The sequence below is a fragment of the Micromonospora sp. NBC_01405 genome (assembly GCF_045040155.1).
Taxonomy (GTDB): domain Bacteria; phylum Actinomycetota; class Actinomycetes; order Mycobacteriales; family Micromonosporaceae; genus Micromonospora.
Genome location: NZ_CP109532.1, coordinates 6910773 through 7141458, shown reverse-complemented (window position 1 = coordinate 7141458; position 230686 = coordinate 6910773). Strand labels below are relative to the sequence as shown.

Annotated in this window: 177 protein-coding genes and 2 pseudogenes (2 of these 179 only partly in view); 103 read left to right on the top strand and 76 right to left on the bottom strand. The window is 71.6% G+C overall.

Annotated features, from left to right (window positions below; translation table 11 throughout):
• Both OG559_RS30535 and OG559_RS30530 read left to right on the top strand, forming a co-directional pair.
• A protein-coding gene (locus tag OG559_RS30535; protein WP_405110454.1) for a fibronectin type III domain-containing protein crosses the window boundary here: on the top strand, positions 1 to 223 show its final stretch. 1226 nt of this gene lie to the left of the window's left edge; the window shows 223 of its 1449 coding nt (coding positions 1227–1449); the start codon falls outside the window, past its left edge; the stop codon is at positions 221 to 223.
• Between the two features lie 293 nt (positions 224 to 516).
• Positions 517 to 939 carry a hypothetical protein gene (locus OG559_RS30530; RefSeq protein ID WP_405110451.1) on the top strand — a complete coding sequence of 141 codons (423 nt, stop codon included), beginning with the start codon at positions 517 to 519 and terminating at the stop codon, positions 937 to 939.
• A gap of 455 nt (positions 940 to 1394) precedes the next feature.
• Here the strand turns inward: OG559_RS30530 and OG559_RS30525 are convergent, their stop codons facing one another.
• Together OG559_RS30525 and OG559_RS30520 are read right to left on the bottom strand one after the other, a co-directional pair.
• Positions 1395 to 1814 carry a cellulose binding domain-containing protein gene (locus OG559_RS30525; RefSeq protein ID WP_405110448.1) on the bottom strand — a complete coding sequence of 140 codons (420 nt, stop codon included), beginning with the start codon at positions 1812 to 1814 and terminating at the stop codon, positions 1395 to 1397.
• A gap of 375 nt (positions 1815 to 2189) precedes the next feature.
• Entirely contained in the window at positions 2190 to 3500 is a 1311-nt protein-coding gene (locus OG559_RS30520) for a peptidoglycan DD-metalloendopeptidase family protein (protein ID WP_405110445.1), read from the bottom strand.
• Between the two features lie 194 nt (positions 3501 to 3694).
• Between OG559_RS30520 and OG559_RS30515 the strand changes: the two genes are divergently transcribed.
• A complete protein-coding gene (locus OG559_RS30515) occupies positions 3695 to 4609 on the top strand; it encodes a hypothetical protein (RefSeq protein ID WP_405110442.1) in 915 nt (304 codons plus the stop codon).
• 256 nt (positions 4610 to 4865) lie between these two features.
• Positions 4866 to 5126: a hypothetical protein gene (locus tag OG559_RS30510; RefSeq protein WP_405110439.1), complete on the top strand. Its 261-nt coding sequence runs from the start codon at positions 4866 to 4868 to the stop codon at positions 5124 to 5126.
• Between the two features lie 332 nt (positions 5127 to 5458).
• Here the strand turns inward: OG559_RS30510 and OG559_RS30505 are convergent, their stop codons facing one another.
• Positions 5459 to 7450 carry an acyl-CoA dehydrogenase gene (locus tag OG559_RS30505; RefSeq protein ID WP_405110436.1) on the bottom strand — a complete coding sequence of 664 codons (1992 nt, stop codon included), beginning with the start codon at positions 7448 to 7450 and terminating at the stop codon, positions 5459 to 5461.
• A gap of 139 nt (positions 7451 to 7589) precedes the next feature.
• Between OG559_RS30505 and OG559_RS30500 the strand changes: the two genes are divergently transcribed.
• From OG559_RS30500 to OG559_RS30490, 3 genes are all read left to right on the top strand, one after another.
• Positions 7590 to 8000, top strand: coding sequence for a hypothetical protein (locus tag OG559_RS30500; RefSeq protein ID WP_405110433.1), 411 nt, complete (start codon positions 7590 to 7592; stop codon positions 7998 to 8000).
• Between the two features lie 352 nt (positions 8001 to 8352).
• A complete protein-coding gene (locus OG559_RS30495; RefSeq protein ID WP_405110430.1) occupies positions 8353 to 8679 on the top strand; it encodes an alpha/beta fold hydrolase in 327 nt (108 codons plus the stop codon).
• Positions 8680 to 8688: 9 nt separating this feature from the next.
• Positions 8689 to 9264: an NADPH-dependent FMN reductase gene (locus OG559_RS30490; RefSeq protein ID WP_405110428.1), complete on the top strand. Its 576-nt coding sequence runs from the start codon at positions 8689 to 8691 to the stop codon at positions 9262 to 9264.
• 218 nt (positions 9265 to 9482) lie between these two features.
• Here the strand turns inward: OG559_RS30490 and OG559_RS30485 are convergent, their stop codons facing one another.
• From OG559_RS30485 to OG559_RS30460, 6 genes are all read right to left on the bottom strand, one after another.
• Complete coding sequence (locus OG559_RS30485) at positions 9483 to 10943, bottom strand: SDR family NAD(P)-dependent oxidoreductase (protein ID WP_405110425.1); 1461 nt, start codon at positions 10941 to 10943, stop codon at positions 9483 to 9485.
• Between the two features lie 200 nt (positions 10944 to 11143).
• On the bottom strand, positions 11144 to 11626 hold the full coding sequence (locus OG559_RS30480) for a phosphatase PAP2 family protein (protein WP_405110422.1): 483 nt from the start codon (positions 11624 to 11626) through the stop codon (positions 11144 to 11146).
• 4 nt (positions 11627 to 11630) lie between these two features.
• Positions 11631 to 11951, bottom strand: a complete 321-nt coding sequence (locus OG559_RS30475) for a DMT family transporter (protein ID WP_405110420.1) — start codon at positions 11949 to 11951, stop codon at positions 11631 to 11633.
• A gap of 11 nt (positions 11952 to 11962) precedes the next feature.
• Complete coding sequence (locus OG559_RS30470; protein WP_405110417.1) at positions 11963 to 12679, bottom strand: hypothetical protein; 717 nt, start codon at positions 12677 to 12679, stop codon at positions 11963 to 11965.
• Entirely contained in the window at positions 12676 to 13449 is a 774-nt protein-coding gene (locus OG559_RS30465) for a hypothetical protein (protein WP_405110414.1), read from the bottom strand. Before OG559_RS30465 ends, OG559_RS30470 begins: the two co-directional genes overlap by 4 nt.
• 17 nt (positions 13450 to 13466) lie before the next feature.
• Positions 13467 to 14801, bottom strand: coding sequence for a cytochrome P450 (locus tag OG559_RS30460; protein ID WP_405110411.1), 1335 nt, complete (start codon positions 14799 to 14801; stop codon positions 13467 to 13469).
• A gap of 432 nt (positions 14802 to 15233) precedes the next feature.
• Here OG559_RS30460 and OG559_RS30455 point away from each other — a divergent pair, with 432 nt between their 5' ends.
• From OG559_RS30455 to OG559_RS30405, 11 genes are all read left to right on the top strand, one after another.
• Entirely contained in the window at positions 15234 to 16124 is an 891-nt protein-coding gene (locus OG559_RS30455; protein WP_405110409.1) for a polyprenyl synthetase family protein, read from the top strand.
• Positions 16125 to 16138: 14 nt separating this feature from the next.
• Complete coding sequence (locus OG559_RS30450; RefSeq protein ID WP_405110406.1) at positions 16139 to 17236, top strand: Rieske 2Fe-2S domain-containing protein; 1098 nt, start codon at positions 16139 to 16141, stop codon at positions 17234 to 17236.
• On the top strand, positions 17233 to 18300 hold the full coding sequence (locus tag OG559_RS30445) for an aromatic ring-hydroxylating dioxygenase subunit alpha (protein ID WP_405110403.1): 1068 nt from the start codon (positions 17233 to 17235) through the stop codon (positions 18298 to 18300). The genes OG559_RS30450 and OG559_RS30445 overlap by 4 nt, the downstream gene beginning before the upstream one ends.
• On the top strand, positions 18297 to 19136 hold the full coding sequence (locus tag OG559_RS30440) for an SAM-dependent methyltransferase (RefSeq protein WP_405110400.1): 840 nt from the start codon (positions 18297 to 18299) through the stop codon (positions 19134 to 19136). Before OG559_RS30445 ends, OG559_RS30440 begins: the two co-directional genes overlap by 4 nt.
• A 135-nt stretch (positions 19137 to 19271) precedes the next feature.
• Positions 19272 to 19724 (top strand): protein phosphatase, encoded by a 453-nt coding sequence (locus OG559_RS30435; RefSeq protein ID WP_405110398.1) that lies wholly within the window; start codon positions 19272 to 19274, stop codon positions 19722 to 19724.
• 46 nt (positions 19725 to 19770) lie between these two features.
• Positions 19771 to 20820: a Rieske 2Fe-2S domain-containing protein gene (locus OG559_RS30430; RefSeq protein ID WP_405110395.1), complete on the top strand. Its 1050-nt coding sequence runs from the start codon at positions 19771 to 19773 to the stop codon at positions 20818 to 20820.
• Positions 20813 to 23332, top strand: coding sequence for a PEP/pyruvate-binding domain-containing protein (locus tag OG559_RS30425; RefSeq protein WP_405110392.1), 2520 nt, complete (start codon positions 20813 to 20815; stop codon positions 23330 to 23332). The genes OG559_RS30430 and OG559_RS30425 overlap by 8 nt, the downstream gene beginning before the upstream one ends.
• Entirely contained in the window at positions 23329 to 23916 is a 588-nt protein-coding gene (locus tag OG559_RS30420; RefSeq protein ID WP_405110389.1) for a hypothetical protein, read from the top strand. Before OG559_RS30425 ends, OG559_RS30420 begins: the two co-directional genes overlap by 4 nt.
• Positions 23909 to 24925: a lysylphosphatidylglycerol synthase transmembrane domain-containing protein gene (locus OG559_RS30415; RefSeq protein WP_405110387.1), complete on the top strand. Its 1017-nt coding sequence runs from the start codon at positions 23909 to 23911 to the stop codon at positions 24923 to 24925. The genes OG559_RS30420 and OG559_RS30415 overlap by 8 nt, the downstream gene beginning before the upstream one ends.
• Positions 24918 to 25775 (top strand): class I SAM-dependent methyltransferase, encoded by an 858-nt coding sequence (locus OG559_RS30410; protein ID WP_405110384.1) that lies wholly within the window; start codon positions 24918 to 24920, stop codon positions 25773 to 25775. The genes OG559_RS30415 and OG559_RS30410 overlap by 8 nt, the downstream gene beginning before the upstream one ends.
• A 183-nt stretch (positions 25776 to 25958) precedes the next feature.
• Entirely contained in the window at positions 25959 to 27992 is a 2034-nt protein-coding gene (locus OG559_RS30405; protein WP_405110381.1) for a hypothetical protein, read from the top strand.
• Here the strand turns inward: OG559_RS30405 and OG559_RS30400 are convergent.
• Complete coding sequence (locus OG559_RS30400; protein ID WP_405110378.1) at positions 27958 to 28644, bottom strand: DUF2306 domain-containing protein; 687 nt, start codon at positions 28642 to 28644, stop codon at positions 27958 to 27960. The genes OG559_RS30405 and OG559_RS30400 overlap by 35 nt on opposite strands.
• Before the next feature lie 245 nt (positions 28645 to 28889).
• Positions 28890 to 29873, bottom strand: a complete 984-nt coding sequence (locus OG559_RS30395) for an NAD(P)-dependent alcohol dehydrogenase (RefSeq protein ID WP_405110375.1) — start codon at positions 29871 to 29873, stop codon at positions 28890 to 28892.
• 113 nt (positions 29874 to 29986) lie between these two features.
• Here OG559_RS30395 and OG559_RS30390 point away from each other — a divergent pair, with 113 nt between their 5' ends.
• The gene (locus OG559_RS30390; protein ID WP_405110372.1) at positions 29987 to 30703 is read left to right on the top strand and encodes a TetR/AcrR family transcriptional regulator; all 717 of its coding nucleotides are present in this window, start codon (positions 29987 to 29989) and stop codon (positions 30701 to 30703) included.
• Between the two features lie 235 nt (positions 30704 to 30938).
• On the opposite strand, the gene OG559_RS30385 is transcribed toward OG559_RS30390, so the two are convergent.
• On the bottom strand, positions 30939 to 31676 hold the full coding sequence (locus OG559_RS30385; protein WP_405110369.1) for a PIG-L deacetylase family protein: 738 nt from the start codon (positions 31674 to 31676) through the stop codon (positions 30939 to 30941).
• A 126-nt stretch (positions 31677 to 31802) separates the two neighbouring features.
• Here OG559_RS30385 and OG559_RS30380 point away from each other — a divergent pair, with 126 nt between their 5' ends.
• The 5 genes from OG559_RS30380 to OG559_RS30360 all read left to right on the top strand — a co-directional run bounded on the left by OG559_RS30380 (position 31803) and on the right by OG559_RS30360 (position 38190).
• Positions 31803 to 33419 carry an ABC transporter substrate-binding protein gene (locus OG559_RS30380; protein WP_405110367.1) on the top strand — a complete coding sequence of 539 codons (1617 nt, stop codon included), beginning with the start codon at positions 31803 to 31805 and terminating at the stop codon, positions 33417 to 33419.
• A 1-nt stretch (position 33420) separates the two neighbouring features.
• On the top strand, positions 33421 to 34434 hold the full coding sequence (locus OG559_RS30375) for an ABC transporter permease (protein WP_405110364.1): 1014 nt from the start codon (positions 33421 to 33423) through the stop codon (positions 34432 to 34434).
• The gene (locus OG559_RS30370) at positions 34431 to 35255 is read left to right on the top strand and encodes an ABC transporter permease (protein WP_405110361.1); all 825 of its coding nucleotides are present in this window, start codon (positions 34431 to 34433) and stop codon (positions 35253 to 35255) included. Before OG559_RS30375 ends, OG559_RS30370 begins: the two co-directional genes overlap by 4 nt.
• Positions 35255 to 37081 (top strand): ABC transporter ATP-binding protein, encoded by a 1827-nt coding sequence (locus OG559_RS30365; RefSeq protein WP_405110359.1) that lies wholly within the window; start codon positions 35255 to 35257, stop codon positions 37079 to 37081. The genes OG559_RS30370 and OG559_RS30365 overlap by 1 nt, the downstream gene beginning before the upstream one ends.
• Positions 37082 to 37176: 95 nt before the next feature.
• Positions 37177 to 38190: a serine/threonine protein phosphatase gene (locus tag OG559_RS30360; RefSeq protein ID WP_405110356.1), complete on the top strand. Its 1014-nt coding sequence runs from the start codon at positions 37177 to 37179 to the stop codon at positions 38188 to 38190.
• A 58-nt stretch (positions 38191 to 38248) separates the two neighbouring features.
• Here the strand turns inward: OG559_RS30360 and OG559_RS30355 are convergent, their stop codons facing one another.
• Positions 38249 to 41413, bottom strand: a complete 3165-nt coding sequence (locus OG559_RS30355; RefSeq protein ID WP_405110353.1) for an amino acid adenylation domain-containing protein — start codon at positions 41411 to 41413, stop codon at positions 38249 to 38251.
• Positions 41414 to 41807: 394 nt separating this feature from the next.
• On the opposite strand from OG559_RS30355, the gene OG559_RS30350 reads away from it, so the two are divergent.
• The 7 genes from OG559_RS30350 to OG559_RS30320 all read left to right on the top strand — a co-directional run bounded on the left by OG559_RS30350 (position 41808) and on the right by OG559_RS30320 (position 49996).
• Entirely contained in the window at positions 41808 to 42620 is an 813-nt protein-coding gene (locus OG559_RS30350; protein ID WP_405110350.1) for a thioesterase II family protein, read from the top strand.
• Between the two features lie 94 nt (positions 42621 to 42714).
• Positions 42715 to 43452, top strand: a complete 738-nt coding sequence (locus OG559_RS30345) for a thioesterase II family protein (protein ID WP_405110347.1) — start codon at positions 42715 to 42717, stop codon at positions 43450 to 43452.
• Positions 43449 to 45188, top strand: a complete 1740-nt coding sequence (locus tag OG559_RS30340; protein ID WP_405110344.1) for a non-ribosomal peptide synthetase — start codon at positions 43449 to 43451, stop codon at positions 45186 to 45188. Before OG559_RS30345 ends, OG559_RS30340 begins: the two co-directional genes overlap by 4 nt.
• Positions 45185 to 46438, top strand: a complete 1254-nt coding sequence (locus OG559_RS30335) for a cytochrome P450 (RefSeq protein ID WP_405110341.1) — start codon at positions 45185 to 45187, stop codon at positions 46436 to 46438. Before OG559_RS30340 ends, OG559_RS30335 begins: the two co-directional genes overlap by 4 nt.
• Positions 46435 to 47991 (top strand): condensation domain-containing protein, encoded by a 1557-nt coding sequence (locus OG559_RS30330; protein WP_405110338.1) that lies wholly within the window; start codon positions 46435 to 46437, stop codon positions 47989 to 47991. Before OG559_RS30335 ends, OG559_RS30330 begins: the two co-directional genes overlap by 4 nt.
• Complete coding sequence (locus OG559_RS30325; RefSeq protein WP_405110335.1) at positions 47991 to 49265, top strand: acetyl-CoA carboxylase biotin carboxylase subunit family protein; 1275 nt, start codon at positions 47991 to 47993, stop codon at positions 49263 to 49265. Before OG559_RS30330 ends, OG559_RS30325 begins: the two co-directional genes overlap by 1 nt.
• A complete protein-coding gene (locus OG559_RS30320) occupies positions 49262 to 49996 on the top strand; it encodes a LuxR C-terminal-related transcriptional regulator (RefSeq protein WP_405110332.1) in 735 nt (244 codons plus the stop codon). The genes OG559_RS30325 and OG559_RS30320 overlap by 4 nt, the downstream gene beginning before the upstream one ends.
• On the opposite strand, the gene OG559_RS30315 is transcribed toward OG559_RS30320, so the two are convergent.
• The 5 genes from OG559_RS30315 to OG559_RS30295 all read right to left on the bottom strand — a co-directional run bounded on the left by OG559_RS30315 (position 49966) and on the right by OG559_RS30295 (position 56850).
• Positions 49966 to 51597, bottom strand: a complete 1632-nt coding sequence (locus tag OG559_RS30315) for a BTAD domain-containing putative transcriptional regulator (RefSeq protein WP_405110330.1) — start codon at positions 51595 to 51597, stop codon at positions 49966 to 49968. The two genes, OG559_RS30320 and OG559_RS30315, sit on opposite strands and share 31 nt — an antisense overlap.
• A gap of 211 nt (positions 51598 to 51808) precedes the next feature.
• The gene (locus tag OG559_RS30310; RefSeq protein ID WP_405110327.1) at positions 51809 to 52765 is read right to left on the bottom strand and encodes a GNAT family N-acetyltransferase; all 957 of its coding nucleotides are present in this window, start codon (positions 52763 to 52765) and stop codon (positions 51809 to 51811) included.
• 146 nt (positions 52766 to 52911) lie between these two features.
• Complete coding sequence (locus tag OG559_RS30305; RefSeq protein WP_405110324.1) at positions 52912 to 54168, bottom strand: MFS transporter; 1257 nt, start codon at positions 54166 to 54168, stop codon at positions 52912 to 52914.
• Between the two features lie 2 nt (positions 54169 to 54170).
• Positions 54171 to 55730: an AMP-binding protein gene (locus tag OG559_RS30300; protein WP_405110321.1), complete on the bottom strand. Its 1560-nt coding sequence runs from the start codon at positions 55728 to 55730 to the stop codon at positions 54171 to 54173.
• 37 nt (positions 55731 to 55767) lie between these two features.
• The gene (locus tag OG559_RS30295; RefSeq protein WP_405110318.1) at positions 55768 to 56850 is read right to left on the bottom strand and encodes a ferritin-like domain-containing protein; all 1083 of its coding nucleotides are present in this window, start codon (positions 56848 to 56850) and stop codon (positions 55768 to 55770) included.
• A 222-nt stretch (positions 56851 to 57072) separates the two neighbouring features.
• On the opposite strand from OG559_RS30295, the gene OG559_RS30290 reads away from it, so the two are divergent.
• Entirely contained in the window at positions 57073 to 59952 is a 2880-nt protein-coding gene (locus OG559_RS30290) for an AAA family ATPase (RefSeq protein WP_405110315.1), read from the top strand.
• A 26-nt stretch (positions 59953 to 59978) separates the two neighbouring features.
• Here the strand turns inward: OG559_RS30290 and OG559_RS30285 are convergent, their stop codons facing one another.
• From OG559_RS30285 to OG559_RS30260, 6 genes are all read right to left on the bottom strand, one after another.
• A complete protein-coding gene (locus OG559_RS30285; RefSeq protein ID WP_405117082.1) occupies positions 59979 to 61538 on the bottom strand; it encodes an acyl-CoA carboxylase subunit beta in 1560 nt (519 codons plus the stop codon).
• Positions 61539 to 61648: 110 nt separating this feature from the next.
• On the bottom strand, positions 61649 to 62881 hold the full coding sequence (locus OG559_RS30280; RefSeq protein WP_405110312.1) for an amidohydrolase family protein: 1233 nt from the start codon (positions 62879 to 62881) through the stop codon (positions 61649 to 61651).
• Complete coding sequence (locus tag OG559_RS30275; protein WP_405110309.1) at positions 62878 to 67185, bottom strand: type I polyketide synthase; 4308 nt, start codon at positions 67183 to 67185, stop codon at positions 62878 to 62880. The genes OG559_RS30280 and OG559_RS30275 overlap by 4 nt, the downstream gene beginning before the upstream one ends.
• On the bottom strand, positions 67182 to 71585 hold the full coding sequence (locus tag OG559_RS30270) for a MupA/Atu3671 family FMN-dependent luciferase-like monooxygenase (RefSeq protein ID WP_405110306.1): 4404 nt from the start codon (positions 71583 to 71585) through the stop codon (positions 67182 to 67184). Before OG559_RS30270 ends, OG559_RS30275 begins: the two co-directional genes overlap by 4 nt.
• Positions 71582 to 76732 carry an amino acid adenylation domain-containing protein gene (locus OG559_RS30265; RefSeq protein ID WP_405110303.1) on the bottom strand — a complete coding sequence of 1717 codons (5151 nt, stop codon included), beginning with the start codon at positions 76730 to 76732 and terminating at the stop codon, positions 71582 to 71584. The genes OG559_RS30270 and OG559_RS30265 overlap by 4 nt, the downstream gene beginning before the upstream one ends.
• Before the next feature lie 17 nt (positions 76733 to 76749).
• Entirely contained in the window at positions 76750 to 77640 is an 891-nt protein-coding gene (locus OG559_RS30260) for a DUF5829 family protein (protein ID WP_405110300.1), read from the bottom strand.
• Positions 77641 to 77810: 170 nt separating this feature from the next.
• Here OG559_RS30260 and OG559_RS30255 point away from each other — a divergent pair, with 170 nt between their 5' ends.
• From OG559_RS30255 to OG559_RS30240, 4 genes are all read left to right on the top strand, one after another.
• Positions 77811 to 78980, top strand: coding sequence for a beta-ketoacyl-ACP synthase III (locus tag OG559_RS30255; RefSeq protein ID WP_405117080.1), 1170 nt, complete (start codon positions 77811 to 77813; stop codon positions 78978 to 78980).
• Between the two features lie 26 nt (positions 78981 to 79006).
• Positions 79007 to 79249, top strand: coding sequence for an acyl carrier protein (locus OG559_RS30250; RefSeq protein WP_405110297.1), 243 nt, complete (start codon positions 79007 to 79009; stop codon positions 79247 to 79249).
• Positions 79246 to 80460, top strand: coding sequence for a beta-ketoacyl-[acyl-carrier-protein] synthase family protein (locus tag OG559_RS30245; RefSeq protein ID WP_405110295.1), 1215 nt, complete (start codon positions 79246 to 79248; stop codon positions 80458 to 80460). The genes OG559_RS30250 and OG559_RS30245 overlap by 4 nt, the downstream gene beginning before the upstream one ends.
• Positions 80461 to 80551: 91 nt before the next feature.
• Entirely contained in the window at positions 80552 to 82096 is a 1545-nt protein-coding gene (locus OG559_RS30240) for a GMC family oxidoreductase (RefSeq protein WP_405110292.1), read from the top strand.
• A 107-nt stretch (positions 82097 to 82203) separates the two neighbouring features.
• Here OG559_RS30240 and OG559_RS30235 read toward each other — a convergent pair whose 3' ends face one another.
• The 3 genes from OG559_RS30235 to OG559_RS30225 form a co-directional block, all read right to left on the bottom strand.
• A complete protein-coding gene (locus OG559_RS30235; protein ID WP_405110289.1) occupies positions 82204 to 83514 on the bottom strand; it encodes a phospholipase D-like domain-containing protein in 1311 nt (436 codons plus the stop codon).
• 401 nt (positions 83515 to 83915) lie between these two features.
• Entirely contained in the window at positions 83916 to 84239 is a 324-nt protein-coding gene (locus OG559_RS30230; RefSeq protein ID WP_405117078.1) for a helix-turn-helix transcriptional regulator, read from the bottom strand.
• A 140-nt stretch (positions 84240 to 84379) separates the two neighbouring features.
• Entirely contained in the window at positions 84380 to 84988 is a 609-nt protein-coding gene (locus OG559_RS30225; protein ID WP_405110286.1) for a hypothetical protein, read from the bottom strand.
• A gap of 131 nt (positions 84989 to 85119) precedes the next feature.
• Between OG559_RS30225 and OG559_RS30220 the strand changes: the two genes are divergently transcribed.
• From OG559_RS30220 to OG559_RS30205, 4 genes are all read left to right on the top strand, one after another.
• A complete protein-coding gene (locus OG559_RS30220) occupies positions 85120 to 85293 on the top strand; it encodes a putative ATP-grasp target RiPP (protein ID WP_350888557.1) in 174 nt (57 codons plus the stop codon).
• A 232-nt stretch (positions 85294 to 85525) separates the two neighbouring features.
• Positions 85526 to 86386: a RimK family alpha-L-glutamate ligase gene (locus tag OG559_RS30215; RefSeq protein WP_405110283.1), complete on the top strand. Its 861-nt coding sequence runs from the start codon at positions 85526 to 85528 to the stop codon at positions 86384 to 86386.
• Complete coding sequence (locus OG559_RS30210; RefSeq protein ID WP_405110281.1) at positions 86383 to 87375, top strand: TIGR04500 family putative peptide maturation system protein; 993 nt, start codon at positions 86383 to 86385, stop codon at positions 87373 to 87375. The genes OG559_RS30215 and OG559_RS30210 overlap by 4 nt, the downstream gene beginning before the upstream one ends.
• Positions 87372 to 89528, top strand: a complete 2157-nt coding sequence (locus OG559_RS30205) for a peptidase domain-containing ABC transporter (protein WP_405110278.1) — start codon at positions 87372 to 87374, stop codon at positions 89526 to 89528. Before OG559_RS30210 ends, OG559_RS30205 begins: the two co-directional genes overlap by 4 nt.
• 105 nt (positions 89529 to 89633) lie before the next feature.
• Here the strand turns inward: OG559_RS30205 and OG559_RS30200 are convergent, their stop codons facing one another.
• A complete protein-coding gene (locus tag OG559_RS30200) occupies positions 89634 to 90299 on the bottom strand; it encodes a maleylpyruvate isomerase family mycothiol-dependent enzyme (RefSeq protein WP_405110275.1) in 666 nt (221 codons plus the stop codon).
• A gap of 150 nt (positions 90300 to 90449) precedes the next feature.
• Between OG559_RS30200 and OG559_RS30195 the strand changes: the two genes are divergently transcribed.
• The 9 genes from OG559_RS30195 to OG559_RS30155 all read left to right on the top strand — a co-directional run bounded on the left by OG559_RS30195 (position 90450) and on the right by OG559_RS30155 (position 97392).
• Positions 90450 to 91484 carry a sigma-70 family RNA polymerase sigma factor gene (locus tag OG559_RS30195; RefSeq protein WP_405117076.1) on the top strand — a complete coding sequence of 345 codons (1035 nt, stop codon included), beginning with the start codon at positions 90450 to 90452 and terminating at the stop codon, positions 91482 to 91484.
• Between the two features lie 163 nt (positions 91485 to 91647).
• Positions 91648 to 92289 (top strand): SigE family RNA polymerase sigma factor, encoded by a 642-nt coding sequence (locus tag OG559_RS30190; RefSeq protein ID WP_405110272.1) that lies wholly within the window; start codon positions 91648 to 91650, stop codon positions 92287 to 92289.
• A complete protein-coding gene (locus tag OG559_RS30185; protein WP_405110269.1) occupies positions 92279 to 93685 on the top strand; it encodes a hypothetical protein in 1407 nt (468 codons plus the stop codon). The genes OG559_RS30190 and OG559_RS30185 overlap by 11 nt, the downstream gene beginning before the upstream one ends.
• Positions 93686 to 93952: 267 nt before the next feature.
• Positions 93953 to 94564 (top strand): hypothetical protein, encoded by a 612-nt coding sequence (locus tag OG559_RS30180; RefSeq protein WP_405110267.1) that lies wholly within the window; start codon positions 93953 to 93955, stop codon positions 94562 to 94564.
• 5 nt (positions 94565 to 94569) lie between these two features.
• Entirely contained in the window at positions 94570 to 95160 is a 591-nt protein-coding gene (locus OG559_RS30175) for a MauE/DoxX family redox-associated membrane protein (protein WP_405110264.1), read from the top strand.
• Positions 95157 to 95705: a hypothetical protein gene (locus OG559_RS30170; protein ID WP_405110261.1), complete on the top strand. Its 549-nt coding sequence runs from the start codon at positions 95157 to 95159 to the stop codon at positions 95703 to 95705. Before OG559_RS30175 ends, OG559_RS30170 begins: the two co-directional genes overlap by 4 nt.
• A complete protein-coding gene (locus OG559_RS30165) occupies positions 95702 to 96637 on the top strand; it encodes a peptidoglycan-binding protein (RefSeq protein ID WP_405110258.1) in 936 nt (311 codons plus the stop codon). Before OG559_RS30170 ends, OG559_RS30165 begins: the two co-directional genes overlap by 4 nt.
• A 20-nt stretch (positions 96638 to 96657) precedes the next feature.
• Positions 96658 to 96807: a hypothetical protein gene (locus OG559_RS30160; RefSeq protein WP_387022996.1), complete on the top strand. Its 150-nt coding sequence runs from the start codon at positions 96658 to 96660 to the stop codon at positions 96805 to 96807.
• Between the two features lie 87 nt (positions 96808 to 96894).
• Positions 96895 to 97392: a hypothetical protein gene (locus OG559_RS30155; RefSeq protein WP_405110255.1), complete on the top strand. Its 498-nt coding sequence runs from the start codon at positions 96895 to 96897 to the stop codon at positions 97390 to 97392.
• Positions 97393 to 97908: 516 nt separating this feature from the next.
• Here OG559_RS30155 and OG559_RS30150 read toward each other — a convergent pair.
• From OG559_RS30150 to OG559_RS30135, 4 genes are all read right to left on the bottom strand, one after another.
• On the bottom strand, positions 97909 to 99090 hold the full coding sequence (locus OG559_RS30150; RefSeq protein ID WP_405110253.1) for a hypothetical protein: 1182 nt from the start codon (positions 99088 to 99090) through the stop codon (positions 97909 to 97911).
• Entirely contained in the window at positions 99087 to 99614 is a 528-nt protein-coding gene (locus tag OG559_RS30145; RefSeq protein WP_405110251.1) for a SigE family RNA polymerase sigma factor, read from the bottom strand. The genes OG559_RS30150 and OG559_RS30145 overlap by 4 nt, the downstream gene beginning before the upstream one ends.
• Positions 99615 to 100032: 418 nt before the next feature.
• Complete coding sequence (locus OG559_RS30140; RefSeq protein WP_405110248.1) at positions 100033 to 100266, bottom strand: hypothetical protein; 234 nt, start codon at positions 100264 to 100266, stop codon at positions 100033 to 100035.
• A gap of 335 nt (positions 100267 to 100601) precedes the next feature.
• Positions 100602 to 101510, bottom strand: coding sequence for a hypothetical protein (locus tag OG559_RS30135; RefSeq protein WP_405110245.1), 909 nt, complete (start codon positions 101508 to 101510; stop codon positions 100602 to 100604).
• 224 nt (positions 101511 to 101734) lie between these two features.
• Here OG559_RS30135 and OG559_RS30130 point away from each other — a divergent pair.
• From OG559_RS30130 to OG559_RS30115, 4 genes and pseudogenes are all read left to right on the top strand, one after another.
• Positions 101735 to 101872, top strand: a pseudogene (locus OG559_RS30130) (hypothetical protein); the annotation flags it as partial.
• 38 nt (positions 101873 to 101910) lie between these two features.
• Positions 101911 to 102111, top strand: coding sequence for a hypothetical protein (locus OG559_RS30125; RefSeq protein ID WP_405117129.1), 201 nt, complete (start codon positions 101911 to 101913; stop codon positions 102109 to 102111).
• A 17-nt stretch (positions 102112 to 102128) separates the two neighbouring features.
• Positions 102129 to 102299, top strand: a complete 171-nt coding sequence (locus tag OG559_RS30120) for a hypothetical protein (RefSeq protein ID WP_405110242.1) — start codon at positions 102129 to 102131, stop codon at positions 102297 to 102299.
• 23 nt (positions 102300 to 102322) lie between these two features.
• Complete coding sequence (locus OG559_RS30115) at positions 102323 to 103054, top strand: hypothetical protein (protein ID WP_405110239.1); 732 nt, start codon at positions 102323 to 102325, stop codon at positions 103052 to 103054.
• Between the two features lie 74 nt (positions 103055 to 103128).
• On the opposite strand, the gene OG559_RS30110 is transcribed toward OG559_RS30115, so the two are convergent.
• Positions 103129 to 103503: a winged helix-turn-helix transcriptional regulator gene (locus OG559_RS30110; RefSeq protein ID WP_405110236.1), complete on the bottom strand. Its 375-nt coding sequence runs from the start codon at positions 103501 to 103503 to the stop codon at positions 103129 to 103131.
• A gap of 162 nt (positions 103504 to 103665) precedes the next feature.
• On the opposite strand from OG559_RS30110, the gene OG559_RS30105 reads away from it, so the two are divergent.
• The 3 genes from OG559_RS30105 to OG559_RS30095 all read left to right on the top strand — a co-directional run bounded on the left by OG559_RS30105 (position 103666) and on the right by OG559_RS30095 (position 108063).
• A complete protein-coding gene (locus OG559_RS30105) occupies positions 103666 to 104598 on the top strand; it encodes a zinc-binding alcohol dehydrogenase family protein (protein ID WP_405110234.1) in 933 nt (310 codons plus the stop codon).
• A gap of 262 nt (positions 104599 to 104860) precedes the next feature.
• On the top strand, positions 104861 to 106252 hold the full coding sequence (locus OG559_RS30100; protein WP_405110231.1) for an MFS transporter: 1392 nt from the start codon (positions 104861 to 104863) through the stop codon (positions 106250 to 106252).
• Positions 106249 to 108063 carry a glycoside hydrolase family 2 protein gene (locus tag OG559_RS30095; RefSeq protein WP_405110228.1) on the top strand — a complete coding sequence of 605 codons (1815 nt, stop codon included), beginning with the start codon at positions 106249 to 106251 and terminating at the stop codon, positions 108061 to 108063. The genes OG559_RS30100 and OG559_RS30095 overlap by 4 nt, the downstream gene beginning before the upstream one ends.
• Here OG559_RS30095 and OG559_RS30090 read toward each other — a convergent pair.
• From OG559_RS30090 to OG559_RS30075, 4 genes are all read right to left on the bottom strand, one after another.
• Positions 108048 to 109028: a DUF2804 domain-containing protein gene (locus tag OG559_RS30090; RefSeq protein ID WP_405110225.1), complete on the bottom strand. Its 981-nt coding sequence runs from the start codon at positions 109026 to 109028 to the stop codon at positions 108048 to 108050. The genes OG559_RS30095 and OG559_RS30090 overlap by 16 nt on opposite strands.
• 68 nt (positions 109029 to 109096) lie before the next feature.
• A complete protein-coding gene (locus OG559_RS30085; RefSeq protein ID WP_405110222.1) occupies positions 109097 to 110476 on the bottom strand; it encodes a sugar porter family MFS transporter in 1380 nt (459 codons plus the stop codon).
• Between the two features lie 275 nt (positions 110477 to 110751).
• Positions 110752 to 113010: a carbohydrate-binding protein gene (locus OG559_RS30080; protein ID WP_405110220.1), complete on the bottom strand. Its 2259-nt coding sequence runs from the start codon at positions 113008 to 113010 to the stop codon at positions 110752 to 110754.
• A 143-nt stretch (positions 113011 to 113153) separates the two neighbouring features.
• Positions 113154 to 115169 carry a ricin-type beta-trefoil lectin domain protein gene (locus OG559_RS30075; protein WP_405110218.1) on the bottom strand — a complete coding sequence of 672 codons (2016 nt, stop codon included), beginning with the start codon at positions 115167 to 115169 and terminating at the stop codon, positions 113154 to 113156.
• 599 nt (positions 115170 to 115768) lie between these two features.
• On the opposite strand from OG559_RS30075, the gene OG559_RS30070 reads away from it, so the two are divergent.
• The gene (locus OG559_RS30070; RefSeq protein WP_405110215.1) at positions 115769 to 116731 is read left to right on the top strand and encodes a prenyltransferase; all 963 of its coding nucleotides are present in this window, start codon (positions 115769 to 115771) and stop codon (positions 116729 to 116731) included.
• Between the two features lie 82 nt (positions 116732 to 116813).
• Here OG559_RS30070 and OG559_RS30065 read toward each other — a convergent pair whose 3' ends face one another.
• Complete coding sequence (locus tag OG559_RS30065) at positions 116814 to 117626, bottom strand: DUF2087 domain-containing protein (protein WP_405110212.1); 813 nt, start codon at positions 117624 to 117626, stop codon at positions 116814 to 116816.
• Between the two features lie 71 nt (positions 117627 to 117697).
• On the bottom strand, positions 117698 to 118027 hold the full coding sequence (locus OG559_RS30060) for a DUF6204 family protein (protein WP_405110210.1): 330 nt from the start codon (positions 118025 to 118027) through the stop codon (positions 117698 to 117700).
• 270 nt (positions 118028 to 118297) lie between these two features.
• On the opposite strand from OG559_RS30060, the gene OG559_RS30055 reads away from it, so the two are divergent.
• Positions 118298 to 119557, top strand: a complete 1260-nt coding sequence (locus OG559_RS30055) for an MFS transporter (protein ID WP_405110207.1) — start codon at positions 118298 to 118300, stop codon at positions 119555 to 119557.
• Between the two features lie 119 nt (positions 119558 to 119676).
• Positions 119677 to 120231 carry a DUF2087 domain-containing protein gene (locus tag OG559_RS30050; protein WP_405110204.1) on the top strand — a complete coding sequence of 185 codons (555 nt, stop codon included), beginning with the start codon at positions 119677 to 119679 and terminating at the stop codon, positions 120229 to 120231.
• Between the two features lie 70 nt (positions 120232 to 120301).
• Here OG559_RS30050 and OG559_RS30045 read toward each other — a convergent pair whose 3' ends face one another.
• Positions 120302 to 121006: a TetR/AcrR family transcriptional regulator gene (locus OG559_RS30045; protein WP_405110201.1), complete on the bottom strand. Its 705-nt coding sequence runs from the start codon at positions 121004 to 121006 to the stop codon at positions 120302 to 120304.
• Between the two features lie 56 nt (positions 121007 to 121062).
• Between OG559_RS30045 and OG559_RS30040 the strand changes: the two genes are divergently transcribed.
• The 3 genes from OG559_RS30040 (at position 121063) to OG559_RS30030 (ending at position 127163) form a co-directional block, all read left to right on the top strand.
• The gene (locus OG559_RS30040) at positions 121063 to 121845 is read left to right on the top strand and encodes a HipA family kinase (RefSeq protein ID WP_405110198.1); all 783 of its coding nucleotides are present in this window, start codon (positions 121063 to 121065) and stop codon (positions 121843 to 121845) included.
• Positions 121842 to 122237: a DUF3037 domain-containing protein gene (locus OG559_RS30035; RefSeq protein ID WP_396672256.1), complete on the top strand. Its 396-nt coding sequence runs from the start codon at positions 121842 to 121844 to the stop codon at positions 122235 to 122237. Before OG559_RS30040 ends, OG559_RS30035 begins: the two co-directional genes overlap by 4 nt.
• A 288-nt stretch (positions 122238 to 122525) precedes the next feature.
• Complete coding sequence (locus OG559_RS30030) at positions 122526 to 127163, top strand: family 78 glycoside hydrolase catalytic domain (RefSeq protein WP_405110195.1); 4638 nt, start codon at positions 122526 to 122528, stop codon at positions 127161 to 127163.
• Positions 127164 to 127468: 305 nt separating this feature from the next.
• On the opposite strand, the gene OG559_RS30025 is transcribed toward OG559_RS30030, so the two are convergent.
• Positions 127469 to 128509: a LacI family DNA-binding transcriptional regulator gene (locus OG559_RS30025; RefSeq protein ID WP_405117074.1), complete on the bottom strand. Its 1041-nt coding sequence runs from the start codon at positions 128507 to 128509 to the stop codon at positions 127469 to 127471.
• Between the two features lie 221 nt (positions 128510 to 128730).
• Between OG559_RS30025 and OG559_RS30020 the strand changes: the two genes are divergently transcribed.
• The 5 genes from OG559_RS30020 to OG559_RS30000 all read left to right on the top strand — a co-directional run bounded on the left by OG559_RS30020 (position 128731) and on the right by OG559_RS30000 (position 134477).
• Positions 128731 to 130227 (top strand): sugar ABC transporter ATP-binding protein, encoded by a 1497-nt coding sequence (locus tag OG559_RS30020; protein ID WP_405110192.1) that lies wholly within the window; start codon positions 128731 to 128733, stop codon positions 130225 to 130227.
• Between the two features lie 52 nt (positions 130228 to 130279).
• Complete coding sequence (locus OG559_RS30015; protein ID WP_405110189.1) at positions 130280 to 131338, top strand: ABC transporter permease; 1059 nt, start codon at positions 130280 to 130282, stop codon at positions 131336 to 131338.
• Entirely contained in the window at positions 131328 to 132356 is a 1029-nt protein-coding gene (locus tag OG559_RS30010) for an ABC transporter permease (RefSeq protein WP_405110186.1), read from the top strand. Before OG559_RS30015 ends, OG559_RS30010 begins: the two co-directional genes overlap by 11 nt.
• Positions 132353 to 133408, top strand: coding sequence for a rhamnose ABC transporter substrate-binding protein (gene rhaS, locus OG559_RS30005; protein WP_405110183.1), 1056 nt, complete (start codon positions 132353 to 132355; stop codon positions 133406 to 133408). Before OG559_RS30010 ends, rhaS begins: the two co-directional genes overlap by 4 nt.
• A gap of 322 nt (positions 133409 to 133730) precedes the next feature.
• Positions 133731 to 134477, top strand: coding sequence for a DUF1275 family protein (locus tag OG559_RS30000; protein WP_405110180.1), 747 nt, complete (start codon positions 133731 to 133733; stop codon positions 134475 to 134477).
• 69 nt (positions 134478 to 134546) lie between these two features.
• Here OG559_RS30000 and OG559_RS29995 read toward each other — a convergent pair whose 3' ends face one another.
• The 11 genes from OG559_RS29995 to OG559_RS29945 form a co-directional block, all read right to left on the bottom strand.
• Positions 134547 to 136211 carry an ammonium transporter gene (locus tag OG559_RS29995; RefSeq protein ID WP_405110177.1) on the bottom strand — a complete coding sequence of 555 codons (1665 nt, stop codon included), beginning with the start codon at positions 136209 to 136211 and terminating at the stop codon, positions 134547 to 134549.
• Between the two features lie 6 nt (positions 136212 to 136217).
• A complete protein-coding gene (gene yut, locus OG559_RS29990; RefSeq protein WP_405110174.1) occupies positions 136218 to 137264 on the bottom strand; it encodes an urea transporter in 1047 nt (348 codons plus the stop codon).
• A gap of 19 nt (positions 137265 to 137283) precedes the next feature.
• Positions 137284 to 138201, bottom strand: coding sequence for an urease accessory protein UreD (locus tag OG559_RS29985; RefSeq protein ID WP_405110171.1), 918 nt, complete (start codon positions 138199 to 138201; stop codon positions 137284 to 137286).
• Complete coding sequence (gene ureG, locus OG559_RS29980) at positions 138198 to 138827, bottom strand: urease accessory protein UreG (protein WP_405110168.1); 630 nt, start codon at positions 138825 to 138827, stop codon at positions 138198 to 138200. The genes OG559_RS29985 and ureG overlap by 4 nt, the downstream gene beginning before the upstream one ends.
• A 103-nt stretch (positions 138828 to 138930) precedes the next feature.
• The gene (locus tag OG559_RS29975; RefSeq protein ID WP_405110165.1) at positions 138931 to 139608 is read right to left on the bottom strand and encodes an urease accessory protein UreF; all 678 of its coding nucleotides are present in this window, start codon (positions 139606 to 139608) and stop codon (positions 138931 to 138933) included.
• A 20-nt stretch (positions 139609 to 139628) separates the two neighbouring features.
• Positions 139629 to 140192, bottom strand: coding sequence for an urease accessory protein UreE (ureE, locus tag OG559_RS29970; RefSeq protein ID WP_405110163.1), 564 nt, complete (start codon positions 140190 to 140192; stop codon positions 139629 to 139631).
• 62 nt (positions 140193 to 140254) lie between these two features.
• A complete protein-coding gene (locus OG559_RS29965; protein ID WP_405110160.1) occupies positions 140255 to 141973 on the bottom strand; it encodes an urease subunit alpha in 1719 nt (572 codons plus the stop codon).
• 48 nt (positions 141974 to 142021) lie between these two features.
• On the bottom strand, positions 142022 to 142483 hold the full coding sequence (locus OG559_RS29960; protein WP_408954336.1) for an urease subunit beta: 462 nt from the start codon (positions 142481 to 142483) through the stop codon (positions 142022 to 142024).
• Positions 142484 to 142525: 42 nt separating this feature from the next.
• Positions 142526 to 142828 (bottom strand): urease subunit gamma, encoded by a 303-nt coding sequence (locus OG559_RS29955; RefSeq protein ID WP_405097087.1) that lies wholly within the window; start codon positions 142826 to 142828, stop codon positions 142526 to 142528.
• An 812-nt stretch (positions 142829 to 143640) separates the two neighbouring features.
• Positions 143641 to 147009, bottom strand: coding sequence for a CARDB domain-containing protein (locus OG559_RS29950; RefSeq protein ID WP_405110157.1), 3369 nt, complete (start codon positions 147007 to 147009; stop codon positions 143641 to 143643).
• A 781-nt stretch (positions 147010 to 147790) separates the two neighbouring features.
• Positions 147791 to 149023, bottom strand: a complete 1233-nt coding sequence (locus tag OG559_RS29945) for a S8 family peptidase (protein ID WP_405110154.1) — start codon at positions 149021 to 149023, stop codon at positions 147791 to 147793.
• Positions 149024 to 149629: 606 nt separating this feature from the next.
• Here OG559_RS29945 and OG559_RS29940 point away from each other — a divergent pair.
• The 5 genes from OG559_RS29940 to OG559_RS29920 all read left to right on the top strand — a co-directional run bounded on the left by OG559_RS29940 (position 149630) and on the right by OG559_RS29920 (position 154706).
• Positions 149630 to 149803, top strand: a complete 174-nt coding sequence (locus tag OG559_RS29940; protein WP_405110151.1) for a hypothetical protein — start codon at positions 149630 to 149632, stop codon at positions 149801 to 149803.
• Positions 149800 to 150813 carry a glycosyltransferase family 4 protein gene (locus OG559_RS29935; RefSeq protein ID WP_405110148.1) on the top strand — a complete coding sequence of 338 codons (1014 nt, stop codon included), beginning with the start codon at positions 149800 to 149802 and terminating at the stop codon, positions 150811 to 150813. Before OG559_RS29940 ends, OG559_RS29935 begins: the two co-directional genes overlap by 4 nt.
• Before the next feature lie 166 nt (positions 150814 to 150979).
• Positions 150980 to 152116, top strand: a complete 1137-nt coding sequence (locus tag OG559_RS29930) for a glycosyltransferase (RefSeq protein WP_405110145.1) — start codon at positions 150980 to 150982, stop codon at positions 152114 to 152116.
• Positions 152113 to 153177: a glycosyltransferase gene (locus OG559_RS29925; protein ID WP_405110143.1), complete on the top strand. Its 1065-nt coding sequence runs from the start codon at positions 152113 to 152115 to the stop codon at positions 153175 to 153177. Before OG559_RS29930 ends, OG559_RS29925 begins: the two co-directional genes overlap by 4 nt.
• A complete protein-coding gene (locus tag OG559_RS29920; protein WP_405110140.1) occupies positions 153174 to 154706 on the top strand; it encodes a glycoside hydrolase family 130 protein in 1533 nt (510 codons plus the stop codon). The genes OG559_RS29925 and OG559_RS29920 overlap by 4 nt, the downstream gene beginning before the upstream one ends.
• 25 nt (positions 154707 to 154731) lie before the next feature.
• Here the strand turns inward: OG559_RS29920 and OG559_RS29915 are convergent, their stop codons facing one another.
• The 8 genes from OG559_RS29915 to OG559_RS29880 all read right to left on the bottom strand — a co-directional run bounded on the left by OG559_RS29915 (position 154732) and on the right by OG559_RS29880 (position 163693).
• On the bottom strand, positions 154732 to 155754 hold the full coding sequence (locus tag OG559_RS29915; RefSeq protein WP_405110137.1) for a fatty acid desaturase family protein: 1023 nt from the start codon (positions 155752 to 155754) through the stop codon (positions 154732 to 154734).
• A gap of 318 nt (positions 155755 to 156072) precedes the next feature.
• Entirely contained in the window at positions 156073 to 156696 is a 624-nt protein-coding gene (locus OG559_RS29910) for a bifunctional 4-hydroxy-2-oxoglutarate aldolase/2-dehydro-3-deoxy-phosphogluconate aldolase (RefSeq protein ID WP_405110134.1), read from the bottom strand.
• Positions 156683 to 158026 (bottom strand): L-fuculokinase, encoded by a 1344-nt coding sequence (locus tag OG559_RS29905; protein WP_405110131.1) that lies wholly within the window; start codon positions 158024 to 158026, stop codon positions 156683 to 156685. The genes OG559_RS29910 and OG559_RS29905 overlap by 14 nt, the downstream gene beginning before the upstream one ends.
• Positions 158023 to 159006 carry a 1-phosphofructokinase family hexose kinase gene (locus tag OG559_RS29900; protein WP_405110128.1) on the bottom strand — a complete coding sequence of 328 codons (984 nt, stop codon included), beginning with the start codon at positions 159004 to 159006 and terminating at the stop codon, positions 158023 to 158025. Before OG559_RS29900 ends, OG559_RS29905 begins: the two co-directional genes overlap by 4 nt.
• Positions 159007 to 159010: 4 nt before the next feature.
• Positions 159011 to 159997: a sugar phosphate isomerase/epimerase family protein gene (locus tag OG559_RS29895; protein WP_405110125.1), complete on the bottom strand. Its 987-nt coding sequence runs from the start codon at positions 159995 to 159997 to the stop codon at positions 159011 to 159013.
• Positions 159998 to 160027: 30 nt separating this feature from the next.
• Positions 160028 to 161062, bottom strand: coding sequence for an ABC transporter permease (locus OG559_RS29890; protein WP_396672277.1), 1035 nt, complete (start codon positions 161060 to 161062; stop codon positions 160028 to 160030).
• On the bottom strand, positions 161059 to 162612 hold the full coding sequence (locus OG559_RS29885; RefSeq protein WP_396672278.1) for a sugar ABC transporter ATP-binding protein: 1554 nt from the start codon (positions 162610 to 162612) through the stop codon (positions 161059 to 161061). The genes OG559_RS29890 and OG559_RS29885 overlap by 4 nt, the downstream gene beginning before the upstream one ends.
• A 19-nt stretch (positions 162613 to 162631) precedes the next feature.
• The gene (locus tag OG559_RS29880; protein ID WP_405110120.1) at positions 162632 to 163693 is read right to left on the bottom strand and encodes a sugar ABC transporter substrate-binding protein; all 1062 of its coding nucleotides are present in this window, start codon (positions 163691 to 163693) and stop codon (positions 162632 to 162634) included.
• 430 nt (positions 163694 to 164123) lie between these two features.
• Between OG559_RS29880 and OG559_RS29875 the strand changes: the two genes are divergently transcribed.
• From OG559_RS29875 to OG559_RS29840, 8 genes are read left to right on the top strand one after another with little or no spacing between them, the layout of a single operon-like run.
• Positions 164124 to 164705: a glucose-6-phosphate isomerase family protein gene (locus OG559_RS29875; protein WP_405110117.1), complete on the top strand. Its 582-nt coding sequence runs from the start codon at positions 164124 to 164126 to the stop codon at positions 164703 to 164705.
• On the top strand, positions 164692 to 165384 hold the full coding sequence (deoC, locus tag OG559_RS29870) for a deoxyribose-phosphate aldolase (RefSeq protein WP_405110114.1): 693 nt from the start codon (positions 164692 to 164694) through the stop codon (positions 165382 to 165384). The genes OG559_RS29875 and deoC overlap by 14 nt, the downstream gene beginning before the upstream one ends.
• Positions 165381 to 166319 carry a hypothetical protein gene (locus OG559_RS29865; RefSeq protein WP_405110111.1) on the top strand — a complete coding sequence of 313 codons (939 nt, stop codon included), beginning with the start codon at positions 165381 to 165383 and terminating at the stop codon, positions 166317 to 166319. Before deoC ends, OG559_RS29865 begins: the two co-directional genes overlap by 4 nt.
• A complete protein-coding gene (locus tag OG559_RS29860; protein ID WP_405110108.1) occupies positions 166316 to 167122 on the top strand; it encodes an MBL fold metallo-hydrolase in 807 nt (268 codons plus the stop codon). Before OG559_RS29865 ends, OG559_RS29860 begins: the two co-directional genes overlap by 4 nt.
• The gene (locus OG559_RS29855) at positions 167119 to 168006 is read left to right on the top strand and encodes a MurR/RpiR family transcriptional regulator (protein ID WP_405110105.1); all 888 of its coding nucleotides are present in this window, start codon (positions 167119 to 167121) and stop codon (positions 168004 to 168006) included. The genes OG559_RS29860 and OG559_RS29855 overlap by 4 nt, the downstream gene beginning before the upstream one ends.
• Complete coding sequence (locus OG559_RS29850; RefSeq protein WP_405110102.1) at positions 168003 to 169517, top strand: FGGY-family carbohydrate kinase; 1515 nt, start codon at positions 168003 to 168005, stop codon at positions 169515 to 169517. Before OG559_RS29855 ends, OG559_RS29850 begins: the two co-directional genes overlap by 4 nt.
• An 11-nt stretch (positions 169518 to 169528) precedes the next feature.
• A complete protein-coding gene (locus tag OG559_RS29845) occupies positions 169529 to 170383 on the top strand; it encodes a ketose-bisphosphate aldolase (RefSeq protein WP_405110099.1) in 855 nt (284 codons plus the stop codon).
• On the top strand, positions 170380 to 171312 hold the full coding sequence (locus tag OG559_RS29840) for an NAD(P)-dependent oxidoreductase (RefSeq protein WP_405110096.1): 933 nt from the start codon (positions 170380 to 170382) through the stop codon (positions 171310 to 171312). The genes OG559_RS29845 and OG559_RS29840 overlap by 4 nt, the downstream gene beginning before the upstream one ends.
• 20 nt (positions 171313 to 171332) lie before the next feature.
• Here OG559_RS29840 and OG559_RS29835 read toward each other — a convergent pair whose 3' ends face one another.
• Positions 171333 to 172145, bottom strand: a complete 813-nt coding sequence (locus OG559_RS29835) for an RNA polymerase sigma factor SigF (protein WP_405110093.1) — start codon at positions 172143 to 172145, stop codon at positions 171333 to 171335.
• 345 nt (positions 172146 to 172490) lie between these two features.
• On the opposite strand from OG559_RS29835, the gene OG559_RS29830 reads away from it, so the two are divergent.
• On the top strand, positions 172491 to 172976 hold the full coding sequence (locus OG559_RS29830; protein WP_405110090.1) for a hypothetical protein: 486 nt from the start codon (positions 172491 to 172493) through the stop codon (positions 172974 to 172976).
• Between the two features lie 167 nt (positions 172977 to 173143).
• The gene (locus OG559_RS29825) at positions 173144 to 174493 is read left to right on the top strand and encodes an FAD-dependent oxidoreductase (RefSeq protein ID WP_405110087.1); all 1350 of its coding nucleotides are present in this window, start codon (positions 173144 to 173146) and stop codon (positions 174491 to 174493) included.
• A gap of 122 nt (positions 174494 to 174615) precedes the next feature.
• Here the strand turns inward: OG559_RS29825 and OG559_RS29820 are convergent, their stop codons facing one another.
• Positions 174616 to 175827: an MFS transporter gene (locus OG559_RS29820; RefSeq protein ID WP_405110084.1), complete on the bottom strand. Its 1212-nt coding sequence runs from the start codon at positions 175825 to 175827 to the stop codon at positions 174616 to 174618.
• Between the two features lie 581 nt (positions 175828 to 176408).
• Between OG559_RS29820 and OG559_RS29815 the strand changes: the two genes are divergently transcribed.
• The 8 genes from OG559_RS29815 to OG559_RS29780 all read left to right on the top strand — a co-directional run bounded on the left by OG559_RS29815 (position 176409) and on the right by OG559_RS29780 (position 192369).
• Positions 176409 to 177164, top strand: a complete 756-nt coding sequence (locus OG559_RS29815; RefSeq protein ID WP_405110081.1) for a LuxR C-terminal-related transcriptional regulator — start codon at positions 176409 to 176411, stop codon at positions 177162 to 177164.
• A 5-nt stretch (positions 177165 to 177169) separates the two neighbouring features.
• On the top strand, positions 177170 to 178009 hold the full coding sequence (locus tag OG559_RS29810; RefSeq protein ID WP_405110079.1) for an aminoglycoside phosphotransferase family protein: 840 nt from the start codon (positions 177170 to 177172) through the stop codon (positions 178007 to 178009).
• Between the two features lie 188 nt (positions 178010 to 178197).
• Positions 178198 to 181425 carry a non-ribosomal peptide synthetase gene (locus OG559_RS29805; RefSeq protein WP_405110076.1) on the top strand — a complete coding sequence of 1076 codons (3228 nt, stop codon included), beginning with the start codon at positions 178198 to 178200 and terminating at the stop codon, positions 181423 to 181425.
• A complete protein-coding gene (locus OG559_RS29800) occupies positions 181418 to 183688 on the top strand; it encodes a beta-ketoacyl synthase N-terminal-like domain-containing protein (protein ID WP_405110073.1) in 2271 nt (756 codons plus the stop codon). Before OG559_RS29805 ends, OG559_RS29800 begins: the two co-directional genes overlap by 8 nt.
• Positions 183688 to 183954 carry a phosphopantetheine-binding protein gene (locus OG559_RS29795; RefSeq protein WP_405110070.1) on the top strand — a complete coding sequence of 89 codons (267 nt, stop codon included), beginning with the start codon at positions 183688 to 183690 and terminating at the stop codon, positions 183952 to 183954. The genes OG559_RS29800 and OG559_RS29795 overlap by 1 nt, the downstream gene beginning before the upstream one ends.
• Positions 183954 to 187433: a non-ribosomal peptide synthetase gene (locus tag OG559_RS29790; RefSeq protein ID WP_405110067.1), complete on the top strand. Its 3480-nt coding sequence runs from the start codon at positions 183954 to 183956 to the stop codon at positions 187431 to 187433. Before OG559_RS29795 ends, OG559_RS29790 begins: the two co-directional genes overlap by 1 nt.
• Positions 187430 to 190318, top strand: coding sequence for a beta-ketoacyl synthase N-terminal-like domain-containing protein (locus OG559_RS29785; RefSeq protein ID WP_405110065.1), 2889 nt, complete (start codon positions 187430 to 187432; stop codon positions 190316 to 190318). The genes OG559_RS29790 and OG559_RS29785 overlap by 4 nt, the downstream gene beginning before the upstream one ends.
• Positions 190315 to 192369, top strand: coding sequence for a non-ribosomal peptide synthetase (locus tag OG559_RS29780; protein WP_405110062.1), 2055 nt, complete (start codon positions 190315 to 190317; stop codon positions 192367 to 192369). Before OG559_RS29785 ends, OG559_RS29780 begins: the two co-directional genes overlap by 4 nt.
• A 98-nt stretch (positions 192370 to 192467) precedes the next feature.
• Here OG559_RS29780 and OG559_RS29775 read toward each other — a convergent pair whose 3' ends face one another.
• A complete protein-coding gene (locus tag OG559_RS29775) occupies positions 192468 to 193451 on the bottom strand; it encodes a GlxA family transcriptional regulator (RefSeq protein WP_405110059.1) in 984 nt (327 codons plus the stop codon).
• Positions 193452 to 193561: 110 nt separating this feature from the next.
• Between OG559_RS29775 and OG559_RS29770 the strand changes: the two genes are divergently transcribed.
• The 5 genes from OG559_RS29770 (at position 193562) to OG559_RS29750 (ending at position 198373) form a co-directional block, all read left to right on the top strand.
• The gene (locus tag OG559_RS29770) at positions 193562 to 194497 is read left to right on the top strand and encodes an NADP-dependent oxidoreductase (RefSeq protein WP_405110056.1); all 936 of its coding nucleotides are present in this window, start codon (positions 193562 to 193564) and stop codon (positions 194495 to 194497) included.
• Between the two features lie 136 nt (positions 194498 to 194633).
• The gene (locus OG559_RS29765; protein ID WP_405110053.1) at positions 194634 to 196181 is read left to right on the top strand and encodes an MFS transporter; all 1548 of its coding nucleotides are present in this window, start codon (positions 194634 to 194636) and stop codon (positions 196179 to 196181) included.
• A gap of 8 nt (positions 196182 to 196189) precedes the next feature.
• Positions 196190 to 196762: a TetR/AcrR family transcriptional regulator gene (locus OG559_RS29760; protein ID WP_405110050.1), complete on the top strand. Its 573-nt coding sequence runs from the start codon at positions 196190 to 196192 to the stop codon at positions 196760 to 196762.
• A gap of 36 nt (positions 196763 to 196798) precedes the next feature.
• A complete protein-coding gene (locus OG559_RS29755) occupies positions 196799 to 197329 on the top strand; it encodes an AAA family ATPase (protein ID WP_405110047.1) in 531 nt (176 codons plus the stop codon).
• An 894-nt stretch (positions 197330 to 198223) separates the two neighbouring features.
• Positions 198224 to 198373 carry a hypothetical protein gene (locus OG559_RS29750; protein WP_405110045.1) on the top strand — a complete coding sequence of 50 codons (150 nt, stop codon included), beginning with the start codon at positions 198224 to 198226 and terminating at the stop codon, positions 198371 to 198373.
• A gap of 186 nt (positions 198374 to 198559) precedes the next feature.
• Here the strand turns inward: OG559_RS29750 and OG559_RS29745 are convergent.
• Together OG559_RS29745 and OG559_RS29740 are read right to left on the bottom strand one after the other, a co-directional pair.
• Positions 198560 to 199728, bottom strand: a protein-coding gene (locus OG559_RS29745; RefSeq protein WP_405110042.1) for an IS3 family transposase whose coding sequence is annotated in 2 segments (ribosomal slippage) — positions 198560 to 199441 and positions 199444 to 199728 — 1167 coding nt in all. Because the reading frame shifts where the segments join, the coding sequence is not laid out codon by codon here.
• 111 nt (positions 199729 to 199839) lie between these two features.
• Entirely contained in the window at positions 199840 to 200916 is a 1077-nt protein-coding gene (locus OG559_RS29740) for a helix-turn-helix domain-containing protein (protein ID WP_405110040.1), read from the bottom strand.
• Between the two features lie 344 nt (positions 200917 to 201260).
• Here OG559_RS29740 and OG559_RS29735 point away from each other — a divergent pair, with 344 nt between their 5' ends.
• On the top strand, positions 201261 to 202460 hold the full coding sequence (locus OG559_RS29735; protein WP_405110037.1) for a helix-turn-helix domain-containing protein: 1200 nt from the start codon (positions 201261 to 201263) through the stop codon (positions 202458 to 202460).
• 2 nt (positions 202461 to 202462) lie between these two features.
• Positions 202463 to 202702, top strand: coding sequence for a hypothetical protein (locus tag OG559_RS29730; RefSeq protein WP_405110034.1), 240 nt, complete (start codon positions 202463 to 202465; stop codon positions 202700 to 202702).
• Between the two features lie 184 nt (positions 202703 to 202886).
• On the opposite strand, the gene OG559_RS29725 is transcribed toward OG559_RS29730, so the two are convergent.
• From OG559_RS29725 to OG559_RS29715, 3 genes are all read right to left on the bottom strand, one after another.
• Complete coding sequence (locus tag OG559_RS29725) at positions 202887 to 203321, bottom strand: GNAT family N-acetyltransferase (protein ID WP_405110031.1); 435 nt, start codon at positions 203319 to 203321, stop codon at positions 202887 to 202889.
• 379 nt (positions 203322 to 203700) lie between these two features.
• Positions 203701 to 204282, bottom strand: a complete 582-nt coding sequence (locus OG559_RS29720) for an HD family hydrolase (RefSeq protein WP_405110028.1) — start codon at positions 204280 to 204282, stop codon at positions 203701 to 203703.
• A complete protein-coding gene (locus OG559_RS29715) occupies positions 204279 to 205409 on the bottom strand; it encodes a helix-turn-helix domain-containing protein (RefSeq protein WP_405110025.1) in 1131 nt (376 codons plus the stop codon). The genes OG559_RS29720 and OG559_RS29715 overlap by 4 nt, the downstream gene beginning before the upstream one ends.
• A gap of 271 nt (positions 205410 to 205680) precedes the next feature.
• On the opposite strand from OG559_RS29715, the gene OG559_RS29710 reads away from it, so the two are divergent.
• From OG559_RS29710 to OG559_RS29700, 3 genes are all read left to right on the top strand, one after another.
• Positions 205681 to 206889, top strand: a complete 1209-nt coding sequence (locus OG559_RS29710) for a helix-turn-helix domain-containing protein (RefSeq protein ID WP_405110023.1) — start codon at positions 205681 to 205683, stop codon at positions 206887 to 206889.
• A 2-nt stretch (positions 206890 to 206891) separates the two neighbouring features.
• Entirely contained in the window at positions 206892 to 207131 is a 240-nt protein-coding gene (locus OG559_RS29705; RefSeq protein ID WP_405110020.1) for a hypothetical protein, read from the top strand.
• Positions 207132 to 207214: 83 nt separating this feature from the next.
• A complete protein-coding gene (locus OG559_RS29700; RefSeq protein WP_405110017.1) occupies positions 207215 to 207976 on the top strand; it encodes a hypothetical protein in 762 nt (253 codons plus the stop codon).
• A gap of 110 nt (positions 207977 to 208086) precedes the next feature.
• Here OG559_RS29700 and OG559_RS29695 read toward each other — a convergent pair.
• The 7 genes and pseudogenes from OG559_RS29695 to sthA form a co-directional block, all read right to left on the bottom strand.
• Positions 208087 to 208386, bottom strand: a pseudogene (locus tag OG559_RS29695) (hypothetical protein); the annotation flags it as partial.
• A gap of 12 nt (positions 208387 to 208398) precedes the next feature.
• Positions 208399 to 208590, bottom strand: a complete 192-nt coding sequence (locus OG559_RS29690) for a hypothetical protein (protein ID WP_405110014.1) — start codon at positions 208588 to 208590, stop codon at positions 208399 to 208401.
• 285 nt (positions 208591 to 208875) lie between these two features.
• A complete protein-coding gene (locus OG559_RS29685; RefSeq protein ID WP_405110011.1) occupies positions 208876 to 209436 on the bottom strand; it encodes an RICIN domain-containing protein in 561 nt (186 codons plus the stop codon).
• 1033 nt (positions 209437 to 210469) lie between these two features.
• Positions 210470 to 211534, bottom strand: a complete 1065-nt coding sequence (locus OG559_RS29680) for a methyltransferase (protein ID WP_405110008.1) — start codon at positions 211532 to 211534, stop codon at positions 210470 to 210472.
• A gap of 78 nt (positions 211535 to 211612) precedes the next feature.
• Positions 211613 to 213073, bottom strand: a complete 1461-nt coding sequence (locus tag OG559_RS29675; protein ID WP_405110004.1) for a M28 family peptidase — start codon at positions 213071 to 213073, stop codon at positions 211613 to 211615.
• 42 nt (positions 213074 to 213115) lie between these two features.
• Positions 213116 to 214309 carry a cytochrome P450 gene (locus tag OG559_RS29670; RefSeq protein WP_405110001.1) on the bottom strand — a complete coding sequence of 398 codons (1194 nt, stop codon included), beginning with the start codon at positions 214307 to 214309 and terminating at the stop codon, positions 213116 to 213118.
• A 381-nt stretch (positions 214310 to 214690) separates the two neighbouring features.
• Positions 214691 to 216094 carry a Si-specific NAD(P)(+) transhydrogenase gene (gene sthA, locus OG559_RS29665; RefSeq protein WP_405109999.1) on the bottom strand — a complete coding sequence of 468 codons (1404 nt, stop codon included), beginning with the start codon at positions 216092 to 216094 and terminating at the stop codon, positions 214691 to 214693.
• A gap of 332 nt (positions 216095 to 216426) precedes the next feature.
• Between sthA and OG559_RS29660 the strand changes: the two genes are divergently transcribed.
• Genes OG559_RS29660 through OG559_RS29650 form a run of 3 tightly spaced genes read left to right on the top strand, consistent with a single transcriptional unit; the run spans position 216427 to position 229529 of the window.
• Positions 216427 to 220791, top strand: coding sequence for a hypothetical protein (locus tag OG559_RS29660; protein WP_405109996.1), 4365 nt, complete (start codon positions 216427 to 216429; stop codon positions 220789 to 220791).
• 46 nt (positions 220792 to 220837) lie between these two features.
• The gene (locus OG559_RS29655; RefSeq protein ID WP_405109993.1) at positions 220838 to 224563 is read left to right on the top strand and encodes a DUF6603 domain-containing protein; all 3726 of its coding nucleotides are present in this window, start codon (positions 220838 to 220840) and stop codon (positions 224561 to 224563) included.
• A 1-nt stretch (position 224564) separates the two neighbouring features.
• Entirely contained in the window at positions 224565 to 229529 is a 4965-nt protein-coding gene (locus OG559_RS29650) for a hypothetical protein (protein WP_405109990.1), read from the top strand.
• 694 nt (positions 229530 to 230223) lie between these two features.
• On the opposite strand, the gene OG559_RS29645 is transcribed toward OG559_RS29650, so the two are convergent.
• A protein-coding gene (locus OG559_RS29645) for a pentapeptide repeat-containing protein (protein WP_405117071.1) crosses the window boundary here: on the bottom strand, positions 230224 to 230686 show its 3' portion. The gene runs 203 nt beyond the window's last position; the window shows 463 of its 666 coding nt (coding positions 204–666); its start codon lies off the right edge, out of view; the stop codon is at positions 230224 to 230226.

Below are 230686 nucleotides of genomic sequence, written 5' to 3'. Positions count from 1 at the left end.
CGATGCCGACGTCCCGCTGTCCTGGACCCCGTTGCCCGGCCTGGCCTACCGCCTGTATGACGGCGCCACGGTGGTCGGCACGTACCCAGGCAACGCCGTGACCCTGCGCGCCCGCGGCGCTGAACGCCACCAGTACCGGCTGACGGCGGTCAACGCGAACGGCGACGAGTCCCCACCGACTGCCCCGGTCGACGTGATAACCCCGTTCCTGGTCGCCCCGTGATGTCGCGGCGCGGGCGGTCCTGACTCCCGGGTCCGCGTGCACGGTCCTCTCGATGCGCTGTTGCCAGCAAGCCCGGCGGAGTGCAGCTTGCGAAGTGCCCTGCTCGTGGCGTGCATCAACGTGGTTCCCCCGGCAGCGCGCCGTCTTCCGGTTATCGCCTGACGACCCCACCTCGCCGCCCCTTCGCGCTCGGGTCGGGGAAGCGTGCAGGTCCAGGTCGTGCGATCATGATCCACAATGTACGACAGTCGAGTGTGGATGGGACTCCTGTGACCGTGAGAAGAGTGCTTTCGATGCTGATGGCGCTGGTGACCGCCGCTTCGGTCATGACGGTCGGCGCGCCCGCCGCTCAGGCCGCCGGCTCCTGCTCGGGCACGATCACATACAGCCAGGTGCAGTCGTCAGGTTTCGGCGAACTGGTGATCTACTACAACAGCAGCAACGGGGGAACTAACAGCGCGTGCTTCTACCACCGCGGCGCGGCCTACGGACAGTCAGCGCCCACCTTCGTGCAGATCTACCGCTGCGCGGAGCGTTCCGGTGAGGGCGCGCACTGCACCCGCTCGGGCAGCGCGGACACTGATTCGGGTGACTTCAGCTACCACGCCGGCCCGGTCGGCGTCACCGGCACTGCGAACTACTGCGTCGAGGCGGTCGGCTACATCGGTTGGGCCGGTCAGCGCCACCAGATCCTCAGCCGACGCCAGGGCTGCTGACCCCGCTCCCGTTCTGGTCCGCCTGCGGATACATGTGTCACCTACGCAGTTCAGAAGGCCATCTCCCGAGCCGGTGAGGTGGCCTTCTGTCTGGTGGCAGACTGGCCCGAGACGTACACGGCGAGGCACGGGCATGTTTTACCGCTATCCCAGCGTCCCAACCGGGCCGAACGCTTGGCTCAGGCTCGGCGACCTGCTCGACGCCGCCGTTACCGGCTTCGCGTGGCCGTCCGCCCCCAGTTCCAGGTGAAATCTGCCAGCCGCATGTCCTGGACTTGACTTCTTCTAGACCGGCGCGCCGGAATTGGGCATTCACCAGTACTGATCCGAATGGTCTTGGCATCGTTCAACGTGGGGGCGGTGCCCGGCCGTCCACGTCGCTGTCTCTACCCGGCAGCCTCATCCCTCAAGATCACGCCCCGGTGGAAAGACCGACGCTAGTACTTCGCAGAGGGTCAGCGGATCCGCAGACAGGTGACCGTGGGCAGGCTCGCGCTGCTATCCGTCCCGATATAGCCGAACTGCCAACTCTCCCCGGGTGTGATGGTGGTGCCGACCAGCGGCGGGTCGATGAGGTACTTGTTGCCCCCAACGGTCCAGGTGAACGTGGCGTTCCAGGGGGTTTTGACGGAGCTGGCGCCGCCGGACGGGGTCAGCGTGGCCCGCCACGTAATCGGCACGGAGTCGGTGTTCTTGATGGTGACCGTCGCCAGGTAGCCGGTCGGCCATACGCCCGTCGAGGTGTCGATCTGGCACAACTTTGTTGGCTCGTCCGCAGAAACGGTGGCGGGTGCCGCGTTTGCTGGTGTGCCGCCAAGCACCACAGCAAACGCTCCCAGTACAGATAGGACTGCGAAGCGCGCCCGAGGAGTCATGGGCAAAAATATACATAGACGCGCGACCAGCCGCAGCAGGGCGCTCTTGCGCTGCAGGTCGCGCCGACGATGGCGGTTCCCTCGCCCGGTCGGACGGTCAGTCCGGCGGACCGGAGCACTGGGGCAGGGGTGCCTGGGTAGCGGAACTCGACGTCGGTCAGCGTCACGCCGGCAGCCGGGCCTGTGTCCGCACCGGGTGCTCGGTTGGTTCCGCGGCGGCCAGAGTGGGGCCGGCGCAGCCACGACGCCCGGAGGCGGTGCCGCGTCCGGCGCCGCCTCCGGTGGTGCTACCGGTCGAGGGCTGTCATGTGGCGGTGACGGTGGGTGCCAAGCCGGGCCATGCCGGGCCGGACGGGTCGCCGCCCCGACACCGGGTCAGGAACAGGTACCGGCGACCGGATCGTCGGTGCCGGTGTCGACGAACGCGTCACTGAGGTATCCGCCGGACGGCATCCGGTTCCACAGGTTGGTCCGGTTGTTCCATGGGCCGGTCACGTAGTCACCCGTCGCGGTGCAGGCGATCTCGATGACGTCGCCGTCGTTCACCGAACCGACGACGGAGTAGTTGGCGCCCGGACCGGATCTGACGTTGATGTTGCTGAACGTGCCGGTCTCCACCACGCCGGTCGGGTAGCTGCTGTCACCCGGGCCGTAGTTCACGATGGGGCAGCAGTAGTTGCGGTACACCTTCTGCCCGTTGCGCTCCGCGTAACCCTGGTACGCGGCGTTGCCGGAATACCAGGTCCAGCCGCCGATCGTCTTGTCGACCACGGTGACCGCCGTGCTGCCCCGCCAAAGGGTCCAGTGCACGTGGTCCCCGTTGGCCCGGCCGCCGCAGGGCAACTGCACGTCGATCCGGCCGAGGTACTCGCCGGCCGAGACGTACGCCCCCTCGCCCTTCGTCGTCTGGTTGCTGATGTGGTAGTAGCCCGTGGTGTAGCCGTTGTCGTGGACGACCTTGACGTACGGCCAGCGGGCGTTGGTGCAGAACCGGTACAGGTACCCGGCCCGCGACGCGCGTACGTCCCCGTCGCCGCCGTAGAAGTCGATCGAGTTGTACGGGTACGACTCCCCGGAATCGCCGTGCACACCCCAGTGCGCCCAACCCTGGTTGAGCTTCCAGGGCAGCGCCAGGCCGGTGGCGGTACCGGCCGCGGCGGCCGACGTCCGGCCGAACAGGTCCCGCTCGGCCTGGCTCAGCACCGGCGCCTGCCTGGCCGCGACGGCGAACTCGGGACTGCCTTCCAGAGCCACCTGCCAGCTGCCACCGAGCCGCTGTGCCAGGAAGAGCAGCGCCACCGGTGCGGCTTCGACGTCCGACGGCACCCGAATGACGCCGCCGCCGAACACCCAGTTGCGGTTGGCCGCGTACCGCTTGGGTTCGACCATCGTCGCGACGCTGTCGGTGGCGGCGCGGCCGTAGGTCGCCAGCGCGCGTTGGCCGTGCTGGTTCACCAGGCGGGCGGCGACCTCCTGTCGCAGCTGGCTCTCCTCAGCCGGCCGTAGCTGGCTCTCCGCGACCTGCCAGGACTGGCTTTTCTCCCCGGCGGCCGGCCCGGCCGAGATCGGGGCGGCGGAGATCGGGGCGCCGGGCAGGACCGCCGTCGTGACGACTACGGCCAGACAGACCGAAGCCCACCGGGCCGCCGGCCGTCGTGTTCTTCGGGAGGGAGCGGGGCGTTTCATCTGTTTGCTCCTCGAGCGGTGAGGGACGGGACGCGTTGACGATGCAGCCGTTCACCGCGCCACACAACGACCGGGTGGGAACGCCCCGCAGCTCGGTGAACACCGCTCGACGCAGCGGTGAACGTCGCTGCGCGATGGCCTTGCGCTTCGGTGCCCGACACGGTATTTGTCTGTGAACATTCACAGGAGTCGCCATGGATCGCGAACTTGCCGCCGTACTGCGGTCCGGTCCCTTCCACGTCGCGCTACGCGCGGCGATCCAGTCCCGCGGGCTGGCCCTGCAACGTATCCAGCACCGACTCGACCAGCTCGGCGTACACGTCAGCCTCGGCACGCTCAGCTACTGGCAGTCCGGGCGTCGGCGGCCGGAACGGCCCGCCTCACTGCGGGCGGTGACCGCCCTGGAGGAGATCCTCGGTCTACCGGCAAACTCACTGATCGTGCTGCTCGGTCCGCCCCGACCGCGCGGGCCGGCGGCCGGGCTGCCGCCTGGGGCGCGACGGTACGCCGACGTGGTCGACGCGCCCGGGCCGCTCACCGCGCTGCTCGACGACCTGGACGGGCCGGACGGCCGGCTGCACATCCTCAGTTCCTTCGACAGCATCGTGATCGGCGCCGGCCGGGACAGCCGCCGGTACGAGCACGTCCAGGTGCTGGCGGCGCACCAGGACACCGACCGGCATGTCGCCATCTACCAGGGCGATCCCGGCTGCGATATCGGGTTGGTGTCACTCACCGCCCTGGACAACTGCCGGCTCGGCCGGATCCGCCGGGATCCTCAGGCCGGTCTGCTCGTTGCCGAACTGCTCTTCGACCGCATGCTGCGGGTCGGCGAGACGCAGATCCTCCGGTACCACATCACCGACGCCAGCGGCGTACCCGGCACCTGTTACTCCCGCGCGTTCCGGTTCCCGGTTCACCAGGCGGTGCTGCAGGTACGGTTCGACCCGGCCGCCCTGCCGGTGCGCTGCTGGCGGTTCGTCCGGCGCTCCGCCACCGGCTCCGACGACGAGTGCGAGGAGATGACGCTCGGCCCGCACCACGACACGCACTTCGTGCGGACCGGGGTATCGCCGGGCGTGATAGGGCTGCGCTGGGAATGGGACTGAGCGGATGTCAGTCAGTCCCGTGGCAACGGACGATCGGGGTCCCCTCGCCCGACACATCCTCAGAACCGACGGATTACACGATCAACGTTCAAAGACGCTAGGCACCTACCTGGCTGGATCCGCGCGACTGGCTGGCAGTGACGGTGGCATCCCCCGATATTGGCGGGTCCAGGCTGCCCGGATGGTGGATCATCAATCGGTGATCGTGGATTTATGATGGCCGGGCAGGTTCGCCATCACTCGGGAAGGACTCGCCATGCCCCAGCCGCTCCGCCGCCGGCTCGCCCGCCTCGCGGTTGTCGCCGCTACCGCGGCAGCCGTCAGCTTCGCCGTCCAGCCGGCCCCGGCCGCCGCCGTGCAATTCGATTGGAACGGCTATTTCGTCACCTACGACGAGTGCGAGCTCTACCGCATCGATGCCAGCTACCGGGGTGAGGTGAGTAGCAACTGTGAGTACCGCACCCTGCCCAACAGCGAATACAACGGCTGGTACTTCCGGGCTTGGCTGCCGGGGTAGGACCGCCGGGCGACCGGATCAGGTGGCGGCAGCGTGTGCCGGGCTTACGCGTCCCGCCCTGCCGTCACCGAGGCCACCGATCGCAGCCCGTATGCCGACCGGGCGGCCACTGCGGCGCAGGGGAGACGCGGGTGCCACCCGGGGTCCCGCCGGGGTCGGCCGAGGGTGGCGAAGAGGTCCACGCTGTTGCCGTCAGCGCCCGTTCATCGAAGATTCGCTCTTCGTGCTGGCTCCGCTCGGCGCGCGCCCGACGGCTACCCCTCGCCACCCGGCCGCGTCGGTGACCCCACGGACCACCTCGACCGACAGCCACTACACACGAGCCTTCCTGCCTACGCCGGGACTGCCTGCGGATCACCGGCGGCGTCGTGGGCGGCCATGGCCTCCTGCCGGCGGGGTTCCTCGCGCAGTACGGCGCAGTGCAGCCACGTGTCCGGGATGGCGAAGCCGTCCACGAGCGTCCGCATGTGCGGGCGCAGCTCTTTGAGCAGACCGTTCACCACGCCGGTGATCGCCTTGGCGCGGGCCGGTGTGAGCCGGCCGTGCTCCAGGAACCATCCCTTGTTCGCCTCGATGACGCTGAGCGCGTACAGGTCACAGACCCGGGAGAGCAGCGCCTGGACCGCCGGGTCCGTGGTGTCCTCGATGCCGGCGACGAACGCCTCCAGGGTGACTCGGTCGATGTGCGCGGCGGCGACGGCGAGGACGTGGTCCTGAACGTCGTTGAAGATGTCGAAGGGACGGTCCTTCTTCGTGGCCGCGCCGTTGCGGAGGCGGCGGACCGCGCCGTCGAGCAGGTGCCGCTCGCGGTCCTCGAAAACCTTGAGCTGCCAGCCGCGGTCGGTGACGGCGACCTCCTCGTCGCGGCCGGGCACGGCACCGATCAGCCGCTCGATGAGTGACCGCGCGGCGGTGCGCTCGAGCACCATCTCGCGCACCTGCTCGGCGACGAAGGAAGCGCGCCCCCAACCGTCCAACGAGCCGAACTCGTCGCGGTAGCCGGTGAGCAGCCCCTTGGCGACCAGCTGCAGCAGCACCGTATTGTCGCCCTCGAACGTGGTGAAGACGTCGGTGTCGGCCTTGAGACTGGGTAGCCGGTTCTCGGCGAGGTAGCCGGCGCCGCCGCACGCCTCGCGGCACATCTGGATGGTGCGGGTCGCGTGCCAGGTCTGCGCGGCCTTGAGACCGGCGGCCCGGGACTCCAGCTCCCGTTGCCGGCGCTCGTCGACCGGCCCGTCGCCGCCCTGCACCTCACTCAGCGCGGCGACCAGCTCAGTCTGGGCGAAGTGCAGCGCGTACGTGGTGGCCAGCGCGGGCAGCAGCTTGCGCTGGTGGGCCAGGTAGTCGTTGAGCAGCACCTCCCGGTCCGCGCCGGGCGTGCCGAACTGGCGGCGGAGGTCGCCGTAGCGCACCGCGATGGTCAGCGCCGACTTGGTGGCCGCCGACGCGGCGCCGCCCACGCTCACCCGGCCGCGGACCAGGGTGCCGAGCATGGTGAAGAAACGCCGGGAGTCGTTCTCGATCGGGCTGGCGTACGTCCCGTCCTTCGCGACCTGACCGTACCGGTCCAGCAGCATGTCCCGCGGCACTCGCACGTGGTCGAAGCTGAGTCGCCCGTTGTCGACGCCGAGCAGGCCGGCCTTGGGTCCGGCGTCGCCGATGGTCACGCCGGGCAGCGGGTTGCCCTGCGCGTCGCGGATCGGAACCAGCCACGCGTGTACGCCGTGCCGCCGCCCGTTGGTGATCAGCTGCGCGAAGACCACCGCCATTCGCCCGTCCCGGGCCGCGTTGCCGATGTAGTCCTTGCGGGCCGCCTCGTACGGGGTGTGCAGGTCGAAGGTCTGCGTCTGCGGGTCGTACGCGCAGGTGGTGCGTAGCTGCTGGACGTCGGAGCCGTGGCCGGTCTCGGTCATCGCGAAGCAGCCGAAGATCTTGCCCGAGACGATGTCCCGTAGATAGGCGTCGTGGTGCCGCTGGGTGCCGAGGGCCCCGACTGCGCCGCCGAACAGGCCCCACTGCACGCCCGCCTTGACCATCAGCGACAGGTCGACCTGCGCCAGCATCTCGCTGGCGACGATCGAGCCGCCGACGTCGGATCTGCCGCCGTACTCGGTGGGGAAGGCCGACGCGATACCCAACTCGACGGGGAGTTCGGTGAGCAGCCGGCTGATCCGCTCACGTGCCTGGTCACCGGTCTCGCCGTACACCGGGAGGAAGCGCTCGTCGAGGTGGTTCCGGTGCGCGTTGCGAACCTCGGCCCACGGTCCGTCGAGCACTTCCTGCAGGCGTGCGAGGTCGATGCGGCCGGACGCGTGATCGGGCATGGTCACCCCTCGGGATGGCGGACATATGGGTACAGTCCGGTCCCGATCAAGAATACCGGCCCGCTTCAGTGGCAGCGGCACCGCGCTACCAGCGACGGCGGCACGAGGGCGGACGGGCTCGGCGGTACGCGCGACCCGCATGCCGCAGGGCCGGGCCTGCGGCTCGGCTTCTAGATCAACAACCCCAGACCGCCGCTTCTCGATGTCCGGGCCGGCAAGTGCCCGGATCGCCGGCGTTGTCGACTGGGCAGCGACCTCCTGGGGCCCGGCGGATTTCGATGTGGCGCACTGCTCCACCAATCTCGCGCTGCTGCACGGCCCGGCGTGGGGTCTGCGGTTCGCGCAGGCGTATGAGGAGGCCGGCGGGGTGCTGGCCGCGGCCGCGAGCGAGCGGTTGTACTGGCAGGTGCGGGACGCGCTGGCGTGCTCAGAAGAAGTGCAGTTGGTGGTGCAGCCATGGCGGGAGGCAGGCAGGACAGAGCTGACGACGCGAGCCGTGGAGGAGCGGCTGGATGCCTATGTCACCGCCCTGATGGACGCGCTGAGCTGAGCCAAGGCGGTCCGGGGCGCGGCCCGGACCTGATCGTTCACCGCTCAACCAAGCGAAGAATCGAGGTTCGGCAGCGGCGACATCCTGATCGGCGGGCCACCTCCAGGCTCTGTTCCCGCTCAGCGCGGACGCCGCGGCGGGGGCCGCCACCAACCTCGAGATCTGCTTCAATGACAACGCCCCGCAGAGCCTCGTCGACCGGTTCGCGGAGTACGCACGCGCCCAGTGACCGTTGACCTCCGGCCTCCCAGACAGGAGACCCGCGCGTTTGAACGCTTCCCCCACCGCCACGGTTCTGCGACCCCGACCCGGCCTGGACCTCACGGTGCGCGAGGCCGGGCACGGTGAGGCCGTGCTGGTCCTGCACGGTGCCTCTGGCCCGGACAGCATCGACACCCTGCTCGACCACCTGTCGGTAGGCCACCGGGTGCTGGCCCCGACCCATCCCGGCTGGGGCGACACGCAGCGACCCGATGAGCTGAGCAGCGTCACCGACCTGGCCGCCCCAGCCGATCCTGTGGTCAGCGCCAGCTTCGGCCGTGCCTACGCCGACGCCGTGCCCAACGCGCGGTTCGTGCTGATCCCCGACGCCGGGCACCTGCCCATGCGCGAAGCCCCCGACGAGACACTTTCCGTCATCGACGCGTTTCTCGCCGACGAAACCCTCACGAAGGACTGAGCACACACCATGATCAAAATCGGGATCATCCTGGGCAGCACGCGCCCCGGCCGCAACGGCGAGGCCGTCGCCCGCTGGGTCCTCGAACAGGGCAGCCGGCGAACCGACGCCACCTTCGACCTGATCGACCTGGCCGAGCACCACCTGCCAGCGATCGACGAACCGGTGCCGCCCGCCCGTGGGCGCTACACCCATGAACACACCAAGGCGTGGGCGCGGATCGTCGCGCAGTACGACGGGTACGTCATCGTCACGCCCGAATACAACCACTCCGCTCCCGGCGCCCTGAAGAACGCCCTCGACCGGGTGTACGGCGAGTGGAACAACAAAGCCGCCGCGTTCGTCTCCTACGGCGCTCAGGGCGGTGTGCGCGCGGTGGAACAACTGCGGCCGATTCTCAGCGCTCTGCAGATCGCCCATGTCAGCGCCCAGGTGTCGCTGGGCTTGATGACCGACTTCGTCAACTTCAGCGAATTCAAACCCGGCGACCACCAACACCGCGTGCTGGCCGGCACCCTCGACCAGCTCGTCACCTGGAGTACTGCAATGGCTACCATACGTCAGCCTGCGGAGGTCACAAGCTGACCGCCCTGCAGGGCGACCGGCCCAATGCAACCGAGCGGCGGCTCACCCGCCGGCCGGCGCACCAGGGTCCCATTAAAAGAGAGGACGCGCAGGTGCGACGCCCGTTGGAGCTGGAGAACGAGGGCGCCGACACCGTCGGTCGTACCGCCGCCGGGGGCGCCACCGCCCGGCGCGGTCGGCCTGGGTGGCCGACGGCGGGGCGGGGCGCGCCGCGCTGATCACCAGGCGCAGGGCGAGTAGTCCTTCAGGAAGCAGCCGTAGAGGTCTTCGCCCTGTTCGCCGCGGACGATCGGGTCGTAGACCCGCGCCGCGCCGTCAACCAGGTCCAGCGGGGCGTGGAAGCCTTCGTCCGCCAGCCGCATCTTCGTCGGGTGGGGCCGCTCGTCGGTGATCCAGCCGGTGTCGACGCTGGTCATCAGGATGCCGTCGGTCAGCATTTCCTGGGCACTGGTCCGGGTCAGCATGTTCAGCGCGGCCTTGGCCATGTTGGTGTGCGGGTGCCCCGGTCCCTTGTAGCCGCGGCCGAACTGCCCTTCCATCGCCGACACGTTCACCACATACTTGCGGCGGGCCTTTGCTGCGGCCATCGCCGGTCGTAGCCGGCTGACCAGCACGAACGGCGCGGTCACGTTGCACAGCTGCACTTCGAGCAGCTCCACCGGGTCCACCTCGTGCACCCGCTGCACCCAGCTGTTGACCGGGTCGAGGTCCGGCACCAGACCACCGGCGTCGATGGCGGTGGCTGCGGCGATTCGTTCCGGGGAGGCCGAGCCGCCGGTCAGCGCCAGCGCGGTGAGCGCCTGCGGGGTGATCGCGGCAGACTGCGGCGCGGCGGTCAGGCTGCCCGCCCTACCGCCTCGGCCGGCCGGTTTGGCGAAGGTGATGATCTCCGGCAGCGGGCCGTCCGGCAGGGCCGCGGCCTCCGCGGCGACGAGTTGGGCGTACGCCTCGGCCGTGCGGCGGACCGTCTGCGCAGCGTTGTTGATCAGGATGTCGAGTGGTCCCTGGGCGCTGACCGAGTCTGCGAGCGCGATCACCTGGGCCGGGTCGCGCAGGTCGATCCCGACGATCCGCAGGCGGTGCAGCCAATCCCCGCTGTCCGGCATCGCGGCGAACCGGCGGACCGCGTCGTGCGGAAACCGCGTGGTCACCGTGGTGTGCGCCCCGTCGCGCAGCAGCCGCAGTGCGATGTACATGCCGATCTTCGCTCGGCCGCCGGTGAGCAGCGCGCGCCGGCCGGTCAGGTCGGTGCGGGCGTCGCGGCGCTCCCGGTTGAGCGCGGCGCAGGACGGGCAGAGCTGGTGGTAGAACGCGTCCACCTCGCGGTAGCGCTGCTTGCAGACGTAGCAGCCGCGTGGATTCTGCAGGAGACCGGCCGTGGTGCCCACGGTGGGGGAGGTGAGTGGGATGCCCTGGGTCTCGTCGTCGATCCGGCCCGGGGCGCCGGTGGCGGTGGCCGCCGTCACCAGGCGGTCGGCCGCCGCGATGGCGTCCCGCCGCTCCTCACGCCGCCGCTGCTTGATCACCTTGTAGAGCCTCGCGGTAGCCCGCTGCACCCGCACCACATCGGGATGATCGGAAGGCAGATCCTCCAACGCCTCAAAGACGCTGAGACAGGTCTCCAGCCGGCTGCGGTCGATGCCGTTCTGACCGGTTTCCGTAGTGTTGTACGCCGTCATGCCGTCGCTGTCTCATCCCGTTTCCTGCGCCGGATCTACCCGGCCCAACCCCACGTCCGACCCGAAACTGTACGCACCGCGCGGTCTCCGACGCATCCCGCGTCAGTTCATCTCACATCGCCGCACAACAGCCCCGACTCGCCAGCGGCCTCGGTCCGGCCAACACCATGATCGATCTGCCTGAGCGAGCGGACGTCCTCCTACGGCCCCGCCGGTGTCCGGCGGCGTGGTCGCATCATCAGCCCGCCGAGCCACCAGCCCAGCGCCGCGCCGGCGACGCCGATTCCGATCGCAGCCACGACGTCGACCGGCCAGTGCACGTGCGCGAGAACCCGTGCCACGCCGATCATCGCGGCGGCCGCCATCAGCGCCGCTGCGACGGCCCGACGGTACGGCCACAGCAGCGCTGCCATCATCGTGGTCGCGGTGGTGTGGTCGGACGGGAAACCGCTGTCGGGGTCGTGCGGGAACCACGGCTGCATCTGGCCGTCGGCGAACGGCCGGGGATGGTGGTAGGCGAGCGCGGCGAGTCCGACCAGGGCGGCGGTGGCGGCCGTGGCCACCAGCAACTGGACGGCGATGACGCGCCGGGAGTGCTTGGGCAGGCGCCAGCAGGACACGGCGAATGCGACGGTGACCAGGTAGATGGCGTACTCGGCCACCGCCACCACGGCGGTACGCACCCGGTCACTCCGCGCCGGCGAGGTTGAGGGTCGCCACACCGGCGATGATCAGCGCGATACCGGCGACCTTCGCCGGCGTCAGCGCTTCGCCGAAGGCGAGCCGGGCGACGACCGCTATCGCTGCGGTGCCGAGTCCGGACCAGATCGCATAGGCGACGCTCACCTGTAGGTGTCGGACCGCCAGGGCGAGCAGCGTGAAGGACAGCAGATACGCCACGCCGACAACGATCGTGGGCACGAGTTTGGTGAAGCCGGCGCTGTGTTTGAGCGCCGACGTGCCGGTCACCTCGAACGCGATGGCGCCGAGCAACATGATCCAGGCCATGTCCGTCCTCCTCAGAAGTGCCGCCAGGGCCGGACGCCCTCGGCCTTGAGCCGTCGCCGTAGCATCACGATGTAGATGATGTCGGCGATGAAGACCAGCAGATAGAGGTAGTTGACCAGGGGCGTCAGCGGATAGTCCTGGTGCGTCACGCTGTCGGTGACGAAGGAGGCCGGGCTGTCCGGCCACTGCTGGGTGACGCTGGTCGTCACGGTGAGCGCGGTGGCGATCCAGGCGAACAGCGTGCCGAGGAACTTGGCGACCGCGATGTAGAGCGACTGGCCGCGGCTGCTGCCCCGGCGCACCAGCATCGTGATGAACAGGATCGACATCATCACGTTGATGCCGAAGCCGGTGTACTCGCCGTCCGGGTCGTTGAATTCGAGGAAGGCCAGATGCATCGCCGGGTACGCGGCCGCGATGGCGAGGAGCATCACCGGTCGCAGGTAGCGGCGTACCGGCGGGTCGAACTCGGCGGGCCCGTACCGGTACACCTGCCAGACGATCACCAGGTCGAAGAGGAACCAGACGATGCTCAGCGTGTGGATGTGGTCGGCGAAGGGGTTGATGAAGAATCCGTACGCGGCCTCCCAGCACAGGTTGGTGGCCAGCGCCGCGATCGGCATTCCGTAGGTGTGTTCTTTGAAGCCGCGGTAGATGATCCCCACGTAGGCGATCAGCCAGAAGATCACACAGATGACGCCGGTGACGACGACGGTGTCCGAGGTCATGGAGCCCTTTCGAGGATCGGCTGAGGAATCTGGGCGGTGCGCTGCCGGTAGCGGCGGGTGCCGAGCACGGCCAGGCGGTCGCGCCGGGCTGCCGGGAAGCTGTCGAGACGTTCGTGGAAAAGCGCCTCGTACCGGTCGAGTTGGGCGCGCAGCCGCGCGGGCGCGGCGTCGCCGTGCAGGCGTACGAGCGCGTCGTAGGTGTTGAACTGCCCGCTCGCCACGTCCTGTGTGTAGTGCTCGAGGTCGTTGCCGATGTCGGCGAGCACCTCCACCGGCCACAGCAGGTCGAAAAGGTCCTGGTCGATCGGCCGGCGGAGGATTGCGAACGTCATGGCGTGCAGCAGCCGTACGTCGGAGGAGCGCAGCTCGGCGAGCCGGAGCACCTGCTGCTGGTCGGCGACGCCGTGCGTGGTCACCTTGTTCTCCAGGCGTACGTACCGCTCGCCGAGATCGAGCTGGCGGGCCACCGCGTCGTTGTGGGCGCGGGCGCGCCGAAGAAGTGCCTCGAACTTGTACTTGTAGCGGACCAGCTTGTCGTAGTGCTGGTTGTCCGCCACGTCGAGGTCGAGGTCGCGGCTGTCCTCGGCGACGGCGTCGACCCGGTAGACCAGGTATTCCACGAGGAACGTCAGCGGGGCGCACCGGGCCCGCTGCCATCGGGTCAGCTCCTGCGCCGGGTAGTACAGCTCGGTCACGTACTCCCGGAAGATGCCGCGCGACTTGGACAACACCGCGTGCTCGGTGTGGAGCCGCTCCCGTACGCGTGCCATCGTCGCCCGGTTCCCCATCAGGATGCCTCCCGGACCAGCCGCATCCGGAGGTTCTTCGGGTAGAGCGTCGTCGAGGCGGCCGGGGTGACGCGGGCCCCGGGGACGGGGTCGAGGGTCCAGCGGCGGGTGATCGTGGCCAGCGCGAGCGTGGCCTCGACGTAGCTGAACTGGTCGCCGATGCACTTGCGGGCACCGCCGCCGAAGCTGACGAACGCGCTGCGCGGCGGTGCCGGGCAGCGCGTCGCGTCCCACCGGTCGGGCCGGAACCGGTCGGGCTCCTCGTACAGATCGGCCCGGCGCTGAAGCAGGTACGGGCTCCAGGCGACGAACGTGCCGGCCGGGACCGGGTGCCCGCCGAGCTCGGTGTCGGCGGTGACGGCTCGGGTGACGATCCACGCCGGCGGGTAGAGCCGCAGCGACTCGGTGACGATCCGCGTGGTGAACTCCAGCTTGGGGATGTCCTCGAACGTCGCGACATCGCCGGTGAGGACCTGCTCGACCTCGGCACGCTGCCGGGCCCGCACGTCGGCGTCCTGCGAGAGCAGGTACAGCGACCAGGCGAGGGTGTTGGCGATCGTCTCGGATCCGGCGGCGAAGAACGTCATGACCTCGTCGACCGCCTCGTTCTCGGTCAGCGAGGACGGCGTGTCGCTCTGGTCGTCGCGGGCGGCGAGCAGGCTGGCCAGCAGGTCGTCGTGGTCGCCTGCGTGGGCTCGGCGCTCGGCGACGATGGCGCCGATCGTCTGCCGCAGGCGGGTGACGGCCCTCCGGTAGCGCTGGTTGACCGGCAGCGGCAGCCGGGTCAGCACGGGCGGCAGCAACATGGTGCGGTGGATGCCGCTGACGAGCGTCTGCAGATCGCCGACCGCCTGCCGGAGGCGGTCGGCCGGCATCGACGACGAGAACATCGTCGCGACGGCGATCGACATCGACAGTGACGCCATCTCGGCCCGGACGTCCAGGACCTGGCCCGGCCGCCAGCCGGCGGTCGCCGTGTCGATGTGGCCCGTCATCACCCGGGCGTATCCGGGGTAGCGGCTGTGGTGGAACGAGGGTTGCGCGAGGCGCCGCCGGCGACGGTGCCGGCTGTGCGGGCAGGAGGCGAGGCCGTCGCCGAACTCCTCGAGCCCGGAGTCGAAGGAGGGGCCGCCCTTGTCGTAGGTGCGGTCGTCGACGAGGACCCTGCGGGTCAGTTCCGGGTCGCAGACGACCACGATCCGCACCGGTCCGAGCGTGAGGCGTAGCACGTTGCCGTGCGCCGGCAGGGTGGAGAGGTAGCCGAGCGGGTCGGATAGCAGCGCCGCGGCATGCCCGATCACGGGGATCCGCCGCGGGGCGTCAGGTATCGCCATTCACTTCTCCACCGTCGGTGGCGCCCACACGGGCGCGATGAATGCAAACGGACCTGTTCATCGTTGTCAAAGCAAATTAACATCAATGCGAAATCGCAGCCGACCCTGGCGGATGTCCGTTCAGCGCCGGGTGACGGCATGCCAAGATCGACACGGAAATGGCGGCGCCGCAGCACCGCCAAAGAGTCGACACGGCAATGTCGACTGCCGCAGATCCTCGCTGTTTTACCAGCTCAGCCCGTCTATTCTCGACCTCGACGCCGAGCGGTGGCGGCTGTTTTGATCAAAACTTCACCCCCGTGATTCAACCCTGGCGCTACATTAACACCGTCGTCCAGCGCTGGGCAAAGTCAATGTATAACAGATGAACATTGACTCGTTGCTTCGAGCGGAGTACGGTTGCACCGGCTTTGCACCCATGGGGGAACGTCAATGTTGAAACAGATTGACTTGCCGTCACGCCTGCGCTCGCAGCGTGAGCTCATCAACCGGGAACTCGAGCGGGCCATCCAGATCGGCGGGCCCGACGAGCTGTATCGGACAATCAGATATTCGCTGCTGGCGGGCGGTAAACGGGTCCGGCCGATCCTGTGCCTCACCGCCTGTGCGGCCGGCGGCGGCAGCACCGAGGTGGCGATGCCGACCGCGGTTGCCCTGGAGATGCTGCACACCGCGACGCTGATCCACGACGATCTGCCGTCGATGGACAACGACGACTTCCGGCGCGGCCGCCCCACCAACCACAAGGTGTTCGGCGAAGGCATGGCCCTGCTCGCCGGCGACGCGCTGCTGTCGTACTCGCTGGAGCACGTGCTCCTGCACACCGACGCGCCGCCGAGCCGGGTCCTGCGGGTGATCCACACTCTGCTGCACACCATCGGCATCCACGGTGCGATCGGCGGCCAGGTCATCGACGTCCAGATGGCCGACCGTGAGGACGTCGACCTGGCGACGCTGGAGAGCATGCACACCCGCAAGACCGGCGCGCTGCTCAGCGCCGCCGTGGTGACGGGCGCGGTTCTGGCCGGCGCGGACGAGGAGATGGTCCGCCGCGCCGAGTCGTACGGGATGAAGATCGGCCTGGCCTTCCAGATCATCGACGACATCCTGGACGTCACGTCGACCCTGGACGAGCTCGGCAAGACGCCACACAAGGACGAGAAGCAGCGCAAGGCGACGTTCCCCCGGCTGCTCGGCCTCGACCAGTCGCGCCGTCGCGCCACCGAGCTCGTCGCCTCGGCGAAGCAGGACGTCGAGCTGTTCGGCGCGGGTGCTCAACCACTGTGCGCCATCGCGGACTTCATCCTCACCCGCACCAACTGAACGGGATCGTGCAGATGACCAGAAGGCATACCGACCGGCTGGCCCTGCCCGCGCCGGCCGCCGATCCCGTGCCCGCGGACCTGGCGGCCAGTTGGTACGCGGGCCTCTCCACCGCCCGCCTGCGCGACCGCCCGGTGGCCCTGCAACTGTTCGGCCGTGATCTGGTGGCGTGGCGGGAACGTTCGGGCCGGGCCGTCGTGGCTCCGCGCTACTGCCCCCACCAGGGCGTCAGCCTGGCACTGGGCAAGGTGGACGAGGTCGGCCTGCGTTGCCCGTTCCACGGCTGGAGATTCGACGGGTCCGGCGCCTGCGTGCGGATTCCCGGATCCACACGCATCCCGGCCACCGCGAAGCTGACGCCCTATCCGACCGTGGAACGCTACGGCTACGTCTGGGTCTGGTACGGCACCGCCGAGCCACTGTTCAGCCTGCCGGACTTTCCCGCGCTCGCGGAGAACCGGGATCGCTACGTCGGCTTCCGCTACACCGACCGCAGCACCGGCACGGCCCGGCAGTTGCTGGAGAACGCGTTCGATTACTACCACTTCCAGACGTTGCACGGCCTGTCACTGGACCACACCGAGTTCCGAATGCTGCGCGATCAGTCGGAAGCCGCCGACAACGGCTCGCCGATCGATTCCCCCGCCTGGCTCGGCGCCTGGTTCGAGGGCATCGCCACACCCGGGCACCCGGTACGCGATCCCGCCCGCTGGGGGATGGCCAAAGCGGCGACGTTCGCGGCGGGTGACGCCTTTCAGCTGCTGGTCGACGGTTGGCCCGGCGGCCAGCGCTTCACCGGCTACGTCGACGGCAAGGAATTCTTCAAGGTGCTGCTGGCGATCACGCCGGTGTCCGAACGGGTCACCACCCAGGTCGGCTGGGCGGGCACGCCGCGCACCGGTCGGCTGCGGACGCTCTTCAACCTCGTCATGCTCTACGGGCAGAGCCGCGCCGGAACCCGGCAGGACATCCCGATCTACGACACGACCGAGGCCACCGCCGGAACGCTGCGCACCCCGTACGACAACGGCGTTGCGCACTTCCGCCGGTACTACCAGTCGTGGGTGGGCAAGGTCGAGACGGCGACCGTCCCGGTCAGGAGCCGGTCGTGACCGGGGCGAGCCCGATCTCGCACCAACCGCGCCGGACGGCCCCGTCGCAGCCGGGCACCGACATGCGGCTCGCCGCGGGCTGGTATCTCGCCATGGCCGCTGCCGAGCTGCGCCGCGGGCCGCGGAAGCTCGATCTGTTCGGCCGTGAGCTGGTCGCCTGGCGCGACGGGACCGGCCGGGCGTCGATCATGCCGCGGCACTGTCCGCACCTGGGCGCCAGCCTCGCGGTCGGCAAGGTGGTCGACGGCAGCCTGCGTTGCGCGTTCCACCACTGGCGCTTCGACGCCACCGGGGCCTGCGCGTCGGTGCCCGGCATGCCGCGGCTCTCGCAGTCGATGAAACAGCCGCGGGCCTATCCTCTCGTCGAGCGGTACGGCTACCTCTGGATCTGGTACGGCGGCGGCGAACCGGCCTACCCGCTGCCGGAGGTCCCGGCGCTGACCGAGCGCCGGAACGAATACCTCACCTACCGCTTCTCGCACACGACCGCCGCGACGCCGCGCCGGGTCCTCGAGAACGCCTTCGACCATTACCACTTCATGGCCCTGCACGGCGTCGCGTGCGATCGTGCGCCGGAACTGGTCATGCTGCCGGAACCGGCCGCGGCCGCCGAGAACGGGCCGCCGATCCCCGAGGACGCCTGGACCGGAGCCCGGCTGGAGTTCCCCGGCCTTCAGGTGCCCGCCGCGATCCGCGCGCTCGGGCTGCGCAGCGAGAAGTTCGAACTCCTCGTCGACGGCTGGCCCGCGGGGCAACGCCTCACCTTCCTGCTGGACGGTGAGGTGGTGGTGAAGGAGCTGCTCGGCGTCACGCCGGTCGGTCCGGGGCGTACTCACATGCGCGGCTGGTCGCTGGTCCGCCGTACCGGCAACCCGGCCCGGGACCGGCTGGTGTACCTCGCCTATCGCGCCCACCACTGGTGGGGCACCCGCGAAGACCTCGCCATCTACCGCAACGCCGACGACACCGCGGCGCCCACCCCGACCCGGTACGACCACGCCCTCCTGCGTTTCCGCAAGCAGTATGCGACCTGGGTCGACCGCGCCGAAGAAGGAGCACTGTGAGCGACTCCTACCGCCCTGACCGCGAGAGCGTCGGGGAGATGTATGACAAGATCACCGTGCTGTCCGAGGACATGCTCGGCGACAGTCATCACTTCGGGTACTTCCCGGACGGCGGGCACGAGGGCGTCGGCATGCGGGAAGCGGCCGACAACCTGACCGATCTGCTGATCGAACGGCTGGCGCTTCGGCCCGGCCAGCGAGTGCTCGACCTCGGCTGCGGCACCGGCCGTCCCGCCGTCCGGCTCGCCGAGACCGTCCCGGTCGAGGTCGTCGGCATCACCATCAGCCACGCACAGGTCGACATCGCCACCGAGCGGGCGGCGGCCGCGGGGGTCGCCGATCGCGTACGGTTCGAGCTGGTCGACGCCACGTCCATGCCGTACGACAAGAACTCGTTCGACGCGGTCCTCGCCATCGAGTCGCTTGAGCACCTACCCGACCAGGCCGGCGTGCTCAACGCGATCGCCGGGATCCTGCGGCCGGGCGGCCGGCTGGTGGTCGCGCAACCGGTGCTCCAACGAGTGGACGATCAGGAGCGTGACGACTTCGTCAGACAGCTCTACCAGAACTACCACCTGGCCCAGCCGCCGTACCTGGACGAGTATCCCCAACTCTTCGCTCGCGCCGGGCTGCGTACCCGGTACGTGGAGGACATCTACGAGCAGGTGATCCCGCCGACCCTCGCCGTGGTGGACGCATGGGTCCGGGCGAACTCCGAGCGGATCTCGGCGCTGGGCGACTACGAGCAGGAGGTGCTGGGGCTCATCGACGGCATGCGCACCTTCGCGGAGCTGCCCGGAGTGGGGTTCGCCGTCCTCGTCGCCGGCAAGGAGTGACGGCCGTGCTCCGCTGCCACACCGGCTGTGACGTCGACGAGCGATTCCTGTCCCGTCGTCCCGGTTCGGGGAATCTGTCGCCTAGGCTTTCTCCCGGACCGGTCCCGAGGCCGAGTAGTGGAGAGGGTGTTCCGAATGACCGAAGCCGGCTGGCAGCCGAACGCAGCGGGTGTCATGCGACTGCCGTCCGGACGGCTGGTGCGCGGCCGCGGCCTGCGGCAGCCGTTGCCGGACGGACCCGAGCCGCAGTTCGGGGTCTACCTGGTGGGCTCCCCGCCGAGCCCGGTGACGTGGGAGAGCCGCTGGGTCCGCTGGCGGGACTTCTGGCTGCCGGCCGACCGCACGGAGTTCGTCGGCGTCCTGCGCGAGGTGCTGGACCGGGCCGGGACGCAACGGGTCGAGCTGGCCTGCGGGGGCGGCTTCGGGCGTACCGGGACGGCGCTGTCGTGCCTGGCGGTCCTCGACGGCGTGCCCCCTGCGGAGGCCGTTGCCTACGTCCGCGAGCACTACTTGCACCGGGCCGTCGAGACACCGTGGCAACGGCGTTTCGTCACCCGCTTCGACCAGACGGCGCGCCACCGGCTCTGACCGGTTCGCGTCCCGTTCCCGCCGGACCGGTCGGCGGTGCGGGGCGATGACCGTGCAGAACCAGCCGGCCGGCACGCGTACGGACCGTGGCTTCAACCTGGCGGCGAGCTGGTACGTCGCGCTGCCGTCCGACCGGCTGCGGCGTACGCCGAAAGCGATCACGCTGTTCGGCCGCCGCCTGGTGGCCTGGCGGGACGGCAGCGGTCGCCCCACGGTGATGGCGCGCGCCTGCCCGCATCTGGGCGCCAGCCTCGCCGACGGCAAGGTCGTCGACGGGACGCTGCGGTGCGCGTTCCACCATTGGCGGTTCACCGGTGACGGCGTCTGTGTCGCTGTTCCGGGCACCGACCGCATCCCGCGCGGCGCCCGGGTCAGGGCGTACCCGACAGCGGAGCGTCACGGCTATGTCTGGGTGTGGTACGGCAGCGCCGAACCGATGTTCGCCTTGCCGGAGTTCCCCGCGCTGGACGCCGGAGCGGGGTTCGCCCGCGGGTTCCGGCTGGCCGACCTCACCGGAGCGACCGTCCGGCGGATCCTGGAGAACACGTACGACCCGGACCACCTCGTCGAGTTGCACGGCCTCGACGTCACCGACCAGCCGAGCCTGCGGATCCTCGACCGGCCGGACGAGCTGACCGGACACGGGCCGCCCATCCTCGGTGGCGCGTGGATGGGCGCGGAGCTGACCTGGCCGGCCTACACCGGCAGGCTCGGCGCCCTCGCCAACCTGCTGGGGATCAATGCCAAGCAGTTCGTGTTGCGCGTCGACGGCTGGCCGGCCGGGCAGCGCATCACCTACTGGGCCGACGACGTGATCCAGTACCGGCTGCTGCTCGCCACCACGCCGGTCGCCCCCAACCGGACGGTGCAGCACATCGCCGTCGCCCTCGAACCGAGCGGCCGGCGGCTGCGCGACCTGCGGAACTACCTGGTGCACCGGCCGGAGATCACCGTCACGTCGAACCAGGATCTGCCGATCTTCAACACCCTCGAGACCGGCGACCGGCACGGCATCTACGTCGAACGGGACAGCGGTATCCGCGCCTTCCGCAAGCACTACCAGCACTGGGTGCGACGGGTGGCCGACGATGCCTGACGTCATCGCGCTGTCGGCGGTCGGCCGGGACGACACGCCGACCGTGGGCGCCAAGGCCGCCAACCTGGGCGAGCTCATCGGCGTCGGCGTACCGGTGCCGCCGGGGTTCTGCGTGCCCACCTCGGTCTATGAACGGTTCGCACAGCCGGCTGTGGCGCCGCACCTGGCCCTGCTCGCCGGCGAGGACGAGCGGGCCGCCGGAACGCTGCGCGCGGCGATCGAGGCGATCGAGCTGCCGGCGACCCTGCTCACCGACCTGGAGGAGGCGTTCCGGACGGTGTGCCCGGCCGGCGGAGCCGTCGCGGTCCGGTCCTCCGGCACCTCGGAGGACACGGCGGACACCAGCTTCGCCGGCCAGTACCACACCGAGCTGGGGGTCCGGACGTTCGACCGGTTGGTGACCGCGCTGCTGCGCTGCTGGGCCTCGCTCTGGGACGTCCACGCCATCCACTACCGGGACCGGGTGGGACTGCCGCACGCCGAGGCACGCATGGCCGTCGTCGTGCAGGCCCTGGTGCCCGCCGACGCCGCCGGTGTCATGTTCGTGACCGCGCCGACCGCGGCGGTCACCGAACCAGTGGTCATCGAGTCCAGCTGGGGGCTCGGCGAGGCGGTGGTCAGCGGCGTCGTCACACCCGACCGCCACGTGGTGGACCGCGAGGGCCATCGGCTGCTCAGCACGGAACACTCCCACAAACCCCTCATGGTCACGCCCACCGAGGACGGCGCCACCTTCGTCGACGTCCCGCCCGAGCTGCGCGACACCCCCTCGCTGACCGGGGATCAGGCCGTGGCGCTCGCCCGGCTGGGCATCGCGGTCCAGGAGCACTTCGGCGCCTCCCAGGACATCGAGTGGGCGATCACGGACGGCCGGTTCGCGATCCTGCAGGCACGCCCGCTCACCCGGGACGTGGTGCTGCCCGAGGACGTCCGTTGGCGCAGCCCCATCGAGGGCGCCGAGTGGGCACGGATCAGCATCTGCGACTCGTGGCTGCCGGAGCCGCTGTCCCCGCTCTTCGCGACGACGCTCTTCCCCCGCCTGGTACGCGAGTGGAAGCAGAACTGGTCCGGTCGGGACCCGCGCGTCGACCGCCTGCTGCCGGAGCCGATGTCGGGCACCATCAACGGGTACGCCTACATCCGGCTCGACACCCGACTCAAGCGGCACCCGGTCCAGACCGGCAAGCTCGTGGCCGCCTTCTTCCGCTTCCATCTCGCCCGGCTCGACCGCCAGTGGCGTACGACCCTGCTGCCGCACCACATCGAGCGGATCGAGGCGCTGCGCAGGATCACCCCCGCCACGCTGACCACCCGCGGCGTGCTCGCCGTCATCGACGAGGCCGAGGAACTCAGCGCGGTGTACTGGGCGCTGCTCGGCGGGCTCGCCTGGTACTGGAACGGCGGCGAGTGGCTGCTCGACCGCCTGTACCGCTTTCTGGCCCCGCCGGAGGCGGCCGAGGACGGGTTCGCGGTGCTGTTGCAGGGATACCCGACCAAAGCCTCCGAGATGGACGCCGCTCTCTTCGAGCTCGCCACGGCCGACGGGCCCGGGGACGGGCCACCGGACGGCTTCGACCAGTTCCTGGAGCGGTACGCGCATCAGGCGTACCAGCTGGACTTCGCCGAGCCGACGCCGGTCGAGGATCCGTCGGCGTTCCTGACCACCCTCAAGGCGTACCGGGAGGGTCGTTTCCGCTCGCTGCACGACCGCCTGCGCGACCTGGCCCGCCAGCGGGAAGAGTCCCGCACGACGTTGTTGCGCGGCTTGCGCCGCAAGCCGGTCCGACGCGCCGTGCTCCGGGCTCTGCTGCGCTGGACCCGCTACTACGCCCACGTCCGGGACGAGGCGCTGCACTACTTCACGATGGGCTGGCCGACGATCCGGCGTGGGTATCTCGAGCTGGGCAGGCGGCTGGCCGATGCGGGCGCGCTGAGCGCCGCCGACGACGTCTTCTTCCTCAGCGGCGACGAGCTGACCGAGCAGCTGCGCGTCCTGGGAGCAGGGGACCGGCCGGCCGATCTCGCCGAAACCGTACGCCTGCGGCGGGAACTGCGGGAGCGGCAGCGCCAGGTGTCACCGCCCGCGCAGGTGCCCCGAGGACTGCGGGTGGAGGTGGCCGGCGTGGACTTCCTACCGATCGCCTTTCTCGGCCGCAGCGAGGACCTCGACGAGTCGTCGGCCGATCTCAGGGGGTTCGCGGTCAGTCCCGGTCGGGTCACCGCGACCGCCCGGCACGTCAGTTCGGTGCGGGACTTCAACGAGGTGAGAGCCGGCGACGTGTTGGTCGCCTCGTACGTCACGCCTGCCTGGTCCCCGCTGCTGGGCATCGCCGGCGGCATCATCACCGACAGCGGGGGCGCGCTGTCTCACGGCTCCATCGTCGCCCGCGAGTACGGCATCCCAGCCGTGATGGGCACCGGCAACGCCACCAAGGTCATTCAGAACGGCCAGCTCGTCACCGTCGACGGCACCCGCGGACTCGTCTACCTGACGGAGGGGAGCACCTCGTGACAACTCCGCCAGCACTGTCGGACTGGGTGCCCGGTCTCGACGACTCCGCGACGCTCGCGGAGGCGCACGCCGGGATGCCCGGCGACGATCCCTCCGTCGTCCCGTGGTACGTCCGGCTCCTGGAGAACCCGGCGAGCCCGGTCGCCTTGCCCGGCAACGTCGATCTGTTCGGCCACGACAGCATCCACATCATTCTCGGCCGGGGCACCCTGCCGCCCGATGAGGCCTTCGTGCTCGGGGCCACGATGGGCTCCAGCGGACGACTCAGTCGGTGGCAGCAGAAGCTGTTCACCCTCGCGGCCACCACGCTGTACCGCGGGCCGTGGCGGCTGAGCCGCGACGACCTGCTGCTGTTCGAGATGGCCGTACGCTTCGCGGCTCACCAGAGGATCCAGCCGCTCGGCGATGTGCCGTGGCGCGACCTGCTCGCCTGGCCGCTGGGCGAGATTCGGGTGAAACTGGGCATCCATCCCCCTGACCTGCTCCGCTTCTACGCCACCGAGCGCGCGTTGTGGCCGCACAGTGCCGCTGCCCGGCGGCTGCCGACCTCCGTGGCCGCCGACCCCGTCTGCCCCGATGAGTGAGCCCCGGGGGGTGTCGCCGAGGAAACGGTGGGATCTCGTCGTCCGGGTGTCGCTCATCGCGACAACCGTCATCTCGCTGTGGTGGTTTCTGCGCGGGCTCGACGCGCGCGCGTTCAGCGACACGCTGACCCGCGTGGATGTGCCGCTGTTGGTGGTCGCGGTGCTGCTCAACCTCGTCGCCCAGGTCGTCCGGGCCGGCAGTTGGGTGGTGATGCTGGGCCCCCGACACCAGCCGCCGGCCGGCCGGCTCCTGCGATACGAGTTCGCCGCGCAGGCGGCGTCGTCGATCAGCCCGGCCCGCGCCGGTGAGCTGCTCCGCCTGTGGATGCTCAAACATGAGGGCGTTCCGGTCGGGATCACAGGCGCGCTCATCGTGCTGAAGAAGACGATCGGTGCGGCCTGCATGGGTCTGCTGGCACTGGCCACGCCGTTCCTGGTCCCCGGACTGCCCGGCTGGGTGACCGGCTTCGTCATCGGCGTGTCGGCCCTCATGCTCGGGCTGCTCGGTCTGCTCGTGGTGACCGCCTACCGTGCCCGGGCGAACCGACTGCCGAAGATGCTGCACAGCATGGTCGACGGCATGTACTTCCTGAAGGACCGGTTGCGGTTCAGCTCGGCTTCCTGCCTCATTCTCGTCGGCGAGATGATCGACGTGGCCGCCGCCTACGCGGTCATGCGTGCGCTGCACATCGGTCTGTCGGTGGCCGCCGTCGTTCTGGTGGTCTTCTTCATCGACTTCTCCAACGTCCTGCCCGGCGCACCCGCCAACCTGGGCACGTTCGAGGTCGGTGCCGTCTACTGCCTCGGTCTGCTGCACGTCGCGCCGGACGCCGCCCTCGGCTTTGCGCTGCTGTTCCACGCCCAGCAGGTCCTGCCCCAGGTCGTCGTCGGCCTGCCGCTCCAGCTGCACTTCCTCAGCGTGCGGAAAAAGCAGCCGGACGCCAACGGCCCCGGAACCATCGGCACGGCGACCACCGCGCCGCCGCTAGTACGGAGTGACCATGACTGATCAGCTGTGGGCCGTCTACGACACGGTCGCCGAGGTGTACGACGAGATCGGTCCCGCCTTCTTCAAACCGGTCGGCAGCAGGCTGGTCGGCCACGCGGCGGTAGCGCCTGGTGAGTGCATCCTGGACATCGGCACCGGCCGCGGCGCCGTCCTCTTCCCGGCCGCGGCCGCGACGGGCCCGGACGGCGAGGTCACCGGCATCGACCTGGCACCTCGGATGATCCGGTTCCTCCAGGGGGATATCGACCGGCGCGGGACCGTCAACGCTCGGGCGGTCGTCATGGACGGCCGGGCACCAACCTTCGCTCCGCGGACGTTCGACCTGATCACCGCCAGCATGAGTCTTCCCCTTGTTCCGGATCACCCGGCCACCCTGGCCAACTACGCCCGGCTGTTGCGTCCCGGGGGGCGGATCGCCCTCGCCGTCCCCGGAGCCGTCACCGAAGGGGACGGGTCGCAGATCGCGCTGGAGTTCTTCCAACGAGCCATGCGGGACTTCGCCGCGACCGATGCCGCAGCCGGTACGGCTGACGCACTCGACGCAGCCGACGAGGCTGATGCCATAACCCGGCACCTGCGGGGCGCGGGCTTCGTCGAGCCGCGGGTCGTGGTCGAGGATGTGCCACTCGTCGCGGCGTCCGGGGAGGAGTTCGTCCGCTGGACGTACGCGCAGGGTCTACGCCTCTTCTGGGACATGATCCCGCAGGAACGCCGTCCTGACCTGGAACGTCAGCTCGCTGCGGAACTGGACACCCGGCGGGACGCCGACGGTCGGATCCGGCTCACGAACCCGGTCTGCTTCATCGTGGCCACGTCGCCTGATGCGAGCCAGGAGCACAGGACCTCGTGACGAGCCCCGGGCGAGGGCGCGGCGCATGATCCGGTGCTCCTGTCACCAGGGGCGCCCGCGGGACAAGGGCCGGCCCGTAGCCCCTTGCCGAGATCCATTCACGAGCGTAGGAAGGACACCACGCTTCACCCACCACCGTCAGCCCCTGCATCGGACCACCGTCCAGTGTCGAAGGAGATGCGCGTGACCACACTCAGACGGCTCCGCCTCGCCGTGTCCGTGCTGGTGACCGCAGGCGCTGTCCTGCTCGGCGCGGGTGCCGCCGCGGCGCCGCCCGCGACTCCCGCACCGGCCGGGCACCGGGCGTGCGACCCGATCGACCCGACGGCCTGCCTGCTGCCGTTCCCGAACGACTACTTCACCGTGCCGGATCGGACCAGCCCTACCGGCAAGCGGGTACGGTTCCCGGCCTCCGCGATGCCCGCCAACGCGCAGGGGACCCCGATCGACCCGACGGAATGGAACCGGCAGGACGGGTTCAGTCCCGGCTCGCCGATCCTGGTGCGCGTGCCCGGCCTCGACCCCGCGACGACCGGGATCGCGCCGGTCACCGACATCGGCCGCTCGCTGGCGCCGGACGCGCCGATCGTGCTGCTCGACGCCCGGACCGGCAAGCGTACGCCGTACTGGGCCGAGCTGGACGCGCACGCGGCCGGCCAGCCGGACCGGCAACTGCTGATCATCCGGCCGGCTGTGGCGCTGACCGAGGGCACCCGGTACGTCGTCGGCCTGCGCGGCATGCGCGACGGCAACGAGGCGTTGATCCCGGCGCCGAAGGCGTTCACGGCGTACGTGACCGGTGCCGGCCTCGGCCATCGGGACCCTCGCGTCCCGCAGATGAAGCGGATCCTCACCGACCTGACCAGAGCCGGCGTCAAGCGGCACAGCCTCTACCTGGCCTGGGACTTCACCGTGGCCAGCCGGCACGGTCTGACCGGGCGGATGCTGGCGATCCGGGATGGCGCGTTCGCCGCCCTCCGCCGGGCCGCACCGTCGTTCACCGTCACCCAGGTGACCGACTACCCGCCGGAGCAGGAGCCGCTGATCGCCCGGCAGGTGACCGGCACCATCGGCGTACCGTCCTATCTGACCGGCGACGGCGGGCCCGGCTCCCGGCTGCACTACGGGCCGGCCGGCGGCGACGGGACGCCACCGACGCCGAACGCCCTGCCCACGCCGTCCGGAACGACGGTGGCGGCGGACTTCGTCTGCAACATCCCGCGCAGTGCCTCCGCCGCGAAACCGGCGCACCTCTCGCTCTACGGCCACGGCCTGCTCGGCAAGCCGACCGAGATCAACGCCGGCAACGTCAAGACGATGTCGAACACGTACGACTTCACCTTCTGCGCGACCAGTTGGATCGGCATGGCCGCCGCCGACGTCCCCTACGTGGCCGGCGCCTTCACCGGGCTCAGTGCCTTTCCGGCGGTGGTGGACCGGGTGCAGCAGAGCTTCCTGAACTTCCTCTTCCTGGGCCGGGCGATGATCCACCCGGGCGGGTTCGCCGCCCACCCGGCGTTCCGGGACGCCAGCGCCCGGCCGCTGATCGACGTGGCCGGCGGGCTGCGCTACGACGGCAACAGCCAGGGCGGCATCAACGGCGGCGCGCTCACCGCCATCGCCCAGGACTGGACCCGGTCGGTACTCGGCGTGCCGGGAATGAACTACTCCACGCTGCTGCAACGCAGCAAGGACTTCGCCCCGTTCCAGGCGATCATGGACGGCAACTACCCGGACAAGGCCGACCAGCAGCTGATCCTCGCGCTGCTCCAGATGCTGTGGGACCGGTCCGAGGCCAACGGGTACGCCCAGCACATGACCGACCGGCCGTTGCCGCGCACCCCGGCGCACCGGGTGCTGATGCACGTGGCCTTCGGCGACCAGCAGGTCTCCACCGCCACTGCCGAGGTGCAGGCGCGCACCATCGGCGCCCGCCTGCACACCCCCGCGCTCGACGGCGGCTGGTCGCCGGACGTGCGGCCGTTCTGGGGCATCGCGCCGATCCGCAGGTACCCGTACAGCGGCTCGGCGATGGTGGTCTGGAACAGCGGCGCGGCGTACGCGCCACCGCCGACCAACCTCGCCCCGGCCGGGCCGGAGTACGGCGACGATTCGCACGAGTTCCCGCGCGCCCAGGCCGGAGCCCAGAAACAGAAGGCGGTGTTCCTGCTCACCGGCAAAGTCATCGATGTCTGCGCGCGGACGCCCTGCCCGTGACGCGGTAACCGGTCGCGCCGGACGGGCACGCCGGGTCACCATCCCGGGTTGTGGGGGTGCGGCGGTGCCGGGCCCAGCGGCCGGCTGGGCGCTGGATGACCCATTCGGCGACGGCCGCGTTGATGATCCAGCCGGACCCTACGGAGAGGGCGGTGCTCAGGTCGCTCGTGCCGAACAGGGTCTCACCGATGGGTTGGGTGAACGCCTGGGTGCCGGCGCTGACGGCGAGGGCGTAGGCACGGATCATCCAGGCGCGGTGGGTGGCGACATGGCGACGGCGAATCGCGGTGAACCCCAGAACGATGCTGGCGGCCATCGCCGATCCGACCAGGAGCCGGATGCCCCACAGCAGGTCACCGCCCGGGGCGTCGGGGTAGAACAGTGTCATCCAGGTCCCGGAGGCGGCCACGATCAGGCCGGCCACGATCAGTATCCGGCCGGACCGTCGGTGCCAGCCCGGATGGCGACGACGCAGCCGGGCGGAGAACTGGAACGCGCCGAGGAAGGCGTAGAGGGCCGCGGCAAGAACGTGTACCACGACGGGCGCCGGTGAGGAATCGATGCGCGGGTTGGTGGGTAGCAGCTGCGGGCCGCCGGCGAGCTCGAGAAGCCGCAGTGACCCGGCGACGACCGGGATGAGGACGAGGGCCACCAGCGCTACCGGAAGGTGCCAGCTCGACCCGTCCCGGTCACCCGACGGGCGCCGTGCTGCCGGTCGGGTGACCGGGGCGGTGTGCCGGTTCATCCGACACCCGCCGTCGTGGCCGTGCGCGGACCGCCGAGCGGGGCCGTGGAGTCGGTGGGCGCGGTGCGCGGAAGTGAACGGGTAAATTTGATCATGGCGGTGCCTTTCGGTGAGACCAGGAACGGCGGAAGGCGTCTGGCATCCGTCGGGGGTCAGATGGTGATGACCACTTTCGCCCGCGCGTGTTCGCCTTCCACGTACCGGATGGCTTCGGGAACCTCGGGCAGCTGATACGTCCGGTCGATGACCGGGGTGAGGCGGCCGGCCTCGGCGTGGGCGCGGAGCGTGTCGAGGTGTTGCCGGCTGGGTGCGGTGGTGAGAATGGCGATGCGGTGTCGCACGAAGGGCGCCAGCAGGCGCCCGCGCGCGATGAGCCAGACCGGTCCGACGAGGCTGCCGCCGCGATAGACGCCGCCGCCGGAGAGCACGAGCGTCCCGGTCGGGGCCAGCGCTCGCCGGAGCGCGGTGAGGGAACGGTTGCCGACCAGGTCGAACACGACGTCGTGGCGGCCGGCGTCGTGGGTGAAGTCGTCGCGGGTGTAGTCGACGACGTGATCGGCGCCGAGGGAGCGCACCAGGTCGACGTTGCGGGTGCTGCACACCCCCGTCACGGTCGCGCCGAGCGCCTTGGCCAGTTGGACGGCCAGGGTGCCTACGCCGCCGGACGCGCCGTTGACGAGAACGCGGTGGCCGGGCTCGACCTGCCCGACATCGCGCAGTCCCATGAGCGCGGTGACGCCGGCCAGCGGCAGGGCGGCCGCCTGCTGCGGCGTCAGGTTCCCGGGCTTGCGCGCGACCAGGGTCTCGGGCACGCATGCGTACTCGGCGAACGCGCCGTTGGCGTCGCCCAGGTCGCCGAAGACGGCGTCGCCAGGTCGTACCTGTCGGACGTCGGGGCCGACGGCTTCGACTCGGCCGGCGAAGTCGCGGCCGCGGATCCGCGCCCGCGGCCCTGACCGGCCCATCGACAGGCGCGCCAGCCGTGGATCGCCGCGCATGACGTGCCAGTCGTACGCGTTGAGCGCGGCGGCCTCGACCCGCACGAGCACCTCGTCGGCCGCCGGCACCGGCGCGTCGACGTCCGCGAGGGTGAGCATCTCCGGCGGACCGTATCGGTATTGGACGATCGCCTTCATCTCTCTCCCTTCCAGGTGTACGGCGTACACCTTCTAGGAAACAAGGTAGGTGTACGCCGTACACCTGTCAAGGTGGCTAGGGTTCAACCGCCGGCAGGAAGTGGAGGACCGTGATGGCTGAGCAGGCTGAGACGCTGCGTCGGGCGCCGCTGAGCAGAGATCGCGTCCTGAGCGCCGCCGTGACGCTCGCCGACGAGGCCGGGATCGAGTCCCTCAGCATGCGCAACCTCGCCCAGGACCTGGGCGTCGTGCCGATGGCCCTCTACAAGCACGTGGCGAACAAGAACGAGCTGCTCGACGGCATGATCGACGTGGTCGTCGGCGAGATCGATCCTCCGGTGCTCGACGCCGACTGGAAGCGGGTGATCCGCGAGCGCATCCTCTCGGCGCGGGAGGTGCTGCTGCGCCACCCCTGGGCGTCGATCGCGATCGAGTCGCGCAACGAGGCGACGCCGGCCATCCTCGGCTACCTCGACTCGATGGTCGGGACGCTCCGGAAGGGCGGGTTCTCCACAGACCTCGCCCACCACGTGATGCACGCGATGGGCAGTCGCATGCTGGGCTTCAGCCAGGAGCTGTTCGACGCTTCCCGGCGCGCCGGTCGGTCCGGCATGGCCGAGCCTGAACCGCCGGCGGCGTTTCCGGCGGAGGCCGCCGCCCAGTTCCCACACCTCGCGGCGATCGCCACCGCGGCGTCACACGACGACGCCTCGGTCGTCGGCCAGGGCTGTGACGACCAGTTCGAGTTCGAGTTCGCTCTGGACCTGTTACTGGACGGCATCGAACGGTTGCGCCGACAAGGCTGGACGTCGTCGCGTCCACCCAGGTGAGACGGTGGCCCCACGCACGTCACAGTGTGCTTCTCCGGGCCGACCAGGGCGCGCCGCTCGGTTGCGTGCGGCTGATCCTGCGGTGGGGCCGCCCGGTCGGGATCCAGCCCGGCCTGCAGTGTGATGAAGCACGCCTTCGCGCTTTGCCTCGATAGCCACTATTGCCAAATACTGGCAATAGTGGCCAGACTGTCGATGACCTTGAAGCGGCCTCCTGCGTAGCCGCTGCCAGGCATTATTCGATGAGGGCAGGCAGATGGAAGTCACCTTCGCGCCGGTACGCCTCGGCGAAGGCGTACCGGCCGTGGTGGCCGACACCGTGGTAGATGTGCGTGGCCCGGTCGAGGACCTCGTGCAGGGCCCGTCCGCGCTCGTAGGCGTCCTCGAGCTGGGCGTACCCGGGGACCAGCGCTTCGAGGTCGGCGGGGCGCAGCTCGTTCTCCCAGTGGGCCGCGGAGAACTCGAGCTGGCTGCGCAGGCTGTTCATCGCGGCGACCTTCAACGGCCAGTACGGGGCGATGTCGACCACGCAGTTGGCTCGCGAGGGCGTCATGTAGTAGATCGTCGGTACCGGGTGGGGAGCGAGACCGTCGTCGGCGGCGAACCCGCGACCGGCCAGGCCGAGCGCCTCGAGGACCAGGGTCATCGCCGGTCGCCGATCGGGGTCGAGGTCGGTCAGGGAGTGCTCCGGGTCCTGGGTGATGACGATGGACGGGCGCACCGTGCGGATGACCTTGACCAGGGCGCGCTTGTGGGCCTCGTCGACGGCGACGTGTCCCTGCCGGAAGCCGAGAAACTCCACCGGAACCCCGAGGACGTCGGCTGCTGCGCTCACGCCCGGACGCATGTCCTCGTCGCACACCATCAGCGCCGCGTGCGACTCGCCCCCGGCAGCGAGGTTCGCCGCGAGCGCGCCGCCGCACTCGACGATCTCCATGCCGTAGACGCCGATCAGCAGGACCCGACTACCCATCAACCGCTCCTTCTTCGTGCCCACCGGATCGTGGGAGTGCCGACGATAGCCGGCTGGCCCCGTCAGGTGCCCGGCCCCGTACCAGGAGGTCAACCGCCCGTGTCACACCGCGCCCGCCGACGAGGCATGCCCGCCTTGCGTGTTCTGGCCGCAGGGCTACTGCTCGCCATCGCCGGTTGTGCCGGCGGCGGCGGGGGCGATTCGGCCACCAGGAATGAGCCGCAGACCGCCTCGGCGCTGACCATCGCGGTCGCCGGCGACGAGGGGACGCTGACCCCCTACACGTACACGACCGGCTATCCGGGCTACCACCTGATGAGCCTGATCTTCGACACGCTGCTGGTCCTGGACACCGGTAACCGGGCCACGCCCCTGCTGGCCACCGGGGTGAGCACGAGTCCGGACAGCACGGTGTTCACACTGCCGCTGCGTACCGGTGTCACCTGGCACGACGGCAAGCCGTTCACCGCCGACGACGTCGTGTTCACCATCGACTACTACCGGAAGCACGACACCGTCCGGTTCGCCACACCGCTGGCGAACGTCACGAACGTGAAGGCACAGGACGGCGCGGTGGTCATCACCCTGGGCAAGCCGGACCCGGAGTTTCCGGTCCGGCTGCTCGCGGACATGCCAGTGCTGGCCCGGCACATCTGGTCGGGGGTGGCCGATCCGGAGAAGGCGCCGCTGTCGGCCGCGGTCGGCACCGGCCCGTACCGGCTGACCAGCTACCAACCGGACCGCCGGTACGAGTTGACGGCCAACACCACGTACCCGATCGGTAAGCCCCGGATCGACAAGCTCACCGTCTCGGTGATCCCTGAGCAGCAGACCGCCCTCGCCTCGCTGCGTACCGGCGAGGTGCACCTGGTCGCCGACGAGGTCCCACCCAACCTGAAGGACCAACTGGCCCAACAGTCGGGCATCAAGGTGGCTACCGGGTCGAACTTCTCCAGCACGCTACTGGCCTTCAACGACGGCAAGGCCCCGTTCAACCGGGTCGAGGTACGCCGGGCCATCTCCGCGGCGATCGACACCACCGACCTGGTCGACACCGTCCTGCTCGGGCAGGGCACCGTCGGCAGCCCCGGGTTCTGGCATCCGGAGGCACCCGGCGCGGACGCCAACCTGAAGCACACCCACGACCCGGCCGCGGCCGCCGCCGCCCTGGACGCGATCGGCGCCGCACCCGGTGCCGACGGCGTACGTGTCCTGGACGGCAAGCCGCTCGCCTTCGAACTGCTCGTCTACGCCGACAGCCCGGACCGGGTACGCGCCGCCGAACTCATCACCGAGATGCTCGGCAGGATCGGTGTCCGCACGACCGTACGGTCGATGGACGCCGACTCGGTCGACGCGAAGGTGTGGCCCGGCTTCGACGTGGCCAACGGCCGCGACTACGACCTTGCCATCTGGGGCTGGGCGGCGCCCACGATGATCGACTACGCCAAGCTCGCCGCGCTGGCGGCCACCGATCCGAAGCTGGGGCATCACAACGTCACCGGCATCGCCGACACCGAACTCGACGCCGCGGCGAAGCAGCTGCTGGAAACGACCACGCTGGCCGACCGTCAGGCAGCGGCGGGGCGACTGCAGCAGCTGCTGGCGGCGAAGACGCCGTTCGTCACCCTGTACTACCCGGCCGGGGCGTACGCCTACCGCAGCGACGTCTTCGCCGGCTGGGTCTACCAGCAGGGCGGGGGACCGTTGAACAAGCACTCCCTCGTCGCCCTGCCCGGCTGAGATGACCGTCGCGTCGCGCCCGGCCCGGGCCCGGACCGGGCTCGCCCGTGCCGTGCTGGGCCGGGCCGGCGGCTACCTGGCGGTCCTCGCCGTCGCGGTGACCGTCACGTTCGCCCTGCCTCGCGCGCTGCCGGGCGGCCCGCTGCGGACCCTCGGCGGCGCCGACGTCGGTCAACTGGACGCCACGACCCGGGCTCAGGTCGTCGCCGCGTACGGGCTGGACCAGCCGCTGCACGTGCAGTTCGCCCGCTACCTGCGCGACCTGGCCCGGCTCGACCTCGGCGAGTCGTTCAACGGTGGCCGGCCGGTCATCGAGGCGATCGGGGCGGCGTTGCCCTGGACGCTGCTGCTGGTGGGCACCAGCGTGCTGCTCACCGCCGCCGTCGGCGTCCTGCTCGGCGTGTTAGCCGGCCTGCGGCGTGGCCGGGGCAAGGGCAACCTGCTGCTGGCGGGGGTGCTGCTGTTGGACGCCGCGCCCGCGTTCTGGCTCGGCATGCTCTGCATCCTGTTCTTCGGCGTGCATCTCGGGGCACTGCCCACCTTCGGCGTCTCCTCCCCGGGGCACACCGGGCTTGCCGCAGTCGGCGACATCGCCATCCACCTCGTCCTCCCCGTGGGCGTGCTCGTGGCCACCGGGATCGGCCAGTTCTTCCTGGTGACGCGCTTCTCGATAGCCTCGGCGCTGCACGCCCCGCACGTCGAACACGCCCACGCCCGGGGAATCCCGCAGCGACGGGTCGTCACCCGGCACCTGTTGCGCCCTGCGCTGCTGCCGGTCCACACCCAGCTGATGATGGAACTCGGCTGGCTGGTCGGCGGCGCCCTCGTCGTCGAGACCGTCTTCGCCTACCCGGGCCTGGGCCGGCTCACCTTCGACGCCATCCAGGGGCGGGACTATCCGATGATGCAGGGCACCTTCCTCACGCTGACCGTCACCGTGCTCGTCATGAACGCGTTGGCCGATCTGACGTACCCGCTGCTCGACCCGCGGGTCCGCGGGCGGGGCCGGTCGTGAGGGCCGGCCGGCTGGCCGGCTGGACCGGGGGCGTCCTGCTGGCGACCCTCGCCGCCACCGCCCTCGTGGGCCCGTGGCTGCTCGGCACCGACGGCCGACAGCGGGTCGCCAAGCCGTACGCGGCACCGTCGGCCGACCGCTGGCTCGGCGCCGACGACCTGGGCCGGGACCTGTTCGCGCAACTGGTGATCGGCGCCCGCGGCTCCCTCGGCATCGCCCTGCTCGTCGCGAGCATCGCCACCATCGCGGCGGCGCTGGTCGGCGGGGTCGCCGGCCTGGCACCCGGCTGGGCCGCCGCGATCCTGATGCGGACCGTCGACCTGGTCCTCGCCCTGCCGTTCCTGCCGCTGCTGATCGTCGCGGCCGCGTTCCTCGGCCAGAGCCTCGGCGTACGGGCGGCGGTGGTCGCCGCCCTGGTCTGGGCCGGACCCGCCAGGCTGGTCCGCGCCGGGGTGCTCGCCGCGTGGTCCCGCGGCCACCTGCAGGCCGCCCGGGCGATGGGCGCGTCCACCTGGTACCTGCTCGTGCGGCACGCCTCCCCGGTCGTCGCCCCGCTGCTCGTGCCGGTCTTCGTCCGGGCGGCGATGACGGCCATCGTTCTCGACGCGAGCCTGGCCTTCCTCGGACTGGGTGACCCCACCACACCGAGCTGGGGCACGATGATCCACTGGGCGTCGGTCCGGGGCGCCATGCTGACCGACGCGTGGCTGTGGTGGGCGCTGCCACCCGGCGTCGCCATCGTCGCCACCGTCACCGCCCTCGCCCTGGTGGGCGTGGCCACCGAGGACCGGCTCAACCCCACCTTCCGGCAGGCCCGCTGATGCTGACGATCACGGATCTGACGATCCACTACCCGAACGGCCACCCCGCCAGCCGCGACGTCAACCTCGACGTCGACGCCGGCGAGATCGTGGCGCTGGCCGGCGAGACCGGCTCCGGCAAGTCCACCATCGCCAAGGCCCTGCTCGGCCTGCTACCGCCCGGCTCGACCATCGCCGGCAGCGCCCGGCTCGACGACCTGCGACTCACCGACCTCACCGGCCCCGACTGGTACGGCGTACGCGGCCGACGGATCGCCATCGTGCCGCAGGGAGCGATGACCGGACTCAACCCGGTCCGCCGCGTCGGCGACCAACTCGTCGAATCCGTGCGAGTACACACCCGGGCCTCCCGTTCGGCGGCCGCCGCCCGTGCGGTCGACCTGCTCCAGCAGGTCCGGCTGCCCACGGACACGGCCGGCGCCTACCCGCACCACCTCTCCGGCGGGCAACGCCAACGGGTGGCGATCGCCCTCGCGCTGGCCGGCGAGCCGCAGCTCCTCATCGCCGACGAGCCCACCACCGGGCTGGACCTGGTCACCCAGAACCACATCCTGGACCTGCTCGCGGACCTGCGTGCCCACCACGAGGTCGGCCTCCTGCTGATCTCCCACGACCTGCCGGCCCTGCGCGGAATCGCCGACCGGATGGCCGTCATGTACGCCGGCACCCTCGTCGAAACCGGACCGGCGAACGGCCACCCCCACCACCCGTACACCCGAGGACTGCTCGCCGCGACGCCGTCACTCGACCCGACCGCGCCCTGGACCAGCATCCCCGGGACCGCACCGGCCCAGCCCGACCGCCTTGCCGGCTGCCCCTTCGTGGAGCGCTGCCCCTGGGCGAGCGAGCCCTGCCACACCGAACCACCCCTCCCGGCGGCGCTCGGGGACGCGATGGTCACCTGTCACCATCTGGGCGAGGACCGGCCGCTGCTGTTCCCGACCGTGTCCCCACCGCCCGCACCCACCGAGCCAGCCACACCGGGGCCGGGCAAGGCCGTCGGCTCCGGGACGGCGGCCGAACCGGTGGTCGATCTGACGGGCGTCGGTCACGTCTACCGGACCCGGCACCGGCAGGCCGCCGCGCTCTCCGGTGTCGACCTGCAGCTCCGGGCGGGGGAGATCGTCGGCATCGTCGGCGAGAGCGGCAGCGGCAAGAGCACCCTGGCGCAGATCCTGCTCGGCCTGCTACGGCCCACCACCGGCCAGGTCCACGTGGCCGGCGAGGACCTGCGGCTTCTGCGTGGGCGTCGGCTGCGGGCCGTCCGGCACCGGCTCGGCTTCGTCGCCCAGGATCCGTACGCCGCCCTGCACCCGGCGATGACCGTCGCACAACTCGTCGCCGAACCCCTACGGATCGCCGGCACGCCCCGCCACCTGCACGCCGACCGGGTTACCCAGGCCCTCGAACGGGCCGGCCTACCCGGTACCGAACTGCTCATCAGCCGACCCGGTCAGCTGTCCGGCGGGCAACGTCAACGTATCGCCATCGCCCGCGCACTCGTCGGTCAACCGGTGCTGCTGATCGCCGACGAGGCGACCTCCATGCTCGACGTGTCCACCCGGGCCGGCATCGCCGCCACCCTGCGCCACCTCGCCGACAGCACCGGCCTGGCCGTCCTGTTCATCACCCACGATCTCGGCGAGGCGGTGCAGAGCTGCGACCGGATCGTCGTGCTGCACCAAGGCGTACCCGTCCAACAGGGCCGCCCCCGCGACATCATCGACAGAGCGAACGCCGGATACCCGGCCGACCTGGTCGCCGCCGCCCGCCGGTACTCCGGCACCACATCGCCGCCGCCCCCTGAGCCCCGGCCGGCAACCTGAGCATCGTCGAGTCGTCTCGCGTCGTGGCGGTGCCTGAACGGTGTGGAGGCCAAGGCGAAGCGTCGGGGGCGCAACCCGCTGGCATGATGGGTGCGATGCTCACCGCCCGACGTTTCCGCCACGATCTCGTTTCGACCTCGCTCGCCGCCCGCGATGACGACGACCTGGCGGCGCTTCTCCACGCCGCTCCCACCAGCGCCGTGGGTGTGGGCGGAGACTCCTTTGTGCTCGATGTCGACGGCGTGCCGGTGTTCGCCAAGCGGATCCCGATCACCGATCGGGAGCTGGCCCATCCGCACAGCACGGCGAACCTGTTCGACCTGCCGCCCTTCTGCCAGTACGGCATGTACCGCCTCGCCGGCCCGGGCTTCGGCGCTTGGCGCGAGCTGGCCGCGAACATGATCGTCACAGCGGGAGTCCTCGCCGGTGAGGCGGAGTCTTTCCCGCTGCTGTACCACTGGCGGGTGCTACCCGGCCGCCCGCCTGTCGCGTCCGAGCACCGTGACATCGACGCCGTTGTCGCCCAGTTCGGCGGCGACCCGGCCGTGCGCGTCCGCTTCGAGGAACTGGCCGGCGCGGCCTCCAGCCTCGTGCTGTTTCTCGAGTACGTCCCCCATCCGTTGCTCGACTGGCTGGACGACCCGGTCGGCAGGGCCGAGACGTTCGAGCGGCAGATGTTCGAGGTCGTGGCGTTCCTGCGTAGCCGGGAGCTGCTGCATATGGACGGACACTTCCGCAACCTGCGGGTCGACGGTGACCGGATCCACCTCGTCGATTTCGGGCTGGCCACATCGCCTCGGTTCGACCTGTCGGACGCCGAGCGCGACTTTGTCGCACACCACGTCGGCCACGATGCCGACTACGCGGCGATGCGGCTGGTGAACTGGCTGGTCACCACGGTGTGCGGGGTGCCGGCGCCGGTCAGCGGCGGTCCTTCTGCCCGCGACAGGTACGTGCGCCGGTGCGCGAGCGGCGACATTCCGCAGGGCGTGCCGGCGGCGGTGGCGGGAATCCTTGCCCGGCACGCCCCCGCCGCGGTGCGGATGAACGAATTCTGCTGGCGGCTGTTCGACGGCGACATCCACGCGGAGTATCCCGGCCGCTGGTGATAGCCGAACACCGCCGGCCAGCCCTACAGGCGACACACCGGAACAACCTGGCAGAGCGCTACCCGGCCTCGGGGTCGTCGAACTGGCTCAGCCGGACGGCAGGGTTGGCAACCACCTGCTCCAACCGGTGTACCAGGCCCACCGCGAGGCGCGCCACGGTCTCCCGGCGGAACCGGTCGACGCGGTACTCCAGGGTGCCGCACACCCCCTGTGGCTGGCCGTCGGCGTCGCGCCGCTTCTCGAACCGGTACGACAGGTCGAACGCCGCGGTGTCGTCGCCGATCGACTCCACCGCCACGCCGAGCCCGGGCAGGGCGAAGTCGGGCGCGACCGTGGGCCGGGTGCCCACCATGACCTGGGCCAGCGGGTGCCGGCCGGTCGAGCGCACCGGGTCGAGTCGCTCGGCCAGCCGTGCGAAGGGCAGATCCTGGTGCGCGTACGCGGCCAGGTCTGCGGTTCGTACCCGGACCAGCAGTTCCGCGAAGGTCGGGTCCCCGGCGGTGTCGACCCGCGTCACCAGCGTGTTGCCGAGGAGCCCGACGAGCCGTTCCAGGGCCGCCTCGGTCCGTCCGGGGACCGGGACGGCGAGCGGCAGGTCGGTGCCCGCGCCGTGCCCGGTGAGCAGCGCGGCCAGTGCCGCCTTCAGCACCATGTCGACGGTCGTGCCGCTCGCGTCGGCCAGTCTGGCGAGCCGGACATGCAGGTCGGCATCGATGTCGACGGGGACCAGGTCGACGCGGGACCGCGGGTCGGCCGGTCGCGGCCGGTCGGCCGGCAGAGCGAGTTCGTCCGGTATTCCGCTCAGGTACCCCTTCCAGAAGGCCAACTGCCGCCCCGCGACGCTGTCCGGATCGTCGGCGTCGCCCAGCAGGTCCCGCTGCCACACGACGTGGTCGGCGTACCGCACCGGCATCGGCTGCCAGCGCGGCGGGCGACCGGCGAGCCGGGCACCGTACGCCTCGGCCAGATCGCGCAGCAGGGGAGGCAGTGACCACTCGTCTGCGGCGATGGGATGCAGCACCAGCACCAGCACCGACCGGTTCTCGTCCACGAGGAACAGCCTGGCCCGTACGGCCGGGTCCTGCCGGAGGTCGAAGGGCTCCCGGGCGACGGCCGTGACGGACTCGGCCAGCTTCTCCGCGTCCACCGGCTCGACGACCAGCGGCGGCTGGATCGACTCAGAATCGACGATCCGCTGGACGGGTGTCCCATGGTGTTCCGAGAACCGGGTGCGGAGCACGGCGTGCCGGCGCATGACATCCGTGAGCGCGGCGTCGAGCGCGGCCACGTCGACCCGGCCGGTCAGGTGGAGCGCGGACGACACCTGGTCGGCCGGCGCGGCTCCGGTTTCCTGGCGCAGCGACCAGCGATGCCGCTGCGCGGGCGACAGGGGCACCTCGTCACCGTGGGCACACCGGGTCAACGGGGGGCGGTCGGTCGTGGCGGTGATCCTCGGGGTGAGCGCGGCGACGGTGGGCGACTCGAACAGCTCCTGGATGCTCACCTCCAGGCCGAGGACCGCCCTGATCCGGCTGGTCAGGCGGACGGCGGACAGCGAGTGTCCGCCCAGCACGAAGAAGTTGTCGTCCGGGGCGACCGTCGGGCGGCCGAGGGCCTGGGCGAAGAGTTGACAGAGCAGTTCCTCCGGCAGCGACCGTGGAGCGCGGCCGGCGTCGACGCCGAGGACCGGATCGGGCAGCATCGCCCGGTCGAGCTTCCCGTTGCCGGTGAGGGGCAGCGCGTCCAGCACCACGAAGGTCGCCGGGACCATGTGCCCGGGCAGGACGAGCGACAGATCGTCGCGGAGCCGGCGCTGGTCCGGTACGCCGTCCTCGGTGGGCACGACGTATCCGACGAGTGCCTCGTCCCCGGTCGGGAGGGTCCGGACGGCCACCGCGGCGGCGCGGACCGCCGGCTGTCGGACCAGTGCCGTTTCGACCTCGCCGAGTTCGATCCGGAACCCGCGGATCTTGACCTGGCTGTCGGCTCGGCCCAGGTACTCGAGGTCGCCGTCCGGTCGGAGCCGGGCGAGGTCACCGGACCGGTAGCCGCGGACCGACTGCCCGTCGTCGTCGGTCAGGTCGAGGAACCGCTGCCGGGTCAGGTCGGGCCGGGCATGGTACCCGAGCCCGACCCCCGGCCCGGCGACGACGATCTCACCCACGTGCCCCGGTCGCACCGGATCGAGCTGGTCGTCGACCAGCCGGATGAAGGAGTTCGGCAGCGGGACGCCGATGAGGCTCGCGCTCTGGCGCAGGTCGGTTTCGCGGATCCGGCGGTAGGAGGCGTGGACGGTCGTCTCGGTGATGCCGTACATGTTGATCAGCTCGACCGCCTCGTCGCCGTACTTGGCGATCCACGGTGCCAGGGTGGCGAAGCGCAGCGCCTCGCCGCCGAACACGACCCGACGTACCGACAGCCGGTCGTCGTGCCTCTGCTCCTCGGTGACCAGTTGGTAGAAGGCGGTCGGCGTCTGGCTCAACACCGTCACCCGCCGGTCCCGCAACAGGCGCCGGAAGGCGGCCGGGTCCTGGACGACGCGCTCCGGTACGACGACCACGCACCCGCCGTGGAGCAACGCCCCCCACATCTCCCAGACGGCGAAGTCGAACGCGAAGGAGTGGAACATCGACCACACGTCGTGCTCGTCGCACGCGAAGAGGGAATCCGTCGACCGGAGCAGGTGCAGGACGTTGCCGTGCGATATGCGTACGCCTTTGGGCTCACCGGTCGTTCCGGAGGTGAAGATGATGTACGCGCAGGTGGAGACGTCCACCGACGGCACCGAGTAGTGCAGGCCCGGTGGCCGGGTGTGGTGCAGCCGGAGCACCGCGGTCTCCGGTGGCAGGCCGTCCGCCAGGTCGCCGGTGGTGATGACCAGGGCGGGTTCGGCCACCTCGAGGATGCGCTCCAGCCGGGCCCGGGGGTTGCCCGGATCAAGCGGGATGTACGAATGGCCCGCCTTGATCACGGCGATCGCCGCCAGCACCAGATCGGCGGAACGGGGCAGGAAGATGCCGATGCGGGCACCGGGTTCGTCGGTCCGGGCCTGGATCTCGGCGGCGACGGCCCCGGCGAGTTCGTCCAGCTCGGCGTACGTGAGCACCCGCTCGTCCGAGACGACGGCCGTCCGGTCGGGATGACGACGCACGGAGTGGGCGAAGCCGGCCAGCAGGGTGTCGGCGTCGCCGCCGACGCCACGGCTCGATTCGGTCGGTGTCATGCTCATCCCTCACTCGCGGCGACGGAAGCACCTGCTCGGCAGGGTCGATGCGGCCCGGCGCAGCCGCGTACCGGTCAACCGCGGCCAGGCGAGTTCTCCAGATCATGTCGTTGATGGGGCGGCCCTGTCTTCAACCGATGGTGGAACGCGCGCACTCGGCCTCCACCAAAGGCGGACGGTCCCACGGCGCCGAAAGGGCCGGGCCGTAGCCGGGTGCGCGGTGCGCCCGGCCGGACGGGTCCGGACCGAGCCTGGTCGGCGTTTCCGACTTGTCCGACGTCGCCGGGGGACCGGTGCCCGGCGACCGGTTCCGCCTTCCACGCCGGTTCCACAGTGGTTCCACAGCCGGGTGCTTCACTGGGCCGAGACCCATTGAGGAAAGTGGGTGTGCCGGATGGCGCTGGAGCCGATGACGCGAGGGCTGTGGCGGTACCGCAGCGGTGCGGGCAGGCCCGCCGGTCGGGCCACCCGGACCATCGTGGTGGCCCCGTACGGCGGCGGCAGCGCCTACTCCGTGTACGACCTGCTGCGGCACGTGGCGGTTGCCGCCGACGAGACCCTCGTCCTGCAGTATCCGGGGCGGGGGCCCCGGATCGGTGAGCCGGCCACGGCCAGCCTGCACGACCTGGCCGACCAGATGGCAACGGAGATCGACCGGCACGCCGCCGGCAACCTGGTGCTGCTCGGGCACAGCCTGGGCGGACTGCTCTGCTTCGAGCTGGCGCACCGGCTCACGCGCTCCGGCCGCCACGTCGAGCTGGTGGTGATCTCGTCGGCCCAGCCGACGGCGGTCACGACGCTGCGCGCCGACGAGATCGAGTCGCGCGACGTCGAGCAGTGGGTCGCCCTGCTCCGCCAGGAGAACGTCATGACCGACGAGCTGCTCGACAACCCGGAGATGCTGCGTCTCGCGATCCGGACGATCCGCTCCGACACACTGCTGGCCGCACGGCACGTCGGGTCGCCACAGCCGCTCCGCTGCCCGATGTTGGTCGTCGGTGGCGACGCCGACCCGGACATCACCCCCGAGCACCTGCGCGGCTGGGCGGACCTGACCGTCGGGCCGGCGACGATCGCCCTGCTGCCCGGCGACCACTTCTACTACCGCGACCGGGCCGCGGAACTCGGCGACCTCGTCCAGCGGCAGTTGCCCCTGCTGCGCCGGAACGGTTCGGCACCGATGCGCGCGACGCAGGGAGAAGAATGATGACGGATCCGTTCGACCGGCCGGACGGCCGGGGCCACGTCGAGGCGAACCGGGCCGACCCGCAGCCGGCCGGCCCGGCACGGGAGGCCGGGTCGTGAAGCGCAACCGCTGGCTGCTGCGCGACCCGTCCGACGAGTCCGTCGGCCGCATCTTCTGCTTCCCGTACTCGGGTATGGGTGCGTCGATGTTCAACCGGTGGCCCCGTTGGATCGACGGGGTCGAAGTGTGCCTGGTGCAGTTGCCCGGTCGGGAGAACCGCATCCGGGAGCCGCACTACCGGAGCTACGCGCAGCTGGCGGACGTGTTGGCCGAGCAACTGCTGCCGCTGCTGGACCGGCCGTTCGTCTTCTTCGGACACTGCGCCGGCGCACTGCCGGCGTACGAGACGGCTCGTCGCCTGCCCGCCGACCGGCTGGCGTCGCCGGCCGGGCTCGTGGTCTCGGCCCAGGTCGCCCCCCACCACTGTCCGCACGACCGCTTCCTGGCCCTCACCGACGAGGAACTCCTCGACGAACTGGCCGGTCTCGCGGTGCGGCGCGGCGGACAGCCGGATCCCGCGATGCTGGCCCTCAGCCTGGCGGTACTGCGCGAGGACCTCGAGGCCAACCGCCACTACCGGATCGACGAGCCGGCGCCGGTCCCGATGTCCGTCACGGTGCTGCGCTGGGCCGACGACCCGGAGGTGACCGGGGCCGAACTACGCGGCTGGGAGCACTACGGCGACGACGTGCGGTTCGACGTCCTCGCGGGGGGCCACTACGAGTTCCTGACCGCACCCGAGCCGCTGCTCGCCCTGCTGTCGGCGCAACTACAGGAGCGTGCCCCGCGATGATGGACGAGATGTTCCGGCAGGTCGCCGCACGGCACCCCGCCCGGACGGCGGTACGGGCCTGGGACGGTGAGCTGACCTACGCCGAGCTGCACCGGCGCGTCGACCGGTTCGCCCGCCGGCTGCGGCAGGCGGGCGCGGTACCGGGGACGGTGGTGGGAGTGCACCTGCCCCGGTCCGCCGCGACCGTGGTCGGTCTGCTGGCGATCCTCCGCTGCGGCGCCGCGTACGTCGCGCTCGATGACCGCTACCCGCCGGAGCGCCGTGACGCCATCCTCCGGGACGCGGCCGTCGAACTGGTCCTCACCACGTCGGCCGGGTTGTCGGACCTGCCGGCCGGGTGCCGGGCCCTGCCGGTCGAGGACACCGGGGACGACGGACCGGCCGGGTTCGCCGCCGGCCAGTCCGGTCCCGCCCACCTCGCCTACCTCGCCTACACCTCGGGGTCCACCGGCCTGCCCAAGGGAGTGTGCGTACCGCACCGGGCCGTCGTCCGCCTGGTGGTGGACAGCGACTTCCTGCCGGTACGCCCCGACGACGTGTTCGTCCAGTACGCGCCGCTGGCGTTCGACGCCTCCACGCTGGAGGTGTGGGCCCCGCTGCTCAACGGGGCCTGCCTCGTCGTCCCGCCGCCGGTCGACCTCTCGCCGGAGGAGCTGTGCGCCTTCGTCGCGGAGCACGGTGCCACGGTGCTGTGGCTCACCGCCGGCCTGTTCCACCGGGTGGTCGAGGTCGGCCTCGACCACCTGCGCGGCCTGCGGCACCTGATCGCCGGTGGGGACGTGCTCTCCGTAGCGCACGTGAACCGCGCCGTGACCGCGCTGCCCGACACCGTTCTGATCAACGGGTACGGGCCGACGGAGAACACCACCTTCAGTACCTGCCACCGGATGAGCTCCCTGGTCACCGGCAGCACCGTCCCGATCGGGCGGCCGATCCGCGGCACCACCGCGTACGTCCTGGACGACCGGCTCGGGCCGGTGGACGACGGTCAGGTCGGGGAACTGTACGTCGGCGGGTCGGGGATCGCCCACGGCTACCTCGGTGACCCGGCCCTCACCGCGGCCCGCTTCTTCGCCGACCCCTTCGCCGCCACCCCCGGTGCGCGCATGTACCGCACCGGCGACCTGGTCCGGCGTACCGGGGAGCACCTGGAGTTCGTCGGCCGGCGGGACCGGCAGGTCAAGATCCGGGGCTTCCGGGTCGAGCCGGCCGAGGTCGAGGCGGTGGCGGTCGGCGTGCCGGGCGTGACGGGTGCGGCGGTCGTGGTGCAGGACGACGCCCGCGGGGGCCGACGCCTCGCGGCCTTCCTCACCGGGACCGCATCCGTGCTGGACCTGCGCCGACGGCTGACCGCAGTACTGCCGTCGTATGCCGTCCCCGCCCGGGTGACCAGGCTGGACGTGCTGCCGTTGACGGCGAACGGCAAGGTCGACCGCACCGAGCTGGCCAGCCGCGAGTCGCACAGCCGGCCCGAGGTGAGCGCCGACCACCGCAAACCGGGTACGGAGCTGGAGCTGACCATCACCCAGCTCTGGGAGGACCTCATGGGCTTGGACGGCATCGGCGCCGACGACGACTTCTTCGAACTCGGCGGCCACTCGCTGCTCGGGGTGCAGATTCTCACGGAACTCCGGCAGGCGCACGGTGTCGAGGTGTCCCCGCTGGCCTTCTACACCGACCCGACGCCGGCCGGACTGGCCCGCACCGTGCAGGCGGCCCACCGGGAGCTCCCGTGAGGATCTCCAGCGCCGTGGCAGCCCTGACCGTGCCGGTGGGGGACGTCGACCTGTTCGCCCCCGACTTCTACGCGACCGGTGACCCGCACCCGGTGTGGGCCGAGATGCGGGCCCGGCATCCGCTGCACCGGCAGGACCTGCCGGACGGCCGGACCTTCCTGTCGGTCACCAGGTACCGGGACGCCTGCCGGGTGCTGGGCGACCACCGCGGGTTCACCTCGGAGCGGGGCAGCCTCCTGCAGCAGTTGGGCCACGGCGACTCGGCGGCCGGCCTGATGCTGGTGTCGACGGACCCGCCCCGGCACACCGAGCTGCGCACCCCGCTCAACCGCGTGCTGAGTGCCCGGGCGGTACGGGACCTCGAACCAGGCGTCGTACGGGCGGTCCGCCGGGTTCTGCGCCCCGTGCTCGACCGTACGGAGTGGGACCTCGCCGAGTGCGTCGCGCAGTTGCCGATGGCGGTCGCCGGAATGCTCATGGGAATCCCCGAACCGGACTGGGCCGAGCTGACCCGGTACACGGCGATGGCCGCCGCACCGGAGGACCCCGGGCTGAGGGTGCGGCACCCGGCCGCCACCCTGGCCATCGCCCACCACGGCCTGTTCGACTACTTCGCCGGTCAGTTGCGCGACGACCGGTGCCAGCGGCGGGACGATCTGATCGGGCACCTGACCAGCATGCTGGCCGGTGGCCGGCCGCTGACCACCGAAGAGGTCATCTACAACTGTTACAGCATGCTGCTCGGCGCGAACGCCACCACCCCGCACGCCGTCACCGGAACCATCCTCGCGTTGATCGAACATCCGGCGCAGTCGGTCGCCGCGCCCGAGGCGGTGGCCGGCCTGGTGGAGGAGGGCCTGCGGTGGACGTCGCCGGCCAACAGCTTCCTGCGGCACGCCCAGCAGGACGTGGAACTCAGCGGCGGCCTGGTACGCCGGGGCGAGGCGGTCGCGGTCTGGATCGGGTCGGCAAACCGGGACGCGGAGACCTTCACCGATCCCTACCGGTTCGACATCACCCGCCCGGACAACCGGCACATCGCCTTCGGATTCGGCCCGCACTACTGCCTCGGGGCACCGCTGGCGCGGGTGACGCTGGCCGTCTTCTTCACCGAGTTGTTCCGGGCGTTCGACCGGATCGAGCTCAACGGACCGGTGGAGCACCTGGCATCGAACTTCATCGCCGGCATCACACATCTGCCGGTGCTGACCCGGCGGCGCACCGCATCCCCGAGGGAGTCCGACGAATGAGCGACGCGACGCAGACCATGGTGAAGATCTGGCGACGGCACCTCGGTGACCAGCCGGTCGGCCCCGATGACGACTTCTACGCCCTCGGCGGGGACTCGCTCATCGCCCTGCGGGTGGTCGCGGACGCCAACGCGCGGGGTATCCCCATCGAACTGCGCGACCTGCTGTTCTTTCCGACGGTCAGCGAGCTGGTGGCGGCGGTGGCCGGCCGCCAGGGACGTGACGAACCTGGCGAGGAAGGGCGTCAGCACCGGCCGTTCGGTCTCCTGGATCCCTATGACCAGGCGTTGATGCCGGCGGGGGTACGCGACGCCTGGCCCGCCTCCGCCCTGCAGGTGGGGATCATCTACCTGAGCGAGGCGTCGGGTGATCCCCGTCTCTACCAGGATCTCGTCGGTGTCGAGGTGACCGGGCCGTTCGACGAGTCGCTGTTCACCGCCGCACTGGCCGAGCTGTGCGACCGTCACCAGGCGTTGCGCTCCTCCTTCGACCTGGGCGGATACAGCGTCCCCGCGCAACTGCTGTGGTCCTCGGTGGACCCACCGCTGGCCGTCGAGTACGCCACCACGGCCGAACCGGTCGCCCGTTGGCGCGAGGCGCAGTTGTCCCAGGCCCTCGACTGGGGGCGCCCGCCGGTCGTCCGCTGCCACGTGGTGGCGCTCCAGGACCGCTTCCACCTCACCCTCACGATCCACCACGCGATCCTCGACGGCTGGAGCTACGCGCGACTCTGCTACGAACTGCTCGCGCTGTACGACGCGAGACTCACCGGCCGCCCGTCCGGCCTGCCGCTGCCGCCGGAGTCCGGCCAACGGGAGTTCCTCCGGCTGGAACGGGAGGCGATCGACAACCAGGAGGCCGTCGACTACTGGCACACCGAGGCGGACGTTCCCGGGCTCCTGCTCGACCGGGGGCGGTTCGGCGGTGCGGCTGACCCCCGCGAGACGATCAGCTTCGAGGTGGGGGAAACCCTGCTGGACGGCCTCCGGGCCGCCGCCGGGACCATCGGTGTTCCCCTGAAGAGTCTGGTCCTCGGCTGCCACGTCCGGGCCCTGAGCACCTGGACCGGGCGGGACCGCGACGTGGTGACCGGACTGACGGTCAACGGGCGGCCGGAGACCGCCGGTGCCGACCTGCTCGTCGGGTTGTTCCTCAACACGGTGCCCATTCGTGTCCCGGTCGTGCCGGCGGAGCAGGGGGAACTGTGCCGCAGCGCCCTCGCCGCCGAGCAGCGGGGGATGCGGCACCGCCGGTACCCGTTGGCGATGATCGAGCAGCGGCTGGGCCGGCCACCGTTCGACGTGGCGTTCAACTTCACCCACTTCCACGTGTACGACCAGTTGGGTCAGTTGACCGCGATCCGGCCCGGCGCGTGGTGGGCGTTCGACAAGGCCAGCTTCCCGTTCATGGTCGACTTTATGATCAACTCTCGTGACTTCGGCACCGCCGTCGCGGTCGCCTACGACCCCGACCTGTTCGACAAGGCGCAGGCGACGACGTACCTGGAGCTGTACCGCAGTGCGCTGCACTCGGTGGCGGGGATGCCCGACTGATGGCCGGCCCGCTGGTGGTCGTGTACGACCGCGGCGCCGCGTCGGCCGCGGAGATCGCCGTCGGGCTGGGGGCACTCGGCCCGGTGGCGTTCCTGGTCAACCCGAGCGACCACACCCGCCGGACCGGGGAGGTGCTGCGCCGGCTGGGCGACGTCGTGCCGTTGACCGTCGACCGCGAGGCGGATCTGGCGGCGGTGCGGCGGCTCAACCCGGCGGCGGTGCTGACCTTCTCCGAGCCGATGCTGCCGGTCACGGCGTGGCTGGCCGATGCGCTCGGACTGCCCTTCCATCCGATCGCCACGACCGAGATGCTGACCAGCAAGGTGCGACAACGCGAGCGGTTGCGCCTGCGCGGCGTCGACGACGTCCGGAGCCGCCCGATCTCCTCGATCGACGAGTGGGCCGCTGCCCGGGAGCACGTCGGCCTGCCCGCCGTGGTCAAGCCCGTGTACGGCCAGGGCAGCCGCAACACGTACGTGGTCACCGACGACGCGGCGGCACACCGGGTACTCGCCCCGCTCCTGCCCGCCGGCCGGGCGGCCACCGTCGTGGTGGAGGAGCTGCTGGTGGGCCGGTCCGACGGCCCGTACAGCGACTTCGTGTCGGTGGAGAGCTACCACGGGCCGCACGGGCTGCGGCACCTCGCCGTCACCGGGAAACTGCCGCTGGCACCGCCCTTCCGGGAGGTGGGGCAGTTCTGGCCGGCGGCGGTGACCGACGCGGAGCGACAGGAGATCCTCGACCTCGCCACGCGTGCCCTCACCGCGCTCGACCTGGGCCCCGGTCTGACCCAGACCGAGATCAAGCTGACCGGGCGCGGGCCCCGGATCATCGAGGTGAACGGTCGCCTGGGCGGTCACATCAACGCCCTGGCCCGGCACTGCGCGGGCTTCGACGTGGTCCGCCTCGCCGGGCAGTTGGCACTGGGCCAACCGGTGACCGCACCCCCGGTCGACCAGCCGGGCCAGGTCCACTTCCAGTACCACACCCTGGCCCCGGTCGAGCCCTGCGAACTCCTCTCGATCGGCGGCGCGGCCGAGGTCCGCCGCCTCGACGGCATCGACGGCTTCCGGGCGTACACCCGTGTGGGTGACATCCTCGACGCCGACGTGATGACCCGGCACCTCGACCTGCTCTGGGGCCGTTGTGACCGGCATGCCGACCTGGCAGCGCTGCTCGGTGAGGCACAGCGGCGGATCCGTTACGAGTTTCGGTTCCGCGACGGAGCACGGCGATCGAGCGCAGCCGACCTGCAGACAGAGGTGCCGAGATGACGGTGATCCAGGGCACGACGCACCAGTTCCGGCCGCGGTCGGCGTCCGACGGTGGCGAGACCCGCCCCCACCTGAGGACCCGTGTCCTGGTAGCGGACCACGACCCGCTCTGGCGTCAGCTACTGCACGACGTGCTCAACGGCAACAACCAGCTCGACGTCGTGGCGGAGGTGGACAGCCGCCGCCCCTTGGCGGACTGGCCCCTGCAACGCGTCGACGTGGCGGTCCTCGGATCCAGCCACGGGGAACCGATGGTCGGTGCGATCCGGCAGTTGACCGCCCGACGGATCAGGGTCGTTCTCCTGTGCCTGGACTGGTCCCGGCGCAGTCTCGACGCGGCGGTGTCGGCCGGCGCGGCCGGCTGCCTGGTGAAGGAGGCCGACCTCGGCGGTGTGGCCGGCAGTGTGCAGGCGGTCACCGGCAGGAACCGGGTGCTCTCCCCGGCCCTGCTGAACCTCTACGTCAACCCGGCTGCGACGGACCGACGGTCCCAGGACGCCGTGCAGAAGCTGACCGCCCGGGAACGCGAGGTGCTCTGCCGGCTCGGTGAGGGGCTGACCACCGCCGAGGCGGCGGAGGTTTGCGGGGTGTCGATGGCCACCGTCAAGAGCCACGTCTCGCACGCGCTCGCCAAGCTCGGTGCCCGCAACCGGCTGGAGGCCGTGCTCATGGTGCGGGACGTCCTGGGCGCCCCGGCGACCTACGGTGCCCAGGAGGCCGTCACGAGCTGATCCCGGGGGGCCGCCACGAGGTGACCGGTGCCGGGTCCGTCGGCGGCGGCCTCGACCGTGGACCGGGCGTCGACCCGGGTCTCGGGCACCCGCAGTTCGGCGGCCAGCTCCGCCAGCCGCAGCCCCGGGAAGTTGGCCGCCTGGGCGGCGGTCACCGCCAGGGTCAGCGGGTTGCCGCCGCAGTGGTCGACGAGGTCGGTCACCGCCGCCGGCTCGGCGGCGGTCCGATCGACGCCCAGGCGCCGTTCGAGCAGCTCCCGCGCCTCGACATCGGACAACGGGCCGAGCGAGAGTGGCAGGGCCGTGCCGGTCGCCACCAGGCTGGTGAGCCTGCTGCGACTGGTCACGATGACCGGGCAGCCCGCCGCTGCGGGCAGCAACGGCCGTACCTGGTGGGCGTCCGCCGCGTTGTCGAACACGATCAGCATCCGGCGGTCGACGAGCAGGCTGCGGTACAACGCCAACTGGCCGTCCACACTGACGGGCAGGCGGTCCGGCGGCACGCCCAGGGCCAGCAGGACGGTCCGGATCACCTCCGGAACGGACAGCGGCGGACAGAGGGCGTCGAATCCGCGCAGGTCAACGTAGAGTTGCCCGCCCGGCAGGTGATCGGCGAGCCGGTGCGCCAGGTGGACGGCGAAGGTGCTCTTGCCGATGCCCGCCGGGCCGCTGAGGACGAGCGTCTTCGGACGCCAGCCCGCGCCGTCCAGCAGCCGGGTGCCCGTCTCCAGCTCGGCGGCCCGACCGACGAAGATCGGCGGTGCCGGCGGCAGCAGCCGGGGGACGGCCGGACGGGCCTCGACCGGAACCGTCCTCCGCAGGATCCTCCGCTGGAGGTCATGCAGGTCGGGTGCGTCGAGACCACGGCACGCCAGCAGGGTCAGTCCCTCGCGGCAGACCTCGGCCGCCTCGTCCACCCGCTGGTCGGCATAGAGCGCCAGCGCCAGCAGGCGACGCACCTTCTCGTTGTACGGATCAACGGCGATCATGCCGGCGAGTTCCCCCGTGGCCTCGACGTAGCTGCCGATCTCGACAAGCGCCTCGGCGCGGATCTGCATCGCGGAGCGGCGCAGGGCGTCCAGGCGATTGATCTCGGCCGTGGCGCCCCACCAGTGGGCGATGTCCGCGAACGCGGTGCCGCGCCACAGCGCCAGTCCGTCCCGGAGCAGCTTCGCCGCCTGCCGCGCCTCCGCGGTACCGCCGGTCCGCAGCAACCGGCTCCCGTCGACCACCGCGTTCTCGAAGACGTGTGCGTCGATGCTGTCCCGTTCCAGCTCCAGCAGGTAGCCCCTGCTGGCCGGCGTACCCACCGTCCGCACGGTGGCCCCCGAACCGTCCTGCCCGGGCGGGAGTTCCAGCTTCTGGCGCAGGTGCGAGACGTGACTGCGGAGAGTCGTCTCGGCTGCCGCCGAGGCGGACTTACCCCACAGCAGGTCGACGAGCTGGCGCGCGTCGGCCGGCCGGCCGACGCGGAGCACCAGCGCCGACAGCAGGCCGGAGACCTTCGGCCCGAGTGGCACGGTGCGATTGAAATGCTCGACGCGCAACGGCCCGAGCACGGAGATCCTCGTCGCTGCTGGCGCGGTCTGCTGGTCGGGCATTGATCTTCCCTGAGTGAGGTCCGTGTTCATGGGGACATCCGGAGCCGACGACGGGGCACGTGCGCCGCCTCGGCGGGCGAGCAGGCGCAGACGAGCGAACAGACCATTTCCACCCTCACGATCGGGGGCTGTGCGGCTCAGGTGCCCTGGGCAGGTCAGGTCCGCAGCGGCCGGTGGGTACGACGGTGAAGCAGGACTGCGACTCGGGGGCTCAGACGCTGGTGGGGGCCATCGGCGCCGGCAGGTCGACGCGGCTGGCCGTGCGGACGGTGCGGGTGGTGTACCGGCCGATGTCGACCTCCGGCCCGGCACCGTAGACGTGGGCGGTCAGTCGGGGCGTGCTGGCGGCATCGTGGGAATCGTCATCGGCATAGCCCAGCACGACCACGGGTGTGGTCAGCGCCCCGACGGAGATCAGCAGGTCGGCGCAGTCGCCGGCCGGGGCCCGGCCGATGGGTTTGGCGGGTACCGGCTCGAAGCCGAGGCGGGTCTTGAACAGGAACAGGCCGGGTTTGGCGACGTGCCCGTACAGGTTGGGGTCGTTGCCCATGGTCACCTCGGGGCAGCCGCGCCTGCGGGTCTCCTCGAAGGCGTGCAGGTAGATCACCCGGGCGAGGCTGTGCTCCCGCCAGCGGGACTCGACGGCGGAGAACAGCAGCCACACCGAGTTGTCCTCCGGGTACTCCCGGCACAGGCAGCCGCCGACCAGTTTGCCCTTCTCGTACGCGAACACGCCGAAGGTCCTCGGATTGTCGATCATGCCGGCGCGCATCGAGCCGGCGAACGAGAAGCCGAAACGCATGCCGTTGACCCGGTTCTCGTACAGGGCGAGGAACGGGTCGAGTTGGTCGCCGCTGAGCGTCCGGTGCACCTCGATGTGTACGTCAGCGCCGGCCGCCCGGTCGAGGGCCCGGCGGAGGTCCTGGCGGGCCTTGCGGGGGAGCCGGGCGGCGTAGTCGTCGACCGAGCGTGGCGTGGGCGCCCGCCAGCTCAGCCAACTCGGTTTGCGGACGAATCCGGCCCGGGCGAGGTCCGCCCAGGCGTCCCGGGGCGGGGCGGGAACCCGGATGAGTGCGACCGGGGGCAGGTCACCGGCGCGATGTGCGGCGAGTGCCTGTTGCGCGTCCGCTTCGGCGATGGTGAGCCCGTAGTCGTCTCGAACGTGCATGTCGTTGGCGCCTTCCGCAGTGCTGACCGGTCACGGGTGGAGCGGGGGGACGTGGACCGTTGGGGTTGTCGGGACGTCGCCGAGGCTGCCGACGTGGGGCGTCGGGGTCGGCGGGATCGGTGGCGGCCACATCGCCGCGGTGGTGGTCACGTCCGGGCCGGTTCGGCGGTGGTCGCCGTGGTGGGTGGCGGTTCGTCCAGGCGGCGCCAACGGGCGGGACGCAGCACCAGGGTGAGCGCCACCAGCAGGTACAACAGTCCACTCAGGGCGATCGCGGTGGTCAACCCCAGCGTGGACGCGGCCCAGCCGCCGAGTACGCCGCCGATCGGGATGCTGGCCCAGGAGACCGCCGTGGCGAGGCCGAACATCCGGGCCTGCAACGGTGGCGGAGTGCGTTCCAGGATGGTGGCGGCGATGATCGGATTGACGGAGGACAGCGCCACGCCGCAGACGAAGGTGATGGCGATCACCACCAGCAGGTCGTGGCTGAACGCCAGGGCCAGGAAGCGTGGGGCCCCACCGACGAGCAGCCCGAGCGTGAAGGTGACGTACCGGGGCAGCCGGTTGGCGGCGATGGTGAAGCCGATGTTGCCGACGAGCGCGCCGAGGGCGAGCGCGGCGCTGACCGCGCCGAGCGCGGCCGGGTTGCCGAGCACCCGGTCGACCCAGACGGGGATGTAGACGGCGACGCTGGCCTGGTTGAACAGGTTCATGATGAACATCACCGCGAAGATCCCGACGGCGACCTGGTCCTGGCGCAGGTGACGCAGCCCGATGCCGAGCGCCTTCAGGTACGGCTCCCGGTCCGCCGCGGCGGTGTGCGTGGGCCGCCCGATGGATGCCGGGATCAGCGCCGTCACGACGGCCGCGGCCACGGCGAAGGACGCCGCGTCGATCAGGATGGCCTGGGTGATGCCGAACCAGGCGATGATCACGCCGGCGGCTGGAGCGCCGACGAGGATGCTCGTCCGGTGCAGGCCGTCGTCGATGGCGCTGACCCGGGCCATGGACGCGCCCGCGGCTGCGATGGTGGCGTGCGCCATCGCCCGCTTCGCGTTGTCCCCGAGACCACGGAGGACACCGATGACGGCGACCAGGCCGAGTAGCGTGGCGAACCCGAGATGGTAGACGCTGGCCAGCAGCACCATGCCCGCGGCGCTGGCCAGGTCGGCCGTGATGGAGACCCGGCGGGCGCCGAGCCGGTCCACCAGCGGCGGGCCCAGCGCGCTGGTCAGCACGTAGGGCAGCATCTCGGCCGCGACGACCAGGCCCATCCGGGTGGGACTGCCGGTGGTGACCAGGACCAGCCAGGGCAGGGTCACCGTGGACACCCGGGTGCCGGTGTCGGAGATCGTTCCGGCGGTGAGCAGCCCGACGAGAGCGACCCGGGACCGGGTGGGCACCGTCACTCCGGTGGACCGACTGCCGTGCCGGTACGGGCGAGATAGCGGTCACGGAGTGCGCGTTTGTCGACCTTCCCGTAGCCGATCGTGGGCAACGCGTCGACGAACTCCACGTCGCGGGGCGTCCAGTTGGTGTCGAGTCGCTCGGTGACCAGGTCGCGGAGCTCTTCGGGGGTGACGGTGGCGCCCGGCACGGGCACGACGAAGGCGTACGCCGCCTCACCGTAGGCGTCGTCCGGCACGGCGGTGACGGCCGCGTCGTGGACGTCGGGGTGGGCGGTCAGGACGTCCTCGATCGGTCCCGGGTAGACGTTGACCGCACCGGGGCCGGTGACGATCAGCTCCTGGTCGCGCCCCACCAGGTAGAGGTAGCCGTCCTCGTCGAGATGTCCGGTGTCCCCGGTGCGCAGCCAGCCGTCGACCAGTGTTCCGGCGGTCAGCTCCGGCTGGCCCCAGTACCCGGCCATGACCAGTGAACCGGAGATCCACACGTGACCGTGCTGTCCGGGCGGCAGATCCCGCCCGGCGTCGTCCCGGACGGCGATGCGCACGTCGCCGTAGGCGCGTCCGCAGGAGCGCAGCAGGTGAGGCCGGCTCGGGTCGTGCTCGTCGCCGTTGAGTTCGGTGATCAGGGGGGCCTCGCTCATCCCGTAGGCGACGCGCACGATGGGCCCGAAGCGTTCGAGTGCCTGGGTCAGCCGGGCCGGGGCGACGGTCGATCCGCCCAGGGTGATCATTTCCAGGCTGCTCAGGTCGGTCCGGCCGAGCAGCGGGCAGTCCAGCATCTCGTACAGGCGGGGCGAGGCTGCGTTCGTGCTGGTGATGCGCTCCTGCTCGATCAGGGTGAAGAACCGCTCCGCGTCGAAGGAGTCGCACATCACCTGCGTCCCACCGGCGAACAGCATGCCCATGACGCCCAGTTGGGAGCTGACGTGCCAGAAGACACCGTAGTAGAGGTGGCGGGTCGGACGGCCCTCTCCCGCCCACCGGGTGGCGAGTTCCAGGATCGTCTGGAACAGCAGGTTGCGGTGGTGGACCAGCTTGGGGCGTCCTGTGGTGCCGCTGGTCTGGAACACCGACGCCGGCTCGCCCGTGGCGTCGGCCGGGTCCACCGCGGTGCGGGGTGCCCGCCACAGGTCGGTGCCGAGGGTGCCGGGGCCGAGGCTGAACACGGCCGGGGCAGCGGCCCGGCGGGCCAGTTCGACGCCGGACTCGGCGTGGGTGCGGGGGTCGTACACCAGGGCGTCCGGGCGGGCCTGGCGGAGGAAGCCGAGCTGGTGCTCCAGGGGTGCGCGGGCCACCCAGACGGACCGGCAGCCCAGCAGGTGCAGCGCGAAGTGCAGCATGACCACGTCGGGGTGGTTGTTGGCAACCACCGCCACCGCGTGGCCCGCACCGATTCCCTGCCCGCGCAGGGCCTCGGCCAGGTGCTGGACGCCTTCCCGCAGGTCGGCGTAGGTCAGCCGGCGGTCCTGGTGCACGATCGCCTCGGCCGGACCGTGCTTCTCGAACAGCGCCAACGCCTGCGGGACGTAGTTGGTGGACTCAGCGGGGGTGCGCACGGGGCGATCTCCTCTCGGGCCGGCCGCTCGGTGGGAGTCAGGACGAATCTGCGCCGAACCGGATCGCCTGCGCGACCTGCTCCCGGCGCAGCCGGTCGACCTCGTCGGCGACCTTCTCGTCATCGGCCATCAGCCGGTCGAGGTCGGCGTCCTGGTAGCTGAGCACGCCCATGTCGCGGAAGGCCCGCTGGAGTTTCGGGCCGAACAGGCCGATGTCCTTGAGCGTGGGCACGATCCGGGAGAACAGCTTGGATCGGAAGTACTGGTAGTGCTCGGACTCGCGCATGAAGGCCACGCACTCGGCGGCGTCCAGGTCGAGTGCGGTCCAGACCTCCTCGCCGACGAAGCGCTGCTGAAGCATGTAGCAGGCCTCGATGCAGAACTCCTCGCGCTCGTCGCGCTCGGCCTGGGTCAGCTCGGGGTAGTAGTCGCGCAGGGCCAGTCGACCGAATGCCACGTGCCGTGCCTCGTCCTGCATGACGTAGGCGTTGAGCGCCTGCGCGAGGGGTTCCTTGGAGTAGTCGCGGATCTGCCCGAACGCGGCCAGGGCAAGGCCCTCGATGAGGACCTGCATGCCGAGGTAGGTCATGTCCCAGCGGGAGTCGGAAATGATGTCGTTGAGCAGGGCCTTGAAGTGCGGGTTGATGGGGTAGGCGAAGCCGATCTTCTCCCGCAGGTAGCGGGAGTACACCTCGACGTGGCGGGCCTCGTCCACCACCTGGGTGGCGGCGTAGAACTTGGAGTCGATGTCCGGCACGGTCTGCACGATCTTGGCGGAGCAGATGAGGGCGCCCTGTTCGCCGTGAAGGAACTGGGAGAATTGCCACGAGTTCATGTGTAGTCGGACGTTGGCCTTTTCTCTGCTATTGAGTGATTGCCAGGTGCGCGACCCGTAGATGGCGACCGATTCCTCCGGTATGCCCATCGGATCGTCATGATCAATTTCGATGGTCCAGTCGAGTCGTTCCGCTGCGTTCCACTGCCGCTGTTTGCCCTTTTCATAGAGGCTGAGCAGTTTGTCCCGGCTGTCGTCGTAGTCCCAGTCGAATACGGTGGTGTTTCCCGCCTTGATGTGCCAGCCCGTCTGGTCGACAGGGAGGGCGTACAGCCGTCTGCTCAATGACGCCTCCATCTCATGCATGGCTACCGTAGATTATGGACTTGTGGCTGTTTGTCGGGCACTGGGGAGTTCCCTAGGATCAAGCACATGCATGGGCGTGCGTGGCGTGACTCTGGTGTCGATAACGGCCCGCAAACCAATCCAACCCTGCTAATCTCCATTGCGGATGATCGATCATCTGGAAGACGGGAGTCGATCTAGAATGGCCGGTTCCTGGGCTCGATGGACACCTGGCGGCGGCGGGCCCACGTCGGGGCAGTGGTGCTGATGACCCCGTTCGTGGGCCGGGACACCGAACTGGCGGCCCTGCGGAGCGTCCTGGAGGCGACCGGTCGAGCCGGAGTCCGGGTTGTGGCGGTCACCGGCGATCCCGGCATCGGGAAAACCCGGTTGCTTGGCGAGTTCGGTGAGCTGGCCCGTCGCCAGGGCGCCCGGGTGGTGTCCAGCTCGGCCACCCGGGGCCAGCGGTCACAACCCCTGGCCCCGCTGCTCGACGCGTTGGTCGACTGCGACCGCTGCGCCAACCGGCAGACCGCCGCGGGCGAGGCGTCGGGTGCCACCGCGCCCAGCCACCTGGTGCGCGACCTCGTGAACCGGGCCGGTGACGCGGACGCCAACACCCTGGTCGTCCTCGTCGACGACATGCACTGGGCCGATGAGACGACCATCGCACTGCTGAACCAGCTCGTGCGCTCCCCGTCACCGGTGCCGCTACTGGTCGTGCTGGCCTATCGGCCCCGGCAGGCCCCGGTACGCCTGCACACCGCCCTGGTCGGCGCGCCGGGCGACGAGTGGGTGCGGGAGATACCGCTCGGGCTGATCAGCGAGCAGGACGCACAGACCTTGCTCGGATCGCGGTGCAGCGCGCCGTGGCAGTCCGCCGTCTACCGCCACAGCGGTGGCAACCCGTTGCACCTGCACGCGCTGGCCGCCGCCGCCACCGGGTTGTGCAGCACCGCGTCGGTGGTCGTCGGCGAGCTGCCCGCCGCGCTGCGGATGAGGCTGGTCGGGGAGCTGGAGGCTGCCTCCCCGCTGAGCCGCATCGTCCTCGACGCGGCGGCGGTGGCGGGAGAGGTGTTCGAGCCGGCGCTGGTCGCGCAGATCGGCCAGTGCCGGGACGCCGAGGTGCATCGAGCGCTGGACGAACTGGCCGAACTGGACGTCGTCCGTCGGGTCGCCGGTGGCCGGCTGATCGGCTTCCGGCATGCCGTGCTGTGGCGGGCGGTCTACGACGCGGTCAGCCCGGGCTGGCAGTTGGCCGCGCACGACCGGGCGGCGGCTGCGCTGTGCCGGCGTGGCGCCCCGCCCCAGGCGCTGGCCCCGCATGTCGCCCGCATCGCCCGTCCCGGTGACCTGACCGCGGTGTCGACGCTGCACCGGGCCGCCATGGCGGTGCAGCACCACGCGCCGGTCACCGCGGCGTACTGGCTGCGCGTGGCCCTGCGGCTGCTGCCACACCAGCCCGACCACGACCAGCGGCGCGTGGTGCTGCTGGTCCGCCTCGCTCAACTGACCGCCGCCGTCGGCGAGCTGCTGGCGAGCCGGGACGCGCTGCACGAGGCGCTGCGGCTGTTGCAACGTCGACCGACGACCCGCCGTGCGCACGCGGTCGCCCTTTGCATCATGGTGGAGCTGTCGCTGTCCCGACGTGCCGAGGCGGGTGCGCTGGCCCGGGCGGAGCTGGCCGCGCTGCCCGCCACCCAGAGCATCGGCCGGGCCATGCTCATGTTCGAACTGGCCTGTCTGGAACTGGCCGCCGGTCACGCCGACGCCGCCCGCGAGATGGCCGCCGTGGCGTACGCCGCAGCCCATCGCCACCAGGTCCGTTCGGCGGAGGCCACCACGCTCGCCCTGCTGGCGGTGGCGGACACCGCCGCGCTGGACATGCCAGCCGCGCGCCGGCGGCTGGACCAGGCGGTCGACCTGCTCGACGCGATGCTCGACGGCGAGTTCGTTCGCAGCCTGCGGGCCGCCGCCTGGGTGATCGAGGCCGAGATACTGCACGAACGCTTCGACGACGCGCTCCGCCACCTGGACCGGGCGGTCGTTGGTGCCCAACAGGGCGGGCAACTGCTGCTGCTCACCCGGCTCTACGCGGCCCTGGTGGTGACGATGCAGGCCAGAGGCCGGTTACTCGAGGCGCAGGAGTGTGCGCAGCGGGCGGTGGAGGTGGCCACCGCGGTCGGCGGCGACCGCGAGATCGCCGTGGCCCGCACCCTGCTGGCCTGGCTGGACAGCCAGATACGGCCCACCACGGAGGCCGACCCGGACGTGGATGCCCTGCCGGTGCTGCCCGAGGGCCCGTACGCGCTGCTGGTCCGCCGGCTGCTGGTGGAGATCGGTCTGGCCGGCGGGAACGTGGCCGGGTACCTGGCCCGGACCGGGCCCGGTGACGATGGCCCGCCCGCTTCCGACCTGTGCTCGCAGGCCAGCTGGTGCGAGGCGATGACGCGGGCGGAGCTGGTCGCGGGGCGGGCCGAGCTGGCGGCGCACTGGGCCGACCGCGCCGCCGCCGTCGCCGCGGTGCTCGACCTGCCGGGCCACACCGGTCTGGCCCTGCTCGCCCGGGCGCAGGTGCTGGCCGCCGAGGACCCGGCGCGGGCGGTGGCCACCGCGCAGGTGGCGGCACGCGAACTGGCCTCCGCCGGCATGGTGGTGGATGCCGCCCGGGCCCGGATGGTGGCCGTCGGCCCGCTGGCCGCGCTCGGCCAGGTCGACGACAGCTACCGGGAGATCAAGGCGGTCCAGGCCGCGTTCGAGGGATGGGGCGCGCACCGGCTGGCCCGACGGGCCGTGGTGGAACGGCGTCGACTCGCGGCGCGTTCATCGCGTCGGGCAGGCCCGGACGACCGTGCGGAGGCGGCCGGCCTCAATTTGCTCACGCGTCGGGAGGGGCAGGTCGCCGTGCTGGTGAGCCAGGGCCTGACGAACCGGCGGGTGGCGCAGGAACTGTTCGTGACCGAGAAGACGGTGGAGATGCACCTGTCGAACATCTTCGCCAAGCTGGGTGTGTCATCCCGGGCGGTGGTCGCCCGTCTCATCGGGGCGAAGGGGCCTCCGGTCGGTGCCGCGGTGCCGGCCGGGGAGGCGGCGGCGACCTGACGGTGGCCGTCGCCGTCGGCGGCAGATCACAGGGGGATGTTGCCGTGCTTCTTGGGCGGCGGGATGACCCGCTTGTTGCTCAGGGCACGCAGGGCGCGGACGACCGTGGTTCGGGTCTCCGACGGCAGGATCAGGTCGTCGACGCAGCCGTGTTCGGCTGCCCGGTAGGGCGTGAGCAGTTGGTCCTCGTACTCCTGGACGAGGACCTGGCGGAGCAGCGCCGGATCGTCGGCCCGGGCGAGGGCCTGGTGGTGCAGCAGGGCGACACCGCCCGCCGCCCCCATCACGCCGATCTGTGCGGTGGGCCAGGCGAAGCACAGGTCGGCGCCCAACTCCCGGGAGCCCATCACCGCGTACCCGCCACCGAAGGCCCGCCGTACCACGATGGTGATCTTCGGCACCGTCGCCTCGATGTAGGCGAACGCGAGTTTCGCCCCCCGGCGGATGATGCCCTGGTGCTCCTGGGCGGTACCGGGCAGATATCCGGGGACGTCGACCAGGGTGAGCACGGGGATGTTGAACGAGTCGCAGAACCGGACGAACCGTGCGGCCTTCTCCGCGGCGTCGATGTCGATGGCACCGGCCAGGTGCAGCGACTGGTTGGCGACCACCCCCACCGTGCCGCCTTCGATCCGGGCGAAGCCGCAAATGATGTTGGGGGCGAAGTTGGGCTGCACCGCCAGCAGGTCGCCGTCGTCGACGATCCGCCGGATCACCTCGTGCATGTCGAACGGGGTGGTGGCCCGGTCGGGTACGAGCGTGTCGAGTTCCCCGTCGGCGGCGGTGGGCTCCAGTGGGGACGCCGGCGGCCAGGCCGGGGCCGCGTCGAGGTTGTTGGCCGGCAGGTAGGACAGCAGGTCCCGGACGTAGTCGATGGCCTCGGCCTCGCTCGCGGCGGCGTAGTGGGCGTTCCCGCTGCGGCTGGCGTGCACCGTGGCACCGCCGAGGGCCTCCATACCCACCCGTTCTCCGGTCACCGTCCGGATGACGTCCGGGCCGGTGACGAACATGTGCGAGGTGTTCTCCACCATGACCACGAAGTCGGTGAACGCCGGGGTGTAGACGGCGCCACCCGCGCAGACACCCATGATGAGGGAGATCTGCGGGATCACCCCGGATGCGGTCACCATGCGCCGGGCCACCTCGCCGTATGCGGCGAGGGCCAGCACCCCCTCCTCCACCCGGGCACCGCTGGAGTCGTTGATGCCGACCACCGGGCAGCCGACGCGCAGGGCGTGGTCGAGTATCTTGCTCACCTTGGCGCCGAAGACCGCTCCCGCGCTGCCGCCCCGGTGGGTCGCGTCGTGCGCGTAGACGCACACCTGCCGACCGTCGACGGTGCCGTAACCGGTGACGACACCGTCCCCGGGGGGCTGTGGCCCGGCGTACCCCCCGACCTCCCGACGGGCCAGCCGGTCGGTCTCGACGAACGAGTCGGGGTCGAGCAGGGCCAGGATCCGCTCCCGCGCGGTCATCCGGCCCCTGACGGCCAGCCGGCGGGCCGCCCGGGCCGAGCCGGGCTGCTCCGCCTCGGCGCGGCGGCGCCGCAGCTCGGCCAGCTTCTCGGCGGTGGTCGGGGCGGCCACCTTTGCGGCGGTGCCGAGGACGGGCGGGGCGGTGGTGCCGTCGGGCCGGCTGTCGGCCCGGTCCGGCGCCACGGCGGCGGCCGTCGGCCGGTGTCCGTGCGGTGCCGGGGTCACCTGCGGGTGTCCTTGACGATCGTGCCGTCGCTGACGACGAAAACGACCCGGTTCGGGTCGTCGAACAGGTCCGGCGCGGTGAGCGGATCGAAGTCCACGGCGACGAGGTCGGCCAGCTTGCCCACCTCGACCGACCCGAGACGGTCGGCGACCCCCATGATGCGGGCGTTGACCGAGGTGGCGGAGACGATCGCCGCCATCGGCCCCAGAACGTGGGCCTTGAGTACCAGCTCCAGGCCGCGGTGGTTCTGGTCCGGCCCGATCAGGTCGGAGCCGGAGCCGACCAGCACACCGGCCTCCCGGGCCAGCAGCATGGCGTCGATCATGCGTCGGGCGGTGTCGCCGACCCGGTCCCGGAACCCGGGGGCGAGCCCCTGCCGCTCGGAGTCGGTACGCATCATCTCGGCGATGGCCAGGGTGGGTACCAGGTGCACGCCGTGGGCGGCCATCATCGCCGCGGTGACCTCGTCGATGCCGGTACCGTGTTCGACGCAGCCCACGCCCGCCCGGACGGCGTTGCGGATCCCGGCGCCGTTGTGGGCGTGCACGGTGACGTACGTGTTGCGGGCACGGGCCTCGGCGACGGCGACCGCGATCTCCTCGACGGTGTACTGGGTGTCCTCCAACGAGTCGGACACCGAGATCACCCCGCCAGTGACGGCCATCTTCAGGAACGACGCGCCCTGCCGGAAGCACTCGCGGGCGGCCCGGCGAACCTCCTCGACACCGTCGGCGTTGGGGGTCATCCCGGTCAGGCCGCGTACCGAGAACGGCGACGGACCCGCCGGGGCCAGCGGCGAGTTCAGCCGACCGTGCCCGCCGGTCTGGGACAGCGCCACGGCGGCGGCCCAGATGCGGGGGCCGGGTACCAGCCCGCGGCGTACCGTGCGCAGCACCCCGAGGTCGAGGCCACCACAGTCCCGGATGGTGGTGAACCCGGCCGTCAGGGTCTCGCGCAGGTTGCGGAAGATGTCGGCGGCCCGTTCGGCCACCGACAGCTCCCCGGTGAGCATCGCGCGTACGTCGCTGGAGTAGCCCACGTGGGTGTGCGCGTCGATCAGCCCCGGCAGCAGTGTCAGCCCACTCAGGTCAACCAGGTCGGCGCCGTCGGTCGGGACTCGGACCCCCACCCGCGTGATCCGGTCGGCTTCGATCCGTACGGCCCGGTCGGTCACCGGGTCACCGCCGAGCCCATCGATGAGCGTGGCCCCGGTCAACAGCATGGTCATGGCAGCAGGTCCTTCCGGGCGGTGTCGGGCCGGGCCGGATCGCCGTCCGGCGGTGCGGGCAGGACTCCGCCCCGGGCGAGGAAGCCCAGCATCCGCGCGAACAACGCGGCGTCCAGCTCCGGTGGGCGGGCCAGGTCGGCCGGCAGCGCCGACCGGACGTTGTCGCAGCGCATCCGGGGCATGTCCCGGTCCGGGGTGTCGCCGAGCATCGCCATCAGCGGGGCGAAGCTGTTCGCCGTCTCGTCGGCCTCGACCTGCTCGGTGAGCTGGTGGCGCCAGCGCTGCCAGTCGACGCTCGGCACGCGGTAGCCGCAGGCCCGCAGGTGGCGGAAGATGTCGTTCCAGTCCAGCGGGTCGGGGTTGACGGTGTGGAAGGTGCCGCCGGTGGTCTCCGGGCGCAGGGACAGGGCGACCACGGTCCGCGCGACGTAGTCGACGGTGGCGGCGGCGAAGGCGTACCGGCGGGTGGGGGCCAGACCGAGCTCGACGCAGCCCTGGATGACCTTGGTGACGTAGTCCTCCCGGTTGGTCGCGCCGGTGCGGCTGTCCCCGAGCACCGCGCCGGCCCGGTACACCGACACCGGTACGCCGCGGTCCCGGGCGAGGCCGATGAGCCCCTCGGCGACCCACTTGCTCTGGCTGTAGGCGGTGTCGTGGCCCACCGGTGGTGGCAGGGGGTCGTCCTCGTTGACCTGCGTGGCACCGTCGGCGACGGCTCCGGCGAGGACGGCCAGGGTGGAGATGTGGTGCACGGGGGTGGGGCGGCCCCGGGTGGACAGCCGCAGGATCTCCTCGGTGCCGCGCACGTTCGTGGCCTTGAGGGAGCGGTACGGGCGCACGAAGTTGACCCAGGCACCACAGTGGTAGATCACGTCGACCTCGTCGGCGAGGGCGTCGAATTCGGCCGGGGTCAGGCCGAAGCGGGGACGGGCCAGGTCGGCGGGGACGACGCGCAGCCGGTGCCCGGGTGGTGCGGGCAGGCCGTAGGAGGTCAGGACGGTGTGCAGGCGTTCGGTGCCCTCCTCGGGGTTGGCGGCCCGGACCAGGCAGACGATCTCGGCGCTGGTCTGCCGGGCCAGCTCGGCGCAGAGGAACGCGCCGACGAATCCGGTGGCACCGGTGAGCAGCACCACCCGGTGCGGGCCGGTGCGGGCCGGCGCGTCCCGGTCGGGGATGACCGCCGGGTCGAGGACGACCTCGGCGGCGAGGTCGGGGCCGGTGCCGTGCAACTCGATCAGCGGTCGCCCGGACACGGCGGCCTCGATCCGGGCGGCCAGGCCGGCGACGGTGGGGCTGGCCAGGACGTCGCCGGCGGTGAGCTGGGGTGCGCCGAGGCGGCGCAGCTCCCGGGCGGCCTGCGTGATCATCAGGGAGTGGGCGCCGCAGTCGAACAGGTCGTCGGTGACGCTGATGCGGTCCAGGCCGAGCAGGTCGCACCACACCCGCGCCACCTGGCGTTCCCGTTCGGTACGGGGGGCGAGGTGGCCGTCCTCCGGCGCGCCCGCCAGGTCGGTGCCGGCGGGCACGCCGCCCGGATCGACGGTGCCGGAGTCCGGGTCGACAGTGCTGCCGGCGGTGTCGGCCGGTCCGGTGGCGGTCGCCCCCGGCTCCACCCAGTACCGGCGGCGCTGGAACGGGTAGCCGGGCAGGCTGACCCGCCGGGGCGGGCGCGCGGTGTGCAGCGCCGGCCAGTCCACGCTCACCCCGGCCTGCCAGAGCCGGCCCACCGCGGCCATCAGGTGCGCGGTGTCCGGCAGCCGGTCGCGGGGGTGACCCAGCGAGGCGACCGCGGTCGGGGTGGGGGCGATCCGCTGTCCGGGTACCAGCGCGGTCAGCGCCCGCCCGGGCCCGACCTCCAGCAGCACCCGATCGGGCGTGGCCAGCACCGTCCGCAGCGCGTCGGTGAAACGTACGGGTTGGCGCAGGTGACGGGCCCAGTAGTGCGGGTCGGTGGCGTCCCCGGCGCGGATCCAGGTGCCGGTCACACAGGAGACGAACGGGGTGTGCGGTGGCCGCAGGTCGCACTCCTTGACCCGGGCGGTGAACTCGTCGAGGACCGGTTCGACCAGCCAGGAGTGGCTCGCCGCCGGTACGTTGATCCGCCCGCAGTCCACGCCCCGGCCGGCCAGCCGCCGGTCGAGGGCGGCGATGTCGTCGTCCGGCCCGGCCACCACGGTCAGCTCCGGAGCGTTCACCGCCGCGATCGACAGCCGTTCGTCGAGCAACTCCGCGACCTGGGCCTCGGGCAGCGGTACGGCCAGCATCCGGCCCGGTGCCATCCGGGCGAACAGCTCGCCACGGGCGTAGGTGACGGCGAGCGCGTCCCCGAGGGTGAACACCCCGGACAGGCAGGCGGCGACGTACTCGCCGAGGCTGTGGCCGAGCATGGCGACCGGTGTCACGCCCCAGGACTGCCACAGTTTCGCCAGCGCGTACTCCACCGAGAACAGGGCGGTGACCACACCGGGCCCTTCGGCGCGGCCGAGCGCGCGTCCCCGTCGCGGCCCGCCGCCGTCGATGGGGAACAACAGCGCGGTGAGGTCGACGTCGAGCCGGTCGCGCAGCAGGGTGGCGCACTGGTCGATCGCCGCCCGGAACACCGGCTGCCCGCGGTAGAGGTCGGCGCCCATGGCGCGGTGCTGGTTGCCGCCGCCGGGAAACATGAACACCGCCCGGTGGCCGGTCTCCGGGGTGGTGCGGGTGACCAGCCGGTGCGGGTCCTCCCCACGCAGCACCGCCACCAGGTCGGGCAGATCGGCGCAGGCGGCGAACCGGCGGACCGGGAAGCCGCGCCGACCGTTCTGGAGGGTGAAGGCGACGTCGGCCAGGTCGAGGTCCGGGTGGGCCTCCAAATGGTCGGCCAGCCGGTGGGTGGCGGCGTCGACGGCGGGGCGGTTGCGCGCGGACAGCGGCACCAGATGCCAGCCGGATGCCGTGGGTGCCGGGTCGGGGCTGGGCGGTGGCTGTTCGAGGACCACGTGGGCGTTGGTGCCGCCGACACCGAAGGCGCTCACTGCGGCGCGGCGGGGTCCGGAGTCGGCCGACCAGGCGGTGGCGCGGGTGGGCACGTAGAAGGGGGAGGTGTCGAGGTCGAGGTCGGGGTTGGGGGAGCGGAAGTTCACCGTCGGCGGGATCTGCCCGTGCTGGACGGCCAGGGCGGCGCGCATCAGACCGGCGGCCCCGGCGGCGGCGTCGAGGTGGCCGATGTTGGCCTTGACCGAGCCGAGGGCGCAGAAGCCCCGCCGGGCGGTGCCGACGCGGAACGCCTGGGTGAGCGCGGCGACCTCGATCGGGTCGCCCACCCGGGTGGCGGTGCCGTGGGCCTCCAGGTAGCCGATGCTGCCCGGGGAGAGCCCCGCCAGGGCGTGCGCGGCGGTGATGACGCGGGCCTGCCCGTCGGGGCTCGGTGCCGTGAAACCGGCCTTGACCGCACCGTCGTTGTTGACCGCGCTGGCCCGGATCACCGCGTAGATGTGGTCCCGGTCGGCCAGGGCGTCGGAGAGCCGGCGCAGCACCAGGGCCACGGCGCCGTTGCCGGGCACGGTCCCGGTGGCGTCGGCGTCGAAGGGCCGGCACTGCCCGTCGGGGCTGAACACCCCGCTGTAGGTGTGTGAGTAGCCGGCCCGCAGCGGCAGGTTGATCGTCACCCCGCCGGCGAGCGCCAGATCCGACTCGTAGGTCAGCAGGGACTGGCAGGCCAGGTGGGTGGCGACCAGGGAGGTGGAGCAGGCGGTCTGCACGGTGTAGGCGGGGCCGTCCAGGTCGAGCAGGTACGCCACCCGGGTCGCCAGGAAGTCCTTGTCGTTGAAGATGCGGGCCAGGGGCGCCATCGCCGAACGCTGGAAACGGGGGTTGGTGGCGAGGTTGGCCATCAGGTACTTGTTCATGAACATGCCGGCGAACACGCCGACGGCGCCGTCGGCGCGCTCCGGGGTGTGGCCGCTGTCCTCCAGGGCCGCCCAGGCAATTTCGCAGAAGACCCGTTGCTGCGGGTCCATCGTCTCGGCCTCGGCGGCGTTGTAGCCGAAGAACTCCGCGTCGAAGTGGTCGGCGTCGTCGATCACCGCGCCCGCCGCGACGTACTCGGGGTCGGCCAGCAGATGCGGGTCCACGCCGGCCGCGCGCAGTTCGTCCGGGGTGAAGTGGGTGATCGAGTTGACGCCGTCGAGCATGTTCGCCCAGAACCGGGGGACGGTGTCGGCACCGGGCACCCGGCAGGCCATGCCGATGATCGCGATCGGTTCGACCCCGTCGGGCGGATCGACGTCCGGGGCGGTTCCGGTGCTGTCCCGGTGCGCGGTCACGACCGGTCAGCCCGTCGTACCCGCCGCGGGCCGGCGGCGGACAGGGCGGCGGCCCGCCGCCCGGCGGCCTGCCGGGCCCCGACCAGCGCGTCGGGGCGGTCTCCGGCGGGGGAGCAGGCGGCGGCGAGCGTACGCACCGACGGGTAGCGGAACAGGTCCACCAGCGACACCCCGGTGATGTCGCGGGCCTGCAGCCGGGACCTGGCCTGGACCGCCAGCAGCGAGTTGCCGCCGAGTTCGAAGAAGTTTTCGTCGAGACCGACCCGGTCGCGGCCGAGCAACTGCGTCCACACCTCGGCGATGGTCTGCTCGACGTCGGTCCGGGGGGCCAGGTAGCGGGCGGGCCCGGGGGTCTGCGGATCGGGCAGCCGGTTGCGGTCGATCTTGCCGTTCGGGGTCAGCGGCAACTCGTTGAGGACGGTGACGGTGGCCGGCACCATGTAGTCCGGCAGTACCTGGGCCAGGGCGGCCCGTAGCGCCGCCGGGTTCAGCACCGTGCCGTCGGCGCGGCCCGCCTCGCAGTAGGCGGCCAGGCCGCGGTGGGCGCCGGTGCCGCGTACGACGACCACGGCGGCGCGGACGCCCGGCTGTGCGGCCAGCATGCTCTCGATCTCGCCGAGTTCGATCCGGTGGCCGTGGATCTTCACCTGGTGGTCCAGCCGGCCGAGGAACTCCAGGGTGCCGTCGGGGCGCCACCGGGCCAGGTCACCGGTGCGGTACAGCCGGGAGCCGTCGGCGGCGAACGGGTCGGGGACGAAGCGTTCCGCGGTCAGGGCGGGGCGGCCGTGGTAGCCACGGGTGACGCCCGGCCCGCCGAGCAGCAGTTCACCGGGCACGTTGACCGGGGTGGGCCGCAGGTCCGCGTCGACCACGTAGGCGCGTACGTCGGCCAGCGGGCGGCCGAGCGGCACGGTCGCGGCGACCGGCCCGGTGTCGGTGACTGGCTGGGTGCTCGCCCACACGGTCGCCTCGGTGGGGCCGTACATGTTGTGCACACCCCCGCTGACCAGGCCGGCGAGGTCGGCGCCGAGCGCGGCGGGCAGCGCCTCGCCACCGACGAGCAGGCGGCGCAGGTGGCGGAGCGCCTCCCGGCTGTCGGGGTCCTCGGCCAGCACACCGGCCAGCGACGGCGTGCACTGCAGATGGGTGACGTGGTGGCGGCGCAGTTGCGCGGCGACGGGCTCGTCGGCCAGCGCCACCCGGCGGCGTTCCTCGCTGATCTCCCGGGCGGTACGCAGGTGCGGCAGGGCGGCCAGGACGTGGTCGTGGTCGACCCCGAAGTCGATCAGGCAGGCGACCTCGTCCACCTCGATCGCCTTGAGCCGGTCCACCAGGTCCGCGGCGGCCTCGGGGGTGCCCAGCAGGGCGGCGGTGTCGAAGAACCGGTCGAAGGCCTGCGCGACCAGGGCGTCGAGTTCCCCCTCGGGCAGGTCGCGGAAGTCGCTGCTGCGCCCGGACACCGCGCCGAGACCGGAGAGCAGGTCGAAGGAGCTCTTCAGGTACGCGCACAGCGGCGCCCGGACCAGCTCGCGGACCTGCTCGGCGTCGGTGCCGAGGAAGGTGTGCAGCATCAGGGTGACGTGGCCGGAGCCGGCGTGGCCGGCCTCCCGCCAGGCCCGACGGTAGATGGTGATCTTCTCGGCAAGCTGTTCCACGGAGTGGCCGAGCAGGTGTGTGAGCAGCCCGGCGCCGATCTCACCGGCCATCCGGAAGGTGTCGGGGCTGCGTGCGCTGGTGACCCAGACGGGCAGCTCGGGCTGCACCGGTGGCGGGTACACCCGTACGCTGACCTCGTCGCCGCCCGGGCGGGTGCGGCTGACCGTCTCGCCCCGCCAGAGCCGACGCACCTCGTCGATGCCCGCCAGCATCAGGTCCTTCCGGTCGGTGTACCGCTGCGGGGCGAGGACGAAGTCGTTCGGTTGCCATCCGGAGGCGACCGAGATGCCGACCCGTCCGCCGGAGAGGTTGTCCACGACGGCCCACTCCTCGGCCACCCGGAGCGGGTCGTGCAGCGGCACGACCACACTGCCGGCCCGGATCCGTACCCGCTCGGTGATGGTGGCGATGGCGGCGGCGGTGACCGAGGGGTTCGGGTAGAGCCCACCGAAGTCGTGGAAGTGCCGTTCCGGGGTCCACACAGCGGCGAAGCCGTGCCGGTCGGCGAAGCGGGCGCCCTCGATCAGCAGCCGGTACCGGTCGTCGACCGAGCCGCCCCGGTCACCGCCGAAGTAGAACAGGCTGAAGTCCATCGGCCTGGCCTGCACCTCGGCGGGTACCGGGACACCGGTGGCGGACGCGGTGCCGGGTTCGTCGCCCCGGATGACGACCTCGAAGCCGCAGGTGAGGGTCCACAGCAGTTCCAGCACCGAGATGTCGAAGGAGGTGCTGGTCACCGCCAGCCAGGTCGGCGCGGCCCCGTCCCGGTCCGCCTCGGCGTCCGGGCCGAACTCGCGGTCCATCCCGGCGAAGAAGGTACCCACGTTGCGGTGGGTGACCAGCACGCCCTTGGGACGCCCGGTGGAGCCGGAGGTGTAGATGACGTACGCCAGGTCGTCCGCGTGTGTCGGTACGGTCGGCCCGGTGGGGGCGGGACCGGCCGGCGGTGTGCCGGGGGCGACGGTGGTGACCGGCAGGCCGCCCAGCCGGCCGGCGAGATGGTCGGTGGTGACCACCACCCGGGTGCCGGAGTCGGTGACCATGAAGGTGAGCCGGTCGGCGGGCAGGGCGGGATCCAGCGGCAGGTACGCGCCGCCGGCCTTGAGGATGGCCAGCAGGGTCACCGCCAGATCGGTGCTGCGGCGCAGCAGGACGCCGACCGGGAGGTCCGGGCCGACGCCGTGGCCGCGCAACGTGGCGGCGAACCGCTCGGCGCGCTCGTCGAGCTCGCGGTAGGTCAGTCCGGGCTGGTCGCCGGGTCCGGCGTCCCGCACGGCGACCCGGTCGGGGGTGCGCCGGGCCTGCGCGGCGACGAGCTCGTGCACGAGCACGTCGGTGCGGCGGTCGACACCGGTGGCGGTCCACTCGGTGAGCAGTTGGCGATGCTCGCCCGGGGTCAGGATGTCCAACCGGCCGACCGGCCCGTCCGGATCGGCCAGGGCCGCGGCGAGGACCTGACGGAAGCGGGCGGCCATCCGTTCGGCGCTGTCCGGGTCGAACAGGTCGGTGCTGTACTCCAGGCGGCCGGTCAGGTCCGTCCCGCGCCGGGTGAGGGACAGGGTGAGGTCGAACTTCGCGGTGGCGGTGTCGCCGGGGACCGGGGTGACCGCGCAGCCGGGCAGGTCCAGCCCCACGGCGTCGGTGTCGTGGTAGCTGAACAACACCTGGAACAGCGGGTTGTGGGCCAGGTCCCGGCTCGGGTGCAGCTCCTCGACGAGTTTCTCGAACGGCAGGTCCTGGTGGGCCAGGGCGTCGCGGGTCTCGTCGCGGGTCCGCTCGACCAGTTGCCGGAAGGTCGGGGCGCCGGTGAGGTCGATGCGCTGCACCAGAGTGTTGGCGAAGAACCCGATCAGCGGCTGGATCTCGGGTCGTTGCCGGCCCGCCACCGGTGAACCGACGACGACCTGCGCCGTGCCGGTGTGCGCCCGCACGACGACGGCGAAGGCGGCCAGCAGCACCGCGAACGGGGTCGCGGCGACCTGCCGGGCCAGCGCGGTCACCGCGTCGCTGACGTCGTGCTCGAAGCTCAGGTCCAGGTGTGCGCCGCGGTAGGTCTGCGTCGGTGGGCGGGGCCGGTCGGTGGGCAGGCTGGCCAGCAGCGGTACGTCGGCGAGCCGGTCCCGCCAGTGGTCGACGAGCCGGTCGAGGGTGGCGCCGGTGAGGTGGGTGTGCTGCCACTCGGCGAAGTCGGCGTACTGCACGGGCAGGTCGGGTAGCTCCCGTCCGGTGTAGGCGGCGGTCAGTTCCCGCTCGAGGACGGCCAGCGACCAGCCGTCGCAGACGATGTGGTGGACGGTGAGGCACAGCCGGTGGTCCTCCGGGCCCAGCCGCAGCAGGGTGGCCCGCAGGACCGGGCCGTCGACCAGGTCGAACCGGGTACGTGCCTCGGCCCCGGCCAGCGCCGCCGCCTCGGCAGGGCCGGCGACGTCGTGCACGGTCAGGGGGGTCTCCGTCGGCGGCAGGACGACCTGACGCGGCTGGCCGTCCACCGCCCTGAACACGGTACGCAGCGCCTCGTGCCGTCGGACCACCGTGGTCAGGGCCCGGTGCAGGGCGTCGACGTCGAGCGGCCCACGGATGCGGTAGCCCAGCGGGATGTTGTAGACGGGGTTGTCCGGGCTGAGCTGGTCGAGGAACCACAGCCGCTGCTGCGGATAGGACAGCGGGTGGCTGCGCTGGGCCAGTCGCTGGGCCAGGTGCCGGGCCAGTTGGGCCCGCCGGGCGTCCGTGCCGGCGTCATTCATCGATCCACCTCGTTGTCCGTGAAGTCGTGCAGCAGCTGGTCGACCTGCTCGGGGGTGAGCTGGTCGATGTGCCGCAACACGTCCTCCATCTGCTGCCAGCTACCGGGTGCGATGCCGCCCTGCCCGGTCGGGTCCGTGGCCGGTGTGCGGGTGTCGAGGGCGGCCACCAGCCCGGCGACGGTGGGCGTACGCAGGAAGCGGGCCAGTGCCACGTCGGCGCCGAACGTCTCGTTCACCCGGGCCACCAGCCGCATGGCGAGCAGTGAGTGCCCACCGAGGGCGAAGAAGTCGTCGTCGAGGCCGACCTGGTCGAGCCCGATCAGCTCGGCGCAGATCGCGGCGACGGCCCGTTCGGTGTCGGTCTGCGGGGTCCGGAGGGCCACCCGCAGGTCGGGGCGTTCGGCCTCGGCGGCCGGCAGTGCCGCCCGGTCGAGTTTGCCGTGCTCGGTGAGGGGCAGGGCGGTCAGCGACACGTACGCCGTTGGCACCAGGTAGGGCGGCAGCCGCTCGGCGAGCCAGAGGCGCAGCTCCGTGGCGCCCGGCCCGGGTCGGCTCGCCGGGGGCACGACGTAGGCGACCAGGCGTCGACCGGCCGGGCTGTCGTCGACGACGACCGCCGCGCCGGCCACGGCCGGGTGGTCGAGCAGGGTGTTCTCCACCTCGCCCGGTTCGATCCGGAACCCGGAGATCTTGACCTGGTCGTCGGTTCGGCCGAGGAACTCCAGCACCCCTCCGCTGCGCCAGCGCACCACGTCACCGGTGTGGTAGAGGCTGGAGCCGTCGGCGCCGAACGGGTCGGGAACGAACCGTTGCGCGGTCAGCGCGGGCCGACCGGCATAACCCCGGGCCACCCCGGGACCACCGAGGTAGAGCTGACCGGGTACGCCCTCGGGCACCGGACTCAGCTCCTCGTCGAGGACGTACGCGGTGGTGTTGGCGATGGGCCGGCCGATGGGTACGGAACTGGCCTCGTCGGGCAGGTCGGTGATGTGGTGCACCACGGCGAAGGTGGTGGTCTCGGTGGGACCGTAGCCGTTGAGCAGCCGGGCCGGGGCGTACGGGCCGCGCAGCAGTTGGCGGATGCGGACCGGGTTCAGCGCGTCCCCGCCGACGAGCAGGTTGGTCATGGTGGCGAAGCTGTCCGGCCGGTGCGCCATGACCTCGTTGAACAGGGCCGAGGTGAGGAACATGCTGGTGATCCGGGACCGGCGCAACTCGTCGCCCAGCCGGCCGGGACTCAGGACGGTGTCGCGGGGGATGACGCAGACGGTGCCGCCGTGCAGCAGGGCACCCCACACCTCGAACGTGATCGCGTCGAAGGACGCGTCGGCGACCTGGGCGATGCGTTCGTGCGGTCCGAACCGGACGAAGTCGGTGCCGCAGACCAGGCGCAGGATCGCGCGGTGCGCGACCACCACTCCCTTGGGTCGTCCGGTGGAGCCGGAGGTGTAGAGGACGTAGGCAGCGCTGTCCGGGCGGGCGGCGGGGGATTCCGGCCCGGCGGCGGGCCGGTCCTCGGGCCCGGCCTGCGGATCGCCGCCGGTCACCACCTCCACGCCGTCGACGGGCAGCAGACCGGCCAGGTCGGCCCGGGTGACCACCAGCCGGGCCCCGGCGTCGGCCAGCAGCCAGCGCAGTCGTTCGGCCGGGTAGCCGGGGTCGAGCGGCACGTACGCGCCGCCGGCCTTGAGCACGGCCAGGAAGGCGGTGATCAGGTCGGGGCCGCGGGCGAACAGGACACCGACCGGGGTGTCGGCGCCGACACCCCGCCGGCGCAGCAGCCGGGCCAGCCGGTCGGCGTCGGCGTCGAGATCGGCGTAGCTGAGGGTCTGTCCCTCGTACTCGACGGCGGGGGCGTGCGGTCGCCGGGCCACCTGCTCGGCGAACAGGTCGGGCACGGTGCGGTCGGCCGGGAAGGCGACGGCGGTGCGGTTGTACGTGTGGACGACCCGGGTCCACTCCTGCGCGTCGAGCAGCGGCAGCCGGCCGACCGGCTGGTCGGGGCCGGTCATCGCCGCGTCGAGCAGCCGGACGTAGTGTCCGGTCATCCGCCGCATGGTCGAGGCGTCGAACAGGGCGGTGGAATACTCCCAGATCAGGGTGATCGGGGCGGCGTCGTCCCGGTGGCCCTGCCCGGCGCGCTGTTCCGCGCGGGGTAGGACCACGATGTTCAGGTCGGTCTTGGCGGTGCCGTTGTGCCGTTCCAGGACGGTGCCGGTCAGCCCGGCGAAGGTCAGCTCCGGCATCGGGGAGTCGTGGAAGCTGAACATGGTCTGGAACAGCGGGTTGCGGGACGGGTCGCGTACCGGGTCGAGGGCCTCCACCAGCCGGTCCAGCGGCACGTCGGCCCACTCGTAGGCCCGTGCGGCGCGGGTGTGCACCCGGCGGACCAGTTCGGTGAAGCCGGGCTGGCCGGACAGGTCGACGCGCAGCAGCAGGGTGTTGACGACCATGCCGATCATGCGTTCGGTCTCGGCGAGACGGCGGTTCGCCACGCCACTGCCGATGATCATGTCGTCCTGGCGGGCGTAGCGACCCAGCAGTGCGGCGAAGCCGGCGAGCATGGTGGCGTAGAGGGTGACCCCGTGCCGGCGGCTGTACCCGCGCAGTCGCGCGCACAGGTCGCCGGGAAGTTCGATCCGCAGCGCCGCGCCGGTGAAGCTCTGGTCCAGCGGACGGGCGCGGTCCAGGGGCAACGCCAGCTCGTGCGGTGCGCCGGCCAGTTCCCGGGTCCAGTGCGACAGGTGCCGGTCGAGGGTCTCGCCCCGCATCCACCCACGCTGCCAGAGCGTGAAGTCGCGGTAGCGGCAGGACGGCGGTGGCAGGTCCGGTTCCCGCCCGGCGGCGTAGCCGGCGTAGAGGGCGGTGAGCTCCTCGACGAAGACGGCGAAGGACCAGCCGTCGTGGACCAGGTGGTGTTCGACGTGAACCAGGGTGTGATCGTCGTCGGCGTGCCGGACCAGTGCCCACCGGGCCAGCGGTGGACTGGCCAGGTCGAAGGGTTCACGTAGGTGACCGGCCACGATCTGCTCGGCCCGCCGGCCGCGCTCCGGCTCGTCGTACGCGGACAGGTCGACCAGCGGGAGATCGACGGCGCGGTGGGCGGTGACGTGTTGCTCGGGACCGTGCGGCCCGGCGACGAAGCCGGTACGGAAGATGTCGTGGCGGCGGACGATCTCGTCGAGCGCGGCCCGTAGCGCCGCTGGGTCGAGCGGCCCGCGCAACCGCATGGTGGCCTGGGCGTGGTACGCCCGGTTGCCGGGGTCGAGCTGGTCGAGGAACCAGATCCGCTCCTGGGGCAGGGAGAGGGGCGCGACCGCGTCGGGGTCGGCCGGGGTCAGCGGCGGCGGGGTGGGTGCGCGATCGGTGTCATCCGCGTCGTCCAGCGCGGCGGCCATGGCGGCGACGGTGGGGGATCGGTAGATGACCACGACCGGCAGTTCACGGCCGAGCTCGGTGCGGACCCGCGCGGCGAGCCGGCCGGCCATCAGCGAGTTGGCGCCGAGAGCGAAGATGTCGTCGTGCACGCCGAGGCGGAGCGCGGCCGGCGGGTCCGTGCACGGCGCGGGGTCCGGCCCGGCGCTGGTGTGGCCGAGCAGGTCGGCGAGGAACCCGGCGAGGAGCCGCTCGGTGTCGGTGCGCGGGACGGTGACGGGTCCGGTCAGGCCGGCGCTGGCCCGGTCCGGCTCGGGCAGGGCGGACCGGTCGATCTTGCCGCTGACGGTCAGCGGCAGCGCGTCGAGGGTGACCACCACGTCGGGTACCAGGTAGGCGGGCAGCCGATCGGCCAGGAAGGCGCGCAGCCCGGCCGGATCGTGGTCGCCGGCGGCGTAGCCGACCAGCCGGGTGGCGTCGCCGGAGCCCTGGGCGACCACCACCGCGTCGGTGACGGCGGGATGCCCGGCCAGCACGGCGGCCACCTCGTCCGGTTCGATCCGGTGTCCCCGCAACTTGATCTGGTGGTCGATGCGCCCGAGGAAGTCGAGAGTGCCGTCGGGGCGGCGGCACACCTGGTCGCCGCTGCGGTATCGGCGTGCGCCGGGCGGCCCGTCCGGGTCGGGGACGAACCGCTCGGCGGTCAGCCCCGGCCGGGCGTGGTAGCCCCGGGCGACGCCGGCCCCGCCGATGACCAGTTCGCCGACCTGGCCGTCGGGCACCGGCCGGCCGTCGGGGTCGACCACGGCGACGTGGACGCCGGTGACCGGTACGCCGATGGACGGCCGCCGGTCGTCGGGACGCACCTGCGCCAGGGTGGCCCAGACGGTGGCCTCGGTGGGGCCGTAGGCGTTGAACATGCGCCGGCCGGGCGCCCAGCGCCGCACCAGCGCGGCGGGGAGCGCCTCACCGGCGCAGACCAGCACGGCCAGGTCGGGCAGGGGCTCGTCGGGCAGGGTGGCCAGCACCGACGGGGGCAGCGTGAGGTGACTGATCCGCCGGGTACGCAGGGTGGCGAACAGGTCCGGCCCCGGGGCGCTGGCGTCCCGGTCCGCCAGCACCAGGGTGGCGCCCGTGGCCAGCGCCATGGCGGTCTCGAACACCGAGGCGTCGAAGCTGGACGGGGCGAACTGGAGCACCCGGTCACCGGGGCGTACCCCGAAGGCGTCGGCCTGGGCGCGGACGAGGTTGGCCAGGCCGGCGTGGCTGAGCAGGGCACCCTTGGGATGTCCGGTGGACCCCGAGGTGTAGATCACGTACGCGAGGTGTCGACCGGTCGGTGCCGGTGGCAGCGGGTCGGGTGCCGGCCCGGACTCCGCGGCGGCCTCGGCGGGGTCGATGCGGCGGATCCGCCCGGCCGGCAGCCGGTCCATGGTGTGCGCCTCGGCGACGATCAGGTCCACGCCGGAGTCGGTGAGCATGTAGGACAGCCGCTCGGTGGGGTAGGACGGGTCGAGCGGTACCCAGGCGCCGCCGGCCAGCAGGGTGCCGAGCACCGCGACGACGGACTCGGCCGAGCGGTCCAGGGCGATCGCGACCGGTACGTCAGGTCCGACGCCGTGGCGGCGCAGGTGGAGCGCCATCCGGTGGGCACGGGCGGCCAGCTCGGCGTAGCTCAGCGACCGATCGGCGGACTCCACCGCGACCGCGTCGGGGTCACGGGCGGCGTGTGCGAGGACCGTCTCGTGGAACAGCACGGATTCGCCGGGCATCGACGCACCTATCCTCATCAGGCCGGTGGGGTGAACGTCCAGTGGGCGGTGCCGTTCTGCCGCAGGACCAGCCGCGAGGTGCCGCCGAAGACGAACTCCTGGTGCTGCCGCGGCGCCTCGTGCAGGTCCGTGGTGATGTCGAGGACACCCTCGGGCGCGGTGGCCGAGCCGACGAGTCCGATGTCGACACCCGGACCGGTGATCCGGTACGTCGGCCCCGCACCGGCGGCGGGATCGCCGGTGTGCTCAGGTGGGGTGGTGGTGGCCCGGTAGCCCAGCGCGGTGAGCGCGTTGGCCATCCGGGTCGCCCGTTGCGGGCGTACCCGGAGGGTGACGGCGGTGATGTCGCGCAGCCACCGCCGCCCGCCGGCCCCGAACGCCGCGTCGAGGTAGCTGCTGCGCAGCAACTCGCCGTCGGGGCCCCGGCGGGCGGACACCGAGTCGTAGTACTCGGGGGTGACCTCGTTGAGGAACATCAACAGTGGGCTGTCCTCGCCGAGGTCGGTACGCAGCATGTGGTACCAGGGGCGGAACTCGCCGGTGTCGGAGTTGGTGCGCTGGACCAGCTCGTAGTGGCCGCCGATGCCGGGGCCGGTGTCGAGCAGCTCCCGGGCGCGTTGCACGGAGCCGGGGTGTTCGAAGGAGAACACCAGGCCACCGGTGAGTCGACGCGGGCCGGGTAGCGCGCCGTCGAACAACTCCAGCAGGGTGTTCTCGCCGGCCAGCCCGAGCGCCGAGTACTGCCCGGCGATCGAGCTGGTGACTTTTTTCGGCTTCACCCGGGCAAATTGTTCACGCAGCATGGCGCAGGCACATATATCGCGGAAGGCGGCCCCGTCGAGCAGTACCACAACGTGGTCCAGAAGTGGAACAGGGATGGTGCGCGAATTCCCCTGCGTGAATGGCACGTCGATTTCCTCTCGTCGCTTTCTGGACGTTCCACCAGGGGTTGTATGCGAGATCAGCCTAATTTCGCTGCCGCGCGTCCGAGTATTGGGGGAAACCCCAACGGGCGGAACCTAGGGGGCGCAGGGCGGGTGTCGCGGTGTTAACTGGTTGCTGGTTCGGGCTCAAAGAGATGCAAGGGATTCAATATGAACCTACCCATTCGGCGGGTACCGTGACGGCCCGGTCGGCAGTGCTCGCCGGGGTGGGTGGCTGGGTGCCGCCGCGCGTGGTCACCAACGCGGACCTTTCCGCCGGACTGGACACCTCGGACGAGTGGATCCGGTCCCGCACCGGCATCGCGCAGCGCCATTTCGTCGATCCCGGAATGTCCACCTCGGACCTCGCGGTCGAGGCCGCCCGGCGCGCCCTGGTCTCCGCCGGGACGCCGGGCGTCGACGCCGTCGTGGTGGCCACCATGACGCCGGACCGGTCCTGCCCGGCCATCGCGCCCGAGGTGGCCTCCCGGCTGGGTCTGACCGGGGTGGCCGCCTACGACCTGGGTGCCGTCTGCACCGGGTTCGTCTACTCGCTGGCCTCCGCAGCCGGCCTGATCGCCACCGAACTCGCCGACCGGGTCCTGGTGATCGGTGCCGACGTGCTCTCCAGCGTGACCAACCCGGCCGACCGCACCACCGCTGTGGTCCTGGCCGACGGGGCGGGGGCGGTCGTCCTGCGCGCCGGCCGACGCGACGAGCCCGGCGCGCTCGGCTCCTTCGACCTCGGCAGCGACGGGGGCGGGAGCGACCTGATCCAGGTGGCCGCCGGCGGAGCCCGGCAGCGGTTGTCCGGCCGGACGCCCGACCCGGCCGACTTCTACTTCACGATGGACGGACGCGAGGTGTTCCGCAACGCCGTCGTGCGGATGGCCGCCTCGTCCCGTACGGTCGTGCGGCGCGTCGGCTGGCAGCTCGCCGACGTCGACCGGGTCGTCAGCCACCAGGCCAACATTCGCATCCTCAACGCCCTCGCCGACGAACTCGACCTGGCCCGGGACCGGGTGGTGGCCAACATCGACCGGGTCGGCAACACCGGTGCCGCCTCCATCCCGTTGGCCCTCGCCGACGCCGGCGCCTCCGGTGTGGTCGCCGCCGGTGACCGGGTCCTGATCACCGCCTTCGGTGGGGGCCTGACCTGGGGATCGACCGTACTCGTCTGGCCACGGTTGCGACCAGCCGAACGGCCGGGTGACCCGATGGGCTCCGCCGCCGGAACAGCCCCGGCCACCGCCGGGACGGAGCCCGCCCCACTGCCGCACCACCCGATGTCCGAGCCACCGGCCACCGGTCCGGCCACGCGGTGACCGACGAACCACGAGGAGCGTGTGAGATGACCGACGTCTACCAGCGGGTCGTGCAGATCCTCACCACCCGCTTCGAGGTGGAACCGGACGAGATCGGCCCGGACATGACCTTCGAGGAACTGGAACTGGACTCACTGTTCATGGTGGAGCTGGCCCTGGTGCTGCAGAAGGAGTTCGACCTGAAGATCGCTGACGAGGACGCCACACCACGCACCACCATCGCGGCACTCGCCGGCGTCATCGAAGCCTCGTTGGCCCGCGCGGCGTGACCGGGATGGAGACCGCCATCACCGGCCTGGGGCTGGTCACCCCGGGCGGGATCGGCGTGGCACGGACCTGGCAGACGGTCTGCGCCGGGGTCTCCACGGCAACCCACGATCCCGACCTGGCCGGCATACCCGTCGACCTCTCCTGCCGGGTACCCGATTTCGACCCGCGGGCCGCCGTCGGCCGCCGCCACTGGCAGTACGACCGTCTGGTGCAGTTCGCGCTGGTCGCGGCCCGGGAGGCGGTGGCCGACGCCGGCCTCGACCCGGCGACCTGGGACGGCGCCCGGGTCGGCGTGGTGATCGGCTGCGGCATGTGGGGGGTGTCCACCACGGCCGCCCAGCACGCCGTCCTGGCCGCCGAGGGGCCGCAGGCGGTCTCCGCGCTGTTGCTGCCGATGATGCTGTCCAACATGGCCGCCGGCCAGGTCGGCATGGACCTGCGCGCCGGTGGGCCCAACCTGGTCATCGCCACGGCCTGTGCCTCCGGCAGCACCGCCATCGGACTGGCCCACGACCTGCTGCGCAGCCGGGCCTGCGACGTGGTGGTGGCCGGTGGCACCGAGGCCGGCGTCACCCCGCTCGCCGTCGCCGGGTTCGCGCAGATGGGGGCACTGTCGCGGCGCGCCGACCCGACCGCGTCCCGGCCGTTCGACGTCGGCCGGGACGGTTTCGTCCTCGGCGAGGGGTGCGGTCTGCTGGTCCTGGAACGCGCCGAGGACGCCGCCGCCCGCGGTGCCCGGGTGCGGGCGCGACTGCTCGGCTTCGGGGCCAGCGCCGACGCGTACCACCCCACCACCCCCGACCCGGAGGGCCGTGGTGTCCAGCGGGCCGTGCAGGCCGCGCTGAGTGGAGCGGGTCTCGTCCCGGCCGACGTGGACCACGTCAACGCACACGCCACCGGCACGCCCGCCGGTGACCTGGCCGAGGCGCGGGTGCTCAGCCGCCTGTTCGGCCCGCTGCCGGTGGTGACCGCGAGCAAGGGCTGCCTCGGCCACGCCCTCGGGGCCGCCGGTGGGATCGAGGCGGCCCTGACCGTGCTGGCGTTGCAGCACGGCCTCGTCCCACCGACCGCCAACCTCGACGAACAGGACAGCGCCATCGACCTGGACGTGGTCACCAAGGTGTCCCGAAAACAGCGCATCGAGGTGGCCCTGAGCAACTCGTTCGGCTTCGGTGGCCAGAACGCCGTCCTGGTGCTGGCCGCCACCTGACACCGCACGCCCCCGCACGGACACCGCACGGGGGGACACCGCACGTCGCCCGCGTGGGTGCGCCGCGTTGGGCCGAGAGGGGGCAACACACGTGGCAGCGACAACTGCCGGCGCCGACGTGGTCGTCGTCGGCGCCGGCTCCGCCGGCTGCGCCCTGGCCCGCAGGCTGGTCGAACGCGGACTGCGCGTGGTCGTCCTGGAGGCCGGCGGCGAGGACACCAATCCCGACATCGGTACGCCCGGACGCCTGGCCCACCTCTGGTTCGCCAAGGAGGACTGGGCGTACCACACCACGGCGCAACCGTACGCCGGGCACCGGCGGCTGCACTGGCCACGCGGGCGGGTGCTCGGCGGCTCCAGCGCGCTCAACGGCATGATCTGGGCCCGTGGCGCCGCCGCCGACTACGACCACTGGGCGTACCTCGGTAACGACGGCTGGTCGTGGGCCGACGTCCTGCCCGTGCACCGGCGCATGGAGGACCTCGACGTGGTGGCCCCGCTGCGCGGCACCGGCGGACCGATCCACGTGATGTCCCAGTACCGCCCGGATCCGATCTTCGAGTCCTGCGTCAAGGCGGCGCAGGAGATCGGGGTCGGGATCAATCCCGACTACAACTCCGGCGAACTGGACGGGGTGTCGCTCACCCAGTTGACCATCCGCGACGGCCGGCGGCAGAGCGCAGCCGGCGGATACCTGCGCCCCGTCCTCGGCCACCCGGGGCTCACCGTCGTCACCCGCGCGCACGCCCGTCGGCTGCTGTTCACCGCCGACCGCTGCACCGGAGTGGAGTGGGAACGCGACGGAGTCGTCCACACCACCCGCGCCGACGTCGAGGTGATCGTGTCCGCCGGCACCATCGAGTCCCCCCGCCTGCTGATGCTCTCCGGCATCGGCGACGCCACCGAACTGCGCCGGCACGGCATCGACGTCCGGGCGCACCTGCCCGGCGTGGGCCGCAACCTGCACGACCACCTGCTCACCCCGGTCATCTTCAGCACCGACCGCCCGGTCGGCCGCTCGCCCGACCTGTCGCCGATGCAGAGCCACCTGTTCTGGCGCAGTCGGTCCGGCCTGCCGGTCCCCGACGCGCAGACGCTGCACTTCCCGGTCCCGATGTACCAGCCCGGGATGTCGGGCCCGTCCGACGGGTTCACCCTCCAGGCCGGCCTGGTCCGCCCGGTGAGCCGGGGACGCATCCGTCTCGTCGCCGGCGACCCGCACGCCGGGCTCGACATCGACCCCGCGACGCTGGCCTGCGCGCAGGACGCCGACGTGCTCGTCGACGCGGTGATCCTGGCCCGGGAGATGGGTGCCGGTTCGGCCCTGGCCGACGAGTGGGGTGCTCGGGAGATCTACCCGGGTCCGCAGGTCCGCAGCCGTGACGACCTGCGCGCCTACGTACGCGCCACCGCCGGAACCTTCCACCACCAGGTCGGCACCTGCAAGATGGGCGCCGATGAGCAAGCGGTGGTCGATGCCCGGCTACGGGTGCACGGCGTACGGGGACTACGCGTCGCCGACGCGTCGATCATGCCGGCGGTGACCACCGCCAACACCAACGCCCCGGCGATCCTCGTCGGTGAACTGGCCGCCGACTTCGTCACCGCCGAGCACACCCGGCAGGGCCAGCCGTGACCCGGCGCTGATCGACCGGGTCTGCCGGCGATTCGAGGCCGGCGGCGTGGGCCGCGAGATGGGCGCGGCCGCGATCGCGGCCGCGCGTACTCGAGGGCGCTGGCGACTCAGGATTTCGCTGAGACAGCCCCACCCGCGCCGGTGCGGCAGAGGCTGCGCACTTTGTAGAAGAAGCTCAGGTAGCTGGCGTGGTACGAGGCGCTGGTGATGCGCAGCAGCGCCTGGTCCGACGAGCGCAGCGACGAGCCGTCGAGGTTCGGGCTGCCGGTGTACACGCGCGGGGTGAGGTCGCCGTTGTAGTCGCCGTCGATCAGCATGAACTTGTTGTGCGGGCGGATGTCGATGCCCGGCGCCACGTTGACCATGCAGTGCAGCCGCTGGATGCCGGCGCTGTCCAGCATGCCCTCGACGGTCGGGTCGCTCTCCGCGTAGATGACGTCGATCCAGCACCCCTCGGCGCGCAACGCGGCGAGCTTGGTCGCGACCTGCTTGCGTGACTTGAGGAAGTGCAGCACCACGATGCGGATGTCGGTCTGGTGCTTCTTTCCGTCGGCGCCGGTGTAGCCGCACGCGACTTCGTCCAGCGCGTTGACGATGGTGTCGCTGGTGGGGTCGTTGTACGAGGAGTCTGCACGCGGGAAGAAGTAGGCGCGGTATGTGGTGCCGGTCGGGGTGCTGCGGTAGTAGCCGTTGTCGCCGGTGCTGGAGTACCGCAGCCGCCGCTGGTCCTCGTGGTGTCTCGCGTACGCGTCGTAGACCGTCGCGTCGGTGAAGGTCACCGCATCGTTGTACGACTCCACCTTGTACCAGTCGGTGAGGTTCGACGAGGTCTGGAACACCACCTTCTGGTACGTGGTGCCGTCGTCGAACGGGCCGACCTTCGAGAACAGGAAGAACTTGTTGTGGTTGTAGGCCGGGCCAGGCGGCGCGGTGGCGATGCAGCCGCGGCTGACATCGTCGACGCCGTCGTTGTCCTCGAACTGGTCGTCGCAGACCACCACCCACGACGGCTTCCTGTCATCCGTGCCGAGCCCGGTTGTCGGGTTGCTCAGCGTGTTCCAGGCGGGGCTGTTCTTGGGGCTGCCGTTGGCGTCGAGATACGACGAGTCGTCGAGGATCACCTTCACCCGCACGCCGCGGCGAGCGGCCGCGTTGAGCGCGTCGGCCACGGCCGCGTCGCTGAATTCGAACACGGAAGCCCGGATCTCCTCGCCCGAGGGCGTCGCGTTGACCAGCGCGATGATCTGTGTGAAGAGGGCGCTCTGCTGCCCCGGCGTGCCGACCGGGTCGTTGAACACGGCGCCGTTGATCACCGGCTTGGTCGCCGCGGCCGCCGGGGTGGCGCGGCTCGGGTCGGCGACCATCAGCGCGGCGAGGATGAGCATCGTGGCGAGACAGGCTGAGGATTTGCGCATCATGTGGCGGTCCTCTCGGTGGGGGGACGGCTGCGGCGGCAACGGAGGCACGAATCGCGGCTACCGGCGTGGTCGCCGGCCCGCCGGCCGGTGCAGCCGGCCCGCTGAACCCGAAGTGCGCCTCGCTGTGCCGAGTGGTCCAGTTGGAGGCGACAACGGCGCGAGCCCGGGCCGTGTGCAGCTGACGCATGACGGGTGAGCTGTCGGAGTCCACAGTGTCCCCGACACCGCGTGACCGCGCTACCTTCCAGGGATCGTCCGTGTGGGTGGACCCTCCAGCGTCGATCCCGACGCCCGCCCGGGCCGTGGCCCGGACACCACGTGAATGAGGGGCGATACCCGTCGGTCCTGACGGATGCCGGTGTTCGCCCTGGTGGCCCTGCCCGGCTGCCCGGACAGCCCGATCAGTCGGTTCGGGCCCGGCTGGTGGCGAGTTCGGTGCGGTTGCGGACGCCGAGTTTGCGGAAGATGTTGCCGAGGTGGAACTCGATCGTCTTGACCGAGAGGAACAGGCGCTGGGCCGCCTCCCGGTTGCTGAGCCCGTCGGCGATCACGGCGGCGACCCGTGCCTCGGCGCCAGTCAGCGACGGCTGGCCGGTCCGGTTCGCGAACCTCGGCACCGCGTCGAGAGCCGGCGGCCCGTCGGCGCGCGCCGGGCCCACGGCCGAGGGCGTGGTGGTCGGCGAACCTCCGAGCAGCCGCAGGTCGTTCAGAACCAGCGCGAGCATGCCGGCGGCACCGGTTCGGGCGTACCCCGCGCACGCCTGTTCCAACAGCCGGGCTGCCTCGCCGCGCCGGCCGGACCGTCCGTGGTGGGCGCCGAGCAGCCAGGCGATGCGGGCCGTCAGTAGCTGCTCGGCGGGCCGGGTCAGCTCGCCGAGCGAGGCCGCCAGCGCGTCCGTGGTCGCAGGCGAGTCCGGGGCGAGGATCCAGGCCCGCCATGCCGGCAGCGCCGGTCCGCCCGGCCACGACAGGGGTGGGTCGTCGACGGCGGCGAGCAGGCCGGCCCCCGAACCAGGTTGCCGGCCCACGCGTCACCGACGCCGATCATCGCGAGCATTCGCGCCCGGTCCACCGGGGCGAGGTCGAGGGCGTCAACCAGCGGGGCGAAGCGCCGCGCCTCATGCGGGCGCATCAGTGTCATCACGGCCGTCAGCGCGCACTCGACCAGAACCGGATCGTCTCCGAAGGCGTTCTCGTCGAAGATCCGTACGACGGTGTCGAGGTACTCCGGGCCGTCGGCGAGGCGGGCCCGGGTGGCCACGATCCCCACCAGCGTGCAGTAGATCAGTTCCGTCCGCGCCGAACGGCTTGCGTCACGTGCCTTCTGGACGCGGGCCACGAGCGGGAACATCTGGTGACTGTCGGCGGTGCGGGACAGCGCGACGAACGCCTGGAACACCAGGCGCGCGGCCCGGTCCGGGCCGGCGCCGTCAGCTGCCGACAGGATGCGCTCGGCCACGATTTCGGTAGACACCGTGAAAGCGTAGAACCGGGGTCCAAGCCCAGGGATCACCCTGGTGCCCGCCGCCGCCCGCCGGCCCACACTGCTTCCTACCCGGCCGGCCGATGTCCGGCCGACGTACCGATGTGGATAGAGGTAGGACCATGAGGCGCAAGACCGTGCGGATCGACACCATCCCTGCCGACGGGGTGGAGCTGGCCGACGAACAGCTCGCCCGGATGCTCGGCGGCCTGCCGCCGGCCAACGGGGCCGGCTCGTCGAAGACCATCGACGACATCCCCGGCGGGGGACGGCCGGACACCGACACCGACTTCTGATCACCTGCCGTCGACGGTCCGGCCGTACCGGTGTCCGGGCCGTCGACGGCGACCCGCCCGGAGTGCACATGATCCTCATCCTCACCGCCCCCGACGACGTGCACGCCGACGCGGCCGAGGCCGAGCTGCGCCGGCGTGGCGCCACCTGGATCCGTTTCGACCCGGCCGACGTGCCGTCCCGTGCGTCGCTGTCGATCGCCATCCGGGACGGGCGGCTGACCCGCACCCTCGGGTGGCACCCCGGCGCCTGCGGCACCGGCCTGGGGGGAGCCACCGGGACGCCGCCGGCCGCCAGGTCGTCGATCTCGACGCGGTCACCGCCATCTGGTTCCGCCGCCCCGGCGTGCCGGTCGCGCCTGCCCACCTCGGCGAACCGTATGCCAGGTTCGTGGTCGAGGAGAGCCTGCAGTTCGTCGGCGACGTCTGGGAGACCCTCGACGTGCCGACCCTGCCCGCGGCCCGACCGGTGGTACTGCGGGCGCAACAGAAGGTCCGCCAGCTCCAGCTCGCCCTGCGCCTCGGCTTCGACCTGCCCGCGACAGTGGTCGGCAACGATCCGGACGCCGTGCTCGACCTGTTCGGCCACACCGGCGGCCAGTTGATCGCCAAGCAGGTCGGCCACTCCAGCATCGGTGACGAGCTGATGCGCTACACCGAGCCGGTCAGCCACCGCGACATCGGGCACGTCGACGGGGTACGGCACTGCCCGTTCATCGCGCAGGCCCGGGTGCCCAAGCAGGTCGAGCTGCGGGTCACCGTCGTCGGCGACCGGGTGTTCACCGCGGCCATCGACTCGCAGCGGTCCAACCACGCCCGCTACGACTGGCGTCGGCAGGACGACCGGAACACGCCGATGAGCACGTACGACCTGCCCGGCGACGTCGCGGCGCGCTGCGTGGCGCTGACCCGCCTGCTCGGTCTGCGCTACGGCGCCCTCGACCTGATCGTCACCCCCGACGGCCGGTACGTGTACATCGAGATCAACCCCAGCGGCCAGTACCTGTGGGTCGAGGAGGAGACCGGGCTGCCCATCACGGCCGCCGTGGTCGACCTGCTCACCGACGCCGTGCCCACCCCCGGAGCTGCCACATGACCACCCTGGAACCCGCCCTGCTCGACGAGGCCCTCGCGCTGGTACGTGAGCTGACCACCGGGCGCGCCAGCCTGCTCGACGCCAGGGACCGGCTCGCGCCCCTGCGGGAGCGCTGGCCACAGGCCGATCTCGCGGTCGTGCGTGACGAGGAGACCAGCGACGGGTCGGTCTCCTTCGACGTACTGCTCCGCGAGCCCGCCGGCACCGTCTCCGTCGCGTACAGCCCGGCGCCGGCACTGCCGTGGCCGCTGCGCGGGGCGATCCGGCACTCCGACCACCATCTCGCCCGGGTGGGCACCAGGACGCTTCGGGTGGGGGAGGCCCTGACCGCGCTCGACTTTCTCTGGTACGACCACGACGTGCTCACCCGCCTGGTCGACACCTGCCTGATCGCCGCCGAACTGGAGCTGCACCCCGTCGAGATACCCGACGAGGAACTCCAGGCGGCGGCGGACGCGTACCGCCGGGCGAAGGGCCTGCTCGACCCGGCGTCGACCGCGCGGTGGCTCGCGGAGCGGGGCCTGTCCGCCGAGGACTTCGCCGACCTGGTCGCCGACACGGTGGCGGTCGGCCGGCTGCGCGAGCACGTGGTGGGCGATCGGGTGACGGCCTGGTTCGCGCGGCACCGGTCCTCGTTCGACACCCTCGTCGTCGCCTGGACCGCCGAGGGCACCCTGCCCACCGGCCGCGAGGCGGCACTCGCGGCGGTGGCCGCCGCCGTCCGCGACGGCCGGGCGGCCGGGGTGCTGCGGACGGTCGCCGCCGCCGCGGCAGCCGAGGTACGCGACGCCACCGGGCCGGTGTCGACGGTGGTCGCCGGGACGCCGGTGACGGCCGTGGTGGTGGCCCGGGAACCGGCCGAGCTGGACACTGCCACCCGCGCACTGGTCGAGCAGGCCGTTTTCGACGAGTGGCTGGCCGGGCGGCGGGCCGCCACCGACATCGAGTGGTTCTGGCTGCCCCGTGACCGGACGGCACCGACCAGGTGATCCGCCGGCGGCGGGTGCCGGTGGTCCTCCAGGTCACCGCCACCGACTGCGGCCCCAGCGCGCTCGCCATGCTGCTGGCGGCGTCGGGTCGGGCGGTGCCCGTGTCGCACCTGCGGGCCCGGCTCGATGTCGGCCGCGACGGGCTGAGCCTGCGCGACCTGAGGGACGCGGCGCAGGAGTTCGGGCTGCGTTGCCGGGCGATCGCGTTGCCGGCGCTGCGGGAGGACGCGACCCGCCTGCGGGAGTTGACGCTGCCCCTGGTGGCGCACTGGAACGGCGACCACTACGTGGTGGTGCAACGGATCGGCCGGCGTGGCATCGAGGTCGTCGATCCGGCCGTCGGCCGTCGGCGTCTGTCTCCCGCGCAGTTCTCGGCTGGCACGACCGGGGTGGTGCTGCTGGCCGAGCCCGCCGGCCCGGCACCGCCGCCCACGCCGACTCCCGCACCGGGGTGGGGACTGCTCGTGCCGGTGCTGCGCCGGCACGCGGGGCTGCTCGCGGTGCTGGCGGCGGCGTCCCTGCTGATCACCGTGGCGGGGCTGGCCGTGCCGTGGGCGACGGCCGCCATCATCGATCACGCCGCGCCCCCGCAGGCGTCGTGGCTCGTCGCCGCAGCCGCACTGGCGTTGGTGACCGGAACGCTGTCGCTGGTGCGCGGGCTGGCCGTGACGGCCCTGCAACGGCGGATCGGCATCCGGCTCGGCACCGACACGGTGAGTCGGCTGTTCGAGGTGGTCTACCGGTACTTCCACCGGCGGTCGGCCGGCGACCTGATCGACCGGGTCCGCGCGGTGGGCTCCGTGCGGGACCTGCTGGCGTCGTCGCTGGTGGCCACGGCGCTCGACGCGCTGCTGGCCGTCGGCTACCTGACCGTGGTGTCCGTGCTGGCGCCGGTGCTGGGTCTGGTGGTCGCCGGTGTCATCACCGTGCAGGTCGTCACGGCGCTGTGGGTCGGCGGCCGATCCGGCGCCCTGCAACGGGAGGCGCTGCTGGCCTCGGGCGAGGAGTCGGCCCGGCTGGCCGACGCGTTGCAGGGCATGGCGGCGATCCGGGTCGCCGGGGCGCAGCGGCGGGTGCTGCGACGGTGGCAGGAGTCGTTCCAGCGGGGGATCTCCGCGTCGCACCGGCTGGCCCGGCTCTCGGCGGTCTCGGACGCCGTCCTCGCCGCCTGGTCGGCTGCCAGCCCGGTACTCGTACTCCTGGTGGCGGCCCGGCGGGCCGACTCGCCGGGGCAGGCAGTTGGCCTGGCGGCGCTCGCGGTCTCCGCGATCACCCCGGCGGTGGCCCTGGCGCAGCGACTGCCGTCGTTCACGTTGCTGCCGCCCACGGTGGACCGGCTGGCCGACATCGCGCAGGCGCCGGTCGAACAGCCCACGCCGGGACGGCCCGCGCCCGCGCTGACCGGGCTGGTCAGCCTGTCGGGCTTGGGCTTCCGGTACGACCGGCGTTCCCCCTGGGCCCTGCGCGGGGTGACCGCCGAGTTCCGGCCGGGTACGAAGGTGGCGGTGGTCGGCGGCTCCGGCAGCGGCAAGAGCACCCTGGTCGGGTTGCTGACCGGGCTGTACGCGCCGACCGAGGGACAGATCCACTTCGACGGCCTCGACCTGGCCACGCTGGACCTGTCCTCGGTGCGCCAGCAGATCGGGGTGGTGTTGCAGGAGACCTACGTCGGAGCGGGCACCCTGCGCGAGGCGCTGACCCTGTCCCGTCCCGACGCCTCCGACGCCGCGATCGCGCGAGCGATCCGCCTGGCCGCGCTGCACCACGACGTGGCGGCCATGCCGATGGGGCTGCAGACCCGGATCGGCGACGGCGGGGCCGGCCTGTCCGGCGGGCAACGCCAGCGGGTCGCCCTCGCCCGGGCACTGCTGGCCGATCCGGCGCTACTGATCCTGGACGAGGCGACGAGCGCGTTGGACACCGTGACCGAGGCGACCGTCGAGGCCGGGCTGCGGGAGCTACCCATGACCCGGTTGGTCATCGCGCACCGGCTCTCCACGGTCGCCGACGCCGACCTGGTGCTGGTACTCGACGGCGGCCGGCTGGTGGAGTGGGGGCCGCCCGCCGTCCTGCTGGCCGCCGGCGGCCCGTTCGCCCGGCTGGCGGGCCCGGCCGGCGGACCGCACCCCACCACCCACGCCCCCGTCCGGTGAGAGGCAGCCATGACGGTGGCGGGCGGGCGGCGTGGCCGGCGGTGAAACGGTAGCGGCGCGGCGGAACGCGTGGATCTGCTTCGGGAATGCCGCAGCCGTGGTGGATCAGGCCGGGGCGCAGCGGTCGCGGAGCACCGTGACACCGTCGCCCGTGAGCTCGTCGCAGTACCTCGCACGCCCGGTCATCGCCATGGTCAGTGCCAGGGTGGTGCCGGACACGAGTGGCCCGGAGCCGGTGGTGAAGGGGCCGTCGCTCGCGACGAGGCGCAGGTCACGGACCCGGCCTTTGGCCAGGACGACCTGGTCGGAGCCCCGGTAGTACCGGGCGACCTGCGTGATGGTCTCGATCGGGTAGGTCCGGCGGATGTCCAGCGGGCGGCGGATGTCCTCCCCGTGCACGATCGTCTCACCGAGCATCGCCATGGTCGGCAGTGGCGGTTTGGTCCTGCTCATGACGATGCCCCGGAATCGTTCCAGTGTCTCGGCGGCGGTCGCGCCCAATTGCTCGTTCAGCCGCATGGTCACCTGCTTGTCGAAGTCGAATCCGCAGCGGATCACGCCCGCCAGCCATTGCCAGGAGTTCAGGCTGGCCGCCGCGGTGAGGTGCGCGAGCACCTCGCGTACCGTCAGACCGGTGCACAACGACGGCGTCGCGAACTGCTGATCCGTCAGGCCCGCGAGGTCGGCTGCCAGTGCCGCGCGTTCTGCGTGGATCCGAGACCAGGTGTCGCTCCCACGATCGATGCGGGCACTTGCATGTCTCTCGGTCATGTCGGGGTCTCCTGTGGTGCTCGAAGCGTCGGCGCTCAGCAGGGCGGATCGGCGCCTGTCCGGCGCTCACCCGCCTTGCTGAGGGCGTGTCGAGGTGGAGACCGCCGCTGCGGGGCAGAATCGTCGCTCATGGGCAAGGAATATTTCGGGTTGGCTGGAGATCCGGCTGTGGCGGCCGCCGCGGACGCCGACCTTGGCCGGGCGCGCCAGGGTGACGACGGTGCATTCACCCGCCTGGTCCAGCCGCTGCGCCGGGAGTTGCACGCCCACTGTTACCGCATGCTCGGCTCAACCCATGATGCCGACGACGCTGTGCAGGACACCCTGCTGCGGGCTTGGCGAGGACTCGCGGGCTTCGAGGGACGCGGCTCGCTGCGCTCGTGGCTCTACACCGTGGCCACCCGGGTCTGTCTGAATGTCGTGGAGTCCCGTGGTAGGCGGGCGATGCCCGTCGACCTTGGCCCCTCCAGTGACCGCGCGGTGCTCGAGGATCGGCCACTGACGGAGTTCGCCTGGCTGGGCCCCTACCCCGACGCCGGCCTCGGCGACGGTCCAGCCGGTCCAAGCTCACGGTACGAGCAGCGTGAAGCCGTCGAACTGGCCTTCGCCGCCGCGTTGCAACACCTGCCCGGCAACCAGCGAGCGGTACTGCTGCTCTTCGAGGTTCTCGGCTTCTCCGCGGCCGAGATCGCCGACACGATGAACACCTCGACCACATCGGTGAACTCGGCCCTCGCCCGTGCCCGTCGGGTCATCGCGGCGAAGGTACCGTCCCGGTCCCAGCAGCAGACCCTACGAAAGATCGACGACACCCGCGTGCGGCAGATCGTCGCCGAGTTCGCCACCGCGTTCGAGCGCGGTGACGCCGACGCCCTCGTTGCGCTGCTCACCGAGGATGTCACGTGGTCGATGCCCCCGATTTCGCACTGGTACCGCGGGATCGAGGCCGTCGCCGACTTCGCCGTTCAGGTCCCACTGACCCGCTGCCCGAGTTGGCGGCATCGTCCGACGACCGCGAACGGTCAGCCCGCCGTCGCGTTCTACCTCGGCGACGACCAATCAGGTCCGCACCTTGCCTGGTCGATCACAGTGCTGACCTTGCGTGACGAGCAGATCGCGGAGATCACCTCGTTCCTCGGCGCGGAACACTTCCCGGCCTTCGCCCTGCCGACGTCACTACCCTGACCTGGCCAGCCGCCTCTGCGCGCGCCGCAGCCTCGATCACCCCCGAGGGTAACCACGGGAATCAGGACACTTCCGGGACCGGTTCCCGTCGGCGGTCAACCTTTTTCGCCTGTTCAGGGTCATCTTCTCGGCAAAGATGCCCACGTGGGGCTGGAGGGTGCACGTGACGGATGATGGCTTCCGCGAGTTCGTCGAGATCCGGTATGCGGATCTGCTGCGGACCGCGTACCTGCTGACGGGTTCACGGCACGTGGCCGAAGACCTGGTGCAGAACGCGCTGATGCAGGCGATGCGCCGGTGGCGGCAGGTGGACGAACCGATGGCATACGTCCGCCGGATCATGGTGAACGAGCGGGTCAGCCTGTGGCACCGGTTCGGTTCCCGGGAGTTCCTGGCCGGCGTGACCGGTGCCTGGCGGCTGCACGCCGACCGGGGCCGGAGCCGGGACCTGGCGGACGACGTCGTGGTACGCGAAGAGGTGCGCGACGCCTTGCGCGGACTGCCGGCCCGGACGCGGGCCGTCCTGGTGCTGCGCTACTGGGAGGACCTCACCGAGGCGCAGACCGCCCAGACGCTGGGTTGCTCGGTCGGCACGGTGAAGAGTCTCGCGTCCCGCGGGATCGGCCGGCTACGCGCGGCGCTGCTGACCTCGTCGGCACGGTCGTCGCGGCCGGACGAGCCGGGGCCACTGCCGGACGAGTCAGCGTCACTGCCGGACGAGCCGGTGCCACCGCCGGGCGACCGGCCACCGATGGTCGTGTTGCCCGCCGTGACTAGCTGGAGAGGTGCGAACGATGGCCGATGAGATCAAGGAAGCGTTGACCCGGCTCGCCGAGCCGGTGCTGCCGCGCCCCGACCCGTATCACCGGTTGCTGGTCCGCGTCCGGCGACGCCGACAGCGACGCATGGCGGTGGCCGGCGTGGTCGGTCTGGCGGCAGTGGCGGCGGTGCTGCCGGTCTTCGGTGCGGCGGGCCCGCCGGGGGCTGACGACGCGGCGGCGTCACCCCCACCCGCGATCGGGACGTACCAGCCGGCGAGCCGGATCGACAAGCCGATGGTACGGCGGTTGTTGGACTCGCCGACCCGGGGCAACCTCGCCGGCGACGAGACGCTGATCGCGGACATCAAGCGGCAGTACCGCGCGGCCCGCGACCAACTGCTGATCGACCCGGCGCTGGACGAGGTGAAGGTACTGCTCGCACACGACGCACCAGGTGCCCGGGCGGTCGTGGTGGCATTCCTGAACGACTCGCACGCGGCACTCCGACACGGGCTCGGTGCTGCCGGAGCGTCCGTGCCGGAATTGCTGAAGAAGACCGGCACCCCGGACGAACCGCAACCCCTGGAACCGTACGTCTTCCTCGGCCGGCAGTCTCCGGTCGCCGGCCTCTACGTCGCCACCCTCGCGGTCGGGCTGGCACCGGCCGGCTGTCGTGCCGAGACCTCCGCCGATGGCCGGATCCAGCCGGACGGAACGGTCACCCGGAGCTGGCGGGCGGTCAGCGGCGACGGTTTCGTGGTCCGGGGGGCGGGCCAGGTGACCGAACGGTGGCGGTTCACCTGCGACGGCGTCCTGCGGTACGCCGGGCCGGGGGGCGGTGGGCTGGGCGCGGTCAGGCCGGTGGGGAAGGCACCGTCGGTTTCCACCACCGGTGCACCCGGCTCGGGGGACGCCACTTTCGCCGCCGCCGCTGTGCACGAACTGCAAGGCATGCTCGAGAGCCAGGGGCTCACGGGGTCGGTGCCCCAGGTGATCTGGAGCGGACGGTTGCCCGGCTGGGTGTCCGGCTCGACGGCGGCCGTGCTGGTGAGATCCTGCTCCACTGCCGGCGGTTGCGCCGCCCTGCTCGTGGCCAATGCCGATTCGCCGCGGCAACCAGGGTCCGTGTCACCGGTTGACTACGTGACCGTCGCCACGGGGCAGCCTGACCTGATAGCCGTCCAGGTACGAGGCGCGACGCCTGGCGTTCTGGTCGTCGGGCCGGAGCCGGGGGTCCGCGCCGAGTTGCTCGACGGCACGGGACGAACGATCGCCAGCGGCCGACTGGAAGCCGGTGCGGGCGCCATTCGCGCCGATCCCCGCCAGGTCAGCAAAATCAGGATCCTCGACAGGGACGGCCGGATCCTGCGAACCGAAGCCACGCCGAGCCTCAGCGCCGGCTCCAGCCAGATCGGTGAACCGGCCGTCTGGGCCTGGTGACGACGGCACGTTGATCGCGTGCCCGGTCCGACCCGGCTGGGGACGGGCCGGGCACGCGGTCCCGGCGTCGGAATTGCTGTCGGCCGGCAACGCCGATCCACCTTGTCAAATATTTACATAGCCGTATATCGTGCCGGTGATAAGTTCCGAACCCGGACGAAGGGCGGTCGCATGGCAGCCAGAGGGGCGCCGGTGACACATCGGGCAGTCGACCGAGGTCGGTTCCTGCTCGATGGTTCACTCGATCTCAGCGCACCGTTCACGTCCGTGGCCGATGTGACGATCGGCGGCCGACTGCACGAGTTCACGGCCGGTTCGATCGGGCTCGCGGACGACGTGGCCCGGACGCTCGGCGTCGAGAAGTTCGACGAGGAACTCACCTACCAGGGCGGAACGCTGCTGACCGCGCGCATCCGATCCTACGACCCGCAGATCCAGCTGACCGAGGACCGGCTCGTGGCGGTCTGGCGGGGGCGGCGACACTGCTTCTTCACCGAGATGTACGGTGCGACGACCATCGATCTGCTCGGGGCGTTGCGGACCCTGCGCATCGAGGAACACGACGACGGCCTGACCCTGCGCCCGACCCCGAAGACCGGCACCGAGTTCGCCGAACCCGCCACCGTGCTCAAAGAGGTTCCCGGGCTCGGTCTGCTGGAGATCGCACCGCTCACCAAGCAGCGTGCTGGGCAACTGCCCTCCTGGCGTGGCCTGCAGACGCAGGCGGGCGAGCTGTTCAGGGACGTGCTCCCCGACGGGCAGCCCTACTTCGTACTGGCCGCGGCGGACGTCTGGCTCAGCCTGGTGCCGTTCGCCGACACGGCCGTGGAGCAGGTGCCCGCCCTGGTGAACCAGCTCCACGTCCAGAGGGCCGGGTAGGCCGGATGTCCGGACTGCTGAGCAGCGTAGCCGCGTACACCGTCCTGTTCACCCTGCTCGTCAGCACCGCCGAGCACCTGTCGCGACCGGCGGCGCTCGCCGAGGCGTTGGCCGCGCACCGGGTGCTACCGGCTCCGGTCGCGGTCGCCGCTCTCGCCATCGCGAGCGAAGGCCTGCTCGCCGGCGCCGGGATCGTGGCGCTGCTCCTCGACAGCGGTGCGGGCCTGCTCATCGCGGTCCTCGTCGGCGGCGCCGCGCTACTCGGCCTGTACGCCGGCTACGGCCTGTACCTGATGTCGACCGGGCGCACCGGGTCGTGCGGGTGCTCCCGGGTGGAACTGCCGATGACCGGTTGGGTGGTGGCCCGAGCGTCCGTCCTCGCCGGGCTGGCACTGGTCGCACTGTTCCTGTCCGGCTCGATCGTGCCGGCGAATCGAATCGACGCCTCACTCGCCGTCGTGCTGCTGGCCTCCGCCACGTTCACCGCGCTGCTGTGGCATCTGCCCGCCGCGATGTACGAGCCGGCCACGGCGCCGACCGAGGGGCCCACGTACGCCCGGTCCATCGGCATGACAAAGGGGGGCCTGCCCGGATGAGCTTTCAGACCAGCGCACTGATCCTGAGCTGGATCGCGATCCTCCTGCTGGCTCTCACGGTCTCGGGCCTGGTACGCCAGGTGCACGCGCTGTCGAGCGGGACAGTCCAGCGTCGTCGTGAGTCGGTCGGCCTGCGGCCGGGTGCAGCGGCCCCCGGATTCGCCCGGTTGGCGCCGGTGGCACCGGAGGTTCCGCTGGTGCTGCTCTTCCTGGAGCCCGACTGCGGGACCTGCACCGAGGTGCTGGCCGAGGCCAACGGCCACGTCGACCGCCCTGGCCTGGAGTTCCGGGTCCTCTACCGGGACGCCCCCTCGGCGCAGGCGGCGGGACTGCCGATCACCGTGCTCGGCGGGCAGGCGGAGCTGTTCGAGCGGTACGACGTCCTCGCCACCCCGTTCGCCACCGTTGTCGACCGGGCCGGGCGGGTGCTCCGCGCCGAGCCGCTCGGCTCCCGTGCGGCACTGCGCCGCCTGCTCGACGAAATCGACAGCCCATCCGGCGGCTCCGGGCCGGCGGTCGCCACGAATCAGGGAGGTCGGGCATGACTGATCTCGATACCGTGCCCTGGCTGCGCGGAACCGACCCGGGGACCGGGCCCGCCGTCCGGCGGGCGCCGGTTCATCCGGGCGGCCGCAAGCGCGCGGGCTGGGAGCTGTCTCGACGCACCCTGCTCCGGGCGGGCACCGCGGTGGGTATGGCCGCGCTTAGCGTGTTTCCGGCAGCCCGCCGCGCGTACGCCGACGGTTACACGATCTATGCCGGGTGCCCGACGTACGCCAGCAATCACAACTGCTCGCCGGGGTGTGGCCCGAGCACGATCTTCGCCGACTCCTGCATCACCAGTGGAACGAACACCGGATTCCACAAGAACGACGGCGTCACCTGGACCCTGCGACCGAACCAGTGCTACGGCGGGACGTACGACGGCTGGTTGTGGCTCTACCAGGGGGCGTGCGGCGCCTGTGCCTGCTCGGTCGAACGCCGATGCCACGACGGATACAAGAAGACCAGCTCGGGCTGGGTGAAGTCGATCTGCCGCTGGAACACCAAGTGCGGGTGCCTGGGCACGGTCAGCTGGCCCACCACCCAGCGGACCAACACCGGGGTGAATGTCTACACCGTGCAGCACCTGCTGACCGCTCGGGGCCACGCGACCGAGATCGACGGGATCTTCGGTGGCGACACCGAGGCGAAGGTGAAGAGCTTCCAGGCAGCGGCCGGCATCGGAGCCACCGGTGTGGTCAACGCGACCACCTGGCCGGCGCTCGTGACCACGGTCCGCTCCGGGGGCAGCGGCGACGCCGTCCGCGCCGCGCAGCGCCAGCTGAACAGGCGCGGTTATGTGCTGGTGGTCGACGGGGTCTTCGGCCCGGGGACCGACAGCGCGACGCGCGACTTCCAGCGGCAGAACGGGCTGACGGTCGACGGTGTGATCGGGGTCAACTCCTGGCGGACTCTGACCGGTGCCGCTGTATGACCCGAACGCTGCCAAACCCTGTGCGGGCAGTACGCCGCTGGGGCGGTGATCCTCTCGCACCCTTCCTGCTGCTCGCCGTCGGTGCGCTCGCCGCCGCCGCGTACGGGAACGTGCTCACCTGGGCGATGGTCGGAGGGCTCGCCGGTTACACGCTGTCCGGCTCGGTTTGAACGCACAACAGCGCTCACGCGCTGGCCTCGCCCGGGTGGCGAGATCGAGATCGGCAAGGCGTAGTCCTCGCGCTGTTCGTCACCGGGTTGATCGTCGGTGGCTCGCTCAGCGGGTTGGTGTTGGGGTTGCTCTCCGGGCTGTCGGCGCCCCTGCCCGACCCGTGGCGGTACGCGGGCATCGTGGCGGTCGCGGTGCTGGGGCTGCTCCGCGAGCTGGGCCTGGTACCGATCCGGCTACCGCAGAATGCCCGGCAGGTGCCGCAGGACGTGCTTCAGCGCAGCCTGCGGCGCGGGGCGCTGCAGTTCGGCTTCGAACTCGGCACCGGGGTCCGCACCTACGTCTCGGCGAGTGCTCCGTACGTGTTGGCCGCCGCCCTTCTCCTCGGCGGTCAGCGCCTGCACGTCGCGCTGCTCGCCGGGGTCGGATTCGGTGTCGGGCGCGCGTTGACCCCGCTGACCCGCCGTGCCGCTGGCACCGGCGACAGGTGGGACGCCGACCTCCGGGCACGGATTCGGACGATCACCGTCGGGGCGGGCTTCGTGCTCGTGGCCGCCTTCAGCCTGCTGGCCGTGCGGCAGATCTGAGGGCGGCGCGAGGTCCCGTCCCTCGGCCGCCTCGCTGAGCCGAACTGTTCGCGGGTCTGTCGAAGCATGTCGACTTGAAGCTCGTGAGCCGGCTGGAGTTCGCCTCGGGGGCGGTGGTGATGCGGTACGAGCCGATCAGGTAGCCATCGGAATCGTTAGCCCGAGCCGGCCGCATTGTGGAACCCAGGTTCGCGGCTCTCAAACGGTCAGCGTTGCGTGAGTTGGCAGTGGATGCGGGAGATCATGCCGTCCAGTCCAGCGACTGAGCTGGCTGCATTCGCGATGGCCTCGTTCACGTCGGCTGTGGCGCGGTCGTCGGTGACGCGGATGGACAGGCGTTTCTGTCGACCGGAAACACGTAGGTGCGGCGACGCCGACATCATTGGCCCCTGTCGGGTCGGCCCACCCTCCGTTGGCCCTATGGAGCTGCCCCGTTTGTGCTATCGATGGAGCGGGAGCGGGGGCGGTAGCCCGCCGGCGTCAGCCGCCGGGCCAGCATCGTGCTCGTCGGTCGGTTCAGCCCTTCAGGGGGCTGGACCAGTCCGCCGGCTTGTCGACCAGCTTCAGGCCCTGGTACGTGGTCAGCACGCCGTTCGGGCCGAGCTGTCCGGGCAGTGAGTCGGCGGCGATCACGTCGACCAGCACGCCTCCGCTCCTGCCGACCAGAACCGTCGTGGCGGGTCCGTCAAGGGGAAACCTGTACGCCGGCTGACCGTCGATGGTCGTGTTCGGTGCCGGGGCGAGCTTTTCCTTCTCGGTTTTGTCCTCTTCCTTCTTGTACGGAGAGACGCTGACGTCCAGCGTGTGCGTGAAGGGCTGCGCCGGGTCGATCGCCGTGCTCAGCGTGATGGAGGCGTACCAGGAGTGAGGAGTCCGTACGGAGTCGGAGATGTTGACGGTGACTGGCTTGAGACCGGTCGGCAACGAGGCTCTCTGGACGGGTAGTGGAATCTTCTCGCTGCTGTTCAGCCCGATCGAGCTTGCGATCTTGTGTGCGGCGGCCTTGACGTCCAGGCTCGCGTCGTTGCCCATGAAGCGGAGCTGGGCCCAGCCTTCGGGGGCGTACCGCCAGCGGAGAATCGTCTCCATCCCCTCGGCCCCGCTGTAGGTGATCCACGAGGCGGCGTTGTCGTTCACCGACTTGGCGGCGGTAGCGTCGAGTTCGGTGCCGCGACTACGGTCGTCACGCTGGGGCGCATCCGGGGTCACCCCCCGGGGGTAGAGGGTCACCGAGACGCGGCCCTTGTCGGAGTTGGCATCCCGATCCTGCTTCGCCGACAGGTAGGCGACCGAGCCGGTCGAGCCAGGAACGAAGCCCGCCTGGTATTGCCGGTGGTCGTAGCCGTTGGGCAACCACCCGAACCTGAGGTACAACCCCATCGGGTCGATTGCGGCCGGGGCCTCGGGCAGGGTGGCCAACCCGGCCGACTCCGCAGCCAGCACCGTGTAGCTACCCACCGCGAGCATGTTCGCGTCACCGCTCTTGACGGGATCGTTCCCAAGCTGACCGGGTATGACGGCCACGCCGACGGCGAGCGCGGCAACCAGTACGGCGGCACCGGCGGTAGGGCCGTACCAGCGCTGGCGGCGGCCGGTGCGCATCGCCCGGTTCACGTCCAGGAACTTCGAGCGGGGTGCCTCGATCCCCTCCATGTTGACGCGCATGAGACGTGCGATGTCGTTGTCCTCATCGATCATTGCTGGCTCCTCGGCACGCTGACGGGGGACGGAAGCAGGTGGCGCATCTTCTCGAGACCCTTGAGGGCCTGGCTCTTGACCGTGCCGGGCGAGCAGTTCAACGTCCTCGCCGTTTCCTCGACCGACAGGTCGTGGAGGTAGCGCAGCACCAGGACGGCACGTTGCCGGGGTGCCACCTGCCGTAGCGCTGTCACCAGGTCCAGCCGGTCGGTGGGGTCTGCCCCGGTGGTCGTGGCCCGTTCCGGCAGTTCGGTGCCGAGTCGGACCCGGGCCCAGCTGAGCCGTTGCCCGTCGATGAATCGCCGCAACAGCATGGTGCGGACGAGTGCGTCGAGGCTGTCCGCCTTCCGCGCCCTGCTCCAATTGCGGTAGAGCTCGGTCAGCACCTGCTGCAGGACGTCGTCCCCCCGGTCCCAGTCACCGGCCATCAGGTACGCCACCCGACGCCAACGGTCCATCGTGGTGCGGACGTACACGGTGTACTCCTCGTCGGCCGCTGCCTTGTCACTCTTTCGGAACAGCACCCGCAGGTCATCCCTTCAGTCGGTACGCGTGGACGCTCGTCGGCCGCTCGCCGATGTGTCGTCGTAGCCCATCTCCGGGCTCCACCAGGTAGCTGCCGGCCATTGCCAGGGACAGGGCCAGGACGGGAACCGACCAGCGCCGAACTGTCCGTTTCCATCTCGTCATTCGTCTCTCCCTACCGAACCGATGGGGTGTTCGAGAGGGAGTCGATGTCGGGACCGGGTCGCGTTGCCCGGCGCGTCGATGATCTTTCACCGGACCGGACCGCGCGATTGGTTCGGCGAACCGCCGACCGCCAGGACCTAACCGATCCTGCGGTGTCCCAGGTGGGCGCGCAGGCCGAGGTCAGCGCCGTGGACGTCGTCCCCGGTCACCCACCCGACCGGGTACGCCGGCGTCCAGTGCGGCGGTGATCATCTACCGGGCCAGGGCCGGGCTTCCAGTACCCCGGTGGGGTGGCCGAGCCGCCCACACCGCCGTACGCGGCAGCCGCTGCATCGCCTGCGGATCGGCGTGACCAGCCTGCTCGGCCAGGGACCAGCAGGTCTTGCGTTCCAGACCGGAGAGCAGCCCTTCCACCGGGTAATGCCACCTCGCCCCTTTGCTCTGCTGCCGCCACCGCAACACCAGCATCTGCCTGCCGTGCAGCACCAGCGCCAGCGTCGCGCAGCCGCTTCGCGTCGGGTGCCGACACGAGGGGTCGGCGGAACCGTGACGATCCGTGAGCGTTGCGCCGGGGGCGGCAGAGCAAAGGGGGCGCTGCGGGGTTGCCCGCGGGTCGGCGACGACGAGAGCGTCGGCGTTCCCGCCCCGCCCCCTGGGATGGGGCGGACTTCATGATCGTCTGCTGATTCTGGAGAACTCGCCCGGCGTGTTGTCTCACACATCAGCAGACGATCACGCCACGACAAGCTGCCCTGCACCCGACGCCACCCGCACATCGTCGCCACCGAAGGGCGGCTGCGTCGATGACTTCGACACCGGCCCTAGCGCGCTGCGCCGCCCGGTCGACCTGGACCGGTCCCGGAGCGCCGGTGACCGACGCGGGGGGCCTGAATCACCGGGGAGGTGCCGGCCGTCGGGCGGGAATCCCGCGCCGCGTCGGCCACCATCTCGTCGGGATCGCGGCCGAGGGCCTGCCGGATGTGCGGCGGGATGAACTCGGATGTTGCCATCGCCAGTCGGACCTGCACCGAACGGTCGTTGACCAGGTGTTCCAGATCCGCCTCGGCCAGTTCGACCGAGCGGACCAGCGCGACGCGGACGTCGACCACGGAATCCTGGGCGAGCGCGCTGCGCTGCTCGGCGGTGGTCCGCGGATTGCGGGCGACCCCCTTGCGCACCCGCGCGGTGCGGTCGGCCATCAGGGCGGTGATCACGTCGGGGTCGTGGGTGTGGGTGGCGAGTCGTTCCCGTACCTCGGGTGAGACGTCGTCGATCAGCTTGGCGGCCAGCTCAGGCTCCAACTCCCGCATCTCCGCGAGGAGACCACGAAGCTCCTTGTCGGATGTCTCCGACATCACCCGGCGAATCGACTCGTCGCAAGCCGGGTTGCCGGCGACCGCCCAACGGACCCATCGGTCGTCGTCCTTGACGAGACGCAGGAGATTGCCGACCGAGGCTGAAGGGTTTCTCGCGACGGCCTCCCGGACCTGACGATCGTAGTCCCGGGTCAGCGGTCGCAGTGCCTGCGCGGGTGCGTCGGCCCGGGCCGCCACGGCCTTACGGACCACGGCCGACGGGTCGGACGCCAACTCGAAGAGGGCCATCTGTGGTGTTGCGGGGTCCTGCGCGAGGGCGAGCCGCGCGTCGACGCTGTCACCGGTCGCACGGTGGGCGGTGGTATCTGACCCGCTGTGACCGTCGGGCCCGCCGACGTCCTGCTGCTTCCCCATGGGCGCAATCATGTCACGTGCCCACCGGGCAGCTGCCACGGCCGGCAGTAACCGTCAGTAGCGCTCGGCGACGTAGGCGTGGTCGAACAGGTCGCCGCAGGATGGAAGATGGCACCTTCGCGGCACCGCGCGAATGGAGATTCGGACCAAGGGGTCGCCGTTTCGCGTGTGTGGCCAGCCGTCGTGTTTGACCTCGCCCCAGGGGCAGGGGACAGACTCCCGAATTGCCACGGTGGTTGACGAGCGGTGAGTTCCTGATTCAGTCACGACTGAGTCCGAAGGCGTTGCGCCTCTACGACGGACGGAAACTCCTGACCCCGGCGCACATCGACCCCCACACCGGTTACCGGTACTACGGTCCCGACGAGCTCGACGTATCACTCTGCTCCGCGCTATCGGCATGCCTCTGGCGGACATCGCCGACGTGCTCAGCGTCTCCGGCCCGCAATCGGTCAGCCGGGTGGAGTCGTACTGGCGTGACGCCGAGACCCGACACTCCGCCCGCCGGCCGCTGGTGAGCCACCTGTTGGAACTCCTCAACGATCAAGGAACTCCCATGGCCTACAAGGTGCATCATCGCGACGTACCTGCCCAAAGGTGATCTTCATCCAGCGACACGTGACCACCGATCGGCTTCCCGACTTCCTGCCCGAGGTCACGCAGTTGCTGTTCGACCACCTCACCGCTGCCCGCGGCGTGCTGTCCGGCCCGGTGTTCGTCGCCCGTTGCGGCTCCAGGACGAACGGCGAGCCACGTAGGCCCCTGCGGCTGTACGACTTCTGCGCGTGAGCCGGCACCGGGCTAGCCTCCTGATGGAGATCACTAAGGAGTTGGCCATGCTGAACCTGTTGATCCGCCCCACGTCTGTCCTTCGCGCCGCTGCCTCGGCGGTGCTTGCCGCCGGTGTCGCCGCATCCATGCAGGCCTGCGCCACGCCGGCCCCCGAGGCCGGGAGTTCCGCCGCCTCGCCGACGACATCGGCACCCACCACCGACAGCGGTGCGACCGGGAACGTGCCCTCGCCCACCGGCGGCTCAGGTTCGGAAGGCGGGTCGCAGGCGGGCAGCGCCGACCCGATCCTGCGGGGTGAGCGGCAGGTCGTGTTGCGGCCGGTCGGGTCGTTCGAGTCGATCCTGGCGGTCGACGCCAAGGGCCGGCTGAACCTGACCGACGGCGACACGGACAAGAGTCTGTTCGTGTTGCTGCCCGCCGGCGGGAACAAGTACCAGATCAGGACCGCGAAGGCATACAACGGCGGTGAGCCCGACTGCATGGGCCTGCGCGACAACGGCAGCGCCCCGGCGACGGTCGTGGCGGCCGCCTGCGACTCCAGCCGGGCCGGTCAGCTGTTCGCCATCAAGAAGACGCAGGAGAAGAGTCAGGGCCGCCCGACGTACACCATCGGCGGCGAGGGCAAGGTCTACCTGCGCGCGGTGGACGGGCAGGGCCTGACCGCCCAACGGGTGGGCGAGGGCGATGCGGGCGAGGGCCTGACCTTCGACTTTGTCGACAACGGGGTCGCCCCCGCAGGCCCGGGCGAGTGAGCCCTTGATCGGTCGTACGGCCCGGACGGCCGTCGGCAGCGGATCCCGGGGTTCGGTGGGTGGGCGTCGACGTATCAGGCGGGTCGAGCTGTGTGGTCGTAGGCGTCGCGGGCCGCCAGGAGGGTGCCCATGTGCTCGTGTGCCCAGTGTCGGCAGGCTGCGATGAGGTCGAGCAGGGTGCGTCCCAGTGGCGTCAGTTCGTATTCCACTCGTGGCGGTACCTCGGCGTAGACGGTGCGGGTGATCATGCCGTCGCGTTCGAGTGCGCGCAGGGTCTGGGTGAGCACCTTGGGGGTGACGCCGTGGATGGGGACGCGAAGCTCGGAGAACCGGCGTGGGCCTTGTTCAAGGCAGACGATGATCAAGGCCGACCATTTGTCGCCGATGCGGATCGGCATGACGCTGCTGGGGCACGCGGGGTGGAACATGTCGGGGTCAAGCGGGTCCATCAGTACCCTCACGGTAGTTAGATACCTTTGAAGTAACCAATATCTCATGGATACCTTCGCAATCGGCGACCCACGCTTCGGGCCGCTGGCTTCTTACGATCGCCGAGAGCGAGGGCAGAGAGAATGCGTGCTGTTCGGTTCCATGAGTACGGTCCGCCTGACGTGTTACGTGTCGACGAGGTGCCCGATGCACGACCGGGTCCCGGGCAGATGCTGGTCCGGGTCACGGCCGCAGGCATCGGGTTTGCCGACGTGCAGATCAGGGCCGGCCTGATGCGCTCAGTAATGCCGGATCTTCCGCTGCCGTTCGCGCCGGGATTCGAGATCGCGGGCACCGTCGTCGCGGTCGGAGCCGGGGTGGATGCCAAGGCGGTCGGCGGGCAGGTGGTCGGCGCGACGTCCGGCGGCGGCTACGCGGAGCTGGCGATCCTGCCAGCGGCGTCGGCGGTGCCTCTGCCCGAGGGGCTCGATGACCGGACGGCGGTGGCGTTGCTGGGCCAAGGGGCGACTGCGGTCGGCGTGGCCGAGGCTGCTGGTCTTACGTCGACAGACACGGTCCTGGTCGAAGCAGCCGCCGGAGGCGTGGGCAGCCTTCTGGTGCAGTTGGCCAAACGCGCCGGCGCCACGGTGATCGCCGCTGCCCGAGGTGAGACGAAACTCGCGGTGGCCAAGCAACTCGGCGCCGACATCGTGGTCGACTACAGCGCACCCGACTGGCCCCAACTCGTCCGAGACGCGGTGGGCGGCAGCGTTTCGGTGGTCCTGGAGAGCACCGGCGGTGCTGTGTCCGAGGCCGCCTTCGACCTGCTGACACCCACGATCGGCCGAATGGTGGTCTACGGAACGACCAGCGGGCAGCCGCCGCGCTTCGACCCGCTCGCCGTCTACCAGCGGGCCGTGTCGGTCACCGGCTTCGCGTCCGTGGCCCTCCCCGCGCACCAGCTGGCCCGGCTGCGCGACCATGCGTTCGCGCTGGCTGACTCTGGTGAACTACGGCCCATCATCGGCACGGTCATGCCGCTGGCTCAAGCCGCCGCAGCTCACCAGGCGTTCGAAGAACGGGCGACGGTCGGCAAGACCATCCTCACGCCCTGATCGCCCTGCACGACAGGGCCGGCCAGGGGCTCGCAGGGAACAGGTCGTGAAGACCGCAATCATCACCGGCCCAGCCGGCGCCGCGTACGAATAGACGCGGCGCCGGTCTGTTCCCCTGCCGGGAGGGGGGCTGTTTTCCCCGCACCAGTTCACGGCCCGCACCTCATCCGGGATGGCCGACCGGGCCGGGGCGACCGACCATCGGGCACCGGTCCGGAGCTCATCGTGACCGGGGAGGACCCCGTTCCCGCAGGCGGCGAACGTGGTTCATCATGTGCTGACCATCGAGGAGGTCGCCATGTCCGTCCCGCATCCGGTGCCGCCGCGCGTCGACGACCGTGGCGCCGCTGACGCGCCCACCGGCGATCCCGCGCGGCTGCGCTCGCGTACCTGGGTCGCGGTGGTGCTGCTCGGCCTGGTGGGCCAGATGGCCTGGACGGTCGAGAACATCTATCTGAACCTCTTCGTCTACGACACGGTCACCGCCGACCCGACCGTGATCGCCACGATGGTCGCCGCCAGCGCCGCCACCGCGACGCTCGCCACGCTGCTGCTGGGCGCGCTGTCCGACCGCCTCGGGCGGCGCCGGGCGTTCGTCGCGGGCGGCTACCTGCTCTGGGGCGTCTGCACCGCCGCGTTCGGCTTCCTCACCGTGGGCGCGACGGGCGACATCGCGCCGGTGGCGAACGTCGTCCTGCTCACCGTGCTCGCGGTGATCGCGCTGGACTGCCTGATGTCGTTCCTCGGCTCGGGCGCCAACGACGCGGCGTTCCAGGCGTGGGTCACCGACGTCACCCGGCCGGCCAACCGTGGCCGGGTCGAGGCGGTGCTGGCGATCATGCCGCTGCTCGCCATGTTGGTGATCTTCGGCGGCTTCGACGGGCTGGCCCGCGCCGGTGACTGGCGGACCTTCTTCCTGATCATCGGGGCGGTGATGGCCGGTGCCGGCGTCGCCGCCTGGTTCCTGGTCGAGGACAGCCCCACCCTGGTACGCAACGACGCCGGTTACCTGCGCTCGGTGTTCCACGGCCTGCGGCCGTCCGTGATGCGCGCCAACCCGGGCCTCTACCTGGCCCTGACCGCCTGGTCGGTCTGGGGCATCTCGACGCAGGTCTTCCTGCCGTACCTGGTCATCTACCTGCAGCGCTACCTGAAGGTCGAGGGGTACGCCGTGGTGCTCGCCGCCGTGCTGATGACCGCGTCGGTGGTCAGCGTGCTCGCCGGCCGGGTGATCGACCGGGTCGGCAAGGTCCGGTTCGTGCTGCCGGCCGCGGCCGTCTACGGCACCGGCCTGCTGCTGATGTTCCTGGCCCGGGGCACGCTGCCGGTGATTGGCGCCGGGATCGTGATGATGTCCGGTTTCATGCTGGTGCTGGCGCCGCTGGGCGCGCTGGTGCGGGACCACTCGCCGCCGGAGCGGGCCGGTCACGTGCAGGGGCTGCGGATGGTCTTCGCCATCCTGATCCCGATGCTGATCGGCCCGTACCTGGGGGCAGCGGTGATCAGCAACGCCGACGAGACGTACCAGGACCTGGGGGTGGTCAAACAGGTGCCGACGCCGGGCATCTTCCTGATGGCGCTGGCCGTGCTGACGCTCATCGTCGTGCCGGTGCTGGCGCTGCGCCGCCACCGGGCCGGGAGGGAGGACGCGTGACGCTGACGACCGAGTGGGGCGAGGCCCTCGACCCCGAGCAGGTGCTGCCCGAGTACCCGCGCCCGCAGCTGGTCCGGGACAGCTACCTCAACCTCAACGGCCGGTGGGCGTACGCGATCACCGACGACGACCGGGAGCCGGCGCGCTACGACGGTGAGATCCTGGTGCCCTTCTCCCCGGAGGCGCCGCTGTCCGGGGTGGGGCGGCAACTGCTGCCCGGCCAGACCCTCTGGTACCGCCGCACGTTGCAGCTGCCCGACGGCTTCCACCGGCCCGGCCACCGGGTGCTGCTGCACTTCGGCGCGGTGGATCAGACCTGCTCGGTCCTGCTCAACGGGGTGCCCGTCGGCGGGCGCACCGGCGGCTACCTGCCGGTGCGCTGCGACGTCACCGACGCGCTGCGCGACGGCGAGAACGTGCTGGTCGTCGCGGTGCGCGACGACAGCGACACGAGCTACCACGCGCGCGGCAAGCAGAAGCTGCGCCGCGGCGGCATCTGGTACACCGCGCAGTCCGGGATCTGGCAGACCGTCTGGGCCGAGTGCGTCCCCGAGGCCCACGTCGAGCGGCTCACCCTCACGCCCCACCTGGCGCAGGGCTGTGTCGAGGTGACCGTGCACGCGAGCGCGGCCGTGGGCGACGTGGAGATCCGGATCCTGGCCGGCGGCGTCGTGGTCGCCGAGGCGAGCGCCGCCGCCGGGACCGCCGTGCGCCTGCCGCTGCCCGAGGTGCGCTCCTGGACCCCCGAGGACCCGTTCCTGTACGACGTGACCGTCGGCTACGGCGACGACCGGGTACGCGGCTACGTGGGCATGCGCTCGTTCGGGGTCGGGCCGGACGCGGACGGGGTGCCCCGGCTGCTGCTCAACGGGGAGCCGTACTTCCACGCCGGGGTGCTGGACCAGGGCTACTGGCCGGACGGCCTCTACACCGCGCCGTCGGATGCGGCGATGGTCGCGGACATCGCCGCGATGAAGCGGCTCGGCTTCACCATGCTGCGTAAACACATCAAGATCGAGCCGCTGCGCTGGTACCACCACTGCGACCGGCTCGGCATCCTGGTCTGGCAGGACATGGTCAACGGCGGCAGCTTGTACCGCCCGCTGGTGGTCACCGCGCCGGTGCTGACGCCGCTGCGGCTGCCCGACCGGGGCGGGTGGCGGCGCTGGTTCGGCCGCGCCGACGCGGCCGGGCGCGACGAGTTCCGCGCCGAGGCGCGCGAGACCGTCGAGCACCTGCGCAACGTGGTGAGCATCGCCGTCTGGGTGCCGTTCAACGAGGGCTGGGGGCAGTTCGACGCCGCCGACGTCGCCCGGGAGGTGGCCGCCCTCGACCCGACCCGGACCGTCGACCACGCCAGCGGCTGGCACGACCAGGGCGGCGGCGACCTGCGCAGCCTGCACGTCTACTTCCGTCGCTTCCGCGCGTCGCGGCCCCGGTCACGCCGCGACGCCACGCCGGGCGGGGGAGCGGTCCGCGTCGGCGCCGCGCCCGGCCGGGACCGGCGGGCCCTGGTGCTCTCCGAGTACGGCGGCTACACCCTGCGCGTCGACGGGCACGCCTTCGGGCCGGCCGAGTTCGGGTACAAGCGCTTCCGCACCGACGCCGAACTGGCCGGGGCGTTCACCCGGCTGCACGACGAGCAGATCGTGCCCGCGATCCCGGCCGGTCTCGCGGCCACCGTCTACACCCAACTGTCCGACGTGGAGGACGAACTGAACGGCCTGTTCAGCTACGACCGGCGGGTGCTCAAGCTGCCCGAGGACGTGGTCCGGCAAATCAACGCCCGGCTACGTCACCAGCGGTTCTGAGCCTCCTCGGCCCAGCCGACCAGGCCGTCCAGGTCGACCCGCTCTTCGTCGTCGGTGGCGGCCCAGCCGGTGAAGTGCCCGAAGCACTGGTGCGTCTCGTTGGCGAGCACACCGAAGTTGGTCCGGGCGATCTTCTCGTGGAAGGGGTGGAACTCCACCGCCACCCGCTCACCGGTGATCCGCCACGGTCGCAGCCAGTCGGCGCGGTCGTACTCCCAGCGCAGCTCGTCGCCGATCTTGTGCAGCCGGCCGTCGACGAAGAGGCCGTTCTCGGTCGAGCCGGTGCCGTCGGTCCACTTACCGCCGAGCTGGATCGCCCGACCCGGGCCGCTGCCGGCGGCCCAGTTCCAGCGGATCGCGTACGGCCACCGGCCGCGGCCGTGGTCGAGGACGGCGAAGGAGTCCGCCTCGGCGATCGGATGATCCACCCCGTTCACCCGCAGGGTGCCGCGAACCGGGCGGCCGACGTCCTTGACGGTGTACTGGAACCGGCGGGTGCTCCAGGGCACCACCACGCCGAGCGACTCGTGACCCGCCGGCAGCGGCACCACGAGATCGACCTCCAGACCGGGGGCGGTGGCGCGGATCGTGGTCCCCGAGGGCACCTGGTCGATGTCGATCGAGAGCCCACCACCGTGGGCGCGTACGGTGCCTGCCCCGCTGACCGGCGGGAAGACCGTGCCCCGGGCGAAGGGGACCACCGCACCCCTGTCGATCTCGACCTTCGTCGTACGGTCGAGCACGTAGAGGCCGTGCACGCCCGCGTAGTCCAGCGACGAGGCGACCAGGCCGATGATGTGGGTCGGGGTGACGATGCCCCAGTACTCCCAGCGCTTGTTGCGCCCCCAGCCGCGCAGGTTCGCCCGGTGCACCGGGCGGCGGCTCCAGCCGACCGCGGCGGGCTGGAGCCGTCCGCCCGGAAGGCACAGGTCGGTCGGCTCGGTGATCTCGTTCTCGTGCGTCACGACGGCGAGGGTATCCGGTCGGCGGGACCGCGTCGGCGACGACGTGGCAGGTCCCGCCGTCCACCGGCTCACACCCGCCGCGCCGACCGGTGCGGTCGTGCGGGGCGGTCGGTCTGCCACATGTCCTGGATCTGTTCGAGCGTCTTGCCCTTCGTCTCTGGCAGGTACCGCCAGATGAACAGGAAGCCGAGGACGCAGAGCCCGGCGAAGAGCGCGAAGACGCCGGCTCTGCCGAGCGTCCCGAGCAGGCTCAGGAAGAACTGCGTGATCAGGTACTCGGTGCCCCAGTGGGTCGCGGTGGCGATGGCCACGCACCGACCGCGGATCGGCCCGGGAAAGATCTCGTTGATGACGGTCCACGCGGTCGGGCCGATCGACATGGCGTAGAAGGCGACGAAGAGGACCACGCCGACCAGGAGGAAGATCCTCGCGTCGGAGGGGCCGGCCCTCCCTTCCCCCTGCGTCCCCGATCCCAGCTTCAGGAAGCTGAGGCTCACCACGACGAGCGCGGCGGTCATGCCCAACAGTCCCACCAGCAACAGCGGTCGCCGGCCGACCCGGTCCAGGAAGGCCACCGCGACCAGGGTGAAGGCCGTGTCGACAGCTCCGATCGCCCAGGTGGTGGCGGACAGTTGCGCCTCGGGCGTGCGGAAGCCCGCCGCCGAGAAGATCGAGTCCGCGTAGTAGATGATCCCGTTGATGCCGGTCGTCTGCTGGAACAGCGCCAGTCCGACCCCCAGCGCGAGGGGGCGCCGCCACCTCGGAGAGAGGAGTTCCCGCCAGCCCGCCTTCCTGCCGTGCAGGCTCTTCTGGATGTCCTGCAGCCTGGTCTGCACCTTCGCCTGCGGCACCGTCCGGCTCAGCGACTGTTCGGCGCGGTGTCGATCGCCCCGTTTGAGGTACCACACGGCGGAATCCGGTATCACGACGGTGATCAGCGTGAGGGCCACCCCCAGCAGGGCGGCAGTGCCCAGCAGGTAGCGCCACGACCCGGCCCGGGTGAAGGTCTCGTCGGCGAGATAGCCGATGAAGATCGCGAATGTGATGGAGAGCTGGTAGACCGCCAGCAGGGCACCGCGGATGCGCTCCGGCGCGGCCTCGGCGGCGAGCATCGGGCCCGCGACCGATGCCACCCCGATGCCCAGCCCGAGGACCAGCCGGGCGCCGACCAGCACGCCGATCGTGGGCGCCGCCGACTGGACGATCGCGCCTGCGACGAAGGTGCCGGCGGCGACCCACAGCGCCCCCCGCCGCCCTGTCCGGTCCGCGAGGTGTCCGCCGGCCAGGGCCCCCACCAGCGCGCCGAGGGTCACCCAGCTCGCCGCCGCCTCCACCGCGAAGGTGTCCACGTCGAACGTTTGGCGGATCTCCCTGAGCGCGCCGCTGATGACCCCCTGGTCGTAGCCGAAGAGCGCGCCGGAGAGGACGACGATCGAAAATACCGCCACCAGGTAGCGCCTGGGTGGCCTCCCTCGACCGGCAGCGCTTCTGTCCGCCGTCACAGTCACCTCTCCCGCAACCGCCGCGCCGCCGGGATATCCCCTTAACGCATCATTTGCGGAAAATCATAGGCAAATATGGGCGGAGGGGTCTTCGGATCGCGCATTCTCCATGGTGACGTGGTGTGACGCGGTTGCTGGCGCGAGGCCCGGCGTCCGCACGGTCGGGCTGCGCCGGCAACAGCGGCGCCGGCACAGCCCCACCGTGGTCGGTCAGCTCCAACTCACGATTCGCGAGACAGAACCTGGGGCGCGAGCCGGAGGTAGTCGAGGTTGAATCCCCAGGTCTCGCAGTACAGCGTGACGACCTGGTCGCCCGCCGGCAGCTCGACGGTCGCGTGCGCCGACCGGTAGGCGGCCCAGCCGCCCGTGTCCGGCACCGAGACCGTGGCCAGGACATTGCCCGCGGCATCGCGCAGCGACAGCGCGTCCGTGATGCCGGCACCCGTGCCGGTGGCGACCCTGACCTCCAGGTCGTACGTGCCGGCCTGGGCGACGTCGATGCGGTACTTCAGCCACTTGCCCCCCTCGGTCCAGCCGACGTTCCTGCCGCCGCTGGCCGCGGGGTTGTTCTCGATGAAGTTGCTGCCCCCCTCGGTCCACCCGTGTTGCTCGACGTACGCCTCGGCCTCGATCCGCTCGCCGATCGGTGCGCCGTGCGGCCGCACGTTCACGCGAACAGTCACCGTGTCGTTCGCCATGCCGTCGGTGACGGTGAACGTCAGGTTCTGTTCGCCGGCGACGGTCGGGTGGAGTGTCACCACGCCGGTGGCGGCGTCGATGCGGACGCCGTCCGGCAGGTCGGGCGCGTAGTAGGCGAGCCGGTCGTGGTCGCGGTCGAACGCGGTCAGCGGCACCTGAACCGTGCTGTACTGGTCGGCGACCACGTCGGCGACGTCACGCAGGATCGGGGCGTGGTTGCCGTGGGCCGACGGCAGCTCAGCCTTCCACCGGTAGGTGGCGAACGAACGCGCCGGCACCGTGACGACGAAGGACCTGTCGGCGAGCACGACGCGCGTCGTGGCGGGAGCGCCGTTGCTGTTTCCGAGGACGGCGACGAAATTGTCCTTGTCCCGGTAGACGACGTTGCTGACGCCGCCGCTGGTGGCGCTTGATTCCACCCGCACGTGCGCACGGTTCAGGTACTTCGAGAACTGCCCGAGCTGGTAGAGCTCGTCCCGGACGGTGAAGTCCTGGGTCGAGGTGTTCACCTTGACCAGGCGGTTCGGCCACTTCGTCGTCCGGCCGACCTCCGCCCAGTCGATGTTGTTGTCGCGCGAGGGCGTCCAGTGCAACGTCCCACCGTCCTGGTCCGTGGTCTGCGCCCACATGACGTACGAACTCGCGTCGAGCCGGAAGTAGCTCAGCACCGTGGCCGGGGACAGGTCACTCGTCTCGGTCAGGTGCACCGGCTTGCCGGTCTGCTCGTACGCGTCGCGCATGACCCGCGGGTCGCCCCAGTAGGGGTGGAAGGCGATGCCGTCGGTCGCGCGGCTGACCTGCTTACCGGTCACGGAGCCGTCCGGCGCGTCGTCGAGGATGCGGTGGTAGTTCTTCGTCGCGGCGCTGTTCGGGTCGCGCCAGTCCCAGAAGTTGAAGTCGTGCACGTAGAGCTGGGTGCGCAGCCGGGCGGCGGCGAGTTCGCGCTCGATCGCGAGCGCCAGCTTCTGCTGCTGCGCCACGCTGATGTCCATGGCCGGGTAGACCACGTCCATGCCGGGCTCGTTCAGCAGCGTCAGCGCGTCGACGTGAATGCCCCGCTTCGCGTACGCCTGGACGAACTTCACGTAGTAGCGGGCGAACACGTCGATGCAGTCATCGCGCAGCTTGCCGACCTGGTAGTAGTTGGTCGTGCTGCCAGGCTGGAGCGCGACCTCGCCGGTGAACCGGTTGTTCGTCTTCATCCACGCCGGGGCGCTCCAGGCCGAGGCGAAGAATGTGGCGCGCGGGTTGTGACGCTGGATCAGTTTGACGGTGTCGATGATGTGCAGGTCGATGTCGCGCTGGATGGAGAAGTGCTTGAGGCCGAAGTCCTCGGTGACCCCGGGGGGAAGGTCGTCCGCCGACCAGAACGGCAGATGCTCGATCAGGTCGGGGCTGCCGATCGTCAGGCGGAACCGGTCGAGGCCCGCGCCGGTCTTCGGGTCGACGAGCAGCCGGATGGCCTCCTCGCGCTTTGCCGGGGTGAGCTTCCACAGGTTGGAGACGCTGGTCTCGTCCAGGGAGAACCCGATGCCCTCGTACCGCTGGCGGGTCCGACCGGGGTCGACCACGACGGTCGCGTCGACGGGCCGGCCGCTGTCGTCGCCGACGCGGACGGTCGGCAGCTGTTGCCATGCGTGTTCGGCGCCTGCGGAGTAGGTGCCGGTCACGAGCGCGCCGTGTCCGGGGCGGCCGGCCGTGCCGGCTTCGGACGGCGTGCTCGTGAGCACGACCAGGGTCGTCGATGCGGCGACCAGCGCCGTCATGGTGGAACGCCTCATGGCGCCTCCTCGATATCGGGGACTGTCCTCGTGGCCGGCGCCATTCGACGGACTGTGGGGATCGATGCGGGTCCTGTCATGACCCGAGTGCGGTCCGCCGTGGGCTGACCGGGACAGGGCAGCCCACGGCGGACCCGGTACGGCTATCCGTTGAGGACCCAGGTCTGGTTGGGCTGGGCGTGGCAGTCCCAGATCTGCAGGCGGGCGCCGTTGGAGTTGTTGACGTCCACGACGTCCAGACACTTGTCGGACTGCGGGTTGACCAGGGTGCCGGCAGTGGTGGCCGTCCAGCGCTGGGCGGCGGTGCCGTTACAGGTCGAGATCTGCACCCTGGCACCGTTGTTCGTAGCCGCTCCGCTCACGTCGAGACACTTCCCGAGCGATCGAAGCGTCCCGTCCCCGGGGCGTGACCACTGCTGGTTCGGTTCGCCGTGGCAGTCCCAGATCTGCACGGGCGTTCCGTCACCGCTCTGCTTGTCGACGACGTCGAGACACCGGCCGCCCAGACCCGTGACCGTCCCGGAACCCGTGGGCGGCGGCGTGGTCGGGGGCGGGGTGGTCGGCGGCGGGGTCGTCGGTGGCGGCGTGGTCGCGGGCGGGGTCGTCGGCGGCGTCGCTGCGCCGCTCCAGGTGAAGGTGGCCGTGGTACGCGCCGGCATCATGTAGGTGAACGATTGGCCACCCGAGTTGACCTTGACGGGCTGGGCGTTGGCGGCGGGGTTGTGCACGATGAGCGCCTTGGATCCGTCGGTGTTGCGCCACGCGACGTTCTGCACGCCCCACGTCTCGGTGGAGTCGATCCGCTGCGCGCCGGGGCGGACGAACTTCGTCAGGTGGCCGGTCGTGTAGTACTCGACGGTGTAGTCGACCTGACCGGCCCGTGCTCCGCCCTCCTGCACGGTGATCAGGCCGGTGCAGGCGTCGCATCCGCCGTTGTGCGGGCCGTGGTTCTGGTTGAGCGCGAGGCTCCATTTGATCAGGCTGCTGCTGTAGTTGCGGGCGTAGTTGACGATGTCGCTGAGATCCTCGTTGTGCTGGTTGCTGATCCAGGTTCCGCCCGAGTGCTCCGTGCTGAACTGCCGGACATTCGGGAAGTCGTGGTGCACCACGGCGCCGATGTTGGGCTCGCCCCAGTAGCCGTGCCAGGCGATGCCGCCGAAGAGTGGGTCGGTCCGGATGCCCGGATCCTGCAGGAGGTTCTGGCCGAGGGTCCAGTAGTCGCCGTAGTTGAAGTCCTGCACCATCACCTTGGTGGTGAGGCCGGCGGCCCGCAGCGCGGGGTAGACGTGATTCTTGGTCAGGTCGATGAGCTGGTCGGGCGTCCAGGCCATACCCGGATAGTTCATCTCCGTGGGGCTGTCGGCCTTGCAGCAGTTGGGTTCGTTCTGCACGGAGATGTAGTTGATCGGCACGCCGGCGCGGGCGTACGACTGGATGTACTTCACCAGATACTGGGCGTAGAGCGCGTAGTACTGGGTCTTCAACGAACCCATCTGGTCCATCCGACCGTTGGTCTTCATCCACCCCGGCGCACTCCATGGCACACCCTTGACCCGCAACTCCGGGTTGAGTTGCTTCGCCTGCTGGGTGAGCAGGCGCACGTTGGTGTCATAGCCGTTCGTGCCGAAATCGGACAGGTCGCAGCACGTGTCGTCGAGCGACGTGTTGCCCGGCCGGGACAGGTCGGAGGCGCCGATCGGGTTGCGCACGAACGACAGCCCGATGCCCGTGGTGGGACTGAACAGCTTGGTCATCACCGCATCGCGGGTCGCGGCGCTGACGACGCCGCCGCGAAGAAGGTGGGCGGTCGTGTCGGTGATCGACGCGCCGCCGCCTTCGAAGGTCTGGTAGCGGACCGAGTCGTCGACGGTGATGGTCTGGTCGGCGTTCGGGCTGCTGGCGGCGAACCCGACCGGTGTCTGCTGCTGCAGCCCGCGCGTGACCGTACGGCCGGCGGCGTCGGACGTGGTGGTGAGATGGACACCGACAGAAACCGGCGCGGCGAAGGCGGACGGGGCAGTGGCCACGGCGATCCCAGCGGCTGCCGGCACGCAGACGGCGAGCAGGGCGGTGGCCAACCCGCGGTGGCGTGGACGTCGGGTGGCGGTGGGCGGGCGGTTGGGTGGCAGGTCGTGCGGCGGATTCCCGGAGGGGGACAAGGAGGGACTCCTTCCACGGAAGCAGGGACGCAGCGGCAAGCCGAGGGGACGGGTTGACCCGACGCGGCGCGGGAACGGGGCGGGACGGACAGCCATCGACGCGGCCCTTGCAGGAACATCAATGAGTGCTGATCAAAGCAACGTTCAATGGTTTAGTCAAGACGCAAAAAAAGCTGTCTGCGGCCGTTTTGCTGCGATTCGTCTTCTCGGCTTCGATGAATCGCGTCTGACGCGGGTTGCGGATCGGTCAACCGGCTTTCCATCCAGGTGCAGTCGGTGTTCGCCTCGACACGGTCGCCCGATGTCGCCCCGGGGTGGGCGGGATGACCACGGGCGGGCCCCTCCGGTCCCTGGCGAAATGGACGTGTCCGCCGAAGGGGGCATGGAGCTTTTTCCGGACAGATCGTTTCCGTTGCCGTTCCCCGAGATATAGGTTGCTGCCACTGTCTGACTACGGGGAGGCGTCAACCATGGCCGCGATGCGGGAATCTCAGTTGATACCAGGACCTCGCCAAGCCGCCGCCGGGTGGGATCGAACTTCCTGGAGGGGTTTCCTCCGACTGGCCCGACTGCGCTTCCTGCTGTACAACGTCCTGCCGGTGGGCCTCGCCGTGGCGGTGTCGGTACACCAGGGCTATCCGCTCGATCTCACCTGGTACGTCGTCGCGCAACTGTTCGCGTGGACGGTCCACGTCATGACCCACTACTGCAACGAGTACTTCGACCTGGAGGCCGACCGGGCGAACGTCTACTTCACCCCGTGGACGGGCGGCAGCCGGGCGCTCGTGGACGGGTCGGTCGCACCCATGGTGTCGCTCGGCGCCGCGTTCGTACTGTTCAGCGCCTCGACGCTGATGGTGGCCGTCATGCCGTCCTGGCAGGCGCGCGTGCTCGCCACCGGGGCCGTGGTGCTGGCCTGGTTCTACACCGCGCCGCCGCTGCGGCTGAACTATCGGGGCGCGGGCGAGCTGACGGTTGCCGCGATCCTCAACGGCCTGTGGCCCGCCGTCGCGGCAGTGCTCCAGGCCGGCACCGTACCGATGCTGCTGCTGGCCGTGCTGGCGCCCACCGCGGTGCTGCAGGTGGCCCGGATGATGGTGATGAACCTGGGTGACCGCCGGTCGGATGCGATGGTCGGCAAGCGCACGCTGCCCGTCATCGTCGGTTACCAGCCGGCGGTGCACCTGATCGTCGGCGCGCAGCTCGTCGCGTACGCGATGCTCACTGTCCTCGCGCTGCTCGGCTGGTTGCCGTGGCTGGTCTGGGCCGCGATGGCCGCCACCGCGCCGCTCTCGGTCTGGCTCGTCAGGCAGCTCCGGGGCGGCGCGATGCGTGACCTCGACCCCGGGAGCATGACACCGGTGGTGTTCTGGGCCTCGAACCACGTGTCCCTGATCGTCGCGGCGGCGATGCTGGGCGTGATCCTGGACGCGGCGCGCCGCTCCGCCGACACCGGTGCGCTGGCGCTGCTCGGCGCGGTCCTCGCCGGCTACGGGTTGTTGTTCGCCCACCGGCTGTGGTTGGCCCGCAGGTCCTCGGGGCAGGGGCAGGCTCGCGCCTGAGCTGCCCTGGCCGGAGCGAAGAACGGTGCAGGGCTGGTGGCTGGCCAGCCCTGCACCGTGCGGCCTTCGGTTCCCGTGCTGGCTATCCGCCGTACTCGACCGTCCAGTTCTTGCCGTCGAAGGTGGCGACGGCCTTGGTTGCCCCGTCCGGGAACTGCAACTGGTAGGGCCTGGTCAGAATGTCCTCGCTGACGACGGTGCCGGCCTCGTAACTGCCGAATGCCAGCCAGTAGGTCGGGGTGATCTCGAATTGGACTCCGGTGTCCGGCTGTGTCGAGACCACGAACGTTCCCGCCCCCGACATCCCGATGCCGACACTTCCCTGATCGGACGAATCCGGGCCGGGGACCGATCCGTCCGGGGTGACCAGCGCGTACCGCCCGGAGTCCCGCCGCAGGACGCCGCCGTCGACGAGGAGACGCCGCAGGTGGACGGCGTCGACCGCGCCACCTGCGCACCAGGGCCGCAGGCGATCGGTGACGTGGCGTTCGTCGTACTCGTCGCCAGGGACGAAGGCCGTCTCCGCGACGTGCCGCAGCACGGTTCGGCGGGCGTCGGCGTCCTCCTCCTCCGGCAGGTGCACGAGGACGCCCCCGCGGACGAGGCCGCGCAGCTGCGGGTCGGGCTGCTCGGCGACGGCCTGCTCCTCCTGCCGGAGGGTGGCCGCCGCCGCCACTGCGGCGAGGGTTTCCTCGTTCACCGCGAGGCGACCGGGCCCGTCGGACCTGAGCAACCCGGTCCGGAGGAGCTTCCCGATGGCCGGGGCGGCCTTCGACGCCTCGAGGCCGGAGGCGGCGAGGATCTCCGTGGGGGTGGCCCCGCCCAGGTCGACCGCGCAGAACACCCGACGCGGGGTGGGCTCGGAGAACAGGAGGGTGAATTCCTCAGGGGTCATGAGACGGCTCGCGTCCTTTCAACTCGACGAGTGCCCGACGGCCTGCCGCGCCGGGGCACGTACCGACAGGGTCAGCGTCCCCACCGTCGGAGCATGTCCTCCAGGTCGCTGGAGACCGAGTGCAGGTCGGTGCTGTCCGCGCCGAGCTTGCGGACGGCGGCCGTCGCGGCCTCCTCCGCCTTCCCGAAGACGACTGCCTCGCTGTCGTCGGGGGTGACGGGTACGAGGCAGCGGAAGGTGAAGATGCGCAGGGGCCGTTCGTAGGTCACCGTGCCCTCGTCGGTGAACCTGGCCGCGAAGAGGTCATGCTCGTCGGCCCGGGCGAGCAGCGAGGCGCGTTGCTCATCGGTGAGCGGGGCGAACTTGCCGCGGACGATGACCTTGTAGGTGTTGCTGCTCATGGCTGCGGGATCTCCACATCGGGGTGTAGGCGGTGGCGGCCCGGCCGCCCGGGACGGCCGGCATGGGACGTCGGGAGTCGTCGGGCGGGTCGGGGCGGCACGTCCGACCGGGCGGTGGCGGCCTCCTCGAACGCGTCCAAATACAGCACCATATCCTAATACACTGCTGTATCTGAAGTGCCGGCCCCGGTCCGCGCCGGGTTCCCGCAGATCGCGCCACAACCCGATATTCACCTGTCGTGGGCGGCGGGATCGCGCAGAATCGGCGAGGTGTTGATCCGTTACCTCCTCTCCCACGCCCTGTCGTTGCTGGGGAACTCCATCGCCGCGATCGCCCTGCCGTGGCTCGTGCTGGTCCGTACCGGGGACCCCGCCGCAGCCGGCCTGATCGCCGCGGTGAGCGCGCTACCCATGCTCGTGGCGGCGGTGGCCGGAGGGCTGGTCATCGACCGGTTCGGCAGGCGCCGGACGTCGATCTGGGCGGACTTCGCCTCGGCGCTGGCGGTGGCCGCGGTGCCCTTCGTCGACCAGGTCTCGGGGCTCACCGTCGCGTGGTTCATGGTGCTCGGCGTCGCGGGCGCGCTGTTGGACGTACCCGGCATGACCGCCCGCGAGTCCCTGGCCCCGGACGTCGCCGCGGCGGCGGGCGTCGGTCTGGAGCGGCTGGCCGGCCTGCGCGAGGGCGTCAACGGCGTGGTCCTGGTCGTCGGCCCGGCCGCCGCGGGTGGGCTGCTCGTGCTCCTCGACCCGACCACGGTCCTCTGGATCACCGGGGCCTGCTCGGTGGCGGCAGCCTTGACCACGGCCACGCTTCCCGCGCGGCTGGGCCGGGGCTCGGGTGAGGCGGGTGGCGGTGTCCGCACCGAGCTGCTCAAGGGCTTCCGCGTCCTCGGCGGCGACCGGGTGCTCGCCGCGATGACCTTCGTGGTGACGATCAGCGTCCTCGTCCTGGCGCCGCTGCAGAACATCCTGCTCCCCGTGTACCTGGTCGCCCGCGACTCGCCCGGCGGGTTCGGCCTGGTGGTGGCCTTCCTCGCGTTGGGCGGCATCGGCGGGTCGATCGTGTACTCGATCGCCGGGGCCAGGCTCTCCCGGCGGGCGGTCTTCGTCGCCGCCCAGGTGGTTACCGCGTTCGGCACGGTCGGTCTGGCCCTGCTGCCGCCGACCCCCGTGCTGCTGGCCGCCGCCGCCCTCGCCGGGTTCGGCGCGGGCCCCATGCAGGCCCTGGCCCTGGTGCTGGTGACCGAGCGCATCCCGGAGCGTTACCGGGGCCGCGTCCTGGGTCTGCAGAACGCCGCCACCATGACGGCCGTGCCGGCGGGCACGCTGGTGGCGGGTCTGCTGATCAGCGGGATCGGCCTGCGCGAGACGGGCGTGCTGCTCGCCGTCGCCTGGGGCATGGTCGCCGCGTTCGCACTGCTGGTGCCGGCCCTGCGTCGGCTGGATCCGCCGCCGGGCGAGCAGCGGGCCGAGGAGCCGCCCGCAGGCGAGCGAGAGCCAATGGCGCAGAGCGTTTCCGCCGCCGAGTGACGGCAGTGGAGCGGCACCGGTTTCCGGACCGGGGCGGCCGTGGGTGACTGTTACGTTGTGCGGGTGGACGAGCCCGGAAGCGGTCGACGCCGGCCGGCGATCCCGAGATGAGGTGCCCGGTGCCCACTGTCGACCCTGAACCTTCGGTCGGCTCCGACGAGCGCCCGGCGTCCTGCGGTGACATCGTCGGACTGCTCGCCGAGCCGGCGCGCCGTGCCGCGTTCGCCGCGCTCGTGCTCGGCGCGCGCACCGTGGGGTCGGTGGCGGAGCAGGCGGGCCTGACCCGGAAGGTCGCGGCGAGCGCGCTGCGCAAGCTGGTGGACGGCGGGATCGCAGCCGAGGACCGCGCGACCCACTCGTACGCCCCGGTGGAGGACGCCTTCCGCCGCGCGGTCCAGGCCGAGATCCGGGTCGGCGGCCGGAGCGGCGGACATGGCGCGGGCGTGTACTTCCGCCGTGGCCGGATCACCGCCATCCCCGGCGACGCCGAGATCCGCTCCCGGGTGCTGGCCGTGGTGGTCGACACCTTCACCCCCGGCGAGGTGTACCCCGAGACCCGGGTCAACGCTCTCTGCGGCGAGTGGTTCGACGACTGGGTGACCCTGCGCCGCGCCCTGGTGGACGAGGGCCTGCTCAAGCGCAACCACGCAGGCACCGCCTACGAGCGCGCCTGAGCCGTGGCGCCGCTACCGGGCACTCCAGTTCTCCGGTTGGTCGTGGCGGCCGGAGCAGCCGGCCACGGGCTCATGGGCGAGGGGTGCCGTTCCCGGGGGCGGGCGGGTCGGTGGGGTCGTTCGCGCCGGTCCGGGCCAGGGCGGTCCAGGACCTGATCAGGAGATCCACCGCGTCCATGACGTTCCCGGCGGTGTCGTCGTCGGGCGAGAGCGCGCGTTGGATGGACAGCCCGTCGTCCAGCGCGTGCACGATCAGGGCCAGCAGTTCCACCGGCGCGGGTGGCGTGATCGAGCGGGCGGCGAAGCCCTGCGCGAGCGCCTGGGCCATCGCCGCGCGGGAACGCCGCTCTCGATCGGCCAGCAGCGGCAGCATCTCCGGATCGCGCAGCCCGTAGAGCCAGAGCTCGGTACGCAGCGCCAGCCAGCTCACGAAATTCTTGTCCCGCTCGCGGTGCCAGCCCCGCAGGTGCTCGATCGTCTCCTCGAACGATCCCGCCCGCTGGCCGAGCGCCTGGACCTCCTTGAGCTCGTGCTCGGTCCGCTGTTCCAGCAGGGCCAGGACCAGCTCGTGCTTGCCGTCGAAGTTGCCGTAGAACGCGCCCCGGGTATAGCCGGCGCGCTCGACGATCTGCTCGACCGAGGTGCCGTTGACGCCGCACTCGGCGAACAGCTCGGCTGCTGCCTGCAGCAGCTCCTTGCGGGTGATCTCGCGGCTTTCCTGCCGCGTCAGCCTCTTGTTGATGATGATCGACCCCTTCCGTGAACTCGGATACACTATCGTATGCCGATACGATCCAGTATGTGAGTCAGTGATCAGTAGGGTGGATTCTGTTGCAGAGAGTATTGGGAACGCAGTACCTGACTCCCCTGCGGGAGGGCGGTTCCCTACCCGGGGTGGTGGAGGCGGACAACGACGGGACCTACGTCGTGAAGTTCCGCGGAGCGGGGCAGGGCAGCGCGGCCCTGGTGGCGGAGGTCGTCGTCGGTGAACTCGGCCGCCGGCTCGGCATCCGGGTGCCCGAGCTCGCCGTCGTCGGCGTCGACCCGGAGGTGGCGCGCCGTGAGCCGGACCAGGAGGTTCAGGAATTGCTGCGGGCCAGCGCCGGGGAGAACCTCGGCATGGACTTCCTGCCGGGATCGGTGGGCTACGACGGTGTCGGGTGGGAGCCGCCGCCCGAGGAAGCCGCCCGGATCTACTGGCTGGACGCACTGACCGCCAACGTGGACCGCACCTGGTCCAACCCCAACCTGCTCATCTGGCATCGCCAGTTGTGGGCGATCGACCACGGCGCCGCGCTGCTGTTCCAGCACTCCTGGCCATCGGTCGCGGCCTGGGCCGACCGCCGGTACGACCTGTCCCAGCACGTGCTCGCGGATCTCGTGACGAAGCTGGGCCCCGCGGTCCTCGCGAAGCTGGACGCCGAGCTGGCGGCGATCGTGACCGCCGAGCTCCTGGCGGAGGTCGTCGCCCTGGTGCCCGACAGCTTCCTGGTGAGCCTGAATTCCGTGACGGCGGACGCCGACCCGGCGGAGCTGCGGCAGCGATACGTCGAGTACCTGCTGGCCCGGCGGATGGGCGAGCGTGGCTGGTGGCCGACGGAGGCGATCGCGTGACCGCAGGCCCGATCCCCGCCCTGGGCTTCGACTACGCGTTGCTGCGGGCTGTTCCCCGGGTTGACCGCGGCGAGCAGGTGAATGTCGGGGCCCTGCTCTACTGCCCGGGTGCGGACTTCCTCGGTGCCGCCGTCCATGTGGACGTCGAACGGCTGCGCGCGCTGGACGTCGACGTCGACGTCGACATGGTCTCCGCGGCCCTCGACGCGATCCGCGCCGTGTGCGTGGGTGATCCCGGTGCGGGCCGCATCGCTGCCGGCACCCGGCGGGCACGGTTCGGCTGGCTCACCGCGCCGCGCAGCACGGTGATCCAGACCAGTCCGGTGCACGGTGGCCTCACCACGGATCCGGCCGCTGAGCTCAAGCGGCTGATGGGCCGGCTGGTGCACTGACGGCACCGGCGGAAGGTGCGTCCACGATCACGACCTGCAACCGGCGGGGGACGTGCACCCCTTCCCGGTCGAGTTCGATTCGACCTTGACCACCTCGTCGGCGCCGGCACGCCGGACCAGACCCGTGACCACTTCGCACGCCTCGGCCGCGTCCCGCGCCCAGTGCGCCACCGCACCGACGGCTGTCCGGATCCGGCCACCGGAAGCCATTGCTCCCGGCGGCCGGGGTTGTAACGATACATTTCGATGAATTGTTAGAACGTTTCATAGAGGGTGGGGACTCGACGTATGGAACTCCCAGGACGGCTGCGGCCCGGACTGACAGCCGTGCTCGCGCTACTCCTCACCCTCGCCGCGGCGGTGCCGGCGGCGGCCCCGGCCGTCGCCGTGCAGCCGGTGGTCCACGAGCTGGCCGTCACGGAACTGACCACCGAGCGGGCGAGCGACCCGATCGGTCTGGATGTCGCGCGGCCACGCCTGGGCTGGATGATCGGCGCCGCCGCCCGGGGCGTGATCCAGCAGGCGTACCAGGTGCGGGTGGCCACCGACAAGACCCGCCTCGGCGACCCCGACGTCTGGGACAGCGGCCGGGTCGCCGCACGGGAGAGCACACTGGTCGCCTACGCCGGCCCACCGCTGCACCCGCGCACCCGTTACCTGTGGCAGGTCCGCGTCTGGGACACGGCCGGCCGCACCTCCGACTGGAGCGCCCCCGCCTCCTGGGAGACCGGCGTCAAGGGCCCCGACGGGTGGCGGGCCGACTGGATCGGAATGCCCTCACCCACCGAATCCTGGGCCGACTACACCATCCAGACCACGACGCGGCTGGAGAGGGACGCCGCCGGGATCTTCTTCCGCGCCCGCGGGCCCGCCGACGCCTACATGTGGCAGTTCTCCATCACCGGCGGCACCGCCAAGCTGCGCCCGCACGTCCGCACCGGCGGAAGCTGGACGGTCCTCAAGGAGGTGCCACTGGGCGACGTGGTACCGGCCGACAAGCTGACGACACCGCACACCCTGCGCATCACCGCGGCCGGGGACACGCTCACCACCTGGGTCGACGGCGTGCAGGTCGACGTCACCCGCAACACCGCGCACCGCGCCGGCTCGGTCGGCCTGCGCTCCAGCGGCACCGAATCCGCCGTCTTCTCCGACCTCTCGGTGACCAGCGGCAGCACCACCCTCTTCGCCGCGCCGCTCACCGACGGCGAGAACCCGTTCGCCGGCGGAACCCCGACCACGGCCGGACTGCGGGTGTCGGGCAACACCGAGGCCATGCTCACCGCGTTGGACGCGAATCCGCTGCTGCGCCGGGGCTTCCACGTCGACGGTGAAGTCGCCCGGGCCCGGGTCTACGCCACGGCGCTCGGCGTCTACCAGCTCTCGGTCAACGGCCGGCGGGTCGGCGACCACGAACTGGCCCCCGGCTGGACCGACTACGACAAGCGGGTGCAGTACCAGACCTACGACGTGACCAGCCAGCTCCGCCAGGGCGACAACGCCATCGGCGCCATGATCGGCGACGGCTGGTACTCCGGCACCATCGCGTGGTTCGGCACCGACCGCTACGGCTCCCGACCGCACCTGAGCGCGCAACTGCTCATCGACTACGCCGACGGCCGGACCGAGACGGTGCGCACCGACGGTTCCTGGCGGGTGACCCCCGGCCCGTTCCGGCAGAGCGACCTGATCCATGGCGAGACCTACGACGCCCGTAAGGTGCCGGCCGGCTGGAACCGGCCCGGCTTCGACGACTCCGGCTGGTCACCGGCGACGGTCGACGACACCGGCGCGACCGGCAAACTCGTCGCCCAGGTCGACCCGCCCGTCCGGGTCGTGCAGGAGTTGCCCGCCAGGACACTCACCCAGCCGACGCCCGGCACGTGGATCTTCGACCTCGGTCAGAACATGGTCGGCAAGGTGCGGCTCAACGTCAACGGCCCCGCCGGCACCACGGTGCGCATCCGGCATGCCGAAGTGCTCAACCCCGACGGCACCGCCTACACCGCCAACCTGCGTTCGGCGCAGGCCACCGACCACTACCGGCTCGCCGGCGGCGCGGAGACCTACGAGCCGACCTTCACCTTCCATGGCTTCCGCTACGTCGAGCTGACCGGCCTCACCGGAACCCCCGACCTCGGCACCATCACCGGCCTCGTCATGCACACCGACGGTGAGCTCACCAGTCAGTTCGAGACGTCGAACGCGATGGTGAACAAGTTGCACAGCAACATCACCTGGGGCCAGCGCGGCAACTTCCTGTCCATCCCCACCGACACGCCCGCCCGCGACGAGCGCCTCGGCTGGACCGGCGACATCAACGTCTTCGCCGAGACCGCCACGTTCAACATGGACAGCCTGACGTTCCTCACCAAGTGGCTGCACGACCTGCGTGACGCGCAGTCGGCCAACGGCGCCTACCCCGACGTCGCACCACGCGCCTGCTGCGGCGACGGCGCCACCGGCTGGGCGGACGCCGGCATCACCGTTCCGCACACCCTCTGGCAGCGCTACGGCGACACCCGGGTCATCGAGGAGCACTACCCGTCGATGGTGCGCTACGCCACCTGGCTGCAGAGCACCAGCTCAGGAAACCGGCGCACCAACGCCGGCCCGTACCTCGACTGGCTCAACCTCGACGACCCGACCCCCGCCGGGGTCATCGGCACCGCCTACTACGCCCACAGCATCCGGCTGCTCGGCGAGATGGCCGCCGCCCTCGGCAAGACCGCCGACGCCCAGCGCTACGCCGCGCTGTCCAAGGACATCGCCGGAGCGTTCGTCGAGACCTACGTCGCCGCCGACGGCACCGTGCAGGGCGACAGCCAGACCGGCTACGTCCTGGCCATCGGCATGAACCTGCTCCCCGGCGGGCTGCGCGCCAAGGCGGCCGACCGGCTGGTCGCCAACGTCGAGCGGCACGACTGGCACCTGGCCACCGGCTTCCTCGGCACCCCCGACCTGCTGCCGGCGCTCAGCGACACCGGGCACCTGGAGGTGGCCTACCGGCTGCTGCTCAACGACACCTACCCGTCGTGGGGCTACGAGATCGCCAAGGGCGCCACCACGATCTGGGAACGCTGGAACTCGATCATGCCCGACGGCAGCTTCGGCGACGTGTCGATGAACTCCTTCAACCACTACGCCTACGGCGCGGTGGGCGACTGGATGTACCGCACCGTCGCCGGCATCCAGCCCGATCCGGCAGGCCCCGGCTGGTCCCACGTCACCTTCGCCCCACAACCCGGTGGCAACCTCACGTCGGCGCGGGCGTCGTACCGGTCGGTGCGCGGGACGATCGGCACCGACTGGAAGCTCGACGCCCGCGGCGACATGAGCCTGACGGTGACGGTTCCCGCGAACAGCACCGCCACCGTCCGCGTCCCGGCGCCGACCCGGCACGCCGTCACCGAGGGCGGAAGGGCGGCGGAGCAGGCCGACGGTGTGCGGTTCGTGAGGATGGACGGCGGCACCGCCGTCTACGACATCGGCTCCGGCACCTACACGTTCGCCCTCGACCGGGTGCTCGGCGACCTCGGCGAGGCCCTCGACGCGGTCCGGGCCGCGGTCACGCTCACCGACGACCTCGCCGGCGAACTGCCCCGGGGAGTGGTCGAGCACCTGCGCGCCCAGCTGACGAAACTCACGGCGGAGGCAGCGGCTGCTCGGGCGTCCCACCCGGCGGGGGAGAACCGCGCCACGGCGGCGCACGTGCACCGGGCCCTGGCCACCGCGGCCGACCTCGACCGGTGGCTGCGCAGGCAGGTCGAGGTGGGCCGTGTCCCCGCGGCGGCGGCCGACCGGCTCACCGCGCTGCTCACCCGGGCCGACCAGCGGCTCTCCGCCGCGTCGTCAGCGCTGATCGGTGCCGTGGCGAAACTCGACCTCCCGATCGGCGAGCGGCTGCCCGGCGACGTCGTGCGGGCGACGATCGTCATCGCGAACGGTGGCACCACGCCGCTGACCGGCGTGACCTCCACCCTGGGCGCCGGTGAGGGTTGGACGGTGACACCGGTCGGCAGACGCGACAGCACCGTCGCCCCGGGCACGGCGACCAGCCACCGCTACGACCTGACGATCCCGGCCGGGCAGTCGCCCGCGACGGTGCCGGTCACCGGGGCGGCCAGCTACCGCTACCGCGCCGGCACAGCGACGGTGCCGGTGGCCGGCTCGCTGGCCACGGTTCCCGCGGTCGCGATCGTGTCGAGCGCCGCCGCGCCGGCCACGGTCGCGCCGGGCGCCCCGACGACCGTACGCGCCGTGCTGCGCAACCGGGGGACCGCGCCGATGACGGGTCAGGTCACCACCACGGCACCGGACGGCTGGACCGTCGACCCGCCCACCACGGCCTACCAGCTCGCCCCCGGTGCCGAGACCACGGTGTCCACGGTGCTCACCGCGCCCCGGACGGTGACCGAGGGGCCGGCCGACATCACCATCGCCACCGGCGCCACCACCGCGGAACGCCGCATCCTCACGGTGCCCGTCCAGTTCGCCGATCCACCCGCGGCAGTCCTCGACCACGTCGACCTCGGCGACCCGGCCTCGGAGCAGGCTCACCGCCTCGCCGCGTCGCCCCACTCGGGCACCAACACCGAGGCCGGCCTGACCCGCCGCTACACCAACGTCAGCCATCCCGGCGGCTGGTTCGAGTTCGACCTCGCCGTCGCGCCGGGCAAGCCGTTCGTGCTCCGGGCGGTGGAGACCTACGACCAGGCGCAGCTGAAGGACTACCAGGTCCTCGTCGACGGCGTGGTCGTGCACACCCGCTCGTACCGGCGTACCGTCGGCGTCGTCGGAACCGTCAGCTACCAGTTCGTCGTGGACGAGCCCGAGGCGACGCAGGACGGTGTCGTCCGGGTGCGGTTCCAGGACATGGGCGACGGCTACGACCCGTCGATCGCCGACGTCTGGTCGACGTCCTGAGCCCGCCCATGGCGCCGGCCCCTCCACCACCGCTTTCGAGGGGAGGACCCATGACACAGATGTCACCCGAGGTCCCCGGGCCGCCGCCGCAGGCTGGCCGCCCGGACCCGCTGCCACTGGCGGGTGCGGGGGTGGGACGGGCCCGGTCGTGCGACCGGCTGGACCGCCCCCGCCTGGTTCGAGACCGGACTGCTCGACGAGGGATTCGGCGCGGCCCGGTGGGTCGGCGCGAAACCCGACGTCGAACAGTCGCCGCTCGCTCCGAGCCGGCGATGTGACGGCGGCCGGCGGCCCGCCGACTGCCGTCAGCCGCGCGCGGTGGCGCGGGCGGGCCGCCGGTACGGGCGGCTGCTCGACTCGCGCACCACCAGTTCCGGCTGGAACACGACATGCCGGTGCTGGTGCCGGCCGTGGTCGTTGATTTCATCGAGCAGGAGTTGGGTCGCGGTGCGGCCCAGTTGCTCGCGCGGCTGACGCACCGACGAGAGCGGGACGGCGGCCGCCGCGGCGAACTCGATGTCGTCGTAGCCCACGATGGCGATGTCACGGGGAACGCGCACGCCGCGCTGGGTCATCTCCTGCAGGACGCCGAGGGCGAGCAGGTCGTTGGCGCAGAACACGGCGGTGGGTCGCTGCCGTGCTGGCAGGTCGGCGATCTCGCCGGCGGCGCGTCGACCGGCCGCGACGGAGAGCGTGGCCGTTTCGATCACCCGCAGCTCACCGTCGGCGCCGATGGCGGAGGCGGCACCGGCCTGTCGGTCGGCGACCTGCCGGAGGGAGGCGGGCCCGCCGACGTAGGCGATGCTGGTGTGCTCCTGTTCGCGCAGGTGCGCGGCGGCGAGCCGCCCACCGAGCACGTCGTCGACCGCGACCGAGCAGCGGTTGTGGTGGCCCGAGCCACGGTCGACCAGAACGACCGGGGTGCCGCGCGCGATGAGCTGCTCCAGGCGGGAGTCGGGGCCGTCGTGCACCGGTGTGATGAGCACCCCCTGGACGCGTTGTTCCTCCAGGATGTCGAGGTGCCGGCGTTCCCGGGTGGGGTCCTCGCCGCTGTTGCAGACGACGACCACGCCGCCGACCTTCTCGGCCTCCATCTCGGCGCCGCGGACGACGTCGGCGAAGAACGGGTTGGCGACGTCGAGGACGACGATCGCGATGGTGCGGCTGCGGCCGGCGCGCAACTGCCGGGCCGAGTCGTTGCGGACGTAGCCGAGCTGCCCGATGGCGTCGAGAACCCGCTGGCGCGTCGCGGGCGCGACGAGATTGGGGCGGTTGAGCACGTTGCTGACGGTGCCGATCGACACGCCCGCGCGCTGGGCGACCTCCTTGATGCTCGTGGTCGGCATGCTCACCGGTCTTTCCCTCGGGCGTTGGCGTCGGTTGACCGGCCCGGCGGGTCGGATCGTTCTACTGAGGACTGCTCTCGCGGCGGACGTAACACCGGGTAACTCTCGCGAAACCCCTTGACGCCCTGAGGCGGTCGTCCATAGTGTCGTGACCACGAACATATGAAACGTTTCATCACCTCGTCAAGTCGTAATCCGTCGATGCTCTGAGGGGAGCCGCGGTGAGACCGGTGCTGTCACTGCACGGCGTGAGCAAGTCCTTCGGGGCCGTCGCCGCGCTGCGCGACGTCCGCCTCGACCTGCATGCCGGTGAGGCGCACGCGCTGGTGGGGGAGAACGGCGCCGGCAAGTCCACCCTGGTCAAGATCCTCGCCGGCGCTCACCGGCCCGACACCGGCACCCTGACGCTCGACGGCCGCGAGGTCGTCTTCGGTGGCCCCGCCGACGCCCGGGCGGCCGGCATCGCCGTGATCTATCAGGAGCCGACGCTCTTCCCCGACCTGTCGGTGGCTGAGAACATCTTCATCGGACGGCAGCCCCTGCGCGGCCTGCGGCGCATCGACACCGCCGCGATGCGGTCCCGGACGCGGGAACTGTTCGCCCGGCTCGGGGTCCACATCGACCCGGACCGGCCGGCGCGGGGTCTCTCCATCGCCGACCAGCAGCTGGTGGAGATCGCCAAGGCGCTCTCCTTCGACGCCCGGGTGCTGGTGATGGACGAGCCCACCGCCGCGCTGTCCGGTGTTGAGGTGGAACGGCTGTTCGCGGTGGCCCGCTCGCTGCGCGAAGCCGGCACGGCCGTGCTGTTCATCTCCCACCGGTTCGACGAGGTCTACGCCCTCTGCCAGCGCATCACCGTGATGCGCGACGGCCGGTGGGTCTCCACCGACCCGGCGGACCAGCTGGCCGTCGACCAGTTGGTCCGCAGGATGGTCGGCCGCGACGTCTCCTCGCTCTACCCCAAGCTCCCCGCCGACATCGGCGAGGTGCGGCTGGAGGTCCGCGACCTGACTCGGCACGGCCACTTCGACGGCGTGAACCTGACCGTCCGCAGCGGCGAGATCGTCGCCCTCGCCGGTCTCGTCGGCGCCGGCCGCAGCGAGGTCGTCCGGGCCATCTTCGGCATCGACCGCTACGACCGCGGCGAGGTCCTCGTCGGGGGACGCCGGCTACCGGCCGGCAGTGCCCCGGCCGCGATCGCCGCCGGCCTGGCGTTGGTCCCCGAGGACCGCCGCCAGCAGGGACTCGTCATGGACCTGTCGGTGGCGGACAACACCACCCTGCCGCGGCGGTGGTCCCTGAGCCGGCTCGGCCTGCTGCTCGGTTCGGCCGAGCGCCGGTCGGCGCAGACCTGGACCCAGCGGTTGCAGGTGAAGGCGGCCCGGTTGACCGATCCGGTCTCGACCCTTTCCGGCGGCAACCAGCAGAAGGTCGTCCTGGCGAAGTGGCTGTCGACCACGCCGCGGGTGGTGATCGTCGACGAGCCCACCCGCGGCATCGACATCGCGACCAAGGCCGAGGTCCATCGGCTGCTGTCCGGGCTGGCCGCCGAGGGGGTGGCCGTCCTGATGGTCTCCAGCGAACTGCCCGAGGTGCTCGGCATGGCCGACCGGGTGCTGGTCATGCACGAGGGGCGACTGGTCAGCGAGATCGACCGCGACCAGGCCGACGAGGAGTCGGTCATGTTCGCGGCCACCGGACAGCGGGAGGGGTCGTGAGCGCGAACAGCGCAGCGCAGCGGAGTGCCGCCGCGAACCAGGGCGGGCGTCAGTGACCACCACCGACGTACGCCGGGCCGACCCGGCCTCGGGCGGCCCATCGTCCCGGGCCGGGGTCGGCGCGCGAACCGCCCACCGCCTGTTCGTCGTCCGCGAGTTGGGCATCGCCCTCGCCCTCGCGCTGCTGGTGGCCGTGACCGCGCTGACCAACCCGCGGTTCCTGTCCGCGCAGAGCGTCAAGGACCTGCTGCTCGGCTCGACCATTCTGGCGATCCTCGCCGTGGGGCAGGCCATCGTCATCATCACCCGCAACGTGGACCTGTCGGTCGGTTCCATCCTCGGGCTGTCGGCGTTCGCGACCGGCACCCTGTTCCTCGCCGTTCCCGGACTGCCGATCCCGCTGGCCGTCCTGGTCGGCACCGCGCTCGGCGCGGTGTGCGGCGCCGTCAACGGCGCACTGATCGCCGCCGCCCGGGTGCCGGCACTCGTGGTCACCCTCGGCACGCTGTACGTCTTCCGGGGCATCGACTACACGTGGGCCACCGGACGGCAGGTCAACGCCGCCGACATGCCCGCCGGATTCCTGCGCATGGGCACCGCCACCGTGCTCGGCGTTCCGGTGCTCACCCTGTTCGCGGTCGCGGTGCTCGTCGTCGCCGGGTTCGCCCTGCGGTCCTACCGCAGCGGTCGGGAGCTCTACGCGATCGGCTCCGACCCCGACGCGGCCCGCCTCTGCGGGATTCCGGTCGGTCGACGGGTCTTCGCCGCCTTCATCATCAACGGCGCGCTCGCCGGCCTCGCCGGCGTGCTCTACGCCGCCCGATTCGGCACCCTCGACGCCAACGCCGGCCTCGGCTCGGAACTCAACGTGGTGGCGGCCGTCGTGGTCGGCGGCGTGGCCATCTTCGGCGGCAGCGGCTCCGTCTACGGCGCGGCGCTGGGCGCCGTGCTGCTCACCACCATCGGCAGCGCCCTGCCGGTGCTCGGCATCGACCCGTTCTGGCAGCGCGCCGCCGTCGGCGCGCTGATCCTGGCCGCCATCGGGCTGGACCGCGCGCTCGCCGTGCGGATGGCCCACCGTCTGCAAGGAGGCAAGGCCCGTGGCGCCTGAGCACACCGTGCCCGGCCGGCCGGCCTGGCGATCCCGACTGGGTTCCTGGGACGCCGTCGTCATCGTCGCGCTCGTCGGCGTGATCATCGTGGGCAGCCTGACCATCGAGGGGGTCAGCAACCCGCGCTTCTACCGGTTCCTGGTGCTGGAAGCGATCCCGGTCGCCCTGATCGCGCTTCCGTTGACCCTCGTCGTGATCACCGGCGAGATCGATCTGTCGGTGGCGAGCATCGTCGGCCTGACCTGCGCCGTGCTCGGGCAACTCTGGCACCTCGGGGTGACGTCCCTGCCGCTGCTCATCGTGGCGAGCCTCGCCCTGGGCGCGCTCCTCGGCGCGGTCAACGGCCTGTTCGTCACCGTGTTCGGGCTGCCGTCGCTCGCGGTCACCATCGGCACCCTCGCGCTCTACCGCGGCCTGGCCTACGTCGTGCTCGGTGACCGGGCGGTGGCGGACTATCCGACCGACTGGACCCGGCAGGCGATCAGCCCGATCCCGGGCACCACCATCCCGTGGTTCGTCCTCGTGGTCGCGGCGCTGGCGGTGGTCTTCGGGGTCATCCTGCACGCCACACCGGTCGGTCGGGGCCTCTACGCGATGGGCAACAACGCCGAGGCGGCCACGTTCTCCGGCATCTCGGTGGCCCGTACCAAGTTCTGGCTCTTCGTCACCACCGGCGCGGTCTCCGCGCTGGCCGGTGTCTTCTGGACGTTCCGGTTCGCCAGCGCCCGCGCGGACAACGCCACCGGCCTGGAGTTGTCGGTCGTCGCGGCGGTACTGCTCGGTGGCGTATCGATCTTCGGCGGGCGCGGGGGCCTCGTCGGAGTGCTCGCCGCCGTCGCCCTGCTCGGAACACTGCGTAACGCGTTGCAACTGGCCGACGTGCCGGCCAACGCGCTGACCATCGTGACCGGGTCCCTGCTCATTCTCTCCGTCGTCGGGCCGAACGTCGTTCGGCTGGCCCGTGACCGGCTGAGCCGGCGACGACCCGTCCCCGCCCTGGAAAGGACACCCTCATGAGCACCAGAGGCATGCGAGCGATCGCCTCGGCGGCGTTGCTGGCGCTGCTGTTCACCAGCACCGCCTGCGCCGACGACTCCGGCACCGCGACCGGCGACGACGGCGGTGCCGGGAACGGCACCATCAAGTCCGGGTTGAAGGTCGTGTTCCTGCCCAAGCAGGTGAACAACCCGTACTTCGACACCTCGGACAACAAGGGCGGCAAGGTGGCGGTCGGGGAGTTCAAGGGCTCCTACAGCCAGACCGGCCCGTCGGAGGCGAGCCCCTCGGCGCAGGTGAGCTACATCAACACCCTGTCGCAGCAGCAGACCGACGTCATCGTCGTCTCGGCCAACGACAAGGACGCGGTCTGCGGTGCGCTCGAAGAGGCCCAGCAGGCCGGCGCGAAGGTCGTCACCTACGACTCGGACACCAACCCGTCCTGCCGGGACGTGTTCATCAACCAGGCCACGGCGGAGGGCATCGCGAAGTCGCAGATCAAGCTGATCTCCGAGGCGGTCGGCGCGGAGGGCGGCGAGATCGCGATCCTGTCCGCCACGGCGAACGCGACGAACCAGAACGCGTGGATCGCGATGATGAAGACCGAGTTGGCCAAGCCGGAGTACGCCAAGCTCAAGCTCGTCGACACCGTCTACGGCGACGACGACGACCAGAAGTCGTTCCAGGAGGCTCAGGGCCTGCTCGCCAAGCACCCCAACCTCAAGGGCGTCATCTCGCCGACCACGGTCGGCATCGCGGCGGCCGCCCGCTACCTGTCCGGCTCGGCGTACAAGGGCAAGGTGCAGCTGACCGGCCTGGGCACCCCGAACCAGATGCGCGCGTACGTGAAGGACGGCACGGTGAAGTCGTTCGCCCTGTGGAACCCCGCCGACCTGGGCTACCTGGCCGCGTACGCCGGCGGGGCGCTGGCCTCGGGCCTGATCAAGGGCAAGGAGGGTGACACGTTCACCGCCGGCAAGCTGGGCGAGTTCACCGTCGGCAAGGACGGCGTCGTCGTCCTCGGCGATCCGTTCACCTTCACCGCCGAGAACATCGACAAGCTGAACTTCTGACGGAACGGACGCCTGGGGAGACGCGGATGTCCAGGGGCCGACGCTCGGGTCACCGGCGCCGGATCTGACCGCGATGCGGTCGCTGCCGTGGGCCACCCGGCAGATCCGCCGGTACGAGCCGACCGGCGACGCCGGTGCCTGGGCGGCTGCCGCGACGAGGCTCGCGTCCGTAACCAGCTGAGGGGTTCCCCGGTTCGGCGTGGATCCGGCCCGCAGACCCGCCCTTTGAGCAACTTATGTCCGAAATGCAGTAACATGGGGTAGGTTTGCGGTCCGGTCGAGGCGACGCCCCCGACGTGTGTGCCCGGGGGTGCCGACGACGATGAGTAGCTCGCCACCCGCGCCGCCGTCACCGGACGACCCGGCCCGGCCGGGGCCGGGGCCGGGGGAGTCGTACCGCGAGTTCCGTCGCCCCATCGCGGTGCTGGTGCTCTGCACCGGCACCGCGGGCTTCCTGGACGCCTTCGCGTTCCTGCGCTACGGCACGTTCGTCGCCAACCAGTCCGGCAACCTCATCTTCCTCGGTATCGGTCCGGCCGGATGGCACCCGGCCTGGCCGGCCGCGGGTGCCTCGCTGCTCGCGTTCGCCGCTGCGGCCGGCGTGGTCTCCTGGATCCGTTCCCTGCCGGGCCGCTGGTCGCCAGCCCTGCGAGGCCTGGCTGCCACGACGCTCGGCCTGTCGCTCTGGACGTTCCTCAACGTCCTGCTCCACCACGGCCAGGACGGCCCGGTGTCGCGGGCCGTCCTGGCCGCTGCCGGCGGACTCGCCACGGGCGCTTTCACGACGCTGTTCGTTCGCACGGCGGGGGTGAAGACCACCATCACGTACCAGTCGGGCACGGTCGTCAAGACCGGTGGATACATCGTCCGGTGGATCGCCGCCCCCGGCACCGACCGAAACCGGGCCAGGCAGGCATCGCTGCTCGGACTGCTCACGCTCGTCTGCTACTCCATCGGGGGCGGCATCGGGGCCGTGGCGCAGCAGCGACCCCACTGGGTGCCGGCCTGGGGACTGCTCGCGCTGGTGCCGGTGGCGTTGCTGGTCCGCCGGGTCCGGACCGGGACGTGAGAGCGGTGGACGCCGGCCCCCGCGTCCGCCCGCGCTGCCTCCGGGCACCGCCCTGTCGACCCGAACCAGTCAGTGCAGGTCCGTCGCGGGCCGGACGTCCTGCACGTAGCTCTCCGACCGGTCGGCGCCGTACCGGTTGAGCACGTCCAGCACCGCGGCCGTGGCTTCCTGCCCCACCAGCACCTCGACCCGTACCCGGTCGAGGAGATCCTGCTCCTGCCAGTAACCCCGGGGCAGCGACTGGGCGGCCGGCGTGGCGGTGGAGACCGTGGCGTCGGAGACCACGATCGAGCTGGCCCCCGCGCCGAGCAGGGTGTCCCGCAGCTCCCGGGTGTCGGGCAACAGAACCGGATCCAGCATCGCGATGACCAGCCTGTCCCGCTGGGCCGCCCCCTGGGCGGCCCGATCGCCGGAGCGGCCCTGTCGGCGTCGGTTGCCGCGCTGGGCTGCCCCCGTTCCACTCAGTCCCGCGACGCTCCCGAGGTGGTACGCGTCGGTGTCCTGCTGGGTCCGGTCGAGGCTGTCCTGCGTGTCGGCCGGGGCGCGGAGCCCGACGACTGCCTGCACGGCGGCGGCGATCGCCCAGCTGAGCACGAAGGAGAAGACCACCACGGTCACCACGCCGACGACCTGGTGCCAGAGCAGGGACCCGCCGCCGCCGAAGAAGAGACCGTTCACGCCCAGCGGGTTGATGCCGCTGTCGCCGAAGAAGCCGAGCAGCAGTGAGCCGAGCATGCCGCCGACGAAGTGGACCGCGAGGACGTCCAGCGCGTCGTCGAGCCGGAGCAGGTACTTCAGCCGGAGCGCGGTGTGGCAGACGACGGCGGCGATGGCGCCGATGGCGATGGCGGAGAGCGTGTTGACGTAACCGGCGGTGGGGGTGACCGTGGCGAGCCCCGCGACCGCACCGGTGACGCTGCCCACGACCGTGCAGTGGCCGTCCTTGAGTCGCTCCGCCAGCAGCCAGACGAGCATGCCGGCCGCTGCCGCGACGTGGGTGTTGAGCAGTGCCTGGGCGGCCACCCCGTTGGCCTGGAGCCCGTCGCCGGCGTTGAACCCGAACCAACCGAACCAGAGGATGCCCCCACCGAGGATGGTCAACGGGATCGAGTTGGGCGGGGCGGCGGTGTGTGGCCAGTTACGGCGGCGGCCGACGACCAGCAGCAGCCCCAGGACCGCGGCACCCGCCGAGGAGTGGACCACCATCCCGCCGGCCCAGTCCTGGGCACCGAACTTGGCCAGCCAGCCGTCGGGGTGCCAGAGCCAGTGCGCGACGGGCGCGTAGACCACGATGGACCAGACCGCCAGGAACAACGCCCAGCCGGCGAGCCTCAGCCGACCGGCCGTGGCTCCGGTGGCGAGCGCGGGAGTGATCACCGCGAACATCATCTGGAAGGCGATGAACGCCAGGGTCGGAATCGTCACCTGGCCGGCGGCCACATGCAGGTTGGGCGCGGGCGGAACCTTGAGATCGGTCAGCCCCAGCAGCTCCAGGTTGCCGAAGAGGCCGGTGCCGGCGTCGTCGCCGAAGGCGATCGTGTACCCCACCAGCACCCAGGTCAGGCTGACGACCCCCAGCGCGATGATGTTCTGCTGCAACATCGCGAGCACGTTGCGGGCGGGAACCATGCCGCCGTAGAAGACGGCCAGACCGGGGGTCATGAACAGCACCAGGCCGGCGCAGACCAGCACCCAGGCGGTGTCGCCCGGGTTCACCGCGTTCTGAGCGAGCACGGGACCTTACCTCTCTTTGTGCAAGGGTTGGATGCTGCGTTTCGCCGCGGAGACGATGGTCTCCTTGACGCGCTTGCGGTTGGGCACCGGCGCGAAGTGCCGCTGGGGCAGCAACAACAGCCAGGTGGCGATGTTGAACGGCCCGGTCAGCACGGGGATGGCCAGCGGGGTGAGCACCGTCGCGAGGGCCACGTGGACGAAGAGCGTCAAGGCGATTCCGAAGAGGGTGTAGATCGTCACGAACACACCGGGACGGTGCAGCACCGCGCCCACCGCGATCGCCGTCAACACCGCGTTGAAGCCGTACAGGCCCTTGTCGAGAGAGAGCCCGTCGGCCCCGAACCAGAGCGCCAGCAGGGTCGCGCCGGCGCTGCCGATGACTGCGAAGAGCGCCGACCAGCGAGAGTTGATCAGCAGGGCGACCAGGATGAGCAGCCCGCTGACCCAGCTGTTGATCAGGTACACCTGGGAGACCCCACGGAACAGGATCGGGATGAGGTCCCAGTCGAAACGGCCGCCGGCCAGCGTCCCCTCGCCGGGGAGCTTCGGCTTCAGGCCGGTCAGGACGGTGAACCGGTTGAACTGGTACGCGCCCATCAACAGCACCCAGGTGGTCAGCACGAACGGGAAGGTGAACGCGGTCAGCCCCCAGGTCTTGAAGACCGCGTTCAGGGCCAGGGTGACCACGGTGGTGGCCGCGGCGCCGAGCACCAGGTAGAGCCACATCAACGGCCGGTCGTCGAGAAACGTCGGGACGGCGATCCCGGTCAGCACCGGGCTGAAGCCGAACAGTCCCTTCCGCCACGAGGGCCGGTCCACCTGGAGCGCGATGGCGGTCACCGTGCCCACGACGAGACCGAGGACCGCCCCGCCGAAGACCCGGGGCTGCCCGTTCTCGAACGCACCCCAGGCGACCGCGACGAGGATGAGCAGGCCGGAGAGCGGATTGTTCTGGAAGACGACCTGCGCGGGGCCGCGCAGACACGCGTCGACGAACTCGATCAGCGGATTGCGGTCGCTCAGACCGTTCCAGCCCCGCACGACCTGGGTCATGACCCTCTCCTTCGCCTCGTCATCGCCAGCTGAATGCCGGCGGGAAGGTCCGGCCCGTCACTTCTTCGCGGGCGGCCACGCAGAAGGCGCGTACCGCGGCGCGTACCGGCTCCGTCTCCTGCCCCAGGACCTTGAAGATGAGCCCGGCGTCGTTCGGCAGTCGGCTGACCGCGCTGGCCAGCGGCGTCTCGGTGTCCCAGACCGGCGTCGAGGTTCGGTCGAAGACCCGTGCGGCCCGCTCGGGGCTGGTGAGCAACACGACGTTGCCGAAGATGTGGAAGTGGTCCATGACCCCGGTCCGGGCCACCTCGAACCGTCCGGGGCTGACCACGAACTTCTCGACGAACAACTGTCGACCGTCGGGCCGCTCCGCGCGCAGCGTGGAGGAGAAGAGGTCGTAGGCGAAGAACTCGCCGTCGCGGTAGTACTTACGGCCCGGTTGCAGCACCTCGGCGTAGAGCATGGTGGCGCTCTCGGGGAGCCGCACCCGGCTGTCGGTGACGAACCGGCTGCCCCGATAGGGGATCACGGGTTCCGGGAGGAATTCGAGGTACGCGTCGTCGGCGAGGGTGAAGGTCTGGATCTGGGTGCCGTAGTTCGCGTCCATTTCCTGGATCTTGGTGGCGGCCTGGGTGACCAGGTGGGCCTGGCTGCCCGGCGCCATGTCGACGTCCATCCGCAGGCGGTCGCCCTGGAGCACGCCCCCGGAGGTGGTGAGGATCATGACGCAGGGGAGCCCCGGCATCTCCTCGTCCCAGTAGAGCGCCCGCTGCACCAGCAACGGCGACTGCCGGTAGAGGTCGTCCAGGATCGTCCGGTCGCCGCGTCGCTCGAAACCCATCCGCAGCACGCCGACCTTGCCGTTGTAGCCGGCGGGCAACTGGGCGGGTTGGTCCTGGTACGGCTCCAGTTCCCGGATGGTGTCCAGTGAGATCATGCGACCACTTCGGCGTCGAACAGCGCGTTGCGGCGGACCAGTGAGACCAGTTCGTCGATGCCGTCACCCGTCTTGCAGTTGGTGAAGACGACCGGTTTTCCGTTGCGCATCAGATCCGCGTCGTGCGCCATGATGTCGAGATCGGCGTCCACGTACGGTGCGAGGTCGGTCTTGTTGATCACGAGGATGTCGGACTTGGAGATCCCCGGGCCGTTCTTGCGCGGGATCTTGTCGCCGGCGGCGACGTCGATCACGTAGATGAAGTAGTCCACCAGGGCCGGGCTGAAGGTGAGCGTGAGATTGTCCCCGCCGCTCTCGATCAGCACCACGTCGCTGTCCGGGAAGCGGGCCTCCATGTCCTCCACGGCGGCCAGGTTCATGCTGGGGTCCTCGCGGACGGCGGTGTGCGGGCACGCCCCGGTCTCCACCCCGATGATCCGCTCCTCGACCAGGACCCCGGTCAGCGCGCGTCGCACGTGCTTCGCGTCCTCCGTGGTGACCACGTCGTTGGTGATGATCAGTACCCGCAGTCCGTTCTCCACGAGGCGGGGCACGACGGCTTCGATGATCGCGGTCTTGCCGCTGCCCACCGGGCCGCCCACTCCGATACGACTTGCCGACTTCATGACGTGACCTCTGCTTCTGGAAGGTTTCACCAAATTCGGGACCTGCTGATGTCGGAATCTCTCCGGGGCGATCCGGAGGCCCAACGGGTTGGGCCAGGGGCACTCAACTCATGAACATCCGTACGTGCGTGTGCTGGTGCGCGGCGGCCAGAACGTCGATGTGGGGAGCGAAGTTCTGCATGTCGTCGAGGTTCGCCGTGCGCACCTCGCGGTAGTCGTCGGGGGCCTTCTCGTTGACCGCGTAGAGGATCGACTGCGCGTCGAGGTGGTCGACCCGCATCAGCCGGAGCGCCGCGCCGAGCACCATCGAGGCCGCTCCGTACTGGTGGGCGGCGAAGGCGTCCTCCTCGCTCACCCCGAGTTCGGCGAAGAGCACGCCGAGCGCGACCGGATAGGTCACCGGCACCCCGTTCGCCGACTCGCTGATCCGCTTCTTGAGCAGCGACTCCCCGACGATCCGGGTCGAGGCCTCGGCCAGCTTCCGTCCCATGCGTACGGACATGGTCCGCATCTCTTCGTTGATCTTGCGCAGGCAGACGGCCTCGTCCGCGTGCCGGATCCGGTCGAGGTCGCCGGCGGTGGCGCCGCGGTGCCCGGCGAGCAACGCGACGCCGTCCCCCGTGGCGGCGAGCCGGGTGACCGTCCGGACGAAGTCCTGCAGGGTCCTCCGGTCATGGACGACGCCGTGCTGGACGGCCATCTCCAGCCCGTTGGAGAAGGAGAAGGCGCCGACCGGGAAGACCGAGTCGCCGAACTGCAGCAGTTTCAGTGTCTCGACCATCGCGCGCACCGGCCGGCCCCTCAGTTGAGGTTGGCGGGGAGGTGGGTGTGCGGCGTGGAGTCCGCGCCACCGAACAACCGCCGCGACTCGTGCGGCGCGAGGTAGGCGATGATCTCGGTGCCGGGGACGAACTCGTGGGTGATCCCGGTGAAGGCGTGGGTCCGCATCACGGAGTCCATGACCTTGCGGTCCACGGTGAGCGGGACGTACATCTTCGCGCCCTTGACCACGGCCGGCCAGTGCTGGTTGCCGATCGCGTGGCCGAGTTCGACGGCCGAGCGGATCACCAGGTCCGGCGATTCCCCGTGCAGCCCGTCGAGGTGCACGACCATCACGTCGCCGAGCCTGACCCGGGCCACCACCGCCGTGGCGGTCAGATCGTCCCAGGCCAGGATGTCCCCGTCGCGTAGCCTGACGCCACGGTTGAGCGAGACCGCCAGCTCGGCGCCGGAACTGGTCATCTTGCGCAGGCGGCTCTTCTGGGCATCCCACTGGTCGAGCACGAGATCGTCGATCCGTGCCTCCTTCAGCCGGGCGATCCAGTTCGGCTCGCTCACATTGCCCAGCACCGTTTCGATGAGCACTGGTTTCTCCTTTCACGCGGGTGTGCCGGAGCCCGACACGACCGCGAAGACGTCCTGTGGGGTCAGCTGAAGAAGTAGAGCTGGCTCATCGGGAGATTCCGGGCCGCCGGCACGGTCGCGTGAACGCCGTCCAGCTTCACCGCGAAGGTCTCCGGATCGACCTCGAGCTTCGGGGTCCTGTCGTTGCGGACCATGTCCCGCTTGGTCAGGCCACGCGTCCGGTAGACCGGGAGGACCTGCCGTTGCAGGCCGAGCTCCTCGCCGATCCCGTTCTCGTGGGCGGCGCGGGACACGAAGGTCACGCAGCTCTTGGCGAGCTGGCTGCCGAAGGCGCCGAACATCGGGCGGTAGTAGACGGGCTGCGGCGTCGGCAGCGAGGCGTTCGGGTCGCCCATGATCGACCAGGCGATCAGCCCGCCCTTGAGGACCAACTTCGGCTTCGTACCGAAGAAGGCCGGCTCCCAGAGCACCAGGTCGGCCATCTTGCCCGGGGTCACCGACCCGAGCATGTGCGAGATGCCCTGGGTGATGGCCGGGTTGATGGTCATCTTGGCCACGTAGCGCAGCACCCGGAAGTTGTCGTTGGCGGCCGAGTCCTCGGCGAGCTTGCCGCGGGCGATCTTCATCTGCCCGGCGAGCTGGATGGTCCGCAGCCAGGTCTCGCCGACCCGTCCCATGGCCTGCGAGTCGCTCTGCATCATCGAGATGACGCCCTCGTCCAGCAGCACGTCCTCGGCCGCGATGGTCTCCGTGCGGATCCGGCTCTCCACGAAGGCGACGTCCGAGGGGACCGACGGGTTGAAGTTGTGACAGACCATGATCATGTCGTAGAGCTCGGACTGGCTGTTGATCCCGTAGGGGACCGTCGGCGTGGTCGAGCTCGGCAGCACGTTCATCTCGCCGGCGATCTTGATGATGTCCGGCGCGTGGCCACCACCGGCACCCTCGGTGTGGAAGGTGTGGACGGTCCGGCCCTCGAGCGCGGCGATGGTGTCCTCGATGTAGCCGCTCTCGTTCAGGGTGTCGGTGTGGATGCTGACCTGCACGTCGTACTCGTCGGCGATTTCCAGGCAGGTCCGGATCACCGCGGGCGGCGCGCCCCAGTCCTCGTGGATCTTGAAGCTGGGAGCACCGGCCATGATCTGTTCCACGAGGGGCGCGCGGCCGCTGCTGTTGCCCTTGGCCATGATGCCGATGTTGATCGGGATGGTCTCGAAGGCCCGCATCATCGCGTGGATGTTCCACGGGCCGGGGGTGATGGTCACCCCGTTGCTGCTGTCGGAAGGCCCCGTGCCGCCGCCCCACAGCGTCGTCACGCCGTTGCTGAGCGCCGCGTACGCCTGTTGCGGAGCCACCAGGTGCACGTGCGCGTCGATGCCACCGGCGGTCAGGATGAGGTGCTCGCCGGAGATGGCGTCGGTGCCCGGCCCGACCACCAGTTCGGGGGTGACACCCTGCATCACACGCGGGTTGCCCGCCTTGCCGATGCCGGCGATCTTGCCGTCCTTGACGCCGACGTCCGCCTTGACCACCCCGAGCGTCGCGTCGACGATGGTCACGTTCGTGATGACGAGGTCGAGGGCGCCGGCGGCATTGGTGTACTGATTGTCGACGCCCATGCCGTCGCGCAGCGTCTTGCCACCGCCGTACATGACCTCGTCGCCGAGGACGCGGAGGTCCTTCTCGATCTCGATGTGGAGGTCGGTGTCCCCCAGTCTGATCTGGTCGCCCGTGGTGGGGCCGTACATTCCGGCATATTCTTTGCGTGAAATCTGGCTCATCGAAGTCTCTCCCGTGCCCGAGGTCGGGCAGCCCGCGAAATAGTGGAACTACTGTTTCTTGCTCTTGGTGTCTTCCTGTTTCTCCGGGCTGGTCTTGAAACCCCGGGTCTTGGCGCCGTGGATCGCCCTGATCCGGTCGGGTCGGTAGCCGGGGACGGGCCCGTCGCCTGTCCAGCCCTGGACCAGCCCGTTGAACCCGTAGACCCGCTGGGTGCCGGCGAAGGGGATGAGCTCCACCGTCTTCTTGTCACCCGGCTCGAAGCGGATGGACGTCGTCGCCGGAATGTTCAGCCGCTTGCCGAAGGCCGCTTCGCGGTCGAATGCCAGCATGCGGTTGACCTCGAAGAAGTGGAAGTGCGAGCCGACCTGGATCGGTCGGTCGCCGGTGTTCTGCACGACCAGTTCAGTGACCGGTCGACCCGCGTTGAGCTCCAGCGGCTGGTCGCTGAGCAGGTAGCCGCCGATGGGTCGAAGGTGCTTCGAGTTAGGGCCGGGATGTTGCTTGGCCATTTCGCCCCCGCTTTCCTGGAGACCGCGTCTCCGCTTGTACCCCTATCGGATGGGTGAGTGGACGGTGACGAGCCGTGAGCCGTCGGTGAAGACCGCCTCCACCTGGATCATGGGCAGCATGTCCCCCACTCCCGGCATCACGTCGTCCGCACTGAGGACGCTGCGCGCTTCGTTCATGACCTCTTCGACGGTCTTGCCGTCGCGGGCCCCCTCCAGCGTGGCGGCGCAGATCACCGCGACGGCCTCGGGATGGTTGAGCTTCACTCCTCTGGCCCGTCGGGCATTGGCCACCACCGCCATGGAGAGAATGGTGAGCTTGTCGAATTCCTTCGGTGTCAGATGCACTGTCCTGATCCTTCGCGACTGTCGATCGAGAGAGCCACCAGTCAGTCCGGGTAGGCGCGGCGGCCGGCCTGGCGCGGCGGCGGGCACCCCCGGCGAGACTGGGGTATTTACCCGTTACGACTGGTTTGTCCCGGTCGCTCTCCGGAGGCTATCAGTCACTCTCGGTGCCGAAGGCTGGAAGCGGAATCTCGCAGCCATTCCGCCCTCGCGGCTGCGGACGCCACCGTCGACGGCTGGGCGTGCAGCTTTGCGATCAGGGCGGACGGTGCGCCGCCGCCCGCGTTGCGCGGGGCGCGGCGCGGGTGTCGGGTGACGCGACGGTGTCGGGTGGCGCGACGGCGGGGGCCTGACCGCGCGCGCTGCCGACATCATCGGCCCCTGCCGGGTCGGCCTTCGCCGGGTCGGCCTACCCTCCGTCGGCCCCTATGGAGCTGCCCCGTTTGTGCTGTCGACGGAGCGGGAGCGTGGACGGGGCAGCTCCATAGGAGCCGAAGGGCAGGTCCCCGACCGGGCGCGGGGCGCATTCGCCAGACCGCGACCCGACTGCCCGGCGTACGGGGCGGTATGGAGCGGCATAGGGCGGCATGGGGCGGCGTGCCGGCTACCTCCCGGGAACATTCGCGGGAGAGGGGACACAGCGCAGGACCGGCGAGGCCGAGGCCCTGGCCAGGATCTGTGGTCATCCTCAAGGAACGGAACGGGATTCCCGGAGGGTGGATGAACGTCGGGCGGGAGACCGTGCCGGTGCCCTGGTCCCCGGGCCGGCCGGGGACCAGGGCCGCGACAACGTAATGACCCTGACCGAGCGGGGGTCAGCCGCCCGTGATGGAGAAGGTCGAGCCTGGTTCCTTCACGATGTTGCCGTCGGCCGAGTTGGTGATGGTGACGTTGGTCAGGTTGGCGTTGCCGCGAGCGCCGCTCATCGCGAGGATGCCGGCTCCGTTGTTCGATTTGTCGATCTTCATGTTGGTGATCGCGACGTTCGGCATGTTGCCTCCGCCGTTCTTGAACTGGATGCCGTCGTAGGTCGAGTCGTGGATGTCGGTGTCACGGATGGTGACGCCGGTGATGTCCGTCGTCGACGGGAACAACGTGATCGCCCCGAACTCCTGGTCCTCGTTCCAGAAGACGCCGCCGCACCGGTGCAGCGCGTTGTTGGCGATCAGCGTCGTGCCGGAGAAGGGCAGTGGGCTGTGGTCGGTCGCCAGCATGATGCCGGGGTAGTTCATCGTGTCGTAGATCAGGTTGTTCTCGATCGTGTTGCCGTAGCCGCCGTAGATCGCGATTCCGTTCGCCCGCCAAGGCAGCTGGATGGTGTTGTTGAGGAAGCGGTTGTCGTGTCCGACATCCACCGCGGTGTCCTTGACCCGGGGGTTGGCCCAGACGGCCAGGGAGTCGTCGCCGGTGGTGCGGAACGACGAGTTGAACACCCGCGAGTTGCGGGTGCCGTTGGAGAAGTTGATGCCGTCGGCGTAGGTGTCGCGGATCCGCATGCCGGTGAACTCGAGCCCGTCACCAGGGTTCCAGTAGGCGGGGGTGTCGGAGTAGTCGCGCCCGACCCAGGCGCCGACGTTGACGTGCTCGATCCACACGTTGCTGATCTTCGTGTTCCTGCCGAATCGCCCGTTCAGCCCGTGCCCGCGGTTGGCGCGGTTGGTCGTCATGCCGAAGATGGCGATGTCGGAGATCTGGGTGTTGTCGTCGATGTCGAAGCCGACGTTGCCCTCGTGCGGGTGGTTGATGTTGCCCACCACGTTCTGCGGCTCGGTGGACGTGTAGAGCTGGGAGTGCCACATTCCAGCCCCGCGGATCGTGACGTTTCGAATTCCCTGCTGGTTGTACTGCCCGCGCGTCGGGTCCGGCGAGAGGATCTTCTGCTCCTGCCGCCACTGGCCGGCCGGGATCCAGACACAGCCGATGACGCCGTTCTGGTCGTCCGTCACGGCCCGCTGAATGGCGGCCGTGTCGTCGACCCCATCGTTCGGGACCGCGCCGTAGGCCGTGATCGAGGTGCACTCGGCCGGCTTGGTGGCCGGGGGCGCCACCTGTTCCAGGTCGATGAGGTCGATGATGTAGAACGACGCGGTGTCGCTCGCATCCCGTTGCAGCTTGAACCTGGTGCCGGCCGGATAGGACTGCGGCAGCAGGGCGTGCGACTCGTCGAACAGCCGCCGGGCGTTGGCCTGGGGAGTGTTCGACAGCGATTCGGTGTCGTCGGTGGTGCCGTACAACCAGCTGTTACGCGACGAGAGCGTCAGCTTCTGCGCGAACGTGTCGTTGATGTAGAGGCTGATGCTGGCGTTGAGGCCGCCACCGCTGGGCGCGTCGGGGACGGAGTTGCGCACCACGATCGAGTTGGACGGGTTGGTCGAGGTGAACTCGACGAACTGCCCGGTGCTGTTCAACCGCACCGACCTGCGTCCCGAGGACTCGGTGCCGAAGTTGGTGTGCCCGAACGTGCGCAGGGCGTCGGCTTCGAGCAGGGTTCCCTGGTAGCGGGCGGCCTCGGCCTCGTACTCGACCCAGGGCGCCGCCGCGCCACGGCCGACCACGATCGCCTGGGAGGACGAGTTGTTGGATTCGTTGGTCTCGGCGATGACGTTGGTGGCATCGGCGGTGGCGGTGATGGTGGCCCCGCCGGCGGTGGCGGTCCAACTGCCGCTCACCGCCACGTTGACCGTCGCACCGGCGGCCACGGCGGCGGTGGTGGTGTTCAACGTGGTGCCGCCCACCGCGAGCCGGGTGACCGAGGCGGCGCTGGCGCCGGTGATTCCGCGGTTTCGGACCGCGACGGTGAACGTGACCGCCGCTCCGACGGCCGGGTTCGGCGGGTTGGAGGTGATGCCGACGACCTGGAGGTCGGGCCCCGGGGCCTGGGTGATGACCAGCTGCGTGGGCGCGGTGAAGCTGTTGTTGTCGTTGTTCTGCTCAGCGACCGTGTTGGCCGGGTCCACCACCGCGGAAACGCTGTAACTGCCCATCGCCTGGGCCCCGACGTTCGCCGAGACGGTGGTCGAGGCGCCGACGGCGAGCGCACCGACGGGGGCGCTGCCCACCACGGTGCCGCCGAGCCTGAAGTCCATTCTGGTCGCACCGGCGGCTGCGGTTCCCGTGTTCTTGACCGTGGCCGACAGGGTGATCGGGGTGGCCTCGCTCGGCGTCGCGGGGGACCAACTCGTCGTGGTCACGACGAGGTCGGGGTTCGGGGCCCAGCCGCCCAGCACCTGGAGGTCGGCGACCTGCCCGCCCGGCGCGCCGGTGTTGCTGAAGAACTTCAGCTGTACGTCGGCCGCGCGGCCAGTGACCGGGATCGTCACGGAGTTCTGGTTGCTCGCCGGGTTGAAGGCGTGGTTGGCCGGGGCGTTCAGTGAGGTGAAGCCGGTGGCCGTCTGGGCGCGGCCCAGGACTTGGAGGTTCTGCGTGCGGGCGCCCCAGACCGGGTCCGGGTTGAGCTTCACCACGACCGCCGTGACGTCGGCGTCGGCACCGAGCTTCACCGTCAGGGTCGACGGGAATCCGGCGGACTCCCAGTACGAGGTGGGGCTGCTGTCGTTGGCGTTTGCCGCGACGAAGGTGAAGGTCGACGAGGATGCCTCGATCGGCTTGCCTCCGGCGAGGTTGGTGCCGCCGGGCTCACCGGGGCCGCCGGGGTCGCCGCCGTCCACGCCGTAGATCTCGAACTCGGAGATCTGGGCGGCGGGCCAGCCGGTGTTGCCGGTGATGGCCAGCCGTACGTAGCGGACGGCCGCCGCGGCGAAATCGACGGTGACGGTGTTGGCCGATGCCGGGTCGAACACCCGTCCGGCCGACCCGGAGAGCGTGCCGAAGCTGCTCCCGTTGGTGCTGCCCAGCACGGCCAGGGTCTGCGTACGGGTGCCCCACGCGGTCGAAGGGGGGAGTTTCAGCTTCACCTGGTCGATGTTGACGCTGCCGCCGAGGTCGATCTGAACCCACTGGGGAAACGCGTTGGACGGGCTCTCCCAGTACGTCTGCTGGTTGCCGTCGTTGACATTGGCCGCAACGTAGTTGCCGGTGGATCCGCTCGCCGAGACCGACTTGCCGGATGACAGGTTGGAGCCGCCGGCCGCGAGCGCGGGGGTGGGCGAGATCGCCGGAGCGCCGATCAGACCGGCGGCGAGCAGGCCGCTGATCAGTCGTCGGCTGAGCTTCCTTCGTTTCATGGCGTCCTTGTTTCTGTGGGATCGGTGGTGGACCTTGCAGCGGAGACCGCGACGGCCGGAGGCAGAGCATGTGCGGCCCGCGACGTCGGTGAGCCGGGATGGGACAGGGAGTTGCGGAAGCCGGCGGATCGCCGGAGGACCCTCCTGTCGGGATCTTCCAGTCGGCAACAGAGAAATTTCTGTCTTCCTGTCGACTTCTTTCTGTGATGCCTGTCAATGTTTCAGACGCGTCGCTGGTTCGTCAACGGCCGGTAGGCGGGAAGCCGCTTCCCTGCGGCGTTCGTCCGCCTCCGGGACGCGTGCAGCCGAAGACACCGGTCTCCCCGCGCCGCCGATGCGGGCATTCCGAACGGCCGGGGCTGACGCGCGGGCCGTCGGTGGAGGGGACAGCCAGGGGCTGCGGCGGTAGCCCTCCGACGGTCTGGCACCGATCATCGGGAGCGTGGACGCCCGGCGGCGGGCAGTGCCAAGGACGGGAACCTGCCGGCGGGGGCGTGCGCGCCGGTGCCACGACCTGCACAGCGAGTTGCCCGAGGCGTGGCCGGCGGTCGCCGGCGACGGTGTGTTCGGCGGGAGTCAGGGTCGCGCGGACGAGGCCGGCACGACGCTCAGCATGGTGTCGGGTCGGACGCCGATCAGTCTCCGCCCGCGCTCCCGCGACACGGCACCGGGACGGTCACCACCACACCTGGACGATCGAGACCGAGACTGCCGGTTTCACGCAAAGCCCGCCGACCCGCACCGGCCGACGGGCCTGTGGCGCCCGGTGGGCGCCCCGGATTCACGGGCCGCAGTAGAGCAGACGGTTCGGGGTGCCGGTGACGACGCCGGTGACGACTCCGGCGGTCGACCGGCCGACCAGGTAGCTGGCGACCTGGGCCGGGGTCCAGCCCGGGTTGGCCGACAGGGCCAGCGCGGCGCAGCCGGCCACGTGGGCCGAGGCCGCCGAGCCGCCGCTGATCGTGGCGGTCGCGGCGTCGCCGGTGTGCCACGTGGACGGAATGTTCGCCCCCGGGGCGAACAGGTCGATGCAGGCACCGTAGTTGCCGTTCGGCATCCGGGCGTCGGTGGACGAGGTGCCCACCACGGTCAGCGCGGCCGGCACCCGGCCGGGCGAGTTGTTGCAGGCGTTCCCGCCCGAGCTGCCCCCGGCGGTGACGTAGGTGATCCCTCGATTGATCGAGTTGGTCACCGCCGTGTCCAGGGCGGTGGTGGCCGGGCCGCCGATGGCCAGCTCCACCACCGCAGGCCGGAGGGCGTTCGCCGTGATCCAGTCGATTCCGGCGATCACCGTGGCGGTGGTGCCGCTGCCGGTGCAGTTGAGCACCCGGACCGGGTGGATCCGGACCTCCTTGGCCACCCCGTAGCGGGTGCCGCCGATCGTGCCGGCCAGGTGGGTGCCGTGGCCGTTGCAGTCGTCTGCGGGAAGGGCGCCGTCGACGAGGTCGATCCCGCCGCTGACCCGGCCGGCGAAGTCCGTGTGGGTGGCCCGGACGCCGGTGTCGGCGACGTACACGTGCACGTTGTGCGCGGTGTTCGGGTAGGCGTACCGGCCGTCGAGCGGCAGGTTCCGCTGGTCGATCCGGTCCAGTCCCCACGACGGCGGGTTGATCTGCACGCCGGGGCCGATCAGCGGCGTGACCTGGTTCTGTTCCACGTATGCCACCGCGGGGTCGGCCGCGAGGCGGCGGGCGGCCCGCTCCGTGAGCCGTACCTCGAATCCGGCCACGGCGCTGCGGTAGACGTGGCCGACGGTGCCCCCGTAGCGGGCCCGCAGCCGGTCGGCGGCCTCGGTGACCTCGGCGGCCGTGTCCGCCCCCACCGACGCGCGGACCGGGGCCTCCCGGAGCACGACGAGGTAGCTGCCCGGCACGGCGTCGGCGGTGCCGGCGTGGCGGATGGTTCCCTCGGTGGCAGTCCCGGCGGCTGCCTGTCCGCCCGGGAGCACTGCGGCGCTCAGGGCGGTCGCCAGGGCGAAGGCGAGCACCCGACCCCGCACGCGTGAACTGGTCATTCTTCTCCTCACCGGATGGGACCGGCCCCGGGTGGGATCGCCTCGGAGCCGGTGGGACGACGGTGCTGATCAGAAGGTGGGCGCCAGGTGCGGCAGGCGCTTCGGCGAACCCGTTCCCGGGCTGGCGATCACGCCGATCGTGGCTCGGCTGACCAGGTACGAGTGTACTGATCGAAGCAGGTCTATGGTAGGCGCTGAGTGGCCGGGCGACTGCGCGTTTCGGCAGTCGGAGGCGCGGACGTGCGCCACTCGACGAGCGAGACCGTGGTCACATCGTCCACCGCACCTGCTCGTCTCCACCCCGAACGACGCACGCAACCGGGAAGGAAACGGACCAAGGACGCCCTCCTGCCGGATGAGGCGTACGGTTGCCATGTCGCCCGGGTCCCCGGTGGCCCCGCCAGTTCCGCCGCCGCCAACCCCTGACGGGCAGTGAGCAACGCCCAGCTCCGTCGCGACAGCGACCACCCTGACCGGTGGCCCCTCGGTCAACCTGGAGATTCGTGGGCCCACCGAGCCGGGCCCACCGCCTTCCACACCGCTGCCCCCTCCGAGCCGGGAGGGGGCCACGGCCGTACCCACGGTTCAACAAAGGGAGCGAAGACGATGAGGATCGCACGGAACCGGATTGTCGACGCCCTCCGTGGGCGGGACCAGCACGCCAGAGCCGACTGGGTCGAGCGTGAGCTGCCGGAGTGGGTGGACCCCGCCAAGCACACCGGGCTGCTCTCGACGTTGCGTCTCGATCCGGCCGATCTCGCCGAGGCGTCATCCCCGTGAGGGTCGCCCTGCTCGGGCCGGTGGCGTGGCGGACACCGCCGCACCACTACGGCCCCTGGGAGCAGGTGACGGGCCTGCTGGCCGAAGGGCTGACCACCCGCGGGGTGGACGTGACACTCTTCGCGACGCTGGACTCGGTCACCTCTGCCACCCTCGACGGCGTCTGCCCGCGGGGGTACGCCGACGAGCCGTCGATGGACGGGCGGGTGTGGGAGGCGATGCACGTCTCGCACGCGTTCGCCCGCTCGGCGGAGTTCGACCTGGTGCACAACCACCTCGACTGGCTGCCGCTGGCCTTCGCCGAGCACTGCCGCGCCCCGCTGCTCACCACCGTCCACGGCTTCTCCGGCGCCGGCATCCTGCCCGCGTACGCCAAGGCCCGGTCGTTCTACGTGTCGATCTCCGACGCTGACCGGGTCGCCGGGCTCGACTACGTCGCCACGGTGCACCACGGCGTGGACATGACCGGGCTGCCGTTCACCCCGGAGGCCGGCCCCGGCCTGGTCGCCTTCGGGCGGATCCACCCCGACAAGGGCACCCACACCGCCATCGAGATCGCCCGGCTCGCCGGCCGGCCCCTGACGATCTGCGGCATCGTGCAGGACGAGCGGTACTTCACCGAACTGGTGGCACCGCACATCGACGGCGAGCGGGTCATCTTCCTCGGCTCGGTGGGCCCCCGACGGCGCGCCGAGATCCTGGGCGCCAGCGCCGCCCTGTTGCACCCGATCGCCTTCGACGAGCCGTTCGGCCTGTCGGTGGTGGAGTCGATGGCGTGCGGCACGCCGGTCGTCGCGTACGCGCGCGGGTCCATGCCGGAAGTCGTCGACGAGGGGGTGACCGGCCTGCTCGTGAACACCGTCGAGCAGGCCGTCGACGCCGTCGCCACGGTCGCGAAGATCGATCGGGCCGGGTGCCGGGAGCGGGCGCGGCAGCGCTTCGACGCGGACCGGATGGTCGACGACTACCTCGCGGTCTACGACGACCTCATCGGCCGTCCACAGCGCTGAACCCGCTGAACGACCGACGACCCCTGACGAACCGGACCCCGCACCCGCGGCGGCCCGGACCCGGGCCCCTTCCGCCGGCCACCCACGACGTCCGCGTGCGCTGTCACCCGCGCGGGGCACGCCTCCTGTTCCTCGGGCGGCGGCCCACAACCGAAAGGCCCAAGCCATGCCCAGCTACGGTTTCCTCAGCACCCACCCACCGACCCGGTGCGGACTGGCCAGCTTCAACTCTCTCCTGGCCGCACACCTGACCGCCGGCGGCACCCGCGGGGGAGTCGTCCGGCTCACCGGCAGGGGTGACGACCAGCGTGCCCTGCCCGACGTCGTGCACACCTGGGCGGCGGACGCCCCGGCGGGCTGGCGGGAGGCCGCCGCCGCCCTGAACGCCTTCGACGTGGCGATTGTCCAGCACGAGTACGGGATCTACCCCGGCGCCGACGGCCGGGAGGTTCTGCCGCTGCTGCGCCAGCTCACCGTGCCGAGCATCGTGGTCCTGCACACCGTGCTCAGCAACCCCACCGCCGGGCAGAAGTCCCTGCTGGAGCAGGTCGTCGCCGAGGCCGGGGCAGTTGTCACGATGACCGAAACGGCCCGCGACCGGCTTCTCGTCGGTTACCGCGTGGAACCGGCGAAGGTCACGGTCATCCCGCACGGCGCCGACGACCACGCCGGCCTTTCCGCCCCCCGCCGTACCCGTCCGCACCTGCTCACCTGGGGGCTGCTCGGCCCCGGCAAGGGCATCGAGTGGTCGTTGCGGGCCCTCGCCCGGTTGCAGGACCTCGACCCGACCCCCACCTTCACCGTCGCCGGCCGGACCCACCCGAAGGTGATCGAGCACCATGGGGAGGCGTACCGGGCGGGACTGCACCAGCTCGGTGCGCAGCTGGGTGTCGCGCACACCGTGGACTACCAGTCGGAGTACCACGACCCGGCCGCGCTCGGCGCGCTGATCCGCTCCGCCGACGTGGTCCTGCTGCCGTACGACTCCCGTGAGCAGGTCACCTCCGGGGTCCTCGTCGAAGCGGTGGCCGCCGGGGTTCCCGTCGTGGCCACGCCGTTCCCGCACGCCGTCGAGTTGCTCACCCAGGGGCCCGGCCTGCTCGTACCCCATGGCAATCCGGTGGCGCTGGCCAAGGCGATCCGGCGGATCCTGACCGAGCCCGGCCTGGCAGCCCGGCTGGCCGGCCGCGTCCGGCCGGCGGCCGCGGAGCTGCGCTGGCCGGCCGTGGCGGCCCGGTACGACGCCCTCGCGGAACGGCTCACCACCGCCCGCCCGCCGGTGGTCAGCGCGGCGGCGGCGTGACCCTGACCGGAGGCCGTCCCGCCACGAGGGCCGGCAGCCCGCCGCCCGACCGCCGCCTGAGCGTGCCCGAGCCGAGCTTCGCTCATCTTGCCCGGTTGAGCGACGACACCGGCCTGTTCGAACACGCCCGGCACGCCATCGTCCGCCGGGAACACGGCTACTGCACCGACGACGTCGCCCGGGGTCTGCTCGTCACGAGCCGGGAGCCGGAGCCGACCGGCGCGGTGCTCCGGCTCGCGGAGTGCTACCTCGCCTTCCTGACCCACGCGCAGGACCCCCGCGGCGCCTTCCACAACCGGCTCGGCCACGACCGGCGCTGGGCCGACCGGCCCGGGCTCGGCGACTGGTGGGGACGGGCCCTGTGGGGCCTGGGTACCGCCGCCGCCCGCAGTCCCGCAGCCTGGATCCGGGAGGAGGCGCTCGTCGCCTTCAGCGCGGGTGCCGTGCGGCGCAGCCCCGCCCCGCACGCGATGGCCTTCGCCGGGCTCGGCGCCGCCGAGGTGCTGCGCCGTCACCCCACCCACGCCGCCGCGGCCGCGCTGCTGGCCGACGCGGCCGCCACGGTCGGCACCCCGCCGGCGGAGCCGGGATGGCCCTGGCCCCAGCCGCGCCTGACCTACGCCAGCGCGGCCCTCGCGGAGGTCGTCATCGCCGCCAGCCAACTACGCCACGACGGCCCCCTGCTCGACGGCGGCCTCCGGATGCTGGCCTGGCTGCGCGACGTCCAACTGCGCGACGGGCGGCTGTCGGTCGTACCGGCCGCCGGCTGGGGGCGTGGTGCGGCGCGGCTCCGCCACGACCAGCAGCCGATCGAGGTCGCCGCCTTCGCCGACGCCTGCGCCACGGCAGGCTCGGTCACCGGCGACCCGGTCTGGGACGTCGGGGTGCGGCAGGCCGTCGGCTGGTTCCTCGGCGACAACGACGTCGGCACGCCGATGTGGGATCCGGCCACCGGCGGCGGATACGACGGGTTGACCCCGCACGGACCCAACCTCAACCAGGGTGCCGAGTCCACCCTCGCGCTGATCTCCACCCTGCAGCACGCGCGGCGGTGGTCGTGACCCCGAACCTGGCCGTCCGGCAGAACCTCACCCTGAGTCCGGACCCGAGCCGGGTCGTCGTCAAGCTCTTCGTGCCCGGCGAGGACGCCGCTGTGGCCCGTACCCGCGCGCAGGCGCTCATCGACCGCATCGCCCGCCTCGACGACGAGGAGACCGGCCGGCTGCTGCGGGACACCCTCCACCGATTCGGTGGCCGGCACCGGGACCTGGCCGGCACGTTCCAGCACCACTACGACCTCGTCCGGCACCGGGCCCCCCGGGCCCGGGACCTTTCCCCCACCACCCGTCTCCTGGTCGGCGCCTACTTCAGCCACGAGTCCGCGGTCGAGTCCGCCGCGCTGTGCAACCCGTCGATGGTGGTCCACCCCGACCAGGACGGCCTGGAACCGGGACAGCTGCGGGTCGCGATCAGCCTGCGCCAGATCGGCGAGGGACACCTGTCCTCGATCGGCTTCGCCAGCGCCGTGCTCGGACCCGACGACCGGCTCGTCGTCGTCGGTCGCCCCGGCCCGCTCGTCGTCGGGCAGCAGGTCGCCGTACGGCGCCGCCGGGACCTGCTCGCCGCCGGACTGGCCGAGGACGACTGTGACAACGAGGTCTCCGCCACCGTGCTGGACTCCCTGCCCGAACGCTACGACGAGGCCACCTTCGAGCGGACCCTCGCCGGTCTCCCGCCCGACCTGCTCTCCCGCGGCAGCGCGCCCGGCATCGTCGAACAACTGCGACGCACCAACGCCGCCAGCTACGCCGTGGCCTTCCCCGCCGAGACCAGCCTGCATCAACGGGTGCTCTGGCCGGCCACCCCGGCGGAGAGCAACGGCATGGAGGACGCCCGGTTCGTCAGGTTCGTCGACGAGTCCGGGCCGGTGTACCGGGCCACCTACACCGCCTACGACGGCCGGCGCATCGCCACCCGGGCACTGGCCAGCCGCGACCTGCGGCGCTTCGAGATCACCCCGATGCGCGGCCCGGGTGCCCGCAACAAGGGTGTCGCGCTGTTCCCCCGTACCGTCGGCGGCCGACACCTCGCCCTGTGCCGTGCCGACGGCGAGACCATCGGGCTGACCTGCCTGGACGGCGACAACCGGTGGCAGGCGCCGGTGCAGCTGCACGCCCCCGGCCGCAGCTGGGAGCTGATCCAGGTCGGCAACTGCGGATCACCCATCGAGACCGACGCCGGGTGGCTCGTGCTCACCCACGGCGTCGGCCCGATGCGCCGGTACGCCATCGGCGCACTCCTGCTCGACCTGGACCGACCGGAACGGGTCGTCGCCGAGCTCCCCGGCGCGCTCCTGGCACCGGACGAGGCCGAACGCGACGGGTATGTGCCCAACGTCGTCTACTCCTGCGGTGGGCTCATCCACTCCGGCCTGCTGTGGCTGCCGTACGGGGCCAGCGACGCCCGGGTCGGTTTCGCCACCGTGCCGGTGGCCGCGCTCATCGCGGCGATGGTCGAACTCCCACCACCGCCCGACGGATGGCGGGGGAGTTCCGCTCCGCGGCCGCCCGGAGGCGGCACCCACCCGTAGTGGCCGCAGCGGCTGCGACGTCCGCCTACGGGGTACGCGACCCGACGTCGCGCAGGTGGCGCAGTGCCTCCGCCCAGGAGCGGCCCAGGGTGGTTTCGTGGTAGGCGATGTCGTGTTCGGCGCAGAAGCGCATGATCAACGGCCGGGCGCGGCGCAGGTTGGGGCACGGCATGCTCGGGAACAGGTGATGCTCGATCTGGTAGTTCAGGCCGCCGAGCAGGGTGTCGAGGAACGCCCCGCCGCGGACGTTGCGGGAGGTGAGGACCTGCCGCCGCAGGTAGTCGAGGTTGTCCTCGGCGCCGAGGATCGGCATGCCCTTGTGGTTCGGGGCGAAGGAGCAGCCGAGGTACAGGCCGAGCACGCCCTGGTTGACGAGGACGAATGCGACCGCCTGCGCCGGGCTCAGGACCACGAAGACGGCGGCGAGGTAGCCGCCGAGGTGCAGGGCCAGCAGCCCGGCTTCGACGGGTCGACGCGCGATGCGGCGCCCGCCGAGGACCGCCCGGACGCTGGCGGCGTGCAGGTGCAGGCCCTCCAGCAGGAGCAGCGGGAAGAACAGGTACGCCTGGTGCCGGACGAGCAGTGCGCCGAGGCCGCGCCGGCGCCGGGCCTGGCCGGTGGTGAAGGACAGGGCCGCCAAGGTGATGTCGGGATCTTTGCCCTCGGTGTTCGGGTGGGCGTGGTGCCGGTTGTGCTTGTCCACCCACCAGCCGTAGCTGATCCCGGTCAGGAGGTTTCCGAGCACGAGGCCGATCAGGTCGTTCACCCGGCGCGAGTGGGCTATCTGCCGGTGCCCGGCGTCGTGGCCGACGAAACCGGCCTGCGCGAGAACCACCGCGAGGGCCGCCGCGACGCCCAGTTGCCACCACGATTCACCCAGCCAGCCGAACAGCGCCCACAACCCGGCGAAGCAACCGACGACGAGACCGATGCGTACCGCGTAGTAGCCTCGCCGCCGGTCGAGTAGACCCTCCGCGCGAACCTGCCGGGACAGGTCGGCGTAGTCGCTGCCCCGCTGACGGTCGGTGTCAAGGCTGGTGTCGCTCATGATGGCTGCTCCCGCTGGTCCCTGTCCGCCGGCCGGCTCAGCGGCGTCGGCCCGACCGACCGGTCAGGCGGGCCACCAACTGTTGAAGCTTCTGCTGAGTGCCGGGTTTGGCCGCCTGGTGGCGGCCACGCCGCATCAAATCACGCCCTCTGGGGCTGTTGAGCAGATCCTTGATCCGTCGGCTCATCGATCCCGATGTCACGGTGTGCCCCCTCCCGGCCCTTCACCAGCTGATTCTCGTGCCTCCGCACCTCCAGTGTCGTCCGATCGGTGAGCCGGCCAGGGCGGTTTGGGCTTTGTTGCGCGACCGGGACGGGTTCAGCGCGCGACGGCCGCCACGCTGGCGGCCACCAGGTCCGCGACGCGGTCGAACTCGCCGGCCGCGATCGCCGCACGGGGCACCATCCAGCTACCGCCCACGGCGAGGACCGACGGCAGCGCGAGGTATTCGGCGGCCGAGTCGGCGTCGATGCCGCCGGTCGGCACGAAGGAGACCTGACGGAACGGCGCGGACAGGGCGGACACCGCCGCGGCCCCGCCGGAGCTGCCGGCGGGGAAGAACTTGAGCACCGTGACCCCCGCTTCGATGGCCGTCATGACCTCCGTCGCGGTGCTCGCGCCCGGCAGCACGAAGATCCCGTGCTCCTGGCACCGGCGGACGACGGCCGCGCTGAACCCGGGCGACACGACGAACCGCGCACCGGCCCGCACCGCCGCGTCCACCTGGTCGGGGGTGGTGACCGTGCCCGCGCCGACCGTGACGCCGCCGTGGGCGGCCATCCGGGCGATCGCCTCGGCCGCCGCCGGGGTGCGGAAGGTGACCTCGGCGATCGGCAGGCCCCCGGTCGCCAGCGCGTCGGCCAGCGGTTCGGCCGACGCGGCGTCGTCGAGGACGACGACCGGAACCAGGCGGTGCGTTCGCAGCAACTCAGGCGTGTTCATGGTTTCCTCCTGGGGGTTCGGCGGTGGTCAGGTGCACCGGGACGTCGGCCCGGCCGGTGACACCGAACTGGGCTAGAACGGCGACGCCGAGAACGGTCGCCTCGGGCTCGTCCACGAATCTCAGTCGGCGGCGGGTGGCCTCCTGGCGCAACCGGCGCCACGTCTGCCAGCCGGCGGCCACCCCTCCGACGGTGACGTCGGCGATCTCGACGGCGCTGAGCCGGCCCAGCCGCGCGGTCGTCGCCTCGGCCTCCACCGCGAGTCCCTTCAACAGGCTGGCCATCGCGTGAGCGCGGGTGACGTCCATCGGCATGGCGGCCAGTCGGGCGCGACGCACGTCGGCCTCGACCACCGCCGGGTCGACCTGGTCGACGACGCGGGCCAGTTCCTCCCACATCGTCGCGTCGGGGACGCCGGTGTAGAGCATGTCGTGCCAGGCCTGGTAGTACCGGCCGGACGGGGTGGCGCGGTGCACGAAACGCAGGCCGCCCGCCACGAAGATCCCCGTGTCGAGGCCCGGTCCGACCCTGTCGGGCAGTTCGTCGACCAGCAGCACCTGCGCCTCCGAGGTGCCGACCGACACGTAGACGTCGCCGGCGGTACGGACGCCGGTGCCGAAGGCGCCGCACATGTGGTCGTGGCCGCCGGCGACCACGGGGACACCCGCCGGCAGCACGCCGCCGCCCGACGTACGACCCACCACGGTGGCGCTGTCGACCAGGTCGGGCAGCGCCGGCGTGGCCACACCGAGGTCCGGCAGCACGTCCGTACGCAGCAGGCCCGCGCGGATGTCGAGCAGCCCGGTACGCGAGGCGTGCGAGACGTTGAGGAACACCGGGGCCGTCCGGTCGGCGAGCAGGTCCCGGGCGACGAAGTCGGCGAGCGAGGTGAAGGTGCGCGCCGCCGCCAGCTCGTCGGGCAGGTGCTCCGCCAGCCAGCGCAGCTTGAACACCGAGAAGGTCTCGTCCGTGCCGGCCCAGCCGCTGTCACCGCCCAGGGCCGCCTTGGCCTGCTGGCCGTGCCCGGCGAACCAGGCGAGCACCGGCGCGGTGACGGTGCCGTCGGCGGAGAGCAGGACGACCTCCTCCCCGACCGACCCGACGCTGATCCCGGCGAGGTCGTCGGGCCGTACCGCCGGGTCGGCCAGCAGCTTCGCCAGCAGGTCACCGACGGCCGCCGCGAGTCGCGTGGCGTCCCGCCGGCCGCCCCACGGGTCGGGGTCGACGACGGTGGGCGCGTGCCGGAGCGCGACGAGCCGGCCCGCGTCGGTGTCGTAACAACCGACCTTCGTCCGCGTGGTGCCGATGTCCACGCCGATGAACTGACTCATCCGTGGGCCGCCCATCCGGCCGTCCCCCTGGTCACCGTCACCCTGTCCCGCAGCCGCCCGACCAGCGCCGGGTCGACGTCGGGTGCGAGCGAGGCTGCATTCGCGGCCCCCATCGCCGAGGCCAGGGTCAGGGCCGCCGCCGGGCTCTCGCCCCGGCCGAGGGCGACCGCGAGGCCGGCCAGGAACGAGTCACCGGAGCCGGTCGCGTTGACCGTCTCGACCGTCGGCGTGTCCACCGCCAGGTCGTCGGCGCCGTCGGTCCAGACCGCCCCGTCGGTGCCGAGGGTCACCACGAAGGTGGCGCCGGTCTGCGCGTGCAGCTCGCGTACGGCGGCCGTGGTGGCGGCCCGGTCCGGCAGCGGCCGGCCCAGCACGCCGGCCAGTTCCTCCGCGTTGGGTTTGACCACGAGCCGACCCGCGGGCCGGGTGCTCCGGGCGTCGTCGACGACCCGGGCGAGGGGCTCGCCGTGCGCGTCGACGAGCGCTGTCGCCCCCCGGGCGAGCGCCAGCCGGGCGACCCGGGCGTGCAGGTCGGTGGCGCAGCCCGGCGGCAGACTGCCCGTGGAGACCACGACGTCCCCAGGGCGCACCGTCGCGTCGAGTCCGGCGAACAGTTCTTCCTGTTCACCGGCGGTGACCTGCGGGCCGCGCTCGTTGAGCACCGTCGAGCGACCGGTGCTCCGGTCGATGACGACCGGCGTCACCCTGGTCTCACCGGCGATCCCGACGTGCCGGTCGAGCACGCCGAGGTCGACGCAGCCGTCACGGATCACCTGGCCGACGGCGCCACCGGCGAAGCCGTACGCCGCGACGCCCGCGCCGAGGCGACGGGCGCCCCGACAGACGATCAGGCCCTTGCCGCCGGCCAGAGCGCGTACCTCGACCACCCGGTTGACCTCGAACGGCCGGAACCGTTCCACCACCTGGAGCCGGTCGAGGGCCGGGTTGGGGCACACGACGTGCAGCGTGAACGCCGGCATCGGGCTACTCGGATTCGATCTGGTAGAGGGCGTAGAGCTCCTCGTCGCTCGCGCCCAGCACCTCGTCCTCGCGCTCGCGGAACGTCCGCACGGTGTCGCGCACCATCTCGTCGAGCCGCTCGGGCTGCGGCGGCAGGTTCATCGCGGCGTAAGGGTTGCCGCCGGCGCCGAGCGGCTCCGCCGAGCAGTAGTTGTCGCCACGCTGGAAGCCGATGGCGTACAGCGCCATGAGCACCACGTCGAGGTCGAGCAGGCCGTGGCCGAGCGCGTGGCGGTTGCTGTCCGCCAGGTGCAGGTTGATCATGCGGTCGCCGTGGTCGAGGATCGTGGCGCCGATGTGCCGCTCGCCGCTGAGCATGTGGTAGAGATCGCCGTTGATGTGCGCGATCGCCGGGTGGTCCACCAGGTCGAGCAGCCGAAGGGCCTGCGCGAAGGTGTGCACCACGCTGGTCTCCTCGGGCCGGATGGGCTCGACCGCGCCCCGGATGCCGGCGGCGGCGAAGTCGTCGGCCACGAGCCGCATCGTCTGCGCGGAACGCTCCAGCTCGTAGGAGTCCTGGACCGTGGGCCGGCCGACCGAACCGGCGCCGAAGAGCAGGTACGAGCCGCCGACCGCCTGGGTGAACGTCGCCTGGCGGCGGAAGTACTCGATGGCGCGGGCCCGCACGTGTGGCAGGTTGTGGGCGAATTCCTGGTCGGGGGTGACCATGCCGCAGACGCCGGAGACGGTGATGCCGTGCTCGCCGAGCACCCGCAGCGTCTCGTCGGGCCGGTAGCCGAGGTCGGGGGAGTAGAGGTTGCCGTGCAGCTCGATGTAGCGCACGTCGTTCTTCTCCAGCCGCGCCGCGGTCGCGGCCAGCTCCTCGGTGCCGAACCCCCAGTTGCTCCAGCCGAACTTCAGCCGCGGCTCCGTCGGGGTGTGCTCCCGACGGGCCTCGACGAACGCGCGGACGACCCGTTGGTCGTGGAGGCGGAAGGGTTGAGGCTTCATGGTGCGGGTCCTTTCGCGGGGAAGTGGAGGTCAGGCCTTACGGCGGATGAGCTGCTGGCGGAGGTTGCGCGGGTGCAGGTGCCCCAGGTTGCCCTGACGCCACTGGTCGAACACCGCCGCCAGGACGATGACCAGACCGATGCTGAGCTGCTGGAGGAACGGCGACAGGGCCAGCAGGATGAACGCGTTGCGCAGGACGCCCAGCAGGCAGGCGCCCAGGAAGGCGCCGATGATCGATCCTCGGCCGCCGGAGAGGCTGGCACCGCCGATGACGGCCGCCGCGATGACGTCCAGTTCGTAGCCCATGCCGGCCTGGGCCTCGGCCACGCCGACCTGGGTGGAGAAGACGATCCCGGCGATGCCGGCGAGCGTGCCGATCAGGACGAAGGTGAGCACCCGGGTCCATGCCACCGGGATGCCGCCGGTACGGGCGGCGGCGTCGTTGTCACCGATGGCGGTCACCCGCAGGCCGAAGACGGTGCGGGTGAGCAGGAGCTGGCCGATCAGGACCAGCACCAGGAAGATGATGACGCTCACCGGGATGCCGCCGAAGACCCGACCCTGACCGATGAAGGACAGCTCGCTCGGCATCGCCTGGGGCAGGCCGCCGGTGATGAGCTGGGTCAGTCCACGCGCGATGGAGAGCATGCCGAGGGTCACGATGAACGAGCTGACCCGGCCGAGCACGACGACGGAGCCGACGGCGAAACCGCACAGCGCGCCGACGCCGATGCCCACTGCCGCGGCCACCCACGGGTTGGCCCCGCTGCCGTAGACCGAGCCGGCGGTTACCGCCGAGAGGGCCAGCACCGAGCCGACCGAGAGGTCGATCTCCTTGGAGATCAGGACGAACGTCTGCCCGACGGCGATGATGCCGACCACGACCACCGTCTGCAGGACGTTGTACAGGTTGTCCTTACGGAGGAAGTTCTCGTTCGCCACGCTGACGATCAGGGCCAGCACGATGATCACGCCAAGCAGCCCGGTTTCCTGGCGCTTGACGAGTGACAGGACGCCCTCCTTCCAGGAGCGCTCCTGCCTCTGGGGGGCGAGAGTGGCACTCATGTTGATCCTTCGGTCGCGCCCATGGCCGCGGCGACGATGGGCTGGGGTCCGGCGTTGTTCGGGGCATCGAGGGTCACGCGTCCACCACGGACGACGACCACGCGGTCGGCCAGCTCGACGACCTCCTCGAGTTCGGACGAGATGAACCACACCGCCAGGCCCTCGTCGTGGGCCAGTGCGCGCAGCGTCGCGTAGATCTCGGCCTTGGTGCCGACGTCGACGCCACGCGTCGGCTCGTCGAGGATCAGCACCTTCGGCCGGGCCGCGAGGGCCCGCGCGAGCAGCACCTTCTGCTGGTTGCCGCCGGACAGCGAGGTGATGGGCGCCTCGCTGGAGGCGGCCTTGACGCCGAAGCGCCCGGTCAGTTCGCGCGCCTTCGCGCTGGTCCGGCGTGGGGAGACCCAGCCGAGCCGACCCAGGTCCGACAGCACCCGGACGGTGAGGTTGTAGCCGACGCTCTGGGCGTGGAAGACCTCGGTGCGGCGTTCCTCCGCGACGTAGGCGAGGCCGAGCCGCTGGGCCGCGCCGGGTCCGCCGATCCGCACGGGCCGGCCGGCGACGCTGATGCCACCGCCGGTCAGGCGGCGCAGCCCGATCACGGCCTCGGCGATCTCGGAACGGCCCGCGCCGACCAGCCCGGACATCCCGACGATCTCACCACGGCGGACCGTGAAGCTGACGTCGGTGAAGCCCTCGCCGGTCAGGTTGCGCAGTTCCAACGCCACCTCGGCCTGTTCGATCGCCCCGCTCCGGTCGGCCATGACCTCCGCCACGACCGCCCGCTTCCGTTCGCCGGCCATCAACGCGACGGCCCGCTTCTGGTCGATCTCGCCGGGCGGGCCGGCGGCGATGAACGTGCCGTCGCGCAGCACGATCACGTTGTCGACGATCGAGTAGACCTCGGCCAGCCGGTGGCTGACGAGGACGACCGCCACGCCCTCGTCGCGCAGCCGGGCCATCACCGCGAAGAGCCGCTCGGACTCCTCGTGCGTCAGGCTGGAGTTGGGCTCGTCGAGGAAGAGGACCTTGGGCTGGCGGGAGAGCGCCCGGACGATGTCGACCATCTGTCGGGACGCCGCCGACAGGTTGCGGCACAGCGTCGACGGGTCGGGCAGGTAGTCGGCCATCTCCAGCCGGTCGAGCAGCTCGCGGGCCCGCTGGACGTTCGCCCCGCGCCGGGCCAGCCCGAACCCGGAGCGCTCACCGAGGTCGTAGAGGAACAGGTTGTCGGCGATGGTCAGTTCGCCGATGAGCAGCGGCTCCTGGTTCACCACCACCACTCCGGCGGCGATCGCCTCCAACGGGCTCGCGAAGGAGACATCCTCGCCGTTGAGGGTGAGGCGGCCGGCGTCGGGCTGCATCTGGCCGGAGCACAGGCGGATGAGGGTGGACTTGCCGGCGCCGTTCTCACCGAGCAGCCCGGTGACCTGTCCGGCCGGGAACTCCAGCGACACGTCGCGTAGCGCCCTGACCGCGCCGAACGACTTTGTCAGGCCGGCGGCCGCGAGGGCCGCCGGCCTGACGTCGTCCACATGGTTAGTCGGTTCCATGAGGTGGTGGCTTCTCCGATCAGGAGGCGCCCGGGGCGCCGAGCGGCTTCACCGAGGGGTCGTGCTCTGCCAGGTTGTCCTTCGTGACGAAGGGGGCGGTGGCCTCCTGCTTCACCTCGGCGGGCTGCTGGCCGGTCACGGCGGCGTTGAACAGCTCGACCGCGACGTTGTAGCCCTGACCGAACGCGTCCTGACCGATCACGCCGTGCATCGAGCCGTCCTTGACGGCCGCGATGTTCTCGGTGGTGATGTCGAAACCGATGACCTTGACGGTGTCCTGCTTCTTGGCGGCAGCGACGGCCTGGGCCGCGCCGAACGGACCGCCGGCGGTGGCGTAGATGCCGACGAGGTCGGTGGTGGACTGCAGGTAGTTCTGCGCCGCCGCGAAGGTGTTGGACGCGGAGTCCTTGGCCTCGACGCCCTGGCTGACCGGGGTCAGCTTCGAGCCCTTGAGCCCGTCGACGAAGCCCTGTCGGCGCTGCTCCGAGCCGGGGGCGGTGAACTGGCTGACGATGATGCCGACCTTGCCGGACTTGTCACCGGAGGCCTTGATCATCTCCTGGGCCGCGGTCTGCCCGGCCTTGTACTGCTCCTGGGCGTAGTTGATGGTGCCGCCGGAGGTGCCCACGCAGTCGAAGAGGGTGTTGTAGACGCCCATCTTGATGCCCTTGGCCGACAGGTTCTTGATGTCGGCGCAGTTGCCCTCGCCGGCGATGAAGAACCCGACGCCCTTGTAGCCCTGGGCGTCGGCGGCGCGGATGGCGCTGGAGACCGTCTGCACGTCGATGTTCTCGCCCGCGACGATCCAGTCCACCTTGCCCTTGTTGGAGCCCAGCACCCGGTCGGCGTAGTCGGCGCCGGCCTTCACCGAGACCCAGTACGGGTTGTTGGCGAACCCGATCATGGCGATCTTGACCTCGGAGTCCGGAGCCTGGTCGGTCGGCACGGGACGCCCGGCGATCGGGTCGGCCGGCTCGCCGCCGCCTGAGTCGTCGGCACCGCAGGCCGTGGTGGCCAGGGTGACGGCCAGCAGTGCGGCGACGCCACGGGCGAGCGTCTTGCCGCGTGTCCGGTTGGACATCTTTCCTCCAGGGATGGTGGGGGTGGACGTTTCCCCGTGCTCTTTGAGGAGTCGGTGGCGGATGTCGCCCGGGTGACCCGGGACGCGTCCCTTCAACGTTCGCTGTGGTCATGCACGTCGTGCCGTGTGCGTAGGCCCACACTTGAGGAGCAACACTACATTTGGCGGCCCGGAAGTCAACCGCGCGTTTCCTGAACGTTAGCCGGAGGGTCGAGGTTCGGTAGTCGTACTACCACTCGGAGTCCGATTTATCCGTGAAGTTCAGTTATGGCACCCCCATGCATTCCACCAACCGAGCGAAATCAGGACCGTTTCGCTACAAACGACACCTCGGGGCCATGCGAGTGGGTGACATCCTGATGTAATTTTGCTACAAAGTGAGGTGAGGGGCGTGCCGTACGGGTCCGCCGACCGGAGCAGGAGGAACACGGTGACCGCACCGCAACAGGGACCGGGCCTGGTCATCACCCCGGGGGAGATGGTCGGACGCACCGGTCGCTACGAGAAGAGGCTGGCCGACCTCGGCGGGCTCTTCGCCGACGAGGCGGCGTTCACCGCGCGCCTGGCGACCGAGGCCGACCGGGTCATCTACCACGTCGACGAGTTCCGCCCGTCGACCGAGGCGGGCGACCTGATCACCGGAATCTCCACCCTGTCGCCCGGCCGGGTCGGCACCGAGTTCCACATGACCCGCGGCCACATCCACGCCCAACATGACCGCACCGAGATCTACCACTGCCTGGCCGGCCACGGGCTGATGCTGATGGAGACCCTCGACGGCCGAACCGTCGTGACCGAGCTGCGCCCCGGCGTCGTCGCGTACGTGCCGCCGGTGCACATCCACCGCAGCGTGAACCTGGGCGACACCGACCTGGTCACGCTCTTCTGCTACCCGGCCGACGCCGGCCAGGACTACGGCATCATCGCCCGCTCCGGCGGCATGCGGCACCGGGCCGTCGCCGATGGAGACGGATGGCGCCTCGAGGAGAACCGTTCCTATGTCCCCCGTTGAGATCACCGGCCACGCGCTGGCCCGCATGATCGACATCAGCGCCGTGCAGGCCCAGCACGGCCGCGTGGACGTCGAGGAACTCGCCGGCCACGCCCTGGCCGGAGACTTCGTCGCCGCTCACGTGCTGCCCTCCTGGCTGCCCGTGCTGCGCCCGCTGCTCGACGGATCGAACACCAACGCGGGCTCCCCGGTCGGCTTCCCGTCCGGCGGCACGGCCACCCCGGTCAAGGTGACCGAAGCACGCTGGCTCCTCGACGCGGGAGTGCAGGAGATGGACGTCGTGATGAACGTCGGGCTGGTCCGCTCCGGCGAACTGGCCGCGGCCACCCGCGACGTCGCCGCCGTGCTGGAGGCCGTCGACGGACGGGTACCCGTCAAGGTCATCCTCGAGGTCGGCCTGCTCGACGAGAGCCAACTGCGCGACGCGGCACGGGCCGCGGTCGACGCCGGGGCCGCGTCGCTGAAGACCGGTACCGGCTGGCAGTCCCGGCCGACCACGCCCGAGCACGTCCGCGTGATCCGCGAGATCGCCGGGGCGGACCGGGAGATCAAGGCGTCCGGCGGCATCCGCTCGTTGGCCCAGCTCCACACCCTGCTCGACGCCGGGGCGACCCGGTTCGGCATCAACACCGCGTACGCCGTGCGGCTGGTCGCGCAGGCCGGGGAGGTGACGCCGTGACCCCCGGCGACCTGCGGCCGGCCACCCGGCCCACCATGTACTTCATCGGCGTCAGCACCGCGTCGTCGGCGATCCACCGCGTCTTCGCGGCGTGGCGTCCCCTCCTCGACCTGGACGGGGTCGACCTCGTCGGTATCGACGTGCCGGTCGGCGCGGAGCCCGCGGTCTACCGACGGGTCGTCGAGCACCTGCGCGACGACGAACTCTCACGCGGCGCCCTGGTGACCACCCACAAGCTCGACCTCTACGCGTCCAGCCACGACCTGCTGCGACAGGTCAACGAGGACGCCGCGCGGCTGCGCGAGACCAGCGCGCTGGTCGCCCGGGACGGCTGGATCGACGGCCTGGCCCTGGACACCGTCACGAGCCAGATGGCCCTGCGGTCCATCGTCGCGGACATGGCGGGCCGGGACGTGCTGGTCATGGGGGCCGGCGGAGCCGCCCTCGCCCTCTGCGACCACTTCGCCCACCGGGCCGGCGACGACGCGCCCGGGCGGGTCGTCGTCACCGATGTCACCGACCAGCGACTCGCCGCCCTCACCGCCGACGTCGCCACCGGCGACCCGGCGATCACCTGGCGGACCCACCGCCTCGACCGCGGCGAGGTGCACGACGAACTGCTGGCGGGCCTGGCCCCGGGCGCGCTCGTGGTCAACGCCACCGGCATGGGCAAGGACCGGCCCGGCTCCCCGCTCAGCGACGACGCCACCTTCCCGCACGGCGGGTACGCCTGGGAGTTCAACTACCGCGGGGAACTCGGCTTCCTGCGCCAGGCGCGGGCCCGGGCCGAGGCCGACGCGCTCACCGTCACCGACGGCTGGCGGTACTTCGTCCACGGCTGGACCAGGGCGATCGACGCCGTGTTCGACCTCGGGATCCCCACCAGCGGCCCGGACTTCGAGCGGCTGTACGACGCGGCCCAGGAGGTGCGATGACGGTACGCGCACGGTGGCTCGGACAGGCCGGCTTCTGGCTCACCACCGCCGGCCCCGACGGCGACGCGCACCTGCTCGTCGACCCGTACCTGTCGGACTCCCTGGCCCGCAAGTACGCCGGCACGACGTTCCCGCACGTCCGGATGCTCCCGCCGCCGGTGACCGCGACCGGCCTGCCGCCGCTGCGCGCGGTGCTCTGCTCGCACGCGCACACCGACCACATGGACCCGGACACCCTCGCACCGCTGATGGCGGCCCAGCCGGGGCTCCGGCTGGCCTGCCCCCGCGCGGTCCTCGGCGAGGCGCTGCGCCGCTCCCGCGCCCCCCGGTCCCGGCTGGACGCCCTCGCCGACGGCGACCGGGCCGACTACGGGCCCTTCACGGTCACGGCGCTGCCCGCCGCCCACGAGGAGCGCCTCCTGGACAGCCACGGCGACGACCATTTCCTCGGCTACGTCGTCGAGGCCGCCGGCACCCGGATCTACCACTCCGGCGACTGCGCGCCGTGGGACGGGCAGGTCGAACGGCTCGGCGAACTCAACATCGACGTGGCGCTGCTACCGGTCAACGGACGCGACGCGCACCGGCTCGCCCACGGCGTACCCGGCAACTTCGACTTCGCCGAGGCCGTCGAGCTCTGCGCGGCTGCCGGCATCCCCACCCTGGTGCCACATCATTGGGGAATGTTTGACTTCAACACCGTCGATCCGGCCACCTTCGACCTCGACGCCGCCGCGCGCCGCGGCGTCACGGTGCGCGTACCCCACCATGGCGACACCCTCGACCTGGTGGCTGCCCGATGAACGCCGGGACCGTGCTGGAGCGCATCAACAAGGGCCTGGAGACACTGCGTCGTTCCGAGCGCAAGGTCGCCGACGTCGTCCTCGCCGATCCCCACGGGGTCGTCCGGATGACGCTGGCCGAACTCGCCGAGACGGTCGGGGTCAGCCAGCCGACCATCGTCCGGTTCGCCAACGCGATCGGCTGCGACGGGTTCCACGACTTCCGCATCCAGCTCGCGCAGAGCGTCGCGCTCGGCATCCCCGCGACGCAGTCGGTGATCGAGGCCGAGGACGGCACGGCCACCCTGGTCAGCAAGATCTTCGACTTCTCGATCACCTCGCTCGACCACGTGCGACGCCACCTGGACCCCCAGGCCCTCGACCGGGCGGTGGGAGCCATCACCGCCGCCAGCCGGGTCGTCTTCATCGGGCTCGGCGCCTCGGGCATCGTGGCCATGGACGCGGAGCAGAAGTTCCCACTGCTCGGGGTGCCGTGCTCGGCGCCGATCGACACGCACCAGCAGTTCCTCGCCGCGTCCACCAGCACACCGTCGACGGTCCTGGTGGCCATCTCGAACACCGGTCGCACCGCCTCCATCCTGGACACCGTACGCGTCGCCCGGGACCGGGGGGCGACCGTCGTCGGCATCACCGGCGGCCCGTCGCCGCTGACCGAGCTGAGCGACATCGCGCTGATCGTCGAGTCCCTCGACAACACCGACGTCTACACGCCGACGATCTCGCGGCTGGCCCAGCTCGTCGTCATCGACACCATCGCCACCATGACCCTGCTGCGCCGGGGAGAGTCGGCGCTCGGCGACGTCCGCGAGATGAAGACCCGACTGGCGCAGATGCGTACCGGGTTGCCGTACCAGGGTGGCGCGGACCGGCGGGAGGAGATATGAGCGACGTCGCGCTCGCCTTCGACCTGGGCACCGGCGGCTGCAAGGCGGCCCTCGTCGACCTGGCCGCACAGGTCGTCGGCACCGCGTTCGCCCCCTACCCCACGGCCTATCCGGCACCGGGACGGCACGAACAGCGCCCGACGGACTGGTGGGCGGCGGTCGTCGGCTCGTCGCGGGAGCTGCTGGCCGCCGACGCCGGCCGGCACCGCGTCGTCGCGGTGGGGCTGTCCGGGCACAGCCTGGCGATGGTGCCGGTCGACGCGGACGGCGCGCCCCTGCTGGACTCGGTGCCGATCTGGTCCGACACCCGTGGGGAGGACGCGGCGGCGGCGTACTTCGCCGACGCCGACGAGACCGACTGGTACGCGCGCACCGGCAACGGCTTCCCGCGCGGCATGTACACGGTGTTCAAGGCCGCGTGGCTGCGCTCCGCGCACCCGGACGTCGCCGCCCGCACGACGCGGATCCTCGGCAGCAAGGACTGGATCAACGCCCGGCTCACCGGTGTCCAGCGCACCGACCCGAGCTATGCCTCGGGCAGCGGCGCCTACGACCTCGGTACCCGCCGGATGCAGCCTGACGTGCTGGCCGCTCTCGGGCTGCCGGCCGACTGGTGGCCGCCCGTCGTGCCGTCCACCGAGGTCGTCGGCCGGCTCACCGCGGCTGCCGCGGCGGCCACCGGCCTACCGGTCGGGACACCCGTCGTGGCCGGCGGGGTCGACAACTCGTGCATGGCGCTCGGGGCGGGCCTCGACCACGCCGGTGAGGCGTACGTGTCGCTGGGATCCTCCAACTGGGTCACGGTGGCCGCGGCCGACCCGGTGCTCGACCCGGTCGGCCGGCCGTTCGTGTTCGACCACGTCCTGCCGGGCCTGTACATCTCGGCCCTGTCGACCTTCGGCGGCGGCAGCAGCCTGAGCTGGCTGGCCGCCGTGCTCGGCCGCGACGACGACCTCGACGCCCTGCTCGACGAGGCCGCCGCCGTACCGGTCGGCGCGGACGGGCTGACCTGCGTGCCGACCCTCGCCGGCGGCACCGTCGCCGAGGGCGGCGTGGGCGTGCGCGGCGCGTACCTGGGGCTGGACCTCGGGCACACGCACGGCCACCTGGCCCGCGCCCTGGTCGAGGGCATCGGCTTCAGCCTGGCCGACGCCGCGCGCCCGATGCTCGCCGCCGTACCCGCCGCCCCGGAGATCACCGCGACCGGCGGCGGCGCCCGCGGCCGGCTGATGCTCCAGGTCCTCGCCGACCTTGTCGGCCGGCCGATCAGCCGCCCGGACGACGCGCAGCACGGCGCCGCGCTCGGCGCCGCGACGCTCGCGCTGCTCGGCACGGGCGCCTGGACGGACACCGCGATCCTGCGGGCGGCCCGGCGCGCGGCGGTGCGCGTCGAACCGCGACCGGACCTCGCCGCCTACGCGCTGCCCCGCGCCCGGTTCGACGCCGCCCGCGCGGCGACCCGCGCCCACGCCGCCGCGGCGGCGACCGACCACCACCGCACCACGACATAGGAGAAGCCGTCATGCCCCTCGCAGACCCACGCCCCCTCCTCGCCGCCGCCCGCAGCGCGCGGCACGGCGTCGGGGCGTTCAACGCCACCCTGTTGGAGCACGCCGAGGCGCTGGTCACCGGCGCCGAGGCGGCCCGCGCGCCGCTGGTGTTGCAGATCAGCGAGAACGCGGTCCGCTACCACGGTGGCCTGCGCCCCCTCGCGCTGGCCGCGCGGGCGCTCGCCGAGGCGGCGACCGTCCCCGTCGTGCTGCACCTCGACCACGCCGAGGACGTCGACCTCGTCCACCAGGCGGTGGATCTCGGTTTCACCTCCGTCATGTTCGACGGCTCCCGGCTGCCCGACGACGAGAACCGGGCCACCACCCGCCGGATCGTCGCGCACTGCCACGCCCGCGACGTCGCGGTCGAGGCGGAACTCGGTGAGGTCGGCGGCAAGGACGGCGTGCACGCCCCGGGGGTGCGGACCGACCCCGGCCAGGCCCGCAGGTTCTGCGAGGAGACCGGCGTCGACTCGCTCGCCGTCGCGGTCGGCACCTCCCACGCGATGGCGTCCCGCGACGCGGTGGTCGACCTGGAACTGGTCGCCGCGATCTCCGAGCTGGTGCCGGTGCCCCTGGTGCTGCACGGTTCCTCCGGCGTCGACGACGCGACCCTGCGGGCCGTGGTCACCCGGGGGATGACGAAGGTCAACATCGCCACCCACCTCAACAAGGTCTTCACCCGGGTGGTGCGCGAGCGGCTCGACTCGGACCCCAGGCTGCTGGACGCGCGCAAGTACGTCGCGCCGGCCCGCGACGCCATGGCGGCGGAGGTCGAGCGCCTGATCACGCTGCTCGGCCCGCAGACACCGCAGGTGCTGTCATGACCGCGCCCCGGATCCTCGTCACCCCCCGGTCGATGTCGGCACCGGGCTCGGCCGCCGTCGACCGGCTCCGGGCCGCCGGCTTCACCGTCGTCGCACCCGCCCCGGGGCGGCAGCCCACCGGCGCGGAACTCGCCGCCGCGCTGCCCGGCGTCGTCGGCTGGATCGCCGGCGTCGAGACGATCGACGCGGGCGTCCTGGCCCACGCCGACGCCCTGCGGGCGATCAGCCGCAACGGCGCCGGCCGCGACGCCATCGACGGTACGGCCGCCGACGCGGCCGGCGTCCAGGTGCTCACCGCCCGGGGCGCCAACGCACAGGGCGTCGCCGAACTCGCCCTCGCGCTCGCCCTCATGGGCCTGCGCGGCCTGCCCGAGGCCAGCGCCGCCCTGCGCGCCGGCCACTGGCGGCGCGGCACCGGGCGGGAGGCCGCCGGGCGTACCCTCGGCGTGGTCGGCCTCGGCGCGATCGGGCGCCGCCTCGCCCACCTGGCGCGCGGCCTCGGCATGCGGGTCGTGGCGCACGATCCTTTTGTCACTGACGGCGGCGACGTGGCGCTGCTGCCGCTGGAGGCCCTGCTGCGCACCAGTGAGGTCGTGTCGCTGCACGTCCCGCCGTCACCGGCCGGGCCGCTGCTCGGGTCCGCCGAACTCGCCCTGCTCCGCGACGACGCCGTCCTGCTCAACACCGCACGGTCGACCCTGGTCGACGAGGCGGCCCTGCTGGCGGAGCTGGAGTCCGGCCGGATCGCGCTGTACTCGGTCGACGCCTTCGACCGCGAACCGCCGGAGCCGTCGGCCCTGCTCGCCCATCCCCGGGTGGTGCCGACGCCACACCTCGGCGCCGCGACGACCGAGAGCGTCCGCCGGGCGTCGGACGCCGCGGTGGACAACCTGCTCGCCGCCCTCGGCGTCGAGGGCGGGGGTCGCTGAACCGCGGCACGGACCGGAGGTCAGGCGTAGTCCTCGCAGAGCTGGCCGCGCAGCTTGGCGAGCGCTCGGGTGAGGAGCCGGGAGACGTGCATCTGGGAGACGCCGATCCGGCCGGCGATCTGGGCCTGGGTCAGGTTGCCGTGGAAACGCATGCTCAGGATCCTGCGTTCGCGTTCCGGCAGCGTGGCGAGGGCCGGGCCGAGGGCGACGCGGATCTCGGCCAGGTCGAGGCCGTGGTCGTTGGCGCCCAGGGTGTCGCCGAGTTCCATGCTGCCGTCGGCTCCGATCGGGGTGGACAGCGAGGTGGCCCGGTAGGCCCGGGCCCCTTCCAGTCCTTCCAGGACCGCCTCCTCGGTCAGGTCGAGGTAGGTCGCGATGTCGGCCACGGTCGGCGATCGCCCCAACGTCTGGGTGAGGGTGCTGTTCGCCTCGCTGATCGTCAGGCGTAGTTCCTGTAGGCGGCGGGGCACCCGCACGGCCCAGGTGCGGTCACGGAAGTACCGCTTGATCTCGCCGATGATGGTGGGGATGGCGTATCCGGTGAAGTCGACGCCCCGGGTGGGGTCGAAGTTGTCGACCGCCTTGATGAGCCCGACCGCGGCGGTCTGGGCCAGGTCCTCGTCGTGTGCGCCGCGTCCGGCGTAGCGGCGTGCCAGGTGGCGGGCGAGTGGCAACCACGCCTCGATGGCGCGTTCCCGCAGTGCCGGTCGGCGGGGGTCGTCGGCCGGGGTGGCGGCCATCGCGGCCAGGAGGTCGTCGGCGCTCTCGGCGTTCTGCGCGCTGCTTCGTCCGCCGAGGCGGGTGCTGGTCGCCGGTGTGAAGGTGGTGGCCATGGGGTGGTCCTTCCGCACGTGCCCGTGGATCGGATCGACCGGAAGATCTCCGAACCGGCTGTCGCCGGAGCACACGTACGGGCGGGTGCGCTGTCGCAAGGCCACGATCACGGGCCTCGCCACCGCGTCATGTCGTCCAGATGATGCCGCGAACACTACCCGAAGGATTGGCTAATTACTAGCCGAACGGATGATGTGGGGTGGTGCGTCTTCGCTTTGCCGTAAACCGGATTTCGGGGGCGCGAGAGTTGGCAGGGCCTGCGCCGGCTCGGCCGCCGATCGGTGCCCGCCCCGTGACCACCGGCGGTCCTGCCGGGGTGTGCGGGGCCGTGCCAGGATGTGGCGGTGTCGTACCCTCCTCATCCGTCGTACCCACCCATGCCCGGCGCCGTCACGCCGCTGATGGCCTACCCCCACCCGATCTCGCCGCCCCCGGGCCACGCGGTGCTGGCCGTCTCGGTCAACCGCGGGCCGTACATTGTGCCCGCACCGACCACCAGCAAGTTCAAGATCGACCGCCAGGCGGTGCCGATCCCCGGCGAGGGCACCTGGTACGTGGCCGTCCCGGCGGGGCCGCACGACGTCCGCTACACCGACTTCATGGGCATCCCCGTCATGACCACCGCGCTCGTCGCCCACCCCGGGGCCCTGCACGCCCTGTCGTTCCGCTTCGGCGGTTGGCGCAACCGCGTCCACGACGGGCACGGCACCGACGTGACGAAGTTCGGCATGTGGTCGAACTACAGCATCCTGCTCGCCACGCTGGTCGTGTTCGGGCTGCTCTGCTGCGGTGGCTTCGGGCTCGCCGCCACGCTCTCCACCTCGCCCTGACCACCTCGCCCTGACCACCTCGCCCTGACCACCTCGGCCGCCGGCCACTGAGGACAGCTTTCGTCCGACCCGGGCGACGTCCTCAGTGGCCGGCCCCGATCGGTTGTCGTGCCGGTTGCGCAATCTCGAAGAGGACCGGCACGCCCCGGTCGCCTACCGTCTCGACCATGGTCCGCGCAGGCAACGCCGTGGTACTGGGCGCCAGTATGGGTGGGTTGATCGCCGCCCGGGTGCTCAGCGACGCGTACGACACCGTCACGATCGTCGACCGCGACATCCTGCCCGAGGTGGCGGCGCCACGGCGCGGGGTGCCCCAGTCGCGTCAGCTACACGTTCTGCTGGCCCGCGGACGGCAGGCGCTCGACGAACTGTTCGACGGTCTCAGCGACGAGCTGCACGGGGCCGGCGCACCCCTCGTCGACCTCAACGGGCAGGTGCACTGGTGCAACGACGGCTACCCGATGCGCCGATCCCCGTCCCAGCTCATCGGCGTGGGAGTCAGCCGCCCCCTGCTGGAGCGCACGGTGCGGGCCCGGGTGCAGAAGCTGGGGAACGTCCGTTTCCAGCCGCCCGCAGAGGCGACCGGTCTGCTGAGCACCGACGACCGTCGCCGGATCACCGGTGTCCTGGTGACGCCGCGCGACGGGGCGGCCTACCGACTCGACGCCGATCTGGTGGTCGACGCCTGCGGCCGGGCGTCGCGCACCCCGGGGTGGCTGACCGCGCTCGGCTGTCCGGCCCCGGCCGAGCAGCGGGTCGCGGTCGACGTCACCTATGTCACCCGCAACTACGAGCGCGACCCCCGCCACCTCGACGGCCTCCTCGGCGCGCTGACCAACGCCGTTCCGGGGCGTCCGCGCACCGGCATCGTCGCCGCCCAGGAGGGCGGCCGCTTCGGGGTGGCCCTCGCCGGGGTGCTCGGCGAGCAGCCGCCGCTGGACGACGAGGGCTACGCGCGGTTCGCCGAGTCGCTGGGTCTGCCGCTGATCAGCCGGTTGGTGCGCGAGGCCACCCCCGTCGGCGAACCCGCCCTGATGCGGTTTCCGGCGAGCGTCCGGCGGCGCTACGAGCGGCTGCGCCGCTTTCCGCTCGGCTACCTGGTGTTCGGGGACGCCCTGTGCAGCTTCAACCCCGTCTACGGTCAGGGCATGACGGTCGCGGCCACCGAGGGCCTGCTGCTGCGGACCCTGCTGGCGGGCGACCGGGACCGGCTGTGGCGGCGGTTCTTCCGCGGGGCCGGCAAGCTGATCGACGGACCGTGGTCCATCGCGGTCGGCACGGATCTGCGTTTCCCCGAGGTGGACGGGCGCCGGACGGCGCGGGTGCGGCTCGTCAACGCGTACGTGCACCGGCTTCATGCCGCCGCCCGCACCGACGCGGTGCTCGGCACCGCCTTCCTGCGGGTCCTCAACCTTGTCGACCCGCCGCACCGGCTGCTGCGCCCGGCGATCGTGCGCCGGGTGCTGCGCGGCGGCGCTTCGCGGGGTGCCCGGCCCGGAGCCGCCCCGGGGACCTGATCCCGGCCGCGACCGCCGCCCGGCCCACGGTCGGGATCCTCCCCGACCCCACCAGCGGCGCGAACGGGGACGCCGGGCGCCCGGCCCGTCGGCCGGGATGACCCCGGCCGACGGTGTGGGGCCTACGGGCTGGTCGCGGAGGCCGTCGCCCGGGCGAGCGTGACCTCGCCGCGGCGCGCGACCGGGACGATCAGCGCCGACGCGACCAACGCGGCCACCGCGATGCCGAGCCAGCCCCAGAAGCCGAAGGCGATGACCAGGCCGGACAGCATGGCCGGGCCGATGATGTTCTGCGTGATCACGTGTAGGTCGAACGCGCCGAGGTACTCGCCCTGGGCGTGCTCCGGGGCGAGGCCGAAGGCGAGGCCCCACCCCGAGGCGGCCTGCATCACCTCGGCCACCGACAGGATCAGCACCGCGGCGACGATCGCGACGGACACCAGCACGACGTCGTCGTTGAGGGCGGTCACCGCGATGACGGCGCAGCCGCCGGCCAGCCAGTACCCGGAGCGCCGGGCGAGCCTGCCGGCACCGTCCACGGTGTCCGCGCCACGGCTGGCCCGCACCTGGAACAGGATGACGAACACCGTGTTGAAGATGAGCAGCAGCGGGATCAGGAAGTGCGGCAGCGAGGTGCGGTTGAGCGCCCACAGCGGCATCGTGACCAGGATGACGGTGACGTGGGAGGCGAGCACCGTCGAGACGCCGACGACGGAGAGGAAGCGCGGGTCGCGTACGGCGGCGAAGCGCTTGAAGCCCACCGGAACGGGACGCGACGGCGTGTCGGGCAGGCGGGTGACCAGCAGCGCGGCGCTGGCCATCAGCGCGGCGGTGGTGAGCGGGATCAGCACGAGCAGCCGCTGGCTGAGCGCGGCGACGGCGGCCACGCCGATGCCGATGCTGAAGCCGATGTTGAACACCGACCGCATCATGGCCTTGAGCTTGACCCGTTCCTCGGCGGGCACGAGGTTGCCGACGAGAGCCCCGTTGGTCGGGCCGGTGCCGTACTCGATGAAGCCGACGGCGACCACCAGGGCGAAGAAGTGCATCGCGTTGTCCACCAGGGCGTAGAGCCCGAATCCCACCGTCAGCGCGGCGAACAGCATGACGAGCAGCCGGCGCGCGCCCACCCGGTCGGCGATCACGCCGAACAGGACCGATGAGATGAAGGCGGACATGCCCGCCGCGGACAGGCCCAGGCCGACCTGCTTGGGGTCGAGCCCGACGCGGAGCGTGAAGTAGACGACGCTGCCGCTGAGAAAGACTCCCTTGCCGATCGATTCGGCCAGCCGGATCGCGATCAGTTTCCTGCGTAGCGGATCGGTCGGTACCAAACGGGTTCCGGATTCAATCAATCGCGAAAAGGGCATATTCGCACATCCTGGTGTGGGGGGCGGTCGGCGTCAATCATCGTGGTGGCGGCACCGGGCGGGACAGGGCGTTCGGTGGGCCGGAGGGTGGGACGAATTCCTGGGTCGACCGGGACGGTTGCCCGTGGACGCCCGGAGCGCGGTGGGCTAGTCGCGCGGCCCGACCAGGGCGGGCATCCCGGGTCGGGCGAGGCGTTGAGCAGGCGGTCCGCGGGTTTCGTCCCGGCCGTCCGGTCCGATGTGGGCTGTTGCGTCGTCGAGAAGCTTCCTTCGATCGTTAATATTGCTTTGATCACTGCAATTGCGTCAGAAGATAGACATGGATACCGTACGGCTAAGTACGCATGTTCTTCTGTTGGTGGTCATCAGATGTTCACGCCGATGTGGAGTCGGCGATTCCGCGACGCCTCCACGGAAGGGGGGCGTCGCGGGCCAGTTAGGACGGGTGAGGTGTAGTGATGGTCAGCGTGGGCTCGACCACCGAATCGGCTCTTACGATGAGGCGGGAGCCAGGAGGTGTCGCGTACGAGGCGGGATCGCGTGCCGTGACAGTTGTGCTGGCCGACGCCCAGCCGGTGGTGCGCAAGGGCCTGCGTGCCCTGCTGTCCTCCTCGGCCGAGGTCACCGTGGTCGCCGAGGTGGGTACCGCGCGGGAGGCGATGAAAGGGGCGGCGTCGCTGCGCCCCGACGTGCTCGTGCTCGACATCGAGCTGCCGGACTTCCAGGCGGGGGTGACGCTGCAGGAGATCGCCCGGATCTCGCCCTCGACCGCGGTGCTGGTCTTCACCGCGGTCGAGGACGAGGGGTCGGTCTTCGCGGCCATGCGCGCCGGCGCGCGGGGCTACGTGCTCAAGAGCTGCCCGGGCGACGGCATCGTGCGGACGATCCGGGGCCTCGCGACGGGCGAGGTGATCCTTGGACCCAGGGTGGCCGATCAACTCATCGCGAAGCTCGGCCGGGAGCCCCGCAACCAGCAGCTCTTCCCGGAGCTGACGGCGCGCGAACGGCAGGTGCTGGAGCTGATCGCATCGGGCATGCGCAACGGGGCGATCGCCACGCAGCTGCATCTGTCGCCCAAGACGGTCAGCAACCACATTTCGACCATCTTCAACAAGTTGAACGTGTCGGACCGGTACGAGGCGATCGAGGTCGCCCGAAAGGCCAGGCTGGAGCGCCCCGCGCCGAGTCCCGACCGGGTTTCCGGTGGCAGCGTCCCGCTGGCCCACAGGTGGGGCGTCACACCCTTGCCGAAGGTGGGCGACTCCGCCGCGTACGCCGACGCGCGATCGACGAAGAGGTGAGTGGGATGGTCCTTGATCTGGAAGCGATCACGAATCGGCTGGAGCCGAGGTTCGGCAAGGCGGCGCACCGCTGGGTCGGCACGTTGACCCAGCGGCTGGACGAACTCGTCGAGCAGTGGGGGCTTGACCTCGGCGACCAGCTCAAGTCCGGCAACTCCTCGGTGGTGTTCCGGTGCCGGGGCCCGCAGGGCGACGCGGTGCTGAAGCTGTCACCCGACAGCTACGCCGTGCGGGAGGAGGTCGACATGCTGCGCCAGTTCGCGGCCAGCGGGCGGGTGCCGGCGGTGCTGGCGGTGGCCAAGGGCGCGGTGCTGCTCGAATCGATCCACCCGGGCACGTTGGTGGAGAAGATGCCGCAGCCGCCCTCGCCGGCGGAGTACGCCGCGTTCCTCAACGACCTGCACGGCGTCGGGGACCCGGCGGCCTCGCCGCGCCGGCTGGAGGACTGGATCGACGTGCTGTTCAACTCGGCGGTGCGGCGCGGCGCCGACCTCGCCGGGTCGAAGCGGCTGCGCGACGACCTGTTCGCGGCACCCACCGACACCGTGCTGCTGCACGGCGACCTGCACCTGGGCAACGTGCTCAGCGGCGGTGCGAAGGGCCTGGTGGCCATCGACCCGATGGCCTGCGCCGGTGACCCCTGCTTCGACGCGGTCGACTACGTGCTGGAGGGCCTGGACCGTGCGGAGATGTTGCGCCGGCGTGACGAGTTGGCAGCGGCGGCCGGCATCGACGTGGAGCGGCTCGACATGTGGTGCCGGGTGACCGCCCCGATCGGGGCGACGTACGTCAGCAACCCGGGGCACTCCGCGGAACTGGCCGCCTTCGGCCGCGGCGAGTACTAGCGACGTTCCACGGCGGTGCGCGCACCCCGACCGGCCCCCGGTCCGACGGCTGACCCCGTCGGGCCGGGGGCCGGACCGCGTCCGGCGGAGGCATCGAAGGTGCCGGGAACCCGACCCGGGAGGATTTCCCCGGGGAGCGGGGAACGATGCTCTGTCGGGTGGGACGTCCGACGGACCACGCTCGATGCATGGTTCGTACCGGTCCTGCTTCCTTCGCTCAGGAACGACTCTATTTCCTCAACCAGCTCCAGCCCGGCAACCCGGCGTACGTGGTGGCCTTCGCGGTCCACCTGCACGGCGCGCTGCGACCCGAGGTGCTGCGCGGGGCGCTCACGCGCGTCGTCGCCCGGCACGACGCGCTGCGCACCACGTTCGCGCTGGTCGACGGTGCGCTCACCCAGCGGGTGTCGCCCACCCCGCACGCGGACATCGACATCCAGGCGGGCGGGTGGGCCGACCAGGACACCCAGGAGACCTTCCTGCACACCCTGGTCGCCGAGCAGGCCCGGCGTCCCTTCGAGCTCGGCGACGGGCCGGTGCTGCGCGCCTTCCTGCGTTCCTGGGGCCCGGACGAGCACACGCTCGCGGTGTTGGTGCACCACATCGCCTGCGACGGCTGGTCGGTGGGCCTGCTGCTGCGGGACCTCGCCGCCGAGTACAACGCCGCGCTGTCCGGAACCGCCGCCGCCGCGTACGCCGAACCGCCGCAGTCCCACCTGACGTACGCGCGGCAACAGCGCGAGTCCTGGGAGCGCGACAGCTCCGGGCTGGACTTCTGGCGAGCCCGGCTGCGTGACGTTCCGCAGCTCGCGCTGCCCACCGACTTCCCCCGGCCGAGTGTGCTCAGCGCCGACGGCGCGGTGCTCCGCCGCCCCGTCGAGCCCGCGCTGGTCGAGCGGCTCACCGGATGGGCCAGGGCGCGGGGAGCAACGCTGTTCGCGGTGACGCTTGCCGCGTACGCCTCGGTGCTGTCGCGGTACGCGCGCCAGGACGAGGTGGTGATCGGCGTGCCGGTGGCCAACCGGATGGACGAGGCCGAGGAGCGCGTCGTCGGCTGCCTGGTCAACACGCTGCCGATCCGCCTCGACGTGTCCGGCCGGCCGAGCTTCGCCGAACTGGTCGACCGGGCCCGCGGGGCCAGCATGGCCGCGTTCGCCAACCAGGACGTGCCGTTCGAGCAGATCGTGCGGGCCACCGTGGGGGAGCGGCAGCTCAGCCACGCCCCACTGTTCCAGACCTCCCTGACGGTGCAGAACTTCCCGTTCGCGTTCCCCGAGTTCGACGGGGTGAAGCTGACCGAGGTCGACGTCGAGATCGACGTCACCAAGTTCGACCTGGGCCTGACCCTCGACGTCTCCACCGCCACGCCGTTCCTGCGTGCCGAGTACAGCACCGAACTGTTCACCCCGGCGACCGTCGAGACGCTGCTCAACCACTACCTGACCTTCCTGAGGTCGGTCGTCGACGAGCCGGACGACGAGCCGTCCATGGTGGCGCAGGCCGAGCGGCTGCTGCTGACCGAGGGGGTGAATCCGCCGGTCCCGCAGCGGCCGGTCGAGCACCCGTCGGTGCTGCGCCGGTTCGCCGAGCACGTGGCGCACACCCCGGACGCGGTGGCGGTGCGCCACCGGGACGTGGAGGTCACCTACGCCGAGCTGGACCGGTGGGCCGGGCGGATCGCGGCGGGCCTGGCCGATCGGGGCGTACGGCGCGGCGACCGGGTCGGGCTGCTGCTGCGCCGATCGCCCGCGATCGTCGCGGCGATCCTGGGCGTGTGGAAGCTCGGCGGCGTCTACGTGCCACTGGACCCCGAGTACCCGCAGCAGCGCCTCGAACTGATCACGGCCAGCGCCGCGATGCCGTTCATGTTGGTGGAGGCCAGCACCGCCGACACCGCCGGGGCCCTGGCGCAGGACCGCGACATCCGGCTGGCCGACGCGCACACCCTCAACGGGACGTCCGTGGTCGCGGAGACGTTCCCCGGGCCGGGTGACCAGGCGTACATCATCTACACCTCGGGCTCCACCGGGGTGCCCAAGGGCGTCATGGTCGGACACGGCGGCCTGGACGCCCTGCACAGCCCGACCCCGGCCGGCCTCGACGTCACCGCTGCCGACGTGTGGCTGGCGGCGAGCTCGTTCTCGTTCGACGCCTCGGTGTGGGAGATGTGGGGCGCGCTGACCACCGGCGGCCGGCTGGTCGTGGCCGACCAGGCCGACCTGGTGGACCGGCAGCGGCTGGCCGCGCTGGTCCGCCGCGAGGCCGTCACGGTGGTTTTCCAGACCCCGGGTGCGCTCTACCGGCTGCTGCCCCCCTACCTGCGGCTGCTGGGCGCGCACGAGGTCTCCAGCATCCGCTACGTCATCCTGGGCGGCGAGGCGCTGAGCTGGTCGCGGGTCACCTCGCTGGTCGCCGGCACGCCGGGCATGCGCGCGGTGTTCGTCAACATGTACGGCATCACCGAGGGCACCATCCACGTCACGATCTTCGCGGCGCCCGCCGCGGGCCTGGCCCGGGTCCGGGAGGGCAACGTCGGTGTGCCGTTGCCGTCGGGGCGCTGCTACGTCCTCGACGACGACCTGCGGCCGACCGGTCTCAACGTGCCCGGGGAGCTGTACTGCGGCGGCGTGCTCGTCGCGCACGGCTACGTGGGCAACCCGGAGCTGACCGGGGCGCGCTTCCTGCCCGACCCGTACGGCGGGGGCGTGATGTACCGGACCGGCGACGTGGTCAAGTGGGGCGTCGACGGGAACCTGGTGTACCTCGGCCGCAACGACACCCAGGTGCAGCTGCGCGGCTACCGCGTCGAGCTGGCCGAGGTCGAGGGCGCGTTCCTGACCCACCCGGCGGTGCGTTCGTGCGCCGTGGCGGCGGAGAACGACGAGCTGGCCGCCTTCGTCGTCGGCGAGTTCGGCCCGGACGCCGAACGCGAGCTGCGGGCCTACGTGCGGGGGACGCTGCCGGCGTACATGGTGCCGTCGCGGATCCTGACCGTCGCGGCGATCCCGCTGACCGCGCACGGCAAGGTGGACACCGCGCGGCTGCTGGCCGACAGCCGCGCCGCGCGCACGGCCGCCGCCCCCGCGGCGCGGCGCGACCGCACCGACGGCACCGGCCTGGAGGAGCGCATCCGGGCCTGCTGGGGCGAGGTGCTGGACCGGGTCGACATCGGGCTGCACGACAACTTCTTCGACCTGGGCGGGCACAGCTTCACGCTGATCGCGCTGCAACAGCGCCTCTCCGAGGAGGGCCTGGACGTCTCCGTGACGGACCTGTTCCGCTCCGGCACGGTCGCCGGCTGCGCCGCGCACGTGCAACAGGAGGCCCCGGTGCTCGCCGACGCGAAGGTGGCGCAGCGCCGTCAGGGCCGCGCCCTGCTCGCCGACCGGCGCCGCACCGGAGGCGGCCGTGGCTGAACTCGACGACAGCGCGGCGGTGGCGGTGGTCGGCATGGCCGTACGGGCCCCGGGCGCCGAGCGCGACCTGGACCTGTTCTGGCACCACGTGGTCAACGGGGTCGACGCGGTCACCTTCTTCACACCCGAGCAGCTCGTCGGCTGGGGCGCGCCCAAGGACGTGGTGGAGCGGCCCGACTTCGTGCCCGCCCGGGCGGTCCTGCGCGACGCCGACCGCTTCGACCACCGGCTGTTCAGCTACTCGCCGTCGGACAGTGCGCTGATGGACCCACAGCAGCGGATCCTGCTGGAGTGCGCCTGGACCGCGCTGGAGCACGCCGGCTACCCGCCCGTCGCCGCCGACGGCAACCGGATCGGCGTGTACGTCGGCACCGGCCTGAACGTCTACCTGCTCGACAACGTGTGGCCCAACGAACGCGCGGTCGAGGCGGCCGGCGGCCTGGGGCTGATCATCGGCAGCGACAAGGACTTCGCGGCCACCCGGATCGCGTACAAGCTCAACCTGCAGGGTCCGGCGCTGGCTGTGCAGACCGCCTGCTCGACGTCGCTGGTCGCGGTGCACCAGGCGGTGCAGGCGTTGCTGACCTACGACGCCGACGTGGCGCTGGCCGGGGGCGCCACGGTTGCCCCGCCGACGCGGCGTGGGCACCTGTACGAGCCCGGCGGGATCTTCTCCGCCGACGGTCGGTGCCGGGCCTTCGACGCCGCGGCCGACGGCACCGTGCCCGGCGACGGCGCGGGTGTGGTGGTGCTCAAGCGGCTCGGGGACGCGTTGCGCGACGGCGACACCGTGCACGCCGTGATCCGCGGCTCCGCGGTCAACAACGACGGCTCCCGCAAGGCGGGCTTCACCGCGCCCGGCCCCACCGGCCAGAGCGGCGTGATCTCGGCGGCGCTGAGCGTGGCCGACGTCGACCCGGAGACCGTCGGTCTGATCGAGACCCACGGCACCGGCACCGCGCTCGGCGACCCGATCGAGGTGGCGGCGCTGCGGCAGGTCTTCGACAGTGTTCGGCCCGACCGGCTGCCCTGCGCGCTCGGCGCGGCCAAGTCGGTCGTCGGGCACCTGGACACCGCCGCCGGGGTGATCGGCCTGATCAAGACGGTGCTGGCGCTGAAGCACCGGGTGATCCCGCCGATCGCCCACCTGCGCACGCCCAACCCGGCGGTCGAACTGGACGGTTCGGTGTTCGAGCTGCCGGCGGCGGCCCGGCCGTGGGAGCCGATCGACGGCGTACGCCGGGCCGGGGTGAGCGCCTTCGGCATCGGCGGCACCAACGCCCACGTCGTGCTGGAGGAGGCCCCGGCCGTCCGGCCCCGGTCGCGCCGCCACGTCACCGAGCTGGTCCTGGTCTCCGCCAAGACCGCCGCCGTGGCGCAGGACAGCCTGGACCGCGCCGTCGCCCACGTGGCCGGGACGACGCCCGGCGAACTGGCCGACCTCGCGTACACGCTGCGGACCGGCCGGGCCGAGCTGCCGTGGCGGGCCGCGTTCCTGACCGGAGCACACGGCTCGCCGGCGACGGTCCGGCAGGCCGGCGCGAAGGCGCGGGCGCGCGGGGTGGCGCTGCACCTCACCGGGGCCGGCGAGCTGACCGGCAACCGGCCCAACTACGACGCCGACCCGGTGTACCGCCGGGTCGTCGACGAGGGCGTGGCGCTGCTGCGCGATCACGACCTCGACGAGGCCGTCCGGGAGCGCTGCGACCGGCTGCTGGCCTGCGTCGGCCTGGCGCGGTCGCTGCGCAGCCGGGGGCTGGCCCCGCGCGCCGTGGCCGGCGCCGGCCACGGCGCGCTGGCCTGCGCGGTCGTGGCCGGGATCATGTCCGTCGCGGACGCGCTGGGGCTGATCCGCGGCACCGGCGTCGACGGCATCCGGCTCGGCCCGGCCGACCTGCCCGTCCACGCCTTCGACGGGCAGCCGCTGACCGGCGGCGGCGACCTCGCGTACTGGCGGGCGCGGGCGGCCGAACCGCCTGCGCCGGCGACGCTGCCCGTCGACCTCGACCCGGTGTTCTGGATCGAGGTCGGCACGAGCGTCACCCCACACCTGGGCCCGGACCAGCCCGTGCTGCCCGCCGACCGGCACGCCCGGCTGCTGACGACCGTCGGCGCGCTGTGGCAGCTGGGTGTCATCGGCGCCTGGGACGGCGTGCACGACACCGGACGGCGTCGGCTGCCCGCCCCCACCTACCCCTTCGCGGCCACCCGGCACTACCTGGACGCCCCCGCGACCCACCTGGACACAGAGAGGCACCACTGATGCGCGACGTACACGACCGGACCTGGGTGGCCGAGTTCGAGGAGCTGTGGATGGAGGTGCTCGGCGTCGACACGGTCGACGACGACGACGACTTCTTCGACCTCGGCGGCCACTCGCTCAGCGCGCTGCGGCTGAGCACGCTGATCCGTCAGGAGCTCAACCTCGCGGTGATGTTCGGCCATGTCCTGGAGAACCCCCGCCTCGCCGACCTGCGTGACGTCGCGAGCCAGGTGTCGCCGGACAAGCCCGTGGTGGAGAGCGTGTGATGGCCGCCCGCGACCTCACCACCTGGACGCCGCTCGCCGCGCGGGTGCTCGGCCTCACGCCCGAGCACCTGCGCGACGCGGCCGGCACGGAGTCGTTCGTCGCCCTCGGCGGCACCTCGCTACAGGCCATCGCGTTGGTCTCGCTGGGGCAGCGTGAGCTGCGGGCGCACGTGGACAGCGCCCGGCTGCTGTCGGCGCTGCCGCTGGCGCGGGCGCTGGCCGGCGCGGTGGACTACGTGGACACCGCGCCGCCGGTGGCCGCGCGGCGGCCCGCCGAGCTGGAACTGCTGCCCGGCCAGCGGTCCATGCTGGCCGCGCACCTGCTCGACCAGGACGCGCCCTACCACCTGATGTTCACGCTGGAGGCGGACGGGCCGCTCGACGGGGCCCGGACCCGCTCGGCGCTGCGCGAGTTGGCGACCCGGCACGAGGCGCTGCGCACCCGGTTCGTCCGGGACCCGCATCAGGCCCGGATCGTGCTGCCCGCGCCGTACGAGCCGAGGCTGCTGCACCAGACGTTGCCCGACGACGACGCGGTACGCGCCGTGCACGACCTGTACGGCCGGTCGGCCGCGCGGTTGCTGCGCCCCTTCGAGCAGCCGCCGGTCGTCTTCGTGCTGACCCGCGCCGGGCGGCGTGACCTGCTGACCATGCTGGTGCACCACACGATCGCCGACGGCTGGAGCGTCGGCGTGCTCTGGCGCGAGTTCGCCGAGCTCTACGCCGGTGCCGGTGCCGGTCCGGTGGGCGCGGCGCCGTCGCCGGACTGGGTCGGCTCGCGGCTGGCCGCGCAGGAGGCCTCCGGGGCGCTGGACGGCGCGCTGGCCCGGACGGCGGCCCGGCTGGACGGCGCGCCGTTCACGGTGACGCTGCCCACCGACCTGCCGCCGGTCGTCGAGGCCGACGGTCGTGGCGCGCGGCTGCACCTGCACCTCGACGCCGAGGCGGCGCGGGCCGCGACCGAGCTGGCCCGGCACTGCCGGGTGACGGTGACGTCGGTGGCCATGGCGGCGTGGGCACTGGCCGTGTCCCGCCGCGCGGGCCTGAGCGACCTGGTGCTCGGGGTGCCGGCGGCGGGCCGTTTCGAGGCGGGCATGGACGGCATCGTGGGCCTGTGCACCCGGGTCGTCCCGGTGCGCTGCGCCGCGGCCGACGACGTCGACGCGCGGGACTACGTACGCGGCGTGGCGGCGGCGCTGGCCGAGGCGGCGGCCGACGCCGACGTGCCGTTCGAGCGGGTCGTCTCCGGGCTCGGCGTCCCCAGCGACCCGGGCCGCAACCCGCTGGCGCAGTTCGGCTTCGCCGCCCACCACGAGCTGGTGCCCGACGAGCTGGCCGCCGGTGGCCGCACCTGGCGGGTCCACGAGGGCCACTGCCACGGCGCGGTGTTCGACGCGCTGCTCTACCTCCAGTCGTGGTCGGGTCGTCCCCGGTTCGCCCTGGAGTACGCGACGTCGGCGCTCACCGCCGCCGACGCCGGGGAACTGGCCGAGTCGTTCCGGGCGGCGCTGCTGGAGCTGGCCGCCGGTCCGGGCGCGGCCCTGCGCGACGTCACGGCCCTGTCGGCGCGGCAGCACGCCCGGCTGCGGGCGCTGGGCGCGGGCGGCTCGTACGACACCCCCGGCGACGTGTGGAGCCGGTTCGCGGCGCACGCGGAGTCCGCGGGCGGGCGGATCGCGCTGGTCGACGCGCACGCCGGGCTCACGCTGACCTACCGCGAGCTGCACGACCACGCCGTCGAACAGTCGCGGCTGCTGCACGCGCACGGCGTGCGCGCCGGTGACGCGGTGATCCTGGAGCTGCCGCGCTCGGCCGCCGAGGCCGTCGCGGTGCTGGGTGTGCTGCGGCTGGGCGCCCACTACGTCGCGGTTGACCAGCACGCCACCGGCGAGTGGCGGGCACACGTCGCCGCCGCCGTCGCGCCCCGGGCCCGACTCGGCGCGGACGCGCCCGGCCCGGAGTGGGCGGGCGTCGCCGAATGCGCCCTGGCCCGCCCGGCGACGCCGCCGCGGGGCGGGGCGGACGGCTCCGGCGCAGGGAACGGCGACCGCCCGGTCGCGGCGGCCCCGGCCGACCCGGCGCGGACCGCGTACGTCTCCTTCACGTCGGGCTCCACCGGGGTGCCCAAGGGCGTGGTCGTGCCGCACCGGGCGGTGCTGCGGCTGGCCGACGATCCCCACCTGTTCGCCGACCCGGCGGGCATGCGGATCACGCGGCTGTCCCCGCTGGCGTTCGACGCGTCCACGCTGGAGCTGCTGGTGCCGCTGGCCAACGGCGACACGGTGGTGGTGTTCCCGCCCGGGGAACCGACGCCGAGCGGGCTGGCCGAGTTCCTGCGCACCGCCGGGATCACCCACGTCTGGCTCACCTCGGGCGTGTTCCACCTGGTCGCCGACCACCGCCCGGACGCGTTCGCCGGGCTGCGGCAGCTGTTCACCGGCGGCGGCGTGGTCTCACCGGCGCACGTGCGCCGGGTGTTGCGGGCCTGCCCGGGGCTGCGCGTCACCAACGCCTACGGCCCCACCGAGAACACCACGTTCACCACGACGTACCCGGTCGACCACGCCGACGCGACGCCGGACCCGCTGCCGATCGGCACGCCGGTGCACGGCACCGACCTGTACGTCGTCGACCCGGCGGGGCGCCTCGTGGCGCCGGGTGCGGTCGGCGAGCTGTGCACGGCGGGGGCCGGGCTCGCCGACGGCTACCTCAACGACCCCGTACGCACCGACGCGTCGTTCGTCCGGCACCGGGACCCCGGGGTGCGCCTGTACCGCACCGGGGACCTGGTGCGCTGGGGCGCGGACGGGCAACTGCGCTTCCTGGGCCGCAACGACCGCCAGGTGAAGATCGCCGGGCACCGGGTGGAGCTGGTCGACGTCGAGCGCAGGCTGCGGGCGCAGCCCGGGGTACGCGACGCGGTGGTGTTCACCACCGGCGACCCGGTGACGGGCATACGACTGTGTGCCGCGCTCAAGCCGGGGCCCGACGGCCTGGACGTGGCCGGCGTGCGCCGGGCGGTGGAGGCTGAACTGGCCCCCTACGCCCGGCCGCAGCAGTGGGTGACGGTGGCCGAGTTCCCGCTCGACCGCAACGGCAAGGTCGACCTGCGGGCCCTGGGCGCGCTGGCCGGCGTACCGCAGCCGGCCGACCCGACCCGGGCCGACCCGGCGGTGGCCGACCCGGCGGTGGGGCGGCCGGCGCGGATCCCCGCCCAGCGCTCGGCGTCGCTGACCGAGTTCGAGGAACTGGTGACGGTGGCCTGGGTGGAGGCGCTGGGCACCGACGACTTCGACGTCGACGAGGCGTTCTTCGACGTCGGCGGGGAGTCGCTGCGGCTGGCGATCGTGCGCCGGCTGCTGCAGGAGCGGCTGGCCGGCCGGATCATCCCGCTGACCGACCTCTACCGCTTCCCGACCGTCCAGACGCTGGCCAGGCATCTGCACGCACAGACCGAAGGAGCAGGCGCATCCTCATGAACGGCGACATCGCGATCGTAGGGATGGCGGGCCGGTTCCCCGGCGCTGCCGACGTCTGGGAGTACTGGTCCAACGTGGTCGCCGGGACGATCACGATCAGCGAGCTGACCCGCGGCGAGCTGCTGGCCGCGGGCGTGTCCGCCGACCGGCTCGACGACCCGGCGTACGTGCCGGCGCGGGGCGTGCTGGCCGACCCGGACCTGTTCGACGCGGCCTTCTTCGGCATCACGCCACGGGAGGCCGAGACGATGGATCCGCAGCACCGGCTGCTGATGCAGACGGCGTGGGCCGCGTTGGAGTCCGCCGGGCTGGCCGGCCAGCAACCGTTCGGGCGGGTCGGCGTGTTCGCCGGGGCCGGCTTCAACTACTACGCGCTGCACCACGTGTTCACGCAGCCCGGCCTGGTCGAGACCCAGGGGCTGCTGTCGGTCGTGCTGGGCAACGAGAAGGACCACCTGGCCGCGAAGATCGCGTACCGGCTGGACCTGGGCGGCCCGGCGGTCACCGTGCAGACCGCCTGCTCGACGTCGCTGGTGGCGGTGCACCTGGCCTGCCAGAGCCTGCGCGCCGGCGACTCGGATGTCGCGCTCGCCGGCGGAGTCTGTGTGGCCGTGCCGCAGCAGGCCGGCTACCTCTACGAGACGAAGGGCATCATGTCGCCCGACGGCACGTGCCGGCCCTTCGACGCCTCGGCCGACGGGACCGTCCCCGGCAACGGCGTCGCCATGGTGACGCTCAAACGCGCCGAGGACGCCCGCCGCGACGGGGACACCGTGTACGCCCTGATCAAGGGGTCGGCGGTGAACAACGACGGGGGCCTGAAGGTCGGCTACACCGCGCCCGGCGTCGCCGGGCAGATCGACGTGCTGACGCGCGCGTACGCCACCGCCGGGGTCGACCCCGCGAGCGTCGGTTACCTCGAGGCGCACGGCACCGCCACCGAGGTCGGCGACGCGATCGAGCTGGCGGCGTTGACCGAGGTGTTCCGTCGGGGCGAGCGGCCGTGCTCGATCGGCTCGGTCAAGGCCAACGTCGGCCACCTCGACGCGGCGGCCGGTGTCACGGGCCTCATCAAGGCCACGCTGGCGCTGCACTTCCGGCAGATCCCGCCGCTGGCCGGCCTCAAGCAGGCCCGGCCCGAGCTGCTCGACGGGTCGACCCCGTTCACCGCCGACAGCGTGGCCCGACAGTGGGACGCCGCCGGCGGGCCGCGTCGGGCGGCGGTCAGCTCCTTCGGCCTGGGCGGCACCAACGCCCACGTGGTGCTGGAGGAGGCCGACGGGCCGGCCGTGCCCGGTTCCTCCACGGCCGACGGCGACGCCGAGCTGATCGTGCTGTCCGGGCGCAGCCCCGAGGCGGTCCGTGCGGGTGCCGAGCAGCTGAGCGAGCACCTGCGGCAGCGCCCCGACCTGGCCGTCGGCGATGTCGCGCTGACGTCGCAGACGTACCGCAGGCACTTCCCGTACCGGCTCGCGGTCGCCGCGCGGGACGTCCCGGCGGCGCTGACCCGGCTGCGCAGGGCGCCGGTCCGCGAGGCGGCACGCCGGCCCAGCGTGGTGTTCCTGTTCCCGGGCCAGGGCGCGGAGTTCCCCGCCATGTCGCGGGGCCTCTACGACCGTTACCCGTCCTTCCGCGCCGACCTCGACCACGGGGCGGGGCTGCTGGCCCCGGACCTGGGGCTGGACCTGCGCGACGTGCTGGTCGACGTCGACCCGCACGGCGTCGTGCACCGCACCGACATCACCCAGCCCGCGCTGGCGCTGCACGAGCTCGCGCTCGGCCGGCTGCTGGTGTCGTGGGGCGTACGCCCGGCGGCGCTGATCGGCCACTCGATCGGCGAGTTCGCGGCTGCGGCGCTGGCCGGCGAGATGGCCGCCGAGGACATGCTGCGCCTGGTCGTGACCCGTGGCCGGCTGATGCAGGACGCGCCCGAGGGCGGCATGCTGGCCGTGCTCGCGCCGGTGCCCGCCATCGAGGAGCACCTGGCGGGCCTGGACGACCTCGACATGGCCGCGCGCAACGGCCCCGAGGTCACCGTGGTGGCCGGGCCGGTGGCGCAGCTCGCCGCGTTCCGGGAGCGCCTGGCGGCGGCCGGGATCCGCTGCCGGACGTTGCCCGCGCAGCGCGCCTTCCACTCGCGGATGATGGCCGGGGCGGCCCGGCTGCTCGGCGTCGAGGCGGATCGCATCGCCCAGCGACCCCGCACCATCGCGGTGGTCAGCAGCATCGACGGCGGGTTGCTCGGCAAGGGGCTGCCGCGCGCCGAGGGCTACTGGGCCGCGCAGCTGCGCAGCCCGGTGCGCTACCACGACGCGCTGCTGACCGGGCTGGGCCTGCCCGATCCGGTCCTGGTCGAGGTCGGGCCGGGCACCGCGCTGACCGGCGCGGCCCGGGAGACGACGCAGGACGGGCGGCGGGTGCCCGGGTTCGCCCTGCAGCCCCGGCCGGCGGAGCGGGCCGACGCCGGTGACGTGCTCGCCGGACTCGGCGGGCTGTGGACCGCCGGAGCAACCGTGGACTGGGCCGCGGTGCGCGGCGACAGCAGGGCGCGGCGGGTCGCGCTGCCCACGTACCCGTTCGCCCGTACCCGGCACTGGCTCGACGCCGCACCGGCGCGACCGGCCGAGGACCCTCCGCAACCGGCGGCGGAACCCGCCGGTGAGGGCGGGGACGAGGTGCTGAAGGAGATCATTGAGCTGTGGGGCAGGATGCTCGGCTCTCCCGAGATCGGGCCGGACGCGAACTTCTTCACGCTCGGCGGCGAGTCACTGCTGTTCATCCGCATGATCAGCCAGGTGCAGCGCAGGTTCGGGGTGCGTGTGCAGACGGAGGCGTTGTCCGCCGACCCCACGCCGCGCGTGCTGGCCGGGCTGGTGACGGCATGACCGGCCGGGCCGATCCGACCCTGGCCGCGGCGGTGGCGGCCGTGCTCTGCCACCGCCTGTCGGCCGCGACCTCGGTCGCCGTGCACGGCCCGTGGGGCGACATCCTGGTGCGGGTCCTCCCGGACAGCACCATGACCCAGGTACGCGAGCAGACGCGCGGCCCGCAGCCGGGTCCCGCCGTCGTGGTCCCCGCGTCGGACGAGCCCGCAGCGTCCGTCGCGGTGGACGTCGGGCCGGCGGACCCCACGACGGGCGGCGCCGGGGCGTCGGCGGTGCTGGGCGGAACACCGGTGTGGTTCGCCCACGGCCACGGCGATCCCGCACACCTGCAGGAGCGCCTGGCCACCCTGCACGCCTGGCTCGCCGCCCACCCGGACCGGCCGGTGCGGGAAGCCGCGCTTCTCGGCCCGGGGGAGCGCGGGACGTTGCTCGGTTTCAACGCCGCGCCGACCCCCGCGCCGCGCACGCCCGTGCACGAGACGATCTGCCGCCAGGCGCAGCTCACCCCCGACGCCGTCGCGCTGCGCGGCGGCGGACGCGACCGCACCTACCGCGAGTTCCTGGACGAGGCGGCGGCGCTGGCGGGGCGGCTGCGCGCCGAGGGCGTGGGGCCCGGGTCGGTGGTCGGCCTGTGCACCGAGCGGAGCCCCGAGATGGTGGTCGCGGTGCTCGGCGTCCTGCTGGCCGGCGGGGCGTACCTGCCGCTGGATCCGTCCCACCCGCGCCCCCGGCTGGACCTCATGCTCCGCACGGCCGACGCGGCGCTGGTGCTGGCCGACGACGCGGGGCGGGCCGCGTTGGGCTCCGGCGGGGAGCCGTCCGTGCCCGTACGGCCGCTGGCGGGCGGTGACCTGCCCGCCGCGCCGGTCGACTGGCGCGGCTACCGCGCGCCGGAGGAGGTGGTGCGGGGGCTGTCGTACGTCATCTTCACCTCCGGCTCCACCGGAGCGCCCAAGGGCGTGCAGATGACGCACCTGTCACTGGCCAACCGGCTGGTGTGGATGCGCGACGAGTACCCCATCGGCCCGGGCGACGTGGTGCTGCAGAAGACGCCGTACACCTTCGACGTGTCGGTGTGGGAGCTGTTGTGGGCGTTCATGACCGGCGCGACCCTGGTCACGGCCGAGGCGCAGGCGCACCGCGACCCGCAGGAGATGGTCGAGGTCGTCGCCCGCGAGTCGGTGACCACGGTGCACTTCGTGCCGTCCATGCTCGCCCTGTTCGTCGAGGAGCGCGGGTTGGGCCGGTGCACCGGCCTGCGCCGGGTGATCTGCAGCGGGGAGGCGCTGCCGCCGAAGCTGGTCAACAAGCTCACCGCCGCTCTGCCGCAGGTCGAGGTGCACAACCTGTACGGGCCGACCGAGGCGGCGATCGACGTCACCGCCTGGCCGTGTCGGCGGCCCGAACCGGGCGACACGGTCCCCATCGGCCGGCCGATCACGAACGTCGCCGCGTACGTCCTCGACGGGCGCGGCGAACTCGCGCCGCTGGGTGTGCCCGGGGAGCTGGTCCTCGGCGGGGACTGCCTGGCCCGAGGGTACGCCGGGCGGCCCGACCTGACCGCGGAGCGGTTCGTCGAGGTCGACGTCGCCGGGTGGCCGCAGCGGGTGTACCGCACCGGCGACCTGGCCTGGTGGTCGCCGAGCGGGCACCTCAACTACGGCGGGCGCATCGACACACAGGTGAAGATCCGCGGGCAGCGGGTGGAGCTCGGCGAGATCGAGTCGGTGCTCAACCGGCACCCGCTCGTCGCCAACAGTGTCGTGCTGCTCCGCGAGGACCTGGGCGTCGCGGCGACCCTGGTGGCGTACCTGGTGGCCGAGCGCGGCGCCGACCCGCGGCGCCTGGCCGAACCCGCGCTGCGCGCCCTCATGGCGCAGCAGTTGCCCGACTACATGGTGCCCCTGCGGTACGTGGTCCTCCCGGAGCTGCCGGCGACCGCGAACGGCAAGGTCGACCGGGGTGCCCTGCCCGCCCCGCCGGCCCGGGTTCGCCGGCCGGTCGGGACCGTCGACGCCGCTGTCGGCCTGTCCGACGCCGGGCGTCGATGACCGGACTGTGCGGGCGTCGCGGCCCGCCGCCGCGCTGCCGGCCCCGTCGGGCACCGCGACTGTGCGGGTCCTCGGCGGGGGCGGTGCCCGGAAGCCGATCAGCGCGGCGCGCTCGTCGGCGTGGCACCGCTGGCGCGGAACGTGTGGCGGTAGGTCGTCGGCGGCACGCCGATCGCGGCGGTCAGGTGCTGGCGTAGCGAGGCGGCGGTTCCGAACCCCGCCTCGCCGGCGACGCGGTCCACCGGGAGATCGGTCGACTCCAGCAGGCGGCGCGCGTGTGCGACGCGTTGCTGGGTCAACCACTGGCCGGGGGTCGTCCCGACCTCGTCGCGGAAGCGCCGGGAGAACGTTCGCACGCTCATCCGCGCGTGGCCGGCCAGTTCGGACAGGGGCAGCGGTCGGTGGAGCCGGCCGAGCGCCCAGTCGCGGGTCGTGGACGTGGTGGCCGTCGAGGGCTCGGGCACCGGGCGTTCGATGAACTGCGCCTGGCCGCCCTCGCGCCAGGGCGGCACGACGCACAGCCGAGCCACCCGGTTGGCGACCTCGCTGCCGTGGTCGCGGCGAAGGAGGTGCATGCACAGGTCGACCCCGGCGGCGACCCCCGCCGCCGTGAGCACGTCTCCGTCGTCGACGAACAGCACACCTGGGTCGACCTTGATCCGGGGGAACATCCGTTGGAAACGGTCGGCCTCGTTCCAGTGCGTCGTCGCCGCGCGGCCGTCCAGGAGACCGGCGGCGGCGAGGACGTACGACGCGGTGCAGATCGACACGATACGGGCACCCCGCCGGAGGCGGGTGAATGCCTCGGCCAGCTCGTCAGGAAGCAGGTTCCGGTCCTCCGGGGGACCGCACACGAACGGGGGGATCACCAGGGTGTCCGCCGTCTCGAAGACCTCGGCCCCGTGCCGCACCGCGACGACGAAGTCCGCGCTCGTCGCGACCGGAGCGCCGTCGAGGCTGCAGGTGATCACCTCGTAGAGCGGCTCGCCGTCCTCGCCCGTCGCGCTGCCGAAGATCCGCACCGGGATGCTCAGCTCGAACGGATAGACACCCTCAAGAGCCAGGACGACGACGCGATGCATGGCCAGATCCTTTCACATGTTGGCGATCTGGCCACTCGAAGCACGTACCCGCCTCCCGCAGTGTTGGCCGTACGCCGATCGGCGACTCGTACGGGAGCAAAGGAAAGATCATGCGTGCTGTCAGTCAGGACTCGCTCGGGGGGCCCGAGGTGTTGAAGGTGGTCGAGGTGGACCGCCCGGAGGCGGGGATCTCGGAGGTGCTCGTCCGGGTCCATGCGGCCGGCGTCAACCCGACCGACTGGTGGCACCGGGCCACCGGGGGACTGCTGGGCGAGACGCCGGTCAGGCTGGGGTGGGACGTGTCCGGCGTGATCGAGGCGGTCGGGCTCGGGGTGACGATGTTCAGGCCCGGCGACGAGGTGTTCGGCATGCCGCGCCTACCGCAACCAGCGGGCACGTACGCGGAGTACGTGACCTCCCCGGCCCGCCACCTCACCCGCAAGCCGGCCGCGCTCTCCCACGTGGAGGCCGCCGCGCTCCCGGTGGCGGCGCTCACCGCGTTCCAGTCGCTGGTCGACACCGCCGAGGTGCGCCCGGGTCAGCGGGTACTGGTCCATGCCGCGGCGGGTGGCGTCGGCCACCTCGCCGTCCAGATCGCCAAGGCCCACGGCGCGTACGTCATCGGCACCGCCCGCTCGGCCAAGCACGCCTTCGTGTACGGCCTCGGCGCCGACGAGGTCATCGACTACACGCGGGTCGACTTCGCGTCGGCGGTGAGCGACGTCGACATCGTGATCGACACCATCGGGGGCGACTACGGGCCGCGCTCCCTCCAGACGTTGCGCGACGGCGGCATCGTGGTGTCGCTCGCCGCGCCGGCGGAGGCCGATCTGGCGTCGAAGGCGCGCGAGCGCGGCGTACGGGCCGGCTTCACGATCGTCGAACCCGACCACGCGGGGATGAGGGCGATCGCCTCGCTCGTCGAAACGGGGCGGCTGCGCCCCGAGATCGAGGTGGTCCTGCCGCTCGAACAGGTGGCCAGGGCGCACGAGATCGGCGAGACCGGCCGTACGACTGGCAAGATCGTCCTTGCCGTCATCGGCTGATCGAGGTCGGGTCCGGGGCGGTCCTCGCCCCGGACCCGACCTGGTGGTGTCGTGGCGGTTGCAGTCGTCTGCGGGAATCGAGGACGTGCGACACAGTTCCAGCCGACCGTCTGGTCGGTTGAGCTATGTTCGACGAATGGTAGAAGCAACCGAGCCTTCTCGGGTCGCCGGTCGCCGGGAATGGGTCGCCCTCGGTGTCCTGACCCTCGCGGTGGTGCTGCTCGCCGTGGACGGGACCGTGCTGGCCCTTGCCGTGCCGGCGTTGACGGCGGATCTGAACCCGTCCGCGACGCAGTTGCTCTGGATCGGTGACATCTACTCGTTCGCGCTGGCCGGCCTGCTGGTGACGATGGGCAACCTGGCCGACCGGATCGGCCGGAAACGGTTGCTGCTGATCGGCACCGTCGGGTTCGGGCTGGCATCCGTCCTCGCCGCGTTCGCGCCGTCGGCCGAGTTGCTCATCGCGGCCCGGGTCCTGCTGGGCGTGAGCGGCGCCACTCTGATGCCCTCGACCTTGTCGATCATCCGCAACATGTTCGAGGTCCCGGCCCAGCGCACGCGGGCGATCGCGATCTGGTCCGCGGGCGCCACCGGAGGCGCGGCGCTCGGACCGTTGGTGGGCGGGGCGCTGCTGGAGCAGTTCTGGTGGGGTTCGGTCTTCCTCATCAACGTCCCCGTCATGGTCGTTCTGCTGATCGCCGGAGCGCTCCTGCTGCCGGAGTCGCGCAACCCCAACTCGGGGCCGATCGACCTGCTGTCGGCCGCGCTGTCCGTGGCGACGATCCTGCCGGTCGTGTACGCGGTCAAGCACACGGTGTCCGCCGGCTTCGAGCTCCAGGGTGCGGGGGCCGCACTGATCGGCCTGGCCGCAGGGGTCGGGTTCGTCCGGCGTCAGCGTCGACTCACGTACCCGCTCGTCGACGTCTCGCTGTTCAGGATGCCCGCCTTCGCCGGCGCGGTGAGCGCGAACACGATCTCGATCTTCGCCTTCAGTGGGCTCCTGTTCTTCTTTTCCCAGTACCTGCAACTGGTCCGCGGCTTCAGCCCTCTGCGGGCAGGCATCGCCGAGCTGCCCTCGACGATCGCCGCGATCGGGGTGATCTTCTTCGTCGGCGCCATGATCACGCGGCTCGGCCGTGGACCCGCGATCGGAGCCGGACTTCTGGTCGCGGCCCTGGGGCTCGTCCTGCTCGCGGTGGCCGAGGGCTTGCCGACCTATCTGTGGATCGCCGTCGCCATCGCCGTCATCGGGCTGGGCGTGGGTGTCTCGATGACCCTGGCAACCGACGCCGTCGTCGACGCGGTGCCCCGTGAACGTGCCGGCGCGGCGGCGTCGATCTCCGAGACCGGCTACGAGTTGGGCATCGCCCTCGGCATCGCCGTTCTCGGCTCCGTCCAGACCCTCTTCTACCGGCTCCAGCTCACTGTTCCCGGTGACGTGTCACAGGGCGACCGTGAGGCGGTGACCGAGTCGCTCGCCTCCGCGACCCGCGTCCTCGCGGACCGCGGTCCGGAGGCCATGGCGCTGCTCGAACAGGCACGGCACGCCTTCACCGGCGGCATGCAGGTCACCGCCCTCATAGCGGCGGCGCTCACGCTCCTCGCCGGCGTCATCGCCTGGCGCGTGGTACCCCCCGTAGGAAAGCGCCAGGTCCAGCCAGCCGACCTGCGGAAGAAAAAGTAGGACAAACAATGGCAATTGCTCAGACGCCGCACACCCGGAACACCGAACGAACCCGCCGGGCCGTCCTCGATGCCACCGCCCGCGCGCTCGCCACCCACGGGGGCGGCGTCACGCTGGTCAGCATCGCGGAAGAAGCAGGCGTGTCCAAGGGCGGACTGCTGCACCACTACCCCACGCGCAGCGTGCTCCTGCTGGCGGTCGCCACCGACGCGCTGGAACGATTCCGAGAGGAGGTCATGAGGTTCCTCGACCTGTCCGAGAACCACCCCGGCAAGGTCCTGCGCGCCTACGTCCGGGCGCTGTGCGGCGGCAGTGCCGAGGCGATGAACTTCTTCGCCCACTCCGGGCTGTGGAACAGCGTGCACATGGTGCCCGGCGTGGCCGAAGCCACCCGGGCCGACGCCGAACAGTGGGCCGATGCCTTCGCGCAGGACGGCCTGCACCCCGACTGCATCCTCGTCGTCCAGTACGCGGCCGAAGGCATGGCGACTGCCGCGCACTACGACCCGTCGATCACCGCCGACCGGCTCGCGCACACCCGCGAACTCCTCATCGCCCTCACCAACCGCAACGCTCCGTAACGCGATCCCGGTCCGCTGGCGGCGTACGCTGCCGCGATGAGCGCACCATCTCGCATCCTGATCTACGGGGTGTACGGCGCGGGCAAGTCCACCCTCGCGGAGCGGCTGGCCGAGCGCCTCGGGGTGCCGTGGTACCCGGTCGACGACCTGCTCTGGCAGCCCGGCTGGGTCGAGGTGCCGGTCGCGCAGCAGCGCAGCCGGATCGAGGAGATCTGCCGACGGGACCGCTGGATCCTCGACGGGGCGTACCACGGGTGGCGGGACGTGCCGCTGGCTCGCGCCGACCTGGTGGTCTGCCTGGACTACCCGCGTCGGTGCTCCTCGTGGCGGCTGCTGCGCCGTACCGCGCGCCGGCTGGTGACGGGGGAGGAGATCTGCAACGGCAACCGCGAGTCGCTGGGCAGCGTGCTGTCCCGGGACTCGATCCTGGTGTGGCACGTCACCGCGTTCGGCCGGGCTCGCCGGCGGATGCGGGCCTGGCAGGCGGATCCGTCGGGGCCGCCGGTGTTGCTGTTCCGCTCCCCGGCGGCCCTGGACCGCTGGCTGGCCGGTCTACCCGGCTGCTGAGAGATTCGCCGGCGATGCCATCGGCCGGTTGCCGGCGGTGACGCCCGACGTTCACACCGAGGAGGTCACTGGTTCGATCCTGGGGAGGTGCGGGCAACGGTACGCCCACAGAAGACCAGTGCGGCTGCCGCGATCAATGCGGGCACAAAGGACACTACTAGTCCGATCTTACCCAGTTCGACCCATTCTGGATATATTCGACCGAATGCGGCCGGAAGCGCTTCGTCGATCTCTGTCGGCTCGTCAGATAGCCATAGCCGCCCCCCGGAACCGCAACAGCAAAGCACGCTAAGCAGGCTCGTTGCGAGGGCGACTGCTCTCGCACTCTGTTGACCCGTCCTGACCCACAGCGCGACGCCAACCAATGCAGGCGCGAAGGAGAGTGCATACCACAGGGCAAGCCGAGTTTCGAAGTGGAAGTAGGACGCCTTGAGTGCGACCGAACTGCTGTCTACCGGGACGCTGGAACGACCCGCTGCGTCGTTTACGGCAGTGTTGATGCCCCCTTGGGCATATATGGCGGAAATCGCCGCGAGTATTAGCAACGACGCCTGAAGAACCAACAATGCGCTTGCGATGTTGACTCCCAGCGGGAGACGCCGAGGCGGCAGCCCGCCAGCTGAGTTCGTGCTAGTTGGAACCACGAGGTGATGCTAGATGGCGATCAACGCCGAACCCTTGCCAGGGTGACGTGCAGTGATCGACCGAAACCGTGACGGTGGCCTGCCACACCAGCTTGGCGTCTTTCAAGCAGCTCATCGACCGATGACCGTATGCTTACGGACCAGAAGCTTGCATGCCCGACGCGTGCCCGTCCGGTTGGTCAACAGGGGTCAACTAAGCGATAACGAAGATGGGTACAGCGTGTCGGCGTTCGCGGGAGGCCGAGGGCTTGTGATCTGGGAGGATCACGACGAAGTCCGCGGCCCGTTGCACATGGATGGCTACATGCGGACCGCGATGCTGAACCTGTTCACGATGGTCTTGCAGGGGCGAACGGCCGAGGTCGATTCGCTGCCCTGGGCACCGGGATACGGGAACTGACCCGGCGGCGGTGGGAGTTCACACCGAAGCAGTCAGCCCTGTTGCTGTCGACAGCAACGGTGACAGCAACAGGGCTGGACAGTGAGAGCCGAGCCCAGCCGGCGACGGATCAACGCCCGACGTCAGAGACGTACGCGGACCGGCCCGGACGGAGGGGTCTGCTGCACCGATAGGTGACAGGTTCAGTCACGCGGCCTGACTGGCCGGTGGGGTCATGATGGTCTCGTACTCGATAGGGGTCAACCGGGACAGGGATCGTTGGCGTCTGCGGCGGTGGTAGGTCCGTTCGATCCAGGTCACGATCGCGGTCCTCAACTGTTGGCGGGTCGTCCAGGTTCGGCGGTCGAGGACGTTGTTCTGTAGCAGGCCGAAGAAGGATTCCATGGCGGCGTTGTCGCCGGCGGCGCCGACTCTGCCCATCGACCCGATCATGTGGTGCTGGTTGAGGGCACGGACGAATTTTCGGCTGCGAAATTGCGACCCGCGGTCGGTGTGCAGCACGCAGCCGGCCACGTCACCACGGCGGGCTACGGCGTTGTGCACCGCGTTGACGGCCAGCCTCGATTTCATGCGTGAGTCGATGGAGTAGCCGACGATCCGGTTGGACCACACGTCCTTGATCGCGCACAGATACAGTTTGCCCTCGCCGGTGCGGTGTTCGGTGATGTCGGCCAGCCACAGCCGATTCGGGCCGTCCGCGGTGAAGTCGCGGCGCACCAGATCGTCGTGCACTGGCGGACCGACCTTGCCGCCCTTGCCCTGACGCTTCTTCTTGCTGAACGCGCTCCACCAGCCCATGCCGGAGCAGATTTTCCAGGCGGTGCGCTCGACCATCGGCTGGCCGGAAGCGCGGGCCTCATCGGCCAGGAACCGGTAGCCGAACTCCGGGTCATCACGATGGGCGTCGAACAACGCGTTCGCCCGATACGCCTCAGCCAGTTCGGCGTCGCCGACAGGCCGGGCGAGCCACCTGTAGTAGGGCTGACGAGCGATGTTCAATACCCGGCACGTCACCGCCACGGGGACCCCGTCGGCGGCCAGCTCGCTCACGAGCGGGTAGAGCCTTTTCCCGGCAGGTTCGCCTGCGACAGATACGCCGCGGCCCGACGCAGGACCTCGTTCTCCTGTTCGAGGAGCTTGATCCGTTTGCGGGCTTCACGCAGCTCGGCTGACTCCGCGCCGCTGACACCCGGTTTGACTCCAGCGTCAACGTCAGCCTGGCGCAGCCACTTGAACAACGTCATCGGGTGGACTCCGAAGTCCTTCGCGATCTGCTCGACCGTCACGCCCGGGTCACGGTCACGAGCCACACGCACGACGTCATCCCGGAACTCTCGGGGGTAGGGCTTAGGCACAGCGACATCCTTCCAGCCCGCCACCAGGGCAAGCCATCTCAGATGTCACCTATCGGTGCAGCAGACCCGAGCGCCCAGAACTTACAAGCGAGAGGTCGGATTTCTGCCGAGTCAATGAGACTGGCGTGCCGCTCGTTCGACTTCGCGGAGTACCAGGCCGAGGGTCTGCGATCGGCGGTCTGCGGGGAGTGTTGCCCATGCGCGTCGGGCGTACTTCAGTCCTCCCGGGCGGTCGCCGGCTTTGGCCATCATGAGTGCGCGGTGTAGTTCGATGTGGGTGGCGAATCTGGTCAGCGAGGCTGGGCGGAGCCGGTCGGCGTCTGTCTGGGCTTGTTCGCCGGGGCCGACCATGCCGAGTCGGGCGTAGAGCATCGACCGGAAGGTGGCCATTCGCCAGGCGGGCACGGCGGCGTCGGAGATCTCGCCGTCCGGCGAGCCGGTCAGGTCGAAGATGCGTCGTGCGTCTTCGTCGGCGGCGATGGCTCCGGCGATGTCGCCGCGTCCGGCGGCGATGTGTGCGCGGGCCATCAGCGCCTGTACGCGGCCCAGCGAGGGTCGGTCGGACAGGACGATCGCCTCGTCTGCGTACCGTTGGGCGATGGGTAGGGCGGCGCCTTCGTAGGCCAGTGCGATGGCGGCTCTGCCGCGTACCCAAACCCGGATGGCCAGGTCGTCGGAGCGGTCGGCGGCGATCCGGGCGGTGTCGTACCAGCCGATCGCCTCGGTGGGGTCTTTGGTGGTCTTGCCATACGTGGTGAGTGCGCGGGCTGCGGTGGCCCACATCGTCGGGGTGTCGAGTTGTTGCATGACGACGAGATCGCCGGCGAGGCGGGTCTGTAGGGACTCGGCTCCGATCTCCATGTAGTCCCGGCCGTACTGGTCGACCCGGTCGCGCCAGCGGTCCTCGCTGTCTCGCTGTCCGGTCAGGGCAGCGGTGAACCCGGATCGGATGAGTTCGTTGGCGGCGATCGGGGCGATGGTGGCGGCGGCGAGGAGGTCTCTGCGTCTCACGTCCGCGTCTCCCAACGCTCGCGCGTAGGCGAGCACGATGTCCGGCGTCGCGGTCCGGCGTCCCGCCTCGACGTTGCTCAGGTGCGAGGCCGAATAGCAGGTGCGTGCCGCGATGGAGGCCAGCGTCACGCCCGCCTCAGTGCGAGCGTGCCTCAGTTGTGCGCCGAGGTCATCCATTGATCCCCTGCTGAAAGGTCTTGAAAGCATCGAGGTGCTTCCGAGCGTAGTCGTGCGATCACAAGAGTAGAGCCCAGGCGCGGCCAGCGCGGCTGGTGTGGACGTGAGGTCTGGTCGCGTCGCCAGCCGGGCGCGACGGCGGCGGTCCTTCCAAGAGCACCCGCCGTCGCGCCCCTCCCCGGTGGAGGTAGGGATGAGCGACGACGCTCCGGTCGAGGGCAGAGGCGAGCAGATCCAGGCGGCGGAACGAGAAGCAGCGAGACGAAGACTTCTCGCACAAGTCGAGGCGGATCGGATACCGGTCGAGGAGACCACGCGGGCGGTGCCGGACCGGCGGTGGCGTCGTGGACAGTGACCTCCTACCCATCGGTCGGCGAGTGGCGTACTGGCGGGGGCGGCGGAAGTTGTCGCAGCAGGTGTTCGCCGACCGGCTCGGCAAGTCCAAGAGCTGGGTCGACAAGGTCGAGCGCGGAGTCCGGTCCCTCGACAAGGTGTCCACCCTCCAGGACATCGCCGCCGTTCTACGCATCGACACCGCCATACTGCTTGGCCGGGACGCGCAGCCCGCCGACGTGACCGAGCGAAGCGAGGGCGTCGAGCGGATCCGGGCGGCGCTGTCGACGTACGAGATCGCGCTCGGTCGGCAAGCGCCTCACCACCCCGTCCTGCCGGCCGACCGGCTGGCCCGGGAGGTCGCACACGCGTGGATCACCTACCAGCACGCCCGGTACCCGCAGGCGATCGACCTGCTACCGAAACTGCTGACCGACGCACAGCGCACACACGCCGAGGATCCTGCTGCGGGGCGTGTGCCGCTGGTGGAGGCGTACCGGGTGGCCACATCACTGCTGGTGAAGCTCGGCGAAGCCAACCTGGCCTGGCTGGCCGTCGACCGGGCCATGGCCGCCGCCACCGGCGATCGGGTGCTGGTATCAGCCGCAGCAGTGCAGCTCGGCCAAGTGCTCCGTGCATCGGGCCGGACGCGGGCGGCGAAGTCGGCGACGCTGGCCGCCGCGTACCGGATCGCCCCATCCGATCCCGACGACGGAACACCACCGGAGCTGTCGCTGTGCGGGACGCTGCTCGTGCAGGCCGCCCTGGCGGCGGCCCGACACGGCGACGACCGGGCCACCGCCGAACTGATCGGCGAGGCCGCCGACATGGCCGCCCGGGTAGGGGACGGCCACGACCACCACCGGACCGCGTTCGGGCCGACCGCGGTCGACCTGGCCCGTGCCGCCGCAGCCCTCGAACTGGGCAACGCACACGATGCGGTCGCCTGGCATGAGAAGACCACCAAGCGGGACGCCTGGCGGTGGCTACCGGTCGAACACCGCGCCGCCCACCTGCTCGACGCCGCCCGCGCCTACCTCCAAGCGGACGACCCGATCAGCGCGGGCCGGCTGGTGATCGACGCCGACCGCACCGCACCGGCCGAGATACGCCAGCGCCCCGCAGGCCGGGAGGTGCTCGCCCAGGTCGCCCGCGACCCCACCGCCCCGGCCACGATCATCCAACTCGCCCTCACCCTCGGGGTGACCTGAGGATGACCGCGCCGTTCCTGTCCCTGGCCCAGATCCGCAACCGGCTGATCCTCACCGCCCGAGCGATCCTCCGCGACCATCGGCCCGGCCCGGACGGCCACTGCCCGGCCTGCCGGACACCGGACTGCTCGGTGGCGACCGCCGCCCGCAACGTCATCGACGCCGCCGAGAAAGTACAGCAGCGGAGTACAGCAACCCAGCCAACCGAACCCGACCGGGACGAACCCCAGCAGGCCGAATGACCTCGGACGACACCCGATCCAAACGCCTCGCCGCCAGTTCGGGACGAAGAGGCCGTCGGTTCGAATCCGGCACCCCGACAGAGGCCAGAGGGCGCATCCGATTGATGGATGTGCTCCGCTGGACCAAAACCGCCGACCAGATCCTCAGCGAAGCCAGCCATCGAAAGAACTCAGATACACGAAGCTAAAAGGCAACCACGTACTGGATGAAACCGCGGTTTTCGGCGACCTGGTCGTACAACCGCCGGGCGGTGTGGTTGTCCTGCTTTGTAGTCCAGTACAGCCGATCACAGCCTTGCTGGCGAGCCCACGCCTCGGTGGCCCTGATCAGCGCCCGGGCAACTCCCTTGCCACGCGCGTCGACAGCTGTGAACAGGTCTTGCAGGTAACACACGTCGGGCGATGTCGTGCTGGCGTGGACCAAGAAGTGGGCAATGCCGACCAGCCGACCATCCAGCCGTGCCCCAAGCGCGTGCACTCGGTCACCGCGCCGGAATTCCTGCCAGGCATGGTCATACCGCTCTGCGGGCCACCTGCGTCCATAGAAGGCGTTGTAGCCGCAAAACAGCTGCTCCCACACCGGACGGTCAGCTGACTGGAGCGTGGTGACGCTGATCATCGGTCCCTTCCTCATCCAGGGAACAGGGGTGTGCTCCCGTCAGCTCGTGGCCACTCCGAGCGTCATCGTGCGGGACGCGGCACCACCCGGGTGGCAACCGGACCGTACAGTGCCCCACGTTTAGCGTCAAACATTGCAGGCACAGACGCTAGGCTTATGGCTCATTCGACTTCGATCTCCGCGCGTCGAGGTCGAGTCTGCATCCGAAGCGTTTCTGTAAAGACTCATGAGCGCAATGATTGCAGTGGCTGAGTGCGACGAGAATAAGCGCATTAACTGCGAGGCTTTGTGCGACCGAGCCGGTATGTCCAACCGTCCCCATCCTGGGGTGTTTTGGGTCGGTAGGCAGGAGCCCGGCTCTCCGAATTGTCGGATGGGGTCAGCTCGCCGGCTTCGGTGTCGGAGTGAGCCAGGCGAGGGGTTGTCCGGTCAGTGCCGCGTCGGCGAGACGGTGCGCGGAGGCGGTTTTGAGTGCGGCGCGGCTGCTGTCGATCCAGCGTTGGATGTTGTCGATGCCTTGGTGGTGGTACTCGACGGCCTGGACGAGGCATTCGAGTTTGTCGGCGTCGCGGGCGACGATGGCTTCGCGGGTCTCGCCGGCTTCGTACTCGGTGACGGCGGCGGTGATGGTGTCGGCGACGGCGGGCGGGCAGCCGGCGACCTGGTCTGCGGTGATGGTGATGTTGGGTGCGGCGGCGAGGTAGCGCTTGGCGATGTGGGGCAGGTCCGTGGTGCGGGTTTCCTGGGTGTCGTGCAGGACGCAGAGCATCGCGACGCGGGCGGGGTCGGCTCCTTCCATGGCGGCGAGGATCATGCCGATCAGAGCGGTGCGGTGGGAGTGCTCCGCGATGGATTCGGGGTGCTTGATCCCGGCGAACCACCAGCCGGTACGGGCCGCGCGTTTGAGGACGCCGACCTCGAAGATGAACCTCATCGCGGCGGCGTGCTGGTCGTCGCTCATCTGCCCGTCCCTGTGCCGGTGATTCCCTCTGTCCGCAGGCTGTAGACGATAGAGGTTAGTTCCTGACGGGACTGTGCGGAGATCCGGTCGCTGTCGAGGATGGCGACGGCACGGTTGGCGAGGGCTTGTCCGGTGGTGGGGTGGTCGTGGACGAGTCCGCGTCGGGCGGTGAGCAGTGCCCACAGGTTGTGGATGTTGAGGTCGATGAACGGGTGGCTGGCGTGGAGGCGTTCGACCAGGTGGCGCAGGAGTCTGGTGCCGCGCCAGTCGGTGTTGGTGGTGGGCATGAAGGAGTCGTCGGGTTGGCGGTAGGGGATCTCGCCGACCCAGTACGCGGAGTAGTTGAGGGCCGCGCGCTGGCAGGTGTCGTCGGGGTGCGCGCGGGCGATGAAGTGCCGTAGTGGATCGGGGTCTCCCTGGTTGGCCAGGGAGGTGACGACGGAGCGGGCATCGGGCCACAGCGGTGACCAGGTATGAAAGGTGGTCATCCGGTGGGTTTTGCGGGCGTTGCTCTGGGATAGCCAGGCGGCGGAGGAGCCCGTGGGGTCCATGCCGGCGAGGAAGCACGTCTGCCGGTGCAGCAGCACGTTCGGGCGGCGCTGGTCTGCGGCGCGTTCGGCCAGGACGTGCAGGCTCGCGAAGAAGACCCGCTGTTCCTCAGCCCGCAGGGTCGGGCCGGTGGCGACCGGGCCGCGTCGACGGTGGGGGGCCGGCAGGCTTCTGATGAAGGTGGGTGTCTGGCCGAGGACCGCCCAGAGGATCAGGTCGGCCAGCCGGTGAGTGAGCACCGTACAGCCGAGGGGTTGCTCGGCGATGTCTGCCCGCTCAATCTTCGGGCCGAGCAGGGCGGCGAGGGCGGTGTCGGCCTCGACGGCGTCCGCGACGGCATCGAGCAGTATCGGATTCGCCCCGAGGCTGCCGAGCCGGTGCCGGATCCTGACGGCCTGACCGAACGGGACGGCGAGGAACGGTCGCCGTCCCGACTCCCAACTCTGGACGGTCGCGCGGTCGACACCGAGTTCCACGCCGAGCTGTTCCTGGGTCAGGGGGATGGATTCCCGAATCAGCTTCAGCAGGTAGCCAGTCACGTCGCCGCGGGTCGGGGTGGATCGTTCGAGCGGTGCCATCGCCATCCCTACGGTGACCGGAAGTCGACGTTTCCCGTCGCGCACAGCGACGTGCGGCGACTCCTGACCAGCTCATTCGTACTGCGGGTGAGTTCAACGCGCGTCGCCGTGATCGTAGCGTCACGGTTACCGAATGTGCCAGGTCTGATCCGCGCGTACGGGCCGGGTCTTTGCTGAGGAAAGGGTGATGTTCGGTGACCACACACGAACCCGTCCCGACGTCATGGGCACCCGCTGGGGCGCTTCGCCACCGGTTCCTCGGGTGGGCCGGATGACCCCCACCCCACCAGAGGCTCTGCCGGTGGGGCGGCGGGTGGCGTACTGGCGGGGGCGGCGGAAGCTGTCGCAGCAGGTGTTCGCCGACCGGTTGGGTAAGTCGAAGAGCTGGGTGGACAAGGTCGAACGGGGTGTCCGCTCTCTGGACAAGGTGTCGACCCTCCAGGAGGTTGCCACCGCCCTGCGCATCGACACGGCGGTACTGCTCGGCCGGGACGTCCAGCCCGCCGGGCTGACCGAGCGGACCGCAGAGGTCGAGCGGGTCCGGGCGGCGCTGTCCCGGTACGAGATTCCCCTCGGCCGACCGGCAGGCAGCCAGCCGGTGCTGTCGGTCGACCAGATGGCCCGGCAGGTCGCGTACGCCTGGACGACCTTCCAGCACGCTCAATATCCACGCGTGGTTGACCGGCTGTCGGATCTGCTTGCCAACGTCGAGCGCACCCACGCCGTTGACCCGGTGGCGGGGCGGGTGCCGCTGGTGGAGGCGTACCGGATCACCGCGTCGCTGTTGGTCAAGTTGGGTGCCCCGGATCTGGCGTGGCTTGCTGTCGACCGGGCGGTGATCGCTGCCACGGGTGACCGGGTGTTGGTGGCCGCCGCAGCGGTGCAACTCGGTCAGGTGCTGCGTGCGTCTGGACAGGTGCGGGTGGCGAAGTCGGCGATGTTGGCCGCCGCCTACCGGATCGCCCCGCCGGTGATGGAGTTCGGCCTGCCCCCGGAGTTGTCCCTGTGCGGGACGCTGCTCATCCAGGCGGCGTTGGCCGCCGCCCGTCACGGTGACGACGCGGCGGTGGCCGAACTGCTCGACGAGGCCGCCGCCCTGGCCGCCCGAGTCGGCGACGGGCACGACCACCACCGCACCGGGTTCGGGCCGACGGCGGTGGAGTTGGCCCGTGTCCCCGCAGCGTTGGAGTTGGGCGACGGTGACGACGCCGTAGCCTGGCACGAGAAAGCGACCACGCGAGAAGGCTGGCGGTGGCTGCCCGCTGAGTACCGCGCCGCGCATCTGATCGAGGCCGCCCGCGCGTACCTCCAGACCGACGGTCCGATCAGCGCCGACCGGGTCCTGATGGAAGCTGACCGCGTTGCGCCGGCCGAGATTCGCCACCGACCGGCAGGCCGGGACGTGCTCGCCCAGGTCGCCTGCGACCCCGCCGCCCCGACGACGCTCATCCACCTCGCCGCCATCCTCGGGGTGGGCTGAGGATGACCGCGCCGTTCCTGTCCCTGGCCCAGATCCATAACCGGCTGATCCTCACCGCACGCTGGGTGCTCCGCGACCATCAACCAGGACCCGACGGCCGTTGTCCGATCTGCCGGGCAGCAGCCTGTCAGGTGGCCGCCGCCGCCCGTGACGTGCTCCGCGCAGCCGAGGAAGTACAGCTGTGGAGTACAGCAACCGAGCCGACCGCACCCCACCGCGACGAGCCTCAGCAGACCGGTTGACCTCGGACGACACCTGAGGGTGTCACGCACTGGTAGCCTGACGCGTCTCACGGGAGAGGCGGGGGTCTGCCCGGATGCTTCGGATGGTGCTGCGTAGGTTCGTCGCGGTGGTGGCCGTCGGCATGGTGACCGCGTGTGGTTCTTCAACGGCTCATACAACGGATCGATCAGCGGGCGAAACGATCCCCTCCACGGCGCAGGCGACGGGCTCGGCCGCAGCCACGAAGCCAGCTTCCCCAGCAGTTCCGGCGACCGGCGGATCCGGCTACTCCGCGACGCTGTCCGCACGCTTGGTGACCACGGAGTCAGTGCCGCCCGGATTCACTGTGGAGATCGCGACAGCCATGGCGCCGGATGCTGGAGATCAACGCTCAGGTGTCGACGTGTCCTGTTCGGACATGATCCCACTGCTGTCGGCCAGGCGGCTGACCGGCACTCCGTCAGCGAAGGCCGCAGCCACCCTCAGCTATGACGCGGATCCCGATGTCTTCTGGGTGGGAACCGAAGTCCTCAGGACCTACGCCGATGACGGTGCACGACAGGCAATGACCGACCTGCGAACCTTCACCGGCCGTTGCCCCACCGTCGTCGTGTCGTCCGGCCCTGGCATCGGCGACAGGTACCGCTTCGCAGTGGCACCAGGGCCGCAGCTCGGCGATGACAGTATTCACGTCAGCAACAGCAGCACGTCCGGTTCTGACCCGATGGAATGGGACAGCATAATCGTCCGGATCGGAACCGCTCTGGTGGTCGTCCAGGAGGAGGGCAACGAACCCGGCGACGACAAATACCTCACCCAGCTCGCCGAAGCTGCGGTCCGCAGATACCAGACGACCGGATCCTGAATGGCCTTACGCGCCCCAGATGCCAGGGCCGTTTGCGACCCGAGTGGCGGGACCAGGCCGTGCCGTCTACCGGCAAGCGCGCTGCGGCGCACCGGGCGCGACGAATTCGTTCATCGATGCGGATCGGCGGTAACAAACTCGGCGTCCAGCAGATCGGCTGCTTCCTCGACGGTGGCCGCAAACTCGTCCGAAGGGATCCTGGCGACGAAGACCTTGCCCAGATCCTCCGGGAAGAGATGGCCTGCCCGCCAGAACGCGAAGACGATCACCAAGTCGTCTTCCAGGTAGGCGTACGTCGACACGTTGTCGACGGTCTCGCCCCACTGCATGAACCAGAACTGCTCCCGGAACTCCGTCTCGTCCGCGTGCAGCAGCCGGAAGATCTCCTTTGGTGTGCGGCCCGGGAACGGACTAGTGCTTCGTCATGCAGCCTTGAACGGGTAGTCCGGGCGGCGGATTTTGGAGTTGACGGCGAATTCGGTCTTGGGCTTGGCGTGGCGGTTGCGCCATCGGATGTAGTCGCCGATCGCGGTGTCCTGTTCGGCATGGCTGCGGTGGTCGGTGCCGTTGGGGCGAAGTAGCGCACGGCCGCGCTCGTGCAGGATCCGCCGCACGGTCTCGACGCTGACCGCCGCGACGTGGCCGGTGGCGACCAGTAGTCGCGCAGCTTGGTCAGGGAGCAGCAGGAGAAGGGCCGGCCGAGGAGGCGGGGTCGCACCGGACGATGATGCAGATCCGGTTTCGGGTCTGCATCATCGGTCCGTCTAGGTGCGCCCCCATCTCCATTGTGGGTCCGGCGCGTCGAACCCCGATCGCTGAAGGCGTAGATCACGTCCCGGACGTAGTCCTCGCTGGCCTTTAGCAGGTGGGCGATGTCCGGCAACGTTCAAGGCGCGGCACTAGATGCTGGCGTTCCACCGCGTGAAGATGGGGTACGGGGCGCTGCCGCCACCGCAGACCTCCTGGTGCGCCTTCGACTTGTACACCAAGGCGTACACGGCTGCGCACCCGCCGCTGTGCATGGCCATCAGGTATCCGCTGGACGAGTCGTAGAGCCACTGCTGGTTCGGCACGTTCATGCAGATGTACTGCTGGACGACCGCACCGGCGGCACTGCTCGTGTCGCGGACGTCCAGGCACTTCTGACTGGCGACGTTGCGCAGCTGGCCGTAACCGGCGGTCGAGCCCGGGATGTATTCCCACTGCTGGTTGGTGCCACCGTTGCAGTTGTACTGCTGGACCTGCAACTGGTTCGAGGTGGAACCGCCGGGCACATCCAGGCACATCGGAGCGTTGCCGACCACGATCGTCGCGCGGTTGACGATGGTCGTGGTGGTGAACATCGGCCCGATCGTGGACGCTGGTGCCGCGGACGTCGGCGCAGATCCGGCGACCACGCCGGTGGCCGTGGCGAGGACGGCCATGAGGGCGGCGGACAGGCTCTGTCTGAAGTTGAACATGATGCTCCTCTAGAGGCATGTCGAGGCTGTGGCGCGAGGCCACTGACGAACAGGATTGGTTGCGTTTCCGGATGTTTCGCCGGCGCGGTCAGCATTCGGGTCGCAGGGTGCGGTGGAGTCGATGAGACCTTGCGGCGAGGTGCGGCCGAGGGAATGGCGGCAATGGCAACCCGGCCGTGCCGGATTGGATATGCGCATCCCGGAACACGTAGCCCAGGCGCAGGGTCCCCGGTCGATACCTGCCTTGTCTGCCAGGCTCGCTGGGCGCGCACCCGCCGCTGGGCAGTGCCTTTCGTCGCGGACGTCGAGGCACCCATGGCTGTATCTGGCGAGGTTCCGCAGTCGGCCGTATCCGGCGTACGGGCCGGGGAGTTGCTCCCACCGCCGGATGGTCCGTCGTTGTGGTGGTGCTGTCGGACCGGCTTTCCCTTCTCGGTGGTTCCGCCGAACGCGTCTTGGCGTATCCCGCCCACCAGGTTGGCGATGGAGGTGTGCGCCGTCGAGGCTGAAGCGGTGACGGCGCTGGGCGGGGTGCTCGCGGTGGCGGCGGCCGGAGCGGGGGAGCAGCCGCGAGCGCTTGTTCACCTCGGTCTCATAAGATCCTTTCGGAGGTTCGAAACGTCGTTGCCTACCGATTGACAATCGCCAACTCCTCGGCAGGCGAAAAAGTAACATGACCGTAACGCTCGCCGCAAGTATTCGTCATATCCACCCTGCGTCAGGGTGACCGTGTATGAGTGGTGTGGCCAGTGAATCCATGCGTTGCGATGCGGTCATTGATCGACTGCTCCGGATCACTGCCGGAGCCTGCCGCAGGCACTCGTCGCACTTGTCCTGGTCCGCACATTTGCCGACAAAGAGCGGTGCGCGCCGGTGTGGGCTCGCAAGCGGTAGACCAAGTTCTCTTGCCATGCTATTTGCCGTCGACCCGCCCATTTAGGATGCGGCCCGGCGTGATCTTCAACCCCGCGTGTCGTGGTCTCGGGCTATTCGAGGTCTTCGTTCTCCCGGTGCTGTTGTTCGGCAGGGGGCGTCAGCGCGGCGGCTCCCCGGTGTTCGGCATGGGCCGCGCCGCGTCGCGGTGGCCGACGCTGTCGGCGGTGGCGGCGATCAGGCACATCCCGGAGCTGCCCAGTCGCGGCGCGGAGGGCGTGAAGCCGGCCCGGATGAGTAGTGCGTGGTACTCGGCGGGCGTGCGGTCCTGGCCGGCGAAGAGCACCATCATCGTCAGATCCCGTAGCGCCGCCTGCGGGTCGGCGCTGTCGTGGGCCTTCTCGACCAGGAGCAGTTGGCTGCCGGCCGGCATGGCGTCCCGGACGGTGCGCAGAATGTCCACGGCGGCAGCGTCCGGCCAGTTGTGGATGACCGACTTGAGGAGGTAGACGTTACCACCGCTCGGCACCGCCCGGCGGATGTCGCCGGTCTGCACGGCACACCGCTGGTCCAGGCCGGCCTCCCGTACGGTCGCTGCGGCGTGTGCCGCCATCGAACCCTGTTCGACGGCGAGCCCCCGGGCCTTCGGGTAGCGGGCCAGGACACCACACAGCAACGTGGCGTCCCCCGCCCCCAGGTCCACCACGAGCCGCGCGGCGGTGAAATCGTAGAGCGCGAGGACGTCGGACAGGGCGCGGGCGGAGTTCCAGCGCATGGTACGGGCGAAGCCGGCGGCGAGGTCCGGCTTCCCCGCCGCCATCTCCCACAGCCCGCGTCCGTGTCGGGCGTGGAACGCCGACTCGCCGGTGAGCAGGCAGTGGTCCAGTTCCTGCCAGGCGCCGTAGTACTCGTCGCCGGCCATCAGGGCCTGACCGTGGAGCGAACCGGTGTCGCTCCGCAGCAGCCGTCCGAGCGGCGTGACGCGGTACGTGCCGTCGGGCTCGCACCGGACGATTCCGAGCCCCTCCAGGGCCGGCAGGTACCGGTTCAGCGCGGACACCGGTATTCCGGTCCGCGCGCTGATGCCGGCGACCGGGAGGGCGTCCTCGGCCAACAGGTCGGGGATCCGGAAGCGAGCCGCCGATGCGAGCAGTTGCGTGACCGCGTGTCCTTGAAGGAGCGTGGCGAGACGTTCGACCTGGGCAGGATCGGGCGGTACTTCCAATGTCGGGCCCCTTCTCGCGCGTACGGAATCGGTGCCGCCCGCCCTTCGTGGACGCGTAGCCGGCCGGTGCGGCTCCGCTCAGTCCCGGACAGGCGGGTACGCGACCTGCCGGTCCGGCCCCGCAGCGGTCGCCGCCCGGACGTCCCGGACGTCGTCGGCCAGCCGACCGAGCACCCACGCCACGGCGGGAACGTTGGCGTCCAGGGCCCGCCGGTTGAGGGTGTCGAGCCGGTCGCAGCGCTGGTGGTAGCAGTGGTCGAACATCTGCCCGGCCAGGCCCCCGAAGCGGGCCTGCTGCGCCGGCGTCTTGACCTGTAGGTTGCCGCCGTCGATCCCGCCGGTCGGAATGCCCACGGCCTCGAACGCCAGGTGGTCGGACCCGACGGACTCGGGGCCGGTCCGCTCGTAGGGCAGCCCCCGCCGGTCGAAGTACCCGGCGAACAGGTCGGCGAGCACGTGTCCGCCGCCGGTCCCCGGGTCCCAGACGAAGCGACCGTCGTTGGGCGAGGCGATCAGCTCCCCGTTGAGCACGGCCGCGACGCGCCGCCGCTCGTCGCCGGAGAGGGCGGCCACGTAGTGCCCGGAGCCGACGTTGATCATTTCCTCCGCGCCCCACCAGGCGAACCGCACCTTGTTGGTCACGGCGTGCTGGCGGCTGGCCAGCGCCAGGGCCACCTGGAGGACCGTGGCGGCCATCGCCGCGTTGTCGTTGATGCCGGGCGCCTCGGGGACGCTGTCGAGGTGGGCGCCGAGCAGCACGACGTTGTCCGGGTCGCCACCGGTGGTCTCGGCGAGCACGTTCACGGTGGTCCGGGCGACGGCCCGGGCCCGCAGCGTGAGGTGCACGCGGGCACCGTCGCCGCGCGCGGCGCGTGCCAGCGCCTCCCCGTCCCGCTGGGCGACCGAGGCGGTCGGGATCGTGAACGCCTCCGGGTTGAAGGCGTGGAACCGGTAGCTGTTCTCCGGGGACGGGGTGACGTAGTACAGCAGCACCCCCCGTGCGCCAAGGCCGGCGGCGACCTGCTGCTGGCGGGTGTAGCCGCAGGCGGCCCGCGCGAGCACCACGATCGCTCCGGCGGCGTCGACGCCGGCGTAGTCGGCCGGGTCGCAGCCGGTGCGCCCGTCGATCGGCGCCGCCACGGGCGCCTCGATGCCCTCGGCCGGCGTCGACGGGGTGAACCGGGTCATCAGCACCGGCACGTCCCCGCCGGCCCCGTCGATTCGTAGCCGCTCGGTGGTGATGTCGAAGTCGGTGTAGGGGACGGTCTGCTCCACGACCTGGTACCCCGCGGCCCGCAGCACGGTGCTGACGTACCGGGCCGAGCGGGTGAACCCGACGCGGTTGTAACCACGGTCGCCGCCACTGGCGTCGGCGATGTGCTGCAGCGCCGCCAGGTGACGGTGGACCCCGGCGCCGGTGACGGTCGCCGCCAGCCGGTCGGCCAGGGAACCCGGCGCGGCCCGGGCGGCCCCGCCCGGGGGCAGGGCGACGCCGGCCAGCAACAACGCGCCGACCAGCCCGGCCAGTCTGTGGTACACCCTCACGCTACGCACGACACCTCCGGTTGTGGTCGGGCACGGTCAGTCAGCCTGGTGCGACTGGCGCACCGATACGGAAAGCTCGGCCAGCCCGCGCAGGGTGGCCGTGGGCTCGTACGTCGCCGGGCCGGCCGGCGTGAGCCGCAGCCCGCCCGCGCGCAGCGCCCCCAGCACCTCGCGCAGCTGGAGGGTCGCCAGGCCGGCCCCCAGGCAGGCGTGCGCGCCCCGCCCGAACGCCAGGTGCAGGCCCCTGCGCCGGGTCAGCCGCACGGCGTCGGGGTCGGGGAAGACCGCCGGGTCGCGGTTCGCCGCCGCGATGAACAGCACCAGCACGTCGCCCCGCCGCACCGCCTGCCCGCCGACCGCCCGGTCGCGTACGCACACCCGCGCGTCGGCCTGCACCGGGCCGTCCAACCGGATCAGCTCGTCGATGAGGGCCTCGTCGGTGGTCGCCGGGCCGGCCAGCAGCTCCGGGTGCCGGACGAGCCGGGCGAGGACGCCGCCCAAAAGCCGGCTGACCGACTCGTAACCGGCGTGCAGCACCGCGCGCAACGAGTTGGCCAGCACCGCGGCCGGCACGTCCTGAGCCCGGGCGGCGCGTCGGGCCGCCCCGACGAATCCCCGCTCGTCGGCGTCGGCCAGCCACCGCGTGACGAGCCGGCTCAGCTCCGCCCGCGCCTGGTTTCCCGGCTCCGCCCGGGCGGGTTCGATGCCGGCGTCCATGCTCCGCACGATCGCGTTGGACCACTGCTCGAACTCGGCGCCGTCGGGCGGCGGCACGCCCAGGAAGGCGGTGATCGTCCGCAGCGCGACGGGGCGCGCGAACCGGCTCACCAGGTCGACGGCCCCGGGCTGCCCGGACAGGTCGGAGAGTTGCCGCGCGACGATCGTCGCGAACTGCTGTCGCACGGTGGTCAGCGGCTGCTCGTGCAATGCCGAAACGAGCAGGTGCCGAATGGCGCCGTGCTCGGGAGGATCGAGTGACTGCACGCTCAACTGGGTGTCCGGGATTTCGACACCGATCCGCCGGAAGTCGGAGCCGAAGTTTGTGGTGTCGCCGAGCACCTGTCGGCACTCCGCATACCCCGTGACGACCCAGGAATCCAGGAACTCGTGCCAGTGGACCGTATTCGTTTCCCGGAGTTTCCGGTAGTACGGGTACGGGTCCGCGATCACGGACGGGGCCAGTGGATCGTAGATCGGGTCACGCACCGCAGCAGTGGCCTCGTCCGCCACAGGAGACATCCCTTCCGAGGTGGTGGGCTGTTCGCGGGCACATGGCGCCGCGGCCGCCCGGACGCGCCGGACGGCCGCGGCAGCGCGACATGTCAGTGGAGGTAACGCATTTTGGGCCCCCCTTCCGCTCGGCTCTCGGATCGTCGGTGAAGCTGACGGCGACCCGGCAGTAATCCGTGATACGGGTAGGACGAGGCCAGGAGTGCCACACCCCGAAACGGCGAAAACGCCGAGATTAAGTTTCAGAGGGTGGGTGCCCCCGTGCCATTTGTCAACCTGCCACAGGAGCTTCGGGGTGTCAACGTTCGACGTCGAACAATGCGCCGACCTTCATATGGTGAACCTTGTGCGATACGTCCGACGTATAGCCGGGCGTATTTGCTAGCCGTCGATCCGGGTGATGTTGCGGATCTTGTTGGACGCGTCCAGGGCGGCCACCTTGTACGCCTCGGCCAGGGTCGGATAGTTGAAGACCATGTCGACCAGGTAGTCGACCGTACCGCCGCAGCCCATGACCGCCTGCCCGATGTGGACGATCTCGGTGGCGCCGGTCCCGAACACGTGCACGCCGAGCAGGCGGCCGTCGTCCGGCGAGACGAGCAGCTTCAGCATGCCGTACGAGTCGCCGACGATCTGGCCGCGGGCCAACTCGCGGTAGCGCGCGACGCCGACCTCGAAAGGCGTCGAACTGTCGGTGAGCTGCTCCTCGGTCCTCCCGACGAAGCTGATCTCGGGAATCGTGTAGATGCCGATCGGCTGCAACTCGTGCAGCTCGCGGACCGGCTCGCCGCAGGCGTGCTGCGCGGCCAGCCGGCCCTGCTCCATCGACGTGGACGCCAGCGCGGGGAAGCCGATCACGTCACCGACCGCGTAGATGTGGTCCACCGTGGTGCGGTAGTTCGCGTCGACCGCGATCCGGCCGCGCCGGTCGGCCGCCAGCCCGGCCGCCTCCAGCGCCAGGTCGTCGGTCTGGCCCTGCCGGCCGGCCGAGTACATGACGGTGTCCGCGACGATCTTCTTGCCGCTCTTCAGGACGCACAGCGCCGCGGTCTGGTGCTTCTCCACGGCGGCGACCTCCTCGCCGAAGCGGAACGTCACGGACAGGTCGCGCAGGTGGTACTTGAGCGACTCGACGACCTCCTCGTCGCAGAAGTCGAGCATCCGGTCGCGGCGTTCCACCACGGTCACCTTGGTGCCGAGCGCGGCGAACATGGACGCGTACTCCATGCCGATCACGCCCGCGCCGACCACGACCATGCTGCGGGGTACGGCCTCGAGGTTGATGACCCCGTCGGAGTCGACGATCGTGCGGTCGTCGAAGTCGACGCTGTCCGGGCGGGCCGGGCGGGTGCCCGCGGCGATGACGGCCCGGTCGAAGGTGATCCGGGACTCCTGCCCGGAACCGCCGTCCACCCAGATCGCGTGCGGGTCGGCGAACCGCCCGGTGCCGGTGATCAGCGCGACCCGGTTGCGGGCCAACTGGTTGCGGATGACGTCGGTCTGCCGGCTGATCACATGTTGGGTCCGGGCGGCCAGGTCGCTGACCGTGATGTCCTCCTTGACCCGGTAGCTGCTGCCGTACAGGTCCCGCTGGCTCATGCCGCTCAGGTAGAGCACGGCCTCGCGCAACGTCTTGGAGGGGACGGTGCCGGTGTTGATGCACACCCCACCGATCATGTCGCGGCGGTCCACGATGGCGACCCGCCTGCCGAGCTTGGCGGCGGCGATCGCGGCCTTCTGACCGCTGGGCCCGGAGCCCAGCACCAACAGATCGTAGTCATACACGGCGTAAGCCTCGCAAGCTGACGCAACCCCCGCCAGTGGGGTCGGCAGCCGCTCATTCTGCACCGGGACGCCGCCGCCCGAACGGGCCGGGGGTCCGCTGCCCGTACGGCCGAGCGGCGGGCGTCCCGAGCACCCGGGACACCCGTCTCTGGTGGACGGGCGCGACCGCCGGACAGACTGCCGTGCGCCGCTACCGCAGCGGCCGTGGCGCGTTCACCGTGCCGCGAATCAGCGGCCGCCGGCAGCGACGGGTGAGACTCCCCGCCGGCCCGCGCGGTGCACCGACCCACACGGCCGGATCCGGCCGTGGAACTGCGAAAGGAACCTCGACGATGGACGCTCCGGGCGGACCACCCCACGTTGTCTGTGGGCCGATCGTGCGCCGGGTCGACCCGGGCAGCGTGGCGGTCTTCGTCGCCGTCCGGTCCGCCTGCACCGTCGCCCTCACCGTGTTCGAGGTGGGCCCCGGTCCGGACTTCGCCCCTGGTGCCACGGTGGCCACGGGTAGCCGGGCCGCAGTCCGACTCGGCGGCAACCTGTACGTGGCCACCGTCCAGGCCGTCGGTGGCCTCCAGCAGGGCCGGCTCTACGGCTACGACCTGTCCTTCCCGGGCTCCACCGGCGCCTGGTCGAGCCTGCTGGCCCCGGGGGCGGTGGCCGCCGACAGGACCGCCGCCCGATCGCTGCTCAGCTACGCCGGTGACCCGCTGAACAAGGGCGGCGCGCCCGAGTACCCCAGCTTCGTGACGCCCCCGGCGGACCCCGGGCAGCTCCGGATCTTCCACGGGTCGTGCCGCAAGCCGCACGGCGAGGGCCACGACGCGCTGGCCGTGCTGGACCCGATCATCGCGGCGGCCGGCGGGAACCCGACGCTCCGCCCGCACCAGCTGGTGCTCGGCGGTGACCAGATCTACGCCGACGACGTCGCCGACGTCCTGCTGTCCATGGTGCACGGGCACGACGCGGTCCCCGCCCGCGACGGGCTGCCGGCCGTCCCGGCGTCGCCCGGCATCGGGGCCGCCCTGGGCCTGCCGCCGGAGCTGCTCCCCGACGGCTCCACCAGTCCGCCCGCCGACCGGCTGTTCACCCCCGGGAACCGGGCGGTGGCCCTGGCCCGGGACGCGAAGTTCACCTCCGGCGAGGCCGACAGCCACCTCATGTCGCTGCGCGAGTACGCCTGCATGTACCTGCTGACCTGGTCGGACCAGCTCTGGCCGGCGACGTACCCGAGGTTCGAGCACGTCTTCCCGGCCGACACCCGGATCCTGCGCGACCCGCAGGGCGGCGGGCCCGGCGACACCGTCTACGACCGGCTGCTGGCCGGTCGCGCCTACGACGCCAGCAGCCAGCAGCAGAAGATCATCCACCGCTACCTGCGGTGGCGGGAACAGACCATCCGGCTGATGAACTTCCAGCGCGGGCTGGTGGCCGTGCGCCGGCTGCTGGCCAACGTGCCCACGTACATGGTCGCCGACGACCACGAGGTCACCGACGACTGGAACATGACCCGGGAGTTCGTCACCGGCGCCGTGATCACCTCGGAGCTGGGCCGGCGCGTCGTGCGCAACGCGATGGCCGCGTACGCGGTCTTCCAGGCCTGGGGCAACACGCCGGACCGGTTCGCCGAGCAGGGGGCGGCCGGCGAGGCGGGCCGGGACCTGCTGGCCGCGCTGAGCGGCTGGCTGGCCGCCCCGGGAGCGGTGGACGACCTGCGGCTGCGGGAACGCCTCGGCCTGCCCACCGCGGTCGGAACCGACAGTCGGCCGGTCCGCCCGGCCGGCGCGCTCACCTACCACTTCACGGTCACCTGGCCGCGCTACCAGCTCGTCGCCCTGGACACCCGCACCTGGCGGGAGTTCCCGGCCGGCGCCGAGCACCCCGGCGGGCTGCTGCTCGCCGACCACCCGCTCAACGAGATGATCAGCGGCGGCGGGGTGCTGGACGACGAGTCGGTCACCGTGCTGGCGCAACCGGTCGCCGTGTTCGGCATGCCGCTGCTCGAACAGGTGGCCCAGCCCGCCATGAAGGCCCTCGCCGGCCGGTACGAGGCCGACGCCGAGGACGCGTGGATCACCAGCGACGCGGCCACCCACAAGTTCCTCGGCCGGCTGCTCTCCGCCGCCCCGCCCGGCCCCGACGGGGTCCGGCGCCGGCGGATCGTCATGCTCGGCGGCGACATCCACTTCGGCTCGGCCGAGCGGATCCGCTACTCCGCGACGCTGCCGTACGCCTGCGGCCCCGACCCGGCCCACCCCTTCCAGGGGGTCAACCGCACCGAGGGCGTGATCGCCGGCTTCGTCTCCAGCGCGTTGCGCAACGAGGTGTTCCTGACCCGCATGCTGCACGACGTCGGCTACGTGCCGTTGCTGGACAGCCTCGGCCGCATCGACCTGGTCGGCTGGGCCAACGAGGAGGAGCAGCGGCAGGGCCGGCGCTTCCAGGCCGGTGTCCAGGTGAGCGTGGCCGCCGACGCCGTCTCCGAATGGTGGGTCTCCGGCCGGCCCGCGGTCAGCGAGTACGACCGGCTGAAGCTGCTCAGCCGCCCGCCGGAGTGGAGCATCCAGGTGCAGTTCGCCCACCACGACGAGGCCGACCCGACGGTCCGGCGGGACGGGGCACCGGAAGGCGTCCTCGACCCGACCGGGCTGCCCCGCGACCAGGCGCTGGCGCAGTACCTGGCCGCCGCCCGCAACCTCGACGGGTACCTCGGCAAATGGGGCAACGGCAAGGAGATCGTCGGCCACAACAACCTCGGCGAGATCACTTTCAACTGGCCGGCGGGCGAGGGCAAGTCGGCCACCCAGCGCCTCTGGTGGCACCTGCCCTCGGAGAACCGGGCCGCCGCGCTGACCAAATACACCATCGACCTGTCGTACGGCTGTTCGCTGCTGGCCGACCCGCCGTACGGCTACGTGCTGCGCCCCGACGACCACGACGCCCGCTCCGGGGCCAAGGCGCACTACGACGGCGCAGACCGGCCGCCCGCCCTGGTCACCGACCGGTGGGTGACCCGGTTGCAGGCCGACCTGGCCACGCTGGGGTTCGGCCCGGCGCGCAACCCCGGCGAGTTCGACTCGACGACCTACTGGGCGGTCCGCGAGTTCCAGACGTACGCCCGCGCGGCCCGGGTCGCCCACGAACCCGCCGGGGCGCCCGCCACCCGGTACTCCGACCGGTTGACGCCGGTCGACGTGCCGGAGGCCGAGCGCTATCCCGGACCGGTCACCGGGGTGGCCGACCTGGCCACCCAGCTCGCCGTCCGGCACTGGCTGGACAAGCGCTGGCGCTGCCCCGTGGTGGTGGAGGCGTGGCAGGTCGCCGGCGGCAGCCCACAACAACTCGCCGCCGGAAACGTCTGGCGCGCCGACACCGCCCACCCGGCCGACCAGCGGCTCTACTCGCGGGTGGTGACCGGCCGCCCGGCCGGTGCCGGGCCCGCGCCTGCCAACCACCCCGAGCTGATCCCGCTGGGCGGCTGGAGCAGCAGACCCGCCGCACCGCACTGGGCCGGCCCGCTGGTCGAGCCGGCGGTCGAACTGCTTCCCGAGGCGCTGATCCCGCCGGGGGAGGGGGAGGCCGTCGGGCCGTCGCTGGCCGCGCTGGTCGCCGCCGCAGGCAACGCCGACCCAGCGACCGCCGACCCGGCCCGCCGCCGGCTGTCCACCTTCAAGGTGCTGCGGGCGGTCGCCGAGAACACCCGGCCCGGCTCCACCGGCGGCTGGTTCGACGTGCTGGACGGCACCGACGCGGGGGTGCTGCGGATCGGCCCGTTCGGCTGGCCGGCGGACGGGCCCCGTACGACGCCCGTGACCCTGCCGCCCCGACCGGACTGGCGCACCGAACCCGGCCAGCTCTGGGCCTGGCTGGCCGCGCTGCGCGCCACCGACCGCGACGCGTACGAGGCCATGGGCGGGCTGGCCGGGCTGTCCGCGACGCCCGGCTGGGGCGTCGACGGCAGCGCCCTGCTGCACCCCGAGCTGCGGGTCAGTCGGGCCCGACCCGCGATGAGCGACCACACCGGCGGCGCGGGCCAGCCGATCGAGAACGTCGTCGAGCTGCTCGACCTGCGCGGCTGGCACTGGGTGCACCGCTTCACGACGGGCCTGCGAACCCAGCGGGGAGTCCGGCACAGCATCTGGCGCTTCGCCCGCCAGGGCCTGCACGACCTGCTCAGCACCGCGTGGGACCCGCCCGGCGCGGCCCCGGTGACGGTGCCGGATGTGCCCGGCCCGGACGGTAATCCCCGCCGGGTCCGGGTCGGTGACCTGTTCACCTCGGAACGGGCGGTGGCCCAGCTCGCCTGCTGGCAGGCGTACCGCGCACACCACCTCGTCGCCCTCGGGCCGCCGGTCGCCGGCGAGCCGCCCGAGCAGCGGACCGTGCCCCGCGCCGCCACCGAGCTGCGCACCGTGCTGACCGTGGCCCGGACCCTCGGGCCAAACTTCACCGGCCCGCCCACCGGCTGGACCGACGCCCACGAGACCGCCCTGATCACCGCGATCGGTCAGGTCGCCGGGTCCACGGCCGACGCCGAACTGCCCGCCGCGCTGGCCGCGGTGCGGGCCTGGCCGGCGTGGCCGGGCAGCACCACCTACCAGCTCCCGGTCGCCGCGCTGCCGGCGGCCGACCGGACGCTGTCGTCGCGGCGTGGCTCGCTGCGGCTGGACACCGGCGAGCTGGCCCGGGTGACCGGATGAGCCCCCGGCGTCATGACCACCACCGCAGTGAAGGAGACCCGGACGCATGAGCGACGACGTCGAGCGGAACCGTAACGTCCTCGCCCTGCTCTGGGGCGAGCTCCGCATCCTGGCCGAGCCGGTGCTCGGCTCGTACGACCCGTGGCGGCGGGCCCGGCTGATGCGGGCGCTGGGCTGGGACCTGGAGGCGATCAGCGGGGTCGACGCGCACACGTTCGAGACGTGGGTCGGCACCGTCGGGACGGCGGTCGACACGCTGGACGCGGCGATCGCCGACGGCCTGCCCGACTCGCTGGCCGACCTCAAGAAGATCGCCACCGCGGCCGGCACCGCGTTCGGGCAGGTCGGCACGCTGCCCCCGACGCTGCGCGGGAAGCTGCCCCCGGTGGACGGCCTGCCCGAGGCGCTGGTCGACGACCTGGTCGACCACCTGATCCTGACCTACCTGCTGCGCCGGGCGCCCTGGACGGTGCCGCTGCTGACCCTCCTCGGCCTGGTCACCCCCGGCGTCGAGCTGCCGCCGAGCCCGCCGATGCCGGCCGGCGACGCGCCGATCCGGCTGCCCCGCCACCGCGACGAGCTGCACCTGGAGCGGCTCGTCGAGCTGGTCGCCGACCCCGGCGGGTACCTCAAGGACCTGTACGCGCCGGCCGGCTGGGGCACCCCGGAGGCCGTCGAGGCGCTGGCCGCGCGGCTGCTGCCCCGGCTGGCCGCGACGCTGCGCGCGTTCGGGGTGGACGCCGCGCACGGGGTGCGGCCGGGTATCGGCCCCGACCAGGGCGAGGCGGGGCTTCGGCTGGCGGACGGGCTGCTCCGGGTCCGGTTCGCCGTCGCGGGGCCGCCCGGCACCGGGGAGCCGGCCGTGCTCGCCGGACAGCCGGGACCGCGCCCCGCCCTGTCCGACATCCACGGCGTGCCGCACGCCGGCGCGGACGTCGACGCCGACCCGGACGCCCAGCTCCGCCTCGGCGTCACCCTCGCCCTGGCCTGCTGGGACGGCCTGCTCACCGGGATCGTCGCGCCCACGGGCGAGGCGCACCTCGAAGGCGCGTTCGGTCGCTGGAACGTCGCCGCCGACCTGGCCGGTGCCGGCCCGGCCATCGCGATCAACTCGGCCGGCGTGACGGTCGCCGGCGGCGGCCCGGCGGTGAAGTTCTCCGCCGAGGTCGCCAGGATCGCGCCCAAGGACGAGCCCGGCTGGGTCATCGGCGCGCCCGACGGCACGCACCTGGCCATCGGGCAGCTCGTGCTGCGCGGCCGGGCGGCGCTCGGCACCGGCCGCGACGACATCGAGCTGATGCTCGCCGCCGGCCGCGCCGAACTGGTGGTCAAGGCCGGCGACGGCGACGGGCTGCTGGCCCGGCTCCTGCCGGCCGACGGCCTGCGGTTCGGCTTCGACCTCGGCCTCGGCTGGTCGCTGCGGACCGGCCTGCACCTGTCCGGGGCCGCCGCGCTGACCGCCGAGTACCCGATGCACCTCTCGCTGGGCGGCGTACACCTGGAGGGGCTGCGGGTCGCGCTGGCGGCCAGCACGCACACCGCCAGCGTCGGCCTGACCGTCACCACCACCGTCCGGGCCGAGATCGGTCCGCTGCACGCGGTCGTGGAGAACATCGGCATCCGCGCCGACCTGACCTTCCCGCCCGCGTTGCCGGCCGGCACCGGCAACCTCGGCGGCGCCGACCTGGTGCCCCGCTTCAAGGCCCCCGACGGGGTGGGGCTGCGGATCGACAACGGCTTCGTCAACGGCGGCGGCTACCTGTTCATCGACGAGCCGCGCGGCATGTACGCCGGGGCGCTCCAGTTGGGCATCGCCGCCAAGGACGGGCTGTCGCCGATGCGGGGCTTCGTGCTCCAGGCCACCGCGATCCTCAACACCCGCAACCCGGACGGCAGCCGACTGGCCGAGGCCGACGGCGAGCACACCTTCTCGATGCTGGTCGTCGGCACCTTCCAGTGGTACCCGGGTCTGATGCTGTTCTGGGGCATCTCGATCACCGGCCTGGGCCTGGTGGTCGGGCACAACCGGCGCAGCAACCCCGAGGAGGTCCGCAACGCCGCCCGCGCCGGAACCCTGGACTCGCTGCTGTTCCCCGAGGACCCGGTGGGCCGCGCCCCGGCGGTGATCGCCACCCTCAGCCGGATCTTCCCGGTCGACCCCACCGGCACCGTGCTCGGCGCGATGGTCCGGCTGAACTTCCTCTCCGGCCAGATCGTCGCGGACCTGGCCGTGCTGGTCGAGTTCCCCGACCCGGTCCGGGTGCTGCTGCTCGGCAAGCTGGTCATCGACTTCCGGCCGGCCGGCCGGCTCCGGCTGGACTCGGTCGGCATCGTCGACGTCGCCCGCAAGGAGATCAGCCTCGACGCGGCCCTGATCGACTCCAACCTGTTCGGCCAGCCGGTCTCCGGCGAGATGGCCCTGCGGGCCCGGTGGGGCGGGGACAAGTCGTTCGCCCTGTCGATCGGCGGGTTCCACCCGAGGTTCTGCCCGCCAGCCGGCTTCCCGTCGCTCAAGCGGTTCGAGATCAAGCTGCTGAAGCTGGGCAAGGGGATCACGCTCAACGCGTACCTGGCGGTCACCAGCAACACCGCCCAGTTCGGCGCCGAACTGCTGATGCGCTTCGAGGCGGCCGGGTTCGTCCTCGACGGCCGGGCCTGGCTGGACGTGCTGTTCCAGTTCAAGCCGTTCTGGTTCACCGCCGAGATCGGCGCGTACGTCGCCCTGACCTACGACGGCACCGAGCTGCTGGTCATCCGGCTGTTCATCGGGGTGAGCGGTCCCGGCCCCTGGCGGGCCTGGGGCGAGGCGCGCATCAAGTTCCTGTGGTGGGAGGTGTCGGCCAAGCTCGACTGGACCGACGGGAAGAAGGCCGACCAGCCCGAACCCACCTACCTGAACGCCGCGGACCTGCTCCAGCCGGCCCTGTCCACCCCGGACGCCTGGGAGATCCGGGCCGCCGCCATCGGCTCGGAGCCGGTGGCCCTGCGGGCGGTCGAGGACGCCGGGGGAGCGCTGCTGCTCTCCCCGGGGGCCGCCCTCGGCGTACGCCAGAACGTCCTTCCCCTCGACGTCGAGTTGCAGCGGATCGGCACCTCCCGCCTCCGTGGCCCGAACCGGTTCACCCTCACCGAGGTCAGCGCCGGCACCGGCGACGACACGGTACGGGGCACTCTCGGCGCGCCGATCCTCGACGACTTCGCCCCCGGCCAGTTCCGCGACCTGACCCCCGAGCAGCGGGTGCTCACCCCCGGCTTCGAACGGCTGGAGGCCGGCCGCGAGGTGGCCCTGCCGGACGGCACCGCCCTGCCGGCGGACGGCAGCACCGTGTTCGCCGGGCTCGACGGCGACGGCGCCTACGACCGGGTGATCATCGACGACCCCGACGACGCCGGCCGGGAGATGCCGGCGGCGGCGCACCCGCTGTCGGCCGCCGACGCCGTACCGGGCGGGCTGCTGGCCCTGTTCGCCGCCACCGGCCCGGCCGCCAACGCCAGCGCCCGCACCAGCGGGGCGGCCCGGTTCACCGGCGCCGGCCTCGGCCTGCGCGACGCCGGGCCGTCCTGGCTGGCCGGCCGGGGCACCCCGCACCCCGCCGGCCGGCGGGGACGCCAGGCCCCCGCCCGGGTACGCCCACCGGTGACCGCCCTGCCCACCGCGACCCAGGCCGCCGAGGTGGCCCCCGGTGGCGACCGGGGCCGGCTGATCCGCCGGGCCGGCGTCCACGTGCCAGAACCGACCATTGCCCTGCCCGAACCCGAGAAGGTGTCCTGACATGGGTGGCCTCCGCTTCCTGCCCTGGGTACGCGACGGCGTCGCCCGGCTCGTCTCCGAACCCGACCCGCTCTCCGGTCCGCTGCCGGCCATCCGGTCCGAGGTGACGCTCTCGGTGACCGCGCGCGGCACCGGCCCCGCCGGGGTCGACCCGGTGGACGTCGTCGGCACCACCACCGCGCTGCTGCACGGACCTGGTGACGTGACCGGCCTCGACGGCCAGCAGGTCATCCGCAGCCACCCGGCGGCGGGCGCGGACAACGTCGACGGGACGCTGTTCGCGGCGGTCGAGTTCGACCGACCCGACCTGCCCTGGCTGTACACCCCGGCGAAGCCCGACCCGCAGGGCCGGCTGCGGCCCTGGCTGGTGCTCGTCGTCGTCCCGGTGGGCCCGCAGGGCCGGCTGGAGACGTCGGCGGGGCAACCGCTGGCCCGGCTGGGCACCATCGTCGGGCAGCTGCCCGACCTCGTCGAGTCCTGGGCCTGGGCGCACGCCCAGGTGCTGGTCGTCACGGAGAACGAGGACGTCGCCGACGTCATCGCCGACGCACCGGAACGCACCCTGTCCCGGCTGGTCTGCCCCCGGCGGCTGGACCCGGACACCGACTACCTGGCCGCCGTCGTGCCGGCCTTCGACGCCGGCGTGCGCGCCGGACTGGGCCGGCCGCTCGACGACGGCCCGCTGGTGCCGGCCTGGGGCCCCGGCTCCCCGGCGGCCGATCCGCAGGCCCCCATCGCCCTGCCGGTCTACCACCACTGGACCTTCCGCACCGGCCCGGACGGCGACTTCGAGTCGCTGGCCCGGCGGCTGCGCGGCCGGGCCCTGCCGGCGGACGTCGGCCGGCAGCCGGTGGACGTCGGCGCCGCCGGCGGCGGGCTGCCGGACCTTGAGCCCGCCGGCGTGGAGGGCCGCTCCGTGCTGGCCTTCGAGGGCGCGCTCGCCTCACCCGCGATGACCCCCACCGTCTGGCAGCCGGCCGCCGCCGGGCCCTGGCAGGCCCGGATGACCGAGCTGCTGGCGCACGTCGAGGACTGGCTCACCCCACCGCTGTACGGCGAGATCCACAGCAGGCAGGGGCAGGTGCCACCGCCGGGGAGCGAGCCGCGGTGGCTGGCCGGGCTGAACCTCGACCCGCGCTACCGGGCGGCGGCGGCGCTGGGCACCCGGGTGATCCAGAAACACCAGGAGGACCTGGCCGCCGCCGCCTGGCAGCGGGCCGCCGAGCTGCGCGAGGTCAACGAGCAACTGCTGCGCGGGCAGGCCGCCCGGGACAGCGCCGCCGCCCTGTTCGCCAAGCGGGTGGACCCGGCCGCGCCGGGGAACGCCCTCGGTGACGACCAGCTCGTCGCGCTGGCCCGGCCGGTGCACGACCTGGTCGCGGCCCCGGCCGCGACCGGGCTGGCCGGCTCCGGCGCAGCCCCGGTCGAGTCGTTGGACGAGCTGCTCGGCGGCAACGCCGGCGCCCGGGCGGCCACCAGCGCGCCGTTCCGCCGATTGGCCCGCCCGCGCGGTCCGCTGGCCCGCCGGTTGCGCCCCGCCGCGCCGTCGTCGTCGGCGCTGCTGCGGCTGGCCGGCGGGGCGAGCCCGGTGCCGCCGGCCCGGATCCCGGCCGGCGGCGTCGTCTTCGACACCCTGGTCCCGCCCGGGCAGGGCATCGCCCGGCTGACCCGGGCCGCCATCGAGGCGGCCGGCCGGAACCCGTGGTGGCACACCGTCGCCACCTGGGCCCCGGCGGCCTGGGCCCCGGCCGCGACGGACGATCCGGTCACCACGCTGGCCAGCAACGGCGGCGACCTGCTCGGCCCGGACCGGTTCTTCGTCGCCGCCGCCGACGGCCGGTTGTTCGAACGCCGCCGGCTCGACGGCGTCTGGACCTGGCGGGACCACGGCGCCCCGGCCGGTACCCAGGTCGTCACCTCCGGCGCCACCGTGGCCCCCGACCGGGTGTACGTGCGTACCCGCGACAGCCGGCTCTACGAGCGCCGCTACGACGGCGACCGCTGGGTGTGGACGGACTGCGGCAGCCCACCCGGCGGCACGGCGAGCCGGCCCACCGCCCGCGGCACCGACGTCTTCATGCTCGGCCCGAGCGGTGACCTGTACCGCTTCGGCACCGTGGCCCGGACCTGGGCGTCGCTGGGCCGCCCACAGCTCGCCACCGGGGAGCGGTTGTGGGGCTCACCGCGCCCGACCCCGGTCGGCGTGTTCGTGGCCACCACCGCCCAGCGGCTGTTCGTCCACAACGGGCAGTGGAGCCTGGTCGCCGACGGTCCCGGCCAGCCGCCGCCGATCTGGGGCTCCCCGGCGGCCTACCACACCTTCAGCCATCCCCTGGCCGACGGCTTCGGCTACCTCACCCCGACCGGCGAACTGGTCACCCGGGTGCCCGGCTGGGGCGGGTTCCTCAACCACGGCCGGGTCTCCTTCCGCGCGCCGCTGCCGCAGAACCTGCGGATCGTCTCGCTGGGCCAGCAGACCGTGGCCAGCGGCCACGACGAGGAGCCGGAGCTGCTCGTCCTGGCCCACCCCGAGGCCGACCCGGCAGACCTGCGGCTGTACGGCCGCTACCAGTGGCGCAACGACGAGACCGGGGTCTACTCCTGGTCCTGGGAGGAGATCGGCCGGCCGGCCAACGGGATCGCGGCGCACCGGCCCGGCCCGGTCACCGGTGACGACCGCGACGGGGAGGTCTTCGTCCGGACCGCCGACGGGCGGCTGGCCGCGTACTCCTGGGGCAACCGGGGCGGCGGGTGGGTCGACCACGGCACCCCGGCCGATCCCCGGGGCGCCGGCCCGGACACCGCCCCGGCCCCGGCCCACGTCCGCTTCGCGCCCCGGGTCGGCCTGCTCTCCTCGCTGCTGGTGTCGTACACGGTCGACGAGGGGTCCGGCAGCCGGATCCGCTCGCAGGCCGCCCACCACCTCGGCGAGGACGGCGTGCTGCGGGAGAACACCCTCACCGCGGCGGCGGCCGGACCGTTCACCGGCGTGCCCGCGGTGGCCACCGCGGTCACCGCCGCGCCGCTCACCGGCGGCCGGCCGGCGCAGCTGTTCGCGGTGGCGGTCCTGGCCGGCAACGTGGCCGGCACCCGGCGACTGGCCTACTGGGTGGGCAGCGGGATCGGCGCCGACGGCGCCGCCACCGGCGGCTGGGCCGGCCCGTACGACCTGCCCGACCCGGTCGGCGGGTACGCCGGCGCGCTCGACGTCACCGTCGCCGACCTGGACGGCGACGGGTCACCCGAACTCGTCGTCGGTTACGCCATCGACGGCCCCGACGCCGCCGCGAACCGGGTGTACTACCGGGTCGGCTGGGGGCTGGACGCGGCCGGCCGGGTCACCCGGGGCTGGACCGACTCGCTGCCCACCCCGTACACCTTCAAGGCGATCCGCTCGGTCAGCGTCGACGTGGTCGACATGACCGGCGACCAGGTGCCGGACCTGCTGGTCTTCGTGGCCGGCGAGAACACCGCCGGGCAGAAGGTGGCCCGGTACTTCACCGGACGGGGCGTCAACCGGCGCGGCCGGATCGCCGACGCCGGGTGGACCAGTCCGCTGCCGGTCGGCGGCGAGGCGGAGGTGGCCGCAGGCGTCGCCGCGGGGGTCGCGGTCGTCGACGTCAGCGGCACCCGCCGGCCCGACCTGGTGGTGGCGCACCGTTCCCGGGTCGGTGTGCTCACCACCAGGGTCGGCTTCGACCTGGACCCGGCCGGCGTGCCGGTGATCTGGAGTGCGCCGCAGGACATTCCCGGGGCGGCGGACGCGGCGGCCGGGCGGGGGTGCGGCCTGCTCGTCGCCGACCTGCGTGCCGACCTGGTGGCCGCCCGCGCCACGATGGGTGACCGGTTCATGGCCGCCGCCGCGAACCACCAGGACCGGTTGGCCCCGGCCCAGGCGTTGGCCGTCGACCCGAAGCCGCCGCAGGTGCCGCTCGGCCCGGCGGCCGGCGCGGTACGTGCCACGCTCCGCCCGGAGACCGCGGTCGCCGGCGAGGTGCTGGCCGGCCTGAGCGTCGGCGGTGAACTCCTGGTCGACGCGTTGCCGGACACCGGGGACCCGCTGCGCCGGCTGCTCGCCGGGATCACCTTCGACGTGCCCAGCTACGAACTGCTGCGCGGGCTGTCCCAGGAGCACGTGGTGCCGAACCTGCCGGCGGTGGCGCCGGAGACGATGACCGCGCTGGCCGCCAATCCCAGGTTCATCGAGGCGTTCCTGGTCGGGCTCAACCACGAGATGAGCCGGGAGATGCTGTGGCGCGGTTTCCCCGCCGACCCCCGGCAGACCTGGTTCCGGCAGTTCTGGGACGTTCGCGGCGCGGTGTCGGCCGGCGCTCCGCTGACCGACATACCGCCGCTGACCGACGCGGCCTGGCTCGCCGGCCCGCTCGGCAGCCACCTGACCGCGGTCGGCGCGCCCGACGAGCAGTCCCTGGTCCTGGTCATCCGGGGCGAGGTGCTGCGCCGCTTCCCGTCCACCGTGGTCACCATGCGCCGCGCCCGCTGGACCGGGCCGCAGCGGCGGGAACCGACCGGGGTGGACCTGCCGCCGATCTTCAACGCCTGGCTCTCCCCGGACCTGCTGCTGTTCGGCTTCCCGTACACCGCCGACCAGGCCCGTGGCGCGACCGACCAGGCGCTCGGCGATCCCGGCTACTTCTTCGTCCTGCGGGAGCAGCCCACCGCGCCCCGGTTCGGCCTGGACGCCGAGCCGGACGACTGGCCGGAGTCGGACCCGCCCGACACCCCCGCCTGGGCCGGCGAGCACTGGGACGACCTGCACTGGGGCCACCTGCCCGGTGGAGCGCGGTTCCTCTCCCCGTACGCGCCGGGCTTCCCGGGCACGGCGGTGGACGGCGCGGTGTTCGGCCGCAACGCCGCCGACATGGCCCGGGTGGCGCTGCAACGGCCCGTCATGCTCGCCCGCCACGCCAGTGACCTGCTGCTCACGCCGGAGACCCAACCATGACCGTCACCCCCCGCCGCTCAGCCGGCACCACCTCCGCCGCCCCGGCCGCCCCACCGCCGCTGTCCGACGCCCTCACCGGCACCCCGTGGACCCTGTCCACCGGGTACCCGGTGGCGCTGCTGCCGGTCCGGCTGGAGACCCGGTTCGCCGGTGCCACCCTGCGGATCAGGGTCTACCCCGACCAGATTCACATCGACGGCCACGAGCCCCGGCTGACCGACGACGAGGTGGCGGCCGGCCGGGCGTACTGGCTCGGCCCGACCGCCGACGGCGACCCGGCCCCGCCGGCACCGCTGGCGTCGACCGGCCCCGCCGGCCCGGCCGACGGTCCGCTGCGGGCCCCGCCCGGCGCGGAGGCCTGGACCGAGCTGGTCCGGCGGTTCGGGGCGACCCGGGCCGGCTGGATCGCCCGGGTGATGGAGCCCGACCCGGCCACCGGCGAGCTGCCCGATCCGCTGCGCCGGCCGGCGCCGTGGTGCGAAGCGGCCCGGGTCCGGCTGCTGCCGACCCGCTGGTACGCGGTGGGCCGCACGGCCGGCAACACGCTGTTCACCGGCGTCTCCGGGCCGGTCGCCCGCGACCTGGCCGCCGGGCCGACCCCGGTGCCGCCCGGGGGCCCGGCGCCCGGGGCCCCGATCGGGGCGGGCGCCGTCGAGTCGCCCCCGGTCGACGAGGGCATGCGCTGGATGGTCGACTACCCGGCCGCGGTGGCCGCCGGAATGGCCTTCGCCGTCGACGTACCCACCGACGGTGCCGGCCGGCCCCAACCCGTGGACCGCCTGCTGGTCTTCGGCGTCGACGCCGACACCGCGCCGGACATCTCCGCGGCGCGGCTGAACCGGCTGCTGGAGGCCCACGCCGCCACCGACGGGCTGGCCTTCCTGCCGCCGGGCACCCCGACCAACAACACCGAGACGGTCACCGTGGCCGAACGACCCCCGGTCGCCCCGATCACCGGCACGGACGCGGTACCCGGCGGCACCGGGCCGCAGGTCGAGAACGCCGCCGCCCTGGCCGGCCGGGCCCTGGCCGTGCCGCTCAGCGCCGTGCCGCTCAGCGCCGTGCCGCTCAGCGCCGTGCCGCTCAGCGCCGTGCCGCTCAGCGCCGTGCCGCTCAGCGCCGTGCCGCTCAGCGCCGTGCCGCTCAGCGCCGTGCCG

Coding starts and splice junctions, on each gene's coding strand:
- OG559_RS30530 (WP_405110451.1), top strand. CDS start 517: ATGCTGATGGCGCTGGTGACCGCCGCTTCGGTCATGACGGTCGGCGCG.
- OG559_RS30525 (WP_405110448.1), bottom strand. CDS start 1,814: ATGACTCCTCGGGCGCGCTTCGCAGTCCTATCTGTACTGGGAGCGTTT.
- OG559_RS30520 (WP_405110445.1), bottom strand. CDS start 3,500: ATGAAACGCCCCGCTCCCTCCCGAAGAACACGACGGCCGGCGGCCCGG.
- OG559_RS30515 (WP_405110442.1), top strand. CDS start 3,695: ATGGATCGCGAACTTGCCGCCGTACTGCGGTCCGGTCCCTTCCACGTC.
- OG559_RS30510 (WP_405110439.1), top strand. CDS start 4,866: ATGCCCCAGCCGCTCCGCCGCCGGCTCGCCCGCCTCGCGGTTGTCGCC.
- OG559_RS30505 (WP_405110436.1), bottom strand. CDS start 7,450: ATGCCCGATCACGCGTCCGGCCGCATCGACCTCGCACGCCTGCAGGAA.
- OG559_RS30500 (WP_405110433.1), top strand. CDS start 7,590: ATGCCGCAGGGCCGGGCCTGCGGCTCGGCTTCTAGATCAACAACCCCA.
- OG559_RS30490 (WP_405110428.1), top strand. CDS start 8,689: ATGATCAAAATCGGGATCATCCTGGGCAGCACGCGCCCCGGCCGCAAC.
- OG559_RS30485 (WP_405110425.1), bottom strand. CDS start 10,943: ATGACGGCGTACAACACTACGGAAACCGGTCAGAACGGCATCGACCGC.
- OG559_RS30475 (WP_405110420.1), bottom strand. CDS start 11,951: ATGGCCTGGATCATGTTGCTCGGCGCCATCGCGTTCGAGGTGACCGGC.
- OG559_RS30470 (WP_405110417.1), bottom strand. CDS start 12,679: ATGACCTCGGACACCGTCGTCGTCACCGGCGTCATCTGTGTGATCTTC.
- OG559_RS30465 (WP_405110414.1), bottom strand. CDS start 13,449: ATGGCACGCGTACGGGAGCGGCTCCACACCGAGCACGCGGTGTTGTCC.
- OG559_RS30460 (WP_405110411.1), bottom strand. CDS start 14,801: ATGGCGATACCTGACGCCCCGCGGCGGATCCCCGTGATCGGGCATGCC.
- OG559_RS30455 (WP_405110409.1), top strand. CDS start 15,234: ATGTTGAAACAGATTGACTTGCCGTCACGCCTGCGCTCGCAGCGTGAG.
- OG559_RS30450 (WP_405110406.1), top strand. CDS start 16,139: ATGACCAGAAGGCATACCGACCGGCTGGCCCTGCCCGCGCCGGCCGCC.
- OG559_RS30435 (WP_405110398.1), top strand. CDS start 19,272: ATGACCGAAGCCGGCTGGCAGCCGAACGCAGCGGGTGTCATGCGACTG.
- OG559_RS30430 (WP_405110395.1), top strand. CDS start 19,771: ATGACCGTGCAGAACCAGCCGGCCGGCACGCGTACGGACCGTGGCTTC.
- OG559_RS30425 (WP_405110392.1), top strand. CDS start 20,813: ATGCCTGACGTCATCGCGCTGTCGGCGGTCGGCCGGGACGACACGCCG.
- OG559_RS30415 (WP_405110387.1), top strand. CDS start 23,909: ATGAGTGAGCCCCGGGGGGTGTCGCCGAGGAAACGGTGGGATCTCGTC.
- OG559_RS30410 (WP_405110384.1), top strand. CDS start 24,918: ATGACTGATCAGCTGTGGGCCGTCTACGACACGGTCGCCGAGGTGTAC.
- OG559_RS30395 (WP_405110375.1), bottom strand. CDS start 29,873: ATGAAGGCGATCGTCCAATACCGATACGGTCCGCCGGAGATGCTCACC.
- OG559_RS30390 (WP_405110372.1), top strand. CDS start 29,987: ATGGCTGAGCAGGCTGAGACGCTGCGTCGGGCGCCGCTGAGCAGAGAT.
- OG559_RS30385 (WP_405110369.1), bottom strand. CDS start 31,676: ATGGGTAGTCGGGTCCTGCTGATCGGCGTCTACGGCATGGAGATCGTC.
- OG559_RS30380 (WP_405110367.1), top strand. CDS start 31,803: ATGCCCGCCTTGCGTGTTCTGGCCGCAGGGCTACTGCTCGCCATCGCC.
- OG559_RS30375 (WP_405110364.1), top strand. CDS start 33,421: ATGACCGTCGCGTCGCGCCCGGCCCGGGCCCGGACCGGGCTCGCCCGT.
- OG559_RS30365 (WP_405110359.1), top strand. CDS start 35,255: ATGCTGACGATCACGGATCTGACGATCCACTACCCGAACGGCCACCCC.
- OG559_RS30360 (WP_405110356.1), top strand. CDS start 37,177: ATGCTCACCGCCCGACGTTTCCGCCACGATCTCGTTTCGACCTCGCTC.
- OG559_RS30355 (WP_405110353.1), bottom strand. CDS start 41,413: ATGACACCGACCGAATCGAGCCGTGGCGTCGGCGGCGACGCCGACACC.
- OG559_RS30350 (WP_405110350.1), top strand. CDS start 41,808: ATGGCGCTGGAGCCGATGACGCGAGGGCTGTGGCGGTACCGCAGCGGT.
- OG559_RS30340 (WP_405110344.1), top strand. CDS start 43,449: ATGATGGACGAGATGTTCCGGCAGGTCGCCGCACGGCACCCCGCCCGG.
- OG559_RS30330 (WP_405110338.1), top strand. CDS start 46,435: ATGAGCGACGCGACGCAGACCATGGTGAAGATCTGGCGACGGCACCTC.
- OG559_RS30325 (WP_405110335.1), top strand. CDS start 47,991: ATGGCCGGCCCGCTGGTGGTCGTGTACGACCGCGGCGCCGCGTCGGCC.
- OG559_RS30320 (WP_405110332.1), top strand. CDS start 49,262: ATGACGGTGATCCAGGGCACGACGCACCAGTTCCGGCCGCGGTCGGCG.
- OG559_RS30315 (WP_405110330.1), bottom strand. CDS start 51,597: ATGCCCGACCAGCAGACCGCGCCAGCAGCGACGAGGATCTCCGTGCTC.
- OG559_RS30310 (WP_405110327.1), bottom strand. CDS start 52,765: ATGCACGTTCGAGACGACTACGGGCTCACCATCGCCGAAGCGGACGCG.
- OG559_RS30290 (WP_405110315.1), top strand. CDS start 57,073: ATGGACACCTGGCGGCGGCGGGCCCACGTCGGGGCAGTGGTGCTGATG.
- OG559_RS30280 (WP_405110312.1), bottom strand. CDS start 62,881: ATGACCATGCTGTTGACCGGGGCCACGCTCATCGATGGGCTCGGCGGT.
- OG559_RS30270 (WP_405110306.1), bottom strand. CDS start 71,585: ATGAATGACGCCGGCACGGACGCCCGGCGGGCCCAACTGGCCCGGCAC.
- OG559_RS30265 (WP_405110303.1), bottom strand. CDS start 76,732: ATGCCCGGCGAATCCGTGCTGTTCCACGAGACGGTCCTCGCACACGCC.
- OG559_RS30255 (WP_405117080.1), top strand. CDS start 77,811: ATGCAAGGGATTCAATATGAACCTACCCATTCGGCGGGTACCGTGACG.
- OG559_RS30250 (WP_405110297.1), top strand. CDS start 79,007: ATGACCGACGTCTACCAGCGGGTCGTGCAGATCCTCACCACCCGCTTC.
- OG559_RS30235 (WP_405110289.1), bottom strand. CDS start 83,514: ATGATGCGCAAATCCTCAGCCTGTCTCGCCACGATGCTCATCCTCGCC.
- OG559_RS30230 (WP_405117078.1), bottom strand. CDS start 84,239: ATGCTCGCGCTGGTTCTGAACGACCTGCGGCTGCTCGGAGGTTCGCCG.
- OG559_RS30220 (WP_350888557.1), top strand. CDS start 85,120: ATGAGGCGCAAGACCGTGCGGATCGACACCATCCCTGCCGACGGGGTG.
- OG559_RS30210 (WP_405110281.1), top strand. CDS start 86,383: ATGACCACCCTGGAACCCGCCCTGCTCGACGAGGCCCTCGCGCTGGTA.
- OG559_RS30200 (WP_405110275.1), bottom strand. CDS start 90,299: ATGACCGAGAGACATGCAAGTGCCCGCATCGATCGTGGGAGCGACACC.
- OG559_RS30185 (WP_405110269.1), top strand. CDS start 92,279: ATGGCCGATGAGATCAAGGAAGCGTTGACCCGGCTCGCCGAGCCGGTG.
- OG559_RS30175 (WP_405110264.1), top strand. CDS start 94,570: ATGTCCGGACTGCTGAGCAGCGTAGCCGCGTACACCGTCCTGTTCACC.
- OG559_RS30170 (WP_405110261.1), top strand. CDS start 95,157: ATGAGCTTTCAGACCAGCGCACTGATCCTGAGCTGGATCGCGATCCTC.
- OG559_RS30165 (WP_405110258.1), top strand. CDS start 95,702: ATGACTGATCTCGATACCGTGCCCTGGCTGCGCGGAACCGACCCGGGG.
- OG559_RS30150 (WP_405110253.1), bottom strand. CDS start 99,090: ATGATCGATGAGGACAACGACATCGCACGTCTCATGCGCGTCAACATG.
- OG559_RS30135 (WP_405110245.1), bottom strand. CDS start 101,510: ATGGGGAAGCAGCAGGACGTCGGCGGGCCCGACGGTCACAGCGGGTCA.
- OG559_RS30125 (WP_405117129.1), top strand. CDS start 101,911: ATGCCTCTGGCGGACATCGCCGACGTGCTCAGCGTCTCCGGCCCGCAA.
- OG559_RS30115 (WP_405110239.1), top strand. CDS start 102,323: ATGGAGATCACTAAGGAGTTGGCCATGCTGAACCTGTTGATCCGCCCC.
- OG559_RS30110 (WP_405110236.1), bottom strand. CDS start 103,503: ATGGACCCGCTTGACCCCGACATGTTCCACCCCGCGTGCCCCAGCAGC.
- OG559_RS30080 (WP_405110220.1), bottom strand. CDS start 113,010: ATGAGGCGTTCCACCATGACGGCGCTGGTCGCCGCATCGACGACCCTG.
- OG559_RS30065 (WP_405110212.1), bottom strand. CDS start 117,626: ATGACCCCTGAGGAATTCACCCTCCTGTTCTCCGAGCCCACCCCGCGT.
- OG559_RS30060 (WP_405110210.1), bottom strand. CDS start 118,027: ATGAGCAGCAACACCTACAAGGTCATCGTCCGCGGCAAGTTCGCCCCG.
- OG559_RS30030 (WP_405110195.1), top strand. CDS start 122,526: ATGGAACTCCCAGGACGGCTGCGGCCCGGACTGACAGCCGTGCTCGCG.
- OG559_RS30025 (WP_405117074.1), bottom strand. CDS start 128,509: ATGCCGACCACGAGCATCAAGGAGGTCGCCCAGCGCGCGGGCGTGTCG.
- rhaS (WP_405110183.1), top strand. CDS start 132,353: ATGAGCACCAGAGGCATGCGAGCGATCGCCTCGGCGGCGTTGCTGGCG.
- OG559_RS30000 (WP_405110180.1), top strand. CDS start 133,731: ATGAGTAGCTCGCCACCCGCGCCGCCGTCACCGGACGACCCGGCCCGG.
- yut (WP_405110174.1), bottom strand. CDS start 137,264: ATGACCCAGGTCGTGCGGGGCTGGAACGGTCTGAGCGACCGCAATCCG.
- OG559_RS29985 (WP_405110171.1), bottom strand. CDS start 138,201: ATGATCTCACTGGACACCATCCGGGAACTGGAGCCGTACCAGGACCAA.
- ureG (WP_405110168.1), bottom strand. CDS start 138,827: ATGAAGTCGGCAAGTCGTATCGGAGTGGGCGGCCCGGTGGGCAGCGGC.
- OG559_RS29975 (WP_405110165.1), bottom strand. CDS start 139,608: ATGGTCGAGACACTGAAACTGCTGCAGTTCGGCGACTCGGTCTTCCCG.
- OG559_RS29965 (WP_405110160.1), bottom strand. CDS start 141,973: ATGAGCCAGATTTCACGCAAAGAATATGCCGGAATGTACGGCCCCACC.
- OG559_RS29960 (WP_408954336.1), bottom strand. CDS start 142,483: ATGGCCAAGCAACATCCCGGCCCTAACTCGAAGCACCTTCGACCCATC.
- OG559_RS29950 (WP_405110157.1), bottom strand. CDS start 147,009: ATGAAACGAAGGAAGCTCAGCCGACGACTGATCAGCGGCCTGCTCGCC.
- OG559_RS29945 (WP_405110154.1), bottom strand. CDS start 149,023: ATGACCAGTTCACGCGTGCGGGGTCGGGTGCTCGCCTTCGCCCTGGCG.
- OG559_RS29940 (WP_405110151.1), top strand. CDS start 149,630: ATGAGGATCGCACGGAACCGGATTGTCGACGCCCTCCGTGGGCGGGAC.
- OG559_RS29930 (WP_405110145.1), top strand. CDS start 150,980: ATGCCCAGCTACGGTTTCCTCAGCACCCACCCACCGACCCGGTGCGGA.
- OG559_RS29915 (WP_405110137.1), bottom strand. CDS start 155,754: ATGAGCGACACCAGCCTTGACACCGACCGTCAGCGGGGCAGCGACTAC.
- OG559_RS29910 (WP_405110134.1), bottom strand. CDS start 156,696: ATGAACACGCCTGAGTTGCTGCGAACGCACCGCCTGGTTCCGGTCGTC.
- OG559_RS29905 (WP_405110131.1), bottom strand. CDS start 158,026: ATGAGTCAGTTCATCGGCGTGGACATCGGCACCACGCGGACGAAGGTC.
- OG559_RS29900 (WP_405110128.1), bottom strand. CDS start 159,006: ATGCCGGCGTTCACGCTGCACGTCGTGTGCCCCAACCCGGCCCTCGAC.
- OG559_RS29895 (WP_405110125.1), bottom strand. CDS start 159,997: ATGAAGCCTCAACCCTTCCGCCTCCACGACCAACGGGTCGTCCGCGCG.
- OG559_RS29890 (WP_396672277.1), bottom strand. CDS start 161,062: ATGAGTGCCACTCTCGCCCCCCAGAGGCAGGAGCGCTCCTGGAAGGAG.
- OG559_RS29885 (WP_396672278.1), bottom strand. CDS start 162,612: ATGGAACCGACTAACCATGTGGACGACGTCAGGCCGGCGGCCCTCGCG.
- OG559_RS29880 (WP_405110120.1), bottom strand. CDS start 163,693: ATGTCCAACCGGACACGCGGCAAGACGCTCGCCCGTGGCGTCGCCGCA.
- deoC (WP_405110114.1), top strand. CDS start 164,692: ATGTCCCCCGTTGAGATCACCGGCCACGCGCTGGCCCGCATGATCGAC.
- OG559_RS29860 (WP_405110108.1), top strand. CDS start 166,316: ATGACGGTACGCGCACGGTGGCTCGGACAGGCCGGCTTCTGGCTCACC.
- OG559_RS29855 (WP_405110105.1), top strand. CDS start 167,119: ATGAACGCCGGGACCGTGCTGGAGCGCATCAACAAGGGCCTGGAGACA.
- OG559_RS29850 (WP_405110102.1), top strand. CDS start 168,003: ATGAGCGACGTCGCGCTCGCCTTCGACCTGGGCACCGGCGGCTGCAAG.
- OG559_RS29845 (WP_405110099.1), top strand. CDS start 169,529: ATGCCCCTCGCAGACCCACGCCCCCTCCTCGCCGCCGCCCGCAGCGCG.
- OG559_RS29840 (WP_405110096.1), top strand. CDS start 170,380: ATGACCGCGCCCCGGATCCTCGTCACCCCCCGGTCGATGTCGGCACCG.
- OG559_RS29835 (WP_405110093.1), bottom strand. CDS start 172,145: ATGGCCACCACCTTCACACCGGCGACCAGCACCCGCCTCGGCGGACGA.
- OG559_RS29825 (WP_405110087.1), top strand. CDS start 173,144: ATGGTCCGCGCAGGCAACGCCGTGGTACTGGGCGCCAGTATGGGTGGG.
- OG559_RS29810 (WP_405110079.1), top strand. CDS start 177,170: ATGGTCCTTGATCTGGAAGCGATCACGAATCGGCTGGAGCCGAGGTTC.
- OG559_RS29805 (WP_405110076.1), top strand. CDS start 178,198: ATGGTTCGTACCGGTCCTGCTTCCTTCGCTCAGGAACGACTCTATTTC.
- OG559_RS29795 (WP_405110070.1), top strand. CDS start 183,688: ATGCGCGACGTACACGACCGGACCTGGGTGGCCGAGTTCGAGGAGCTG.
- OG559_RS29790 (WP_405110067.1), top strand. CDS start 183,954: ATGGCCGCCCGCGACCTCACCACCTGGACGCCGCTCGCCGCGCGGGTG.
- OG559_RS29785 (WP_405110065.1), top strand. CDS start 187,430: ATGAACGGCGACATCGCGATCGTAGGGATGGCGGGCCGGTTCCCCGGC.
- OG559_RS29780 (WP_405110062.1), top strand. CDS start 190,315: ATGACCGGCCGGGCCGATCCGACCCTGGCCGCGGCGGTGGCGGCCGTG.
- OG559_RS29775 (WP_405110059.1), bottom strand. CDS start 193,451: ATGCATCGCGTCGTCGTCCTGGCTCTTGAGGGTGTCTATCCGTTCGAG.
- OG559_RS29770 (WP_405110056.1), top strand. CDS start 193,562: ATGCGTGCTGTCAGTCAGGACTCGCTCGGGGGGCCCGAGGTGTTGAAG.
- OG559_RS29765 (WP_405110053.1), top strand. CDS start 194,634: ATGGTAGAAGCAACCGAGCCTTCTCGGGTCGCCGGTCGCCGGGAATGG.
- OG559_RS29760 (WP_405110050.1), top strand. CDS start 196,190: ATGGCAATTGCTCAGACGCCGCACACCCGGAACACCGAACGAACCCGC.
- OG559_RS29755 (WP_405110047.1), top strand. CDS start 196,799: ATGAGCGCACCATCTCGCATCCTGATCTACGGGGTGTACGGCGCGGGC.
- OG559_RS29740 (WP_405110040.1), bottom strand. CDS start 200,916: ATGGATGACCTCGGCGCACAACTGAGGCACGCTCGCACTGAGGCGGGC.
- OG559_RS29730 (WP_405110034.1), top strand. CDS start 202,463: ATGACCGCGCCGTTCCTGTCCCTGGCCCAGATCCGCAACCGGCTGATC.
- OG559_RS29725 (WP_405110031.1), bottom strand. CDS start 203,321: ATGATCAGCGTCACCACGCTCCAGTCAGCTGACCGTCCGGTGTGGGAG.
- OG559_RS29720 (WP_405110028.1), bottom strand. CDS start 204,282: ATGAGCGACGACCAGCACGCCGCCGCGATGAGGTTCATCTTCGAGGTC.
- OG559_RS29715 (WP_405110025.1), bottom strand. CDS start 205,409: ATGGCACCGCTCGAACGATCCACCCCGACCCGCGGCGACGTGACTGGC.
- OG559_RS29710 (WP_405110023.1), top strand. CDS start 205,681: ATGACCCCCACCCCACCAGAGGCTCTGCCGGTGGGGCGGCGGGTGGCG.
- OG559_RS29705 (WP_405110020.1), top strand. CDS start 206,892: ATGACCGCGCCGTTCCTGTCCCTGGCCCAGATCCATAACCGGCTGATC.
- OG559_RS29700 (WP_405110017.1), top strand. CDS start 207,215: ATGGTGCTGCGTAGGTTCGTCGCGGTGGTGGCCGTCGGCATGGTGACC.
- OG559_RS29685 (WP_405110011.1), bottom strand. CDS start 209,436: ATGTTCAACTTCAGACAGAGCCTGTCCGCCGCCCTCATGGCCGTCCTC.
- OG559_RS29660 (WP_405109996.1), top strand. CDS start 216,427: ATGGACGCTCCGGGCGGACCACCCCACGTTGTCTGTGGGCCGATCGTG.
- OG559_RS29655 (WP_405109993.1), top strand. CDS start 220,838: ATGAGCGACGACGTCGAGCGGAACCGTAACGTCCTCGCCCTGCTCTGG.
- OG559_RS29650 (WP_405109990.1), top strand. CDS start 224,565: ATGGGTGGCCTCCGCTTCCTGCCCTGGGTACGCGACGGCGTCGCCCGG.